Origin of the sequence: Bradyrhizobium sp. BLXBL-03, assembly GCF_051853015.1 — a bacterium.
In the GTDB taxonomy this organism is placed as follows: domain Bacteria; phylum Pseudomonadota; class Alphaproteobacteria; order Rhizobiales; family Xanthobacteraceae; genus Bradyrhizobium; species Bradyrhizobium manausense.
The window spans coordinates 5,630,583-5,861,268 of record NZ_CP182470.1 but is presented as its reverse complement, the minus strand read 5'-3'; the positions used below and the strand labels follow the sequence as shown (position 1 = coordinate 5,861,268).

The window sequence follows — 230,686 nt, the reverse complement described above, 5'->3', positions numbered from 1 at the left end:
CAGCCTCGCCCCAGTAGCTGCGCTGGAGCTGTGCTGATTTGTCGACAGCAAAGAACTTCGGCGGCTTGACGAAGGCGTTGACGTCAACGCCCTTGGCCTGCCACGGCTGGCCGTCTCTGTAGAAAGTATGCCCCTTGATGACGATATCCAGGCCGAATGCCGCCTCGTGTGGCAGCAGGCTGACCAGCACGGCGAAAACAAAGAACGGATATCTGAGCATGTCGAGACCGAAGTTCGCGTGAATGTTCCGCTGAGGCAGCGGCTCCCCCGCCGCCACACGAAGGCGCGGGCGTTGCGAACAGAGTGCACGGCCTGCGTGTACGCACGATGAATGATCGCGCCGTCGGGCAACATCAACCCCGAAGGCAACTTCCCCTCGGTGTTCGAGCCGGTGCACGGCTCCGCGCCCGACATCGCGGGGCAGGGCATCGCCAACCCGATCGGCATGATCTGGTCGGGCGCGATGATGTTCGAGCATCTCGGCGAGAAGGAAGCCGGCCAATCGATCGTCGAGGCGATCGAGCGCACGCTGGCCGAACGCACGCTGCGCACCAAGGATCTCGGCGGCAATGCCGATACCACGGCTTGCGGCAAGGCGGTTGCGGATATGGTGGACTGAGGCGGGGGGACCCTGCGTAGGGTGGGTTAGCCGAAGGCGTAACCCACCTCTTCTGTTTCTGCGGATACGAACAATGGTGGGTTACGCCGAGCGGTTTGCGCTTCGCGCAATCCGCGCGGCTAACCCACCCTTCTGTAACGGGCTTTCAAAGGTCAATCCCTTTTTTGCGTCGTACCGTTCGCCGGGGTCTTGCTTCTGTACGGGGTCGGCGCAAGGCCGCCACCTGATGGGGTTTGAAGAGGATAGGCCGACCAATCTACGTTCGCGTGGTCGCAAGGGCCACTGGATGGGTTGCGGTCTGACCTGATCCATCGTCCCGGCGAGGGGACTTCGCTTCGAGAGGGAGGTGTCGTGACCCGCTCGAAAACCTTTTGCCTCCTTGTTTAAGCTGCAGCAGCGATTTTCTTGTGGGCTGGATTGAACGGCGTCCCATCGACCAGCATCCGATGCATGATCACAGCTAATCTGCGCGCCAGCGCGACCTTCGCCTTGCTCATGCCGGCTCGCTTGGCGATCCGCATCGCCCAGCTCTTCAGCTCGGTGCAGCCTTTGAGCGGCTTGGTCAGCATGATGTGTGCGGCCTCGTAGAGCGCGGTGCGCACCGAAGCGTCACCGATCTTGCTGATCCGACCGGTATAGTCGGTCTCGCCGGACTGATACTTCTTCGGGGTTATCCCGAAATGCGCCCCCACTTGCTTGGACGATTTGAATCGGGCTGGATCGTCAATTGCCGAAGCATAGGTGAGCGACACAACCGGTCCGACGCTCGGGGTCGACATCAGCAGCTTGGCTTTGGCATCGGAACGCGCCATCCGACGAACCTGCTTCTCAAAACCGTTGAACTCGCGCAGCAGCACAGCGTGTACCGCCAGCAAGGCCTCTGCGACGGTCTCCAGGTTCGGGTGACCTGCCACCAGCTCACGGATCCGTCCGCAAAAACTTCGTTCTGTCGTCGGTCCGACCTTGAGCCCAAACCCGCGCAAGATCCCGCGCAGGCTGTTCTCGACATCGCGCAACTTCGACTGCACCAGCTTGCGGGCGGTCAACACCGTGCGCGTCTCCTGCGCGTCCATCGACTTGCAATGCACCGGGCGGAACCAGCCGAGCCGCATCAACTGGGCGATGCCGCGCGCATCGTTGCGGTCAGACTTCACCGGCATCGCCTCAAAGGCTTTGCGGACGTGCCGCGTCTCCAGTAGCTCCACTGCAAGACCGGCAGCCTTCATCGCCGCAAACAGCCATTGTGACAGCGGTCCGGCTTCCAGCCCGATCCGCTCGAGGCCCAAACCCAAACCGTGGAACCAGGCGATCAGTGCCTCCGGCTCGCTCGTCACCTTGGCCTCCCGCAAAATCTTGCCGCTGGCGTCAACAACACACACGCTTGAGCATTCCAATGATACGTCGATTCCGGCATAGTGGTGCATGGTCGTTCCTCAATGATGCTTGGAGCGGGCTTGCCCGACTCCGTTTGATACCATCAGTCTGAGGGACGACCGCCTCCCAAGCCAGCCGCGCGACGCGCGCCTTCAAATAGCGCCGTAGCTAGCGCGGCTGGCTTGGGAGGCCTCCGTGCCCGTTACCCCATCTACGATTAAACATAGGCTTCGGTCGCAACTAGCCGGCGATCTTCTCGATCGCCGCCTGGTCCAGCCCGAACTTCTTTCCGGCCTCGATGATCTCCTGCCAGGTGGTCGGATCGACCGGAATGCCTTCCGCGAGCCGCTTTGTCTTGGTCTCGCGTTCGGGTTCGCCGGCGATCTTCACCTTGTCGACGCCGGGGGCGGGAGGCGAGCCGGTGTGCCAGGCGACGAAGCTTTCGACCTCGCGTGCAAGATTCTCCGCGGTGCCGAGCTTGGCCGGATCGATCACGATCGAGAGCATGCCGTTGATGACGTTGTACTTGCCGTCGGACGGGCCCTTGACCACTTGGCCGCCTGACAGCGCGCCGCCAAGGATTTCGCACACCAGCGCGAGCCCCGAGCCCTTGTGCTCGCCGAATGGCAGGATGGCGCCGTAGGGCGGGATCACGGTGTAGCGCGGATTGACGGTCGGCTTGCCCTCATGATCGATGATGGTGCCGGGCTCGAGCTCGGCGCCCTTGTTGTGGGCGACCCGGGTCTTGCCCTGTGCGATCCGGCTGGTGGCGAAGTCGAGCACGACCGGCTCCTTACCCCTGCGGGGAATGCCGACGCAGAACGGGTTGGTGCCGTGGCGCGCATCGCTGCCGCCCCAGGGCGCCACGATCGGGCGCGAGATCACGTTGACGAAGTGGATCGAGACCAGCCCGTGGTCGATGCACTGCTCGGCCCAGTGGCCGATGCGGCCGATATGGTGCGCGTTGGAGAGGCCGACGAGACACACACCGTTCTGCTTGGCGCGCGCGGCCGCGAGCTCCATCGCTTCATGGCCGATCACCTGGCCGTAGCCGGTGAGGCCGTCGAGGGTGAGGAGCGGTCCGGTGTCGAGCACGATCTTGACGTGCGCGTTCACGGCGAGGCCGCCATTGACGACGCTCTGGACATAGCGCGGGATCATGCCGACGCCGTGCGAATCGTGCCCTTTGAGATTGGCTTCGACCAAGTTGGTCGACACGAGCTCGGCTTCGCGGTCCGAGGAGCCGCCGGCCTTGACGATGGCGCGGATGGCATTGGTGAGCGGCTCTGCTTTGATCGTGCGATAGTCGGCCATTGTTGTTGCTCTTGTCCCTTCACGATTTGATGGGGGCGTAGGGTGGGTTAACCGAAAGCGTAACCCACCACTTCCGTCTCCGAGGAAACCAAGGAGGTGGGTTAGGCCTAGCAGATGCGCCCTGCGCATCTGCAGGCTAACCCACCCTACGAATTCACGATCCGGCGGCAATGGACCCACGCCGCCTCGATCAGGTTCTCGCTCGCTTCCGGTGTGCGAAAGGCCGAATGCGCCGACAGCGTCACGTTCGGAATCTTCGTCAGCGGATGATTCGCTGGCAGCGGCTCGATGTTGAAGACATCTAAGCCGGCATGCCGGATATGGCCCGAGTTCAAAGCATCGATCATGGCCTGCTCGTCGACGATGGCGGCGCGCGCGGTGTTGATGAAGACCACGCCCGGCTTCATCTTGGCGATCTTCTCGCGGGTGATCATGCCGCGCGTCTCGTCGTTGAGCAGCAGATGCAGCGACACGACGTCGCTCCGCGCCAGCAGCGTGTCGAGATCGGTGAACTCGACGCCCGGATGGCTCTTCGGCGAGCGGTTCCAGGCGATCACCTTCATGCCGCTGCCGGACGCGATCCGTGCGACCTCCGCCGCGATGCCGCCGAACCCGATCAGGCCGAGCGTCTTGCCGGTGAGCTGCATGCCGTCCTCGCGCAGCCAGTTTCCGGCCCGCATCTCGCGGTCCATCATCGCGATGACACGGGCCGAGGCCCACATCAGTGCGATCGCGGATTCGGCAACCGCCGTGTCGCCATAACCCTTGATCAGATGCACGGAGATGCCGAGCTCGGCGAGCTCCTCCGGGTTCATGTAGCTGCGTGCGCCGGTGCCAAGGAATACGACGTGCTTCAGCCCCGTGCACTTCTTCGCAACCTCGGTCGGAAGCGCCGTGTGGTCGACAATCGCGATCTCGGCGCCGTCGAGGATCTCAGGATATTGCCCGGGCTTGATGTCGGGATCCCTGTGGATGCGAACCTTGGGATCACCGGGCTTCTCCAGCCGCTCCATGATGACGGCGAGCGCCTCATTGGCGTCGACGAAAACTCCGCGCATGTCTATCTCCGATCAGGATGCGACGCCGGCAACCGCCAGCACGGTGTGCATCAGCACGTTGGCGCCCGCGGCGCAGTCGGGCTGCGTGGCGTCTTCCAGCTCGTTGTGGCTGACGCCGTCCTTGCAGGGGACGAATACCATCGCGGCCGGCATGATGGTGTTGAGGTTGCAGGCGTCGTGGCCGGCACCGGAGGTAATGCGGCGGGAGGAGTAGCCGAGCGTCTTGGCGGCATTCTCGACCGCCGCTATCAGCTTCGGATCGAAATGCGTCGGTGCCTTGCGCCAGACCAGATCGATCGTCACCTCGACCTTGCGGCGTGCAGCGATCTCGGCGATGGCGGCGCGCAAGTCGCGATCGAGCGCATCCATGATCGCGCCATCGGCGCTGCGGCAATCCATGGTGAAGGCGATCTCGCCGGGAATGACGTTGCGCGAGGGCTTTGCGATCACGGCTTCGCCGATGGTGCCGACGGCGTTTGGTCCGTGCTTCTTCGCGATGGCCTCCATTGCCAGCACGATCTCCGACAGTGTCGCCAGCGCATCGCGCCGCAGCGGCATCGGGGTCGATCCCGCATGGCTCTCGAAGCCGGAAATCTTGCCGTCGTACCACAGCACGCCCTGGCCGGAATCGACCACGCCGATGGTCTTGCCCTCGGCTTCGAGGATTGGTCCCTGCTCGATGTGCAGTTCGACAAAGCAGCCGAGTTTCAGGAAGCCGACCGGCTCGTCGCCGCGGTAGCCGATGCTGTCGAGCGCCTGGCCGACGGTGGTGCCGTCGATGTCCTTGCGCGACAGAATATCGTCGGTGGTGAAATCGCCGACGTAAGCGGCGGACGCCATCATTGCCGGCGCGAAGCGCGAGCCTTCTTCATTGGTCCAGTTGACGATGCAGATCGGCGCTTCGGTCTCGATACCGGCGTCGTTCAGCGTGCGGATCACCTCGAGCGCGCCGAGCGTTCCCAGAATGCCGTCATACTTGCCGCCGGTCGGCTGGGTGTCGAGATGCGAGCCGATGCCGACGGGCAGCTTCGACATGTCGCGGCCCTTGCGCAGGCCGAATTGCGAGCCGAGCGCATCGGTGTGAACCTCAAGCCCGGCGTCTTCGCAAGCCTTTCGGAACCAGTCACGAACCTGCTTGTCTTCGCTGCTGAGCGTCAGCCGCCGCACACCGCCTTTGGCCGTCGCGCCGAATTGCGCGGTCTCGTGGATGGAGCCCCAAAGGCGGGCGGAATCGATTTGAAGGTTGGTCGCGGCTCGGCTCATGCGTCTCTTCCATTATTCGCTGTCATTCCGGGGCGATGCGAAGCATCGAACCCGGAATCTCGAGATTCCGGGTCTGGTGCTTGCGCACCATCCCGGAATGACGGGAAAGGTTGTCCGGCGCCTTTTTCAATGACGCGCCAGCGCGGGCGCGTCAACCGCGAGGCTGCTCTGCGCAATCTGACATGCAAGCTCGGCGACGCGCTGCACTGCGACGACGTCGGGGGAGGCGAGCCAGCTCGCCGTGAATGTCAGCGGTGCGATCTGAAGGTCGGTGTCGAGCAATTGCAGCCGGCCGTCGGCGAGCTCGTTCTCGACGATGGCGTCGGGGATCACGGCGATGCCGAGGCCTTCCACCGCCATGTGGATCACGGTGGCGAGCGAGGCGGAGGCGTGAAGACGGATCGGGGGCAAGTCGGGCCGGTCGAACACCTCGCGTACCACCTCGTAGGGCCTGGTCTTGCGCGGGAAGGTGATGATCGGAAACCGCGCGAGATCGGCGAGCGTGACAGGCCCGTGGCCAAGCCCGAGTGACGGGCTGGCGAGAAAGCCGATCGGATAGTCGGCGAGCATGCGGTTGTGCACGCCCGAGGCCGACAGCGGTCCGACCACGAAAGCCAGCTCGATCTCTTGCGCGAGCAATCGCGCGGTGAGGTTCGGCGTGATGTCGACCTCGATCTCCAGCGACAGGTTCGGATAGATCTCGTTGACGCTCTTTACCAGCCGCGGCAGCCAGGTGTGCACGATGGTCTCGGCGACACCGAGCCGCATCACGCCGCGCATGGCAGAGCGATCGCCGATCTCGGCCATCATCGCGGCGCGCAAGCCGATCAGCTTCTCGGCGTAGACCATCATCTGCCGGCCGCTCGGGGTCGGCGAGGCCACGCGATGATCGCGGTTCAGGAGCTTGACGCCCATCTCGCGTTCGAGCTGGGCGATGCGTTGGGAGATCGCCGGCTGGGTGGTATTGAGCCGCGCCGCGGCGCCTCGGAAGCTGCCGAGCTTCACAACCCAGAGGAAGGTTTCGATCGACCTGAAGTCCAGCATTGGAAGGATTTTCCCGATCGATAAATTTACTTTATCGATATCGATTAAAAAGGACGATTAGACTTTATAGTATGCTTGATGTTGGCTAGGCTTGTCGAGTTCATAGGCAGGTCGATGAAATGACTGTTTTGGTGGCAGCGCAGCAAACTGAAACGCCCGACACGCTCCCGAGCCGCCAGGCGCGGCTGGCCTATCGCGGCGGCCAGGTCGGATCCACCGCGGGGGTCGCCCCTGGCTTCGTCCAGGGCAATCTGGCGATCCTTCCCGCCGAATACGCCAGCGCCTTCCACCGCTTCTGCCAGCTCAATCCGAAACCGTGCCCGATCATCGGCATGTCGGATGTCGGCAGCCCCTACATCCCCGCGCTTGGCGCCGACCTCGACATCCGCACCGACGTGCCGCGCTACCGAGTCTGGCGTGACGGCGAGGTCGTGGACGAGCCTACCGATGTCACCAGCTATTGGCGCGACGATCTCGTGACCTTCGTACTCGGCTGCTCGTTCTCGTTCGAAGAGGCGTTGCTCGACGAGGGCATGCCGATCCGTCATATCGAAGAGAACGTGCGCGTTCCGATGTACCGCACCAACATCGCCTGTGGCGAAGCAGGGCCGTTCGCCGGCCCGATGGTGGTCTCGATGCGTCCGTTCAAGCCGGCCGATGCGATCCGCGCGGTGCAGATCACCTCGCGCTATCCGGCCGTGCACGGCGCGCCCGTGCATCTCGGCCATCCGCATTTGATCGGCATCAAGGATATCGCCAAGCCTGACTATGGTGATCCCGTACCTGTTGCCGATGACGAGATTCCGGTGTTCTGGGCCTGCGGCGTGACGCCGCAATCGGTGATCAACGCCGCCAAGCTACCTTTCGCAATCACCCATTCGCCCGGCTTGATGCTGGTGACGGATCTGAAGAACAGGAACATGGCCGTGATTTAGTAGGCAGCGTTTGCTGCTTCTTCGGGCTTTACGCAGTTTGCCAATCGTTTCATTCGATACGCGCGAATAACAGGGGACTTAGCCAATGACGATCACTCGCCGCGACGTTCTGCTCGGAGCCACCGCCGCTGCCGCACTGCTGCCGCTAGCCGCACGCGCGCAAACGTCCGAGGTGGTGATCGGCGCGACCTATCCCCTGTCGGGCGCCGGCGCCCAGGTCGGTGTCGATGCGCAGCGCGCGTTCGAGACCGCAATCGACATCATCAACAACGATCAGGATTTCGTCCTTCCGCTGGCAAAGGGCGTCGGCTTGCCGGGTCTCGGTGGTGCCAAGATCCGCATGGTGTACGCCGACCACCAGGGCGACCCGCAAAAGGGACGCGCCGAAGCCGAGCGACTGATCACCCAGGAGAAGGTCTGCGCGGTGCTCGGCTCCTATCAGAGCGCGGTCGCGGTCACGGTCAGCCAGATCTGCGAGCGCTACCAGGTCCCGTTCCTGTCGGCGGACAATTCCTCGCCCAGCCTGCATCGCCGCGGGCTGAAGTACTATTTCCGCGCTTCGCCGCATGACGAGATGTTCTCGGCGGCGATGTTCGACTTCCTCGACTCGATGAAAAAGAAGGGCGTCAAGGCCGATACGCTGGCACTGTTCCACGAGGACACGATCTTCGGCACCGACTCCGCCAACGCCCAGACCAAGCTCGCAACCGAGCGTGGCTACAAGATCGTCGCCGACATCAAGTACCGCGCCAACTCGCCGTCGCTGTCGGCTGAAGTCCAGCAGCTCAAGGCCGCCAATGCCGACGTGTTGCTGCCCTCGAGCTACACCACGGACGGCATCCTGCTGGTCAAGACCATGGCCGAGCTCGGCTACAAGCCGAACGCGATCCTGGCCCAGGCGGCCGGCTTCTCCGAAAAGGCGCTTTACGATGCCGTCGGCGACAAGCTCGAGGGCGCCATCACCCGCGGCAGCTTCTCGCTCGATCTCGCCGCCAAGCGGCCGATGGTCGGCAAGATCAACGATCTGTTCAAGGCGAAGTCGGGCAAGGATCTCAACGACAACACCTCGCGGCAATTCATGGCGATGATCGTGATTGCGGACGCCATCAACCGCGCCAAGTCGACTGACGGCGAGAAGATCCGCGACGCGATGGCCGCAACCGACATTCCGGGCGAGCAGACCATCATGCCCTGGAAGCGGGTCAAGTTCGACGACATGGGCCAGAACAACGACGCCGATCCGGTGCTGCTGCAATATATCGGCGGCAAGTTCGTTACCATCTTCCCGGCGCAGGCGGCGGTAGCCGAAGCTGTCTGGCCGATGAAGTGAGGATGGAATCGGAAGCTCGCACGATAGCTTCCGATCCTGGTCATGCGGAGCAAGGCGGAGGGCTGCGTCGGCTAAGACGAGGGCACGCCTGTCCTTTGCAATGCGCGTTCGATGTCGCCCCTCGGGGTGAGGGCTTTTTCTGGGGGACAAGTTGCTGACAGTCGAAACCATTGTCCAAAGTCTCGCGAGCGGCCTGTTGATGGGCCTGCTCTACGGACTGATCGCCGTCGGCCTCGCGCTGATCTTCGGCCTGATGGACGTTACGAACTTCGCCCATGGCGAGTTCCTGATGATCGCGATGTACGCGTCCTTCTTCCTGTTCGCGTTTTTCGCCATCGATCCCTTGCTCTCGGCACCGCTGGTCGCGGCTGCGATGTTCGTGTTCGGCGCGGTGATCTACCTGCTGATCGTACGGTTCGCGATGCGCGCCAAGACCAATGCCGGCATGGTGCAGATCTTCACCACCTTCGGTCTCGCCATCGTCATGCGCGGACTGGCCCAGCTGTTCTTCACGCCGGATTATCGCAGCATTCCGCAATCCTGGCTCGGCGGCAAAACCGTCTCGGTTGCGGGCATCTTCCTGCCGGAGCCGCAGCTGGTCGGTGCGCTGGTCTCGATCGCCGCCTTTGCCGGCCTTTACTTCTTCATCCATCGCACCGATTTCGGCCGCGCGCTGGAGGCTACGCGTGAAGATCCCGGTGCGGTCGCACTGGTCGGCATCGACAAGAACCGCGTATTCGCGTTCGGCTGGGGCCTTGGCGCTGCGCTGGTCGGTCTCGCCGGCGCGATCATGGCGGTGTTCTTCTATATCTACCCCGACGTGGGCGCGTCCTTTGCGCTGATCGCCTATGTCACGGTGGCGCTCGGTGGCTTCGGCAGTGTGTTCGGCGCCTTTGCCGGCGGCATCATTGTCGGCCTGGTTGAAGCGGTCACTGCCCTGATGCTGCCGCCGTCGCTGAAGTCGGTCGGCATCTACGCCGTATACCTGCTCGTCGTCTTCATTCGGCCGCGTGGCCTGTTCGGGTCGATGTGATGGACAAGAATTTTTCCGCGCGGCGCCGCCGCGATCTCATCATTGCCGCGGTGCTGGCCGCGCTTGCCGCGCTCGCGCCGCTGTTCGTCAAGAACGTCTATGTCCAGAACATCCTGGTCCTGACCTTGATGTATGCGGCGCTGTCGCAGAGCTGGAACATCCTCTCCGGCTATTGCGGACAGATCTCGTTGGGCCACGCGCTCTATTTCGGCATCGGCGCCTACACCACCGAACTGCTGTTCACCAAGTTCGGCGTGTTGCCCTGGTTCGGCATGCTGGCGGGCGGCGGGATCGCGGCTGTTATCGCGATGGGGCTCGGCTATCCCTTCTTTCGCCTCCGCGGCCATTACTTCGTGATCGCGACCATCGTCATCGCCGAGATCGGGCTCCTGCTGTTCCAGAACTGGGAATGGGCGGGCGCTGCGATGGGGATCACCATTCCGGTACGTGGCGACAGCTGGCTGAAATTCCAGTTCATGCGCAGCAAGCTGCCGTATTTCTATTTCGCGCTGGCGCTGTGCTGCATCGCCTGGTTCGTCACCTGGTGGCTGGAGGACTCCAAATGGGGCTTCTGGTGGCGCGCGGTAAAGGACAATCCGGAAGCCGCCGAGAGCCTGGGCGTCGTCGTGTTCAATTCAAAGATGGGTGCGGCCGCGGTCTCCGCGTTCCTCGTCGCCATCGGCGGCGCCTTCTATGCGCAGTTCCTCGCCTATATCGATCCCGAAAGCGTGATGGGCTTCCAGTTCTCGCTGCTGATGGCGCTGCCGGCTGTGCTCGGCGGCATTGGCACCCTCTGGGGGCCCGTGCTTGGCGCGGCCATCCTGATCCCGATGACGGAGCTGACGCGCTCCTATATCGGCGGCTCCGGCCGCGGCGTGGATCTCATCGTCTACGGCACGCTGATCGTCTTGATATCGCTGGCGCTGCCGCAGGGACTTGTGAGCCTGCTCTCTCGTTCGAAAACGAAAGGAGCCACGCGATGACCGCCCTCCTTGAAACCCGCGGCGTCTGGCAGCGGTTCGGCGGCCTCGTCGCCAACAGCGATGTCTCGATCTCGGTCGGTCGCGGCGAGATCGTCGGCCTGATCGGTCCCAACGGCGCCGGCAAGTCGACGTTGTTCAATCTCATCGCCGGCGTTCTGCCGCCGACGCAGGGCTCGATCTGGTTCGATGGCGAGGACGTCACCAATCTGCCGGCGGCCGAGCGCTGCCAGCGCGGGGTGGGGCGCACCTTCCAGGTGGTCAAGAGTTTTGAGACCATGACCGTGATCGACAACGTCATTGTCGGCGCGCTCGTCCGCAACACGGTGATGCGCGAGGCGCGCCGCAAGGCGCACCAGGTGCTGGAGTTCACCGGCCTTGCCGCGCGCGCCGACGTGCTCGCGAGCGACCTCGTGCCGGCCGAGAAGCGCCGTCTCGAAGTCGCCCGCGCGCTCGCGACCGAGCCAAAGCTGCTGCTGCTCGACGAAGTGCTCACCGGCCTGACGCCGACCGAGGCGCAAACCGGCGTGGCACTGGTGCGCAAGGTGCGCGATGCCGGCATCACGGTGTTGATGGTCGAGCATGTCATGGAGATCGTGATGCCGCTGGTCGATCGCGCTATCGTGCTCGACCTCGGCAAGGTCCTGGTCGAAGGCAAGCCCTCTGAGGTCGTGCGCGATCCCAAGGTGATCAAGGCATATCTGGGAGATCGTCATGCTGTCGGTGCATGAAATCACGACCGCCTATCAGGGCCTGGTCGCGATCTCCTCGGTCAGTATCGAGGTCAGCAAGGGCGAGATCGTCTGTGTCGCCGGGGCCAACGGTGCCGGCAAGTCGACGCTGCTCAAATCGATCGCCGGTGCCGAGCGTCCGCGCTCGGGCACCGTGACCTTCGACGGCAAGCTGCTCAACGGCATGGCGCAGCATCACATCACGGCCGCTGGCATCGCCTATGTGCCGGAGAACCGCCGCCTGTTCCCGCGTCTGTCCGTGCGCGACAATCTGCGCCTCGGCAGCTATCTCTATCGCGGCGAGGCCAACCGCGAAGAACCGCTCGATCTCGTGTTCAAGTTGTTTCCGCGTCTGTCCGAGCGGCTCGAGCAGCGCGCCGAAACGCTCTCCGGCGGCGAACAGCAGATGCTCGCCATTGGCCGCGCCTTGATGACACGGCCGCGGCTGTTGATGCTGGACGAACCCTCGCAGGGCATCATGCCCAAACTGGTCGACGAGATTTTTCAGGCGGTGAAGCTGATCCGGGATTCCGGCATGACCGTCCTGATCGTCGAGCAGCGCATGGCCGAATGCCTGGAGATCGCCGACCGCGCCTACATCCTGCAGACCGGCCGCGTGCTGATGCAGGGCCCGTCGGCCGAGATCAAGGGCAATCCGGACGTGCGCAAGGCGTATCTGGGGCTGTAGCTCCACCGGTCACTGCGAGCGCAGCGAGGCAATCCAGAATCCCTCCGCGGAAAGACTCTGGATTGCTTCGCTGCGCTCGCAATGACGAGGAGAGAGCTGGGCTCTAATGCCCGTGCTCCGGCAAAGTCACCCCGAACACCTGCACCAGATCCTTCACCTGCTCCGGCGATAAATACCGCGGGTTCAACCCGCGCAGCAGCAGATACAGCTTCGCCGTTTCCTCCATTTCCTCCGTCGCGAACACGGCCGCTTCCAGCGTGTCGCCGGCGACGACAGGGCCGTGATTGGCGAGCAATACGGATGAATATTTCCCGGCCAGCCCCTTGATCGCATCGGCCACCGCAGGATCGCCGGGGCGGTAGTAGGGCACGAGCGCGGTGGCGCCGCATTTCATGAGGTAATAGGCCGTCATCGGCGGCAGCGCGGCGCGTGGATCGATCTCCGGCAGCATCGAGAGCGCGACCGAATGCGTGGAGTGCAGATGCACGATCGCCCGCGCGCTTCCGCGCGTGTCATAGAGCGCGGTGTGCAGCGAAACTTCCTTGGTCGGCGCGTCGCCCGAAACCAGCCGGCCCTGCTCGTCCAGCCGCGACAGCTTTGCCGGATCGAGGAAGCCGAGCGAGGCATTGGTCGGCGTCACCAGCCAGCCGCCGCCATCCAGTCGGACACTGATATTGCCTGATGAGCCCGGCGTCAGCCCGCGCTCGAACAGGGACCGTCCGAACCGGCAGATATCCTCGCGCAGCCTTGTTTCAATGCTCATTTCGGTATTCATGGCCGTCATGCCTGCTTGTCTCACGCTTTGGCAGCGCGGCCAAGCCGTGTTATTCGAGATCACGAGCCGCCGCAAAGGCGGCCCACCGGGAAACGTTCGCAAGGGTTAGTTGCATGTCCGCCTCCACGACACAAAACCAGCGCATCGCCGTCATCGGGCTCGGCTCGATGGGATATGGCATGGCGACCTCGCTGAAGCGGGCCGGCCACACGGTGACCGGCTGCGACGTTTCTGCTGATGCGGTTGCGCGTTTCGTCAAGGATGGCGGGGCCGGAGCCGCGACGCCGGCCGAGGCGGCCAAGGGCGCCGACATCGTTGTCAGCGTCGTCGTCAATGCGGCGCAGACCGAGACGATCCTGTTCGGCAAGGACGGCGTCGCCGAAACCCTGCCAAAGGACAGCGTCTTCATTTCCTCCGCCACCATGGATCCTGACGTCGCGCGGCGTCTGGCCAAGCAATTGGAAGCGACCGGCCGGCACTATCTGGATGCGCCGATCTCCGGCGGCGCGCAGCGTGCGGCGCAAGGTGAGCTGACGATCCTCGCCTCCGGCAGTGCGGCCGCCTTCGCCAAGGCGCGCTCCGCGCTCGACGCCATGGCGGCCAAGCTCTACGAGCTCGGCGATGCCGCAGGGCAGGGCGCTGCGTTCAAGATGATCAACCAGCTGCTTGCCGGCGTCCACATCGCGGCTGCCTCGGAGGCGATGGCGTTTGCGGCCAAGCAAGGCCTCGACATCCGCAAGGTCTATGAGGTGATCACCGCATCCGCGGGCAATTCCTGGATGTTCGAGAACCGCATGCCGCACGTGCTCGATGGCGATTACACGCCGCGCAGTGCCGTCGAGATTTTCGTCAAGGATCTCGGCATCATCCAGGATATGGCGCGCAGCGCCAGATTCCCGGTGCCGGTCTCGGCCGCCGCGCTGCAGATGTTCCTGATGACCTCAGCCGCAGGCATGGGCCGGGACGACGACGCTTCGGTGGCGCGCATGTATGCGCAGGTCACCGGCGTCAAGCTTCCCGGCGACAAGTAAAAGAGGATTTCCAATGCCCCGTTTCGCCGCCAACCTCTCGATGATGTTCACCGAGGTGCCGTTCCTCGATCGGTTCGATGCGGCCGCGCAGGCCGGATTCACCGCCGTTGAATTTCTCTTTCCCTATGAGCATCCGGTGGAAGCGGTGAGCGAGCGGCTGAAGCGCAACGGCCTGACGCAGGCGCTGTTCAATTTGCCGCCGGGCGACTGGAACGCGGGTGAGAAAGGCTTTGCGGCGCTTCCCTCACGCTTCAATGATCTCAAGGCGAGCCTGGAGACGGCGCTGCCCTACGCCAGGGCCACCGGCGTGAAGCGGCTGCATTTGATGGCGGGCATCGCAAACCGCGGCGAACGCCTCGCGATCGAGGCCTTCTACAAATCGGTGGCATGGGCCGCGGAGTTCTTCGCAGCCCACGGCATCGACATCGTGCTCGAGCCGATCAATCCGCGCAACGTGCCCGGCTACTTCCTCAACGATTTCGGCTTCGCGCGCGATTTGATCCAGGAGCTGCGATTGCCCAACTTGAAGCTCCAGTTCGACATCTATCACTGCCAGATCATCCATGGCGACGTGACCATGCGCCTGCGCGAGATGATGCCGATCATCGGCCATATCCAGGTCGCCAGCATTCCCTCGCGCAACGAGCCTGACGGCGAGGAGCTGAACTATCCATTCCTGTTCGAAGAGCTCGACCGGCTCGGCTATGCCGGCTTCGTCGGCTGCGAATACAATCCGCGCGGCAAGACCACCGACGGTCTCGCCTGGTTCAAGCCCTATGCGGGAGTGAAATCGTGACACTTGCGTTGGGTTGCATCGCCGACGACTACACCGGCGCCTCCGATCTCGCCAACACGCTGACGCGCGCGGGCCTGCGCACCGTGCAGACCATCGGCGTGCCCGCCGATGATCTTGATCTGCCCGAGGTCGACGCCGTCGTGGTGTCGCTGAAGAGCCGCTCGATCGAGGCGGGGCTCGCGGTGTCGCGCTCGCGGGCGGCCGAGACATGGCTGCGCAGCCGCGGCGCGAGCCATGTGCTGTTCAAGATCTGCTCGACCTTCGACTCCACGGATGCCGGAAATATCGGCCCGGTCATGGATGCGCTGCGTGCCGATTGCGGCGAGGCCGTCGTGCTGGTGACGCCGGCCTTTCCCGAGACCGGCCGCACCGTCTATCAGGGCAATCTGTTCGTCGGCGCCGTGCCGCTGAACGAGAGCCCGCTGAAGGACCACCCGCTCAACCCGATGCGCGATTCCAACCTGGTGCGCGTGCTGGCTCGCCAGAGCAAGACGCAGGTCGGGCTCGTCGATCTCGCGACCCTCTCGCGCGGGGCGGAGGCTGTGCGCGGCCGGCTTGCCGAATTCTGGGACAAGGGCATTGGAGCCGCGATCATCGACGCCGTGTTCGACCGCGACCTCGAGACCATCGGCCTTGTCGCCGCAGAGCATCGGCTCTCGGTCGGCGCCTCCGGCATCGGCCTCGGGCTCGCCCGTGCGCTGGTGTCGACCGGCAAGGTCAAATCGGCCGCGGCCAGCAGCGAGCAGGGGGCCGCCGTCGGCGGCCAGGTGGCGTGCCTCGCCGGAAGCTGCTCGCAAGCCACCCTGCAGCAGATCGCCAATGCCGAACGGGTCATGCCGGTACTGCATCTCGACACCGACCGTATTCTTACGGGGGCAAATGAAGCGCAGCGCGCGCTGGACTGGGCGAGGGAACGACTGGCCCAGGGGCCGGTGCTGATTGCATCGAGCGCGACGCCGGCCGACGTCGCTGCCCTTCAGGCGCGCCACGGCCGCGACGCCGCCGGACACGCGATCGAGCAGACGATGGCCGACATTGCGGAAAATCTCGTGAAATCAGGCGTGCGGCGACTGATCATCGCAGGCGGTGAGACGTCCGGGGCTGTCGTCGACCGATTAAAGATTCCCGGGTTTCTCGTCGGAGTGGAGATCGCCGCGGGCGTCCCGGTGCTGCGCGCTGTTGGCGCTGCCGCAGGTGAGATGCTGCTTGCACTGAAATCAGGCAATTTCGGCGGGCCGGAGTTTTTCTCGGATGCGATGAGGCTCATGCGCTGAGCGCAGGGCATTCTTAGCGCGCTGTTCATCTCTTTTGGGTTCCTTATCGGCGCGGAGTCGTCGCATTTGGTCTTCGGCCAGATGTCGGCGCAGCTCCCTTTGGTTGATCCTTAAGACACCCGGACGCGCCCGCGCCAGCACAAGAGACCTGATTATGCTCGCCACTATCTCCATCCGCGCCAAGATCATCAGTGTCGTGGCGTTCCTGCTGGCCGCGATGGCCGGCATGGGCCTGCTCGCCGTCATGAACATGCGGTCGATGAATGCCAATACCGTCGACATCACCACGAGTTGGATGCCGAGCGTGCGGGTGCTGGGCGAGATGCGGGCCGCGGTCATCACCTATCGCAACGTTGTTCGCGAGCACATGCTGTCCGAGACGCTGGACGATAAGCTGGCGCAGGAAAAGACTGCGGCGGTCGTGACCGAGGCGCTGGGTAAGGCCCGAAAGGCCTACGAGGCGATGATCACCTCGCCGGAAGAGCGGGCGCTCTATACCGAGTGGTCGAAGCTGTGGGCCGAATACCAGAAGGGCGCCGAAGACGTCATGGAATTGTCGCGCAACGAGTTTGGCAAGGTCCCGCACGCCGCGCATGAGTTGAATACCAAGACCGTCAACAAGATCGGTCTGAAGTCTGACGAAGTCCTGGCGAAGGATATCGAGCTCAACACCAAGGGCGGTGATCAGGCGGCAAAGGATGCCGCCGACAGCTACTCCTTCGCGTTCATGCTGCTCGCGGTCATCCTCGGCGCTGCCTTGATCGCCGGCATCGGCGTCGGCTTCTACCTCGTCCAGGACGTCTCCAGCGGCATCGACTCGATCACACGGCCGATGCAGGCGCTCGGCCGCGGCGATCTCTCCGCCGAAGTCCCGCACCAGGGCGAGAAGACCGAGATCGGCGCCATGGCCGACGTGCTTCAGGTCTTCAAGGAGGCGCTGATCGCCAAGAAGGCGGCCGACGAGGCAGCCGCCGCCGATGCCGAAGCCAAGATCGAGCGCGGCCGCCGTGTCGACAACATCACCCGCGAGTTCGAGACCATGATCGGCGAGATCGTCCAGACCGTGTCGTCGGCCTCGAGCCAGCTGGAGGCCTCCGCCTCGACGCTGACCTCGACCGCCGACCGCTCGCAGCGGATGGCGACCACGGTTGCCGCTGCGTCGGAAGAAGCCTCCACCAACGTGCAGTCGGTGGCTTCCGCGACCGAAGAGATGGCCTCCTCCGTCGGCGAGATCAGCCGGCAGGTGCAGGAATCGGCGCGGATGGCGGTCGACGCCGTCGGCCAGGCCCGCGCCACCACCGAGCGGGTCAGCGAGCTCTCCAAGGCCGCCTCGCGTATCGGCGATGTCGTCGAGCTGATCAACACCATTGCCGGCCAGACCAACCTGTTGGCGCTGAACGCCACGATCGAGGCCGCGCGCGCCGGTGAAGCCGGCCGCGGCTTCGCGGTGGTTGCCTCCGAGGTGAAGGCGCTCGCCGAGCAGACCGCGAAGGCGACCGGCGAGATCGGCCAGCAGATCTCGGGCATCCAGGCGGCGACCAGCGACTCGGTCGGCGCCATCAAGGAGATCTCCTCGACCATCGAGCGACTCTCGGAAATCTCCTCGGCCATTGCGGCCGCGGTGGAAGAGCAGGGCGCCGCGACCCAGGAAATCGCCCGCAACGTGCAGCAGGCGGCACAGGGCACCCAGCAAGTCTCCTCCAACATCACCGACGTGCAGCGCGGTGCGACCGAGACCGGCACGGCCTCTTCGCAGGTGCTCTCGGCGGCGCAGATGCTGTCCAACGATTCGAGCCGGCTGAAGAACGAGGTCAGCAAATTCCTGACCAACGTTCGCGCGGCGTGAGCGGTCCTGCGCGTTCTACGCCACCCGCCACTCCGGCACGCCGTCCGCGGCCATCGTGATGTCGCCGAGCGAGCCGACCGGCGTGCGGTCCATGTTCAGCAGATGCCCTAGCGTGCCCTCGTCGCTCGCCGGAATCCGCGCCAGCGTGCGCCGGTCATCTTCCGTCCGCAGCATCACCACGCCGTGCTCGACATCTCCGCCGCGGCCATAGAGCACGGTAAAGCTCTCGACCTTGCCCTTGCCTGAGGCCTCCGTGATGAACTGCGGCACCGCGCCCTTGTTGCGATCGGCCTCGGCTTGCACGCTCGTCTCTTGCGCCAGCGCGTCGCGCGGCGCAATCTTCGACACGACCAGCGCGTGATGCTTGGTAACAAAACCGCCCTGGCCGTAGAGCAGGCCGAGCTTGTCGCCACCGCGTATCCGACGCACCATGGCGCAGGCCGCATGCGTCATGTAGGTGTTGAGCGGCGCACCGAAGAAGGTGAGGCCGCCGGTCACGGTCGGCGGTACGTCGGCGGAAAGGCCGAGCGTTCGCCGCGCCATCTTCGGCACGCACGGAAAGCAGCTATAGAGCTCGATCGCGTCGAACTTCTTGCCGTCGCCGCCCGCGAGATCCATCGCGGCCTTCAGCACGGCGTTCTGCGGATGGCTCTCATGAAACTGGTCGCGCAGCAGATAGTCGCGCGGCTCCTCGGCCGAAGCGCCGCCAAGCGGATAGACCAGCTTGTCTTCGGCGATCCCGGCCGCGCGCGCCTTGGCAAGGCTGGTGAGTAACAGCGCACCGCCCATGTTGACGCTGGGGTTGGCGACCATGAGCTTGTTGTAAGGCCAGGCGATCAGCCGGTTGTCAGCCGTCGGCGTCGTGATCTCGTCAGGCGTATAGCGCCGCTTCAGCCAGGCATTTGGATTCTGCGCGGCGGCTTCCGAATAGCGCGACCACAGCGTGCCGGATTCCGCCATCGCCTGGTGCGGGGTCTGGCCCCAATGCGCGGAGGAGGCGGCCTCGTAGAACGGATAGACCGTGACGGGGCGGAATACACCGAGCTTCACCGCCAAGGGCTTCTGGAACGCTGCGCCGCGCTTGGGCTCTTCGACGTCATGGGCGAACGGTGTCCATGGCAGCTTGACACCGGCGCGATCGGCTTTCGTCGCGGTCGATTGCGCCTCGGCGCCGCAGACGGCAGCTACCGTGCACTCACCGCGCGCGATGCGCTTTGCCGCCTCGTGGATGTAGCGGATCGGGCTCTCGCCGCCGACCGGGCCGTAATAGCAATGCGCCGGTGTGATGCCGAGCCGTTGCGCCAGCAGCCTCTCCGGATCGCGATAGCGCCAGCTCAGGAAGTTGACGACGTCGAGCGACTGCACCTCACTGATCAGCCTTGCGCCGGCGTCGGCTTCTGCGCGCTGCAAGGCCCGTTCGAGCAGGTCGAGCGGTTCGAGGCCGTCGGTGATCTCCTTGGGGCGGTCGACGATCTCGCCGATGCCGACGATGACGGGGATGTGGTGATCGGGGATGGGGGGCTTGTCGGTCATAATCCAGATTCACGATCTCAGTTGTTTCGTCATTGCGAGCGCAGCGAAGCAATCCAGAAATTCATTCGCGGAGGCAGTCTGGATTGCTTCGCTGCGCTCGCAATGACGAGGTGGATGCTACTCCGCCACCAGCGCATTCATGTGCTCGATGGCTTCGGCAAACTCTTCCTTGAACTCCTGCACCACGGCGCCGGCCGATTTCACGCTGTCGATCAATCCGACGCCCTGGCCGACGAAATAGCTGACGAGATCGCGGGCCTTGGCGTTGCCGGCGGCAGCTGCCCGGTCGATCGAATCGAAGGCGTCGCGGCTGACGATGCTTTGCAGCGGCATCGGCAGCGCGCCCGGGCTTTCGGGGGCGCGGTCCCAGGCATCGGTCCAGACCGAGCGAAGCTGCCGCGCCGGCTTGCCGGTGCGGCCCTTGGAGCGGACCGCATCGCGTGATGATGCCGCGATCATCTTCTTGCGAAAGATCTCGCTGGTCTCGGATTCAACTGTCGCCAGCCACACCGAGCCGGTCCAGGCGCCGGCTGCGCCCATCGCCATGCAGGCCGCCATCTGCCGTCCCGTCATGATGCCGCCGGCGGCCAGCACCGGCACATCACGAACCTTTTTGATCGCCTTGATCACTTCAGGCACCAGAACCATGGTTGAGACCTCGCCGCAATGGCCGCCGGCCTCGGTGCCCTGCACCACGAGAATGTCGACGCCGGCCGCGACCTGGCGCAGCGCGTGCTCCTTGGCGCCGACCAGGGCCGCAACCGGCACGTTGTGCTTCCTGCCCATCTCGATCATGGCCTTGGGCGGCACGCCGAGCGCGTTGGCGATCAGCCGGATCGGATGATTGAACGAGACTTTCAGCAGCTCCAGCGCGGTCTCGGCATCGAAGGGTTGCGGCTGGTCGTCGTCCACCTCTGTCGTCGTCAGCTCGATGTCGTACTTCTTCAGGAGGTCGCGCGTGTAGGCGCGGTGCTCCTGCGGCACGCGCGCTTCCAGGCTCTTCCAGGTGACGTGCTTCTCGCCTGATGTAGAGATGTTCTCCGGGATCAGCACGTCGATGCCATAGGGCTTGCCGTCGACGTGATCGTCGATCCATTTCAGCTCGCGTTCGAGCGTATCGGGCGTGTGAACGGTGGCGCCCAGCACGCCGAAACCGCCGGCGCGGCTGACGGCGGCAACGACGTCGCGGCAATGGCTGAAGGCGAGCAGCGGGAACTCGACGCCCAGCATGTCGCAGATCGGCGATTTCATGGTCCTCTCCCGGCGGCCTTGGTGGTGCTCTTCTTGTTTGGCTTGGCGGGCCGTTCGACGCCTGGCCTTCCTTGCCAATGATGCCACGCCGGATTCGGGCGAGCATCTTGCGCGCAGGCGTTGCGTCGTGGACCAACCATCCGGCTCCGGAAGATGTCGTCGAGTGGGCCAGATCAGCAGCGGCGCAGGCTGGGCCGGCCGGACTGCATGACGATGGCCCGAGGCCCGCGCCGGACGCAGAGCCGGCGGGGCTTGCCATCGGCTATTCGCGGGCTAATTAATGCAGGCGCATCTTTCCGCCGGAGCATTCGCATGACCGATACCCCTTACGTGCCGCCCAAGGTCTGGACCTGGAACAAGGAGAATGGCGGTCAGTTCGCCAGCATCAACCGGCCGATTGCCGGCCCCACCCACGACAAGGAACTGCCGGTCGGCAAGCATCCGCTCCAGCTCTATTCGCTAGCGACGCCGAACGGGGTGAAGGTCACGGTGATGCTGGAGGAGCTTCTGGCGCTCGGCCACAAGGGGGCTGAATACGATGCGTGGCTGATCAGAATAGGCAATGGCGAGCAGTTCGGCAGCGGCTTCGTCGACATCAACCCGAACTCCAAAATCCCGGCGCTGATGGACCGCTCCGGCCCCGAGCCGATCCGCGTGTTCGAATCCGGCTCCATCCTGTTCTACCTCGCCGAGAAGTTCGGCGCCTTCCTGCCCAAGGACACCAAGACCCGCACCGAAGCGATGTCGTGGCTGTTCTGGCAGATGGGCAGCGCGCCGTATCTCGGCGGCGGCTTTGGCCATTTCTACGCCTACGCGCCGTCCAAGATCGAATACGCCATCGATCGCTTTGCGATGGAGGTCAAGCGCCAGCTCGACGTGCTCGACCGGCGTCTGGCCGACAACGAATATCTCGCAGGCAAGGAGTATACGATTGCCGACATAGCGGTGTGGCCGTGGTACGGCGCGCTCGCCAAGGGGCTGGTCTACGGCGCCGGCGAGTTCCTGTCCGTGCAGGACTACAAGAACGTGCAGCGCTGGACCGATGAGATCGCGAAGCGCCCCGCGGTGAAGCGCGGCCGCATGGTCAACCGTGTCTCCGGCGATCCCGCCAGCCAGCTCCACGAGCGCCACGACGCATCCGATTTCGAGACCAAGACACAGGACAAGCTCGCGCCGGCGACGTAGCTCGAACCGCGGTAGGGTGGGCAAAGCGAAAGCGTGCCCACCGCTCTTTGTGACGCCCGAGATGGTGGGCACGGCGCGCGCAGAGCGCGCCTTTGCCCACCCCACGGCTCTTCCCGAGCGGGAAGAGGAGAGACCTCTACGCCATGCTCAGCTCGTGGCGGCCGACCACCATCCAGTGCACCTCGTCTGGACCGTCCGCAAAGCGCAGGTGACGGACGTCCTGGTACATCTCGGCCAGCGGGGTCCAGTGCGAGATGCCGGTGGCGCCGTGCATCTGGATCGCCTGGTCGATGATCTTGCAGGCGCGCTCGGGCACCATGGCCTTGACCATGGAGACCCAGACGCGGGCCTCCTTGTTGCCGAGCACGTCCATCGCCTTGGCGGCCTTCAGCACCATCAGCCGCATCGCCTCGATCTCGCAGCGCGCCTGCGCGATGATCTGCATGTTGCCGCCGAGATGGGCGATCTTCTTGCCGAAGGCTTCGCGGGTGAGGCCACGCTGCACCATCAGGTCCAGCGCCTTCTCGGCCTTGCCGATGGTTCGCATGCAGTGATGGATGCGGCCCGGCCCGAGGCGCAGCTGCGAGATCTCGAAGCCGCGCCCCTCGCCGAGCAGCATGTTCTCCTTCGGCACGCGCACATTGTTGAAGCGCATATGCATGTGGCCGCGCGGCGCGTGGTCCTGGCCGAACACGTACATGGGCCCGAGCACTTCGACGCCGGGCGTATCGCGCGGCACCAGGATCTGCGACTGCTGCTTGCTCGGCGCCGCGTCCGGATTGGACTTCACCATGACGATGAGGATCTTGCAGCGGGGATCGCCTAAGCCGGAGATGTAATACTTCTCGCCGTTGATGACCCATTCGTCGCCGACGAGTTTGGCCGTGGTCGAGATGTTCTTGGCGTCGGAGGAGGCAACGTTCGGCTCGGTCATGACATAGGCTGAACGGATCTCGCCGTTGAGCAGCGGCTTCAGCCACTTCTCCTTCTGCTCCTTGGTGCCGACGCGCTCCAGCACCTCCATGTTGCCGGTGTCGGGCGCCGAGCAGTTCATGGTCTCGGATGCAAGCGGGCTCTTGCCGAGCTCGGCGGCGATATAGGCGTAATCGAGATTCTTCAGGCCCTGGCCGGTCTCGTCATCAGGCAGGAAGAAATTCCAGAGGCCTTCCTTCTTGGCCTTGTTCTTGGCGACCTCGAGCACCTCGAGCTGCTTCGGCGTAAAGCTCCAGCGGTCTTCCTTGCCTTCGCCTGCCTTGGCGAACTCGATCGACATCGGCTCGACCGTCTCGCGGATGAACTTCTTGACGTGATCGTAGAGCGGCCGGACCTGGTCCGACATGCGCAGGTCATTGAGCTCATCGCCCGGATTGAGCGTGTAGTTGGTGGTGCGGGGAATATAGGCGTGTTTTGTCATTGTTCCTCCCGGGGCGCTGATCGTGTTGGCCGGGAGAATAGTCGCAGCGCCCCGAAAGTGCGAGCGCGTATTTTTTCGCGCGAGCCATGCCATGCGATGGAATTTTCGCGAGACGTTTGAAATGTTGTTTGAATGGGGGTGAGTAGCCCGGATGGAGCGAAGCGCAATCCGGGACAGAGCCAGTTTTGCGCAACCCCGGATTACGCTTCGCTCCATCCGGGCTACGACAGCGCGCCGATCTAGCTCGGCATCCGGTGCATCGCGCAGATCTTGTTGCCGTCCAGATCGCGCAAGTAAGCGAGATAGAGCTTGTTTCCTCCGCCCTCGCGGATGCCGGGCGGGTTTTCGATCGGTGTTCCGCCGGCCGCAACGCCGGCGGCGTGCCACTTATCGACCTGCTCGGGCGAGTTGGCGGCAAAGCCGATGGTGCCGCCATTGGCGCAGGTCGCCGGCTCGCCGTTGATCGGCTTTGTCACCGAGAACACGCCGGTCCTGGTGAAGTAGAAGATGCGGTGACCATCGACCTTGGCCGGACGCACGTCGAGCGTGCCGAGCAGCGCGTCGTAGAACGCCTTGGCCTTGTCGAGATCGTTGGTGCCGATCATGACGTGTGAGAACATGGTCTTTCTTCCTCCCCCGCTTTGAACTGTAGGGTGGGCAAAGCGAAGCGTGCCCACCACGTCTAGACGGCGTGGGCACGGCGCAAGGGCGCCTCTGCCCACCCTACGAAATCTCAATACGCTGTATGGCCGGCGCGTCCCGTGAGGTCGAAAAGGTCCATGGCGCGTTTCCTGTTTTTGGCAACACGTCTTGGTATGTCGCGCATCAGCCCCTGCGCGCAAGATTGCTTGCCATGCCATGATCACCATGGACAAGACCGCGCCAAAAATCAAATATGCGCCCCGGCAAACCAAATTCCGGCCTGCGAAACATCGCGCCGCAACTGACGAGGAAACCATGCAGTTCAAACATGTCACGCTCGAATTCGATGGTGCGGTCGCGATCCTCAAGCTCGACCATCAGGAGGTGATGAACGCGGTCTCCGTGGACATGCTGGGCGGCCTCTCCGATGCGCTCGACGCGATCGAGGAGAAAAAGGACGAGGTGCGCTGCGTCGTTCTGACCGGCGCGGGCCGCGCGTTCTGTACGGGAGCAAATCTGCAGGGGCGCAACAACCAGTCGAAGAAGACCAAGGCCGGCTTGACACTGGAGACCGGCTTCCATCCGTTCCTGCGCCGCATCCGCAACCTGCATTGCCCGATCGTGACCGCGGTCAACGGCCCCGCCGCCGGCGCCGGCATGAGCTTCGCGCTGCTCGGCGACATGATCTTGTGCGCACGTTCCTCCTACTTCCTGCAAGCGTTCCGCCGCATCGGCCTCGTGCCGGATTGCGGCTCGACCTGGCTGTTGCCGCGGCTGATCGGCAAGGCGCGTTCGGTCGAACTGTCGTTGATGGGCGAGCGGCTGCCGGCCGAGAAGGCGCTGGAATGGGGCCTCGTCAACCGCGTCTATGACGACGGCGTGCTGATGGAGGAGGCGATGAAGCTCGCGCGCGACCTCGCCAGTGGCCCGACGGTCGCGCTGTCGCTGATCCGCAAGCTCTATTGGGATAGCCCGGAAAATTCCTTCGAAGAGCAGCTCAATCTCGAATTCCAGTGTCAGCTCCGTGCCGGCGATACCCAGGATTTCCGCGAGGGTGTCGGCGCCTTCCTCGAGAAGCGGCCGGCCAAATTCAACGGCAAATGATCAAAGGCAAATGATCGAGGCGGAGCTTTCCCGGAGCGTCCAGCGCTGGTGTCCGGGCGCAACCGGCGCTACCTCCGCGGCAAAGCTGTCGGGCGGCGCCAGCCAGGAGACCTGGCGCTTCGACATCAGCCATCCCGACGGCCCGATCGGCGCGATCCTGCGCCGTTCGCCGAAGGGCTATGGTGCCGCGCCAACGCGCGCGGCGGGGCTTGCGGCGGAAGCGCAGCTGATGCAGCTGGCCTTCGAGGCCGGCGTGCCGTCGCCGCGCGTGATGCATGTGCTGACGCCGGACGACGATCTCGGCACCGGCTTCATCATGCAGCGGGTCGAGGGCGAGACCATCGCCCGCAAGATTCTCCGCGATGATGAATTCGCGGCGGCGCGGCCAATGCTTGCGCGGCAGATCGGCGGCGTGCTCGCGGGCTTGCATCGGCTTCCGCTGGACAAATTGCCCGGGTTGCGGAGCCGCAGCGCGACGCAGGAAATCTCCGAATTCGATCGCGACTATCGCAGCCTGAACTGGCCAAAGCCGGTGTTCGAGCTTGCGCTGCGCTGGCTGCGCGACCACGATCCGGGCCCGTCGGCTGAAGTGACGCTGGTCCATGGCGATTTCCGCAACGGCAATCTCATTATCGGGGCCGACGGTGTCCGGGCGGTGCTGGACTGGGAGCTCGCCCATCTCGGCGATCCCATGGAAGATCTTGGCTGGGTCTGCGTGAACTCATGGCGCTTTGGCGAGATCGACAAGCCTGTCGGCGGCTTTGGCTCCCGCGAGGAGCTGTTCGCCGGTTATGAGGCTGCCGGCCGCAAGGTCGATGCAGCGCGCGTCAGGTTTTGGGAAGTGATGGGGACGCTGCGCTGGGGCATCATGTGCGGCGGCATGATGCAGCGGTTCCGCGAGGGGCCGGATCATTCCATGGAGCGCGCCATGATCGGCCGCCGCGCCTCGGAGACCGAGATCGATCTGTTGCGGCTGCTCGCGCCGCGGGGAGATTAGTCATGCAGGACGAGCCGACACCGATCGAGCTGACCAAGGCGGTCGCCGATTTCCTCCGCAACGACATCACGCCGCTGATATCGGGCCATCAGGCTTTCAAGCTGCGCGTTGCGATCAACATCCTCGATCTCGTTACGCGACAGCTGACGCGGGAGGCGGGGAGTGACGCCAAGGAGGTCGAGCGGCTGCGCGCGCTGCTCGGTGTTGACGGCTCGGTCACCGAGCTGAACCGCGTGCTCGCCGGGCGCATCGCCAAGGGCGAGATGGATCTCGCAACGCCGGGCCTCGCCGAGCATCTGTGGGCGACTACGATGGACAAGCTTGCCGTCGATCAGCCGAACTATGCGTCCTACAAGCGCGAGCTGGGGCGAGGTGGATAGCTCTCTCCCCGTCATTGCGAGGAGCCCTTGCGACGAAGCAATCCGGACTGTTTCCGCGGATGCATTTCTGGATTGCTTCGCTGCGCTCGCAATGACCTTGTTGAGGCAGGCGCCTCTCTCCGCCGTCATTCCGGGGCGTCGCGCAGCGACGAGCCCGGAATCTATTCATCCAAGCGTTCTGCCGCCTGATGGATTCCGGGCTCGCGCCTCTCGGCGCGGCGGGAATGACCGCGCAAAGCGCGGTCACTTCCCCACCCATTTCGGTGGCCGCTTCTCGGAAAACGCCTTCGGCCCCTCGATGTAATCCTGCGAGGCCACCATCGCCTTCACGGCCGGATATTCGCGCTGCTCCTCGATCGCCTGCTCGAGCGACACGGCGAGGCCCTTCCGGATGGTCTGCTTCGAGGCGCGGATCGACATCGGCGAGTTCTTCGTGATCATTTCCGCCCAGCGCAGCGCGCCGGCGAGCGCCTCGCCCTGCGGCACCACCTCGTTGACGAAGCCGAGCTCAAATCCTTCCCTGGCGCTGACATGACGCGCGGTGAGGATCATGCCCATGGCGCGCTTCAGGCCGATCTGGCGCGGCAGACGATGCAGGCCGCCGGCGAGTGCGGCAAGGCCCACGCGCGGCTCGGGCAGGGCGAAGGTCGCATTCTCCGAGGCAATGATGAGATCGCAGGCCAGCGCGATCTCGAAACCGCCGCCCATGGCGACGCCGTTCACCGCGGCGATGATCGGCTTGTCGCAGTCGAAACGCGAGGTGAGGCCGGCAAAGCCGCCCTTGTCCCAGCCGCGCTTGCCGCCGGCCGCCTGCCATTTCAGATCGTTGCCGGCGCAGAATGCCTTGTCGCCGGCGCCGGTGACGACGGCCACCCATTGCGCGGGGTCCGCGGCGAAATCGTCGAACACCTTGTTGAGCTCGAAATGCGCGTCGATGTGCAGCGCGTTGTAGACCTCGGGCCGCGACAGCGTGACGATCGTGATCGGCCCCTTGCGTTCCACCCTTGAAAATTTCAGCTCCATCGCGCGCTCCCGCATTTCCTCGTGAAGGAATATTGGAATCATACTATCGCGCCACAGCGCGAGAGCGCCATCGAATTGCGCGGGTGCGCCCTGCGCGCCTCACACGCGTCGGCTTGCTTGACTTGCGCGCGCTCTTCTCACCTTAATCGTGCGAAGCAAAAGCGCGCCTAGCGCCTTAACGCAAAACGATAAAATCGATCCGGGAGAGAACCTGTGGATTTCTCACTGCCTGCCGATCTCGTCGCCTATCTCGGAGAGCTCGATCGCTTCATCGAGCGCGAAATCAAGCCGTTGGAACAGGTCGACGACAACATCCGCTTTTTCGATCATCGCCGCGAATGGGCGCGCACCGATTTCGAGAATGGCGGCCTGCCACGGCATGAATGGGAAGCGTTGCTGCGCAAGGCGAAAGACCTTGCCGATGCGGCTGGCCATCTGCGCTTTCCGGTGCCCAAGCAATATGGCGGCAAGGACGGCTCCAACCTCTGGATGGCGGTGATCCGCGAGCATTTTGCCGCGAAGGGCCTTGGCCTCCACAATGACCTCCAGAACGAGCACTCCATCGTCGGCAACTTCCCCGTCGTCACCATGCTCGACCGCTACGGCCGCGACGACCAGAAGGCGATGATCGACGGCTCGATCAAGGGCAAGTACCGCATCACCTTTGGCCTGACCGAGCCGCATCACGGCTCGGACGCCACGCATATGGAGACGCGTGCGGTGCCTGCGGTCAGAGACAACGTCAAGGGCTGGATCATCAACGGCGAGAAGATGTGGACGACGGGCATGCATGTCGCCACGCATTGCGCGCTGTTCGCGCGGACGTCAGGCAATGACGGCGACGCGCGCGGCATCACCTGCTTCCTGGTGCCGGCCAAGAGCCACGGCGTCAGGATCGAGGAATACATGTGGACCTTCAACATGCCGACCGACCATCCCCGTGTCAGCTTTACGGACGTGTTCGTGCCTGAAGATGCACTGTTCGGCGAGGTCGGCCGCGGCCTGTCGCTGGCGCAATGCTTTGTCCATCAAAACCGCATCCGCCAGGCCGCGAGCTCGCTGGGCGCTGCCGTCTACTGCATTAACGAGAGCGTCAGATACGCCCGTGGGCGAAAGCCGTTCGGCAAGGCGCTTGCCGAGAACCAGGCGATCCAATTTCCGCTGGTTGAGCTTGCGACCCAAGCCGAGATGCTGCGCCTGTTGATCCGCAAGACCGCCTGGGAGATGGACCAGCTCACCGAGGAGCAGATCGAGCGCACGCTCTCCGACCGTGTCTCGATGTGCAACTATATTGCAAACCGTCTTTGTTGTGAGTCGGCCGACCGCGCCATGCAGGTCCACGGCGGCATGGGCTATTCACGCCACAAGCCGTTCGAGCACATTTATCGGCATCACCGGCGTTACCGCATCACCGAGGGCAGTGAGGAGATCCAGATGCGGAAGGTCGCGGGGTTCTTGTTCGGCTATATGGGGCCGGGGAAGCATTGAGGCTTGCACCGGTGCCGTAGGACCTCCTACCCTTCGTCAAGGGTGGAAGTCCCTGACAGATAACCATAGCACCGTGCTCGACGCTATCCAGGACGCTTCGCGCCGGCTTTGCCGGTGCCTATGGCATCCTGGACAGCGTCTGCGCGCGGCGCTCTTGCGTTCGGCAGGTCGGGACGAAGGAACGGTCGCATGCGGCCGAACAAAGGAACGGCTCAGCCTGCTGCCGAGATCTTCGCGCTGTTGTGGTCTGCGTCGTAGGGCGTCTGGTGCTTGAGCGTCGCGCACAAGGCAAAGAGCAGGCGATCTCCCACACCACGCAGCGCACGCGCATGGCCGTGTCCGCGCTGCCGCAAAGCATCATAGCGTCGCCGGGCTGCGGCGTCGTATTGAAGCGCGCCGCGCGACCAGTGATGAACGGCGCTTTGCAGCCGCCTGTTGCAGGCCAGGCGGCGGATCACGAAGCGTTGCTTGCCGCTTTGCCGCGTCACCGGTGCGACCCCTGCCAAGGCGCGCAAGGCGTGGTAGTCTCGTCTGCGCAGAGGCTCGGTGGCCTCGACGAGCAGTGTGGCGAGAACGATCCTGCCGATTCCCGGCCAGGAGCGAAGGATCGCCACGTCACACTGCTCGGGATTCTGCCCCGCGGGGCTCTCCTGTTCTTCGAGCTTGGCGCACAGGCGGTCCAGGCTGTGCTGCGCTTCCTTGATTTGCTGATTGACCAGGCGCAGACGGGCCGCGAGGCTGCGGATATGCACGCACGCAGCCTCCGTCGTGCCCGGTGCCACGAGCAGGGGTGTCTCGCGCAAAGTCTTGAGCACCGTCGCCGCATCGAGGCGGCGGATACGATAGGCGCTGAGGATGCGCGCGATCGCCTTGTCGCTGGCCTTGGCCGCGCTGTCCGGCGTCGGCACCTTTTGCCAAAGTGCCAGGAACCAGTCGTCGGCGACATCGTCGGTCAGCTTGGCCGCTTGGGGATAGTACCGCCACAACTGCTGACGCAGGCGATTGGCAAGCCGCGTGCGCTCCTGCTGCAGTTCCTCCGCCATGCGCGACCACTCGCGCAGCTCGATCACCAGCGGATTGTCGGCCGCAAGCTGGCGGAAGGCCGCACAGTCCGTACGCAATGAGCTTCCGAGCACATGAGCGTCGCGGCGATCATCCTTGGCACCGGCCACCGTGAAGCGATCCCGGAAGCGGTCGAGTTGCTTGGGATTGATGGCAAAGACCATAAAACCATGCTCGAGCAGCATCTCCACCACTGGGCCATGCGGCGTCTCGATTGCCACCGCGATCTGTCCCGGTGCGGCCTTGGTCTTTTCGACCAGCCAATCACACAGCTCCGTCAGTCCGGCTCCGCCATGCGCAAAGTCGCGCTGGCCGGCCGGCCGTCCTTCCGCATCCAGCAGGCAAACGCAATGACTCCGCGTTGCCCAATCGATCCCGACGAACCATTGCACGTCCTTGACCATCGTTGGATCTCCTCGCTCTCAAAGCGGGCCAACCGCGATCCTGATCGATCCCTGTACTGGCGCTCTCGGCGCAATGACCTCCTACTGGATCTCGATCGCGGACGTTCCGCTGGGGCGCGGTTCCTACGTGGGTGCTCAAGGCACGGGTGGACAAGGCTGCTCCCGACGGATCGGCCCGAATGGCCAGTCTACACCTCTAGGCCGGCCATGAACGTCAGAAGGGTACAGGGTGGGCAAAGCGGAGCGTGCCCACCACCTGTTACAAGCTTGGAAGAACGGTGGGCACGGCGCTTTGCGCTTTTGCCCACCCTACGGCACCGCTTGTTGTGGAGGCAGTCTGGATTGCTTCGTCGCAAGGGCTCCTCGCAATAACGGAGGAGAGAGGTGCACCTCTGTCTCCACACCGTCATCGCGAGCGAAGCGAAGCAATCCAGAAATGTCACCGTTGAGGGACCGTGGATCGTTTCGTCGTCCTGTGGATCAATTCACCCGTCGATCCTTCCCCGCCCAATACGGCTCCCTCAACTGCCGCCGCAGGATCTTGCCGCTCGGATTGCGCGGCAGCGCCGGCAAGAACTCCACGCTCTTCGGCGTCTTGTAGCCGGCGATGCGCGTCCGGGTGAAATTGATGATGTCGGTGGCGGTTGCCTGCTTGCCCGGCTTCATCACCACGACGGCCTTGACCGCCTCGCCCCAGGTGTCGTCGGGCACCCCGATCACCGCGGCTTCGGCGACGTCGGGATGATCGCACAGGGCGCTCTCGACTTCGGCGGGGTAGATGTTCTCGCCGCCGGAGATGATCATGTCCTTGATGCGATCGTGGATGTAGAGGTAGCCGTCCTCGTCCATGTAGCCGGCATCACCCGTGCGCAGCCAGCCGTCACTGCGCAGTGTTGCGGCGGTCGCCTCCGGCAAGTTCCAATAGCCGGCCATGTTGGAGCCGGAGCGCGTCGCGATCTCGCCGACCTGACGCGGCGGCAGCGGCTTGCCGTCGGCATCGAGGATTGCGATCTCGACGCCCGTCAGCGCCTTGCCGGCCGAGCGCATCCGCTCGAGGCCCTCGATATGGTCCTCCGGCGGCAGTGCGACGATAGTACCTGTCGTCTCGGTCATGCCGTACATCTGCACGAAGCCGCATTTGAAGACCTCGATGCATTCCTTCAGCAGCGCCGCCGGAATGGGGGAGGCGCCGTACAGCATGTATTTCAGCCTGGAGAAATCCACCGTCTTGGCGCGCGGCTGCCGCACCACGAACTGCATCGCTGCCGGCACCATGAAGAGTTTGGTGATGCCCGACTGCTCGAAGAAATCCAGCACCTTGGTCGGATCGAACTCGCGCGCGATCACGCCGCGGGCGCCGTGATAGAGCCCCATCACGCCCCAGCCCGAGCCGCCGATGTGGAAGATCGGCATCGCGACCAGCGATACGTCGTCGGTCGACCACCGGTTCCATTCCGGCTTGTCCTCGGCATTGCCTGTCTGCACGAGGTTGAGGAAGTTCGCATGGCTCAGCATCGCGCCCTTCGGCTTGCCCGTGGTGCCTGACGTGTAGAGCTGGATCGCGATGTCGCGGGTAGCGATCGCAACCTTCGGGTCGTCGCCGCTCTGCGCGTCCCGCCAGGCCGTGAAATCCTGCCACTCCGGCGCGCCGCCCTCGGTGGTGATGATCGTGCGCACGCCCGGGATTTGGTCCCTGATCTGACGGATTTGCGTGATGAATTCCGGTCCCACGAACAGCACGGGCGCTTTGCAGTCGGAAACGATGAAGGCGACCTCGGGTCCTGCGAGCCGCCAGTTCACCGGCGCCATCACCACGCCGGCTTTCATCGCGCCCATCAGCAGCTCGAAATAGACATCGCTGTTCTTGCCGAGATAGGCGATGCGGTCGCCCTTCTTCACGCCCATCGCGAGAAGCGCGTTGGCGACCTTGTTGGTGTTGACGTCGAACTCGGCAAAGCTGGTCACGCGGCCTTCAAACTCGAAGGCGATCGCGTTGCCGCGGCTCCTGGCGCGCTCGCGCACCATGTCGGCGAGGTCAGCCAATGGCTGTGTAGACATGTTTCTCCCGTGGGTGTTTTGTCTTTTATGCCGGGGAGTGTGGCGTCATCCGCGGGTGAAGACAAGGTGGTGCCCCACCATCGTCCTGGCTTTCGCCAGGACGACGAGAGAGAGGATTACCCCCGCTTCGCCCGGTCCTTCTCGTTCTGCGCCATGATGCTTTCGCGCGCGGTCTTCCAGTCGTCGTCGCTCCAGTCGCGGAGCTGGTAGAAATTGCCGCCCATCGCAAGCGCCTGGGCGCCGTCCATGGCGATGGTCTCGCCATTGATCCAGTCGCAGCCGCCGGAGATCAGGAACACCGCGAGGTTCTGCAGCTCCTCCATGGTCCCGACCCGGCCCATCGGATTCATCGCCTTGGTGCGCGCGCCGGCCTCGTCACCGGGCTTGATGCGCTTGCTCATGCCTTCGGTCGGAATTTCCCCGGGTGCGATGGTGTTGAGGCGGATGCCGTGGCGGCCCCATTCGGTCGCCAGCGACATCGTCATGGCATGGATCGCCGACTTGCTCATGGCCGACGGCACCACATAGGGCGAGCCGTTGCGCACCCAGGTCGTGGTGATCGAGACGACGTTGCCGGGCTGCTTCAGCGCGATCCAGCGCTTGCCAACCGCATGGGTGACGTAGAACGTGCCGTGCATGACGATGTTGGCGACTGCATCGAAGCCGCGCGGCGACAGCTCTTCCGTGCGCGAGATGAAATTGCCGGCGGCGTTGTTGATGAGATCGGTCAGAGGCGCCTCGCGAAAGATGTTGTCGATCATCTCCTCGACCGCAAGGGCGTTGCGGATATCGACACCGTGGCTGGTGACGCGGCCGCCATACTCACCCATCAGCTCGATCGCGGTCTCGTCGCAGACGATCTTGCGCCGGCCGCAGATGTGCACCTCGGCGCCGAGTTCGAGGAAGCGCGCCGTCATCGACTTGCCGAGCCCGGTGCCGCCGCCGGTCACGAGAATGCGCCGACCAGCCAGAAGATTTTCCTTGAACATGGCTGTTTCTCCCGTACGTATCGTCAGTTAATTGGTCGATTGACTAAATCCGGCCGTCAGCTTTCTGTAAAGCGGCACCGAACAAGAACAAGGGAGAATTCATCCATGGAAGAGCGCGTCTCGATCTCGATCTCGGAAGGCGTTGCCGACGTGCGCCTGGTGCGCGCCGACAAGATGAATGCGCTGGATCAAGCTATGTTCGAGGCGCTTGTCGGGGCAACCGAGCGTCTTTCGAGGGAAAAAGGCGTACGCGCTGTCGTGCTGTCAGGCGAGGGCCGCGCCTTCTGCGCTGGTCTCGACACGGGACGTTTTGCCGCCATGAAGGAGAAGGGCGGCAACGGAATTCCGGGTGGCGAAAATCGCGATCTCACCAAGCGCACGCATGGCCAGGCCAACTTTCCGCAGCAAGCGGTGTGGGGCTGGCGCCAGCTTCCGGTTCCGGTGATTGCGGCCGTGCACGGCGTTGCCTTCGGTGGCGGCTTCCAGCTCTCGCTCGGCGCCGACATGCGCTTCCTGAGCGCCGATGCGCGGATGTCGATCATGGAAATCAAATGGGGCCTCGTGCCTGACATGTCAGGCACGCCGATCCTGGCGAGCCTCGTGCGCGACGACATCCTGCGCGACCTCACCTACACGGGCCGCATCTTCTCCGCGCAGGAAGCGATGAGTTACGGTCTCGCCACTCGCATCTGCGACGATCCGCGCGCTGCGGCGCTCGAAGTCGCGCGTGAGATCGCCGGCAAGAGCCCCGATGCGATCCGCGCCGCCAAGCGACTGCTGAACAATCTCTCGGTCGATCCAGGACCTGCGCTGCTTGCGGAGTCGGTCGAGCAGCAGAAGCTGATCGGCAGCCCGAACCAGACCGAAGCGGTGCGGTCGAACCTGGAGAAGCGCGCCGCGAAGTATGCGGATTGAGTTCGTCATTCCGGGATGCGCCGCAGGCGCAGGCCCGGAATCCATCCCGCCGCATTCTCTGCCGTGACATGGATTCCGGGTTCGATGCTTTCGCATCGCCCCGGAATGACGCCCATGATTGTGCCTCTGTCGGAACCCGACGAAAGATCGGAAAACAAGAATGAACGAAACGTCCAAGTTCCTCGGCATCGTCTCCGGCGACCGCCGCCGTGCCCACACCGAGGTCGCCGATCGCGCCGACCGCATCGCCTCCGGGCTCGCCATGTCGGGCGTCAAGCAAGGTGATTGCGTCTGCATGCTGATGCGCAACGACATCGCCTTCCTCGAGGCCGCCTACGCCGCGATGCGGCTTGGGGCCTACGGCGTGCCGATCAACTGGCACTTCAAGCCGGAGGAGATCAACTACATCCTCGGTGACACCGGCACCTCCGTGCTGATCGGACATGCTGACATGCTGCATGCCTTGCGCGATGCGATTCCTGATGGCGTCACCGTGCTCAGCGTGCCGACGCCACCGGAAATCCTGAAGACCTACAAGATCGATCCCGATCACCTCGAGACGCCGGACTTCGCAATCGATTTCGAGTCCTGGCTCGCGCAGTATCAGCCCTATGACGGCCCGGTCGTGCCGCAGCCGATGAACATGATCTACACGTCAGGCACGACAGGTCATCCCAAGGGCGTACGTCGCAACGCCCCGACGCCGGAGCAGCAGGCGGCCGGCGAGCGTATGCGTGCGACGATCTACGGGTTGAAACCCGGCGCCCGCGCGATCCTGCCAGGTCCGCTCTATCACTCCGCGCCGAACTCGTTCGGTATCCGCGCAGGCAAGCTCGGCGGCGCGCTGGTCTTGATGCCGCGCTTCGAGGCGGAAGAGTTTCTCGAACTGATCGAGCGATACAAGATCGACACCATCTTCATGGTGCCGACCATGTTTATCCGCCTGATGAAACTGCCGGAGGAGGTCCGCAAGAAGTACGACGTCTCCTCGCTCCGTCACGTCATTCACGCGGCCGCGCCCTGTCCGGCGGACGTCAAGCGCGCCATGATCGAGTGGTGGGGCCCGGTGATCTATGAATTCTACGGCTCGACCGAATCCAGCGCCGTCACCTTCGCGACCTCCGAGGACGCGCTCAGGAAGCCGGGTACGGTCGGCAAGATCTCACCCGGCGCCGAGCTGCGCTTCATCGGCGACGACGGCCGCCTGCTCGGCGTCGGCGAGATCGGCGAGATCTATTCCCGCATGGCGGGGCTTGCCGACTTCACCTACCACAACAAGCCGGAGAAGCGCGCCGAAATCGACCGCGACGGTTTCATCACCTCGGGCGACGTCGGCTATATCGACGAAGATGGTTACGTCTTCATCTGCGACCGCAAGCGCGACATGGTGATATCAGGCGGCGTCAACATCTATCCGGCCGAGATCGAGTCGGTGCTGCATGCCATCCCGGGCGTGCATGATTGCGCCGTGTTCGGTATCCCCGATGCCGAGTTCGGCGAGGCGCTGATGGCGGTGGTCGAGCCGCAACCGGGCGTCACGCTCGGTGTCGCCGACATCCGTGCGCGATTGAAGAGCTCACTCGCCGACTACAAGGTCCCGAAGCATATCGAGATCCGCACGGGCCTGCCGCGCGAGGACTCCGGAAAAATCTTCAAACGCCGCCTGCGCGATCCCTATTGGGAGCAGGCGGGGCGGAAGATTTAAACGCCCTGTGGCCCGGATGGAGCGAAGCGCAATCCGGGACTTAACTCTCCGGATGCAAAGGCCCGGATTTCGCTGCGCTCCATCCGGGCTACAGGCTGACCTCTAAACCAGCTCTCCGCCGACGAACAGCAGGAACGACCGGCCCGGCACCTTGTAGACGCTGTCGAAGTCGAACCGGACGCCGGATGCGCCGTCGGCGGCATTGGTGTCGAGCAGCAGCGACCAGCACGGTCCGGCCGTGGTGTGCGGCAGCTTGAAGTCGACCTCGCCCTCATAGCTGTTGAGGATGATCAGCACGCTGTCGTCCTCGCCGTGGCGCGGGATGGCGGTCTTGCGTGCACGGCCGTCAAGCACGGCCCCGAAGCATTTCAGCCAGCCGCTTTCCCACTCGGCGCTCGACATCTCATTGCCATTGGGATTGATCCAGACGACATCGCGGATGTCGAGCTGCGCATCATGCACGCCGGTAAGGAAGCGGCTGCGGCGCAGGATCGGATAGTCGCGCCTGAGCTGGATCACCCGCTTGGTGAAGGCGAGCAGCTTCTGCGCATGCTCGCCCATGGTCCAGTCGAACCAGGAGATATCGCTGTCCTGGCAATAGGCGTTGTTGTTGCCCTGCTGGGTGCGGCCGAACTCGTCGCCGCCGAGCAGCATCGGCGTTCCCTGCGAGAGCAAAAGGGTCGCCAGCATGTTTCGCTTCTGCCGCTCGCGCAGGGCGACGATCTCCTGGTTGTCCGTCGGGCCTTCGACGCCGCAATTCCAGGAGCGGTTGCTGGAATTACCGTCGCGGTTGCCCTCGCCATTGGCTTCGTTGTGCTTGTCGTTGTAGCTCGCCCAATCGTTCAGCGTAAAACCGTCATGAGCCGTGATGAAGTTGACGCTGGCCCATGAGCGACGGCCGCCCCAGCGGCCGAAGATGTCGCCGGAGCCGAGCAGCCGCGAGGCGAGGGCGGAGGGCGGCGCCTCGCCGCGCCAATAATCGCGCACCGTGTCGCGATATTTGTCGTTCCACTCCGCCCAGCCGGGCGGGAAGCCGCCGACCTGGTAGCCGCCGGGTCCGCAGTCCCAGGGCTCGGCGATCAGCTTGACGGTCGACAGCAGCGGATCCTGATCCATTGCCTTGAGAAATCCGCTCTGCTCGTCGAAGCCGTAGACCTCGCGTGCGAGAATGGTGCCGAGGTCGAAGCGGAAGCCGTCGATATGCATATGGCCGGCCCAGTAGCGCAAGCTGTCCATCACCATCTGGATCACGCGCGGATGCGACAGGTTGACGGTGTTTCCGGTGCCGGTGTCGTTGATGTAATAGCGCTTCCGGTCGGGCAGCAGGCGATAATAGCTCGCATTGTCGATGCCCTTGAAGGATAGGGTCGGCCCAAGCTCGTTGCCTTCGGCGGTGTGGTTGTAGACGACGTCGAGGATCACCTCGAGGCCTGCGCCGTGCAGCTTCGAGACCATCTCCTTGAACTCGCGCAAGGAATTCGGCACGTCGGAGGCGTAGCGCGGGTCGGGTGCGAAGAAGCCGATGGTGTTGTAGCCCCAGTAATTGACCAGGTTCCTCTTCAGAAGATTGTCGTCGTTGATGAAGGAATGGACCGGCAGCAGCTCGATCGAGGTCACGCCGAGCGATGTCAGATGCGCGATCATCTCGGGCGCCGCGAAGCCGGCATAGGTGCCGCGCAGGTTGTCGGGCACCGCAGGATGCTTCTTCGTAAAACCCTTGACGTGGGTCTCGTAGACGATGGTCTCGTCCCAATGGACGTTCTGGCGCGCCGCCTCGGCTGCCAGTCGAAATCAGGATCGACCACGACGGATTTCGGCATGAAGGGCGCGCTGTCGCGTTCGTCGAAGGTCGTGTCGTCGCCCGTCTCCATGATGTAGCCGAACACGGCCGGATTCCAGGTCAGGCTCCCGGCATGGGCGCGGGCATAGGGATCGAGCAGCAGCTTGTTGGGATTGAAGCGATGACCGGCGTCGGGCTGATAGGGCCCGTGGACGCGGTAGCCATAAAAGGTGCCGGGGCCGACGCCGCTGATGTACCCATGGAAGACTTGATCGGTATATTCCGGCAGCTCGAAGCGATGCGTCTCGCGATCGCCATCGTACAGGCAGACTTCCACCTTGGTGGCATTGGCTGAAAATACCGCGAAGTTGGTGCCGTTGCCGCTCCAATGGGCACCCAGTGGATAGGGCAGGCCTTCCTCGATGACGAAATCGGACATGCGCCCCCCCTAGGCCCCGATGGCCGCGACAGCAATGCCATTGCGCCCCGAATGTTTCAAACGCCGTGCCATTCTGGGCAATGCGTGCGTCAATTCGATGAAGTGGGTGCCGCCTTCGCAGCGACGATTTTCCCACTTATATAAGTGGGGTCATTGGCCTCCGGATCATCCCAGGGTTCTTAAACTCATGTCCCCAGTTTCCATCCTGCTCAACCTGATCTGGATTCTCATCGGCGGGGCCTGGATGGCCTTCGGCTGGCTGGTGGCTTCAGTGATCATGGCCATCACCATCATCGGGCTGCCCTGGGCGCGGGCGGCGTTCAACATCGCCATCTACACGCTGCTGCCGTTCGGCTCGCGCGCGGTCAGCCGTGACGAGGTCACCGGCATGAGCGACATCGGCACCGGTGCCCTCGGCGTGATCGGCAACATCATCTGGCTCGTTCTGGCCGGCTGGTGGCTGGCGCTCGGCCACCTCCTGACCGCCGTGCTCTTCGCCATCACCATCATCGGCCTTCCCTTTGCTTGGGCCCATCTGAAGCTCGCCGGCATCGCGCTGTGGCCGATCGGCAAGGTGATCGTGCCGGCCTGACTCTGCCGGGCCGCCGGCCCCAGCGGCGGTGTGTGTGCACCGCCCCCAACTTCGTCTTGCACTGCGGCAGAAAAATATCGCACACTCGGTCCGCCGGGGAGCCATTGGGAGCTCTAGAAAAAGGAGCGAGCCATGTCCCTCCAGACTGTACCATCCGATGCTGGCGATCTTCGCCCCAACCGGCCTGAGGACGTCCAGGCCCTGGAGGCCGATGCCCGGCTGCGTGACGATATCCGCCTGCTCGGGCGCATCCTGGGCGACACGGTGCGCGACCAGGAAGGTGCCGACGTGTTCGACCTGGTCGAGCGCATCAGGCAGACCTCGATTCGGTTCCACCGCGACGAGGACCGGATTGCCCGCCGTGAGCTCGAGCAGATCCTCGACAGCATGTCGACCTCGGAGACGGTTCGGATCGTCCGCGCCTTCAGCTATTTCTCCCACCTCGCCAACATCGCCGAGGACCAGAACAACATCCGCCAGATGCGCAGCCGCAGCGCGGCCAACGGCTCCGGCGTGCTGGCGCAAACATTGGCCAAGGCCAAGGCCGCCGGCATCGGCGCCGACGCGCTGCGCGGCTTCTTCAAGACCGCGCTGGTCAGCCCGGTGCTGACCGCGCATCCGACCGAAGTCCGTCGCAAGAGCACCATGGACCGCGAGATGGAGATCGCCGCGCTGCTCGACCGCCGCGAGCGGGTCGCGCTGACCGCGGACGAGGCCGCCGCCAGCGACGAGCAGCTTCGCCGCGAGGTGCTGACGCTGTGGCAGACCAATCTGCTCCGCCGCACCAAGCTCACCGTGCTCGACGAGGTCGCCAACGGCCTGTCGTTCTACGACTACACCTTCCTGCGCGAGGTGCCGCGGCTGGTGAACGCGCTGGAAGACCGGCTGGAGGAGGGCGGCGAGCAGGCCGCCAGCGAGCTCGCTTCGTTCTTGCGCATGGGCAGCTGGATCGGCGGCGACCGCGACGGCAATCCCTTCGTCACCGCCGACGTGATGCGCGGCACGCTGCGGCTGCAGTCGAGCCGTGTGATGCAATTCTATCTGAACGAGCTCCACGTGCTCGGCTCGGAATTGTCGATCGCCGCCCATCTCGCCGACGTCTCCGAGGAGCTGCGTAACCTCGCGGAGCGCTCGCCCGACACCTCGCCGCACCGGAGCGGCGAGCCCTATCGCCTTGCGGTCTCAGGCATCTATGCGCGCCTGACCGCCACGGCCGAGAAGCTCGAGGTCGAGATCACCCGCCGGCCGGTCGGCAAGGGCGCGCCCTATCAGAGCGTCAAGGAGCTGCAAGCCGATCTCGACGTGCTGCATCGCTCGCTGATCTCCAACAACGCCCGCGTCATCGCGCGCGGCCGGCTGCGGCTGCTGCGGCGCGCGGTGGATTGCTTCGGCTTCCATTTGGCGCGGCTCGACATCCGCCAGAACTCGGCGGTGCATGAACGCACCATTGCCGAGCTGATCGACGCCGCCAACCCCGGAATGTCCTATCTCGCGCTCGGCGAGGAGGCGCGCATCTCGCTCCTCACCAACGAATTGCGCTCGACGCGCGCGCTGGTCTCGCCCTTCGTCAAGTACAGCGATGAGACCATGGGCGAGCTCAACGTCTTCCATGCCGCTGCGGAGGCGCATGCGAAGTTCGGCTCGGACGCGATTCCCCAATGCATCATCTCGATGTGCAAGGGCATGTCCGACATGCTCGAGGTCGCGGTGTTGCTCAAGGAGGTCGGCCTCGTCCATCCCTCCGGGCGCAGCGCCATCAACATCGTGCCGCTGTTCGAGACCATCGAGGATCTGCAGGCCTCTTCAGGCATCATGGACCGCATGCTGTCGCTGCACGATTATCGCCGCCTCGTCGACAGCCGTGGCAGCGTGCAGGAAGTCATGCTCGGCTATTCCGACAGCAACAAGGATGGCGGCTTCGTCACCTCGGGCTGGGAACTCTACAAGGCCGAGATCGGGCTCGTCGAGGTATTCGAGCGTCATCATGTGCGGCTGCGCCTTTTCCACGGCCGCGGCGGCTCGGTCGGCCGCGGCGGCGGGCCGAGCTACGACGCCATCGTCGCCCAGCCGGGCGGCGCCGTGAACGGCCAGATCCGCATCACCGAGCAGGGCGAGATCATCTCGTCGAAATATTCCAACGCCGAAGTCGGACGCAACAATCTGGAGATCCTGGCTGCGGCGACGTTGGATGCGAGCCTGTTGCGGCCGCGCGAGAGCGCGCCGCGCCGCGAATATCTGATCGCGATGGACGAGCTTTCAAATCTCGCCTTCAAGGCATACCGCGGGCTTGTCTACGAGACCGAGGGCTTCGTCGATTATTTCTGGTCCTCGACCGTGATCAACGAGATCGCGACGCTGAACATCGGCAGCCGTCCGGCCTCGCGCAAGAAGACCCGCGCGATCGAGGATTTGCGCGCGATCCCCTGGGTGTTCTCCTGGGCGCAATGCCGGCTGATGCTGCCGGGCTGGTACGGCTTCGGCAGCGCGGTCGAGCAGTGGATCACTGAACATCCGGACAAGGGCATGCCGTTCCTGAAAGAGCTCTACGGGGAATGGCCGTTCTTCCGCATGCTGCTGTCGAACATGGACATGGTGCTGGCGAAAAGCTCGATCGCGATCGCCTCGCGCTATGCCGAGCTGGTGCCCGATGAGGCGCTGCGCGAAAAAATCTTCGGCCGCATCCGCCGCGAATGGCATTCCTGCATCGAGACGCTGCTCGACATCATGGGGCAGGACCGTCTGCTGCAGGGCAACCCGCTGCTGGAGCGCTCGGTGCGTCACCGCTTCCCCTATCTCGATCCGCTCAACCACGTGCAGGTCGAGCTGCTCAGGAAGCATCGCGCGCAGAACCCGGACGAGCAGGTGCTGCGCGGAATTCAGCTGACGATCAACGGGATCTCGGCGGGGCTGAGGAATACGGGGTAGCCGTCATTCCGGGGCGCCCGAAGGGCGAACCCGGAATCTCGAGATTCCCCGGTGCGCAATTGCGCACCTGTGGTCTGGTCCTTCGGACTATCCCGGAATGACGGTGGCGCAGCGTTACACCGGATCCCAGGGGAAAATATCCGCGGAGCGATCCAGCTTGTAGAACGAGCCCTTCAGCGCCGGCATGCCGTGTTCGGCGATCGACTGCGGCGTCCAGCCTTCGCTGCGATGGACCGAGCGCAACGGGCGGTTCTGGCTGAACAGGAACAACTCGTTCATGCGTGCGCCAAAGATCTGTCCGGTGACGTCCTTGGCGGCATCCGAGAGCAGATAGGCGCAGATCGGCGCGATCTTCTCCGGGCCCATCTGCTTGATCTTCTCGACCCGCGCCTTCTCGGCCTCGGTCTCGGTCGGGATGGTGCCGATCATGCGGGTCCAGGCGAACGGCGACACGCAGTTGGAGCGCACGTTGAAGCGGCCCATGTCGAGCGCGATGGATTTCGACAGCCCGATGATGCCGAGTTTGGCGGCGGCGTAATTGGCTTGGCCGAAATTGCCGATCAGGCCCGAGGTCGAGGTGAAGTGCACGAAGGAACCGCTTTCCTGCTCGCGGAAGATGCGTGCCGCGGCGTGGCTGACATAGAACGAGCCCATCAGATGCACCTTGATGACGGCCTCGAACGCTTCAACGCTCATCTTGTGGAAGATCATGTCGCGCAGGATGCCGGCATTGTTGACGACACCGTCGAGCCTGCCGAAGGCATCGGTCGCGGTCTTCACGATTTTGCTGGCGGGGATCGCTTCGGCGACCGACTCGAAATTGGCGACCGCCGTGCCGCCGCGCTTCTTGATCTCCTCGACGACCTCCTCAGCAGGCGTCGCGCTCGACCCGGCGCCGTCGGCGGCGGCGCCTGGATCATTGACGACGACCTTGGCGCCCTCAGCCGCACAGAGCAGCGCGATCTCGCGCCCGATGCCGCGGCCTGCGCCGGTGACGATGATGACCTTGTCCTGCAGTGATTTGCTCATGTGGTGCCTCCTGTTTTGTCCGTCATTCCGGGATGGTGCGAAGCACAGGACCCCGGAATCTCGAGATTCTCAGGTGCGCAACTGCGCACCATAGTTCGCGCTAATCGCGCCCCGGAATGACGGGCTGTTACCTCTCATTCGTAAACACGATCGTGCCTGACGCCGCGAACATGCCGCCGACGCCATGGCACACGGAAATCTTCGCATTCGCTACCTGCGCCGGTGCGATGCCGCGCATCTGGCGCACGCTCTCCTGCAGCGCGTACATGCCGTACATGCCCGAATGCATGTAGGAGAGGCCGCCGCCATTGGTGTTGAGCGGAAGCTTGCCCCCGGGCCGCGTGTTGCCATCAGCGATGAATTTGCCAGTCTCCTCATACGGCATGAAGCCGAGATCGCCGAGCCCGAACAGCGGCAAATGCGCAAAGGCGTCGTAGATCATGAGGTGATCGACGTCCTTGTGCGCGATGCCGGCCTCCCTGAACGCGAGCGGTCCCGCGGTCTTGAACGCGCGCGAGGAGTTGAACGTCTCCATCTGGCTCACCATCGGCGTTTCCACGCTCTCGCCGGTGCCCATGATATAAACGGGCTTGCGCGGAAAATCCCTGGCGCGGTCGGCCGAGGTCAGGATCAGCGCGCCGCCGCCGTCGGTGACGAGGCAACACTGCAGCAGCCGGAACGGATAGGCGATCATGCGCGAGTTCAGCACGTCGGCGACCGTGATCGGATCCTTCATCATCGCCCGCGGATTCCTGGCTGCCCATTCGCGCTGCACGACGGCGACCGACGCGAGCTGTTCATGGGTGATGCCGTAGGTCTTCATGAAGCGCAGCACGGGGATCGGGAACATGCTGGGCGGGCCGTAGACGCCATAGGGCGCCTCGAACTGGCCCTGCAGACTGTCGGCTGGGATCGAGCGCGGCGCCTTGCCGATCATCGACTTTCCGCTCTCGGCATGGGTGATCAGCACGGTCTTGCAAAGACCAGCCTCGATCGCGGCGGCCGCATGGCGGACGTGCAGCATGAACGAGCAGCCGCCGACGGACGTGCCGTCCACCCAGGTCGGCTTGATGCCGAGATAGTGGCAGACCTGCTGTGGCGTTTCGACCGCGGTGGCAAAGCCGTCGATGTCGGAGAGCTTCAGTCCGGCATCGGCGATCGCATTGAGTGCTGCATCCGCGTGGAGCTGGAGCTGCGAAGCGTTGGGGATGATTCCGAGTTCGGTGGTCTCGGCCGCGCCGACGACGGCAACCTGGTTCTTGCGCATGGCTTACCCCTTCGCCGGACGGAACACGGGAAGGGTGATCTTGTCGTCCAGCTGCTGGAACGCGACCTCAAGCTTCATGTCGAGCGCGAGCGCCTCCGGCGTCTGCGGGCAGTCGATGATGTTGCTCATCATCCGCGGTCCCTCGTCGAGCTCAACGACGGCGATCACGTAAGGCGGCGTGAAGCCCGGCGCGGCAGGGCGGTGGTTGATGACGTAGCTGTAGAGGAAACCCTTGCCGCTCGCCTTGAAGATGGAGACCTTGCGCGAGGCGCAGGACGGGCAGAACGGGCGCGGCGGAAAGTAGACATGCGCACAGGCATCGCAGCGTTGCAGGCGCAGCTCGCCCGCTTTGGTGCCGTCCCAGAAATGCTGGGTCTCCGGCGTTGGTTTCGGTCGTGCGCGCTGCGGTTCGGCCATGTCGGCAGCTCCTCCCAAAGGCGAGAACTCGATGCTCGTCTGTTTCAATCTTGATGCGCCAATTGACTATCGCGCGTCAACGGTCCAGCACTGAGCTCTGCACGCCCCGTATTCCACCATGCGCACAATTGCTGACGGCGTGCTTGTGTGCCAGTAAGTTCGCACGGTACATAAGTGCCGAGACAAGAAGAGATCGGGAGGATTCCATGTTAAGATCAGTAGGCGTTGCGCTGGTTGCAGGTCTGACCTTCGCTGCGCCGTCCCTTGCTGCGGATGCGCCGGCCGAGATCAAGATCGGAACGCTCTACGCCTCGAGCGGGCGCTATGCCTCGATCTCGATGCCGGTTCACTATGGGCTGAAGCTGTGGGTCGAACAGAAGAACGCCGAAGGCGGCGTCTATGTGAAGGCGTTCGACAAGAAGATCCCGATCAGGCTCGTTGCCTATGACGACCAGAGCAACACGGCGACCGCGGCGACATTGTACAATCAGCTCATCACCCAGGATAAGGTCGATCTTCTGGTTGCCGATTCCGGCTCGGTGCTGACCGCGCCTGCGGTTGCGATTGCTCGCGACCACAAGATGTTCCTGTTCGACCAGACCGGCACGGGCGCCAGCTTCTTCTCCAAGGACAATCCCTACATCGCCCTGATGGCGGACCCGGTGTCGACCGTCTGGCCGAAACCGGTCGCCGATTTCGTCTCGCATGATGGACCTGGCCTCGGCATCAAGAAGGTCGCGATCCTCTATGCGACCAACGAGTTCACGGGCACGCAGGCCAATGCCTTCCGGAAGTTCGTCAAGGAATCGGGCGCGCCGATCGAGATCGTCTACGATCAGGGCGTTCCCACCGAGACGACCAACTACACCGTCATCATCAACAACATCGCCAACACCAACCCGGACGCGGTGATTCACTTCGGCTATGCGCCGAACGACATCGCCTTCCTTCGCAACGTTCAGGACGTCGGGGTCAATTTCAAGATGCTGTTCTCGATCTATGCCGGTCTGGAGACCGAGCTGCTCGAGAAGAACGTCGGCGAGAAGGGACTGGAGCACGTCTTCACCTACGTGCCGCCGCAAGAGCTGAAATATCCGGTGAACTTCGGCATGAACATCGACGAGTACAAAGCGGCCTGGAACAAGAAATATCCTGACGGCAAGGTCGAGTTCGGCTTCAACTCGGTTGCCGGCTACACCACGGCTCTGGTGATCGAAAAGACCCTGTCGGTCGCGACCAGCCTCGATCAGCTCGAGCTGCGCAAGGCAACCTTCAGCCTGTCCAACCAGCTGCAAACGCTGGACGGCACGTTCGCGCTCGACGAGATGGGCGGTCAGATCGGTGAGCTCACGCCGCTCGGCCAGCTCGAGCTTGGCGATCACGGGCATCTCAAGTTCATCTCGATCTATCCCCATGAGACGGCGACCGGAAAGCCGGTCTATCCGCGTCCATGACGGGAAACCCCGCTGAGCAAGTGCTGGGAGTCGGCTGCTGATGTTGACCTACGCGTTGGTCGCCGGCGTCCTGTTCGGGCTGTATTTCAGCCTGGTCGGTATGGGGCTCAATCTCGTCTTCGGCGTCATGCGCATCGTCAACCTTGCGCATGGCGACGTCTTGATGCTCGGCGCCTTCGTGGCGCTGGGCGTCGTCACCCTGGCCGGAATCGACCCGCTGTTTGCGGTGCCGCTGGCATTCGTGCTGTTTCTGCTGGTCGGCACGCTGCTTTATTGGGTGCTGGTGCCGCGGCTGCAGGGATCGGCAAATCCCGAGATGCTGTCGATCATCCTGTTCTTCGGCCTGTCGCAGGTGGTCGAAGCCATCACCACGATCTTCGCCGGCACCAGCGAGCGCTCGATCCAGAGCCGGCTGCTCGGCACGGTGTTCTCGACCATCAAGGTCCAGCTGTTCGGCGGCAAGCCGCAGAACGGTCCGATCCGCATCCTCGGCCAGGGATTTCCCGCGCCGTGGGTGATTGCTGCCGGGATCAGCCTGGTCGCGATCGGTCTCGTTTACGTCTATCTCTACCGCACGCGGCTCGGCACATTGACGCGCGCCGTGATGTCGCGACGCGACGAGGCGCTGGCCTCGGGCATCGATGTCGATCGTGTCTCGGCCGCGGCGTTCGGAATCGGACTCGGGCTTGCTGCGGTTGCGGGCGTGTTTGCGCCGTTCATGTTCGGCTCGATCACGCCGGCCTTCGGCGCGGACGCTACGGTGACGTCATTTGCGATCGTCGTGCTGGGTTCGCTCGGCAATCCGCTCGGCACGGCCCTCGGCGGTGTCGTCTATGGTGTCTGCTACATGCTGGTGCAGACCTATCTCAGCTCATGGGCGGACCTTCTGCCCTATGTGCTGCTGATCCTGATCCTCTTGCTACGTCCGAGCGGCCTGCTCGGAAGGCGGGTGCGTGTTGCCTAATGCCATCAAGCATGTGCTGTTCATTCTGGTGCCGTTGATCGCCGTGTTTGCGGTGTTGCCGGGCCTCTACCAGAACCATCTGCTGTTGTTCAATTTCGTCACGTTCCTGATCCTCGCGCAGGGCGTCAACATCATCTACGGCTTCACCGGCTATCTGCCGTTCGGCTATGTCGGCTTCTTCGGGGCCGGCGCCTACGGATTTGCGGTGCTGGTGATGCATTATCAGTCGCCGGCGCTGGTGGCCGTGCTGGCGGCGGGGCTGGTCGGCGTGCTGCTCGGCCTGCTGCTGACACCGCTGTTGCGGCTCTCCGGCGCCTATTTTGCCATTGCCAATCTCGCCGCGTCGCTGGCTGTGCTGCACCTGGTCGCCAATCCCGCATTGGAGGGCATCACCAAGGGGCCGTATGGCGTGTCGCTGACGGGCACGTTCAACCCCTCGCACGCCTATGATGCGGCGCTGGTGGTGCTGACATTGACGGTGGGCGGTGTCGTCTTCCTGAAGAATTCGAGCTTCGGACTTGCACTGCAGGCCGTTCGCGAGGATTCGGTGAGCGCGTCGATGGCGGGGGTCAACGTCGTCAAGATGCGCATCGCGGCCTGGCTGGCCTCGGCGTTGGTGGCGGGGCTCGCCGGCGGCATCTATGCCTGGTACGTGTCCGTGTTCTATCCCGACAATGTCTTCAGCGGCGAGTTCAGCATCTTCGCGATCGTCTTCGCGCTGTTCGGAGGTGTCGCGACGATCTCCGGTCCGATCATCGGCGTCCTGATCCTGTACGGCGTCTACAATCTGATCGGGTTCACGACCCCGCAATATTTCCAGCTCATCTACGGCCTTCTCATCATGGGATTGGTGTTGTTCCTGCCGGCAGGGCTGGTCTCGCTGGCGACGCGGAGGGGCTGGCATGTCCCCTGACACAAAACCCATTCTCAGCGTCGATAAGCTGGTGAAGCGCTTCGGCGGTTTCGTCGCGCTCGACGGCCTCAGCTTTCATGCCGCGCCCGGCGAGGTGCTGGGGCTGGTCGGTCCGAATGGTTCGGGCAAGACCACGGCGATCAACGTGATTTCGGGTCTCTACGCCCCCGATGGCGGCGAGGTCGCTTTCGATGGCGAGCCCATCGGCGGCATTGCGTCCCACAAATTGGTCCATCGCGGCATCAACAGGACTTTCCAGGTGCCGAAGCCGTTCATGTCGCTGACCGTGCGGGAGAACGTCAGGGTCGCCCTGGCCTACGGCCACATTGGCGGAACGCCGCCGGCGCTCGATGCGCTGCTCGACGAATATCGTTTGGACGCGGTCGCCGATCGGCCGGCAGCCGATCTCAACAGTGCGCAGCAGAAGATGCTGGATCTGGTCCGCGCCCTGGCGACGCGACCGCGCCTGCTGCTGCTCGACGAGCTCGCTGCCGGGCTCAATCCCGCCGAGCTCGACTGGATTGCCGAGCGGATCAAGCAGCTCGCGGCAGGCGGCATGTCGATCATCGTCGTCGAGCACCTGATGGGCTTCATCGAGCACATCACCGACCGCGTCATCGTTCTCAATGCGGGACGGGAAATCTTCGAGGGTAAGCTCGCTGCGGCCGTGAAGGAACCGCAGGTGATCGAGGTGTTTTTGGGAGGCGAGCATGCCGCCTGAAGCAACGCCTCTTCTCCAGGCGCAAGGCGTCGATGCGGGCTACGGCACCATGCAGGTGCTGTGGGGCGTCGATCTCGACGTCAAGTCCGGCGAGACGGTCCTGCTGCTCGGCGCCAACGGTGCAGGCAAGACCACGTTCCTGAAATCGCTGGTCGGCCTGGTCGAGGCCCGTCACGGCAGCATCGCGCTCGGCGGCCAGGATATCGCGCATATGCGCTCCAGCGACCGCATGAAGCTCGGCATGACCTACATGTCGGAGCTCGCGGTGTTTCCTGACCTGTCGATCGAGGAGAACATCCTGGTGGGGGCCCAGGCGCTGGGACATGCCAACCCGCGCCGGCGCCTCGACGAGCTCTATGGCCTCTTTCCCGTGCTGCGCGACAAGCGCCGCGACGCTGCCTCCAGCCTGTCAGGCGGGCAGCGCAAGATGCTCGGGATCGCCAAGGCGCTCGCGGCCGAGCCGAAGCTTCTCGTCATGGACGAGCCTTCGGCCGGGCTGTCGCCGCTGTTCGTCAAGGAGGTTATCCGTATCCTGAACGGCCTGCAGGGGCGCGGGATCGCGCTTTTGATCGCCGAGCAGAATATCGGTTTCCTTGAAGTGGCAACCCGCGTATTTGTTCTGGAAGGCGGGCGCATTCGCTTTTCCGGCACGGTTGCCGAGATGACCGACAACGAGGCGCTGCGGCGCGCCTATTTTGGATTGAAATAGCGCGGCAGCGTTTTGGCCGCGCCCGACGCAGGCGAACCAGACATGCCGAACGCCCCGACCCTCGCCACACTGGCCGACGATCTCGAAAGCGGCCGTACCACCTCCCGAAAACTGGTCGAGGCGTGCATCGCCAGGATCGCCGATCCCGCCGGCGAGGGGCAGCGCACCTTCATCCATGTCGACAAGGACGCCGCGCTGACCACCGCAGATGCCATGGATGCCCTGCGCAAGGTCAAGGCGGCGCCCTCGCGCTATGCCGGTATCCCGGTCTCGATCAAGGATCTGTTCGACATCAAGGGACAGACCACGCGCGCCGGCTCCCGTGCGCTCGACGATTCCGATCCGGCCGAGCACGATGCGGCGGCGGTCGCGCGGCTGCGCAAGGCCGGCTTTGTCGTGATCGGACGCACCAACATGACCGAGTTCGCCTATTCCGGCATCGGTATCAATCCGCATTATGGGACACCCAAAGGCGCCTGGAACCGCGCCGAGGGGCACGTGCCGGGCGGCTCGTCCTCGGGCGCGGCGGTCTCCGTGCTCGACGGCATGGCCCATGGCGCGCTCGGCACCGACACCGGCGGCTCCTGCCGCATTCCCGCGGCCTATAACGGCATCGTCGGCTACAAGCCGACGCAGCGCCGCGTGCCGCTGGATGGCTCCGTGCCGCTGTCGTTCTCGCTCGACAGCATCGGCCCCTTGGCGCGCTCGGTCAGCTGCTGCGCCATTCTCGATGCGGTGCTGGCGAACGAGCCGGTCACGGCGCTCACGCCGCGTCCCGTGAAGGGCATGCGGCTGGCCGTGCCGACCACGGTTGCGCTTGACGATCTCGACGCTCCGGTCGCGGAAACCTTCGAACGCGCGTTGAAATCGCTCGCCGATCACGGCGCCATCATCGAGCGCATCGAGATGGCCGAATTCCACGACATCGGCCCGATGAACGCCAAGGGTGGCTTTGCGGCGTCCGAGAGCTATGCCTGGCATCGCTATCTCATCACCTCCAAGGGCGATGTTTACGATCCCCGCGTCTTCGTCCGCATCATGCGCGGCGAGGCGCAGAGCGCGGCCGACTACATCGATCTGCTCAACGAGCGCCGCTCGCTGATCGCCCGCGTCAATGCCCGCATTGCACCCTATGACGCGCTGGTTCTCCCGACCACCGCCAACACGCCGCCGAAGATCGCAGATCTCGCCGACGACAAGGCGTTCACGACGCAAAACCTGCGCGCGCTGCGCAATTGCACGCTGATCAACGTGATCGACGGCTGTGCCATCTCGCTGCCGGCGCATCGCGAGGGCGAGGTTCCCGTCGGCCTGATGCTTGCCGGAGCGGGCGGCTCGGACCGCCGTATTTTTGAACTTGCTGCCGGCATGGAGGCCGTCATTCGTGTTTGACCTGACTTTCACCATCGACGCCCAGGACACCACCACGCCGCTGACCTTGGCGATCGACCAGATGGTCATCGCCGGATGGACCGGCCGCGATCCTGTCGCGCGCGACAAGCACATTGCCGAGCTGCAGGAGATGGGTATCGCCCCGCCGGCCTCGACGCCGATCTACTACCGCGCCTCGGCGCGCCGGCTGACCCAGGAAGACAGCATCGAATGCACCGGCGGCGATTCCTCAGGCGAGGTCGAGTTCGTGCTGGTCGGCTGGCAGGGCCGTATCTTCGTCGGCTGCGGCTCGGATCACACCGACCGCAAGGTCGAGGCCTACAGCGTCACGGTGTCCAAGCAGATGTGCGACAAGCCGATCGCCTCCACGCTGTGGGAGCTCGAGGATGTCATCGGCCACTGGGACAAGATGATCCTGCGCTCCTACGCCACCATCAACGGCCAGCGAGTGCTCTACCAGGAGGGCACGCTGGACGCGATGCTGCCGGTGGCCGAGCTCATCGCGCGCGGCTTCGCGGGCGGCAAGTTCCCCGACGGCTGCGCCATGTTCGGTGGCACCTTTGCGGCCAAGGGCGGCATCCGCCCTGCGGAGCGCTTCGACTTCGAGCTGGAGGATCCCGTGCTGAAGCGGACCATCAGGCACGGCTACGAGGTGGTGACGCTGCCGGTGCGGGGCTGAACTCTCTCCGCGTCATTGCGAGGAGCCCTTGCCGACGAAGCAATCCAGACTGGTTCCACGGAGGGATTCTGGATTGCTTCGCTGCGCTCGCAATGACGAGGAGACGGGTCATCGGAAATCGGGTGGTCGGATGAACGTGGGCGTGCGAAGTTGGTTGTTATGGCAATGACCGCTCGCAAATCACACCAGAAGCCATCCACCGACCTCGCCACCCACGTCGACACCCTCGACTGGCCCCAGATCACCGCCGAACTCGACTCCCACGGCTGCGCCGTCCTGAAGAACGTGCTGACGCCCGTTCAATGCCGCGCCATCGCCGCGCTCTATTCCGACGACGCGCACTTCCGCAGCCGTATCGTCATGGGCCGCCACGGCTTTGGCCGCGGCGAGTACAAATATTTCTCCTATCCGCTGCCCGATCCGATCGCGGAGCTGCGCCCGGCGCTCTATAGGCATCTGCAAGGCGTCGCCAACCGCTGGAACGAGGCGATGGGGATCGACATCCGCTATCCGACCTCGCACGCCGCGTTCCTGAAGCGCTGCCATGAGGCGGGGCAGGCCCGGCCGACGCCGCTGCTGCTGCAGTACGAGGCCGGCGATTACAACTGCCTGCATCAGGACCTCTACGGCGAGCATGTGTTCCCGCTCCAGGTCGCGATCCTGCTGTCCGAGCCGGGAGACGATTTCACCGGCGGCGAGTTCGTGCTGACCGAGCAGCGGCCACGCATGCAGTCCCGCGCCGAGGTGGTTCCACTGACGCAGGGCGACGCCGTCGCCTTTGCTGTGCACCATCGCCCGGTGCAGGGGACACGCGGCACCTACCGCGTTAATCTGCGCCACGGTGTCAGCCGGATCAGGTCCGGCCAGCGCCACACGCTGGGTGTGATCTTCCATGATGCCAAATGAGCGGAGCCATTGACGGCTGATTTGTTCGACAGCGTTGCCGAAGCCCAACCGTCGCGCGAGCAGATCGCGGACGGCGCCGTGCTGCTGCGCGGCTTCGTCAGGCCGATCGAGGGCGAGCTGGTCGAAGCGGTGCGCGCCATCGTGTTGCAGTCGCCGTTCCGGCGAATGACCACGCCCGGAGGCTACCAGATGTCGGTGGCCATGACCAATTGCGGCGAGCGCGGCTGGATCACCGATCACACCGGCTACCGCTATGATCCCATTGATCCCAAGACCGGCGCGCCATGGCCGGTGATGCCGCCGGTGTTTCGCGATCTCGCCCGCCGCGCGGCGGAGCAGGGCGGCTTCAAGCACTTCGCGCCGGATGCGTGCCTGATCAACCGCTACGAGCCCGGCACGCGGCTCTCACTGCATCAGGACAAGGACGAGCTGGACTATTCGGCGCCGATCGTCTCGGTCTCGCTCGGCCTGCCCGCGACCTTCCTGTTCGGCGGCCTGGCGCGCGCCGACAAGCCGCGCCGCTTTCGGCTTGTGCATGGCGACGTCGTGGTGTGGGGCGGGCCGAGCCGGCTCGCCTATCACGGCGTCGCGCCGCTCGCCGAGGGCGAGCACGCGCTGCTGGGACGTATCAGGATCAATTTGACGTTCCGCCGGACGCGGTGAAAGAGCGGTCGTTCCGGAGCGATGCGAAGCATCGAATCCGGAACCTCGAGATTCCGGGTTCGCGCTTTCGCGCGCCCCGGAATGACAGAGCTACGGCTTCGGCGGGTGAATGAACGCCCACGGGCTGACTTCCGAATCCCTGGTCACCTCGATCGAGATCAGATACGGCCCGCGATGGGCGAGCGCCTTCTCCATCGCGGACTTGAACTGGTCCGGCGCCGTGACGCGCGCGGATGCGACGCCAAAGGACTCCGCGAGCTTGACGAAGTCAGGATTGACCAGATCGGATGCCACCACGCGGCCGTCAAAGCGTTCGCGCTGGTCGCGGCGGACATTGCCATAGGCGTTGTTGTTGAACACCAGCGTCACCACGCCGATGTTGAACTGCACGGCGGTGGCCAGCTCCTGCACGCCGAACATGAAGCCGCCGTCGCCGGTAATCGCAACCACCGGCTTGTCGGGACTGGCGACTTTGGCCCCTAACGCCGTCGGGAAGCCCGAACCGAGCGTGCCCTGATAGCCGGAGGTGATGAAGGTCCGCGGCTGGTAGATCGGAAAGCCGTACCAGGAGGCGAATCCGAACTGCGACAGCTCGTCGGTGACGATCGCGTTCGCCGGCAGCACCTCGCGCAAAATGTTGAGATACGCCATCTGCGGCTGGACGCGCTGGATCTCTGCCAGCGCCGTCGCGGTCGCCTCGCGGATCGCCCCGCGGCGGCCGGCGATCCTGCTGTGGCCGACCTTGCTGACGGCGGCGACGAGGTCGGCGGTCGCGGCCTTGGCATCGGCAACGATGGCAGCGTCCGAAATGAAGCGCCGCATCTCGACCGGATCGATATCGATCCGGATGCTCTTCAATCCGTCCGGCCGATAAGGCCAGCGCGACATCGTCGGCAATTCCAGCCGCGTGCCGATGCCGATCATCAGGTCCGTCTTGGCCCATAGCTTGTAGGCGGCGGCCATGGTCAGGCCAAGCTCGTGCGCATTGGAGACAATGCCGCGGCCGCTGCGGAAGGCGACCACGGGCGCATCGATCATCTCGGCGAGCTCGAGGATTTCCTCGCCTGCCTCGATCGCGCCGCTGCCGACGAAGATCATCGGTGCTTTGCTGGCCTTGATCAGCGCTGCGGCCTGCTTGATCGCATCGGGGTCTGGGAGCGGCGCAGGCAGGGGCTCCAGCACTTGCGCAGCGGCGGTGTCCGCGCGCTGCGTAAAGATATCCCAGGGCATCTCCACCGAGGCGGGGCCGCGTCGGCCGGACATCATTTCCTGGAAGGCGCGCGCCACCGTCGTCGGTGCATTGGCAGGAGCTTCGATTCTATCGGCCCATTTCACATAGCTGCGCAAGGTCGCGAGCTGGTCCGGCATCTCGTGCAGATGGCCGCGCCCCTTGCCCAGAAACTGCGTCGGCACTTGTCCGGTGACGCACAGCACCGGCTCGTTGCAGCCGTAAGCGGTGAGCAGCGCCGCGCTGGCATTGAGCACGCCGGGGCCGGGCACGACGCTGAACACGCCGGGTCGGCCGCTCGCGCGCGCATAGCCAAACGCCATGTAGCCGCAGGCCTGTTCGTGCCGCGCGCCGATCACCTTGAGCTGAGCCTGGTGGAAGGCGTCGAACAGGCCGTAGACCTGCGCGCCCGGCAGGCCGAACACGGTGTCGACGCCATGGGCGACGAGCCCGCTTACGATCGCTTCGCCGCCGGTCAGGGTGGTCATTGCATCATTCCATTCGTGTTGTTGTCTCAGGCTTCGTCGACGACGCCGTTGCGTAAAACTCCGATACCCTCGGCCGCGACCTCGATGACGTCGCCGGGCTTCAGGTAGCGCGGCGGATCGAACCGCGCACCCGCGCCGGTCGGCGTGCCCGTGACGATGATATCGCCGGGGACCAGCGTCGCGAAGGTCGAGATATAGCTGATGAGATAGCGGAACGGAAACATCAGCCGGCTGGTACGGTCGTCTTGACGCAGCTCGCCATTGACATGCGTGGTCAGCCTGATGTCGGCGATCTGCGCTTCCCTGATGTAGGGCACCAGCCACGGCCCGAGGCTGCCGCTGGAATCAAAGTTCTTGCCTTGCGTGACGTTGAACTTGGCGTGGCGCAGCCAGTCGCGCACCGAGCCTTCGTTGCAGAGCGTCAGCGCGGCGACGTGATCGAGCGCAGCGCTCTGCTTGATGTGCCGGCCGGCCTTGCCGATCACCAGCACGATCTCGCCTTCATAGTCGAGCTGCGCGGACGCGCGCGGGCGCACCAGCGGCGTGTCGTGGCCGACGAAGGAGCGGGGCGAGCGCATGAACATGCTCGGATATTTCGGCGCCTCCTGGCCATCCTTGTACTCGGCGTTGCGGTCGGGATAGTTGACCCCGATGCAGATGATCTTTTCCGGCGCGGGCACCGGCGGCAGCCATGTGATCTCGCCGAGCGCGTGAACCGGCGTACGGCTGGCGGCCTCTTCGGCGAGGGGCACGTGCTTGCCGGCGGCGATCACCTCGCGCAGCGTCGGATAATCCTTGGCGTAGCGCGCCGAGAGATCGACGATGCCGCCCTCCAGGACGGCGCCGTAGCGGGTTTCACCCTTGACGGAATAGGTAGCGAGGCGAGGGAGTTTCATCGCTTAATCCGCCACCAGCACGTCGGCCACGAATTTCGGCTCGCGCACGGCCTGGCCCGTGAACGGCGAGCCCTGTTCGAACCAGGAGCGGGGGGCAGGTGCGCCCCACAGCGTCTGGCGGCGCGGGTCGCGCAGCGACCAGCGCAGCGGCTCGTGGTCGTGATCCCCGGTAAAATAATCGCTGGTGTAGAGCTCGAGGCGGTGGCCATCGGGATCGCGGACGTAGAGGAAGAACGCGTTCGAGATGCCGTGGCGGCCGGGGCCGCGCTCGATGTTCTTCACAAAGCCCTGTGAAGCCATCACGTCGCAGAGGTGGATGATGTTCATCGCCGTCGGCGTCCAGTACGCAAAATGGTGCAGGCGGGGGCCCTTGCCATTCGTGATCGCAAAGTCATGGACGTTGCCCTTGCGATGCATCCAGGCGGCGGCGATGCGGCCGTTCGGTCCATCTTCCTCGGCGTATTCAGTGAGGCGGAAGCCGAGCCGCGCATAGAAGTCGACTGTGTCCTGCACTTCGGCGGCGAAGACGTTGAAATGATCGAGCCGCTGCGGGTGGCAGCCCCGGTAGAGGTCGTAGCGGCGCAAGAGATGCGGCCGCCGCTCCATCGAGGCATAGAGCTCGATCTGGAAGCCGAAGGGATCGGTGAATTGCAGCGTGCGGCCCTGGAACGGCTGATCGACGAAGGCATGGGCGAGGCCGTTTTCGGACAGAAACTTCGCGGCCTTGTCGAGATCGCCGTCATTGCCGACCTTGAAGCCGAGCCGGGCGCAGGCCGGCGCCGCAGCTTTCCGCAGCACCAGCGAGTGGTGCTGATGCTCCTCGGCGGCGCGCATGTATACGACGTTGTCGTCGGCATCCTCGACATGCAGGCCGACGGTGATCTCGTAGAACTCGCGGCTCAGCTTCAGATCGGTGACGTCGAGCACGACGTGGCTCGAGCGGATGATGTTGAACGGTGGCTCGAAGATATGTTGCGGTACCGGCATTTTCGTTTCCCCTCGTTAGGCCCCGTCATTCCGGGGCGGTCCGCAGGACCGAACCCGGAATCTCGAGGTTCCGGGTCCTCCGGGCCGCGCTCGCGCGGTCCCGTAGTCCCGGAACGACGGCGGTTCTAAATTCCCAGTTTCTGGATCCTGTGCGTACCCCGCGCCAGCGAGACATGCTTGGTTTCCATGTAGAAATCGAACGAGTAATCGCCGCCGTCGCGGCCGATGCCTGAGGCCTTCATGCCGCCGAACGGCGTCGGCAGATGGCGGACGTTCTCCGAGTTCAGCCAGATCATGCCGGCTTCCAGCGCGTCGGCGACGCGCAAGGCGCGGCCGACATTGTTGGTCCAGACATAGCCGGTGAGGCCATAGCGGATGTCGTTGGCGATCGCGATGGCGTCGGCTTCGTCCTTGAACGGCAACACGGTGAGGAAGGGGCCGAACACCTCCTCCTGCGCCACGCGCATCCTGCCGTGCGCGCCTGTCACCAAGGTCGGCTCGACATAATGTCCGCCGCCCGGACCGTCATAAGCCTTGCCGCCGACGGCGATGGTCGCGCCGTCCTGGCGCGCGACGTCGAAATAGGAGCAGACCTTTGCGAGGTGCCGCTCGTGGATCAGCGGCCCGATCTCGGTGGCGGGATCGAGGGGATGGCCGACCTTCAGCGCCTTCACGCGCGCAGTCAGCTCCTCAATGAATTTCTCGGCAATGTTCTGCTGGATCAGCAGGCGGCTCGACGAGGTGCAGCGCTCGCCATTGAGGGAGTAGATCATGAACACGACGGCATCGAGCGCGCGGTCGAGATCGGCGTCGTCGAACACGATGACGGGGTTCTTGCCGCCGAGCTCGAAATGCACGCGCTTCAGCGTCGGCGCGCCCTGCACCATGATCGCCGAGCCCGTCGCGCTCTCACCGACGAAGCCGATCGCCTTGATGGCGGGGTGCTCGGTCAACGCCTTGCCGGCTTCTTCGCCAAAACCGTGCACGGTATTGAGCACCCCGTCGGGCACGCCGGCTTCCTTGACCAGCCGCGCCAGAATGGCCGCCGTCACCGGCGACCACTCGGCCGGCTTGTGCACGACGGTGCAGCCGGCGGCGAGCGCGGGGGCGATCTTCCAGGTCGAGAGCATGAACGGCGTATTCCACGGCGTGATCACGCCAACCGGGCCGATCGGCACGCGGGTCGAGATGTTCCAGTGCTCGTCGCTCGGCGTGTTGAGGCCGTCGCGCGCTTCGGCGCATTTGTCGGCGAAGAAGCGGAAGTTCTCGGCGGCACGGATCGCGGCTTTCGCCATGAAGCGATAGGCTTGTCCCGTGTCGATGCATTCGAGCACCGCGATGTCCTCGGCATTGTCCTCGATCGCATCGGCAACGCGATGCAGCAGCTTGCGCCGCATCGCCGGTCCCATGTCGCGCCAGGACTTGAAGGCAAGCGCCGCGGCTGTAGCCGCGGCATCGATGTCCTCGGCATTGCCGCGCGCGACGCTGGCGAGCACGGCGCCATCAACCGGGGACTTGGTCTCAAAAGTCTCGCCTGATATCGACGGCACGATCTTGCCGTCGATCATGTGACCGATGCCGTCCGCCCTGAGTTTCTTCAGCAGCGGCGCGACGCGGTCGCGATTGGCCTGGAATACGTCGGCTTTTGGAGCGGGCTTATCCATGGGCGGCTTCCACTTTCAGTGCGTCGTGGATGTTGTTGCGCTTCCAGCTGGTGTCCTTGTCGTTGATCTGCACGTCGAACGACAGAGCGAACTTGCCGGCGGCGAAGACCGGATCGAGATGCTTTGCGAGCGCCTGGAAGACGTGCTCGCCGGCTTTCTGGCGGGTCGGCAGATCGCGGCCCTCGCCGATGCGCAGCACCATGTCGAGGAAGCCGTAATCGTGGCTGCCATCTGCGATCGCGTAATGCTCGCATTTGATGGCGCGAACACGGATGCCGCCGAGCGGGAAGATACCGGTTTCGACCGCCGCTTTGCGCACGACCTCGCACACCGCGCCGATGTCGAGGCGGCCATCGAGATTGGCCGAATATTCGATCGTGAAATGCGGCATGGCGGTTTCACTCCTTAGGTCGTCTTAAGCGAAGTAGCAGCTGACCGAGCCGTAGGCACCGTAATCAGCTTGAATTGTGTCGCCCTTGCGGGTCTCGATGGGGCGGATGAAGGAGCCGGCGAGCACGACCTGGCCGGGCTCGAGCGCAAGGCCGAGCGGCGCGATCTTGTTGGCAAGCCAGGCAACCGCGGTTGCGGGATGATTGAGCACGCCGGCGGCAAGGCCGGTCTCTTCCAGCTGGCCGTTCCTGAAGCAGAGCGCACCGATCCAGCGCAGGTCAGCCTCGAGCGGACGGATTGGCCGTCCGCCGAGTACGATGCCGGCATTGGCCGCATTGTCGGCGATGGTGTCGTAGATCTTGCGCGTCGCCTTGGTCTTGGCATCGACGCGCTCGATCCGCGTGTCCAGGATCTCCAGCGCCGGCACCACGAAGTCGGTGGCGTTGAGCACGTCGAACATCGTGCACTCCGGCCCCGCCAAGCGTTGGCTCATGACGAAGGCGAGCTCGGCTTCGATCCGCGTCGCGATGAAGCGGTCGGTCGGAACGATCCCGCCATCTGTGAAGAACATGTCGTCGAGCAGCACGCCGGAATCGGGCTCGTTGATGTCAAGCGCGCTTTGCATCGCCTTCGAGGTCAGGCCGATCTTGTGGCCTTTGACGATCCGCCCCTCGGCGATCTTGATGTCGACCCATGCCTTCTGAATCGCGTAGGCATCGGCGATGGTGATCTCCGGGAAATCCTGCGACAGCTGCCGGATCTGCACGCGGGTCTTCTCCGCCTGGTGCAGACGGCCCGCGCAAGCTTGGATATCGTCGTTGGAAAGCGCCATCCGTGATCTTACAAAACGTGGTGCCCGGAGATGCTTAACATGTTAAGTGAATGCGTCAAACACAAATCGGGCTTGCTGCACTGCAAACGTTTGGTGGTCTGAAAGGGTATCATGGCGAAGAGACCGGCTGATCCGATCAGCGCAAGCGCGCCCGCCGCCCGGCAAGTGCCGATGCGCGACTTCTCGCGTTCTCTGCCGATGTCGCTGCTGCGAGCGCGCGAGGCGGTGATGCGGCAGTTCCGTCCCTCGCTGCGCGAGCATGGCCTGACCGAGCAGCAATGGCGTATCCTGCGCGCGCTGGCCGCCATCGAGGCCGCCGAGGTCACGGAACTCGCGCGCACCGCTTTTCTCCTGGGGCCAAGCCTCTCGCGCATCCTGCGCGATCTCGAGGCGCGCAATTTGATCGAGCGCAGGACGGCGAAGGCCGACCAGCGCCGCAGCATGGTCTCGATCTCGAAAGAGGGCGTGAAGCTGATGGCCTCCGTTGCGCCATCCTCGGAAGCGATCTATGCCGAGATCACGCGGCGCTTCGGCGCACGCAAGCTCGCTGAATTGCAGGAGATGCTTGCAGAGCTCGAGCGGAGCCTTGCGGAGCTTGGCGCGAGCGATGAGGCAAGTGCCGAGGAGTGAAACCAGATATGCGTGCCAGCGCGGCAACAGCCATGGACATTGCCGCCGTTTTTCGCTCAAAGTGCCGCCCAAGCTGATCCGTCCAAAATCGGCACCGGAAGGCAGGATCGCGCTGTCGCGGCGCTCGTCATGGTGACGAAGATCGAAACAGCGGTCGAAGCAACAAGAAGGAAGGCAACGTGGCGAACAAGGTCAAGGAAATCTGGAAGTCGGGCAAGGCCGTGGTCAACGCGTGGCTCGCCATTCCCTCCGGCTTCTCGGCTGAGATGATCGCGCAATGCGGCTTCGACAGCGTCACCGTCGACATGCAGCACGGCGTGCAGGACTATCTGTCGATGGTGCAGTGCTTCCAGGCCATGGACAAGCACCCGGTCACCCCGATGGTCCGCGTGCCCTGGAACGAGCCGGGCATCATCGGCAAGGTGCTCGATGGCGGCGCCTATGGCGTGATCTGCCCGATGGTCAACACGCCGGAGGAAGCCAGGAACCTGGTTTCCTATTCGAAATATCCGCCGCAGGGCGTCCGTTCCAACGGCCCGATCGCGCCGGCATGTACGGCACCGCGGGCTCGTACCAGAAGACCGCCAATGCCGACACCATCCTGCTGCCGATGATGGAGACCAGGACCGCGGTCGAGAACATGGAAGCGATCCTCGACGTCGAGGGCATCGACGGCGTCTATGTCGGCCCGTCCGACCTCGGCTTCTCCTACGGCCTGGAGCCGAAGCTCGACCGCACCGAGCCTGAGATCCTGGCGATCTACGACAAGATCATCAAGGAATGCGGCAAGCGCGGCCTCAACCCCGGGATCCATTGCAGCGGCGCCGAAGGCGCAGCACGCGCCATCAACATGGGCTTCAAGCTCGTGACGCTGTCGAACGAGGTCGGCATGATGACCACCTATGCAAGGATGCAGGTCAACGCCACCCGCAAGGATTCCGGCGGCAAGGCCTGACAAGTCTCGCGAATGGCGAATGGGGAGTAGCGAACGGCTGCTCCCTTTTCCATTCGCCACTCAACATTCGCTACTCGCCTCCGAAGGAGACTCCCATGACCATCAGCCCCGTCATCCGCCTGCATCCCGATGATGGCGTGCTGATCGCGCGCGCCAGCCTGCCGCCGGGAACATTGGTGGCCGACGGCGTCACCACGGTCGAGCGCATTCCCTCCGGCCACAAGGTCGCGATCAAGCCGTTCGCGGTGGGCGAGCCCGTGATCCGCTATGGCCAGATCATCGGCTTTGCGACGAAGGCGATCGCGCCGGGCCAGCACGTGCACGTGCAGAACATCGGCATGGGGGATTTCGCCAAGGACTACGCCTATTGCGCCGACGTCAAGCCGACGCCCAATTTCGACCTGCCCGCGACCTTCGAAGGCATCCGCCGTCCGGACGGCCGCGTCGCCACGCGCAATTATATCGGCATCCTCACCTCGGTGAATTGCAGCGCACATGTCGCTGGCCTCGTCGCCGACGTCTTCAAGAAGAATCCCTTCACGGGCGACAATCCGCTGGCGGAGTTTCCGAACGTCGACGGCGTCGTCGCCCTGACGCACAAGACCGGCTGCGGCATGACGCAGAACGAGCCGCTCGCGCTGCTCCGCCGCACGCTCGGCGGCTATGCGCGGCACGTCAATTTCTCCCACGTCATCGTGCTCGGCCTCGGCTGCGAGGTGAACCAGATCGGCGGCCTGATGGAAGAGCAGAAGCTCGCCGGCCGCCTGCGCGCGATGGACATCCAGGAGGTCGGCGGCACCCGCAAGACCGTTGAAGCCGGCATTGCCTTCGTGCGCGAGGCGCTGACCGACGCCAACAAGGTCAGGCGCGAGAGCGTGCCCGCGAGCGAGCTCACCGTGGCGCTGCAATGCGGCGGCTCGGACGGCTATTCCGGTGTCTCGGCCAACCCGGCGCTGGGTGCGGCCAGCGACCTCATCGTGCGCCACGGCGGCACCGTGATCCTGTCGGAGACGCCCGAGACCTATGGCGCCGAGCATCTCTTGACGCGCCGCGCCGTCAGCCGCGAGGTTGGCGAGAAGCTGGTCGATCTCATGCGCTGGTGGGACGAATACACCGCGCGGGAAGGCGCCGAGATGAACGCCAACCCGAGCCCCGGCAACAAGGCCGGCGGCCTCACCACGATTCTGGAAAAGTCGCTCGGCGCGATGGCCAAGGCCGGCACCACCAACCTCGTCGAGGTGCTGCGCTACGCCGAGCCCGTCACAAAGAAGGGCTTTGTCTTCATGGACACGCCCGGCTACGACCCTGTCGCAGCAACGGGGCAGGTCGCCGGCGGCGCCAACCTCGTCTGCTTCACCACCGGGCGCGGCAGCGTGTTCGGCTGCAAGCCGGCGCCCTCGATCAAGCTCGCCACCAACACGCCGATGTACAAGCGCATGGAAGAGGACATGGACGTCAATTGTGGCACCATCCTCGAAGGCGAGGAGAGCGTCCAGCAATGCGGCGAGCGCATCTTCGATCTCATCCTGAAGACCGCCTCCGGCCAGCCGACCAAGAGCGAAAGCTTCGATTTCGGCGGCGCCGAGTTCGCGCCCTGGGTGCTTGGCGCAACGATGTGATCGCGCGCGGCGGTAGCTGGACACAGCAGGCCGCCGGCTACGTAATCATACGTAGGCGTCATTTGATCGCACGGGTTCCCGTGCTCACCGCTGATTAATATTTGCTGCCGTAATCCTGAATCGAAGCGGGCTCGACTCCTCAAGGCGCTGCCCCTTCGCGAGGGATTGGGCGAGATGACGCGTGCGATACGACCGACCGGCGTGGAGAGTTTCCTCGGCGAGGAAGAGCTGATCGTGTCGAAGACCGATCTGAAGGGCCGCATCACTTACGCCAACGACGTCTTCGTCCGCATGGCGAAGTACAGCTACGCGGAGCTGATGGGCGCGCCCCACAGCCTGATCCGCCATCCCGAGATGCCGCGCGCCGTCTTCAAGCTGCTGTGGGACACGCTGCAATCCAGGCAGGAGATCTTCGCCTATGTCGTCAATCTGGCGAAGGACGGCAGCCATTACTGGGTATTCGCGCACGTCACGCCGACCTTCGACGAGCGCGGCAATATTGTCGGCTATCACTCCAACCGTCGCAAGCCCGATCCCGTCCAGATCGAGCGGATCAAGCCGATCTACAAGACGCTGTGCACTGAGGAGGCGCGGCACGCCAATGCCAGGGACGGCATGCATGCGAGCTTCGATGCGATGGTCGGACTCCTAAAGCAACAGGGTGTCGGTTACGATGAATTTGTGCTCTCTCTCTAAGGCGCAGGGAGCGGCCGCGCTCGCGTGGGTTTTTGCCGTGGTCGCGCTCGTCCTCTCGCTTCTTGGCGTGACCGGACTTTTCGCTGCGGCATTGCTCGGCGCAACCGTCGCGCTGCTCGGCTACGCCGTCTGGTGCCAGCATCGCACGGCGGTGGCCGTCGCCGAGGTGGCCGATGTCTGCCGCAAGGCCTCGCACGGCGATCTCGAAGCGCGTATCCTGAGCGATCGTCAGGCCGGCCGGATCGGATCGATCCAGAAATCGGTCAACGACATGCTCGACATCACCGACGCCTTCGTCCGAGAAGCTTCGGCGTCGATGGACTATGCCAGCCGAGGCAAGTATTTCCGCAAGATCCTCGCGCGCGGTCTGCCCGGCTCGTTCCGCCGTTCGGCCGCCGTCATCAATTCCGGCACCGACAGCCTCGGCCGCCGCGTGGTCGAGATCGGCGATCTCGCACGACAGTTCGGTACTCATCTCGACGCCGTCGCCGGCACGCTGATGGGCGCGGCAACGGATCTCGAATCCGACGCCGGCCAGATGGCGACCGCAGCCGAGAAGACCAGCCGTCAGACCTCCGGCGTGCTCAGCGCCTCCGACCAGGCCTCGCGCAACGTCGCGACCGTCGCCAGTGCCGCCGAGCAGCTCGCATCCTCGATCGCCGAGATCGGCCGCCAGGTCACCGGCTCGACCGCGAGCACGGGCCGCGCCGTGACTGAAGCGAACCGCGCCGGCAGCGAGATCCGAAACCTGGCGGATGCCGCGCTGCGGATCGGCGACGTCGTCAAGCTGATCAGCGAGATTGCTTCGCAGACCAATCTGCTCGCGCTCAATGCCACCATCGAGGCGGCGCGTGCCGGTGAGGCCGGCCGCGGCTTTGCGGTCGTGGCTTCCGAGGTCAAGAGCCTCGCCAACCAGACCGCCAGGGCGACCGAGGAGATCAGCGCCAAGGTCGGCGAGATGCAGCAATCGACCACCAACTCGGTCGCGGCCGTCGAGGCGATCGCGCAGACCATCGCCGAGATCAACGGCATCACCGCCTCGATCGCGACCTCGATCGAGCAGCAGGGTCTCGCCACCCGGGAGATCGCCCGCAACGTTCAGGAAGCCTCGGCCGGCACCGCGCAGATGTCCTCCAATGTGACGGGCATCAGCGAGGCCGCCGCCGACACCGGCCGCGTCGCAGCCCGCGTCAACAGCGCCTCCGAGCGCGTCCACGGCGAGGTCGAGACTCTCCGGCGCGAGGTGACGCAGTTTTTGCAAAGGCTGACCTCGGCGGCGTAGCGCGGCCGCAGAGGTCACCGGGCTCCCGTAGCCCGGATGGAGCGAAGCGCAATCCGGGGCGGTCCATCCGCGGATGAAGAACCCCGGATTACGCTTCGCTCCATCCGGGCTACAGGGACATGAGGGATACTTCATAGGCACCCTCTGCCCGTTGTTAGTGCTTGATCGCATTGACGTCAGGTGTTCTGCTCAAAAAAGCTGCTGGAGCACCGTACCCCGTGTCGATCTACGTCGCATTACACCACGTCACGCACTACAAATACGACCGCCCGATCGATCTGGGACCGCAGACCATCCGCCTGCGGCCGGCGCCGCACACGCGGACGCCGATCCTGAGCTATTCGCTCAAGGTCACGCCATCCAATCATTTCGTGAACTGGCAGCAGGACCCGCAGGGCAACTGGCTGGCACGCTACGTCTTTCCGGAGAAGACCACCGAGCTGAAATTCGAGGTCGACTTCACCGCGCAGATGACGACGGTCAACCCGTTCGACTTCTTCGTCGAGCCCTATGCCGACAGCTTCCCCTTCGAGTATCCCAGGGATCTCAAGACCGAACTGGCGCCGTATCTCGAGACCATCAAGCCTGATCCGGCCTTTGCAAAATATCTGGCCTCGATCCCGCGCGAAGCGCCGAACACGGTCAACTTCCTGGTCGAGCTCAATCGCGAGCTGCAGAAGAAGATCAGCTACATCATCCGCATGGAGCCCGGCGTGCAGACGCCGGAGGAGACGCTCACCTCCTGCGCCGGCTCATGCCGCGACTCCGCCTGGCTGCTGATCCAGACCTTTCGCCATCTCGGCCTCGCCGCCCGCTTCGTCTCCGGCTATCTGATCCAGATCCGCCCCGACATCGATCCGATCGAGGGGCCGCCCGAGGTCGAGAACGATTTCACCGATCTCCACGCCTGGGCCGAGGTCTATCTGCCGGGCGCGGGCTGGATCGGGTTTGACGCGACCTCGGGCATGCTGGCCGGAGAGGGGCACATCCCCGTTGCCGCCACGCCGCATTACCGCTCGGCCGCGCCGATCTCGGGCGGCGCCGGCTTTGCCGAGGTCGAGTTCTCCTTCGACATGAGCGTGAAGCGCATCCGCGAAGCGCCGCGCATCACAAAGCCATTCTCGGACGAGTCCTGGGCGCGCCTCAATGATCTCGGCGAGCAGGTCGACGGCGATCTCGCCGCGCAGGACGTGCGGCTCACCATGGGCGGCGAGCCGACCTTCGTGTCCGTCGACGATCTCGAAGCGGCGGAATGGAATACGGAAGCCGTCGGTCCGACCAAGCGCACGCTCGGCGACGAACTGATCCGCCGTCTGCGCCATCGCTTCGCACCGGGCGGCCTGCTGCATTACGGCCAGGGCAAATGGTATCCGGGCGAGAGCCTGCCGCGCTGGGCCTTTGGTCTCTACTGGCGCAAGGACGGCGTGCCGATCTGGAAGAACGCCGACCTCATCGCGAAAATCGAGAATCCCAGGCGGGCCCAGACCGAGGATGCCGAGGATTTCATCGAGGGCACGGCGGCACGGCTCGGGCTCGATCCCGGCTACATCATTCCGGCCTATGAGGACACGGTCTACTGGCTCCAGAAGGAAGCCGAGCTTCCGATCAACGTTGACCCGTCCGACTCGAAATTGTCCGATCCCGAAGCGCGCGCCCGCATGGCGCGGGTGTTCAACCAGGGCCTCCGCGCGCCGCGCGGCTTCGTGCTGCCGGTGCAGCGCTGGAACGCGCCGCCGCGCTGGCGCAGCGAGCGCTGGCAACTCCGGCGCGGCCACCTGTTTCTCTCGCCGGGCGATTCACCGCTCGGCCTGCGGTTGCCGCTCGGCTCGCTCGGCTATGTCCCGCCCAATCAATATCCCTACATCGTCGAGCAGGACCCGATGGAGGCGCGCGGCAAGCTGCCGGTGTTCACGCTCCCGGAGCGTCCGAAAGCGCCGCCGCGCGCCGCGCCCGAGCATCTCAACACATCCATTCCCGTCCGCACCGCGCTGTCGATCGAAGTCCGCGACGGCGTGATCTGCGCCTTCATGCCGCCGGTCGAGCGCATCGAGGATTATCTCGAACTGATCGCGGCGATCGAGGCCACCGCCGAGGAGATGCAGCTCCAGGTCCATGTCGAGGGCTATGCACCGCCGTTCGATCCGCGCATCGAGGTCATCAAGGTGACGCCCGACCCCGGCGTGATCGAGGTCAACATCCAGCCGGCACAGAGCTGGCGCGATGCGGTCGAGATCACCTCGGGCCTCTATGAGGACGCCGGCAAGGTCCGTCTCGGCGCCAATCGTTTTCTGCTCGACGGCCGCCACACCGGCACCGGCGGCGGCAACCACGTCGTGATCGGCGGCTCGAGTCCGCAGGATTCGCCCTTCCTGCGCCGGCCCGATCTCTTGAAGAGCCTCGTTTTGTACTGGCAGCGGCATCCGTCGCTGTCGTACTTCTTCTCGGGTCTCTTCATCGGCCCGACCAGCCAGGCGCCGCGCATCGATGAAGCCCGCCACGACAGCATCTACGAGCTCGAGATCGCGCTCTCGCACGTGCCGCCGCCGGGCTATCAGGTGCCGCTGTGGCTGGTGGACCGGCTGTTCCGGCATCTCCTCGTCGACATCACCGGTAACACCCACCGCTCCGAGATCTGCATCGACAAGCTCTATTCGCCCGATGGCCCGACCGGACGTCTCGGCCTCGTCGAATTCCGCGCGCTCGAAATGCCGCCCGATCCGCGCATGTCGCTGGCGCAGCAGCTGCTGATCCGCGCGCTGATCGCAAAGTTCTGGCGCGAGCCGCAACAAGGCAAGTTCGTGCGCTGGGGCACCGCACTGCATGATCGCTTCATGCTGCCGCATTTCATCTGGGAAGATTTCCAGGACGTTCTCTCCGAGCTGAAAAGCTCCGGCTATGCGTTCGAGCCGGAATGGTATCTGGCCCAGCTCGAATTCCGCTTCCCCGGCTTCGGCCGCGTCCATCACGGCGGCGTGACGTTGGAGCTGCGGCAGGCGCTGGAGCCCTGGCACGTCCTGGGTGAGGAAGGCTCGGCCGGCGGCACGGTGCGCTATGTCGATTCGTCGGTCGAGCGGCTCCAGGTCAAGGCCGAGGGCTTCGTCGAAGGCCGCCACATCATCACCTGCAACGGCCGCCGCCTGCCGATGACCTCGACCGGCCGCTCGGCCGAGGCCGTGGCCGGCGTTCGCTTCAAGGCCTGGCAGCCGGCCTCCGGCCTGCACCCGACCATCCCGGTCCATGCGCCGCTGACTTTTGACCTGATCGACAGCTGGAACGGCCGCTCGCTTGGTGGCTGCGTCTATCACGTCGCCCATCCCGGCGGGCGCAACTACGAGACCAAGCCCGTCAACACCTACGAGGCCGAGGCGCGGCGGCTGGCGCGCTTCCAGGACCACGGCCATACGCCGGGGCCGATCCAGCCGCCGCCCGAGGAACGCACAAGTGAATTTCCCCTGACCCTCGACTTGCGAACCACGCTCCTGCAATGAGTATGATGGTGGGGCAGGGAGAGGCGCATGGGCGAGGGCGCAGCCGAAGAGGACAGGGGGACAGGTAAGGGGCAAGGCCAGCGTGACGGCCAGCGCCGCCTCGCGCAATGGGTCCGCGATTACAGCCGCCTGCCTGGCATCCCCGACGAGTTCCTGGGCCCCGATGGGGCCCCGCGCGCGGTCTGGAGCCGGTTCTTCGAGGCTTTTGGTGCGCTGGCGCCTGACGAGGTCGAGCGGCGCTTCGGCATGGCCGACCGTCACCTGCGCGAGGCCGGCGTCACCTATCGCGCGCCAGGCGACAGCGCCGATCGACCCTGGATGCTCAGCCATCTGCCGCTGCTGATCGATGAAGCCGACTGGCAGCAGCTCTGCGCCGGCATCACCCAGCGCGCCGAGCTCTTGGAGCTCGTGCTGCGCGACATCTATGGCGAGGGCCGGCTGATCGCGGAGGGCGCCCTGCCTGCCGGCGCGATCGCCGGCAGCCCCGAATATCTGCGTCCGGTCTGCGGCGTGCCGCCGCCGGGCGGCCGCTATCTCTCGCTCTATGCCGCCGATGTCGGCCGCGGGCCCGACGGCCGCTGGTGGGTGCTCGGCGACCGCACGCAGGCGCCGTCGGGCGCCGGCTATGCGCTCGAGAATCGCCTCGTGCTGTCGCGCGCCTTCTCCGATCTTTACAAGTCGATGAACGTGCCGCGCGTCGCGCCGTTCTTCGAGGCATTTCGCGAATCTCTGCGCGCGCGTGCAGACCGCGACGAGCCGCGCATCGGGGTGCTCACGCCCGGCAGTTTCAGCGAGACCTATTTCGAGCACGCGACGCTGGCGCGTTATCTCGGCTTCCTCTTGGTCGAGGGCGACGATCTCGCCGTCAGCGACAACCGCGTCCACATCCGCACTGTTGCGGGGCTGAAGCGGCTCGACGTGCTCCTGCGCCGCGTCGATTCCAACTCGCTCGATCCGCTCGAGCTCGATGCCTCCTCGCATCTCGGCGTACCCGGCCTGATCGACGTGCTGCGCAAGGACGGCGTCGTCGTCGCCAACATGCCGGGCTCTGGCGTGTTGGAGGCAAGGGCGCTGCTCGGCTTCCTGCCGGCCTTGAGCCGTCGCCTGCTCGGCGAAGAGCTGAAGATGCCGCATATCGCGACCTGGTGGTGCGGCCAGAAATTGGCGCGCGACGAGGTGTTGTCGCGGCTCGACGAGGTCGCGATCGAAGGCGCCTATCAGCGCGGCGTGCCGGGCTTCGATAGCAACGGTCCGGTGCTCGCGAGCGAGCTCGATGTCAAAGGACGTCAGCGCCTGATCGATTCCATAGCTGCGCGCGGCATGGATTATGTCGGCCAGGAGGTGGTGCGCCTGTCCACCATGCCGGTGTGGGAACACGGCCAGCTGACGCCGCGGCCTTTCGTGCTGCGGGTCTTTGCAGCCGCAACGCCCGAGGGCTGGGCCATCATGCCCGGCGGCTTCTGCCGCATCGCCGAGCAGGCGGACGCGCGTGCGGTGTCGATGGGCGACGGTGCGCGCGCCGCCGACGTCTGGGTTGTCTCCGAGAAGAAAGTCTCGACCGCATCCCTGCTGCCGGCCACCGACAAGGTGCGCATCCGCCGCATCGCCGGTGTGCTGCCGAGCCGCGCCGCGGACAATCTGTTCTGGCTCGGCCGCTATCTCGAACGTGCCGAAGCAACGCTGCGGCTGGTGCGCGCGCTGGGCTCGCCGAGCGGGCCAAACAAGGGCACCGCGGCTTCGCTGCAATCGGCCGAACGGATCCAGCGTCTGCTGGTGACCTGGGGGGCGATCTCGCAGACCTCGCGCGCGGCACCGGGGCGCATCGTCGCAGAAGCCTTGCAGAGCGAGGCGCGTTTCGGCTCGGCGCTGTCGCTGGTGCGCTCGGCGCTGCGCACGGCCACCTCCCTGCGCGAGCGGCTGTCGCCCGATGCCTGGCAGGTCATCACCGAGATGGCCGAGCGTCTCTCCTACGAGGTCGAGGACGACGACAGCGTGCTGAGCGCGGCCGAGCTGACCCTGCAGGAACTTGCCAGCTTCGCCGGCCTTGCGCAGGAGAACATGAACCGCGCCGCCGGCTGGCGCTTCCTCGATATCGGCCGCCGCACCGAGCGCGCCATCAACACCGCGCGCTTCGCGCGGCAGTTCGCCTATGACGAGGCCGGCGATGAGGATCTCGACATCCTGCTGACGCTTGTCGATTCCCAGATCACCTATCGCTCGCGCTATCTGCTGGCGCCGATCCTGGCGCCGGTGCGCGATCTCGCGGTGCTCGACAGCTACAATCCGCGCTCGGTCGCGTTCCAGGTCGCGACCTTGAACGAGCATATCGCGGCGCTGCCGAGCCTGAAGGAGCACGGCCTGATCGAACAGCCGCAGCGGCTTGCGGTGGCGGTGCAGGCGATGCTGGCGACTGCGGAGGCCGAGAAGCTTGAGGTCAAGGCGCTGTTCGCGCTGGAGCAGGACCTGCTCAGCCTCGCCGAGGCGATCGGGCTGCATTACTTCCCGCATGGTCCGAATGCGAGCCGGCCGGAAAAGCTGACGGGGCTGGCGTGATCTACGACATCCAGCACGTCACCACCTACGAATATGAGAACCCGGTCAGCTTCGCACGCTGCACCCTGCGGCTTGAGCCGAACAGCGCTCACGGTCAGGAGCTGATCTCGCACAAGGTCGAGATCCGCCCGCGTCCGTCCGAGCGCAACGTCCGCCGCGACTTCTTCGGCACGCTGACCGAGAGCATCGTCATCGACGCCGCGCATCGCAATTTGCGCATCGACTCGCGCTCGCGCGTTTCCGTCGATCGCAAGCCGCCGGCGCGCGATGCCGCGAGCCCGAGCTGGGAGAGTATCCGCGACATTGCCTTCGAGGCCACGAGCCTCGGGCCATCCTCGCCGGTCGGCTATGTCTTTGCCAGTCCGCTGGTGCCGGTTCTGCGCCCCGTCAGCGCCTACGCTGCGGAGAGCTTCAGGCCCGACACCGGCATCCTCGCCGGCGCGGTTGATCTGATGCACCGCATCCGCGCCGAGTTTCGCTACGACCCCAAGGCCACTGCGATCTCGACGCCGCTCAACGAGGTCTTCGATAAGCGCCACGGCGTCTGCCAGGATTTCGCTCATGTCATGATCGCGGGACTGCGCGGGCTCGGCCTGCCTGCGGCTTATGTCAGCGGATACCTGCGCACCATTCCACCGCCGGGCCAGGCGCGCTTGCAGGGCGCGGACGCAACGCATGCCTGGGTGTCGCTGTGGTGCGGGGCCGAGCTCGGCTGGATCGATTTCGATCCGACCAACGATCTTCTGGTCGCCAACGACCACATCGTGCTGGCGGTCGGCCGCGATTTCTCCGATGTGTCCCCGGTCGACGGCATCATCGTCGGCTCGCCGAAGCAGAAGCTCGGCGTCGCCGTGGACGTGCTGCTGGTGGAATGATCCGTCCGCAATGCGGTGCAGGCGCCCTGGCCGCGCCGCAGCGGTGCCGCCGGTACCTATACGTCATTCCGCATAAGATGAACGGTCGGCCATTGCACATGCCGGCACAGCGGCCGCACGGCCTTGCTGCGGCGTGCATCGCAGTGTGACCGTATCCGTGATGTTGCGCGGCGGGAGAGTAACACATTTACGTATTTTTGTTCCGGGATTTGGTCAGTCGCCCCAGATTGGGCTATGCTGGCGGCTGCGTCGAGGACCAGAATGAGGCTCGGGAGTTGCCGTGGGACACCACCGACAGACGGGACTGCATCCATGATGACGTTACCGCGACTGGCGGCTGAATCCCTGGAGAAGTTGCTGGGCTCGTTCATGCGTCGCAGGTACGACGAGACCTATGCCAGGGTCGTGGAGGCCTCGACGCGCACCGCGATGGAATGCATCGGCAACAGCGATGCGCTCTATCACAACATCGAGCATACGATGCTGGTGACGCTGGCGGCCCAGGCGATCATGCTGGGCCGCAATCTCCATGCCCATATCGATGCCGACGATTACATTCACGTCCTGATCGCCTGCCTTGCGCACGATATCGGCTATGTCCGCGGGCTGTTTCCGGAAGACGACGAAGACGGTTTCATCATCGACGAGGCCGGCACCAAAGTGTCATTGCCGCGCGGTGCGTCCGATGCCAGTCTGATGATGTATCACGTCGACCGCTCGAAACTTTTCGTGCGGCGGCGGTTACCGCCGATCCGTGGCGTTGACTCTGAGCGGGTTGCCCGCGCCATCGAGGGGACGCGCTTTCCGGCCCGCCAGGGCCAGGAATACGACCACGAGGCCTCGATCCTGCGCGCCGCCGATTTCATCGGACAGCTCGGCGATCCCAACTATCTGCGCAAGGCCAACGCGCTCTATTACGAGTTCGAGGAAGTCGGCATGAACCGCCAGCTCGGCTACGACTCGCCCGCCGACATCGTGAACCGCTATCCGCAATTCTACTGGAACAGCGTCGCACCGCACATCCAGACCGAGATCGGCTATCTCAACAAGACCGAGATCGGCCGGCAGTGGATCGCCAATCTCTACAGCAATGTGTTCCGCGCCGAACGCGAGATCTCGCTGTCCGGACCGCAGAAATAGAATTGCTCAACCGGTCTGCGCGACGGCACCACTGCTGGCGCCTTCGATGCAATCGCGCCGAACGGAATCCAACGTCCGCCGCAGCCAGGTCTTGATCGTCCCGACCGGCACCCCGAAGCGCTCTGCCAGCATCCTCCGGCTTTCGCCATCGAGATAAGCCCGCGACAGCAGTTGACGGCGTTGATCGGGAAGCCGCTGAATGGCGCGAGCCGCGATCGGTTGAACGAGGTCGTAGTCGAACGCACTTTCGTGCTCGGAGATTTCGGGCACCGACAGCGCTTCGTCGAAATCGGCCATCGGCACCTGCTTGAGCCTGACAGCGTCGATCGCGGTGTGGCGCATGATCGCACACATCCAGGTGATCGGTGAGGAACGGGCGGGATCGAAGCGGGCCGCATGTTTCCAGATCTTCAAATAGGCGTCCTGGAGCAGGTCATCGAGATCGGCGTTCACAGGTGCAATCGGACGTGCAGTCATGCGCAGCTTGTTGCGCGTCGCGGCGAAAAGCTCGGCGAAGGCGCGCTGGTCGCCGCGCCCGACGCGGGCGAGAAGATCGCTCAGGCGCTCGATCGTCGGGTCCCGTGCCGTCCGTCTGCCGCAGCTCATTCCCTCATCCTCCAGCATTGCTTGCCAGGAGAACGGCGGCGCGATGCGACTGGATCACATGGGGATGCTCAAAGCCGCACGAAGGGCGAGATCAACCGGCCAAGCCAGCCGTGCATCTGCAAGTCGCCGCGCATGGCCACAAGGCAAAGGCACGGCATGTCGCTGCCGACGATCGGCTGGTGATCGACCTCGCCGTCGCCGAAGTCGAAATCGCCTGGCCTGAAATCGCCGCCCTGATGGCTGAAGCTGCCTTTGAGCACCAGGGTCAGCTCCGTCCCCGTATGCGAATGCTCCAGCATGCGCGTGCCGGGTGCGGACCACAGCAGGAACGCGCGCGAGGTGTCCGCGCCAGGCAGAACGATCGGCTGCATCTTGACGCCCGGTGCCACGCGCCGGCTCTTGGCGAACCGGCATTTGCGCAGCATCTCGGGCAGGTCATCGTCAAGCAGCGGCACCGGCCGCGAAGAGGCCGGCGCATGCGTTGATGTCGTCTCCGGCTCGTCGATCGCAGCCATGATCGTCGCGAACGCATCGTCCGCCATGGCGACCGGAGCGGCCTGTTCAAGCGCGGCACCCGCAAGCTGCTCGATCGCGGCGATGAAACGCTGGCAGCGTGGGCATTGCGCGGCATGGACGCCGATGACGAGGCGATCGGCTTCGTCGAGCCGGCCGGCGGCGAAATCGCCCAGCAGATCTTCGGGTGGATGATGGTTGATGGTCATGTCAATCGTCCAAGAGATCTCTGAGCCGCGCCATGGCGAGCCTGATGCGAGACTTCACCGTTCCGAGCGGGATACCGAGCCTTTCCGCGATCTCGCTATGCGGCTGCTCCTCGATAAACGACATTCGGATCACGGTGGATTGCTCGTCTGACAATTGCTGAAGCGCCGCCGATACGCGCAATATGTCGTCGCGCCGGGTCATCAGGGTTTCCGGCGAGTCAGCGACCTCGGGCGTCTCATCTTGCTGCGCGCTCACGGCAGCCTTGGCCAGCCGCGTCGCAGCCCTGGCGGAATCGATCCGCAGATTGCGCGCGATCGTGAAAATCCACGCAGCCGCGCCCGCGGACGTCGGGTCGAACCGGGCCGCCTTCCGCCAAACCGTCAGGAGCGTCATTTGCGCGATCTCCTCCGCGGCGTCGGCATTCATCCCGGTCTTGACCAGGAATCCCTTCACGCGCGGAGCAAAATGCTCGAACAAAAGCTTGAACGCGTCCCGATCGCCATGGGCCGCGACACGTCCGATCAATTCAGCCCATTCCACTGTCGCCTTGGGCCTTTCTTTGGGCCTTTCGCCTGAAACTCGTCGAGGCCAATCCCGCCGGGGAACTGCTGCAGGCTTGCTGCGCCACAGGGGCCTGCTCGCAGCGCTAAGACCGGTCGTCATGGAGCCTCTGATAACATGTCCCAACCATAACGCCGGGCATGGCCATCCGGATCAGTCCATGAACCGGCTTGTTTTAGGGGCCGGGCCCGGGCGCGACAAGCCTCGGCGTTCTGAACCGCATGAGGCTGTGCGCCGAAACGGATGGATTGCCGGAGGTGTTCGATTTACGCTGCGGGAGGTAGCGAGGTGCGCAGCATGCAATACAAATCCGTCACGACTGAGGTTCTGGAGATTGCCTATCTCGACTACGGCGCGCGCGATGGCTGGCCCTGCATCATGGGCCACGGCTTTCCCTATGACGTAAACGCCTATGCCGAGGCCGCGCCGATCCTGGCCCAAGCGGGCGCACGGGTGCTGGTGCCGTGGCTGCGCGGCTATGGGCCGACGCGGTTCCGCTTCCCGCAGACGTTGCGTTCCGGCGAGCAGGCGGCGCTGGGCGCCGATCTCTTGGCCTTCATGGATGCGCTCAAAATCGAACGCGCCGTCGTCGGCGGCTATGATTGGGGCGGCCGTGCGGCCTGCATCGTCTCGGTGCTCCACCCCGAGCGCGTCGTCGGGCTCGTCTCCGGCAATTCCTACAACATCCAGAACATCGCGCGCGCGATGGAGCCGGCTTCGCCGCCGCATGAGGCCGCGCTGTGGTACCAATATTTCTTCCACAACGAGCGCGGCCGCCGCGCACTGGAGCGTAACCGGCGCGGCTTTGCCCGGCAGCTCTGGACGATGTGGTCGCCGAAATGGCAATTCGATGACGCGACCTTCGACAGAAGTGCGGTGTCGTTCGACAATCCTGATTTCGTCGACGTCGTGATCCATTCCTATCGCCACCGCTTCGCGCTGGTCGAAGGTGATCCCGCCTACGCCGCGATCGAGGCGAAGCTCGCCGCGCAGCCACAGGTCCGCGTCCCCACGATCGCGATCGACGGCGACAGCGACGGCGTCATCCCGGGTACCGCTCATCATGCGGAGAAATTCGAGGGTTTCTACCAGCGGCGCGTCTTCGCCGGCGCCGGTCACAATCTGCCGCAGGAGCGGCCCGCCGAATGGGCGCAGGCCGTGCTGGACGTGCGGAAAGCGGCGTCCTGATTTTCGCGACCGCGGGAACTTTTCGCGGTCGCCGTCGTCCAATCCTGAGACTGCCAGGGAGATGACACATGGCCGAGGACAAGAAGCCGAGCGGACCTGATCTGACCAAGGGCGTGGCGATTGGTGATTTCAAGGACGGCAAGCTGCTCGGCCATGTCGGCGAGGAGGACGTCCTGCTGGTGCAGGCCGGCAGCGAGATCTTTGCGATCGAGCCGCTTTGCAGCCACTATCATGGTCCGCTCGCCGAGGGGCTGGTGGTCGGCGACACCATCCGCTGCCCCTGGCATCACGCCTGCTTCGCCTTGCGGTCAGGCGAAGCCACGCGGCCGCCGGCGCTGAATGCGCTGGCAGTATGGGACGTCACGCGCGATCGGGACAGGATCACCGTTGCGCGCAAGCGCGAGGCGCCGAAGCCCTCGATCGCTCATCGCAGCGCGCCGACGTCAGAAAAATTCGTCATCGTCGGCGGCGGTGCGGCCGGCTTCGTGGCGGCCGAGACGCTTCGCCGCGAGGGCTTTGCCGGCGCCATCACCATGCTCAGCAATGACGGCGCGATGCCGGTCGACCGGCCCAACCTCTCCAAGGACTATCTCGCCGGCAACGCGCCGGAGGACTGGCTGCCGCTGCGCGGCGAGAACTATTATCAAGACGCCGGCATCGATCTCAGGCTCAATACCAGCGTCTCGGGGATCGACCCGAAGACGCGCAGCGTCACGCTCGGCAATGGCGACAAGCTGCCATTCGATCGTCTGCTGCTCGCAACCGGTGCCGAGCCGGTCAGGCTGCAGATACCAGGCGCCGACCAGCCGCATGTCCACATCTTGCGCTCCGTCGCCGACAGCCGCGCCATCATCAAGGCATCAGGCAGTGCCAAGCGCGCGCTGGTGATCGGCGCCAGTTTCATCGGGCTCGAGGTCGCGGCCTCCTTGCGCGCGCGCAAGATCGAGGTTCACGTGGTCGCGCCCGAGGAGCGGCCGATGCAGAAGGTGCTCGGCCCCGAGATGGGTGACTTCGTCCGGTCACTGCACGAAGACAATGGCGTGATCTTCCATCTCAACGACACCGTCGAGAAGCTCGATGGCACCCGTGCCGCGCTGAAGAGTGGCGGCATGATCGAGGCCGACCTCGTCGTAGCAGGCATCGGGGTCAGGCCCCGCCTCGCGCTGGCGGAGCATGCGGGGCTTGCCGTCGATCGCGGCGTCAGCGTGAGCGAATATCTCGAGACCAGCGTCGCTGGAATCTTCGCGGCCGGCGATATCGCGCGGTGGCCGGATCCGCATTCGCGGCAGACCATCCGCGTCGAGCACTGGGTGGTGGCGGAGCGGCAGGGCCGGACCGCGGCGCGCAACATGCTCGGCAGACGCGAGCGTTTCGACGCCGTGCCGTTCTTCTGGAGCCAGCACTACGATGTGCCCATCAACTATGTCGGCCACGCCGAGAGCTATGACGACATCGCGATCGAGGGCAGCATCAAGGACCGGGATTGCCTGTTGCGGTACCGCAAGGATGGCCGGGTGCTCGCCGTCGCCTCGATTTATCGCGATCTCGATAATCTCAAGGCCGAGCTGGAGATGGAGCGGTCGCGCGCTTGATCTGCGTCAACGTCGGTGGCCGCCTGGCTGATTTGCTGGCTGCGGTCCCGGTGCCGTGCTATCCTGAGATGTGCTCTGGGGCATCACATGCAGGAGGTGCGTCATGACGTCCACTTCGGATACCTCTTCCCATCTCGGCCTCGGTTCCGGCGTTGCGGCGCTGCATGGCAAATGGGGCTGGATCGTCGCCATGGGTGCGGTCTATCTCATCGCCGGCTTCGTCGCGCTCGGCAGCGTCGTGATGGCGACGGTGGCGAGCGTGCTCGTGGTCGGTGCGATGATGATCGTCGCCGGTGCAGTCGAGATCATCGGCGCCTTCCAGATGAAGAGCTGGGGCAAGTTCCTGATCTGGGTGCTGCTCGGCGTGCTCTACGTCATCGCCGGCATCCTCACCTTCGACAACCCGCTGTTCGCGGCAGTCTTGCTGACGCTGTTTCTGGGCATATCGCTGATCGCCTCCGGTGCCGTCAGGCTGTTTCTCGCCTTCAGCATGAAGCGCGAGAGTCCGTGGGTGTGGGTCGCGTTATCAGGCGCCATCACGCTGCTGCTCGGCCTGTTGATCGTGGCGCGCTGGCCGGTCAACAGCGTCTACATCCTCGGCCTGTTCCTCGGCATCGATTTGATCATGGCGGGCGCAGGCTGGATCAGCCTCGGCCTCGCGCTGAAGCGGCGCGGATAGCAATCGGCAACTCGACGCCGGGCCGCCGACGAATCGCGGCGGCAACAAGGCCGTGCGCGACCTCGTCGCCGCGGCCACATCGTGGTGTTCAGGAGTTCCCGGCCACTGCGGGTTTCATGGGGGCCTCGCCGCTGAGCGCGTAAGACTCCGGGGTATGTGAGCGATCACTACCGAGGTCATGTTGCTGACTCATTCCCTGTTTTAGACAGCGACAACGAAAACACGCGGGGCCGCTTAGGTTCTCGCAACGGTTCCGCGGCCAGGGGTTGGCGCGAATTCGCAAGAGACTGGCGCAAGTTCAAGAACGCTGACGCGTTCGCTTGGCCATGTCCTGCGACATCGGGAACCGCACGAAAATCAAAGGAGATGTAATGGTGTTCCGCTCGAGCGCCGCAACTTGCGGCGCCCTGGTTGCGCTTGTCGTTTCAGTAACCGTTGCTCGCGGTGAAACAAGTGGGGTTCAATCAAGTGCCGTCGTCGAGGCAGCCTGCGAGGGAGCGATCGTTGGCGCTGCATCGACCTATAATCCATTCAAGCCCGGCAAGGAGGAGGGTGGACCGAAAACGGCCTCCGGCGAGCGTTACGATCCCGAGGTGTGGACCGCTGCGATCAAGACGAGCTTGCGTCGGAAGTTCGGCGGGGTCCAATTCGGCGCGAGACCGAAATTTGCGCTGGTCGAAGCTGTCGGCAAGAAGGTCATCGTCAAGATCAACGACGTGGGGCCGCTCAGGCCCGGCCGCATCATCGACCTCAACGAGCGGACGATGCGCCATTTCGATCCGCGCATGAAGCTTGGCGTCATTCCCGACGTCACGGTCAGGCCGCTGTCCGGCGATGGTTGGACCCCGGGGCCGGTGGGCTGAAGCTTCGTTGATCTGGACCAACGAGGAAATGCCGCGGGATGGCACGATGTGATCGCGCCTTCCCGCTCGCATCGTGCGGAGCCTCGTCATGTGGGTCCTGACGTATGTGTTCTCCTATTCGATCAGTCCCGCGAGAGCACCGTCCCAGTCGCTTCAGCTGCGGTTTTGGCACAAACTGCACAGACGCGCTGCGCTATCATAGGTTAACTTTGGCCATGGCCAGCGAGCTGATCATACGTGTCGTCCTCGTTGCGGCCGCTGCTTTCACCGTGGCTGCCGCCTCCGTGCTCATTTTCGGCTATTGATCTATCTCAATCGACGCACCGCGCCTCGGCGTTTCCTGCGTTCGGCAGGACGGGCGGACGAGGTGCGATGATGCAGCCTTGGGCTTTGCATTCGCTGGTGTGGGGGCTGACGGCGATCGGCTTGATAGCCATCGTCTCCATGCTGCTTTGAGGCCGCCGGTGCCTGAGCGTCGCAGATCCAGGCGCGCCGGCGGATGATGAGGCATCACAGGCGAGCCCATCCTCATCGTGTTCGGCCGTCTTCCCGCCACCATGACGGCATCATGCCGATGGCGGTCATCCCGCCTTGGCGATGCGGTTGTCCGCACGCAGGTTCTGGAAGAATTTTTCCACCTCCCGCGACAGCGTGTCCGCGGTCGTGGTCAGGCTGCTCGCCGCTGACAGCACCGAGGATGCCGCCGCATCCGTCTCGCCGATGGCGTCACGCAGCGAGGTGATGTTGGCGACCAGCGTCTCGTTGCCCTGGGCTGCGCTCTGCGCATTGGACGAGATCTCGCGCGTGGCCTGGTCCTGCTGGCCGACGGCACCTGCTATCGCCGAGGTGACCTCGTTGATCTCGCGCACCGCGCCACCGATCTCGCGCACCGCTTCCACCGCGTTGCGGGTGGAGGCCTGGATCATCGCGACGTTCTCGCTGATGTCGGCGGTCGCCTTCGCCGTCTGTCCCGCCAGCGCCTTCACTTCGTGCGCGACGACGGCAAAGCCGCGGCCGGCATCGCCGGCACGGGCGGCCTCGATGGTGGCGTTGAGCGCAAGCAGGTTGGTCTGCTCGGCGATGGTCTGAATGAGGGTCAGCACGCCGTCAATGCGCTGCGTGGCGGCGGCAAGGCTCTCGATCTCGGCGATCGATTTCTCTGTGCGCTGGCCGGTCTGCTCGACCGCGCTTGCGCTCTGACGCACCTGGCGGCCGATCTCCTCGACAGAGGCCGACAGCTCCTCGGCCGCACCTGCGACCGCGGTGACGTTGTGCGAGGCCTGCTCGCTGGCGTTCGCTGCCGTTCCGGCGCGGTTGCTCGCATCCGCGGTGACGCGTGTGATGGTCTGCGCGGTCTCGCGCATGACACTGGCGTTGTCGCTGAGCCCGCGCATGATCGCGCCGATCGCCTCGCGGAACGCCTCGACCGATTGCTCGATATGGCGCGCGCGCTCTTCGCGCGCGGCGGAGTCCTGCGAGACCTGCGAGGCGAGGTTGCGGTTGCGGCCCATCGCGTCCTGGAACACCTCGATGGCGCGGGCCAGCGCACCGATCTCGTCGGCACGCCCCGAATGCGGCACCACGACATTCTCGGCGCCGTCGGCGACCTGCTTGATGGTCGCGGTGATCGCGGCGAGCGGCCGGGCGATCGAGCGGGCGATGATGATGATGCCGATCACGACCAGCGCCAGCGCCAGGCCGGCGAGGCAGGTCAGCACCAAGGACAGCGTGCGGTTGGTCTCGGTCTGAAGCGCGATCTGCCTGGCGCGCTCGGCATAGACCTTGGAGAGCGCCTCGAGGTCCTTGTTCAGCGCCGAGCGCACCGCGCGGTTGGCGTCGTTGTCGCCCCATTCGCGTCCCGCGGCTGCATTGATCTCGATGCCGCGGCGGACCAGCTCCTTGCGGAACTCGACGAACTGCTCGATGCGCTTCTTGAAGGTCGCGAACTGCTCGGCGTCATCGGCCTTGACGATGCTCTCCCAGCCCTTCACGACGCCGCGAATCTGCTCGTTGAACTTGAGCAGGCCCTCGCCGTATTTCTTCACCACCGCCGGCTCGGTCGACATGTAGACGCCGCGCGATTCCATCACGACCGCATAGACCAGCGAGTTGACGCGCTCGACATTCAACGCAGCCGCATTCGCCGTCTCGATCGCGCTGGTCAGCTCGGCACTGCGGCGGCTGTTGTAGTCGGACAGCATCGCGATCGCCGCGGTGAGCAGGGCGAACAGCGCGAAGATCGCATAGAGCTTGGTGGCAAGCGAGAAACGGCCTGCGAGGCCGGCGGCATTCCCAGATCGGTCGATTTGCATGCTGTTCGGGCCCAGATGGCCAGGAGCGGCCGGTGTGCGCGGTCGTATAAATTGACGCAAAACTATGCAGAATGAAGATGGACGCAGTGTTAACGCGCAAGTCCGGCGCGTGCGCCGAAGCTCGAGGGAAATGCGAGCTATCTCAGTGGTTTGGTGCCGCGCGATCGGTTCCAGGCAGATTGATCCGGGCATCGCCCGGAATGCCCCAAACATCGGCGTGCATACTGACCGTCAAGCGCGTATTCCCTGACACCAGCGCCGCCTTTCGCGCCGACCGGAGTCGGTCACTGGCCGACGATTTCAGGAGGGGCCTTTGGTCTATCGCCACACCATCGACGCCACGACCTATCGCTTCGCCGACCTGCGAGACCTCCTGGCCAAAGCGACGCCGCCGCGCTCCGGGGACCGGCTGGCCGGCATTGCTGCCGAGAGCGCCGAGCAGATGATCGCGGCGCGAATGGCGCTGGCCGACGTCCCCCTCGGGCGGTTCTTGCAGGAGGCCGTCATTCCCTATGAGGCCGACGAGGTCACCCGCCTGATCATCGACAGCCATGACGCCAGGGCCTTCGCGCAGGTCTCTGCGCTGACGGTCGGAGGATTCCGCGACTGGCTGCTATCGGACGCCGCCACTCCCGAGACCTTGCGCAAGCTCGCGCCGGGCATCACGCCGGAAATGGCCGCCGCGGTGTCGAAGCTGATGCGCAACCAGGACCTGATCCTGGCAGCGCGGAAATGCGAGGTCACGACCGCCTTCCGCAACACCATCGGCCTGAAGGGGCGAATGAGCACGCGGCTGCAGCCCAACCATCCTTTCGACGACGCCAGGGGCATTACTGCCTCGATCCTCGACGGGCTGCTGCTCGGAGCCGGTGATGCCTGCATCGGCATCAATCCGGCGAGCGACGATCCGGCCGTGATCGGGCAATTGCTGCGATTGCTGGACGAGATCATCGCGCGACTGAAAATCCCGACGCAAGGCTGCGTGCTGACCCATGTCACCACGACGCTGTCGCTGATCGGGCAGGGCGTGCCCGTCGACCTCGTCTTCCAGTCGGTCGCCGGCACCGAGGCTGCCAACCGCAGCTTTGGCATCGACCTTTCGCTGCTGAAGGAGGCGCACGCAGCCGGACTGTCGCAGAAGCGCGGTACGGTCGGCGGCAACGTGATGTATTTCGAGACCGGCCAGGGCTCCGCGTTGTCGGCGGGCGCCCATCACGGCGTCGACCAGCAGACCTGCGAGTCGCGGGCCCATGCGGTGGCACGCGCTTTTGCCCCGCTGCTGGTCAACAGCGTGGTCGGCTTCATCGGCCCTGAATATCTTTACGACGGCAAGGAGATCATCCGGGCGGGGCTGGAGGATCATTTCTGCGGCAAGCTGCTCGGCCTGCCGCTTGGCATCGACATCTGCTACACCAACCATGCCGAGGCGGACCAGGACGACATGGATAATCTCCTGACGCTGCTCGCCGCGGCCGGCGTCACCTTCATCATGGCGGTGCCCGGCGCTGACGACGTCATGCTGAACTACCAGTCCACGTCCTTCCACGACGCGCTCTATGTGCGCGACGTCTTCGCTGTGGCCCGCGCGCCGGAGTTCGACGAGTGGCTGGTGCGATCAGGCATTGCCGGCGTCGACTTCCGGCTTGCGGGCGATGCGGGCCTCTTGCCCGATTTTGCCTCGCGGCTGATCGCGTGATGCGAAAACATCCGGCAAAACCCTGTCCGCCGCCGTGAACCGGGGAAACCACTGGCGCGTCTCACGAATTAGTTCGCTGCCACAATATTGAGGAATTCCGGTCGCAGCGTTACGCTATGTTTCTGGAGACCTCGTCAGTACCGTCAGCAGAACGTGGTTGGGGGAAGTTCGATGCGCGCTGAAAGCAACGGAACGAGCCGAAAGATTCTCTGCGTCTTTCCGCGTTACACCTCATCCTTCGGCACCTTCGAGCACGCTTATCCGCTGACCGATGGCGTCCGCGCCTTCATGCCGCCGCAGGGCCTGTTGCTGCTCGCGGCCTACCTGCCCAGGGAATGGCAGGTCAAATTCGTCGACGAGAACCTCCGCCGCACGAGCAAGGAGGAGTTCGAATGGGCAGAGGCCGTCTTCGTCAGCGGCATGCACATCCAGCGCCAGCAGATGAACGACATCTGCCGCCGTGCCCATGAATTCGACCTGCCGGTGGCGCTCGGCGGTCCCTCGGTCAGCGCCTGCCCGGATTATTATCCCTCGTTCGACTATCTGCATGTCGGCGAGCTCGGCGATGCCACCAATCAGCTGATCGAGATTCTTTCGCGCGATACGTCGCGCCCCGAACAGCAGGTCGTGCTCACGACCAAGGACCGCGTGCCGATGACGGAATTTCCGATCCCGGCCTATGAGCTCGCCGACGTGAAGCGCTATTTCCTCGGCAGCATCCAATATTCCAGCGGCTGTCCGTATGAGTGCGAGTTCTGCGACATTCCCGGCCTCTACGGCCGCAACCCGCGGATCAAGACGCCGCAGCAGATCATCGCCGAGCTCGACCGCCTGCGCGAATGCGGCATGACCGACACGGTCTACTTCGTCGATGACAATTTCATCGGCAACCGCAAGGCCGCGATGGACCTGTTGCCGCACCTGATCGAATGGCAAAAGAAGACCGGCTATGTGATGCGGCTCGCCTGCGAGGCGACGCTCAACATCGCCAAGCGTCCCGAGATCCTCAAGAAGATGCGCGAGGCCTATTTCATCACCATCTTCTGCGGCATCGAAACGCCGGACCCGGACGCACTGAAGGCCATGCACAAGGACCACAACATGATGGTCCCGATCCTCGAGGGCGTGCGCACCATCAATTCCTACGGGATGGAGGTGGTCTCGGGCATCATCATGGGGCTCGACACCGACAAGCCCAACACCTCCGACGCGCTGCTCTCCTTCGTCGAGGAATCACGCATTCCGCTGCTCACCATCAACCTGCTTCAGGCCCTGCCGAAGACGCCGTTGTGGGACCGCCTGGAGAGGGAAGGGCGCCTGGTCGACGATGAGGGGCGCGATTCCAACGTCGACTTCCTGCTGCCTTATGACGAGGTTGTCGCGTCCTGGAAGCACGCCATGAGCGTCGCCTACGAGCCCGAGAAGGTCTACGAGCGCTTCCAGTATCAATGCGACCACGTCTACGTGCACCGCCTCAAGATGCCGGTGCCGGACGAGATGAAGACCTGGGCCAACATCCGGCGCGGCCTCGTCATGCTGCGCAACATCTTCTGGAAGGTCGGCGTGCTCGGCGATTACAGGCGCGTGTTCTGGAAATTCGCGCTGGGGCGGATCCGCCGCGGTGACATGGAGGGCCTGATCGGCTGCACCATGATCGCGCATCATCTCATCACCTTTGCGCGGGCGGCCACCAGCGGCAAGCAGAACGCCTCGAACTATTCGATCCGCTTGCGCGAAGCTTCCGTTCCCGCCGAATGAGCGACGAGCCCGTTCCGGCACGCCCAATCATCGACCTCAAATCGTTCACGCCTGCGCGCGTTGCGCTCGGGCGCAGTGGCGCGAGCCTGCCGACCAGGCCGCTGCTCGATTTCACGCTGGCGCATGCCCGCGCCCGCGATGCCGTGCATGCCGCCTTCGACGCGCCGCGTCTGGTTGCCGAAGTGAGGCCGCTCGGCCTTGCCGCCACCGAGGTCCGGAGCCGGGCCGCCGATCGCGGCGACTATCTGCGCCGGCCGGATCTTGGACGGCGGCTCGATGCCGGCTCCGCCGCGACGCTGGAGGGGATTGCCGCCGCGCCGTGCCAGCTTGCGGTCGTCATCGGTGACGGCTTGTCGGCTGCTGCGGTCCATGCCCATGCGGCCAGGCTGCTGCAAAGCCTGCTGCCACGCCTCGCCGAAGAGGAGGCGGTCGCGATCGGCCATGTCGTCGTCGCCTCAGGCGCGCGCGTCGCCCTTGGTGACGAGATCGGCGCTATCATCGGCGCCCGCATGATCGTGATGCTGATCGGCGAGCGGCCGGGGCTATCAGCGCCCGATAGCCTCGGGGCCTATCTGACCTTCGCGCCGAAGCCCGGCCTGACCGATGCCCAGCGCAATTGCGTGTCGAACATCCACAAGGCCGGCTTGAGCTATGACGAGGCGGCCCTCAAGATCGCCTGGCTGGTCCGCGAGGGGCTGGCGCGCCAGGCCACGGGCGTGGCGCTCAAGGACGAGAGCGCCGACCGCGCCCCGCGTCGAATCGGCACGGCTGTGCCAGAATGACGGGCATTCCGGCAAAATCGCCGCATCTTGATCGATTCGGAGACCCCCGGCGTGCTTGCGAGAAGGGCGCATGACCTGCTAAACCGCTGCCGGCGATTTTCCGCGCGTTTTCAACGGGCAAGCCTCCCATTGGTATGGCGTTTTCAAGCCGTTCGCGGAGCGCAATAAGCTCTCAAGACCGAGTCGATTGAGGAACTGGACAAAGGCATGCTCGAAAAGCACCGCGAGAATGAGGTTCATGTCGACAAGGTCGAGCAGGGGCCTGCGTCCTCCATCGCCTTCGGGCTGGAGCGTCTCGGGCTGATCGCGGTCCGGGCGCCGATCGTCTCCTGCGTCATCCTGCTCGCGCTGATCGTCGCCGCCGTGTTCGGCATCGAGCGGATCAAGATCGACGATTCGCTGTCGCAGCTGTTCCGCTCCAACACCCGCGAATTCCGCCAGTACGAAGAGGTGACCAAGAAGTTCCCGGCCGAGGAGTTCGACGTCCTCGTCGTGGTCGAGGGCAAGACCCTGCTGGCGCGGAATAACCTCGAGAAGCTCCGTGACTTCGTCACCGACATGCAGCTGGTCGAGGGCACGCGCGGCCTCGTCTCGCTATTCTCGGCGCGTCAGGCGCCGGCGCCGGGCAAGCTGCCGGCGGCGCTATTCCCGGCCGAGCTGCCCGAGGGCGCGGCCTATGACCAGTTCATCGAGACCGTCAAGAACAACGAGATCATCCGCGGCAAGCTGTTGTCCGAGGACGGCACGCTCGCGCTGATCGTGCTCTCGCTCGATCCGCAGGTGGTCGCCTCCAGCAAGCTCGGCAAGGTCGTCGGCGACATCCGCGCGCTGATGAAGGAGGATCTCGGCGACACCGGGCTCAGTGTGCAGCTCTCCGGCGTTCCGGTGATGCAGCTCGAGATCCGCAACGCGGTCGAGCGCGACGGCCTCACCTATAACATCCTCGGCATTCTCGCCGGCTGCATCATCGCCATCATCTTCTTCCGCAAGATCTCGTTCATGGTAGTGGCGGCATTCCCGCCGATGATCGCGATCCTGATCGCACTTGGCGCGCTCGGTTGGGCCAATTTCAATCTGAACATGTTCCTGAACGTGATGACGCCGCTCATCATGGTGATCTCGTTCTCGGACTCGATGCAGCTCACCTTTGCCGCGCGCGACCGGCTGATCGCAGGCCAGGACAAGTTCACCGCGTTCAGGAACGCGGTGCTGGTGGTGGGCCCGGCGTGCGTGCTGACGCATGGCACCGCCGGCATTTCCTTCATCGCGCTGCAGTTCTCGGACTCCGACCTGATCCGCAAGTTCGGCGAAGCGGGCTTGGCTGCCACCATCATCGCGCTCATCACGGTGCTGTCGCTGGTGCCGGTGTTCGGCGTGCTGTTCGTGCGCAACGAGAAGATTTTTGCGGTCAAGTTCCAGAGCGCGGACGCCGGCGTGCAGGCGCTGCGCAATTTCTGCTACTGGATCGCGGTGCGCATGGTCGGCCGGCCCGGTCTGTTCAGCCTGATCGCGCTGCTGTTCGTCGGCAGCCTCGGCGTCATCTACGCCAATCTTCAGCCGCGCTACCGGCTCGCCGACCAGGTGCCGGACAAGCGCCAGGCGGTGGCCGCCAGCAACCGGTTAGATGCCAAGCTGACCGGCGCCAATCCGGTCAACGTGTTGATCACGTTCCCCAAGGGTGAATCGCTGTACTCGCCGGAGACGCTGCAAACCATCGCAGACGTGCATGCGACCGTCGAGAAGGCGGCCGGCGTCGGCAACGTCTGGTCGCTGGAGACGCTGCGCCGCTGGCTGGCGGAAAAGGCCGGCAGCAGCGACGTTGCGACGCTGAAGGAATACGTGGGCGTCATCCCCGAGCATCTGGTGCGGCGCTTCATCGATGCCGAGCAGGACGCGGTGGTCGTGGCCGGCCGCGTGCCGGACAAGGATTCCAGCCAGCTTCTGCCGATCGTCGACAAGCTCGATTCCGAGCTCGACGTCGTCCGCAAGAAGCATCCCGGCTACGAGGTTGCCGTCACCGGTCTTGCCGCCATCGCCGCGCGCAACTCGGCCGGCATGATCGAGAAGCTGAACCGCGGACTCACCGTCGAATTCGCGCTGGTCGCGATCTTCATCGGCCTTGCCTTCCGCTCCTGGGTCGTGATGTTGGCCTGCATCCTGCCGGGCATCTTCCCGGTGGTGATGTCGGGAACGGTGCTGTGGGCGATGGGCGAGGGGCTGCAATTCGCCAGCGTCGTCGCGCTCACCGTCTCGTTCGGCCTCGGCTTGTCCGCGACAATCCACTTCCTCAATCGTCTGCGATTGGAGAGCAAGCCCGGCGTCGGCTCGGCGCTCGCAGTGGAGCGCGCGACCGTGCTGGTTGGACCTGCGCTGATCCTGACCACGGTGGTGCTGGCCTGCGGCCTCGTCGTCACGGTCTTCTCGGACCTGCCGTCGCTGCGGCTGTTCGGCTGGCTCAGCGCCTTCTCGATGGTGGCGGCACTGGTCGCCGACCTCTTCATCCTGCGGCCGACGGCGATGTGGCTGATCAACCTGCACGCCAGGCTGCACGGCGCCGACAAGCCGGCGATCTGAGCGGGACGACTAATTCCCGTCAGCAAAAAGCCCCGGCTCGAGAAGAGCCGGGGCTTTGTTGCTTTCGAGGTAGAGTGGGCAATCAGCCCTTCGTCATCGTGATGTTCACGCCGCGGATCTCGCCCTTGGACGAGATCTGCACCGTCTGCTTGGAGCCGTTGGTGCGCAGCGACAAATTGGCGGCAAAGCCGTTGGCCTCGACGAACACTTCAATCTGGCCGCCGCCGGCGGTGCCCTGCAAATTGCCGAAGATGTTGCGGTTGGACTCGCTCCAATTGCCGGAGATCCGCTCGCCCTGGCTGGTCACGTCGCTGGTGAGGTCGAATTTGTAGCTGTCGGAGGCGCAGTGCAGCGCCTGCTTGAGATTGAGGCCGGTGCCGGCGACCTTGTAGTCCGCCTTGCAGCGGATGCGCTCGGTCGAGCCGTCGGACAGCGACACCGTGCCGGTGCCGGTCCAGGCGCCGTCGAAGCCGGCGAACGGCCCGGACGACTGAGCGTGGCTTGTCGCAACAGAGAAGAGCAGCGCTGCAGCAATGCCGGCTGCCTTGATTGCCAGTTCAGATCGCCCAATGAATTTCATCATCAATATCCCGTTTTGGAACCACGGCTGCTTCATCGCAAGCCGTCTCGCCACATCGAAGGTTTAGTGTTGCCAGCCTGTGTCTGGTTCAAGTTCTGTGCCGCATAAGCCTGGTTGCCCGCGATGTCAGGCTCGCGAAGCGGTCTTGCTGCGGTCCGGCCCGAATTCCCTCCATTTCCCTATGTTCCCGGGCCAATTGGCCGGCTGGACAGATGCAGCTCTGCAACAGGTATGCAGTAAAACACCGCGTGCCGGAATTATAACGTAGTATCAAGCTCTTACATCTGCCAATGAAGGCCGAGGGAAGACCTGATTTGGTGGGCGCGGCGCCAATTTGGCCGCATTTACCAGCGCTTGTGCCTCCTCCGGTGCCGCACGCTTCCAGCGGCAACTTGCCATCAGAACAATCGGTTCCGGCTCTTCGCCCTGTGCTGTCCGGGATTGGTGCGATTCTGCCGTCAGAATGAAGGAATACAATGCGTAAGCTTCTCGTCGCTCTCACCGTGCTGTCGGCCACCCTGTCCACGGCTGCATTCGCCCAGCAGGGCGGCCGCGGTACCGAAGCCGAGCAGAAGGCCTGCACGCGCGACGTGCAGAAGTTCTGCCGTCCGGTTATCGATCAGGGCGATTTCACCATCCTGGCCTGCCTCAAGGAGAACCGGGCCAAGATCTCGCAGGCCTGCGACCAGGTCCTGAAGGATCATAACCAGTAAGATCGGCCACTGGCCCACAAGGGCGGCCGTGGGGCCGCCTTTTTTCGGGCCGGATCCGCAAAGGGCTGCCATCGCGCGACAGGATTGGTTTTGCGGCCGTATTCCCCTATATGGGGGCCGCGGCGGCGTCGCCGGCATGAGCCCGCGCGAACGCAAAAGCCCTTTCTGTCCAAACGATTGTTGATCAGCCCTCGATGACCTCTGCGAGCGAATTGCGATCCGGCAAGGGTGACCGCGACGAGAATTTTCCCGTCGCGTCCTGGATCATTCATCCCAGTCATCGCGCCCTGATCCTGGCCTATTACAATTTCGTCCGGACCGCCGACGACATCGCCGACCACGGAAGCTTGCCGGCGGACGAGAAGCTTCGCTATCTCGACCTGCTCGAGGCGGAACTGCTCGGCAAGGGCGAGTCCCAGGCCGAGGCCGTCACCTTGCGGCGCGCGCTCGCCGAGCGCGGCATGGCGCCGCGCCACGCGCTCGACGTGCTGATCGCGTTCCGCATGGACGTGACCAAGCTGCGCTACGAGACCTGGGACGAGGTCATCCACTATTGCCGTTATTCGGCGATGCCGGTCGGCCGCTTCATGCTCGACGTCCATGGCGAGAGCACCTCGACCTGGGCGGCGTCGGATGCGCTGTGTGCGGGCCTGCAGATCAACAACCATCTGCAGGATTGCGGCAAGGATTATCGCGAGCTCAATCGCGTCTACCTGCCGCGCGACGCGCTGGCAGCACACGGTGCCTCGGTCGAGCAGCTCGGCCTCGCGCAGTCGCCGCCGGCGATGTTGGCCTGCCTGCAGTCGCTTGCCGTGCGCAACGAAGCGCTGCTGGGCGAGGGCAGGCCGCTGGCTGCCGAGATCCGGGATCTCCGCCTCGGCGTCGACGTCGCCGTGATCCAGGCCTATGCCGACCGCATCGTGCGTCTGTTGAAGGTGCGCGATCCCCTGCGCGAGCGCGTGCATCTGAACAAGTTCGAACTGCTCACCTTCAGCCTTGCCGGCATCGCCGGTGAGCTCGGCCGCCGTGCGATCGGCCGCAAGACCATCACCAATCCGGGGACTGCCCATGACGCTTGAGGCGACCGCGCCCGGCGCCAATTATGGCTCGTCCGCATCGAACAGCTCCTTCTACGCTGCGATGCGCATCCTGCCCCGCGACCAGCGCGAGGCGATGTTCCAGATCTACAGCTTCTGCCGCCAGGTCGACGACATCGCCGATTCCGACGGCCCGCGCGATCAGCGGCTCGCCGCGCTGCAGGAATGGCGCAACGACATCGACGCGCTCTACCAGGGCAATCCGCCGCCGCGGCTGAAGGACTACGTCGCCTCGGTGAAAACCTTCGGCCTGAAGCGCGAGGATTTCCTTGCCATCGTCGACGGCATGGAGATGGACGTGCCGCAGGACATCCGCGCGCCCGACATGGCGACGCTGGATCTGTACTGCGACCGGGTTGCCAGCGCCGTAGGGCGGCTGTCGGTACGCGTGTTCGGCCTGCCGGAAGAGGACGGCATCCTGCTCGCCCATCATCTCGGCCGCGCGCTCCAGCTCACCAACATCCTGCGCGACATCGACGAGGACGCGGGCCTCGGCCGGCTCTATCTGCCGCGCGAGGCGCTGCTGCATGCCGGCATCACCTCCGACGATCCGAACCGCGTCATCGCCGAGCGCGCGCTGCCGAAGGTCTGCATGCCGCTGACGCAGCGCGCGAAGGCGCATTTCGAGAAGTCGGACGAGATCATGAACCGCAACAAGCGTCGCGCGGTGCGCGCGCCGCGGATCATGTCGAAATACTACCATTCCATCCTGGACCTCCTGATCGCGCGCGGCTTCAACGCGCCGCGCGAACCGGTGCGTGTGTCGAAGGTCACACGCATTTTGATCCTGCTCCGCTACGCTTTCATCTGATGCAAAACACAGCTCACATCATCGGCGCTGGAATTTCCGGCCTCTCCGCCGCTGTGCGGCTCGCCAATGCCGGCTACAAGGTCGCCGTGCACGAGGCGACGCACCAGGCCGGCGGCCGCTGCCGCTCCTATTTCGACGGTGCCACCAATCTCACCATCGACAACGGCAATCATCTGCTGCTGTCCGGCAACAGCCACGCCCGCGCCTATGCGCGCGCGATCGGTACCGAGGCGGGCCTGGTCGGGCCTGAGACCGCGCAGTTTCCCTTCGTCGACATCAAGACGGGCCAGCGCTGGCAAATCGATCTCGGCAACAGCCGGCTGCCGACCTGGGTGTTCGACGAGGGCCGCCGTGTGCCCGATACGGGTCTCACCGATTATCTCAAGCTGGCGCCGCTGATCTGGGCGTCGGAGCAGACGTTGGTCGGCAAGTCGATTCCGTGCGAAGGCACGCTCTACCATCGCCTGGTGCAGCCGCTGCTGCTCGCGGCCCTCAATGTCGATCCGCCCGAAGGCTCGGCCGGGCTTGCCGGCGCGATCGTGCGCGAGACGCTGCTGGCGGGCGGGCAGGCCTGCCGTCCGCTGATCGCCCGCGACGGCCTCAGCGCGGTGCTGATCGAGCCCGCCGTGAAATTCCTCACAGAGCGGGGCCACACCGTTCAGCTCGGCCATGAGCTGCGCGGCTTCGTCACCACCGATGGCAAGGTCAGCGCGCTGAATTTCGGCGGCGAGGATGTGGTCCGGCTGGCTGCGGGCGACGTGGTCGTGATGGCGGTGCCGCCGCGCGCCGCGACGAGCCTGCTGCCGGGCCTGACCGCGCCGACCGAATTCCGCGCCATCGTCAATGCGCATTTCCGCTTTGAGCCGCCGCCGGGATCAGCGCCGATCCTGGGCGTGATCGGCGGCGTCGTGGAATGGCTGTTCGCGTTCCCGAACCGGCTCTCCGTCACCATCAGCAATGGCGACCGTCTCGTCGACATGCCGCGCGAGGAGCTCGCACAGACGATCTGGAACGACGTCTGCGCGGCCGGCGGGGTCTCCGGCGAGCTGCCCCCTTGGCAGATCGTGCGCGAGCGGCGTGCCACATTTGCGGCAACGCCGGCCCAGAATGCCCTGCGTCCGGGGCCGGTCACGTCGTTGAAAAACCTGTTTCTCGCTGGTGACTGGACTGCTACGGGATTGCCTGCAACGATCGAGGGATCGGTCCGGTCGGGTGATCGCGCCGCCGATCTGGTGCTGGCCGCCAAAAAATCTTGAAAAGCGGGCCTGATGCAATGTCCAGCTCACTTTCAAATCGACGCCAGGAGCAATCGAGCGACATGGATTCCGTGAACGCGACCAGCCGCGAAGCTTTGGAATCGAGCATTGCGTCAGCGACGCAAGGCGTGCTCGGCTTCCAGCAAGCCGACGGCCATTGGGTGTTCGAGCTCGAGGCCGACTGCACCATTCCGGCCGAATACATCCTGCTGCGCCATTATCTCGCCGAGCCGGTCGACGTAGCGCTCGAGGCCAAGATCGGCAACTATCTGCGCCGGGTCCAGGGCGCCCATGGCGGCTGGCCGCTGGTGCATGACGGCGAGTTCGACATGAGCGCCAGCGTGAAGGCCTATTTCGCGCTGAAGATGATCGGCGATTCCGTGGACGCGCCGCACATGGTGCGCGCGCGCGAGGCGATCCACGCCCGCGGCGGCGCGATTCACAGCAACGTCTTCACCCGCTTCCTGCTCGCGACATTCGGCGTCGTGACCTGGCGCGCGGTGCCGGTGTTGCCGATCGAGATCATGCTGCTGCCGTTCTGGTCGCCGTTCCATCTCAACAAGATCTCCTATTGGGCGCGCACCACCATGGTGCCGCTGATGGTGATCGCGGCGCTGAAGCCGCGGGCGAGGAATCCCAAAGGCGTCGGCATCGACGAACTGTTCCTGCAGGATCCGCGCTCGATCGGCATGACCGCGAAGGCGCCGCATCAGAGCATGGCCTGGTTCCTGCTGTTCCGTTCGCTGGATGCGATTCTGCGTGTCCTCGAGCCGATGTTTCCGAAGAGCTTGCGCAAGCGTGCGATCGATGCCGCGCTCGCCTTCACCGAGGAGCGGCTCAATGGCGAGGACGGCATGGGCGCGATCTATCCGCCGATGGCCAACATCGTCATGATGTACGACGCGCTCGGCAAGGACGAGAATTTCCCGCCGCGTGCGATCACGCGCCGCGGCATCGACAAGCTGCTGGTGATCAAGGGCGAGGAGGCCTATTGCCAGCCTTGCGTCTCGCCGGTGTGGGACACGACGCTGACGGCGCATGCGCTGCTGGAAGCGGGCGGCGACAAGGCGGTGCCTGCGGCCAAGCAGGGCCTCGACTGGCTGATCCCGAGGCAAGAGCTTCAGGTGAAGGGCGATTGGGCCGTGAAGCGCCCCGACGCGCGTCCGGGCGGCTGGGCGTTCCAGTACAACAATGCGCATTATCCCGATCTCGACGACACCGCCGTGGTGGTGATGTCGATGGACCGCATGCGCAGGGAGCACGGTACCACCGGCTACGATGCCGCGATCGACCGCGGCCGGGAGTGGATCGAGGGCATGCAGAGCGACGACGGCGGCTGGGCCGCCTTCGACGTCAACAACCTCGAATATTACCTGAACAACATCCCGTTCTCGGATCATGGCGCGCTGCTCGATCCGCCGACCGAGGACGTCACGGCGCGCTGCATCTCGATGCTCGGCCAGCTCGGCGAGACCGAGAGGACCAGCAAGCACGTCGCCGCCGGCGTCGCCTATTTGCGCAAGACCCAGCACCCCGAGGGGTCCTGGTATGGCCGCTGGGGCATGAACTTCATCTATGGAACCTGGTCGGTTCTGTGTGCTCTCAACATGGCCGGTGTCCGTCACGACGACCCTATGATGCGAAAGGCCGCCGCCTGGCTGGCCTCGATCCAGAACAAGGACGGCGGCTGGGGCGAGGACGCCGTCAGCTACCGGCTGGACTACCGGGGATGGGAACCTGCCCCCTCCACCGCCTCGCAAACGGCATGGGCCTTGCTTGCCTTGATGGCTGCTGGCGAGGTTGATCACCCGGCCGTCGCCCGCGGGGTGGAGTACCTGATTGCAACACAAAACGAAAAAGGACTGTGGGACGAGCAGCGCTACACCGCCACAGGCTTCCCCCGCGTGTTCTATCTACGGTATCATGGTTACCCGAAGTTCTTTCCGCTGTGGGCGCTGGCGCGATATCGGAACTTGCGGAACACCAACAGCAGGGTGGTAGGGGTCGGAATGTGACTTTGGGGACGGGGGACTATGTTACCGCGGGCAATGCCATTGATCCGCGGCCGATCTTGATCGTGACTGGACTTGTTCAGGAGGCCCGCATTGCCGCCGGCCCCGGGATGGCGGTCATTTGCTCGTCCAGCAGCCCGACGCAGTTGCGCGCGCTGCTGACGGTGGTTGATCCCCAGACGATTCGCGGCGTGATCTCGTTCGGCGTGGCCGGCGGGCTCGACCCGAGCTTGCGCTCCGGCGACGTCGTGGTGGCTTCCGAGGTGCTCTCGGGCGATGCCCGCTGGGCCGCCGGCCTGTCGCTCAGCGAGGACCTCATCGACAAGCTGACCTCCGGCCGCCGCCGGGTGGTGCGTGGCAGCCTCGCCGGTGCCGAGGAAGTGGTCACCGGCTCATCCTGCAAGGCGGCGCTGCATTCCGAGACCGGCGCCTTCGCCGTCGACATGGAGAGCCACATCGCCGCCGCCTATGCCGCCGAGGCCGGCCTGCCCTTCGCCGCGGTCCGCGTCATCAGCGACCCCGCCCACCGCGCGCTGCCGGCGCTCGCCCGCGCCGCCATCAAGCCCAATGGCCAGATCGACCTTGCTGCGGTCTTCCGCGGCATCGTCCGCAATCCGGCAACGCTCCATGCCCTGGTCTCCACAGGCCTCGACTTCAACCGCGCGCTGCGCTCGCTTCGCGGCTGCCGCGATTTCCTGATCGGCACGGAGCTGGTCGACAGCGAGGCGCTGGTGGCGGAGACGATCTGAGCGGTTTGTTCGAACCGAGAACACAGAAAAGGCCCGGTCGAGCGACCGGGCCTATTTGTTGGTGCCGTGGGCCGGGTGGAGCGCGCGTCGCGAAGTGTGCGCGTCGCGATCGGCTCACAAGGCCGACATCGCTGCTTCGAGAATATCGAGCGCGCGTAGCCCGGATGAAGCGAAAGCGAAATCCGGGATTGTGCCATAGGCGACGTCGGCCCCGGATTACGCTGCGCTCCATCCGGGCTACGGAAGAAGGAAGGGGCCTACAACCCCGACATCGCTGCTTCGAGAATATCGAGAGCCTGGTCGAGCTCGTCCCGCGAGATCGTCAGCGGCGGGCATAGCGTGACCACGTTGCCGCCGCCGAGCTTGAAACTGAGACCTGCTTCCAGGCAGCGATACAACAGGCGCTCCGCGCGCGCGTTGGCATGAAGCTCGTCGCGGCGGCCGATCTCGACGCCGAGATAGAGGCCTGCGCCGCGCACCTCTGATATCAGGTTGTACCGCTCTGCCATCGATCGCAGCCGTTCGAGCGCGTGTGCGCCGAGCACGCGCGCCGTGGTGAGCAGCTGCTCGTCCTCGATCACATCGAGCGTGGCGAGCGCCGCAGCGCAGCCGACCGGGCTCTTCTCGTGGGTGTAGTGGCCGAGCGCGCCGTCGGGCACCACGTCGAGATCGGCCCGCGCCACGATCGCCGCCATCGGCATGATGCCGCCGCCGAGACCCTTGCCGAGCACCAGAATGTCGGGTGTGGTATCAGTCTGCTCGCAGACGAACATGGTCCCGGTGCGGCCGAGGCAGCTCGGCACCTCGTCGAAGATCAGGAGCGCCCCGTGCCGGTCGCAGCTCGCGCGCACGCGTGGCCAGAAGCCTGATGGGGGCAGCTCGACCGTGGTCCAGCGCATCGGCTCGGCGATCACGGCCGCGACGTCGCCCTGCACCTCGAGGATATAATCGATGTAGTCGGCGAGGCGCTCATGCGCGCGGCCGTCCTGTCCGAAGAAGCGCGCGGCGAGGCCCGGCGGCGGCACATGCTCCGTGCCCGGCAGCAGCGGGCCGGCGCCGCGCCGGAACAGCGCTTCGCCGCCGATCGAGACCGCGTCGAGATTGGCGCCGTGGAATGCATCCCACATCGACAGGGTCTTGTGTCGCCCCGTCGCATAGCGGGCAAGCTTCAGGGCGATGCCGATGGCGGCTGAGCCGCTGGGAGCCAGCAGCACTTTCTCGAGTGAACCGGGCGCCAGCTCGGCGAGGCGCCGGGCGAGGTCGATGGCGGATCTGTTGGTATAGCGGCGCGGGCAGAAGGGCAGGGTATCGAGTTGCGACTTGATGGCCGCCACGACGCGAGGATGACCGTAGCCGACCTGATGCACGCTGTTGCCGTGGAAATCGAGGATGCGCCGGCCCTGGAGATCGACGATGTGGCTGCCTTCGGCGCCAGTCGCCACGTTCAGGCACGGCGTCGACAGCGACTGTCGCAGGAACCAGCGCTCATCCTCGTCGAGCCATTGCTTTGTCTGCGCGTCGAGATGGCGCTGCTGGAATGCAAGTCGCTCCGCCGATAGATTGACGTCGCCCTCGGCGGCGCTCATGTCGGACGTGCTCATGTCGGGCAAGCTCATGGCCGCTCTCCGCGGGCCAGCCGGCCCTCGATCGCTGCGATGACAGGGATGATGTCGGCGACGCCGTCGATCACGTAATGGGCGCCGGCGTCCGTCAGCCGCTCGATTGCGGCCGCGCGCCGCGCGGCGAAGGCTTGCGGCGGCAACGCCGCCGTGTCGGCCAGCGACAAGCCGAACTCGTTGCCGGTGACGGCAACGCCGACGGTCCAGCAGCCGCCGTTGAGGCCTTCCTTGATCCCGACCCCGGTGTCGTCGACCTTGACGCAGCTCCAGGCCGGCCAGACCGCGAGCTCCAGGAAGGCCTTGTAGAGCATGAACGGCGCCGGCCGGCCATCGGGCGTGTCGCCGGTGCAAACGATGCTGTCGGGCGCATAGCCTTGCGCGGCCGCGACCGGAATGACCTCGGCCATGATCTCGCGCGTGTAGCCGGTACTGGAGCCGATCTTCAGGCCGCGGCGCCGCAGGTGAGCGACAGCCTCAGCCACGCCCGGGATCGGGTCGGCGTAGCGGGCGGCGACCTCGACATTCATCGGCACGAACACCTGATAGAGCGCATCGATGTCCGCTTCGGTCGGCTCGTGTCCATGCTTGTCGCGCCAGGCGGCGGTGATCCTCGGCAGGCGCATGAGGGCGGCGATGTGCGGGCGCTTGGCCATGCCCATAGGCCCGCGTGCCTCGTCGACGGTGATGGTCACGCCGAAGCGCGCGAATGCCTCGACGAACACGCCCATCGGGGCCAGCGAGCCGTGGTCCACCGTCGTGCCGGCCCAGTCGAACACCACGGCCCTGACGTGCTCGAACGTATCGCTCATGCCGCTCGGCTCCCGGATGTCAGTTCGTCAATGACTTCCTCGGCGATCGCAAACGAGGTGCTGGCGCCGGTGCCGCTGGTGATCATGACGAGGCGCACGGTTTGAGATGGGCGATCGATCAGCATCAGCCGGTCGGACGCCGAAGCGTAAGTGCCGATCCAGCGCTCGCGGATGACGGCTGTTGGCCAGGCCAGGACCTGGCGGAATTCGTCCATGATCAACTCGTCCACCGCTTCAGGACCGAACGGGTCCGGCGTCGCGTCATAGTGATGGGAATCCCCGACGACGAGCGAGCCATCCTCGCTCTGCACGGCGATCAGATGCACACCGTTGGCCAGATGCTCGCCCTGCTCGGATTCAAGTCGCTGCTTCAGCGCGGCCGCCTCCGGCAGTTCGGCGTAGCCGAGATAGCGCACGAGGCCGAGGTCCGACATCACGGCCGCGTTGAAGCGCGGCGTCGTGCTCACTGAAGCGACCCGCAACATGTGCAGCTTGCAGCGGACGAGGCCGTACGCGCCGATGCGTTCCGGATAGAGGCTCAGGAAATCGTCGCCGGGGCAGACCACACAGAGCCGGGCCCGGACCGGCCCGCGCGTGGTGTCGATGTCAGGCGGGGCGACCTCCCTGGCCAGCGTCTGATACAGGAAGGTGACGCCGTGCACCTCGGCGAGCCACTTCGCCAGCGCCGGCACGGCAATGCGCGACTCCACCCGCAAATCGTGCGGGCTCGCCAGCACGGCTTGCAGATCGTCGGTGCGCAGCATCGGGAAGCGGCGGCCCGCCTCAAGCGGGCTCAGAAGCTCGCAACCTTCGCCCATCTCGGTGGCGCGGAACGCCTCGAGCACCGCCGCGGCTTCCGGCCGTCGCACCGCGACCGCAAGCCCGGCATGCTCGATCCTGATGCCCGCGGCCGCGGCCACTTCGGCCCAGACCTGCCGCGACCGCATCGCCCGCTGCCAGCACTGGCCGCGTTGCTGCCCGGTGACGGTGACGAAGCCGAAATTGCGGATCGAGGCACCGTTCGCCCTAGCGTCGCGCTCGATGACCACGACCCGCAGGCCCCGGCGCACGCCCGCAAGCGCGTGGGCCAGACCACAGATGCCGCCGCCGATCACGGCCAGATCGAATTCGTCCCCGGACACGCTCACCGTTTTCTCCACATCTGCGCGCGCGCAAGATAGCCCTGCGTGAGTAACATATAGATGGCGCGTGTGACGGCCGCTGTGGCGAACACCACCATGGCCATGGCTGCCGCCGGGGCCACGTCGCCCGCGTCATCCATGTTGAGCACGGCGATGGCCGCAAGCGTCGTGTGCGGCGCGTAGATGAAGACCACCGCTGATACGGTCGTCATCGCGTTCACGAACAGGTACATGGCGATATCAAGCACGGCCGGCAGGCAGACCGGCAAGGTCACGCGCATGAAGGTACGCCAGAACGGCACCTTGAGCGATGCCGAAACGGTCTCGAACTCCTGGTCGATCTGCTTGAGCGCCGTCACCGCGGTCAGGTGCGAGACCGAGTAGAAATGCGAGATGGTGCAGATGACGAGGATGGCCATCGTGCCGTAGATGAAGTTCAGCGGATTGGCCGGGTTGTTGAAGAAGAAGATGTAGCCGAGGCCAAGCACCAGCCCGGGAACGGCCAAGGGAAGCAGCGCGAGAAACTGCACGAAGCCTCTGATAGCGCGAAAGCGCGGGGTCTTCTCGACCAGATAGGCGCCGGTAAAGATCACCGCGGTCCCGAACAGCGCGGTGAGGCCGGCCATGACTAGCGAGTTGAAATAGCTGCGCCAGCCGCCGCCATCCATCATGTCGAAGTCGAAGTTCTTCAAGCTGGGCGTCAGATTGTAGGGCCAGAGCGTCGCGATCGAGGCGAAGAAGGACACGCCGAGAATGACCAGGATCGCGAACGCGATCAGCGAGCAGATCGCCAGCATGGCGCGATCGATCGTGGTGTCGGGCTTGGGCGCGTAAGGCACGGCGCGCGCGGAGAGCAGCGCCAATTGGCGCCGCTGCATCAGCTGGTCGACGACGAAGGCCAGCGCCGCCGGCAACAGCAGGATCAGGCCGACCACCGCGCCCATCTGGAAATTCTGCTGCCCGACCACCTGCTTGTAGATGTCGGTCGCGAGCACGTTGAACTTGCCGCCGATGACCTTGGGCACGCCGAAATCGGTGATGACAAGAGTAAAGACGACGAAGACCGCGCTGATCAGTCCGTAGCGTGCGCCAGGAATGGTCACCGTCCAGAAGGTGCGGTGCGAACTTGCCCGCAACGCTTCCGCGGCCTCGTACAGACGCGCGTCCGAAATCGCCAGCGCCGTGGTGATGATGATGAGCGCGTGCGGGAAGGTCCAGAACACCTCGCCCATGACGATGCCGATCGGGCCGTAGATCGATGCGCCGAACAGCATCCATTTGACGAGGCCCTGGTTGCCGAACAGGTAGACGAGGCTGATCGCGGGCAGCAGCGAGGGCGCGAGTATCGGGATTTGCGCGATGATGCGGAACAGTCCGCGCCCTGGCATGCAGGTGCGGGTCAGCCCATAGGCGTAGACGAAGGCGAGCAGAACGCAGATGAACGTGCTCAGCAGCGAGACCCAGATCGAGTGCCAGATCGAATTGGCCAGCGCTGGACTGGCGAAATAGGCCTGGAAATTGGCGAGGCCGACGAAGCTGCCATCAGCCGCCTGGAAGCTCTTGGACAGCAGCGCCCAGAGCGGCAATAGCACGGTGACGATCAACCAGAGACCGAGCGCGACCACTGCGCCGCGCATGATCCAGTCGTCGCGCCCGAGCTTCTGCCGCAGCGGTGCGATCGCAGCGGCACGGTCCGGCAGACTCAGCGTCTCGGTCGTCATCGCTGCTGTCCCGTGTCTAGGCCGGCGCGGAGCGCGGTTGGGCAAATACGCGCAACCGCTGCGGCGGCAGTGCGACCTCGATGGTCGCGCCCGAGGAAATGCCGAGGTCGCGCACGGCGTTGATGGAAAAGTCCGCCGAGAAATTCAGGTTGGTGCCGCTCGCATGCAGGGTCGTCGCGAAATGATTGCCGATGAATTCCATCACGCCGACCTGGACCGAGAGGCGATTGTCCGCATGCTCGCCGATGTCGCGCACCACCACGTCCTCCGGCCGAAGGCAGACCGTGACGGCCGCGCCCTCGGCGAGCGGCACTTCCTCGCCGAAATCGAGCACGGCCCCGCTGACATCAGCGCGCTTGCTGGTGACGAGGCGTCCTTCCAGAAAGTTCATCTTGCCGACGAAGTCGGCGACGAAAGCCGTCGCGGGGCGGCCGTAGATCTCGTCGGGCGTGCCGACCTGCTCGATCCTGCCATGGCTCATCACCACGATCCGGTCGGACATGGTGAGCGCCTCCTCCTGATCGTGGGTCACCATGATCGTCGTCAGCTTGAGGCGTTGCTGCAGGTCGCGGATCTCGCCGCGCAGGCGCGCCCGGACGCGGGCATCGAGGGCGGACAGCGGTTCGTCCAGCAGCAGCAGGCCGGGCGATAGCGCCAGCGCGCGGGCGAGCGCGACGCGCTGCTGCTGTCCGCCCGAGAGCTGCGCCGGATATTTGCCGGCCTGCTCGGGCAGGCCGACGAGTTCGAGCAGCTCCTTGACCCGTTTGTCGATCGCGATGCGCGGCGTGCCTGCGGAGACAAGGCCGTAGGCGACGTTGTCCTTGATCGTCAGGTTCGGGAACAGCGCGTAGGACTGAAACACGATGCCGAAATCGCGCTTGGCCACCGGCAATGTCGAGATATCTAGTCCGCCTTGATGGATCGACCCCGTGGTCTGCACGTCGAGGCCGGAGATGGCGCGGAGCAGCGTTGTCTTGCCGCAGCCGGACGGCCCGAGGAATGAGACGAACTCGCCCGGCATGATGTCGAGATCGACGGCGTCGAGTGCGGTGAACGCGCCGAACTTTTTCGAGAGGTTGCGGATGCGGAGATAGGGCACCGTCGCTGGCGTGCTGTCCATTGGTCTGTCCCGCAATGACCGGCGGTGCCCATGCACCGCCGGGTTCGTCGCCCCGGAAATCCTCGGCTCAGATCCCTCAGTTCGGACTCTTCAATTCAGGTGCTTCAATTCTTGGGCTCTGACTTGCCGTCGTAGCGCTTGCTCCACTCCGCCAGGATCTTGTCGCGGTTCTCCGCGGCCCAGGCGAAGTCGTTCTTGATCAGCATCTTGTCGACATCACCCTGGACGAACTCCAGGGAGCTTGCGATGCCCGGCAACGCGACGATGGCGAAGTTCTCGGCGTAGAGCTTGTTGGCCTCCGGCGTCACCGCCCAGTCGGCCAGCTTCTTCGCCGCATCCACCTCCTTGGTCGTCTTCATGATGCCGATCGCCTCCATGTCCCAGCCGAGGCCTTCCTTGGGCAGGACGATGCTGATCGGCGCGCCGCCCTTCTTGGTCTTGTTGGCGCGATATTCGAACGAGAGGCCGATCGCGTACTCGCCGGCGGCGGCCTGCCGGCACGGCTTGGAGCCGGAATGGGTGTAGGCCGCGATGTTCTTGTGCAGCTCGTCCATGTACTTCCAGCCGCCGTCCCAGCCGAACATCTGAAGCCAGGCGGAGACCATCAGAAACCCGGTCCCCGACGAGGCCGGGTTCGGCATGGCGATCTGTCCCTGGTAGACCGGCTTGGTCAGATCGGCCCAGGACGCAGGCTCGGGCAGGTTCTTCTTGCCTGCTTCCACGGTGTTGACGCAGAAGGCGGATGCCCAGACGTCCATGCCCACCCATTCCGGCGTAGCGTCTGGATCACGCATCTTGGCGTCGACCTTGTCGAGACCGACAGGCGCGTAAGGCATCAGCATGCCTTCCTTCTGCAGCAGCATCAGCGAGGTTGCGGCAAGACCCATGACCACATCGGCCTTGGGGTTTGCCTTCTCCGCAAGGAGTTTCGCGGTGATGATGCCGGTGGAGTCGCGAACCCAGAGGATGTTGATGCCGGGATTGGCCTTCTCGAAGGCGGCCTTGTAGGGCTTGATCTGGTCGGCCTCCAAGGCCGTGTAAACGGTGAGGTCTGCCGCGCGAGCTGTCGTGGCGAGGCAGAACATGGCGGCGATCGACGCAACAGCGCATCGCAGACCGGTTGTCGTGCACAGGTTCATGTCGGGCTCCATCGATGTTGGCCAGGGGCCGGCGCCGTCAGGGCAGGGAACCCGGTATTGTTAGATGACATTCCCGTGACGTGCATGTCGGATTTTGTGCACGGCGCGCCTCGATTGCTGTGTCTCTGCACATCTTGAGTGCAGTATCGCTCAAGTGCACTGCAACTTCGGCACCGGGGAAGCGGTCACGTGGCACCGCCGGGGCCGGGCCCTGGTCGAGGGATAGGCCATCTCATCGCAACTCGGTTCGCTCGCGCGAGGCCTCCAGCCGCAACCATTTGCTCACGCGTGTCACGCTGCGGCGAACCTTATGGGCAGACGGGAATACGATGTAATATCCGAGGGCGTCGGAAAAATCGGCGTCGAGCAGCTTGACGAGCTGGCCGCGCGCAAGAGCCGCGGAAGCGAGGGATGCGCGCGCCATCGCGATGCCTTGCGCGTCGATGGCGGCTTCGACGATGACGCCACTATCGTCGTACTGAATGGCGTCGGTCAGGTCGAGTTGGTGGCCGGTCTGGCGGGCGTAGCGGGCCCAGTACCGGTAGACCGGGTCCTCGATGATGGGATAGCTCGCGATCTCCGGCAGACTCTTCGGCATTGCCCGCGCTTGAAAGAGCCGTGGACTACAGACCGCAATCATATGGTCCTTCATCAGCAGATCGGCATGAAGGCCGGGCCATTCGCCGTCGCCGTGGCGGATCGCCATGTCGACGTTCTCGACTTCGAAATCCACATAGTGCCGGGTGACATTCAGCGCCAACTGGATGTCCTTGACCTCCTGGTGAAACTTGGGGAGGCGTTTGACGAGCCATAGATGCGTGAATGACGGCGACACGCTGAGACAGATCTGCTCGATCCTCTTGCTCCGCTGCGTCGTCCTGGCTTTGGACGTTGCCGTATCGATGCGCTCGAGCGCCTTGCTGATGGCTTCGAAATATGTCTTGCCGATGTCGGTCAACACGACCGTCGCGGTGCCGCGCTTGAACAGGGCGGTGCCGATGAAGCTTTCCAGGTTTCGTATCTGCTGGCTGACTGCACTCTGGGTGATGTGGAGTTCGTCGGCCGCCAGGGTGAAGCTTCTCCTGCGTGCTGCGGCTTCGAAATAGCGCAATGCATTGAGGGGAGGCAGGTCCGCGAAGGTCATGCCTTGGTTTTTCTAATGCGTATTAGAAATTGTCAATTGCCACGACGCAACTAATTCACCAAAGGTGTCACGCAGGATCGATGCGGACCCGTCAGTGGCGTCCGGGACGATTTGAAGACCAGCGTGATGGGGCATCGCCGCTCGATGAGGATACAGCCGTTCGGGTTAGCCTTCATCGCCTTCCGGTTCTCGCGCAACAGCTACTTTCACGTGGCGTTCAGCGTCTTGTATTTCCAGAGCCTGGGCTTCTCACTCGCAACGGCTCTCTCGTTGGAAAGCTTCTACTACATCGCCAAGGCGGGTTGCGAAGTCCCGTGCGGCGTGTTTGCGGATAGCGTCGGCCGGAAGCTCACGCTCGTTCTCGGCTCGCTGGTGGCTGGGTCCTGCTATCTCGGTCTCGGGCGGTGCGACCAATATTGGCAGATGATGCTGTTCGAGGCCGGACTCGGCCTGTCGATGTCGATGGCATCAGGCACGGACTCCGCTCTGGTGTATGACGAGTACAAGGCGCTCGCGAAGACGGGAGAATATGAGTGCGTCGAATCGATCGGATGGGGCATGCGCAACATCGCGCGGGGCGTTGCCTCGGCCTTCGGATCGGTCTTTGCGACCTGGTACACGATGGGCAGCACCTTCATTCTCACATCCATCGCGATCTTCATGTCCGCGCCGGTTGCGGCCATCTTCCTGAAAGAGGGAGGCCGTCGAAAGACGGCGCTCGGAGCCGTCGTCGCATCGGCAGCTTCGCTGGTCCGGCGCAACGCCGGGTATCGCCGCGTCCTTCTCCAATTTGCGATCATCACGATCGGGGTCAAGGCCGGCTTCTGGGCCTTTCAGCCCTTCTCGGATCTGCATCATCTGCCGCTGGAATGGATCGGCACGTGCTTCACCGCGCTGCTGTTCATATCGCTGGTCGCCTCGTTTTTCGTCGAGCGGATCTGCCGCGTCTTTGGCTTGCTGCACACGCAGACGGCGCTGATCGTGGCAGCCTTCGCCATCATGAGCCTGTCCTTTGCCTCCGAAGGCAAGGTCGGCATCGTCATCGTTTCCATAGGGCTTGCGCTTCACGCGATCGCGCAGGGTATCTCCGATCCGATCATGCGTATCCTGATCAATCGGTATGCCGACTCGGATAGCCGCGCGACGGCCATGTCGGTTGCGTCCATGGCGGGAGACGGATCGTTCTCGCTGGTCGCCCCTCTGTTCGGATATCTGATCGACAAGCAGGGCGGCGCGGCCGCCAGCCTTGCGATTGTGGCCGTGACGTTGTGTTCGCTCTATCCCGACCTGATCAAACTGCATCAAGCCGGCATGAAAAAGCAAACAGTCCATAAGCGGGGGTAGGGTGCTGCGACGAGCTGCTGCTCTGATAGGGACAGGGCAGCATGCCATCATGCCGGTGTTTTGCCCGACGGGTCAAGTTAATTTCGCCAAATACGAAATTGATGGCCTCGGATCACCCTCCTCTACTGTGCATGGGGTTGTTTTCCATTTTTCTGGAAGAGTGAGCAAAACAAAAGGCCCGATCGCGATGGCGACCGGGCCTTTTTCGTTCGTATCGGCTGTTGCGCTTACGCCGCCGTCGAAGCCTTCCGCGCCGCCTTCGCGGCTGCGGCTTCAGCCTCGTCCTTGCGGATCTCGGACAACTTCTTCTGGACCTGCTCGGAGAAGATGTACTGCGCCGGGCGCTGCTTCGACAGGTCGATCTCCGGCGCCATCGGGCCGGTGGTCTTGATGCCGCGCAGCGACACCCACATCGCCTTCAGCGGGTTGTTGAGGGCTGCGGTTGCCGCCGTCGGCTCGTAGCCGCAATGGGCCATACAGTCGGCGCACTTCTCGTAACGACCGGTGCCGTAGCTGTCCCAGTCGGTGGTCTCCATCAGCTCCTTGAAGGTCTTGGCGTAGCCTTCACCGAGCAAATAGCAGGGCTTCTGCCAGCCGAAGATGTTGCGCGCGGGCATGCCCCACGGCGTGCACTCATATTCCTGGTTGCCGGCGAGGAAGTCGAGGAACAGGCCGGAATGCATGAAGTTCCACTTCTTGCCCTTGCCCATCGCGAAGACGTCGCGGAACAGCTTCTTGGTCTTGGTGCGGTTGAGGAAGTGCTCCTGGTCCGGCGCGCGCTCATAGGCGTAGCCGGGCGACATCGAGACGCCGACGCCGAGCTCGACGGTGAGGTCGAGGAATTTTGCGATCTCCTCGGCCGGATGGCCGTCGAAGATGGTGGCGTTGACGTTGACGGTGAAGCCGCGCGCCTTGGCCGCCTTGATCGCGGAGACGGCGCGGTCGAACACGCCAACTTGCGATACTGCCTTGTCATGGTGCTCACGCAGGCCGTCGAGATGCACCGAGAAGAACAGGTAGGGCGAGGGCTCGAACAGGTCGAGCTTCTTCTCCAGCAGCAGCGCGTTGGTGCAGAGCGAGACAAACTTCTTGCGCGCGACGAGGCCGCGCACGATCTCGCCGATCTCCTTGTGGATCAGCGGCTCGCCGCCGGGAATGGCGACCATCGGCGCGCCGCACTCGTCGGCAGCGTCCCAGCACTCCTGGGCGGTCATGCGGCGGTTCAGGATCGCATCCGGATAGTCGATCTTGCCACAGCCGACGCAGGCGAGGTTGCAGCGGAACAGCGGCTCGAGCATCAGCACGAGCGGATAGCGTTTGCGGCCAAGCAGTTTCTGCTTGAGCAAATAGCCGCCGATACGCATTTCCTTGAAGAAGGGGATTGCCATTACACGTTTCTTTCTGGGCTTGAAATTCGGGTAGGTCAGCTTGCAGCCAGCTCGGCCGGAAGCCTGAATTCGATGTTTTCCTCGCGGCCGGGAAGTACCGAGACCGTCACCGGTCCGATCCGCCGCAGCGCTTCGATCACGTCATCCACCAGCACCTCGGGCGCCGAGGCGCCGGCCGTGAGGCCGACGGACCTCGCACCTTTCAACCACTCCGGGTTGAGCTCGCTTCCATCGGCGATCAGATAACTCGCGACGCCGGCCTCCGTGCCGATCTCGCGAAGCCGGTTCGAATTCGAGCTATTGGCAGCGCCCACCACCAAGATCACGTCGACCAGCTTGCTCAAGTCCCTTACCGCAGATTGGCGGTTCTGTGTCGCATAGCAGATATCCCGGATGTCAGGGCCTTGAATATCTGTAAATTTGGCCTGAAGGGCCTCGATGATGCCCTTGGTGTCGTCGACCGACAGGGTGGTCTGGGTGATGTAGGCCACTGGCGTATCGGCAGGCAGAGCGAGGGCCTTGGCTTCCTCGACGCTCTGGACCAGCAGAACCGGGCCGGGGACCTGGCCCATCGTGCCCTCGACCTCGGGATGGCCGGCATGGCCGATCAGGATCAGGGTACGGCCCTTGGTGATGTAGCGCTTCCCCTGATTGTGAACTTTCGTGACCAGGGGGCAGGTGGCATTCAGCACCGGCAGGTCGCGGGCGGCAGCCTCCTCCTCGACGCTGCGGGCGACGCCATGGGCACTGAAAACGGTCACGGCCTTCGGCGGAACTTCAGACAGCTCCTCGACGAAGATGGCGCCCTTGGCCTTCAGGCTCTCGACCACGTATTTGTTATGCACGATCTCGTGGCGCACGTAAACCGGCGGGCCGTATTTCTCCAGCGCCCGCTCTACGATCTCGATCGCGCGCACCACACCGGCGCAAAAGCCGCGCGGCTGCGCTAGATAAACTTCCATTGGACGCCCATCACGCAAGTTGCACCAATCCGCTTCATTGTACCTGGCGGCACCCCGATATGGACCCATGCTGCAATATCCGCACCATCGGTTTCACAACCGCGGTAACTGCCCACCCCCATCGGGGGCCTGGTCGCATGCAGGCACAGCACTTTGTGTCAAAAAATCGGCAATAAGGAAAGGTGGGAATGAGCTGCTGGTTCCCGGCAGAGCCGGTCAAGGTATCATAGTAGTCGACTTACAAGAGCCGGACGGCGACGTTTGTGCCCACCCCTCCGTCACTTTGCCGCCTCAAGTGTCCGGCTATACCGACCCGTCCTCATGATTTTGCCACGGTCTCCCGGCGTTCACATCGAACCTTGTTCCGCTGAGAACCACTCAAAACAGCAATAGGTTTCGCTCCGGAACTCCGATAAACAGCGGGCGTTTCCGGCAAGCTGTTAACACCAGAAAGAAAATACGTGCTGCAAAGCGTAGTCGTTGCCATCGTCAGGGCCTGCACCCGGTTTGCCTCCCTCGTCGTCGTTCTCGGGCTCCTGCTTGCGGTGGGGGCGGGCTATTACACGTCCAAGCACTTTGCCATCAACACCGACATCAACTCGCTGATTGCCCAGAATCTGGACTGGCGCCAGCGCGATCAGCAGTTTGACCGAGCCTTCGATCGCGACGCCACGATCCTCGCGGTTGTTGAGGCCAGGACGCCGGAGATGGTAACCGCGGCGGCTAAGGCGCTGTTTGCCAAGCTCAAGGACGACAAGACCCACTTCCAGTCGATGCAGCAGCTTGGCACCGGCGAGTTCTTCGAGAAGAACGGCCTGTTGTTCCTGCCGACCGAGGAGGTCGCCAAGATCACCAGCCAGTTCGAATCCGCAGCGCCCCTGATCGAGATCATGGCCGGCGATCCCTCGATCCGGGGCCTGACCGGCGCGCTGGAGACCGGGCTTGCCGGCGTCAAGCGCGGCGAGGTCAAGCTCGACAGCACCGAGCGGCCGTTCAACCAGATCGCACAGACGGTCGAGACCGTGCTCAACAAAGGCAATGCGGTCTTCTCCTGGCGCGAGCTCGTCAGCGACGAGCCGCTTAAGGATTCCGACAAGCGGGCCTTCATCGAGTTCAAGCCGATCCTCGACTACAACGCGCTGGAGCCCGGCAAGGATGCCACCGATGCGATCCGCGAGGCGGCGGCGAACCTCAATTTCCCAACCAAATACCAAGCGCGCGTGCGGCTGACGGGTCCAGTGCCGATCGCCAACGAGGAATACGCCACCGTCCAGGAGGGTGCTGTCGTCAACGGCGTTGGCACGGTGCTCGTCGTGCTGTTCATCCTGTGGCTGGCGCTGCATTCGGCCAAGATCATTTTCGCCGTGTTCGTCAATCTCTTCGTCGGCCTCGCGATCACCACCGCCGCCGGCCTGATGATGGTCGGCTCGCTCAATCTGCTGTCGATCGCGTTTGCCGTGCTGTTCGTCGGCCTCGGCGTCGATTTCGGCATCCAGTACAGCGTCCGCTACCGCTCGGAGCGTTACAAGGTCGATGATCTCCGCAAGGCGCTGGTGCTTGCCGCCAGACGCTCCGCGATCCCTTTGTCGCTCGCTGCGATGGCGACCGCAGCCGGCTTCCTCTGCTTCATCCCGACCGATTACAAGGGCATCGCCGAGCTCGGCCAGATCGCCGGCGTCGGCATGCTGGTGGCGTTCATCTCCTCGATCACCGTCCTGCCGGCGCTGCTCAAACTGCTCAACCCGCCCGGCGAGAAGGAGCCGGTGGGCTACGCCTTCCTGGCGCCGCTCGATCATTTCCTGGAGAAGCACCGCGTGTTGGTCGTCGGTGGCACGCTGCTGCTCGCGGTCGCCGGCCTGCCGCTGCTCTATTTCATGAAGTTCGACTTCAACCCGATGAACCTGCGCAATCCGCACGCGGAATCGATCGCGACATTCCTCGACCTGCGCAAGGATCCAAACACCGGCGCCAACGCCATCAACGTGATGGTCACGTCGGAAGAGCAGGCCCAGCAAGTCGAGGCGAGGCTCGAAAAGGTCCCTGAAGTGTTGCGGGTGATGTCGCTCAACAGTTTCGTGCCTGAGGACCAGGAGCCCAAGCTGAAGCTGATCGCGCAAGGCGCCAAGGTGCTGAATCCCGCGCTCAATCCGGACCAGGTCGACGCAGCGCCGTCGGACCAGGAGAACGTCGAGTCGCTGAAATCCTCGGTCGAGAATCTCCGCCGGACCGCGGGCGACGCCAAGGGGCCCGGTGCAGTTGCCTCGCGTAGGCTCGCAGACGCCCTGGAGAAGCTCGCCAACTCGGATGAAGCGACCCGCAACAAGGCACAGGATGTGTTCGTTACGCCGATGAAGATTGTGTTCGACCAGCTCAGAAACGCGATGCAGGCCGGGCCGGTGACCCTGAACTCATTGCCACCGGATCTCGTCAGCGCCTGGAAGAGCAAGGACGGCATCATTCGCGTCGAGGCCCAGCCCAAGGGCGATCCGAACGACAACGATACGCTGCGCAAGTTTGCGGCAGCTGTGCTCGCTGCCGAGCCGACCGCCATTGGTGGACCCGTCTCGATCCTGAAATCCGGCGACACCGTGGTGAATGCGTTCATCCATGCCGGCATCTATGCGCTGCTGGTGATCGGCCTGTTGCTGTGGATCACGCTCCGTCGCATTGTGGATGTGCTGATGACGCTGGTGCCGCTGTTGGTTGCAGGTGCAGTGACGCTCGAGATCTGCGTGTTGATCGGCCTGCCGCTGAACTTTGCCAATATCGTCGCGTTTCCGCTGCTGCTCGGCGTCGGTGTCGCGTTCAAGATCTACTATGTCGTCGCGTGGCGGTCCGGCAGGACAAACCTGCTTCAGACCAGCCTGACGCGCGCGATCTTTTTCAGCGCGCTGACGACGGCGACGGCGTTCGGCAGTCTGTGGCTGTCGAGCCATCCCGGCACGTCCAGCATGGGCAAGCTGCTCGCACTTTCTCTGGTGACGACGCTTGCCGCAGTGCTGCTGTTCCAGCCGGCCCTAATGGGCAAACCCCGCAATCTCAGGGAGTAGGCAGATGTCGCCGACCGGGTCCGTGGCGCCTTTCTGACCCGGCTTCGCTGCGGCCGCACTCTTCGGAGCGGCCGCCGTCGGCGCAGGTGCCGCGGCAGCCGGCGCTGGCGCAGACTTGGGCGCCGCACCGGTGGTTTTTGGCGGGCCCTTGGCCATGGCGTTTGCGGTGCTCGGGGGGATCGGCGGACCAACGCGGGTCCAGGTCTCGCCGCCGCACAGGAAGCCCAGCACGCAACCCTTGATCTCGAGCTGGTCGGTGCCATTTGGCGTGATGGTCGCACTATACATCTGACTATCCTTGGCGTTGTAGACCTGACCTTCCCATTGCTCGGCGCCGGGCGTCTTCTTCATGTTGATCAGGGTCGCCATGCCCAGTGTCGGCCTGTTCTTTTTTGAGACATCCGGGTTGTTCTCGTCGCGGCCGCCAGGCTGTTTTTCCCAGGAAACCGCGCCCCACATGCTGTCATTGCATTGCGCGACACGAATATTGGCGACGCCGTCGGCGACCCGCCAGTCGCCGGTCGGATCGGCGGCAAGCGCAGGTGTCAGGCCGGCGTAACCACCTGCCAGTATAATTCCGGTGTAAATGGCCAAACGCATATGTGTTCCTCGGCAGTGCAACATGGTCTAAAGCTGTGCTTGCGAAGATGGTCCGAAAAAGGGCAAAAGGCCGCACAGACCCTTTTCCGTTTGCTGACCGTTTTCAGTTGACGAAGCGGCCCTCAACCGAAGTATGTAGCGGATGAACAGTCCAAATCCAGACATGTCCCAGTTGTTCGCGGACCGTCAGGCCCAGCGCAGCACCCTGCATAATCGGTACCTGAACGAGCAGTTCGTCCGGGTTCTCAAGACCATCGGCTACGACGTCGGCTTCCAGAAGGGGCAGGGGCAGTACCTCTACGATCGCGAGGGGGCACGCTATCTCGACCTCTTGTCCGGCTTTGGCGTGTTTGCGATCGGGCGCAATCATCCTGTCATGCGCGAGGCGCTCAAGAGCGTGCTTGACGCCGATCTGCCCAATCTCGTTCAATTCGACGTCTCGACCCTGGCCGGCGTGCTCGCCGAGCGGCTCCTCAAATACGTTCCCTATCTCGACAAGGCCTTCTTCGCCAATTCCGGCGCAGAATGCGTCGAGGCCGCGATCAAGTTCGCGCGCGGTGCGACCGGGCGCCCCGGCATCGTCTATTGCGCCCACGGCTATCACGGCCTGACCTATGGCGCGCTGTCGCTGACCGGCGATTCGAACTTCCGCACCGGCTTCGAGCCGCTACTGCCGGGTTGCACCTCGGTTCCGTTCAACGATCTCGCCGCGCTCGAGAAGGCCCTGGCCTCGCGCGAGGTCGCTGCCTTCGTCGTCGAGCCGATCCAGGGCAAGGGCGTCAACATGCCCTCCGACGAGTTCCTGCCGGGCGCGGCCGCACTCTGCAAGAAGTACGGCACGCTGTTCGTCGCCGACGAGATCCAGACCGGCATGGGCCGCACCGGCCGCTTCCTCGCGGTCGAGCACTGGAATGTCGAGCCCGACATGGTGCTGTTGTCGAAGTCACTGTCGGGCGGCCACGTTCCCGTCGGCGCCGTGCTGACGCGCAAGAGCATCTTCGACAAGATTTTTAATCAGATGGACCGTGCCGTGGTGCACGGTTCCACGTTCTCCAAGAACGACCTGGCGATGGCCGCAGGTATTGCCACTCTCGATGTGATGGAATCCGAGAAGCTGATCGAGGCTGCTGCCAAGCGCGGCGCGGAGCTTCGTCTCGCGCTTACCCGCATGGTGCCCGGCTACGAGCTGATGAAGGAAGTGCGCGGCAAGGGCCTGATGATCGGCATCGAGTTCGGTCCGCCGAAATCGCTGCGCCTGCGCGCCTCCTGGAACGTGCTGGAGGCCGCCAACAAGGGCCTGTTCTGTCAGCTGATCACGGTGCCGCTGTTCAAGGACCACAAGATCCTGACCCAGGTCGCCGGTCACGGCAGCCACACCATCAAGCTCTTGCCGCCGCTCACCATCACCGAAGAAGACTGCAACTGGATCGAGCGCGCCTTCGACGACGTCATCGCCGGCAGCCACAAGGTCCCCGGGGCGATCTGGTCGCTCGGCAAGACGCTCGTTGACAACGCGGTGCGGCGGTCGGCGTAGATGATGCCGTAGCCCGGATGGAGCGTAGCGAAATCCGGGATTCCAAAAACAGGCAAGATCCCGGATTGCGCTGCGCTCCATCCGGGCTACGAGCCCGGCTCACCCCTCCACGTTCGCCTTCATCGCCGCCTCGAACTTGTCGACGAACTCGCTGAGTTCGTCGCCGCCGATGTCGCTGACGGCCCAGAAGTTCAGGCCGCGCTCGCCCCAGCGGCGGCAGTTGAAGCCCTGCATGGTCTGCGTCTTCGGTGGCCGATGCTCGGTGCTCGCGGTCTGCGATACGAACAGGTTGATGATGTGCTGCCGGCGCTTGTAGACGACCGCGCCGATGGCGCGCGCATCGATATAATCGAGCCGGCCGCCGACCAGCGTAAAGCCTTGCGCGGTGAGGTCGATCACCGGCGGGGCGACGTCGAGCTTGCCGTTGAACCACGGCTTGACGGTGTGCTGGTCGGTCGAGACCACGTCGATGAGATGGCCCGCCTGGAGCGAACGCAGATGCGCGGAGACGACCTCCGAGAGGACGCGCTGCTGGTCGTCCTGGCGCAGCACGACAGCGACCACGCCTGAGGCGGCGAGTGCGGAGACCGCCGAACCCATCGCGAAGCCGCGCAGCACCGAGCGTCGGCTGGGCTGCGGCCGCGCCTGCGGCAGCGAGGCCTCGATACGGGCGCGCAGGCCCGCCGGTGCGGTGTAGCGCAGCTTCGCACCGGCAAGCGCGCGCTGCATGTCGCGTTGCACGGCAAGCTCGGCCGCGCAGGCCGGGCAGGCGGCCATATGAGCTTCGACCTGGCGCGCGTGGCCGGCATCAAGCTCGTTGTCGAGCAGCGCGTGAAGCAGGATTTTTGCTTCGTCGCAGGTCATCTCAAATGCTCCTCTTCCGCCGTCCAGGCTGCGCGCAGCATGGCGCGGGCGCGGGCGAGACGGGACATCACGGTGCCGACGGGGGCGCCGACTGCTTCGGCAATTTCACGATAGGACAGGTTGTTGATCTCCCGCAGCACAAAGGTTTCCTTGAACGGCTCGGCGAGCGCATCGATCATCTTGCGGATGGCGCCGGCGTCGCGAGTGCGTAGCACCTCCGTCTCCGGGCTCGCCTCGCTCTCCTGCCACATCGGCGTTTGGTCGGCGGCGCCGGGCGTATCCTCGATCGCGGCGTGCGAATGCGCCCGCCTTGCATATTCGGCATTGCAGACATTGCGCAGGATCGCGAACAGCCACGGCTTCATCGCCGGGCCGCGATAGCTGTCAAAGTGCTTCAGCGCGCGCAGATAGCATTCCTGCACCGCGTCCTCCGCGTCGGAGGCGTCGCGCAGGAGGTAGCGTGCGAGCGTGTAGACGTCGTCGAGATAGGGCAGTGCCGCCTCGCGGAAGCGCTGCGCCTTCTGGAAATCGTCGCTGACGGGCATCGCCTCTCGCTTTGCCTCTTGCTGCGTTTGGTACGTCGTTTCGTGTTTCGCGTCGTTTTGGGTCCTGACCGAAGGCGCGCGAGCCCGGCCGGTGTGCGACCACCGGCCGGGCAAGACAGAGATGCCTTGGTTGGAGACGTTACTCAACCTTGATCATCCCGGTCATGTGCGGGTGCAACGAACAAAAATACTTGTAGTCGCCCGCATCGGTGAAGGTGAACGTGAACTTGTCGTCGGTATCCAGGGTTTTCGACCGGAACTTGCCGGCCGACACCACTGTGTGCGGGATGTCGTCCCGGTTGGTCCAGGTCACGGTCGTGCCGAGCTTGATCTTGAGCTCTGCCGGCTGGAAGACGAAATTGTCGATATGCACCTCCATGGCGTTCTCGTCGGCACGGGCTGTCGCGACGGGGAGCAGGATGGCCGCGGCCACAGCGACGGAAAAGTCGCGGCGATTGAGTGTCTTCATGGTCAGCTTCTCTTCAACCTTGGATCAACCTTGGAGCGGCGTGTCGATGATGGCGAGCCGCTGCTCGTTCTGCTTGAAGTTGACGCTGGCGACCCCGAGCATCGATCGGAGCTTGGCGTCCTCGACCTTCATCGGTCCGGGCGAGGGGGCGGTGCCGGGCGCCGGCTGCGGGAAGGCGGTGGAGCGCGCGGTGTGGAAGGTGACGTTACCCTCGACCTTCTGCATCACCTGATGGATATGGCCGTTGAGCACGGTGACCGAGCCAAAACCCTTGACGTATTCAAGCGCGCGGCCGCCGTCCTCGGTGCCCCAGCCCCATTCCGGGTAGACGGTCCAGAGCGGGATATGGGCGAACAGCACGATCGGCGTCGACTTCGACTTGCCGCGGAGATCGTCCTCGAGCCAGGCGAGCTGCTCGGTGCCGAGATTGCCGAGACCGCCGGCCTTGAGATCGACGACGTTGACGAGGCCGATGAAGTGCACGCCGCCGGCGTCGAAGGAGTACCATCCCTGTCCTTGGTGCCGCGGCCGTAACGATCGCGATAGAACTTCACCTCCTCGTCGAGGAAGTCATGCTCGCCGGGCACGTAGTGCACATCAAGCTTGGACTGCGAGATGATGCGGTCGGCGTTGTCGAACTCGGAGGCCTTGGACAGATGGGTGATGTCGCCGGTGTGGATCATGAACGAGGGCTTGGCCGGCATCGCATTGATCTTGCCCACGGCTTCCTCAAGCGTGCCCAGCGCATTGGGATTCGCCGGCTTGTCGAAGCCGACATGGCTGTCGCTGATCTGGAGGAAGGTCATGCCGGGCGCGGCGGCAGTTGCGGCCTCAGCGGAATCGATGATGCCAAGCGAGCGCGGCACGCCGCCGGTGATGGTCCAGAGCACCCCGGTGCCGGCCCATGTCATGCATTCGAGCACCTTGCGCCGGCTGACGCCGTCGTCCCCGTGATCGTGTCCGCTCATCGCAACGTCTCCTTTGGCCCGGGATTGGGCTTCGGGGAGGTGATCGGGGGAGGGGGAGATTTATTCCAGGAAGCGATGACGTTTTCGTGATGTGCCGGCAATGTAGCCCGGATGGAGCGAAGCGTAATCCGGGACCATCCGGGCTACGTTGACTTCGCATCCTCCAAAATCATCGCAGCTCCCTTCTCGGCGATCATCGCCGTCGGCGTGTTGGTGTTGCCCGAGGTGATCGTCGGCATGATCGAGGCATCGACGACGCGTAGGCCGCCGAGGCCATAGAAGCGCAGGCGTTCGTCGACCACGGCCATGGGATCGTTCGCCGATCCCATCTTGGCCGTGCCAACGGGATGGAAGATGGTGGTGCCGATGTCGCCGGCGGCTTTTGCCAGCGAGGCGTCGTCATCGCCGACCGTCGGTCCGGGCAAATATTCAGTGGGGCGATACTTCGCGAGCGCCTTTTGCTGCATCAAGCGGCGCGTGGTGCGGATCGCGTCGGCGGCGACCTGGCGGTCGTCGTCGGTCGACAGATAGTTCGGCGCGATGATCGGCTTGTCGTCCGGGCTCGCCGAGCGCAGCCGCACGGTGCCGCGCGAGGTCGGCTGGAGATTGCAGGCGCTGACCGTTATCGCCGGGAAGCGGTGCAAGGGATCGCCGAACTTGTCGAGTGACAGCGGTTGCACGTGGAACTGGATGTTGGCGCGCGCGCGCGTTGCGTCAGACCGCGTGAAGATGCCGAGCTGCGACGGCGCCATGGTCAGCGGACCACGGCGGCGGAAGGCATAGTCGAGACCCATCAGGCCGCGGCGGAACAGGTTGTAGTAGGTCTCGTTCAGGGTTCGCACGCCCTCGACCTTGTAGATCGCGCGCTGCTGGAGGTGGTCCTGCAGATTGCGCCCCACGCCGGGCTTGTCCATCACGATGTCGATGCCGAGCGGAGACAGCCAGTCGGCCGGCCCGATGCCGGAGCGATGCAGCACCTGCACCGAGCCGATCGAGCCCGCGGAGAGGATCACCTCGCGTTTTGCACGTGCCTCGACGATCTCGCCGTTCTGGAAGAAGCGCACGCCGACGGCGCGGCCCTGTTCGATGATCAGGCGGTCGACCAGCACATGCTTTTCGAGCCGAAGATTGCGACGCCTCAAGGCCGGCTTGAGGAAGCCGCGCGCCGACGACCAACGTCGGCCGCGCTTCTGGTTGACGTGGAAATAGCTGGTGCCCTCGTTGTCACCGGTGTTGAAGTCAGGAATGCGCTTGATGCCCATCTCCTCGGCTGCATCGCCGACGGCGTCGAGAACATCCCAGGACAGCCGCGGCGCCTCGATGCGCCAGCCGCCGCCGGCGCCGTGATGCTCGCTGGCGCCGAGGAAGTGGTCTTCCAGCCGCTTGAACAGCGGCAGCACGTCATCGTAGCCCCAGCCGGTCAAGCCGAGCTGGCGCCAGTGATCGTAATCGGCAGCCTGGCCGCGCATCGAGATCATGGCGTTGATCGCCGAGCAGCCGCCGATCACCTTGCCGCGGGGATAGGCGAGCGAGCGGCCATTCAGGCCGGGCTCGGCCTCGGTCTTGAACATCCAGTCCGAGCGCGGATTGCCGATGGCAAAGAGATAGCCGACCGGAATGTGGAACCAGATCCAGTTGTCGTCACCCCCGGCCTCGAGAATGAGGACTCGGTTTGCTGATACGGCCGACAGCCGGTTGGCAAGGATGCAGCCGGCCGTGCCGGCGCCGACGACAATGTAGTCAAACTCACCTTCGAGCTGCCTTGGCATTCCGCTTCCCACCCGAACGGCGTCATGCCCGGGCTTGTCCGGGGCATCCACGCGCTTTCAGTCCTAATAGGCAGACGTGGGTGGCCGGGACAAGCCCGGCCATGACGAGAGGACAGGGCTACCCTCAATCTGCGGCAGTTAGGTGGACTGGCGCTTGCATGGTAGACGGGCTTGTATTTTCAACAGAGCCCGAGACCCTTCATGCCCATCGTGAACCGCGTCGCCGACCTTCAACCCGATATCCAGGCCTGGCGGCGGGACATCCACCAGCACCCCGAGCTGCTCTACGATGTCCACCGCACCGCAGCATTCGTGGCGGATCGCCTGCGCGAGTTCGGCTGCGACGAGGTTGTGACCGGCATTGGCCAGACCGGCGTGGTCGGCGTGATCAAGGGCAAAAGGCCCGCGGGCAAGGGGCTCAAGGCGATCGGCATGCGCGCCGACATGGACGCGTTGCCCGTCGACGAGCAGACCAACCTGCCTTACGCCTCGAAGGCTCCGGGCAAGATGCACGCCTGCGGCCACGACGGCCACACCGCAATGCTGCTAGGGGCCGCACGCTATCTCGCCGAGACCCGCAATTTCGCCGGCAACGCCGTCGTGATCTTCCAGCCGGCCGAGGAGGGCGGCGCCGGCGGAGCGGCGATGGTCAAGGACGGCATGATGGAGCGCTTCGGCATCGAGCAGGTCTACGGCATGCACAACGGCCCCGGCATTCCGATCGGCTCCTTCGCGATCCGGCCCGGCCCGATCATGGCGTCGACCGACGAGGTCGATTTCATGATCGAGGGCCTCGGAGGCCATGCCGCGCGTCCGCACAAATGCGTCGATTCCGTTCTCGTGGGTGCGCAGCTGATCACCGCCTTGCAGTCGATCGTCTCGCGCAGCGTCGATCCCCTGGAATCGGCCGTGATCTCGATCTGCGAATTCCACGCCGGCAATGCCCGCAACGTCATTCCGCAAACGGCGACGTTGCGGGGCACGATCCGCACGCTGACGCCTGATGTGCGCAAGCTGGTCGAGAAGCGGGTGCGCGAAGTCGTGGCTGGCGTCGCCCAGATCACCGGCGCAAAGATCGACCTGCACTACAAGCGCGGTTATCCCGTCGTGAACAATCACGCCGCGCAGACCGAGGTAGCGATGCGTATCGCGAGGCAAGTCGCGGGCGATACCAATGTGGTGGAGATGTCGCCGATGATGGGCGGCGAGGATTTTGCCTACATGCTGGAAGCGCGCCCCGGTGCCTTCATCTTCTGCGGCAACGGCGACAGCGCCGGCCTGCATCACCCCGCCTACAATTTCAACGACGAGGCGATCGTGTTCGGCACGTCCTACTGGGTCAAGCTGGTCGAGGAGCAGCTCGCAGCGTCATGACGCGCTGAGCTGATGCACAACCGGAAAGGGCCCATGCATGGCACGGGCCCTTTTTGTTGGCATGTGTCTCGCGGCTCAGAACACGTGCGAGAACAGGTAGTACAGCACGCCCGAGATGATCATCGCGGCCGGCAGGGTCAGCACCCAGGCCATGGCGATGTTGCGGATCGTCGCCCATTGCAGGCCCGAGCCGTTGGCGGCCATGGTGCCGGCGATGCCTGATGACAGCACGTGGGTGGTCGAGACCGGCAGGCCGTAGACGTCGGCGGCGGCGATGGTGGCGGCCGCGGTGATCTCGGCGCAGGCGCCTTGCGCATAGGTCAGGTGCGTTTTGCCGATCTTCTCGCCGACGGTGACGACGATGCGCTTCCAGCCGACCATGGTGCCGAGACCAAGCGCGATGGCGACCACGATCTTCACCCAGCCGGGGATGAACTTCGTCGCGCTGTCGAGCGAGCCCTTGTAGGCGTTGAGCACGGCGACGTCCGCGGCGCTGAGCTCGGCTTCCTTGTCCTTCATCAGGAAGCGCAACGCTTCCGATGCGAGGTACATGTCGTTGCGGGTATTGCCGACGAGGTCGGCGGGCACCTTGGCGAGCGAACCATAGGTGCTCACCTGCCTCGCGATGTCGCGCACCAGCACGGCGAGCGACGGGAACGTACCGCCAGTGACCTCGCGCTGCGCCACATAGTTGGTCACGGCCGGTCGCGGATTGCCGATCACGCTGTAGCCGGCGGCCTTGCCCTCGATGATCCTGCTGGCGGCTTCCGAGTTCTGGATGAACGCGGCGATCTGGCTTTCCGGCAGCGCGCGGTTGAGCGCATAGGCGGTCGGCACCGTGCCGATCAGGATCAGCATGATCAGGCCCATGCCCTTCTGACCGTCATTGGAGCCGTGGAAGAAGCTCACCAGCGTGCAGGTGAGGATGAGGATGCCGCGGATCCACCACGGCGGCGGCTGGTCGCCCTTCGGCTCGCCGAACAGAGCGGGCGTGGCGCGCAGCAACACGGTGCGCAGGATCAGCAGCAGGCCGGCGGCGAGCGCGAAGCCGAACAGCGGGGACAGCAGCAGCGCCTTGCCGATATTGGTGGCCTGGGTCCAGTCGACGCCGGAGGTGCCGCTGCGGCCATGCAGGACCGCGTTCATGATGCCGACGCCCATGATCGAGCCGATCAGGGTGTGCGAGCTCGAGGCCGGCAGGCCGAAATACCAGGTGCCGACGTTCCAGATGATGGCGGCGATCAGCAGCGCGAACACCATCGCGAAGCCCGCGCTGGAGCCGACCTGGAGGATCAGTTCGACCGGCAGCAGCGAGACGATGCCGAACGCGACCGCGCCCGAGGACAGCAGCACGCCGAACAGGTTGAACATGCCGGACCACACCACGGCGACATGGGCGGGCAGCGAGCGGGTGTAGATCACGGTCGCCACGGCGTTGGCCGTATCGTGGAAGCCGTTCACGAACTCGAAGCCGAGTGCGATCAGGAGCGCGACGAAGAGCAGGAGGAACGGAGCGAAGGTCTTGACCTGGGCGCCGGAGGCATCGACGTCGACCCAGATGCTGTAGGCGACGAAGAGCAACGCGGCAGCGATCACGCCCATATAGATCACGCCGGTGAGCGGATGAAATCCACGATTGAGGTCTGGCCCCTTACTCAAGGCAGGCTCGATCGAGCCCGGCAAAGCAACGTCACTCATTGGAAATTCTCCTGTCCCATGGCCCCGATTTTGCGCGCGGCATGTGACAGGCGGTTGAAATGGCGGGAGTTCTCTACGGCCTGTTGCTGTGCATCGGCGCCGCCTCAGGCGGCGCGCGGGGCTTTCTTCTGCAACGCGGCGGCGATCTTCAGGTCTTCGACAAAGCGCTGATATTCCATCACCTTCGCCTCGGGATCAGGCAGCCGCAGCAAATAGGACGGATGCACCGTCACCAGAGCCTTGCGTCCGTCGGTGAGGTCTATGAGCCGGCCGCGGGTCTTGCCGATGGGCGTGATCTTGCCGAACACGCTTTGCGCGGCGGTCGCGCCCATCGCCACGATGAGATTCGGCTGGATTGCCGAAACTTCCCGCTCGTACCATTGCCTGCAGGCTTTGATCTCTGGTGTTGCCGGCTTCTGGTGCAGGCGGATCTTTCCGCGCGGCACGAATTTGAAGTGCTTCACGGCGTTGGTGACATAGACCTTCTTGCGGTCGACGCCGGCCTCCGCAAGCGCACGGTCGAGCATCTGGCCGGCCGGGCCGACGAAGGGATGGCCGGCGAGGTCCTCCTTGTCGCCGGGCTGCTCGCCGACCAGCATGATGGTGGCGTTCTCAGGACCTTCGCCGAACACTGTCTGCGTCGCATTCTTGTAGAGCGGGCAGGCGCGACAATGCGCAGCCTCTTCGCGAAGCGTTTCGAGATCGTCGGCGGCAGGTTTACGTTTCATCGGAGCCTCCGGCCGTTTCTGAGGCTTGTGCGGATCGGTTGCGGCGTTGGCGATCATGGCGCCGGTCATGCGCTCGGCGTCCTCGATCAAGGGCTTAATGATCGAGGCCTCGGGCAGGTTCCTCCAGTATTTCTTCGGCATCTCCGTCTGCATCGCTTTCACCTTCAGGCGTGCCGGATTGAAGATGCTGGCGTAATAGCGCCGCCAGGTTTCCTCCAGCCGGTCTTCGCCCGGCGCGTCGCTCCTGCTCGCGCCCGGCGTGAACGAGAGCGCATGGCCGTCCCAATGTGCGCAGAGATCGGGCGTCAGGATCGACCAGGGCATGTCGGCAAAGCGTCTTGCGAAGAACGGCGCCGCGAGTTCGACGATGTGATGTTCCGGCTCGAACCAGGCGACGTAATGGGCGTCGCGCTCGCGGCCGATCTCGCGAAAGCGCACGAAGGCGTGCATTTTGTGCTCGTCGCGATGGACCGCGCGTGCCATCGCCGTGACCAGCGCAACATCAGGATCGGTCGCGACCTCGATCAGATCGTGATGGTCCTTCAGCCGCCAGAGCAGCCGATAGAGGATCGCAAAGCGCTTGCGATCGCGATGCAGGATTGCTGATTTTGCGAGATCGACGAATTTGCCTGATACATTGAATGTGCCGTCATTTACTTCGAGGATCGGCGACGGTGCGGGCGGCGCGAACAACTCCGCTTCGCCGCCTTGCACGGCCCAGGTGACGTCGGCGGGCTGCACATGATGAAGCACGAGGCTGCGGGCGGCTTTGCGCCAGCCGTCGAAATCGGTTTCGCTGTCGAGGGTCATGTACTGCATCAGAATCCAAACCCCAATTGCGTTGCTTTCGGCTTGAATCGTTCGATCAGTCCGGCAGCATCGAGACGATGCGGCGAAGGGCGGTGATCGCTGAGAACGATGAACGGCAGCGCCTTGTGCTTGGGCACGTGCAGCCGCGCCAGGTCGGAGAGGCGGATCGTGGTGGTGCGCCGCGTCGCGATGATGCGCTCGACCGCCTTGGTGCCGAATCCCGGCACCCGCAGCAGCTCCTCGCGGCTGGCGCGGTTGACGTCGAGCGGGAAGCGGTCGCGATGGCGCAGCGCCCAGGCAAGTTTCGGATCGATATCGAGCGGCAGCATGGCGCTGTCGTCAACGATCTCCGCAACGTCGAAACCGTAGAACCGCATCAGCCAGTCGGCCTGGTAGAGCCGATGCTCGCGCAGCAAGGGCGGCTGCACCAGCGGCAAGGCGCGGCTGGCATCGGGGATCGGGCTGAAGGCGGAATAGTAGACGCGCCGCAGCCGGTAGGAGCCGTAGAGATTGGCGCTGGTGTGGAGGATGGTGTGATCGTTGGCGCTGTCGGCGCCGACGATCATCTGCGTGCTTTGGCCGGCCGGCGCGAAACGCTGCGGTCTTGCCTTTGTTTTTGCGTTACGGCCTTCCTCGGCCTCGTCGAGCTTCAGCCGCAGCCGGCCCATGGTGCGGCGGATCGCGCGCACGTCTTTCTCGGGCGCGAATTGCTGCAGGCTCGCGGCTTCAGGCATCTCGATGTTGATGGAGAGACGGTCGGCATATTTGCCGGCCTCCGCGATCAGCGCATCGTCAGCTTCTGGAATTGTCTTGAGATGGATGTAGCCGCGGAAGTGATGCTCCTCGCGCAGCTTTCGCGCGACGCTCACCACTTGCTCCATCGTGTAGTCGGGGCTGCGGATGATGCCGGAGGAGAGAAACAGTCCCTCGATGTAATTGCGCCGGTAGAAGTCCAGCGTCAGCTTGACCAATTCGTCGATGGTGAAGCGGGCGCGCGGCACGTTGGAGGAGGCGCGGTTGACGCAATAGAGGCAATCGTAATTGCAGGCGTTGGTGAGCAGCACCTTGAGCAGCGAGATGCAGCGTCCGTCCGGCGCGTAGGAATGGCAGATGCCCATGCCCGGCGCAGTCGAGCCCATGCCCTTGCCGTCGCTGGAATCCCGCTTCTCGGTGCCGCTGGAGGCGCAGGAGGCATCGTACTTGGCGGCATCCGCGAGAATTTCCAGCTTGCGTTGTATGTCCATGTTTGAATCTCTTTGATTCCGCTCATGAATCTTTGGCGCGCCAATTCGATTGACTCTTCGGCTGCCGTTAGCTTTATATTAGAACATATCATGAACAAATGAGCCAGCCGTTGGTTCTTCTTTTGAAAGCCACGGCATCAATCTTTGAGGAGCGGCGAGCATGAGCGGCGCACGCACGAGCGCGCTTGCGACCTTGCGCAGCCAGATCGAACGGATCGAGACAGCGGAGGTCGTGCATCATCAGGACCGCGTCGCGCTTGGTCACAGTGAGGTCGATCGCGCCTTGAAGGGCGGGCTCGCGCGCGCGGCGATCCACGAGGTGTTTTGCGAAGGGCGCCAGGGCGCGGCCGCGACCGGCTTTGTCACCGGGCTTGGGGGCCGCGTCACGACGCAGCGGCCGCTATTGTGGGTGCGGCAGGATTTCTCGGAAATCGAGACCGGCGCGCTGTCGATGAGCGGGCTCGCCGAGCTCGGCCTCGATCCGCGCCGCGTGGTGATGGTGCGTGCGGCTGACGTGGAGAGCGCGCTGCGCACCTCGGCCGATGCGCTCGCCTGCGATGCGCTCGGCGCCGTCGTGCTCGAGCTCTGGGGCGAGATCAGACAGTTCGACCTGGTGGCGAGCCGCAAGCTGACGCTGGCTGCGCAAGGCTCAGGCGTCACTGGCCTGTTGCTGCGGATGGCGGCGCAGCCGCTGCCGTCGACCGCGGAGACGCGCTGGATGCTGCGCGCGGCGCATTCACCGCCAGGATCGGTTTGGGATGTCTGGGGCGCGCCGCGCTTCGATGTCGAGCTGTTGCGCAATCGTCATGGCCCGTGTGGCCGGTGGATCATGGAATGGAAATGTGATGAGTGCCAGTTCAGTGAACCGTCGACGTATCCTCAGCCTGTGGCTGCCGCGCCTGCCCATCGACCGGATCCAGCGGTTCTTCAGCAGCGCCGGGCTGGGTAAGAATAACAATGAGCCGAACATTGTCGTCATCAAGGACGTCAATGCATTGGTAATCCATGCGCTGGACGAGGCCGCAGAGCGCCTCGGCCTGTATATCGGCCAACCGCTGGCCAATGCGAGGGCGATGTGCCCAGATTTGAAAGTGTTCGACGCCGATGTCGTGGCTGATGCGAAGACGCTCAGCGACATCGCCGATTGGTGCGACCGCTTCACGCCGCTGGTGGCGCTCGATCCGCCGCATGGGCTGTTCCTTGATATCACCGGCTGCGCGCATCTGTTCGGCGGCGAGGCTGCCTTGTTGCAGACGCTGGTCCGGGCCCTCGGTCGACAAGGCTTTGCCGTCAGTGCGGCCATCGCCGGCACCTCGGTCTGCGCGCGCACGCTGACGCGGCAGGCCACGGGCAGCATCGTTGCCGATGGCGAAGAGGCGGCGGCGATCGAGCGGTTTCCGGTGTCCGCGCTCGGTGCGGACGAAGCGATCACCACCGGCCTGCGCCGCGCCGGCCTGAAAACCATCGGCGATGTCGCATCGCGCAACGCCTCCGAAATCACCGCACGCTTCGGCGCGCGGTTTTCCACGCTGCTCGCGCATGCGCTGGGGCAGGGCGATGCGCCGATCAGCCCGCGCAAGCCGCTGCCCGATTACATCGTGGAAAAACGCTTTGCCGAGCCGATCGCGACCGACACCATGATCGCGATGACGCTGTCGCGGCTCGCTGACACGTTGATCGCGTCCATGGAGAAGCAGGGCAAGGGCGCGCGGCGGCTGGAAGCTGCGTTCTTCCGCACCGACGGCGTGGTGCGCGCGATCATGGTCGAGACCGGGCGTCCGGTGACGCGAAGCGCCGTCATTGACCGGCTGTTCCGCGAACGGCTCGAGGCGCTCGCCGATCCGCTCGATCCCGGCTTCGGCTTCGACATGGTGCGGCTGTCGGCGAGCCGCACCGAGATCGTGGTGCAGGAGCAGCGCGATCTCGATGCCCATGTCCATGACAATGACGAGCTCGCCGCTTTGATCGACCGCATTGCCGCGCGGATCGGCGGAAAGCGCGTCGTCGTGCATCTGCCGCAGGATACCCATATCCCCGAGCAGGCGGTGCTGGCCGCGCCAGCCCAGCATCATCTCGCTGCCGCCATGCAGGCCGAATGGCCAGATCGTGCCGAGGGCGAGCCGCCGCTGCGACCCCTCAGGCTGTTCGACAAGCCCGAGCCTGTCACCGTGCCGTTCGCGACCGTGCCCGATGGCCCGCCGCATCAATTCACCTGGCGGCGCGCGAAACATGCGGTGGTGCGGGTGGAAGGACCCGAACGCATCGCGATGGAATGGTGGCGGCAGGACGGCAAGCAGCTGACCCGGGACTATTTCCGCATCGAGGATGCCGAAGGCCTGCGCTTCTGGATTTTTCGCGACGGTCTTTATGAAGGGGAGGTGTTCGACGCCGACGGCGAGCCCGCTCCGCCTCGCTGGTATGTGCACGGTCTCTTCGCATGAACATTCCTGCCTATGCCGAGATCGGCATCACCACCAATTTCTCCTTCCTGCGCGGCGGATCGGATCCGCGCGCCTATGTGCATCAGGCCAGCAAGCTCGGCATTCCCGCGATCGGCATTGCCGACCACAACACGCTCGCCGGCGTGGTGCGGGCCTGGAACGAGCTCGGCAATGACAAGGTGCTGCACAAGCCAAAGCTGCTGATCGGTGCGCGTATCGTCTTCATCGACGGCACACCCGACATTTTCGTCTATCCGCGCGATCGCGCCGCCTATGGCCGGCTCTGCCAGCTCCTGACCCGTGGCAAGCGCGGCGACGACATCACCCGGATCGAGAAGGGCGAGTGCCATCTCGGCTTCGCTGATCTCTTGGAGTTTGCGGAAGGCCAGCTCCTGATCCTGACGTTGTCGCACCGGTTCGATGATGAGCAAGCGCTGGATGTGCTTGCAAAGCTGAAAGCAAGCCGCGCCGAGGGCGTGTGGCTGGCGGCGAGCCTGATCTATCGCGGCGACGATCGCCGCCGCCTGGCGCGGCTCGACGATCTCGCCGCCAAAGCAAAAGTGCCGCTGCTCGCGACCAACGAGGTGCTTTATCACGATCCCGGCCGCCGTCCGCTCCAGGACGTGCTCACCTGTATCCGGGAAAAGACCACGATCGAGGCGGTCGGACGCAAGCTGGAAGCCAATGCCGAGCGCTTTCTGAAGACGCCCCGCGAAATGGCGCGGCTGTTCCGTGATGTCCCAGAGGCGATCTCGGAGACCATGCGTTTTGCGGACAGGATCGAGTTCTCGCTCGACCAGCTCAGATACCAATACCCTGATGAGCCGGTGCCGCCGGGCAAGACCGCGCAGGGACATCTGGAGGATCTGACCTGGGCAGGCGTCGACAAATATTTTGGCGGCAAGATCGACGACAAGCTGCGTGCAACGCTCAAGAAAGAGCTCGCGCTGATATCAGAGCTGAAATACGCGCATTACTTCCTCACCGTGCACGACATCGTCCATTACGCGCGCAGCCAGAACATTCTGTGCCAGGGGCGGGGATCGGCGGCGAATTCGGCCGTCTGCTACGTGCTCGGCATTACCTCGGTCGATCCGACCAAGGTCGATCTGTTGTTCGAGCGTTTCATCTCCAAGGAGCGGCTGGAGCCGCCCGATATCGACGTCGATTTCGAGCATTCGCGGCGTGAGGAGGTGATGCAATATGTCTATCGCCGCTATGGCCGCCACCGCGCCGCGATCATCGCCACCGTCATCCACTACCGCCCGCGCAGCGCCATCCGCGACGTCGGCAAGGCGCTCGGCCTGACCGAGGACGTTACCGCTGCGCTCGCCGACACCGTCTGGGGCAGCTGGGGCAAGGGCCTCAACGACATGCAGGTCCGGCAGGCCGGGCTCGATCCGCAAAATCCCATGATCAACCTTGCGGTCGAGCTTGCGACCGAGCTGATCGAATTCCCGCGCCATCTGTCCCAGCATGTCGGCGGCTATGTGCTGACCCAGGACCGGCTCGACACCTATGTGCCGATCGGCAATGCGGCGATGGACGATCGCACCTTCATCGAATGGGACAAGGACGACGTCGATGCACTCAATATGATGAAGGTCGACGTGCTGGCGCTGGGCATGCTGACCTGCATCCGGAAATGTTTCGATCTGATCGACCAGCACAAGGGCAAGCGTTGGGTTCTTGCGACCGTTCCGCAGGATGACCCCAAGGTTTACGACATGCTGTGTGCCGGCGAGTCGCTCGGCGTGTTCCAGGTCGAGAGCCGCGCCCAGATGAACATGCTGCCGCGCCTGAAGCCGCGGACCTTCTACGATCTCGTCATCGAAGTCGCGATCGTGCGCCCGGGGCCGATCCAGGGCGACATGGTGCATCCCTATTTGCGGCGTCGGAACAATCTGGAGAAGGTGACTTATCCCTCGCCATCACCCGAGCATGGTCCCGCGGACGAGCTCTACAAGGTGCTGCACAAGACCAAGGGCGTGCCCCTGTTCCAGGAACAGGCGATGCGCATCGCGATCGAGGCGGCGAAATTCACCCCCGAAGAAGCCAATGGCCTGCGCCGCTCGATGGCGACTTTCCGCAATGTCGGCACCATCGGCCAGTACGAGGAGAAGCTAATCGGCAACATGGTCGCGCGCGGCTATGATGTCAACTTCGCCAGAAGCTGCTTTGACCAGATCAAGGGTTTTGGCTCCTACGGTTTTCCGGAGAGCCATGCCGCGAGCTTTGCGCAGCTCGTCTACATCTCCTCGTGGCTGAAATATCATCATCCCGACGCATTCTGCTGCGGCCTGTTGAACTCGCAGCCGATGGGCTTTTACGCGCCTGCGCAGATCGTCGGCGATGCCCGCAAGAACGGCGTCGAGGTCCGTGAGATCGATGTGTCCTACAGCTTTGCGCAGAACACGCTGGAGAATACTGACGGCAGATATTGCGCGGTGCGTCTCGGCTTTCGCCAGATCGACGGCTTTCATTGGCTGGATGAGGATGAAGAGAGGCTGAAACGCTTGCAGCTGTCATTCCGGGGCACGCGAAGCGTGAACCCGGAATCTCGAGATTCCCAGGTGCGAAAGTGCGCACCAGAGTTCGACGCTGGCGCGTCGCCCCGGAATGACAAAAAAGAAGACTGGGCCGACCGCATCATCAAGGCGCGCAACCGCCGTCCCTTCACCTCGCTCGAAGACTTTGCCCGCGACACGGGTCTGCCCAAGCGCGCACTGATCCTGCTCGCCGATGCCGACGCGTTCCGCTCGCTCGGGCTCGACCGCCGCGAGGCGCTGTGGCAGGTGCGACGCCTGCCTGACGACGTGGCGCTGCCGCTGTTCGAAGCAGCCACCGCGCGCGAGCAGCCGGACGAGCACGCAAAACCGCTCCCCGTGATGCCGCGTCCCGAACAGGTCGTTGCCGACTATCAGACCATCCGGCTGTCACTCAAAGGCCACCCGATGGAATTCCTGCGCGAGATGTTTTCGCGCGAGCGCATTGTCGCCTGCAAGGAGATCAGCCACGAGAACGAACGGCGGCGCGTTCGCTGTGCCGGTGTGGTGCTGGTGCGGCAGCGGCCGGGCAGCGCCAGCGGCGTCGTGTTCATGACGCTGGAGGACGAAACCGGCATCGCCAATGTCGTGGTCTGGCCCAAGGTCATGGAGCAGTATCGCAAGGAGGTGATGGGCGCGCGCCTCATCGAGGTTCAGGGCTACATCCAGAGCAGCCCCGAAAAGGTGACGCATCTGATCGCGCAGCGCATGATCGACCGCTCGCACGATCTGGTCGGCCTCGCCAACGATGCGCTGAGCCGCAAGCATCCGGTGCCATCAGGCGTGACTGTGGTCGAGCCGCTCAACGACGACCGGCGCGACCACGCCGATATGCCGGCGCAAAAAATCCGCCACCCCCGTAACGTCCGCATCCTGCCGCCGTCGCGGGATTTCCATTGAGGTGGGGCACGGTGCTGCCTCACGCTCAGCTGCCGTAGGGTGGGCAAAGGCGCGTAAGCGCCGTGCCCACCATTCTTCGTTTTTGCGGGAAGTGGTGGGCACGCTTCGCTTTGCCCACCCTACAAGTTGTTTGATGCCGCGCTTCCCTAAAAATTCACCCGGTTCGAGATCGCGCCATCCACGACGAGGTTCGACCCCGTCGTGAATCCCGATACCGGGCTTGCCAGAAACACCGCTGCGTTCGCGATCTCCTGCGGCGTCGCCATGCGCCCGGTCGGATTGCGCTTCATCGCGTCGTTGTAACGCTCGGGCATGTTCTTCTCGATCATCTCCCAGACGCCGCCCTTGAAATAGACTGTGCCGGGCGAGACGACATTCACGCGGATCTTCTTCTTGGCGTATTGCCGCGCCAGACCTTTCGCCATGTGGATCAGCGCCGCCTTGATCGGGCCGTAGGAGCTGGCGAGATCGGCCTGCGCCGCCGAGATCGAGGAGATGATGACGAAGGCGGCATCACCGCTCTTCTCGCCGCTGGCCTCGAGGAACGGCCGTGCCGCGTCGAATGCATGCACGGCGCCGAGCACGTCGAGCCGGAAATTCTGCTCCCATGATGCGGGATCATGGCCTTGCGCCATCGCACCCGCATTGGCGAACAGCAGGTCGATGCCGCCAAGCTCTTTTGCCGCGCCCTCGATCCACGCCTTCAGCGCGGCGCCATCGCTGACGTCGACCGTGCCGCCGATGGCGGTGATGCCGCTCGCCTTCAATTCAGTAACGGTGGCCGCAACCTGCTCAGCATTTCGCGCGCACACCGCGACATTGCTGCCTTCACCGGCCAGCGTTGCCGCAATCGCCCGCCCGATGCCACGCGTGCCGCCGAGCACGATGGCTTTTTTTCCCTTGAGACCGAGATCCATTGGTTGGTTTCCTTTTTGGGTAGGTCGCAGAGAGTGTAACCGTTTCGAGAGACGCCCAGAAGCCTCCACATCGTCATTGCGAGCGCAGCGAAGCAATCCAGAAATGCATCCGCGGAAACACCCTGGATTGCTTCGCAATTTGTCGCGAGCTCCTCGCAATGACGCCGTGGAGAGAGACGGGCCCCCTCACTCCGGCGCGGCCCCCACCGGTGGGCCGCCGGGCGGACGGTGCAGGAAAGTCAGCGACGCAAAGGCGCCGACCCAGGAACCGATCGCAGCGAAGGCCACATAGACGGCGTTTTCGGTGTAGCTGATCACGGCATAGGAGGAGAGCAGGTACCAGATCGCGCTCCAACTCGCGGCCGGCACGCGCTTGCGGGCGACGACGGCTGAGGTAAACATCACATAGACCGCGTCGGTGGCCGCCGTTGCGACGAACACGGCGCCCGCGGTGAGGGGATCGATGGCGGCCATTGCATTCCCTTTGTGCTAATGGGTGGTGATAAAAATTACGGGAGAGAAGCGGCCATGCAAAGCCCCGCCGACATTCTCAAAGACATCTGGACTTCCGCCGGCGGAGATGCTGCCGCGCTCGAACACGTGCATCTGACCGGCGAGGAGCCGCAGATTCCGTCCTCGTTCCGTGTCGCTGTCGCCGGCCAAACGACAATCGCGGCCGCCGGTCTTGCCGCCGCCGAGATCTGGCGGCTGCGCAGCGGCGAGGTGCAGGAGGTCGGCGTCGACATGCGCCATGCCGTCGTCGAATGCCGCTCCGAGCGTTATCTGCGGCTCGACGACAAACCGCCTCCGCCGGCCTGGGACGCCATTGCCGGCGTCTACAGGACCGGCGACAACAGCTTCGTCCGCTGCCACACCAATTTTCCGCATCACCGCGACGCCGTTTGCAAGGTGCTTGGCTGTACCCCCGAGCGTGACAAGGTGCAGGCCGCGCTGCTGCAATGGAAAGGCGAGGACTTTGAGACCGCAGTCTATGCCGCTGGCGGCGTCGTCGCGCTGATGCGCTCTTACGACGAATGGTCGGCGCTGCCGCAGGCGCGCGCACTTGCGCAATTGCCGCTGATCTCGATCGAGAAGATCGGCGATGCCCGGCCGAAGCAATGGCCGAAAGGTGATCGCCCGCTCGCGGGTCTGCGCGTGCTCGATCTCTCCCGCGTCATCGCAGGTCCCGTCGCCGGCCGCACGCTCGCGGCACACGGAGCGGATGTGCTCTTGGTGTCGGGGCCGGAGCTGCCGGCGATTCCCTGGCTCACCATCGACACCGGCCGCGGCAAGCTCACCACCTTCATCGAGCTGAAGAGCGAGGCGGGCCGGGCGCAGCTGCGCCAATTGCTCAAAGACGCCGACATCTTCTCGCAAGGCTATCGCCCGCGCGCGCTCGCCAGCCTCGGCTTCTCGCCGGAAGCGGCCGCGGAGATCAACCCTGGTATCGTCTACGTCACGCTATCGGCTTACGGCCATGCCGGCCCTTGGGACGGACGACGCGGCTTCGATTCGCTGGTGCAGACCACGACCGGCTTCAACCATGCGGAAGGCAAGGCCGCGGGCGTCGACGGTCCGAAGGAATTGCCGGCCCAGATGCTCGATCACGCCACCGGCTATCTGATGGCGTTCGGCGCAATGATGGCGAAGGCGCGCCAGGCCCGTGAGGGCGGCAGCTGGCATGTGCGCGTGTCGCTGGCACAGACCGGTCGCTGGCTCTGGAATCTCGGCCGGCTCGAAAGCGGTCTCAATACCCCGGATCTTACGGGCGAGGCCGTACATGCAGCGTTCATGGAAAAGGTGTCATCTGGCTTCGGCACATTGCAGGCGGTGCGCCACTCGGCCGTGCTGTCGCGGACGCCGGCGCATTGGAGCCGTGCGGCGATGCCGCTCGGCAGCCATTCGCAGCAATGGCCGTGCTGAAGCTGACGTGAAGCTGACGTGTTGCAATTTTTTAACGCAAACCGAAGGACGGCCAGCGTTTTTTAGGTTGTTTGAAATCCCATATCGGCACTATTAGCGCGACCGATGAGGCAGTCGTCTGCCGAGATCGTCGCAGACATGACCGGGCTCCATGGTAGCTGAAAAGACCAAGCGATTGCAGGTGCTTACAAAACCACGGGTGATCACATCCGTAGTTTTACTGGCGCTTGCCGGGGCTGGCGCCTACGGCTTCCTGTTTGCCGGCGCCAAGGACAAGAAGCACTCTGAAGTCTCCAGCCAGTCGCGCAAGAACGCGCAGAATTTCACGCCGACACCGTCCGAATGGGCGACGCTGACGATCGAGCCGGTCAACGCCAAAACCTTCCGTGCCGAGTACGTCACCGAGGGCAAGGTCGCAGTCGACGAAGACCGCTCGACGCCGGTGTTCTCGCCCTATGCAGGCCGGGTGACCAAGCTGCTTGCCAAGCCGGGCGAGAGCGTGACCCAGGGGCAACCGCTGTTCACGATCGAGGCCGCCGATACCGTGCAGGCCCAGAACGATTTCATCGCGGCGATGACGTCGCAGAACAAGGCAAGGTCTGCGCTGGAGCTTGCCGACATCCAGTACAAGCGCGCCAAGGATCTCTACGAGGGCCGCGCCATTCCGCTCAAGGATTATCAGCAGGCGGAAGCGACCCAGGTCCAGGCGCAGAACGACATGCGCTCCGCAGTGACGGCGCTGGAAGCTGCGACCAACAAGCTGCGCATCCTCGGCTTCACCGACGAGACGATCAAGACGTTCCAGAACAAGGGCACCATCAACCCTGAGATCACGATCTATGCGCCGCTCTCGGGCACGGTCGTGCAGCGCAAGATCGGCCCCGGGCAATATGTCAGCGCCGGCGCCAGCGATCCGGTCTTCGTGATCGGCGATCTCTCCACGGTCTGGCTCACCGCCTTCGTGCGCGAGAGCGATGCAGCTCAAGTCAGCGTCGGACAGGACATCTCCGTCAACGTGATGGCGCTGCCGGGCCGCGCCTTGACCGCCAAGATCAACTATGTCGCCGCCGCGATCGACCCCAACACGCGCCGTCTGCTGGTGCGCGCCACCATCGACAACAAGGACGGCCTGCTCAAGCCCGAAATGTTCGCCAATGTCACGATCTATTCGGCCGGCGACCGCGCGGCGCCGGCGGTGCCGAAGCAGGCGCTGATCTACGAAGGCGACCAGGTCCGCATCTGGGTCGCGCGTGAAGACAAGTCGGTCGAGCTCCGCCAGATCAAGGTCGGCCTCATCAATGGCAACCTCGTCGAGGTCACCAGCAACCTGAAGCCCGGCGAACAGATCGTCGTCAAAGGCAGCCTGTTCATCGACCGCGCGGCGTCCGGTAGCTGATCGGCGAGCCCCACGAAACTGCGAAAAACCTGAATGGACCGTCTCGTCGCCCTTGCCGTCAACCGGCGCTTCCTGATGGTCGGCATGTTCGTCGCCGTGCTCATCGGCGGCCTGATTGCGTTCAACCAGCTCAACATCGAGGCTTATCCCGATCCGACCCCGCCGATGGTCGACATCGTCACCCAGAGCCCCGGCCTGTCGGCGGAAGAGATCGAGCGCTATATCACGATCCCGATCGAGACCCAGGTCGCGGGCCTGAAGAACCTGACGACGATCCGCACCATCTCGCTGTACGGCCTCTCCGACATCAAACTGCAGTTCTCCTTCGCGTACACTTATGAAGAGGCGCTGCAACAGGTCTTGAATCGCCTGGCGCAGCTGGCGCCGCTGCCGGGCAACGTGCAGCCGCAGATCTCGCCGCTGAGTCCGATCGGCGAAATCTTCCGCTATCGGCTGGTCGGCCCGCCGAACTACAGCGTGCTCGACCTCAAGACCATCCAGGACTGGATCCTGCAGCGCCGCTTCCGCGCCGTGCCCGGCGTGATCGACGTCACCGGCTGGGGCGGCAAGAGCAAGACCTATGAGCTCGAGGTCGACAACAACAAGCTGGTCGCCAATGGCCTGACGCTGCCGCAGCTGCTCCAGGCGGTCAGCAACTCCAACGTCAATGTCGGCGGCAACACCGTCAATATCGGCCAGCAATCGGCCGTGGTGCGCGGTGTCGGCCTGATCAAGTCGATCGACGATCTCGCCAACACCATGGTGGCCCAGACCAACGGCAATCCGGTGCTGGTGAAGGACGTCGCCACCGTCACCGTCGGCCAGAAGCCGCGGCTCGGCATCGCCGGCCTCGACGATTCCGACGACATCGTGCAGGGCATCGTGCTGATGCGGCGCGGCGAGCAGAGCACGCCGACCATCAACCGCGTCGAGCAGCTCGTCAATCAGATCAACGGTTCGACCATCCTGCCGCCGGGCGTGCGCATCGAGCGCATCTACGACCGCAAGGACCTGATCGACCTCACCACGCACACCGTGCTGCACAACATGGTGGTGGGCATCCTGCTGATCGTGCTGCTGCAGTGGATCTTCCTCGGCGACCTCAGAAGCGCGCTGATCGTCGGCGCCACGATACCGTTCGCGCTGTTCTTCGCCGTGATCATCCTGGTGCTGCGCGGAGAATCGGCCAACCTGCTCTCGGTCGGCGCCATCGATTTCGGCCTGATCGTGGATGCCACCGTCATCATGGTGGAGGCGATCTTCCGCCGCCTGACACAGACCACGCCACCGTCGGAATCCGAGCAGATGTCGCCAGAGACGCTGTTCGGCATGAAGAGCCATGCCATCCTCAGCGCCGCCGCCGACGTCTCGCGATCGATCTTCTTTGCCGCCGCCATCATCATCGCGGCCTTCCTGCCGCTGTTCACGCTGTCGGGCGTCGAGGGCAACATCTTCGGACCCATGGCGCGCACCTATGCCTACGCGCTCGCCGGCGGCCTGCTGGCGACCTTCACCGTCACGCCCGCGCTGTCCGCGATCATTCTGCCCGCCCATGTCGAGGAGACCGAGACGCGTGTGATGCAGGTCCTGCACCGGCTCTACATGCCGGTGCTGAACTGGGCCGTCGCCAACCGCGCCATCGTGCTCGGCGGCGCGGTCGGCCTCGTCGTGATGACGGTCATCTTCGGCCGGTTGCTCGGCCTCGAATTCCTGCCCAAGCTCGAAGAGGGCAATCTCTGGATCCGCGCCACGCTGCCTCCGACCATCTCGCTGCAGGAAGGCAACACCTACGTCAACGAGATGCGCAAGCTGATCCGCGCCCGGCCCGAGGTCGAATCCGTGGTGTCGCAGCACGGCCGTCCCGACGACGGTACCGACGCCGCCGGTTTCTTCAACGCCGAGTTCTTCGCGCCGCTGAAGCCCGCGAGCCAATGGCCCGGCACGCATGACAAGGAGGAGCTGACCGCGGAGCTGCTCAAGCAGCTCGACGATCGCTTCCCCGGCGTCGAGTTCAACTTCTCGCAATATCTCCAGGACAACGTCTCGGAAGCCGTCTCCGGCGTGAAGGGCGAGAACTCGATCAAGCTCTTCGGCAACGATCTCCAGGCGCTGACCGATACCGCCAACAAGATCAAACAGGTGCTGTCGACGGTGCAAGGTGTCACCGACCTCGCCGTCTTCACCTCGCTGGGGCAGCCGACCGTGCAGATCGACATCGACCGCGCCAAGGCCGCGCGCTATGGCCTGGCGCCCGGCGACATCAATGCCACCATCAAGGTCGCGATCGGCGGCGACACCGCGGGCGATCTCTACGAGCCGGGCAGCGATCGCCACTTCCCGATCATCGTTCGCCTTGCGCCGGAGTACCGCCGCAGCGCCGAGGCGATCCAGAATATCAGGATCGGCGCGCCCGGACCGAACGGCTCCATCACCCAGATTCCACTGAGCGAGGTCGCCAATATCAGCCTCGTCTCGGGCGCAGCCTACATCTATCGCGAGCAGCAGGAGCGCTATCTGCCGATCAAGTTCTCGGTGCGTGAGCGCGACCTCGGCAGCGCCATCCGCGAAGCGCAGCAGAAGATCGCCGACCAAGTGCAATTGCCGCCCGGTTCGCACATGGAATGGGTTGGCGAGTTCGGCAATCTCCAGGACGCGATCCGGCGCCTGTCGGTCGTGGTGCCGATCTCGCTGGCGCTGATCGGCATCCTGCTCTGGTTCAATTTCGGCTCGATGACCGACACCTTGCTCGCCATGAGCGTGATCCCGATGGCGATCTTCGGTGGCGTGCTGGGGCTGTTCATCTCCGGCACCGCCTTCAGCGTCTCGGCGGCGATCGGCTTCATCGCGCTGTTCGGCATCGCCGTGATGGACGGCATCATCATCCTCTCGCAGTTCAACCAGCTGATCGAAGAGGGCATGGACCGCATGAGCGCGGTGGTCCGCACCGGCGAATTGCAGCTTCGGCCGGTGCTGATGACATGCGTCGTTGCCGGCGTCGGCCTGCTCCCGGCCGCGTTGTCCGAAGGCATCGGCTCGCAGGTGCAGAAGCCGCTCGCGGTCGTGGTCGTCACCGGCATGATGCTGGCGCCCGTCGTGATCCTGGTGACGCTGCCGGTGCTGATCTCGTTCTTCTCGCGCCGGTCGCGCTGATGTCAAAAGCCGTAAAGCCGCGCGGGATTGTCGACCAGGATCTTCCTGCGAACCTCCGCATCCGGTGCCCACACTGGAAGCTGGTTGAGTAGCCGGCCGTCGTCGATCTGGTGGAACGGTGCGATGTCGGTGGCCTTGCGCCCCGCCAGTTGCGCCGAATCCGGGTGCGGCCAGTCGGTGCCCCAGACGATGCGATCCGGGTTCGCAGCGATCAGCGCGCGCGCATACGGCGCGATGTCCTGATAATCGGGCGCCAGGTTCGACGAGCGATAGGCGCCCGAGATTTTCACGTAGGCTTTGCCTGACTTGACCAGTGCCACGAGGTCGGCAAAGCCGGGCTGTTCCAGCCCGAGCGAGGCCTCGAGCCCACCGAAATGGTCGAAAACCGCAGGGACCGGCGAGGCCAGCACGAGATCCCTGATGGCGGAGATCATCGCCAGCGTGGTGTAGAGCTGCACATGCCAGCCGCGTGCCGTCATGCGCTCGGCGGCAGCCGTGAAGCGAGCACGGCCGATATCGGGATTGTTGACGCCATCGGTTGCGAGGTTGATGCGGATGCCGCGAAAACCGTCCGCATGCATCGCGTCCAGTTGAGCTTCAGTGGTGTTGTCGTCGATCACGGCCACGCCGCGCGCGGTGGCGCCGCGCGCCTTCATCCCGAACAGGCTGGAGGAATTGTCGGGGCCGTAGACGCTCGGCGTGACGATCACCACGCGCTCGATGCGCAGCGCCTGGTGCAGCGCCGCCATCTCTTCCGGGCTCGCAGGTCCCGGCGTATAGACGCGCCCGGCGAAGAACGGAAACTTTTCGACGTCGCCATGGATGTGGGTGTGGCAATCGCAGGCATGTGCCGGCACGTCGAAATTGATCGGCGTCGCAGGTTGCGCGGCTCGCGCGTAGATCTTGTCGGTCATGGCTGCTCCGGCGTCGCGATAGAAGCGCCGGACGATATCACATCACCCGGGCAGTTCCGCCACGTGGCTGCATAGCTGCTCGACCAGCTCCGCAACGGGCCGCGAACCGTCGACGCGGAGGATCGGGCAGGGCAGGCGCGCGAGCCAGGCCTCATGTTTTGCGAGACTGCGGCCCTCGCGATCACCGGCTTCGTAATGCGAGGCCCATTCGACGAACGACTCTGTCTCCTCATGACGCCAGCCGCCCTGCGCGACGGCTTCAGTGCCGAAATGCGCAGCTTCCCGGGCACGCAGGCGCTGCAAGCGAAGCTCGCGCGGTGTGGTCACATAGACCACGAGATCGAACAACGGCACGAGCCCGTCGCCCCATCCGGTGACGGATCCGCTCAGCACCCAATCGAGACGCGGCACGAACATCTCGCGCATCAGGCGCAGCCGGTCTGCGGCAGGGCGAGTCGTCCGGTAGGGCGGCACCGTCGGCAGCCAGAAATAATCGTCGCTGTCGTGATGCGGCAGCGCCAGCCGGCCCGCCAGCGCGCGGCCAAGCGTCGTCACGCCGGAGCCCGAAGCTCCCATCAGATGGATGCGGCGGCTCTGCATGGGTGTCGACCCGAAGGATTGAGATTACTGCCCCGACGGCGTGCGCAGTCCGTGCCAGGCGTCGCGGACCTGGTGGTAGTGCACCTCGGGCAGATAGTCCGGCGTGTTCAGGCTCAGCGTCTTGACGTCGAGATGGCCGACGGCGCTGAGCAGGGTGTAGGAGGCGATGACGCGGTCGCGCAACGCGCCGATCAGGCGCGCTCTCGCCTGGATCAGATCGGCCTGCGAGTTCAGCACATCGACCGTCGTGCGCTGTCCGCCGGCGGCCTCGCGCTGCACGCCCTGGAGCGCGACGGTCGCTGCCTTCACTTCGGACTCCGACGCCGAAACCGCGATCTTGGCGCCCTCATTGGCGACCCAGGCGCTGACCGCCGCGGTGCGCGCCTGATTGCGGACCTGGTCGAGCACCAGCCGGCTTTGCGCCGTCACTTCCTTGGCCTGCCTTGTCTGCGACGCTGCCTGGCCGCCGTCATAGATCGGCGCAGTGACGTTGGCGACGATCGAGGCCTGATCCGTGCCGAAGGTGCCGAGCGTCTGGTCACTGTCGCGGCTGCGGCTGACGCTGCCCTGGAGGGTGGCGCTGGGCAGCAGCGCGCCTTCGGCGAGGCGGATATTGGTCGAGGCGACGTCGACGTCGAAGCTTGCGGCCATGACGGCCGGGTGCTCGTGGATCGCCATCGCGATCGAATCCTCGCGGGTTTTCGGCAGATAGCGATCGACCACCTCGGCGGGACGAAGCGCTGAGGGCGCATTGCCGATCACCTGCGCATAAGTCGCCTGGCTCACCGCGAGCGCAACCTCGGCGGCATTGAGATCGGCAAGGCCGCGATTGAGACGCGCCTCGGCCTGGGCGGTGTCGGTCGGCGTGACGTCGCCGGCGTTGAGGCGGCGCTGGGTGATGGAGAGCGTCTCGCGCAGGAAGGCGACGTTCGAGCGCTGCGCCTCCACCAGCGACTGGTTCGCCAGGACGTTGGTATAGGCGGTGACCGCGTCAAGCAGCACGCCCTGGCCGACATTGCGTAGCGCCTCGCGGCCCGATTGCACCTGGAGTTCCGCCACCCGCACGCTGTTGGCGGTGCGGAAGCCGTTGAACAGGGTCTGCGACACCGTGACCCCGATGGTCCAGGGTTTCAGCGTCGCGGTCTGGATGGTGTTGTCAGGAAGCAGGTTGCGCACCGCTTGCAGGCCCGCGCTGAGGCTGGCCACGATCTGCGGTCGATAGCCGGCCAGTGCCTGCGGCACGTTCTCGTCGGTGGCGCGTTGCCTTGCGCGCTCGGCATTGAGCTGTGGATTGGTCTGGTAGGCCTTGACCAGCGCCTCCGGCAGCGCCTCCGCAGAGGCCGCGGCCGGCAGGGCATAACACAGCCCGAGCGTGGCCCACGCCGCCAGGACAGGACCCACGCCCGATCGTTGCCGCGTCATCACGCGGCCAGCTCTGGCGGCACGCCCAATCATGTAATCCCGCAAAACCCCGGCTGTCCGCCCCCGCCGACGGCGGCTCTCTTAACTGTTTACCCAGCGCGGGTGTCGCAGGCAAACTGCCGCGGGGGAAACCCCCACGAAATCCGTGCTTGTTGCAGGTGCGTCACAGGGATTGCCGAAAAGGGGATGTAATCTTACACCAGCCTTACCGTCGGCCAGGTTCACCGGTTCTTGTTCACCGGCTTGCGCTTCTCGATGAACGCCGCCATGCCTTCGGAGCGGTCTTCGAGCGCGAAGGTCGAGTGGAACAGATTGCGCTCGACGCTCATGCCTTCGGCGAGCGTGGTCTCGAAGGCGCGGTTGACCGCTTCCTTGGCCATCGCAACGGCAGGGCGCGACATCGACGCGATCTTCTCCGCCGCCGCAATCGCCTCGTCCATCAGCTTGTCGGCGGGCACAATGCGGCTGACGAGGCCGCTGCGTTCGGCCTCAGCCGCATCCATCATGCGGCCGGTGAGGCAGAGATCCATGGCCTTGGACTTGCCGATCGCACGGGTGAGGCGCTGCGTGCCGCCGATGCCGGGGATCGTGCCGAGCGTGATCTCGGGCTGGCCGAACCTGGCGGTGTCGGCGGCGATAATGAAATCGCACATCATCGCAAGCTCGCAGCCGCCGCCCAGCGCATAACCTGCGACAGCGGCAATGGTCGGCTTGCGGCAGCGCGCGATGCGATCGCCGCCGATCGCGGCGAAGTCCTCGGAGAACATGTCGATGAAGCCCTTCGGCTGCATCTCCTTGATGTCGGCGCCGGCGGCAAAGGCCTTCTCGCTGCCGGTCACGACGATGCAGCCGATGGCGTCATCGGCTTCGAGATCGTCGACGGCTGCGGCGATCTCGCGGAAGACGCCGAAGGAGAGCGCGTTGAGCATCTTCGGCCGGTTCAGCTTGATGATGCCGACTGCGCCTTTGCTTTCGACGATGATGTGTTCGAACGTGCTCATGCTCCACCCACGCTTTTGCTGGAGCGGGCAATGTGCCCGCTGGCGCGGATGCCTTCAAGGGGCCGGAACGCGCGCCAATCAGGCCATGAACATGCGCGCGGCCGAGGCCAATGTCAGCAGCGTGCCGACACCAATGAATATTTTGCCGATCAGGGAGCTCTGGTCCCAGGCCGAGCTCGGCTGGCTGCTCGCCATGACCGGTGCTGGGCGCGGCTGCGCGTCGGTCGCGGCGATCACCGCTTTCTGCGCAGACGGGTTGTCCTGTTGCAGGGCGCGGTCGAGGTCGTTGGGCTGGTCGGGCGGCACGACCTGGTTTTCGGCGGCGGGCGCTGCGTTGTTATCGGCTGCGGCCTGAACATTGTCGTTGGCGCGGCCGGTCATCGCCGAGGCTGCAGCCGCAGGCGGCGTGTCGCCGGAAGCGAGCTGCGCGTTGGCGTTGGCGACTTCCGGCGGCATCTGGCTCAAGGCCGGCACGTTATTGTCGGCCTTGACCTCGCCAGCCTGCGGCGTTGCGTCCGCGTTGTTGGTCTTGTCAGTCTTCTCGCCGTATTTCTGCGCTGTCTTGCTATCGGTATGGCGGCGAGAGGCGTGGTGCCGCTGCTTGTCCGCATCGGCCTGTTTGCTCGCGCTGTCCGGCTTGGCGCTCGCGGCAGAGCTCGGCGCGGCCTGTGCCGCGCCTGCGGACAGCAAAAATAGCCCGGCCAGAACAATCCATGCCGCGCGCCCGCTGGCTTTCATCATGTTGACGATCTCCCCAATTCGCCCGTCCCGGGTGCGAACAGAGACCCCGGGGCATGACGACAGCGGGGCAAAAAATGGGAATCTTCGGGCCACGGCGGGCAAAAAGGCGGCAAACTGGCGGCCGCCGCCGCGCTCCCGGATGCGAGACGGACCGATCGGTGTTATGAGCCTCCGGTCTTTTCCGGGTGGGGACCGGATTCCCTGGCCGCGCTCTGATCACGACTTCGTGATTTCAGGGTTGGCGATGTAACAAATTGAAAGAGCGGCCGAATTGCCGTGTAGGAGCGCGCGTGCGCGGACGTGAGGACGAATGGACCGACCTGATGCGGTCGGCCATGGCGGGGGATGATGCGGCGTATCATCGCCTGTTGAGAGCGGTCACGCCGGTGCTGCGCGCTGCGGCGAGGCGTGGACTGGCGCGTGCCGGGCAGCCTCCTGACCAGGCCGAGGATATCGTGCAGGAGATTTTGTTGGCGGTGCATCTGAAGCGGCACACCTGGGACAGCGAAGCCCCCTTCGCCCCCTGGCTGTTCGCGATCGGGCGCAACAAGCTGATCGATGCGCTCAGGCGCCGCGGCCGGCGCGTCTTCGTCAATATCGACGATTTTGCCGAGACGCTGCCCGGCGAGGCGCCGCAGGAGACGGCCTCGGCCGGCGAGGTGACGGCGCAGCTCAACACGCTGCCGCAGCGCCAGCGCGACGTATTGCAGTCGATTGCGGTCGACAGTGCCTCGATCAAGGATACCGCGGCGAAATACGCCATGAGCGAAGGTGCGGTGCGGGTCGCGCTGCATCGGGGGCTTGCGGCCCTGACCGCCAAACTACGGGACCATTAGTCATGGATACCGATCAACTCATTCGCACCCTCGCGGCCGACAACGCCCACCGCGTCCCGCGCGTCGGCGCGCTGCTGACCACGGGACTGCTGGTCGCGGCGCCGTTCTCGATCCTGATCTTCGCGACCTTCCTGGGCGTGCGGCCGGACGTGATGACGGCGATGCACAACCCGTTCTTCGATGCGAAGTTCGCGGTTACTTTGTCGCTCGCGATTCCCGCCATCATCATCAGCCTGCATTTGTCGCGGCCCGAAGCCCTGATGCGGGGCTGGGGCTGGCTCCTGCTGCTGCCCGTCGGACTGCTTGCGGTAGCGATCGGCAGCGAGGCGATGATGGCGCCGGCGATGCCGATGACGATGCGGCTGGTCGGCAAGAATTCGCGCTGGTGCATGCTCGCGATCCCCGCGATGTCGCTGCCGCTTCTCGCGGGTGCATTGTTCGGCCTGCGCCATGGCGCGCCGTCGCGACCGGCGCAGGCCGGCGCGCTCGCCGGTCTGTTGTCGGCCGGGCTCGCCGCCACGCTCTACGCCTCGCATTGCACCGACGACTCGCCGCTGTTCGTCGCGACCTGGTACACGATCGCGACCGCGGTCGTGACAGCGATTGGCGCGGCTGTCGGATCGCGAGTCCTGAGATATTAAGGCGCGGGCGTCACGTTCTGCATGCGGTGGAAGCGCAGCACCTGCTGCGCGGTGGAAGAGCGCAGGGCCTCGTAGGTATCGCGCAGCGCCAGCATGTCGGTCTGCGAGCCGCCCGAGAGCTTCTCGCGCATGGCGATGATGGCGCGCACGCTCGACCATTGCATGCCGGCGACCTTGGCGAGGATCATCAGGCCTTCGGTGCGGCTTTCGATCATCATGTTCTCGGCGGTCTCGACCGAAACGCCGGCGAGTGCCGCGAGCCCGGCATTGGCCTCGTCGAACTTGCCCTGCTCGGCGAAGGTCGCGACCTGGAACTCGGTGAGGCGGCCGTCCTCGTGCAGCGATTTCACCAGCGCCCGGGCCATTTCGGTCTGTCTCGTCATGGCCGCGGCGCGGACGCGCTGCGCCGCCTCCTGGACCGCGCTCGGCACTTCGCCGGCGAGTTCGGGATGGGCTGCTTCCAGCTTCCTGCGAACGCTCAGGGAGGCCTTGGCGACCAGCTTTAGGTAATGATGCCGCGGCAAATCGGGCCGCCGGCCGATGCAGGTGGCGAGGTCGTCGTCGCGCTCGGCGCGCGTGACGAGATCGGTGAGGCTGCCCTCGGAGAGCTGCGCTCCCGGATTGCTGACGGTCGATTGCACCACGTCTTCGTTGCCGCGGCTCACCAGCACGTCGGTCAGCGCCTCCGACAGCACTCGCCGCAGCGAGATCGCCTTGAGATGGGCCTGGCTCTTGCTGCGCGCGATCTCGATCAGGGTGGTCTCGTCCAGCCGTTCCGACTTCGTCAGGACGGGGCCTGCGACTTCCATGACGTCGTCGAGCGCCAGCGTGCGGATGATCTGCGGCGGTGCGGCTGCGATCGGTGCGAGGCGGTCGGCGAGCAAGGTTTTGGCCGAGGTCTCGATCTGCTCGATCAGGCACTGGAAGACGTCATCGAACACGCGGATATGGTCGTCCGAATAGTCCACCGCGTTGCCCACGAACAGGTCAGTGACGCGCCGCAGCGTCTCGACCCGGCGCGCGACGGTGCCGTGCGCGAGCACCGACTGCAATTCCTCGAGCAAATTGGCGGATGATATGACGGTTTTGGATCTCATAGCCCTGTCCTGGAGCGTTCGGTCCGGCGGCGTGTTCTCACGTGCCGGCGACAAATCGATTGGTCAGTCCGTAGCAATGCGGTTGCGCCCTTGCGCCTTGGCGGAATAGAGCGCGCTGTCGGCGCGCGCGAGAAACGTGTCGGCAGTATCATTGGCGCGCAGCGTCACGACGCCGGCGGAAATCGTCACGCGCATGCCGGGCGAAAATGCGCTCCAGTCGAGCTCGGCGACGATGCTGCGCAGCCGATCGAGCATGCGCGTCGCAGCCTCGCTTGCGGTGCCGGGCAGCAGCAGCAGGAATTCCTCGCCACCATAGCGGCCAAAACGGTCGTCGGGCCGGATGTTGGCGAAGATGGTGATGGCAAAGGTCCGCAGCACCTCGTCGCCGATGGGATGGCCGTGGGCGTCGTTGATGCGCTTGAACCAGTCGAGGTCGATCAGCGCAATGGCGCAGGGAGCGCCCGCCTGCCGCGACTTTTCGATCTCGGCGTCGAGCAGTCCCATGATGCAGCGGCGGTTGTAGGAGCCGGTCAGCTCGTCGAGCTCGGCGAGCTCCTCGATGCGCTGATAGGCGGCCTTCAGCTCGATGCTGCGCCGGTACAGGATCTTGCGCAGCGTGGCGCCGAACAGGCCGAGAAACGCGCACTGGCCGATCACCAGCACGAAGCACAACATCGAGGCAGTCCGCTGCAGTCGCGTCGTGACCGGCATGCCGATCGGCAGGTCGGAGGCGAGGAAGACGGCCGCGAGCGCGCAGGTCGCGATGGCCGAGGTCAGCATCGCCTGGACCGAGGTCATGCGCAGCGTGCCGAAGGCGAAGATCAGGAACAGCACGCTGATGAAGGCAATCCCGATCGTCGGCACCGACACCAGGAAGACGAATTGCAGCGCCATATGCGCCGAGATCTGGAAGACCGTGAGATAGTGGTCGTGGTGCCTGTCGCCGACGCCGGCCTCCGACATCACGACGAAGATGCCGATGATCGTGACGCCGCCGATCCAGAACAGCGATGGTACGTTGCTACGGATGGCGCCGTCATAGGCATAGAGCAGCAGCACCAAGGCGCCGAGCGAATAACTCGCGACCTGGCCGACATACATCTGCCGGCGCTGACGGATCCGGCGCGCCAGCACTCCGGGCGCGGCCTCCTCACGCGTGAGGACGAGATCGGCGGCCTCTGCGGCACTCCTCTCAGGAATGGACGTCGCAGCCGTGTTCATGGTCCCGCCAATGGTGGATGTCAGCCGAAAAAATCTACGTGGCAAGCCTTTAGGTTTGGTATCCTTTTGAGCCGAATCCCAACGCGACGCCGCGTGCGTGAGGGCCTCGAGCGGCATGGAATTTGGCGGTCAGTTAGCCATTGCGGCCGATATCGCGGACTAAATCCTGCGCCGTGCGACATAATGTGCACGGGGCCGTGATAGAGACGCTCGACCGAGCCAACCGCGCCGGCCCACGGCAAGTCCGCGAGAGAGTGTTTCTGTATTATGTTACCGTCTTGGAGCCAAACGGCCGACCGCCACGGGTGGGACAAGGAAATTGCGCGTATGTGTGGTAGATCACACAAGTCCCCGTATGACTGCGGTAGGTTGAAGAATTTCACCTCTCCCGTCGAACCGTCCTCCGCATCGACCCGACCAATCTTGCGAGACGTGCCTTGAGCGTGACACAGGCGGCTACGGACGAGGTCCTGATCGCCCGGATCGCCCAAGGCGACCGGCTCGCCATGCAGGTGCTGTACGGGCGGCACCATGTCAGGGTGTACAGGTTCGGGCTCAGGCTCGTGCGGGACGAGCAGACGGCGGAAGACCTCATCAGCGAGGTGTTTCTCGACGTCTGGCGTCAGGCCGGCAAGTTCGAGGGCCGGTCCGCCGTTTCCACCTGGCTCTTGGCAATCACCCGATTCAAGGCCCTGTCTGCGCTTCGGCGCAGGAAGGATTTTGAGTTGGACGACGAAGCCGCCAACGCGATCGAGGATTCGTCCGACGATCCGGAAACGGTGGTGCAGAAGAAGGATACCAGTGAAGCGTTGCGGGAGTGTCTGACGGGCCTCTCGCCGGACCATCGGGAAATCGTCGACCTCGTCTACTACCACGAGAAGTCCGTGGAGGAAGTGGCCGAAATCGTCGGGATTCCGGAGAACACGGTAAAGACGCGCTTGTTCTATGCGCGCAAGAAATTGGCCGAACTGCTGAAGGCAGCCGGCGTTGAGCGAGGCTGGCCATGATGGCTTTGAGCAAGAAGATGCTGGAGCAAGAGCCCAGTGAGATCGAGTTGCTGTTGCCGTGGCATGCCGCCGGCACGCTGAACGCGCGCGATGCGCGCCGCGTCGAGGAAGCGCTCGCCAGCGATCCGGAGCTCGCAAAGCAATATGGGGTGATCCGCGGTGAATACGAAGAGACCATCCACCTGAACGAAAGCCTGGGTGCACCGTCGGCCCGCGCGATGCAGACGCTGTTCACCGCGATCGACGCCGAGCCGGCGCGCGCGACCAGTTCGCTGCCGCTGTCGGCGCGCATCGCCACGTTCTTTGCGAGCCTGTCGCCGCGCACGCTGGCCTGGTCGGCGAGCCTGGGCGCCATCGCATTGCTGCTGCAGGCCGGCATCATCGGGGCTGTCTTGATGAAGACGCAGACCGCGACTTTCCAGACCGCATCGCTCTCGACCGGCGCGCCGATTACGCGCGAGCTCGGGGCGGCTGCGCCTTCGCGGGCGCTGGTGCGCTTCACGCCGGAGGCGCGTGTCGCCGACATCACCGCGTTGCTCGACAGCTATCAGGCCTCGATCATCGGCGATGCCAAAGGCGGCATGTTCCGCCTGCAGTTCGACAAGGCGATGAGCCAGGACGAGCTCGCAGCGCTGCTCGCCAGAATGCAGCGCGAAAAGTTCGTCAACCTCGCCGTGGCGGCGCCTTAAGCGCCTGCACCAATGATGCGCAAGTCCGAGAGTAAGTTGCGAGCCGGTGCCTATGCCTCCTCGGCCGGAGCCGTGCTCCTGCTCGCCGCCTGTCTTGGCATCGGAGTGGCCCACGCCCAGGCGATCATGCGCACCCCGACGATCAGCGTTCCCACGCGCACGCCGACGCTCTCTGTCAATGGCGCGGTCTCCGTAAATGGCGCGGCGAGAGCCGTGGGCGGCGGTGATCACGGTCCCCACATAACGCCGACGGTTCATACCATCGCGCGGATCGCGCCAAGTTCCGTCAACCCCGTGCTGCCCTACGCGCGCTACTCGCCAAATCTCTATCCGGCCTGTTCTAACGCCTATCGCGATGCCGATGGCGAATGCCTCGGCCAGCCGAAGGGGGGCGGCGACGGCGCCGGCAAGACGGCCAGGAAGAACGCCGGCAAGGGACGTGGCAACGCTACGCCAGTCGCCATCATCTCGCGCAGTTTCACCAATGAATTCGTGGCCGAGATCGACAGCGCGCTGTCGCCGACCGAGGCCGACGAACTCGCCCGGCGCCACGGCCTGACCCGCCTGTCATCTGAGAACTTCCCGCTGATCGGGGCCACGGTCGGCCTGTTCCGCATCACCGACGGCCGCCCTTACGAGACGGCGCGGCGCGAGTTCGCGGCCGACGCGAGCGTGCGCTCGCTTCAGCCGAACTTCCGCTACGTGTTGCAGGACCAGCGGCCTGCGGTCCCGACCGAAGGCGATCCGGCGCAATATGCGCTGTCCAAGCTGCGCCTGCCGCAGGCGCACACCCTGGTGCACGGCGCCAATGTCACGATTGCGGTGATCGATTCGGGCATCGATGCAAAGCATCCCGAACTCGCCAATTCCATCGCCGATGTCTTTGACGCACTCGGCAGCAACGAGGGCGCTCACGTCCATGGCACCGGCATTGCGGGCGCCATCGTGGCCCATGCGAAGCTGATGGGTAGCGCGCCGGAAGCGCGCATCATCGCCATCAGGGCCTTCGGCGGCACCACCGGCGGTGCGGAGAGCTCGTCCTACATCATCCTGCGCTCGCTCAACTACGCCGCCGAGCACGGCGCCCAGATCGTGAATATGAGCTTTGCCGGTCCCAAGGACGCCGTGATCGAGCGTGCGATCGCGGCAACCGCCGCGCGCGGCCTGGTGCTGATCGCGGCCGCCGGAAATGCCGGCGCCAAATCGCCGCCGCTCTATCCCGCCGCCAATCCCAACGTGATCGCCGTCAGCGCGACCGACCAGCAGGACAAGCTGTTCACCGCATCCAACCGCGGCAATTACATCGCGCTGGCCGCGCCCGGCGTCGACATCTTCCTGCCGGCGCCTGATGGCAAATATCAGATCACGTCGGGCACCTCGTTCTCGGCGGCCTATGTCTCCGGCGTCGCGGCCTTGCTGCTCGAGCGCAATTACACCCTGAAGCCGGAAGCACTGCGCATGACGCTGGCGAAGACGGCACGCGACCTCGGTTCACCCGGGCGTGATGATCTGTTCGGCGACGGCGAGCCCGATGCGTTCGCCGCGGTCATGGCCGTTCCGGCCGACAGCACGACGCCGGTGGCGGCTGCGTCGGGTACAACTAAACGTGAAGATGCCGAGAAGCGGCGCGATGACCCCAACATCCGCGCGATAGAGCAGCCTTCGCTGTCGAGCGCCGACGATAAATCCACGGTTTCTCAGGCGGATAGGCCGGCGGCGCGCTAGCCCCTGCGACATCCTTGCGCGTGGGCCAAAGGGTTAAAAAATCGAACACCCGGGTTGAACGTTCAGCCTGCTGCCACGACCAAATAATGTGGGAGCGGTCATCCCTCCCCATCAGTCATATCAGGCGCGAGCGCCCATCCACCCCAAGCGCCCATATGGCTCGACCCGTCCGGTTGTCCCCCCGGACGGGTCTTTTCTTTTGGGGCGCGTCCGGCTTCTTGAGGCGAGATGATCAGCTTGCGGTTGAGGCCGCCGGCGCGTCGCTGTGATCACTCAGCGACGCTGCACGACAAGTCCGCCATGCTTGTGCGAAGCTTGACTCCCTAATCGCTGAAAACTCCGCGCGACTACGGTGTCGTGTGACCGGAGCCGTGTCGTTGCTGGACAAGTCAAAACTTTTCCACAAGATATTCACGTCGCTTCTAGATTGATTCGTGTGCGTTGCGTCGCGTCCGCAATTTTCTCCTGACGGGCTGATTAATGACTCATCGCCATGACGCCGGCCGAGGCGCGGCCGGCCGTGAAATTGCGGCACGCTGGTGCGCTCTCGCAGAGCAGCGGCTGGAGCATCTCTCTGAAATGTTCGAGACCGGGCGGTGGCGCCGCTACCATTCCGAGCTCGCCTTTCTCGAAAACATCCAGGAAGCCAAGCGCGCGGTCCAGACCTGGCGCGCGCTTGCGAATGGCGAGGACGTCGCCGCAGCCGCCGCGAGCGTGACCTCTGCATTCGGTTGGTCGCCGGCGACCATGCCGCGGGTGTTTCCGCGCGAACAGGCCGAGACGGTGCAACCCAAGACCTTGCAGCCCAAGACCTTGCAACCCAAGGCCTTGCAACCCAAGGCCATACACATCGCGCCAGAGACCTCCATTCCGGTCAGGCTCGAGCCCGAGCCGGCTATCCTCGCTGACATCCTCGAGGCCCCGATTGTACCGCTTGCCCCAGTAGCACCTGTCGCTCGCATGGCGCCCGCAGCTCCGCCTGCGCCAGTCGCCCGGGAGGCTACGCTGGTGGATCCGATCGCACCTGCCGCTCCGTCGATCGCATCGTTCCTGCAGACCTTCACGCCGCCTGCCGACGAGATCGTCGCGGCCCCCGAGCGCGTCGTCGAGTTCACCTTCAGCCTCGACGGCATCGAAGCCAAGTACCCGCTGCTGCGGAATACGTTCTGAGATCCGCGTTCCCGAGACGCGTAAAGGTCTCGATCCGTCATCCCGAGGTGCGAGACATGGGACGCAGCGCGTCCCATGGAGGGCCTCGAAGGATGCACGGCCCGGCTGCCACTCGCGCACACCTATTGCCGCACGGCATTGCCGCCCACCACCACCTGCGCAAAGCGCTGCGCGCCGTCCGCGGACAGATCCGCCGTCACGGCGCGGGCGTGGTCCAGCCCGACCACCGCGCCGCGCGGGGTTTCCGAGATCATGTTGTTGTTGACGAGCGCCGTGCCGGCGCCTGATACGACGGAGACGCCGATGCCGGCCAGCGCTTTGCGGATCACATTGCCCGTGATCGCGACATCGCGCAGATATTTCCCCCAGCCGGCAACGATGCCGTAGGACGGTGCGTTCTCGATCACGTTGCCTGATACCGACGTGTCGGCCTCGATATAGATGCCGACGCCGGCATCATCGTCAGGCGCGGTGCCGATGGGGCGCTTCGGGATCAAATTGCGGATGATATTGCCTTGAACGACCGCAATACGCCCGCCCTCGTTGAAATTGCAGACGGAGACGCCGACGGCGGCACCGTCGACCGTGTTGTTGGCAATCACGGCGGCCTCGAACGAAAACTCGGAATAGAGCGCGACCTCGCGCACGTCGCTGACGCTGTTGCCGGATATATGGATATTCGAGGCCGAGTTGCCGCGCACGGCGGAGTAGTCGCAATTCTTGATGCGATTGCCGCGCACGATTACGTTGGCGGCGCGGAAGGCGTTGATGGCATTGCCGTACTGCCCCGAGCCGCCCGGGCCGGCCTTGATGTTCTCGATGCGGTTGTCGGCGACAAGAGTGCCGTCATCGCCGATGGCGGTGCGCAGGATCTCGATGCCGTTGTCGCTGGTGCCGACAATGGTGTTGCGGGACACGCTGAGGCCCCTGGCGTCGAACGAGACCACCGCCGTCACGGCGATGTCAGTCAAGATGTTGCCGGAGATATCGCCCGACACCTGCTCCAGCCAGATGCCACTGCCGCCGGATGCCGTGATCTCGCAATCGGTGATGCGCACGTCGCGGCCGCCGAGCACATGGATCAGCCCGCGCCGCGCCGGCAGCGGAATGCTCCGGCCGTCGAAGGTGATACCGGTGAGGCCGATTGAATCAGAGCCGTCGCTCTGGATCACCGAGGCCCCGCCGGTGAAGACCAGTTTCGTCGCGCCGCGCACGCCGATGAGCTGCGCCCCACTCGGCAGCCGTAGAAGGCCCGTGCGGTAGATTCCGGGCGGCAGCGCGAGCGGCAGCTGCGCCCGCGAAGCTTCGTCGATGGCGCGTTGGAGAACGCGCGTCTGGTCCTCGCTGCTGCCGGGTCGCACGCCATATTGGGTCGCGTCACGGCCGAGCAGCGACGTCAGCGGCGCCGCGCGCGCGGCGTCTGAGGGCATGGCAAGCGCACCGGCAATGCCGGCAGTCGAAGCTCCGATGAGATGACGGCGATTGAGGTCCATGACGCGTCCTTCGGCGGACGCGGGGTGTCCGCGACAGTTAGGTAGCGCAGGGCGGGTGGGGCGGTGAGGATTGTTCGCGGTAGGGTTAAATGTTTACCCCAGCGCAGGTGCCGGAGGGTGGGTTAGTCTGGCGGCTGCGCGAAGCGCAGTCCGTCAGGCGTAACCCACCACGGTCTCTATCCGCGGGGGACAGAAGAGGGTGGATTACGCTTTGCTAATTTACCCTTGACGAAGGGTAGGAGGTCCTACGAAGCGAGCGTGTTCCGTGCCTTCCTTGCCAACGCTACCATCTCCATCAGCATCGCTTCTCCCGCATCTACCAGCTCCTCCAGCGTGATCCGCGGAGCGCCCTTGCGCCGCACGGCGCCGCTGCGGGCAAGCAGCGGAATGTGGATGAACGCGGCAAGCTTTGGTCCACCGCCGCGCACGTTCTCGATCGCGCGCCAGCTCAGATAGTTGCAGAGATAGGCGCCGGCATCGCGCGAGGGCCGCGCATCGATGCCGGTGAGGCGCGCGGCACGCAGCAGTCTTGCCGTATGCGGGCCGAAATTCATCGCATCGGCATGGCCGGCAATGCCGCGCTTGCTGGAGCGGGTGTTGGCAGCATCGGGCCACAGCAGGGTGGCGGCGTTGCGCGCGCGGCTCTCGATGCGCAGGTAAGGCGTACGCGCCGCCAGCCCGAACATCAGCATCGCATCCGGCTTCACCTTGGCCAGCACGTCGGGCAATTGCCGGTCGACCGCGGCATAGGTCACCGGAAAGATGTGGCGCGACAGCTCGACATCATCGAGCGCGGGACGCCGCAGCTGCGCCAGCCGCGCCACCAGCGGCTGGGTCGGATTATGCGGCGCGCCGGGAAACGGGCCGAAGCCCGTGAGGAGAATGCGGAGCTTTTGGCTCATTGCAGCAGCTCCAATATCTGTTCGGCGGCGAGTGCCGGCGTGAGGTGGCCGTCGGCGACCTCGGTTTCGATCTTCTTCACCCTGGCGCGCACCGACGCCTCGCTGCGCAGTCGCGACAGCATGCGCTGCTCCAGCATCGACCACATCCATTTCACCTGCTGATCGCGCCGCCGCGCCGCGAATTCACCTGACGCATTCATCGCCTTGCGGTGATCCAGAACCTTCTGCCAGAGCTCGGCGATGCCGGTGCCGGCCAGCGCCGAATAGGTGATGACAGGCGGATGCCAATGCTCGGACCGCGGGCTGAGGATATGCAGCGCGCCACGATAGTCGGCGGCGGTGACGTTGGCGCGCTTGAGATTGTCGCCGTCGGCCTTGTTGATCGCGATCATGTCGGCGAGCTCGACCAGGCCCTTCTTGATGCCTTGCAGTTCGTCGCCGCCGCCCGGCAGCATCAGCGCGAGGAAGAAATCGGTCATGTCGCAGACCGCGGTCTCGGACTGGCCAATGCCGACGGTCTCGACCAGCACGACGTCGAAACCGGCGGCCTCGCACAGCAGCATGGCCTCGCGTGTCTTTGCGGCGACGCCGCCGAGCGTGCCCGAGGACGGCGAGGGGCGGATGAAGGCATCGCTGGACGCCGACAGCCGCGCCATCCGCGTCTTGTCGCCGAGGATCGAGCCGCCGCTGCGAGCCGAGGACGGGTCGACCGCGAGCACGGCGACCTTGTTGCCCTGCTCGATCAGATAGGTCCCGAGCGCATCGATGGTGGTGGATTTGCCGACGCCGGGCGAGCCGGTGATGCCGACGCGAACCGCCTTGCCGGTGTCGGGCAGCAGCATCTGCACCAGTTCGCGCGCCTGCGCCTGATGGTCGCTGCGCCGGCTCTCCACCAGGGTAATGGCGCGCGCGAGCGCTGCGCGATGACCGGCGCGGAGGTCGCGGGCGAGGGCGGTGATATCGAGCGAAGACTTCTTCTCAACCATGCCTTGCTTTACAACGGCGGAAGCAGGCAGGCGAGAGCCCCCTCAGGCCTTGGCAAAGCCGGCGGCCCTCATGGCCTGGCCCATCTGGCTGTCAGCCTCTTCCATGAAGGTTTTGAAATCGCTTGCATCCCGCCACCCGCTCCCCAGGGCACGATCACGGTGACCGGCCGCGCGGGATAGGCTTGCGCGCGCGCGGGCGAGAGGAGGGCGGATGTGGCTGCGGCTACTGAAGAGGCCGCGAAAACGCGGCGCGTAATTCCTGGCATTGACGTTCGCGGCATCGCCCTCGGGAATCGGGCTCGCGTCATCGCAACATGCTACGCAGCTTTGCGCGGATGTCGCAAGCGGCAGCCCCGTGCCGCCGTGTGCAACGGGTTCCGTTGCTATTGTTGTTCGTCAGCATCGGCCTTTGGCCGTGCGCCGCCGAAGATGCGTACGCCTTCCGCCGTGAGATAGGGCTTCAACGTCACCCACGGAACGAAGGCGACATATTGGCCCTCGGCGTAGGGGCCGACGGCATAGGGCGGGTAGTGGAAGGTCAGGCCGGAACTCTTGCCTGTCTCCGTCGATCGCGCCAGCGTCACGGCGCCGATCTTGAGCAGGCTCGGCTCAAGGCCCTTGAACCATTCCTCGGTCGCGGTCTCGCCGCTGTCGCGCTTCTTCTTCTCGATCTTCAGCGAGGCGATCACGGCTTGCACCATCGCCTTCATGGTCGCGCCATTGTCGGCGGTTTCGGTGAAGAACGGGCGGATCGAGATGCGCTTGTTCTCGGATTTGTCCCACAGGATCGTATTCACGTCCGAATTGGGATGGGCGCCATGGGTGTCCATGTAGTCGTCGCGCAGGATGCTGACATAGCGATCGGCAACCACAGAGCGGATCGAATATTTGCGCTCGAAATCCCAGCCGCCGTCCTTGAAGAATTGCGGCTCCTGCTTGCGTGAGGCCGCAGCGTCGCCTGCGTTCTTGTCGAGCCACTTCTTGCCTTCGGCCAGGCAATCGGCTGCGAGCGGCGCGTCGGCCTTGATCCTGTCGTCGAGGAAGACGCGTGCGTCGATGCTCTTGTTCTTGACCGCGGCGTCGGGCTTGGGATCGGCGGCGAGGGCGGAAAACGCACATGTTGCGCTCAGCGCCAGGGCGACGCTCAAACCGGTCATGAACTTCAAGGATGCGCTCCTACGCCGCCGCCTCGCTATGCCCGAGCCGGGCGTTGAGCTTGCGGATCAGCTCCTCGGCCGCCTCTGCGATCACGGTGCCCGGCGGGAAGATGGCCTCGGCGCCGGCCGCATAGAGCGCCTCGTAGTCCTGCGGCGGCACCACGCCGCCGACGATGATCATGATGTCCTCTCGACCCTGCTTCTTCAGCGCGGCCTTGAGTTCAGGCACGGCAGTGAGGTGAGCGGCTGCGAGCGAGGAGACGCCAAGGATGTGGACGTCATTCTCGACCGCCTGCCGTGCGGCCTCGTCGGCGGTGGCAAACAGCGGTCCGATGTCGACGTCGAATCCGATATCGGCAAAGGCAGACGCTATCACCTTCTGGCCGCGGTCGTGCCCGTCCTGGCCGATCTTGGCGACGAGGATGCGCGGGCGGCGGCCTTCCGCCTCCTCGAAAGCGTCGATAAGCGCCTGAACCTTCTCGACCTGATTGCCCATGCTGGACGCCTCCCGCTTGTAGACGCCGGTGATCGATTTGATCTCGGCGCGGTGCCGGCCGAACACCTTTTCCATCGCGTCCGAAATTTCGCCGACGGTCGCCTTGGCCCGCGCAGCATCAATGGCGAGCGCGAGCAGGTTGCCGTTGCCTTCGCCGGCCGAGCGCGTGATCGCGGCAAGCGCGGCGTCGACGTCCTTCTGGTTGCGCTCGGATTTCAGCCGCGTCAGCTTGTCGATCTGGAGCCGGCGCACGTTGGTGTTGTCGACCTTCAAAATCTCGATCGGCGCCTCGTCGGTCGGCTTGTACTTGTTGACGCCGATCACCGCCTGCTTGCCGGCATCGATGCGGGCTTGCGTCTTGGCGGAGGCTTCCTCGATGCGCAGCTTGGGCACGCCGGCCTCGATCGCCTTGGCCATGCCGCCGAGCTCCTCGACCTCCTGGATGTGGCCCCACGCTTTCGCCGCGAGGTCACGGGTCAGGCGCTCGACATAATGGGAGCCGCCCCAGGGATCGATGATGCGGGTGGTGCCGCTCTCCTGCTGCAGGAAGAGCTGGGTGTTGCGGGCGATCCGCGCCGAGAAATCGGTCGGCAGCGCCAAAGCCTCATCGAGCGCATTGGTGTGCAGCGACTGGGTGTGGCCCTGGGTCGCCGCCATCGCCTCCACCGTTGTGCGCATCACGTTGTTGAAGACATCCTGCGCGGTCAGCGACCAGCCGGATGTTTGCGAATGCGTGCGCAGCGACAGCGAGCGCGGGTCCTTCGGATTGAAGGGCTTCAAGAGCTTCGCCCAGAGCAGGCGCGCGGCGCGCAGCTTGGCCACCTCCATGAAGAAGTTCATGCCGATCGCCCAGAAGAACGACAGCCGCGGCGCGAAGCGGTCGACGTCGAGACCGGCGGCAAGCCCGGCGCGTAGATATTCGACGCCGTCGGCGAGCGTATAGGCAAGCTCGAGATCCTGCGTCGCGCCGGCCTCCTGCATGTGATAGCCGGAGATGGAAATAGAGTTGTACTTCGGCATTTTCTGCGAGGTGTACGCAAAAATGTCCGAGATGATCCGCATCGAGGGCGCGGGCGGATAGATGTAGGTGTTGCGCACCATGAACTCTTTCAGAATGTCGTTCTGAATGGTGCCTGAGAGTTTTTCCGGCGTAACGCCCTGTTCCTCGGCGGCCGCCACATAGAGCGCGAGGATCGGCAGCACCGCGCCGTTCATGGTCATCGACACGCTCATCTGATCGAGCGGAATCCCTGCGAACAGCGTGCGCATATCGTAGATGGAATCGATCGCAACGCCGGCCATGCCGACGTCGCCGCCGACGCGCGGATGATCTGAGTCATAGCCGCGATGGGTGGCGAGATCGAAGGCCACCGAGAGGCCCTTCTGCCCGGCTGCGAGATTACGGCGGTAGAACGCGTTGGAATCCTCCGCCGTGGAGAAGCCGGCATATTGCCTGATCGTCCAGGGCTGGTTGACATACATGGTCGGGTAGGGGCCGCGCAGGAACGGCGCGATGCCCGGATAGGTCTCGAGGAAGTCGAGCCCGGCGAGATCGGCCTCGCCATAAACAGGCTTTACCAGGAGGCCCTCGGGCGTCAGCCACGGCTCGGCGCTGCCTGATGGCGCGGCGGCAGCGGTTCGCTCGAACGCGATATCGGCGAAATTGGGAATGCGGCTCATGGCTTCAACCATATGATCGGCGTTCAATCATGATCCGGATGCTGATGGCTGACGATGGTCGCCATCTTCTCCGGCCCGTAATTCTGCTGCGTGGTCTGGCTCGGCAGGTTCGAGATTCCGACGACCCAGCCGAGGCGGGACTCGGTTCCGTACTGTCGGGTCGGCACCAGTCGGTCAGGCCGGTCGAACGCGCCGGTCATGATCTCGATGCGCGGACCATCGATGCGACGGAAGCTCAGCGGCGTGCCGCAGGCCGCACAAAAGTCGCGCATCGCGATCGTGGAGGATTGGAACGCGGCCGGCGTGCCCTTGGTCCAGGCGAAGTCCGTGCGGTTGATGTCGGCAAAGGAAGCAAACGGCGCGCCGCTCGCCTTCTGGCACATCCGGCAGTGACAGATCGACACCTTGTTGGGTGTTGCCGAAATCGCAAAGCGCACCGCGCCGCATTGGCAGCCGCCGGTGAGAACGGGTTTGCTCGCGTCGGTCATGCCAGCTCCATCAGAACATAAGCCTCTTGCAGCGTCGCCAGCGCATCGCCTCCGGCAAAGACGAACCCGGTGACACCGGCCGCGCGTAAGGTCGCCTCCGCCTCGGCCGGACGGCCTGCCAGATAGATATGTCGCGCGCCCGCCGATTGCAGGCCCTTTGCCGCGGCTTCGGCGCGTTCCGCATAGACCTTGTCGCTGGAACAAAGGCAGGCGAGCGCCGCGCCCGAAGCCCTGAAGGCCGCAGCGAGCTTGGCCGGATCGGCAAAACCTTCGCTGTCGATGGCCTCGATACCGCCTGCCTCGAAGAAGCTTTTTGCGAATGTCGCACGTGCCGTAAAATCCGCGGGGGTGCCGAGATTGGCCAGGAATACGCTGGGCCGCGATCCGCGCGCCTTCAACGCCGCGTCGGATTTGTCGCGCAGCGCCTCGAACGGCTGCGCCAGGCGAATCGGCGCAAGCGCATCGAACTTGTATTTGGCCTCGCCATAGGGCGCGAGCACGATGGGCGCCGCCTTCAGCACGGCCGTCTCGGTTTCATGCAGGTTCGGAAACTCGCTGGCGCCGGTCAGCACGTCGCGGCGCCTGGCGATGTTGGCCTCGCGCGCCTTGCGCGTTGCCGCGACCTTGCCCTGGAACAGGCCATGCTGAAGTGCGGCAAAGGCGCCGCCGGCCGTTTCGCTCTCCTGAAACAGTGCCCAGGCGGCCTTGCAGAGCTGCGCCGTGAGCGTCTCGATGCCGCCGGATCCGGCCGCGGGATCGCTGACCTTGGCGAGGTTGCTTTCTTCGAGCAGCAGAAGCTGGGTATTGCGTGCGACGCGCCGCGCGAACGGATCGGGCAGCCCGAGCGCCAGCGTATGCGGCAGCACCGTGATCGCATTGGCGCCTGCAAGCCCCGCTCCGAATGTCGCGATGGTCGCGCGCAGCATGTTCACATAGGGGTCGCGCTGCGTCAGCATGCGCCAGGCCGTATCGGCGGCAATGAACAGCGGCTTCGGCGTCAGGCCGCAGGCGGCCTCGACGCGCGCCCAGAGCAGTCGCAGCGCGCGGAACTTCGCCATGGTCAGGAACTGGTCGGCATCCGCGGTGAGCCGCGCGTAGACCATGCCCTGCGCCTGCTCCAGCGGAACGCCGGCCTCTTCAATCGCGCGCAGATAGGCTAATCCGCAGGCGAGCACGAAGGCCAGCTCCTGGACCTCGGAGCCGCCGGCATCATGGATCACACGGCCATCAGCGGATGCAAATGGTCCCTTGAAGCCGAGCGCTGCGAGGCCCTTGATGCCGCCGGTGACGGCAGGAGTAATCTGTTCCCATGTGTAAGGGCTGTGACCCCACACTGCGCAGGCAGCAAGCGGATCGAGCCCGAAGCGGATGTCGCAGGCGGCGGGATCGATGCCATTGCTCTTCACATATTCCGCGACATGGATCGCAGCCATCCGCGATTCCGGGCCGACCTGAAGCTCGAGGCCGATGCCGGCGTCGAGGTGAACGTCTTTCAGCACCTTTGCCACCGCATCGGCCGAAGGTTCCAGGCCGAAGCCGTGACTGCCATTGCCGCTGGCGAACACCAGAGAGAGGCCCGTGGCGCCGTTCTCCAGATCGGTCAGTGCCTGCGCGTTTGCTGCAAGCGCATCGGGATGATCGATCCGCTGCATGATCTGCCAGGGCGCGGCCGCCGGCCGCCCCGCCACCGGCGCTGCCCCCGTCGCGCGCGGATAAAGCGGCTCGATCTTGAGGCCGTCATAGGTCTTGCCGACCAGCTTCTCGAACGGCGCGCCCTTCAGCACGCCGTCGACCAGCTTGCGCCAGTCCGCGTCCGTCGCCTTGGGAAAATCGGCGGCCAGCGGCAGATCGTCCGTCTCGGAGGTCATAAGGACAAGGGCTCCCGAACATCTCGACATGCGCAGGCGAATTTGCCACGGCGGCCCGCTCCTGCAAACGGTCGATTTTGGTTAACCGGTATCCGGAAGCTGCTCAATGCCTTGCGTCGAGACGCTGGCGAGGGCATCACGCACGCGAATGCCCGAGATCACGCGCTCCGGTGCGATCTCGGCCAGCGGCACCAGCACGAAGGCGCGCTCGAACAGGCGCGGATGCGGCAGGGTCAGGTCGGGCTTGTTCATCGACACATCGTCATAGGCGATCATGTCGAGATCGAGCGTGCGCGGGCCCCAGCGCCGATCCTGGTCGCGCGTACGGCCGAATTTCTGCTCGACTTTCTGCATCACGAACAGCAGCGCGTGCGGATCGAGGCCGGTCTCGATCTCGACGCAGGCATTGACGAAGGGATCCTGGTTCTCGTCGCCCCAGGGCGGCGTCGCATAGTCCGAAGAGCGGGCGACCACCGTGGCCTGCGCCATGCCGCAGATATGGGCGATCGCCTTTTTGAATGTCGTGCGGACATCGCCGACATTGCCGCCGAGCGCGATCAGCACGCTCGCCATATCAGTGATGCCGCGAGCGCGTCAGCATGACGCCGACATCGTCGAAGATCGCCGCGATCGGCGCATGTGGCTTGTGCACGGTGATCTTCACCGCGCGGATGCGCGGAAAGTGCGAAAGGATGGCATCGGCCACCGCACCGGCCGCGCGTTCCAGCAACTTGTAATTGGTGTTCTTGAACGCCGCCGTCGTCGTCGCCACCACGTCGGCATAGGAGACGGTATCGACCAGGCGGTCGCTGCGCGAAGGCTCCGACAAATCGGTGTAGAGCTCGAGGTCGATGACAAAGCGCTGGCCGACTTCGGTTTCGTGATCCAGCACGCCGTGGCGCGCATGGATCGACAGGCCGGTGACGAAGATCGTATCGGTCATAGCTTGCTCTCGATTGCGTTGGCGACCCGCAGGGCCTGCAAGGTCTCGGCGACGTCATGGGTCCGGATGATCTTCGCCCCCTTCTGCGCGGCAATCAGATGCGCGGCGATCGAGCCGGCCAGCCGCTCTTTCGGCTCCGACGGCGACACCGAGGCGATGAAACGCTTGCGCGAGGCGCCGACCAGGATCGGCAGACCGAACATCTCGAGCTCGCGCAAGCGCGCCAACGCGATCATGCTTTGCTCGGCGGTCTTGCCGAAGCCGATGCCGGGATCGAGCACGATCTTGTCCCGCGCGATGCCGGCCTTCGCGGCAATGTCCAGCGAGCGCATGAAGAACGCCTTCATATCAGCGACGATGTCGATGGCGGAATCGACGCTCTCGCGGTTGTGCATGACGATGACGGGGACGCCTCTTGCGGCCAGCAGCGGCGCCATGCCGGCGTCGCGCTGCAGGCCCCAGACATCGTTGGCGATGGCGACACCCTGGTCGAGCGCAAAGGCGACAACCTCCGCCTTCATGCTGTCGATCGAAACGGGCACGCCGAGTGCAACGATGTCTGCCAGCACCGGCTTCAGCCGGGCCAGCTCGTCCGCGGCCGTCACCGGCTGCGCACCCTTGTAGGGCCGGGTGGATTCGGCGCCGATATCGATGATGTCGACGCCATCGGCTATCATTGCCCGCGCCCGCGCCCGCGCCTGATCCGGTGCGATGAAATCGCCGCCATCGGAGAAGGAGTCGGGCGTCACGTTGAGCACGCCCATCACCGCCGGCAGCGGCCGGCCCACGAGCGTCCGCAGCACATCTGGCCCGGCCGAGCCGGCCGGCGGGACGGATGGGGAGGGCGAGGCATTCATGCGCGTGGCTTTGCGCGGTCGGGCAGGGGGAGTCAAGATGGGATTGGTGGCAGCGCCCTGCCCAAGCGCCCGTCATTGCGAGCGCAGCGAAGCAATCCAGGGTGTCACCGCGGAAGGATTCTGGATTGCTTCGCTGCGCTCGCAATGACGATGTTGAGGCAGCCTTGCTCGCCACCCCAGCCGCCTTCCAGCGACCCCCTAATACGTGATCTTCGGCGGCAGCTTCCTGGCCTTGGCAATGATGTCGCCGACCGATTTCTCGGAAGGCAGGATGCGGACAAGCTTCTTGCGGTCGTTGGCTTCGCGCATGCTTTGCGCCAATCTTGCCGGATTCCGATAGGCGAGCTCGCGCACCGTGGTGACGCCGGCGGCGCGGACCAGGCCCACCTTGGCCCGGCCCATGCCGGGAATACGCATGTAGTCGGAGACGTTGGCCCACTCCAGCAGCTGCTGCTCGCTGATGCCGGTCTTGGCCGAGAGCGCCTTGCGGCCCTTGGCGGTGCTCGCGGCTTCCAGCAGTGCGTCGGTGGTGCGGATACCCTGCGCCTTCAACTTGTTGGCGGCAAAGGCCGGCAGGCTCTCAATCTCGGAGATCGGATATGTCATGATGCTCGGTATGAAAAGCGTCGCTCAGGCGAACTGGCTGAGGCCCGGCGTCCCCGCGATGATCTTGCCCATCTGATCCGCTCCGATTTTGTCCCGGCCGAAGCGGAAAAGTTCACGGGCAATGGTCTGGATGTCGGACATGCCAAGCCCGAGGCCCATCAGGCGCGTGCCGACCGCCATCAGGCCGCCGCCCATCAGTCGCGACAGCCCGCCGCCGCTCCTGGACGCCTCGATCGCTCCTTCCGCACCAGGGATCTGGTCGATCAGGGCCTGCACGCTGTCGGAAGGACCTTCACTGCGGAGGAATCCCAGAATAATGCCGACGGTCTTTTCAGCGACAGCACTATCTATGCTGGCGTTTGTCGCCAGCCGTCCGATCAGCTCGTCCATTGACCCGCCCCTCAGCCGGTTCACATGCCGGAGATTATTTTCGAAAAGTGATCTTGAGCCCGTGCGATGTGAAATACAAGCAATGAACGCATGCAACGTCCCGATTCACTCTCGAAGACAGGAGAAGTGTTGCAGCAATGCAAGAGCGGAGACGAAATTCACGAAAAATCGCCGCGGATCGATGCGCGCGCCCGACTTTTGGCGCCCGCCGCGCGCGGAGTCTCCGACGATGTCGCATGTCGACGGCGCCCTGAAAGGTTTCAATCGACGTGCGACATGCGTTAAACTGCGGAACTGCGGGTTCGAGTTTTCGATACGCGAAACCAACGATAAACCGACAATAGAGAGTGTGATGACGGCGCAGGACAACAAGCTCGGCGATACCGACGACAAGATTTTCGTCGGCAAGGGAGACGAGCTGGCCTGGCTGACACTGGCGCTCGCCAATCGCCACGGCCTCGTCACAGGAGCCACCGGAACCGGCAAGACGGTGACGCTGCAAGTGATGGCGGAAGGATTTGCGCGGGCCGGTGTTCCGGTGTTCGCAGCCGACATCAAGGGCGACCTCTCCGGCATCTCCGAGGTCGGGGAGGCAAAAGACTTCATCGTCAAGCGCGCCAGCGAGATGGGACTGAATTTCCAGCCTGACCAGTTCTCGACGGTGTTCTGGGACGTGTTCGGCGAGCAGGGCCATCCGGTGCGGGCCACCATTACCGAGATGGGGCCGCTGCTGCTCGCGCGCATGCTCGATCTCAACGACGTTCAGGAGGGCGTGCTCAACGTGGCCTTCCGCGTCGCCGACGACAATGGCCTTGCCCTGATCGACCTGAAGGATCTGCGGGCGTTGCTCGATGCCATCCTGCCCGACAGCGGCAAGAAGGGGCCGGACGCGGAAGAGGATCCGCTCGCGCCGATCCGGAAAGCGGCGCAAGGGTTCGGCAACGTCACCAAGGCCACCGTCGGCACCATCCAGCGCCAGCTCCTGGTGCTGGAGAACCAGGGCGGCACCAGGTTCTTCGGCGAGCCGGCGCTGACCTTGAAGGACTTCATGAAGACCGACCGCGACGGCCGCGGTATGGTCAACATCCTCGTCGCCGACAAGCTGATGCAGAGCCCACGGCTTTACGCGACATTCCTGCTGTGGATGCTGTCAGAGCTGTTCGAGGAACTGCCCGAGGCCGGCGATCTGCCCAAGCCCAAGCTGGTGTTCTTCTTCGACGAGGCGCATCTGTTGTTCAACGATGCGCCGAAGGCGCTGATGGACAAGATCGAGCAGGTGGTCCGCCTGATCCGCTCCAAAGGCGTCGGCGTCTATTTCGTCACACAGAATCCGATCGACGTGCCCGACCGTGTGCTCGGGCAGATGGGCAATCGGGTGCAGCACGCCTTGCGCGCCTTCACACCGCGCGACCAGAAGGCGGTCGCCGCTGCCGCCCAGACCTTCCGGCCCAATCCGAAGCTCGACACCGCCAAGGTCATCATGGAGCTCGGCAAGGGTGAGGCGCTGGCGTCATTCCTCGAAGGCAATGGCACGCCGGCGATGGTGGAGCGGGTCATGATCCGGCCGCCATCGGCGCGCATCGGGCCGATAACCCCGGAAGAGCGCAAGGCGATCATGGATGCAAGCCCGCTCAAGGGCAAATACGACACCGCCGTTGATGCCGAGTCGGCCTATGAGATCATCCAGAAGCGGATCGCGGGCACCGCGGCCCCGGCCGATGGTCAGGCGGGTAGCGGTGGCGGTCTCCTCGGCCAGATCGGCTCGATCGTCGGCACCGTCTTCGGCACCAATACCGGGCGTAACCGGCTGACGACCGGCCAGCGCATCGCGCGCGACGTCACGCGCACCGTCACCGACAAGGTTGTCGGCGGCGTCGTGGCCGATCTCGGCAAATCGGTCGGCGGCCAACTCGGCGGTTCGGTCGGCCGCGCGCTGGTCCGCGGCGCGCTCGGCGGACTGCTCCGACGCTAGGCAGGCAAGGACATAGTTGAAGCGGATTTCCGGGCCGCTGCAGCTCCCCTCGCCTGTGAGGAGAGGGGCAGACTTGCGGCCTGTGTGTGGGTAGACATATATCGACACTCTCCCGGCCGCAGATTGAAGGCATTGTGACCACAGCCCGTTCGCCCAACAAACCCGGCGCACTCCGAGCTCTTTCGCTACGTGCGCCGCTCGACCTGCTCTTCCTGTTCTGCTGCCTGATCCTGACCGCCGATGTCCTCGGGCCGGAGATCTTCGGTCACGGCAAGACCAAGGACTATGCGCTGTGGTACTGGGCCGGGCAGCAGGTGCTGCATGGCCGCGCGCTCTATCCCAGCGACATCCGCAACCAGTTCGAGTTCATCTATCCGCCATTGCCTGCGATCCTGCTGGCGATCCCAAGCTGGTTCGGCAAGATCCCGCTCTACGTCGTACTGTCGATCCTGAACGCCGTGGCGTGGTGGTACACGGGGATGCTCTCCAATGCGATGACCGGGGAGGACCGCAAGCCGGGCCCGTGGCTCGAAGCGCTGCCGGCACTGGTCACCGTGACCTTCGTGTTCGACATGTTCGATCTCGGTCAGCCGAACCTCGTTCTGCTGGCGATGATGCTGTGGGGCTTCCGGTTGTTACAGCATCGGCGGTCCTGGTCTGCGGGCTTCATGTTCGCGCTCGCCACCGCCATCAAGGTGTTTCCGGTCGCGGTGCTGCCTTATCTGGTCTGGCGCCGGCAATGGGCGGCGGTCGTCAGCATGCTCGCCTTCATCGGCATCCTGCTCTACATCGTGCCCGCACCGATCCGCGGCTTCGAGCGCAATGCCGCCGAGCTCAACACCTGGTACCAGGGCATGGTCGGCTCGAGCTCGGAAAAGGGCTTCGGCCAGCGCGACGAGCAGAACTGGTCGTGGGTCAACCAGTCCATCATCGCCGTGACGCACCGCCTGGTCCGCCCGATCAACTTCAATCTGGAGGATCCCGGCAAGCCGGTGCGCACGATGAATATCATCGACGTCGACTACAAGACGGCGAACTGGATCGTGCTCGCGGTATCGGTGTTGCTTGGGCTCGGCTTCATCGCAGTGATGCCGTCACAGCGGCAACGAACGGCGCGATCGGATGCCGAGGAGCTCGGCATTCTGTTCTGCCTGATGACGGTGGCCTCGCCGCTGGCACGACAATATTACTTCATGTGGCTGTTCTTCCCGCTGACGGTGCTGATGCATCGGGCCGCCTTCGACGCCAGGCCGAAGGTGCAGCTGGGAAGCTGGCTTGCGCTTGGCGCGGCCGGCATCCTCATGCTGCTGTCGCTGCCGCCATTTCCCAATGCCATTCAGGCCTGGGGCAACAACCTTGCTGCCACGGCAATTCTCGCCGTTACGCTCGCCTGGCACATCCGGCATCCGCCTGATGCGGCTAGCTCCGACGCTGCGGCGGAGCTAAAATCGCAGCCATCTTGAGACTCCAACAAGCGGAACATCCGACCATGGCCAATGCGCAGCTTCAATCCGTGCTCGACCACATCGACAAGGACTTCGACAACAGCCTCGAGCGCCTGTTCTCGCTGCTGCGGATCAAGTCGATTTCCGCCGATCCGGCCTTTTCAGGGGATTGCAAGGCGGCAGCCGAGCATCTGGCCAAGGACATTGCGAGCCTCGGCGTCGCGACCGAGGTGAGGCCGACCGCCGGCCATCCCGCTGTCGTCGGCAAGGTCAAGGCGGGCGGACGGCCGCATGTGATCTTCTACGGCCATTACGACGTGCAGCCGGTCGATCCGCTCGAGCTCTGGCACCGTCCGCCGTTCGAGCCCGCGGTCACGGATCACGCAGACGGCCGCAAGATCATCGTCGCGCGCGGCGCCGAGGACGACAAGGGCCAGGTGATGACCTTCGTCGAAGCCTGCCGCGCCTGGAAGAGAGTGACGGGCTCGCTGCCGATCGACGTCACATTCCTGATCGAAGGCGAGGAAGAGGTCGGCTCCAAGAACTTCGTGCCGTTCGTCGAGGCCCACAAGGACGAGTTCAAGGCCGATTACGTTCTGGTCTGCGACACCGGCATGTGGGACCCCAGCACGCCGGCGATCACCACGGCGCTGCGCGGCCTGCTCTATGAAGAGGTGAAGATCACCGCGGCCAGTCGCGATCTGCATTCCGGCGTATTCGGCGGCACCGCGATGAACCCGATCCGCGTGCTCACCAAGATCTTGGGCGGGCTGTTCGACGACGACAATCGGATCACGATCCCCGGCTTTTATGACGGCGTGAAGGATACGCCGCCGGAGATCCTGGAGCAGTGGAAGAAGCTCAACTTCACGCCCGAGACCTTTCTCAAGCCGGTCGGCCTGTCGATTCCCGCGGGCGAGAAGGGGCGCTTGATGGTCGAGCAGGCGTCCACGCGTCCGACCTGTGACGTCAACGGCATTTGGGGCGGCTATATCGGCGAGGGCTCCAAGACGGTGATTCCGTCGCATGCCTCGGCCAAGGTCTCGTTCCGACTCGTCCAGGGACAGGACCCGCAAAAGATCCGCAAGGCCTTCCGCGATTACGTCACCGCCCGGATTCCCGGCGACTGCAAGGTCGAGTTCGGCGATCATTCCGCCGCGCCCGCCGTGGCGCTCGACTGGAACATGAAGCCGCTGGCTGCGGCCAAACAAGCGCTGACCGAAGAATGGGGCAAGGAGACCGTGCTGATGGGCTCCGGCGCCTCGATCCCGATCGTCGCCGATTTCAAGCGCGCTCTTGGGCTCGACTCGCTGCTGGTCGGCTTCGGCCTCGACGATGACAACATCCACTCGCCGAACGAGAAGTACGATCTGCGCAGCTTCCAGAAGGGCATCCGCTCCTGGGCGCGGATCATCGCGGCGCTGGCGGAAGTGAAGTAGGCCCAGTTGCCGTAGGACCTCCTACCCTTCGTCAAGGGTGGAAGTCCCTGACAGATAACCATAGCACCGTGCTCGACGCTATCCAGGACGCTTCGCGCCGGCTTTGCCGGTGCCTATGGCATCCTGGACAGCGTCTGCGCGCGGCGCTCTTGCGTTCGGCAGGTCGGGACGAAGGAACGGTCGCATGCGGCCGAACAAAGGAACGGCTCAGCCTGCTGCCGAGATCTTCGCGCTGTTGTGGTCTGCGTCGTAGGGCGTCTGGTGCTTGAGCGTCGCGCACAAGGCAAAGAGCAGGCGATCTCCCACACCACGCAGCGCACGCGCATGGCCGTGTCCGCGCTGCCGCAAAGCATCATAGCGTCGCCGGGCTGCGGCGTCGTATTGAAGCGCGCCGCGCGACCAGTGATGAACGGCGCTTTGCAGCCGCCTGTTGCAGGCCAGGCGGCGGATCACGAAGCGTTGCTTGCCGCTTTGCCGCGTCACCGGTGCGACCCCTGCCAAGGCGCGCAAGGCGTGGTAGTCTCGTCTGCGCAGAGGCTCGGTGGCCTCGACGAGCAGTGTGGCGAGAACGATCCTGCCGATTCCCGGCCAGGAGCGAAGGATCGCCACGTCACACTGCTCGGGATTCTGCCCCGCGGGGCTCTCCTGTTCTTCGAGCTTGGCGCACAGGCGGTCCAGGCTGTGCTGCGCTTCCTTGATTTGCTGATTGACCAGGCGCAGACGGGCCGCGAGGCTGCGGATATGCACGCACGCAGCCTCCGTCGTGCCCGGTGCCACGAGCAGGGGTGTCTCGCGCAAAGTCTTGAGCACCGTCGCCGCATCGAGGCGGCGGATACGATAGGCGCTGAGGATGCGCGCGATCGCCTTGTCGCTGGCCTTGGCCGCGCTGTCCGGCGTCGGCACCTTTTGCCAAAGTGCCAGGAACCAGTCGTCGGCGACATCGTCGGTCAGCTTGGCCGCTTGGGGATAGTACCGCCACAACTGCTGACGCAGGCGATTGGCAAGCCGCGTGCGCTCCTGCTGCAGTTCCTCCGCCATGCGCGACCACTCGCGCAGCTCGATCACCAGCGGATTGTCGGCCGCAAGCTGGCGGAAGGCCGCACAGTCCGTACGCAATGAGCTTCCGAGCACATGAGCGTCGCGGCGATCATCCTTGGCACCGGCCACCGTGAAGCGATCCCGGAAGCGGTCGAGTTGCTTGGGATTGATGGCAAAGACCATAAAACCATGCTCGAGCAGCATCTCCACCACTGGGCCATGCGGCGTCTCGATTGCCACCGCGATCTGTCCCGGTGCGGCCTTGGTCTTTTCGACCAGCCAATCACACAGCTCCGTCAGTCCGGCTCCGCCATGCGCAAAGTCGCGCTGGCCGGCCGGCCGTCCTTCCGCATCCAGCAGGCAAACGCAATGACTCCGCGTTGCCCAATCGATCCCGACGAACCATTGCACGTCCTTGACCATCGTTGGATCTCCTCGCTCTCAAAGCGGGCCAACCGCGATCCTGATCGATCCCTGTACTGGCGCTCTCGGCGCAATGACCTCCTACTGGATCTCGATCGCGGACGTTCCGCTGGGGCGCGGTTCCTACGTGGGTGCTCAAGGCACGGGTGGACAAGGCTGCTCCCGACGGATCGGCCCGAATGGCCAGTCTACACCTCTAGGCCGGCCATGAACGTCAGAAGGGTACAGGGTGGGTTAGCTCTGCGACTGCGCGAAGCGCAGTTGCTGGGCGTAACCCACCACTTCTGCATCCGCGGCGGCAGCCCTGGTGGGTTACGCCTAGCGGTTTGCGCTTCGCGCAATTCGCGAGGCTAACCCACCCTACGAAACACCGCAAAAATAAAAACGCCGCCCGGGATTGGACGGCGTTTCATTCCAGAACGTGCAGAGGTAGTTCGACAAAGACACTACCTCACATTCATGAAAATCTCAAGACCGGTAGCCCGGACTCTCGCGGTCGAGCTTGCGCAGCAGCGGCGGCCAGACGAGGTTGTTCGCGCGCAGTTCGGCGCGGTCGCGGTTGGCGAGCAGTTCGGTGTTCTTCTCGATCGCGATCTGCTCGACCGGATAGACTGGCGTGCCCAGCGCACGCGTGCGCACCTGCATCGAGCAGGCGCGCTCGAGATGGTACATGCGCTCGAATGCGGAGGCGACCGAGCGGCCGACGGTCAGCGTGCCGTGATTGCGCAGCAGCATATGATTGTGATCGCCGAGATCCTTCTGCAGCCGCGGCCGTTCGTCGTGATCGAGCGCGATGCCTTCATAGTCGTGATAGGCGAGGTCGTGGGTGACGAGCTGCGCGGTCTGGTTGAGCGGCAGCAGCCCTTCGGCGCTGCTCGACACCGCGGTGCCGTCGAGGGTGTGGAGATGCAGCACGCAGATGGCGTCCTCGCGCACCTCGTGGATCGCCGAATGGATGGTGAAGCCGGCCGGGTTGATGCTGTACTCGCTCTCCGAGAGCTGGTTGCCGTGCAAATCGACCTTGACCAGGCTCGAGGCCGTGATCTCGTCGAACATCAGCCCATAGGGGTTGATCAGAAAGTGATGATCGGGGCCGGGCACGCGCGCGGAGATGTGGGTGTCGACCAGATCGTCCCAGCCATACAGCGCGACGAGGCGATAGCAGGCGGCGAGATTGATCCGTTGCTGCCACTCGGCCTCCGTCATATGAGACGGCACTTCCTTCAGGCGGGCTTCCGCTGGCGACATGGCAAATCTCTCCGAACTTCGTTGTTGTGGAGAGGGAGCGTAGTCTCGGGTGAAGCCGGCAGCAAGCCGACGAAATCGCGGCAGCCAAGCGTAGCCCGCATGCATGTCCGCCGTAGCTCGAAGAGCGAAGGCGGAGAGCGAGACGGCCCAGGAGACGAATTTTACGGCGCCGGGATCGACAGCAGGCTGGAAATGCTGCGGCCGCGGATGTCGTAGACGCGGGCGAACACCACGTCGTCGCGCTTGATCTCGACCATCACGGGGGCGGTGAGTCCCTTGCAATAGAACTCGCCGAGCGTCATTGCGAAATCCGCCGCGTGGGAATCCCACCCGATGGTGAAATCAGGACCGAGCGCGACCTGCGCCGGGCGCTGCGGACCGCACACCGCGACCTTCCATTTGCGATTGCGCGGCGGAACTTCCTGACGCTCGACCAGCTGCTCGCGCAGTTCGTCGGAGGCCTGCTTCAAGGCGAGGCCCCAATAGTCCAGCATGAAGCGGTCGTCGGCGGCGCGCACGGTACCGGCGATGTGGTTGAAGTGGGTGTATTGATAAGGATGCAGCCGGATCATCTCGGCCAGCGGCAGCGCGAGACCGAAACAGAACAGTGCAAGCATGGCCGGTTGCCAGGCGCGATGGCTGACGCGCAGGCGCTCCATGGTCCAGGCGAAGGCGACGCCGCCAAGCACCGCCATCGGCGGGATCACGAACACGAAATGGCGGATGCCATTGTAGAGCGCCGGCCGCTTCACCATCGCGATCGCGAGCGGCAGGGTCGCTGCCAGCGTCAGCATCAAAAGGATGGTCTTGCGGCGCGCTGGAACCTCGCGGCGCGGCAGCATGGCGAAGGTGCTGAACATGGCGCCGGCCATCAACACCAGCATCACTTCGGGAAGTTGCAGGGCAAACAGCGTCGGCAGATACGACCATGGCATGTCGGGCACGGACACGATCGCGCCGTCGAACATTTCCTTCCAGGGCTTCTCGAAGAAGTGCGAGAAATAGGTCAAGGCCTCGAAGGGATTGCCGGGCTCCATGATCGACCACGGCCAGATCAGGCCCATCACGAGATAGCCCAGCACAAGGCCGGGCAGCAGCACGTAGACGACATGGGCGAAACGCCTGACACCCTCGCGGACGCCCTCGCTGCGCAGCTCCTCCAGGAACAGGGGCACGAAGCCGATCATGGCATAGACCAGCGCGAGCCCACCGAGGATGCGCGAGCCGATCGAGAGGCCGGCTCCCAGGCCGACGATCAGGATCGTGCGCGGCGAGGGCTTTGGATATTCCTCGGCGAGCCTGACGAGGCCGAGCATCAGGATGATCATCGCCACCGCGAAGGGCGCATCCTTCGGGTTCATGAACATGTGGCCGTAGAAGATCGGGCAGAGCGCCAGCAGCAGCAGCGCGGCGAGGCCGGCAAGAGGTCCGCCGATGCGACGGCCCAGCCGCCACGTCACCGCAAGCCCGATCACGCCGACAACGGCGCCGACCAGGCGTCGCGTCTCGAACAGCTCGAGCGGAATGATCTTGTGCAGCAGCGCCGCGGCCATGTCGAAGCCGCCGCCATACATATAGAGGTTGGCGAAGGAGAGGGCGGAGGTGTCGCTGAAGCCGGAGCCATACATGCGCAGCAGCAGGTCGGCATATTCTGCGTGGGTGTAGTCGTCCCAACCGAGCCCGTAGTCGCGGAAGGTCAAGCCTGCGATGACGGCGACGGCAGCCAGCACCAGCATGGCAAGGTCGTCGCAAGTCCGTTCAACCGAGCGCCGCTGAGGCGTGTCGATCGCCGAAGTCGTAATGGATGTCATGGCAATTGGTGACCCGGAATCCCCTCGTGGCCCAGCTGGTGCGCGCGGGCCTCAACCCCGGACTCCCTATAGCGCAGTTCCATGACCAAGTAATTGGGCATTATGGCTAAATTCCTGATGCGACGCAGCAATTTCCAACTTTGGCAGCCCTTCAGAGCTAGCGGAGCGTTGCTGAAGGGAATGTGAATAAGTCCCTGATATCCTTCCCTTTAGGAACAGTGGCGGCAATTTGGTCGTTGGCGTGGAACGCAGTAAGACGGTATCGTGGCGTAGCGGGTATCGCGCATGGTTGCGCGCCGGGGGTGTGTTCGATGAGTGTGGCTCTGTTGATCGCTGGGATTTTCGCCGTTCTGGCGGGCCTCCTTGCGATTGCGTTTGGCTATTCCATCAGGGATTTCAGCCTCGGCAGCACGCTCATAACGAGCGGAACGATCGGCGTCTGCTCCGGTATGCTACTGATAGGCCTCTACGTCGTGCTGCTCGAGCTACGGGCCATCGCTCGCAGGCTGGCCGGCGCAGCCGCGGCCTCGGAGGTTCGCGTCAGGCCGGTGCTGCCGCCGGGCCTGGCATCGCCCAACGGGCTCGGTGCGTCTGCGCCGGAACCCGCTCCGGCAATGCGGGCTGAGCCGCCGCCATCGCCGGCCGCGCCGCCAACTCTGGCTGCGGCGCCAACTCTGGCTGCGCCGCCCTGGCAGGCCGAAGCGGCCGCGCGCCCCCGTGTCGAGCCGCCGGCCGAGCCGGAAGCACCTCCGCTACCCTCAGCAGCGCCGGAAACACCGCGCAAGCGGAACCTGCTGTTCGCCTCGAGCTCGCGCAAGGAGCGCGAGCGTGCCGAGGCGAAAGCCGCCGAGAGCGCACCGCCGCAGGCATCTCCTGCCCCGGCAGAGCCCGCCGCGCCGGATGCGCCGCATGCGAGCTTCGACGATGCCTGGCCGAAGCCGGACCGTGCGCGGCCTCCGGAGCCACCGGTGGCGCGTCGTCCACCGCCGCCGCCCCCGCCGCCCCGCCCGTCACCGACCTTCGAGCCGGCTGCGCCTCAACCCACCGCAGCTTCGCCTGCGTCCGAGCCGCCAGCCGAACAGCCGCAGGTGACGGTGCTGAAATCCGGCATCGTCGACGGCATGGCCTATTCGCTCTATTCCGACGGCTCGATCGAGGCGCAGATGCCCGAGGGCATGATGCGCTTTGCCTCGATCGACGAGCTGCGCGCCCATCTCGACCAGCGCGGTGGCTGAAAGTATCTCCCATTCAAGTAAAGCCTCGCCGCTATTGTCGCCAGATCAGTAATCGGCTCATATTCGCCAGTCGTCGTATTTCGGCCAAACGTATTGTTGACAGAGAATACTTCATCGCCGCCAATGCAGCGCGACGGAGCCGGATTGGAGAGAGGTCGCGCCATGTCGGATGCCGCGGGCAAGAATTTCATCGAGCTGACGGCGAACATCGTCTCGGCCTATCTCAGCAACAACCCGACGCCGGCCGGCGAGATTCCGAACCTGATCAGCCAGGTGCACGGTGCGTTGACGCGGGTGTCGTCAGGCCGTGTCGAGGCGCCGCTCGAACCGGCAAAGCCCGCGGTGTCGCTGAAAAAGTCGATCGCGCCGGACTATCTGGTGTGTCTGGAAGACGGCAAGCGCTTCAAGTCGCTGAAGCGCCATCTGCGCACCCAGTACAGCATGACGCCGGAGCAATATCGCGAGAAATGGGGCCTGCCGGCCGACTATCCCATGGTCGCGCCGAACTACGCGGTGGCCCGTTCGCAACTGGCAAAGAAGATGGGCCTGGGACAGCAGCAGCGGAAGAAGGGGAAGTAGGGCAGCGCCCAAGATCTCGCAGGGTGGGCAAAGGCGCACTTGCGCCGTGCCCACGAATTCTCTCCGTCACACGCAAATGGTGGGCACGCTCCGCTTTGCCCACCCTATACGGCAGCTCACAATGAGGCGCTAAGACGCCTCCGCCAACGCCTCTCTCGCATCGGTCTTGATCCGCTCCACCATCGAGCGCAGGCCGTTGGAGCGCTGCGGCGTCAGATGATCGCGGAAGCCGAACTCATTGAACACGGAAATCGCATCGGTCTCGAGAATCTGCTGCGGCGTGCGGCCGGAATAAAGCGCGAGCACGATCGCGACCAGCCCGCGCACGATATGCGCGTCGCTGTCGCCGCGATACCGCAGGATCGGTGCACCACCGTCGCGTTCGACCAGCTTCTGGAGCCAGACCTGGCTGACGCAGCCTTGCACCTTGTTCTCGGCCGAATGTTCCGCCTCGGGCATCGGTTCCAGGGTGCGGCCGAGCTCGATCACGTACCGGTAACGGTCGTCCCAATCGTCCAGAAGCTCGAAATTCTCGCGGATATCGTCGATCGAAGTCATTGATGGCCTGTGGTTCCCGTTCAGGCCAATATAGGCACGCGAAGCGTCGAAATCGATAGGATTCGGAGCCTAATTCGCCGTCGCCTCGGGGCCGCGCCATTCCAACGCAAGATCGTCCTGGGTCAGCGTGTCGCGAGGCGCCTCGCTCGCCATGGCATCGCCTTCGCCGGCCACCGCAATGGAGCCGGTATGGTCGGGCGCCTTCTTGTCGGTCTTCTCATTCTTGTCGTTGGTGATCTGCTCCTTCTTGTCGTTGATGATCTGGTAGATCTTCTTCGCGCCGTCCTGCGCCCGCTGGCCGATGATGGTTGCGGCCTGTCCGCCGACCTCGCAGGCCGCCGGCTGGCGCTTGCAGAACTGGCTCATGTCGGAGACGGCCGCGGTCGCAGCCTGCACCGCGTCGGCAGCGCCGATATTCGGCCGCTTGTCCGATTCGGGCGTCTTGTCCCGCGGCAGGAGCACCAGCACCAGCCCGAGCCAGAATGTGATGCGAAGCAGAAAGCGCATCTTATCGACCTGTAGTTAGATCTGGCACGCGGCGATCTCCGCGCGGCGCCAGTGACCTAGCAACTCTCGATAAATCGCAAGTGATTGCCTTGAGCTTAATTCGCAGAAAATTTACGCAAAAAACTTCGCAGGGCGAGGTCGCGTCAATTTTCGATTGATCGGCCCGTCCGTGGTGTCCCGGACCTGCACGTCCACCAATTCGAAACCATGAAGGGCAAGGCGAAACCCTGTGTTCACCATCACCGATGATGACATCGCCAAATCGCCTAAAAATCTCAACGAAGATACGGCGTCCGGCCGCGCGCCGATCCGCCTTAGCACTCGTTTAAGGTCGCTCTGACACGGTGGCTCAACGACAAGGAGGCGTTCCGGCGCGTCTTTTGACGAGTGAGCCGAAGCGCGAGACCCGTGACAGTTTTGAGTATCATCCGCGATTGTCTCGATGCACTGCTGCATCCCTCCGCGCGCTACGATGCGCTGACGCGTGCGCGGCATCGGGCCTTCATGGCGCCGCGGCTTCTCGGAAGCCTGGCCGCTTTTGCCGCATTTCCCGTTTATCTTGTCCTGCGCGGCGCGCCGAGCGCGATCGAGGTCGCGGCTCTCGCCTGGCTGATCGCGCCGATTCTGCTGTCCTGGTTCCTGTCGCGCACCGGGCGCTATGAGGGCGCCCATGTGCTGTCGTCGCTGGCGCTTGCCGGACTGATCATGGCAATCGCGGCCACGACCGGCGGTATCGAATCCTTCGCGGCGATCTGGCTGGTCGTGGTTCCCCTGGAGGCCGCCCTGTCGGCCTCGCGCCGTGTCGCGGCCTTCGCCTCGCTGCTCGCATTGTCCTGCGCGGCCGTCCTGATCCTGCTCAGCTTGCTCGGCTGGCTGCCTTCTGGCGAGCTCGGCGGAACCCAGCGCGGCGTGATGATGGCGCTCGGCGTTGCCTCGGCGACGCTTTATGCCGCGGGCCTTGCTTTCGGCGCCGAGTTGCTTGCGCGCACCAGCGTCACGCTGCTCTCGCGCGAGGAGGAGCGCTATCGCCTGCTCGCGCGCAACATGAGCGATGTGATCTCGCGGCATCAGCGCAACGGCGCGGTGCAGTTCATCTCGCCGGCCGCGGAAGCCATGCTCGGCATGCCGGTCGCGCAACTGCTCGGCCACGGCCTGTTCGATCGCGTCCATGTCGCCGATCGTCCGGCCTATCTCACCGCGCTGTCGGACGCCGCGCGTGGCGAGGTCCGCAGCGTCGAATTCCGGCTGCGTCGCGATCCCACCGGTTCCGAGCGCGGCCAGATCGACTTCATCTGGGTCGAGATGCGCTGCCGTCCGCTCGACCAGGATCAGCGCCAGAATTCTTACAGCGACGTCACCGCCGAGCTCGAAGTCGTCGCGGTGATGCGCGACGTCACCGACCGCAAGCTGTCGGAGCAGGCGCTCGATCAGGCTCGCAACGCGGCGGAAGCCGCCGACGCCGCCAAGACGCGCTTCCTCGCCACCATGAGCCATGAGCTGCGCACGCCGCTCAACGCCATCATCGGCTTCTCCGAGATGATCGCGCAGGAGCAGATCCTGATGCTGGCCGCCAGCCAGCGCAAGGAATATGCCGAACTGATCAACGCTTCCGGCCAGCATCTGCTGTCGGTGGTGAACGGCATCCTCGACATGTCGAAGATGGAATCGGGCAATTTCGAGATCGCCTCCGAGCCGTTCGCGCCGCGCGCCGCGCTGATGCATTGCTGCAATCTGCTCGCGCTCAAGGCGCGCGAGAGCGGCATCGACCTCATCACCGACGCGCCGCAGGATCTGCCCGTGATGACCGGCGATCCCCGCGCTTTCAAGCAGATCGTGCTCAATCTCGTCGCCAACGCCGTCAAGTTCACCGAGCGCGGCGGCCAGGTCACGGTATCAGCATCGGCATCGGCTTCGCAGCTGACCCTGCGCGTCAGCGACACCGGCGTCGGCATCGCGCCCGACGATCTCAAGCGCATCGGCGCGCCGTTCTTCCAGTGCGGCAAGACCTATGAGCGCCGCCATGAAGGCACTGGCCTTGGGCTTTCGATCGTGAAGAGCCTGGTGGCGTTGCATCTCGGCGAATTGACGGTACAAAGCAAGCTCGGCGAGGGCACCGCCGTCACGGTCAAGCTGCCGCTCGTCTATACGCCGCCGCAAGCCAAGCCGGTGGCGAGCAAGATCGCGACGTTCACGCCGGTGCTGTGTCATGACGTTCAGGACCAACCTGCTCTGGTGAAGAAAAGTGCCTAAAAAGTCTGCCAACGACGAAGCCGCTCCGCGCCGCCGTGGCGCCAAGGCCAAGGCTGCGGTCATCGATGTCGAGACCGAGCGCAACCTCGTCTTGCGCGTGCTCTTGCATAGTCCCAAGGACACGCTGGCCGGCCTCGTCGCCGCCGCCGCCATCAGCGCTATCGTTGCCAACGCGCTGTTCCTGCAGACCGGCCGGCATCCGGCGCCGATGTTCGGCACCGTGATCAATCTTCCTGCGCCGTCGCCGGCGTCGCTCGCAAGCCCCATGCCGCGGCCGCGCCCCGTCGGCGCCGATACCTCGCCGCTCGAGCCGAAGGCGACCGAGTTTCGAGTCGAGCCCAAGCCGGCCGAGAAGCCGCCGGAGAAACCCACTGAAACGACCGCCTCGACGCCGCGCTCCGGCGATCCCATGACCAATCTGGTGATCAAGGCCACGGCACCGACGCCGGCCCCGTCCTCGGTTGCCGTCGCGCGGCCGCCGGCGCCGATCCCGCAGCAGAGCCCGGCGGCGCGTCGCCTCGCCGGCGTGCAGCGCGCGCTGTCCGAATACGGCTATGGCAATTTGAAGATCACCGGCACGATGAGCGGCGAGACCCAGTCGGCGATCCAGACCTTCGAGCGCCAGCACAAATTGCCCGTCACCGGCCAGGTGTCGGACCGCCTGCTGCGCGAGCTCGCCGCCGCGATCGGCCATCCCGTCGAATAATCGTCATCGCTTCGCGAAGTTTGAAGGCTGGTGCCGCGCGCGGCACTCGCCTATCGTGCGTCCATGCGTTTGAAATCGAATATCTGGGTCTCAGCTTACTTGCGCCGGTGCCAGACCGAGGGCGTGTTCGGCGCCGTGCGCCATCGCGGCGCCGAGGAGGCGGGCGCGGTGTTCGTCAAGGTGTCGCTGCTGGACGGCAACGCGATGCTTTACGTGCCGGCGCCGCAGACCTCCTATGACGACGGCCGCCCGGTCGATCGCTTCTTCGTGCCGATTGCGCCACAGCCCGTGCCTGAGTCTGCCGTCGAAGAACGCCTGACCAAGGAGCTCCGCTTCGATCCGGATGCCTGGATCGTCGAGACCGAGGACCGCGCCGGGCGGCACTTTCTGGAATTGGCGAAGACCTGATCCATCCTCACCGTCATTGCGAGGCACCGGGGCCGCGCTTCGCGCGGACCCGGTGGCTCGCTATGACGACGTGGAAAGTTTAGCGCTCTGATCCGCTAGAGCCCGTGCGCACCGCCGGGCTCGATCCCGGCTGCACGCTCGGCCGCGACGGGCTGGACGCTCCGCGTGCGCGCTGCCGGTCGCTGTCATGCAGCGACGGCTGATATTTCGTGCGCGTGACGGCGAGCGTCGAGCCGCGCCAGGCGGCGAGCATCACCAGCGCCGAGCGGTCGCTGATGCGGTCATAGAGCCGCGACAGCCGATAGACCTCGTTCACGGAGGTGCCGATCGCGGGCTTGAAGAACAGCAGGATGCGCTGGAAGTTCGGGCTCGGCATGTCGAGCGCGCGCGCGGCAACCGCGAGCGCCTCGCCGCCGGCGTCCTCGACGATCTCCGTTGCGACGCGCGAGGGCAGGATCAGCGTGTCGCCGAGCTCGTAGGTGAAGCTGTCGACATCGCCCGCGATCGCCGCCATCTCCAGGACCTGGATCGCGCGCTTGGCATGCACGGTCGGAATCCGCGGCGCGGCCTTCAGCGGCGTCTGCGCCAGGTTTTGCAGCATCAGCGCGCGCTGGCTCGCATCGGCGCTGAAGAACGTGTCGTGGATCTCGGCCGCTTCCTTCGGCTGCATCGCCATGTTGGCGGCCATGTGCGCTTCCGCGTCCGTCGGCGCGCGGGCGGGCGAGGGGATAAGCGTAGCTTCCGGGATTGTGCGCGCGAGCGGCACGCGGCGGCCTTCCTGCGCCGCGACCAGGCCGAGCTTTTGCAGCACGGGCACGGGCGTGTGCGGATAGATCGCAAGCTTCGCCTTGACGGCCGCGCGCGTCGCGTCGTCGACCTGATCGATCAGCCGCGTCGCAAGCTCGATGAATTGGCGCTGCTCGTCATCGGTGTGGGTGCTGGCCTGGACATAGAGATCGGTCAACACGCGCAGCAGGGTGGGGCGAACATCGACGCCCTCGCGGCGGGAGAGTGTCATCAGCCCGTCGAATCCGGGAAACAGCGACTTGGTCATGGAGGCGTACGCAACTTCGGAAGAACTGTCGTCTCAGCCTATCAAGGGTTCCTTTAAAGGTTGCTTAAGGAAAACGAAATGTGAAGCAAACCCGCTCAATTCGAGCGCTTTCGTCTCGCTGCGGGACGGCGAGCCAATGGTCCGTGCGGTTACGGTCCAACAGCCATGTTTACACCCCGTTAACCATAAACTGATCCTAATGACCCCCATGTGCTGGGGCGCGCGTTCGATCGCGCGGCAGTTGAGAGAGCTGACATGGGGACCATCATCGAATTTCCGGCCGGTCGCCGGGTGGGCTCGTCGGGGGACGTCACACCGCGCGCGGACATGGGAACGATTCTGATCCTTCCCGTCATCCGCATCGAGCGCGACAGCGACGAAACCAGCGGCGACCGTGGACCGGAGCAGGGCACCGCGCCGGGGCGCCGCCGTCGTCGCCGCTGAATTGCGGCTTTTGCAATGCCGCACTCCATCCATCAGCTCCGCACCATTCGATCGGCCATTCTGTTCGCAGCCCTGGGCACCACGCTCGCTGGCTGCAGCGGCGGTGATTTCGGCCGCACCCGCGCCGACATGCGCAGCGACGATATGCACGGCTGGCTTGGCCTTGAGGCCACCGGGAGCCTCGGACTGAAGTCCTCCCAATTCCAGTTGACCGACGAGGAGCGCCAGCTTCGCGACCTCGCCTATCCCATGATCGAGCCGCCGCTGTCCCGGCCGGCCTGGAAGAGCGTGTTCGGCGATTACAAGGCCCTGCCGGCACCGTGGCGCCAGAAGGTCGTGTTCGACCGCACCATGTACGGCCGTACGCTGATCGACGAGCCGCATCGCTCGCACGCCTCGCGCTATGCGCAGCTGATCGAGGACGTGCGCAACGACATCACCCGCTTCGAGCCGTTCTTTGCCTGCGCGATCCGCGTCATCGATCTCGACAGGAAGCGGGACGCCAGCATGGCGCGGGTCTCCGCGCTGTCGCCACAGGAAAAGGCGGACGCCGTCGCGCGCATGCAGGAGAACTCGCTGATCGTCCAGTGGGTGCAGCAAAGCCTCGAGCAGCGCGTCTCGTCCTATCGCTGGGCGCTGGAGCGGCTGGTGATCCAGGCGCCCGACGGCATGGCCGCCGACGCCGACCGCCTGATCGGCGAACTCGCCGCGCAAACCGCCAATCCGCCTGTTGTCTCGCAGCCGCCTTACGGCCGCGCGGTGGTCTCGAAGGGCTGATCGCGGACCGCTCCCGTCCGGGCACGAGCAGCCCGACAACCCGCGATCAACCTGCGCCGCCCCCTCCGGCACGTCCGCCCGGGGAACCGGTGCCCACGGCTGCCGCCACCCGTCTTGAGCCTCCGCCACCCTACCGATTGGTGATTGTCCTGCCGCGCAATAGGGGTAGGATCAGCTCGTTTCTTCAAGTGATTTCACTCAAAGGTCCTTCGCGATGAGCCTCCACGCCGCGAGTCCGGTCAAGAGCCGTCTGGAAGTTCCCCTGCCGCGAAAACTGCTAGTCCTCGCCGTTCTCCTGGGATCGACCGGGACGGCTGCCGCGCTGACCAAGGAGGCGGCACTCGAGAATTGCAGGATGACCGTCGGCAAGCCGATCGTGCAGGCCTGCATGCATGCGGGCGGCGGTGCCGATCGGGAATCATGCCGCGCCAAGGCCTCGCCGCAGGTCAAAGCCTGCGTGATGGCGGCGCTCAATGCCGCCAACGGCCGCGCCAATGTCGCCGTCGAGGTACCGAAGGAAGAGGCGCCCAAGCTGGCGCCGGGGACCGCACTGCCCAAGGATTTCATCGCGCCGCCGCGCACCATCTCCGACATCACCGCGATCCTCGACAGCGAAAAGCCGAACGAGAAGCTGATCGCGGAGCTGAAGGCGGACGCGGATTCGACGCCCACGGGCAAGGAATCCCGCGAGGATCTCGCCCAGTTCTATTTCGATCGCGCCAATGCGCGCGCCCAGCTCGGACGGCTTGCCGAATCTATCACCGACGCCAACAAGGCCATCGAGGTCGGACGCGGCGCCATCAGCGCAAACATGATGGGTCGGCTGACGCAGCTGGCCGCCCTGCAATATTCGAACGCCGGCGATCCGAAGCGCGCACTCGAGATCATGCAGAGGCAGTTGCGCGAGGTCGCCACCGCGCCGGGCGCAAAGGGGTATCTGTTCAACGCCAATCGCTCGATCGCAGGCATTCTCATTCAAATGGGCGACATCCCGCAGGCCGAAGCCTATCTGCGCCGCAGCCTCGCCGGGATCCAGGAGGCTCGCACCAGCGGCCTGCCCGGATGGCGCGCCTCCTATGCGAAGATGGGGCAGAATTGGGAGGCTGAAATCGATGGCACCCGCGCCATGATCTTCGAGGCGCGCGGGCAGTTCAAGGAAGCCGAAGCCTCCTATCGTCTGGCCGAGCAGCGCAAGCGCGCCGGCATGAAGGCCGTGATGGAGTCGGACAACCCTCCCGCTGAAACCGTCGTCCTGCAGACCATCGACTATCTGGTTCTGAGCCAGGCGCGCATGAAGGCGCGGCAGGGCAGGCTCGCCGAAGCCGAGGTCGACGCGCGCCGGGCGCTGTTGTCGCGCCTGAAGGACACCGGCAAGTACAATCCGGTGATGCCGCGTTATGTGATGGGATTGGCCGGCATCCTGGTCGATGAGGGCCGTTACGAGGAAGCGGAGCAGCTCGGCCGCGTCGCGCTGGAGATCAACAAGACGGTCGGCGTGCCGGAAGACTCGCAATCCACCGTGCAGCTGCTGTCGCAGCTCGCCGGCATTCTCAACCTGCGGCGCAACAATGCCGAAGCCAGCGACATGTTTGCGCGGATCGACAAGGCGGTCGCCAATTGGGATCCGCAGCGCCGCCAGGTCATCGAGCTCAATCCGGCGCGCATTCTCGCGCTCTACAATTCCGGCCAGCTCGACGCCGGCATCGCCGCCGCCGAGCAACTGGTCAAGAAGCAGGTCGGGCGGGTCGGTGAGAACCATTTCGATGCGGCGTCGGCGCGCGGCACCCTGGCGATCGGCCTGATGCGCGCACGGCGCGATGCCGACGCCATCAGGGAGTTCAAGGCCGCCATTCCGATCATGATGGCGAATGCGAACGAGAACGCCGACGACGAGAACACCACCGTGGTGGCCGCGCGCAGCCAGCGGCTGCAGGCCATCGTCGAGAGCTACCTGCTGCTGCTCGCGCGGGCCGAGGGCACCAGCGGCGCCGTGGGCGAGGAGACGTTCAGTCTTGCCGATGCCATCCGTGGCCGCTCGGTGCAGCAGGCGCTCGCGGCCTCAAGCGCGCGTGCCGCCGCCAAGGATCCCGCGCTGGCCGAGCTCGTGCGCAAGGAGCAGGATCTGACAAAGCAGGTCAACGCCCAGCTCGGCACGCTCAACAACGTCCTCGCCATTCCCTCGGCGGAGCGCGACGAGAAGGGGGCGCAGCAGATCCAGGCGTCGATCACGGCCTTGCGCGGTGAACGCGACAAGGCGCGCCAGGAGATCAAGCAGAAATTCCCTGTTTATGCCGATCTGGTTTCGCCGAAGCCGCCGAGCGTTGCCGAGATCCGCGCGATCTTGTCGGACAATGAAGCGATGTTGTCGTTCTATTTCGGCCAGAACGGCAGCTTCGTCTGGGCCGTGCCGAAATCGGGCCCGGTGGCCTTTGCCGCCGTCAATGCCAGGAGCGGCGACATCGAGACCAAGATCCGCAAGCTGCGCGAGGCGCTGGAGCCGCAGGCGGCGATGATCTCGGACATTCCGCCATTCGACCTGAAGCTCGGTTATGAGCTCTACGAGCTGTTGCTGAGGCCGGTCGAGAGCGGATGGAAGCCCGCCAAGAACCTGATTGTGGTGACCAACGGCGCGCTCGGCCTGTTGCCGCTGTCGCTACTCCCGACTGCACCCGCAGAGGTGGCTGTGGAGGAGGATCCGCTGTTCGTCGGCTATCGCAACGTGCCCTGGCTGGCGCGGACCCATGCCGTCTCGACGGTTCCGTCGGCCGCGGCGCTGCGCACGCTGCGGCAGCTGCCGCCCGGCAAGCCCGGCCGCAGCGATCTCGTGGCATTCGGCGATCCCTATTTCAACAAGGAGCAGCAGGCCGAGGCAGAAAGCGCCGACGGCAAGGTGCAGGTCGCCGATGTCGGCGGCAACCTCACCCGCGGCATGCCGCTGAAGCGTCGCAGCAGCCCGAAGCTCGAAGGCGTCGACAGCGCCGAGCTCGGGCTATTGCCTCGTCTCCCTGATACGGCCGACGAGCTCAAATCGATTGCGCTGGCCTTGCAGGCGGATCCCTCCAAAGTGCTGTTCCTCGGCAAGAATGCGACCGAGAGCGCCGTGAAGACGATGAATCTCTCCGGCTTCAGGATTCTGGCGTTCGCCACCCACGGTCTCGTGCCGGGCGAGCTCAACGGCCTGACGCAGCCCGCTCTTGCCTTGTCGTCGCCGGCGGTGACGGGCGAGGGCGGAGATGGCCTCCTCACCATGGAGGAGATCCTCGGCCTGAAGCTCGACGCCGACTGGGTCATCCTGTCCGCCTGCAACACCGGCGCCGGCGCAGGGGCCGGCGCCGAGGCCGCCTCCGGCCTTGGCCGCGCGTTCTTCTATGCGGGAACGCGCGCACTGCTGGTGACCAACTGGTCGGTGCATTCGCAATCGGCCCGCCAGCTCGTGACCGATCTGTTCAAGCGGCAGGCCGACGATGCAAAACTGTCGCGGAGCGAAGCGCTGCGGCAGGCGATGATGGCTCTGGTCGATGGTCCCGGTTACCTGAACGGCGAGGGCAAGACCGAGTTCGCCTACGCGCACCCGCTGTTCTGGGCGCCGTATACGATCATCGGTGATGGCGGGGTGCGATGATTGACACCGGAAGGTTGGGAAGAACAATGACGCGGAATTTCTTGCTGGGGCTGGTTGCGGCAGGTCTCTTGTTTTCGGGAGCCTCGCGGGCGACGCAGTTGATCACCGAAGAGGAGGCCAAGCTGCCGCCACCGAAGGCCGCGGTCGCGGCCGACCGGCGCGGCATCCTGCGCGGCCCCAAGGTGGAGTTCGTATCGCCCGGAGAGTCCGTCGCCTCTCCCTTGAAGCTGCACCTGAAATTCGAGTCGTTCGGCGGCGCCAAGATCGATCCGGAATCGGTCAAGGTGATCTTCCTCCGCACGCCGAACGTCGATCTGACGCCCCGCATCAAGCCGTTCGTCCAGGCCGACGGCATCAACATTCAGGACGCGGAATTGCCGCCCGGCGATTACACCATGCGGGTCGACATCAAGGACAGTGACGGGCGGCCCGGCACGGCCATCTTCACCCTCAAGGTCGCACCCAAGTGATGTGTCCCTACTGCCAGGCCGAGAATGCCGATCGCGCGCTGGTCTGTGCGTCCTGTTCGCGCGACATTGCCGTGCCCGCGACACTGATTGCCGAGCGCGACGATCTCCTGCGCAAGCGCGACCAGCTGCGCGATGAGCTGGCGCGCGCCAGAGACGAGATCGAGACCATCATGCGGCGCAGGACGTCGCGCTGACGATGGAGTGTCCATTCTGCGCCGAGACCATCAAGGACGAGGCCATCGCGTGCAAGCACTGCTCGCGCGATCTGCGCGTGGTGCGGCCGACGCTGCTCGAGATCGACGACATCGTTGCCGAGCTGGACAGGTTGAGGCGCGATCTCGATCGCGTCAATGTCCGCCTCGAGCGCTACAAGAATCCGTTGCGCTATTACGGGACGCATGCCGTTCTCTACGTCGTCATTCCGTCCGTCCTGCTCACGCTCGCGCATGTTCTAATCACCATCACCTTCAATCTGTCGCCAATTCCGCTCCGCATCGCCTCGATCGTCATCCCGCTGCTGTTCGGGTTCGCAGCCTATCCCCTGCATCGGGTCTCGACATGGGGGGCGTTCGTGCTGGCGCTGCTGCTCGCCAGCGTCAGCATCCAGGCGATGCTGACGGTGACCGGATTTCACGACGATGTTCCGATCCTGCCGACGGTGTGGGTCGAGTGGCGCGAAGTGTTCGAATACGGCGCGAGCATCCTGCTCGCCTTCGTGTCCGGAAACATATTGGGGGTCGTGATCTTTCAGGTCTTGCCGCGCGTCCTGGGCCAGGGCGGCAAGCCCAATGCGTTCGCCTTCAGGATGGCGCGCCTGCTCGGGCAGCATGTCGGCGAGGAACAGCTCCGCCGCCGCGCCCGCCTGATTCAGGACCTGATGCAGACCATCGGCCCGCTGGCCGGCGTCGCCGCGACCGCCGTGGGCTCGATCTATGCCGGCCTGAAGGGCTTGCTCGGATAGTTATTGCTGGTTGCTGCGCGCCCGCGCTGCAGCTTCGTCACCGAGGAGACAGGTCTCGGCGATGAGACCAGCTATAAGCACGGCAGTCCGGATTGATCATCGCTGTCCCAGAAATGCATTGAGCGGTATTTGCGCTTCGTACTGGCGCGCCTTTTCCAGGAGAACATCTCGCAATTGTCCATCCGGCAGAAGCTGCGCCTGCGCGCGGGCTTCGCGCGCAGCCTCGGCGAGCCTTTCGCTCAACGTCTTCTCCTGCCGTATTCTTCGTCGGACCTGGCTCATTTGTTCCGTAACGCAGGGCAGGCCCTTGCGTTCCCCTGTCAGGGGCGGTTTTGTATGAGCGCAAAGCAGCGCGCCGCGATCTCGCGGAGGGCACGGGATCGGTCCCGTCGCTGCTCTGACCGTCTCATCGTGACGTCGCGATAGAATCCAACCCGTCAGTTGTCCACAGCCACGATACGCAGTGGCGGTCTCTGGATCCGACCTACCAGCCATCGATAATTTGCCAACGCGCGGTCACGTTGCTTTGATCGCGGCATGAGCACCAAATCACGTGAGGTCATCTGGAGCGGCCGCATCATGGGGGCGGAGATTTCCGCCAAGCATGCGCGGGAGCAAGCGAAGAAGGCGGTACGCGAGGCCGATCGTGCCGAGGCCGAAGCCTGGTCGGTGCGCATGGAAGGTTACGGCGGTCCCGCGCAGCCCTCGCCGACCATCGGGCAGTGCCTCAACGGCGGCCTCTCCTGGCTCGAGGTTGAGTGCGTCAGGTGCAAGTCGCGCGCGAGCCTGCCGCTCGATGCGATCCGCCGTCCCCGCGATACGCCGATCTGGAAGCTGGAGGCCTCGCTGAAGTGCCGCTCATGTCGCAAGGGCCGGTCCGCGCCGCCCGTCCACATGATCAAGCTGACGGAAACGCGAAGCATCACGCCGTACAAATGGGTGCATCCGACCGAGGAGCGGTAGGATGACGCAGGACATCCATCCCCGAATGCGGGCCTTATCTGTATAGCAGGGATGCGAGGCACATGATGAGCATCGCAGTGCTGAGTGCAATCGTCACGAGGGCCCGCTCTGCCTTGCTGGATAAATCGTCTTCTGGCATTGCGCGCCCCACTGCGATGGCGCTGGGTCAACCTAACAAATATCAAGTTGTTCCTCCGCGGTCTCATTTAAATGATCGCCCGGCTCCAACGAAGCTCTGAACCCGGATGCCGCACCATGGCGGTGCGTGCAACGCTCATGCAGCCCCCGAGGAGACCTCAATCTGACCCGAGCGATTGGCTACGATCTACCGGTGATGCGATAGACTCGTGCGCTACCTTCCACGCCGCGCAGTGGCGCATCGAATTCCTCGACGTCGTGTCCCGTCAGCAGCTGGCGAACACCAGGCGCCGTGTAGAGCGCTTCGGTCAGACAGATTTCACCGGCATCCGCGAACGACTGCACCCGCGCCGCTATGTTCACCGTTTGGCCGAAATAGTCGAGATTTTCATTGAGGGTCACCGCGATGGAGGGCCCGCAATGTGCGCCCATTTTGAGGACAATGGCGGGCTGGTCTCGCTCGAAGTTGAACTGGCCGATTCCTTGCAACATTTGGAGCGCCGCTGCGACTGCGTCTGCCGGCCGGGAGAACGCAGCCATGACGGCATCTCCGATGGTCTTCACGATAGCACCAGCATGCCGTTGGGCGACGGCGTCGAGCAGAGCGAAATGTTCCCTGACCAGTGCATAGGCGTTGAGATCTCCGAGATGCTCGTAAAGAGCGGTCGAGCCCTTCAGGTCGGTGAACAGGAGGGTCACCTGCCGGACGCCGAGGCCTTCCTCCTCGTCCACCCGCTCGGAGCGGAAGAGCTTGCGGAAAGTCTGCCGCGTCAGCAGCATGCCGCCAGACACGTAGGGGTCAAACTCGAGTGTCGGCTTCTCTGGCATAGCTACGATCTCAGGTGGCCAGTTAATCAAGAGCACCGAGCCGCGCTTCGTGCCCGTATTGCTGATCTCGAAGACGGCACGTCCCGACGGCACAGCCGACACAGCGGATGTGAAGCGTTGCCCATCGTAGGTGATGCGAATGACTGTCGGATTGCTGGGCGGGGGTGCCGAGGAGTCCACGACTGAAAGTGCAAAGCCGGCCTGCGTCTGGACGTTAACGCCTGAGAGGGCGCCGGGGTTAATCTCGGTCTGCAGGGTCGTGGTCACGCCTGGTGGCAGATATGTCATGCCGCGCACGAGAGTGCGCAGAACATCAACAAATCGAGTTTGTCCGCCGGGCAGCCGCCCGCTGTCAGCAAATTTCAGCTTCCAATGCAGGTCTTCGATCGAGAGGTTGTCAACGTCGTGCAATGCGAGGCGCCGTACTTGCGGCGAGACGCAGAAAGAAGCTTGGATAAAGTCGTCGAGGTCCGTCTCACCGTCGATATCGCACAGCCCGCAGACGAAATGACTCCGGAGTGCTCGCAGCTTGCCGAAGCTTTCCAGTACCAGGCCGGAATGGGGGCACAGAATGTCCCAATGCAGGTCGACCAGTCCGGCGCGAGCGGCGTGGAGGAACAGGTCGATCGCTTCCGGCTCAGCCACACCGCGATCTCGAGCGAACGCCAAGGGGTTGGCGCGGAAGATGCTGACCTCGTCGCCGCTACGGATCAGGGTTTCAAACTTGGAAATGACCCGCGGGCTCCAGGCCCTGGCCTGCTCGATCTGGGTCATCTTGCTTTCGAGAAGCCGTTCGTCAATGGATGTCATCGACAGCTCCTGATGGTGCCGATCCAGCAAAAAATATCAATCTCGCAGCGCGGGCGATCCGGCTGGCGATCCAAGCATAACACAACGGCGATACGTTGCCGTGCACCAATCGGGTCGGACAGGGCCGTCTTCGTCGCTAGAGCATGATCCGGAAAAGTGCGAAGCGGTTTTCCCTCGCGACATCAGCGGAACGCGTTTGCGCGGAGATCATGCTCAAACAAAGAGCTAAAGCGCGATGACGAATTCAACCCAATCTCAGCGGGCTTTGGTCCGGCGCGAGCTTCGATCTTCCAAGCACATAGTCCGGATTGAACTCCGCAATGGATTCCAGCTCTGCACGCTCCAGCAATTCCAGCGTTTGGCTTTGCCAGTCGATCAAGCGCCGACGTCGCAGTTCCTGGATTGTGCGATTGACGTGCACGGTCGAAAGGCCGCAAGCATCGGCAAAGTCAGCTTGTGTGAATGGCAAGTTCATTCTGCCACCGGTTGCCAAGCCGACCTGCTGCAGTCGCGTCGCAAGTTCGCAGAGTAAATGGGCAACGCGCGGAAGGGCAGCGCGTGCTCCGAGGTTCTCAACCCAGTTTCGATAAATTGCCGCCTGGATAACGGTCTCTCCCCAGAGGGCGTAACCGAGCGCGGGGAAGTCCTCTAAGACCTGCCTCAGCACAACGTGGCTGACGGTGGCGATCGTCGACGGGCCCGTGCTGCACAGGTCGTGATCCATGGTCGGCACATGCAAACCGTGAAGATCCGGGATGTCGCCGGGCACGTAAAAGGCCGATATTTGATTTCGGTCTGAAATGACCCGTTGCCGCGACAGGAAGCCGGTCATCAATACGGTGCAGCAGGAGGCGCGATCACCCTGATGCACGACAATGTCTCCGTCGGCCAGATTGCGCACGGCGTACGGCAAACCGACCAGCGCTTTCTGCTCGCCATTCGACAGCCTGCTGACTGCAAGCAAACGTTCAATGAGCTTTTGGTGCGGCATTGGCAGCGCTCCCGCGTTGCGGATGCAGGCGGGAGCACGCTCGGTCTCTCAGCCACCGACGCCTACGGCAGAGCCTCGGCCGGTGATGCCGGTAAACTAGCACAAGGCGGATTGTTTCAAAGAGGACTTTCGACGGCTGCAAGGACAGCGGGGAAGCGCTCAGCTTACTCATTTGGGTAAGAATACGCCGGACGCTCAAGTCGCTCCTGGGTCAAAGGGCCAGAAGCAGGCCAGGCTAAAGCATGATGCGGAAAAGCGCGCAGCGGTTTTCCGGAAAGATCATGCTCAAACAATAACCTAAAGCGCGATGACGATTCATCCTGATCTCATCGCGCTTTAGACGGACCCAAAAGCTGGCATCAGCCTTCGGGACCGACAATTCCGAAAATCCCAAGGCGCGGTTCGAACCTATATTTCCAACATTCTAGAAATACCGTTGACGGCAGGTCCGGGCGGGAGCATGATGCGCGTCATGAAGATCGACGATGCAGCGGCGCGCTTGGAAGCTTTGGGTAACCGGACCCGGCTGCAGATTTATCGTGCCCTGGTTCGGGCCGGACACTCCGGCATGCCTGTCGGCCGCTTGCAGGACAGGCTGAAGATCCCGGCATCGACGCTGTCCCACCACATCAAGTCTCTGGTTGCGGTCGGGCTCGTCAGCCAGATCAGGGAATCCACGACCCTCGTTTGTCACGCGAACTTCGACGCGATGCGCGGGCTGGTGGACTTCCTGGCGGCGGAGTGCTGTGCGGACGAAATCGGATGCGGAGGCTCTCAATCGGCGGCCTGATTTTTTTGATCGGTTGTTCGATGATTCTAGAATGATGGGACTAACGAAATGAGCGAAGCGAAGACGATTGCGATCATCGGGGCCGGGCCAGTCGGCCTCGCGGCGGCCGCGCACGTGCTGGAGCGCGGCATGTCGCCGATCGTTTTGGAAGCCGGGCCGGAGGCGGGACATGCCATCCGCCAGTGGCAACACGTCCAGCTGTTTTCGCCATGGGAATACAATGTCGACAAGGCCGCGGCGCGTCTGCTCGCGCCGACGGGCTGGAATTCGCCTGACCCCCAGGCTTATCCGACCGGCGGCGAACTGCTTGAGGGATATCTCAAGCCGCTCGTCACGCGGACGCCATTGCGCGAGGTGATCCGCACCTCGAGCCAGGTCTCGGCCGTCAGCCGCGTCGGCTTCGACAAGGCGAAGACGAAGGGCAGGGAGCAGGCGCCTTTCGAAATCCGCTACCAGAACGGCAACGGGCCGGAGGTTCTGCGCGCTGATGCCGTGATCGATACCTCAGGCACATGGTTCTCTCCCAATCCGGCCGGCAGCAACGGCCTGCCGGCGATCGGCGAGGCGGAGTGCGCCAGCCGCGTTGCCTATGGCATGCCCGACGTGCGAGGTATCAATCGTTCCAGATATGCCGGCAAGAAAGTTGCAGTGCTCGGTGCCGGCCACTCCGCGGTCGGCACGCTGATCGATCTTGCTCGACTCGCCGAGGAGGTGCCGGAAACGCAGCCTGTCTGGCTGTTGCGCGGCGCTGACCCGGCAAAGGCCTTCGGCGGCGGTCGCAACGACAAGCTTGCCGCGCGCGGCGAGCTTGGCAGTGCCTTTGCCGCGCTCGTGACGTCAGGAAAGATCAGGGTCGAGACCGAGTTCGGCGTCACGCATCTCTCGGAGTCCGAGGGCCGCCTGAAGGTCTCGGCCGGCTCCGGCTCCGGCTCCGGCTGCGCTGCGCGAAGCGTGGTCGTGGACGAGCTGATCGTATCGACCGGCTTCCGTCCCGACTTTTCGTTTCTGTCCGAGCTGCGCCTGCGGCTCGATCCGGCCATCGAGGCGCCGGTCGCACTGGCGCCGCTCATCGATCCCAACGAGCACAGCTGCGGCACCGTGCGCCCGCATGGCGCGCGCGAGCTCTCCCATGATGAGCCGGGCTTCTACCTCGCCGGCATGAAGTCCTATGGCCGCGCGCCGACCTTCCTGATGATGACCGGCTATGAGCAGGTGCGCTCGATTGCGGCCGACATCGCCGGCGACAAGAAGGCCGCGGCGAGAGTCGAGCTTGTGCTGCCGGAAACCGGTGTCTGCACCCGCGGCGGCGTCGAGACGACGAGTGCCGCGGGATGCTGCGGCGGGCCGGCGAAGCAAGAGGCGTCGGCCTGCTGTGCCGCCGATGAAACGGCAAAGAAGGCCGGCGCATCCGGTTGTGGTTGCGCATGAGCCGTGCCGGTTGGGACGCCGTCGTCTTGGTCGTAAGAGGGGGAAGCTATTCATAGTCTGAGCGGTCGGTCTTTGATCGCGGTCATGTGCATCGGCCAGGTCGGCAATTTGCTGCCGCATGTCACGTTGTCCGCGAATCTGGCGCAGCATCTGATGCCGGCGTGGGGACTCTCCGCCGCCGAAGGTGGATTGATGGCGAGTGGTTATGCCTTCGGCTACATGCTCGCGGTGCCCTTGCTGACAACGTTGACCGACCGCATCGATGCGCGGCTCGTGCTGCTCTGGGGCTCGATCGCCAGCGGACTTGCGACCGTGGCCTTTGGCATCTTCGCACAAGGATTCTGGTCGGGCGCGGCGATCTGGTCCCTCGCAGGACTCGGATTTGCTGGCGCCTACATGCCCGGTTTGAAGGCGTTGACGGACCGGCTGCCAGCCGGCGACACCTCGCGGGCCGTCACGTTGTACACGTCGAGCTTTTCGGTCGGCGTCGGCCTGTCGTTCCTGGCGGCGCAGCTGATCGCGGATCGTTGGGGATGGCGGACCGCCTTTGTGGTGACCGGGCTCGGTCCCGTCGCGATGGTCGTGGCGTGCCTTTTTTTGCTGCGGGAGCAGCAACCCGCCCCGAAGGCAGGGCGATTGCTCAACTTCGTGCCCGTCTTCGCCAACCGCGAGGCGCTCGGTTACATCTTCGGCTACGGCGCGCATTGTTTCGAGCTCTACGTCATCCGCACCTGGCTGGTTGGCTTCTGGACCTTCGTCGTTGCGCGTCAAAGCGCGCCCTCGTGGTTGACGCCCGTGCTGCTGAGCTTTTGCTTTGCTGTGATCTCGATGCCGGCCAGCATCCTCGGCAACGAGGCCGCATTGAAATTCGGACGACATCGCGCCATCACGGTCGTGATGCTTGCGTCGGCCTGCGTCGCGATCATCATCGGTTTCAACGCGTCCGCGCCGGCGTGGGTGGTTGCGTTGTTGCTGATGATCTATGGCCTGACGGTCCCGGCGGATTCCGGCGCGTTGACGGCGGGCATGTCCGCTGCGGCCGTATCCGAGCATCGTGGCGCCACGCTGGCCCTGCATTCCACCGTCGGCTTCGGACTCTCTGCCCTCGGTGCCTGGGGGACAGGCGTCGCGCTCGACGCCGCAGGCGGCCCGCAGAGTGCGCGTGGCTGGCTGCTGGTTTTCATCGTTCTTGCGGCTGGAATTCTGCTCGGACCATTGGCGCTGCTGTGGGCGCGAATGGCTCGCTGGGAAAAGCAGCCATCGTGAGCGCGGGTGTTTCGTCGCCGTTTTTGGAATTGATCCCATTTCTTTGAGTCTGAGACACTAAAGCGTAATCCGGAAATGTGCGAAGCGGTTTTCCGAAAAGATCATGCTCAAAGAATAACCTAAGCGCGATGATGATTCATCCCGATCTCATCGCGCTTTAGATACCCAACCTCTCTTTGGCCAACTCGGCCTCTTTGCGGGCCGACGCGATAAGAGGCGCTCGGCGCTGGAGGATATCGCGCGTCAGCGCCGGGCCAGCGTCCTCCGGGCTACCAGCGGCGAAAGGTGGCTTAGGGTCGTATTCGATCAAGAGCTGTATCCGCCTGGCCGTGTCCTCGTCAGCGAGGCGGGCTGCAAGCGTCAGTCCAAAATCGATCCCGGAGGTCACGCCGCCGGCCGTGAGACGATTGCGGTCTTCGACCACGCGCTCTGCCTTGAGCGTGGCGCCCATCAAGGGCAGCAGGTCGCGAACGTACCAATGCGATGTGGCCTGATATCCTCTGAGCAAGCCGGCAGCGGCAAGAACCAACGACCCTGTGCAAACGCTTGTCACATACCGCGCGCGTGCCCCACGCGATTCGACAAAGCCAATGACGTCCGCGTCCTTCATGCAGGCGATGGATCCGCCGAGGCCGCCGGGGACGAACAGGACATCCAGCTCCGCGGGACAGGTGTCAAACGTATCGTTTGCGGACAGAGCGATGCCGACATCCGTTGCAACCGGGTTCTTGTCCTTCCAGACCAGCCTGGTGTCGGCCTGGAGGATCGAAAAGACGGTCTGCGGCCCGACCAGGTCCTGCAGGATCATGCCTGGATAGATCAGCATGCCGATTTTGGGCTTTGGCGGCTGTGATGGCTCCGTCGCGGACACTGCTTGAACAACGGACGACAGAAGAGGTAGCGCACCAAGAGCGACGCCAAACTCACGACGGTTCATGGTTTCCTCCGAGGATTTTCTTGCACGTGCTGGATCGCGTTGGTCATGCAACATGATAGCAACCCATCGATCGTTCCGACATGAAAAAACCCGCAGCGGATTTTTCCGCGCGGGTGTGACGATCTCTCGATCATGCCATTCTGCCAGTGTTTTGCCCGACGTGTCAAAGCGGAAAAATGCGGCGGGCAGGGCGATGCCTCGACCCTGCAAGCTCCTGTTTCGGCGTGACGCCGAAATTGCCGGTCACTTCAATGCCCCCGCTACTGTGCATGGGGTTGTTTTCGCGCGTTTGCCTTGAGGTCGTGGGAACGCCCGCGCCTCAGCGCCGGCCGCGCGGCGCCTCGGCCTTGGCGGGCGCTTCGGTCTGCGGTGCGCAGGTCGCTGCTTGCAACGTCGCTTGCGCCTGCGGCATCAGGCCGGGCTCGGCGGCCAGCGCCTTCATCAGGATCAGGCCTGTCGTGCTGGGAGAGTCGATGATCAGGCGGTCGGCCGCGGTGATCTCTTCGTCCTCGGGCAATGCATCGTGCTGCGCCTGCGTCATCAAATCGAGCTCGATCACCTTCTTGCCGGCCGAGCGGTCGTTGATGGCGTAATAGGCGATCTCGTTGCGGGTGTAGAACGACACCGACGTATAGGCCTGGCTCACCGGCACGGTGAGCTTGATCGGCCCGCCCGAAAGATCATAGCGGCAGATCGCGAGCGCGAAGGCCGGGTCCATGAACGGCATCGGCGAGGTGTTGGGATCGGCCAGCGGCAGCTGGGTCACGCCGTTGAGCTTGGTCATCGGCGTCAGGCGCGAATAGGCGTCCTGCGTTGCGATCCGCGGCAGCGCCAGCACGCTGACGAGATGGACCACGAGGCCCAGCACCACGCCGGCGACAACAGTGAACGCGAGGCGGATCATGAGCAGCCCACCGTGGAGATGCTGGGCATCGGCGCATCGCGCTGGGTGCGCGTCGCAACCCCGACCGGCGTGTCGTAGAGGCGGAACATCAGCGCGTAGCGCTCGATGCCGCCGGTCGGCAGCCAGTTGCCGGCGCGCGAGCGTGCGGCGATGTGGATCTCGAACGAGCCGTCGGAGGCGCGCACGATCTCCTGGCTGGTGAAGCCGTAGCGGGCAAGCGAGTTGGCGACGAGATGGCCCTTGCGATCGTACAGCGTCAGCGTCCAGAACCGCGCCGGCGGGGTCACGCCCGACACGACGACGTCGCAGCGGCCGTCGAGCGCCTTCTTCTTGTCGTCGGTCGTTGCGGTGAAGGCGACGCCGTCGCCGGTGCCGATCGGCAGCTCGCCGTTGCGCACGATGGTGGCGCGGGAATAGGGATCGACGTCGGCGGTGCCGGTGCGCGGACGCGCGGTCCAGGCGCCGATGGTCAGCGCGCCGATCTCGGTGCCGCGCGTCGTCGTCATCCAGGTCGCACCCAAGCCGACCACGGTCGCGAGCAGAAGGGCCGTCAATGTGATCAGGAGCAGCCGCACGGGATCAGATCAGTTCTTGCGCGGGGTGGATGCGCCCGCGTTCTCCTCCGCCGCATAATTCTGCGGGAAGGCAAGCGCGCTCGTCGACGATGTCGGCTTGGCCGGCTTCGTGCTGTCGTCGGCAGCCGATTTGTTCGCGGTCTTGGCCGCGTCGTCGAGCAGCTTCTCGACGCGCACCAGGATGTCGGCGCCGCGCTTGGTCAGCACCGGCGGCGGACCGGGCTTGGTCTCGAGCACCTTCGGTCCTGCATTGGCCTGCGCGTTCGCAATCTGCTGCGGCGGCAGCTTCTGGCCCATGCCGATGCCGGGGATCTCCCTGACCTCGACGCCCTGATGCGCGGCGACCATGATGTCGTGCCAGGTCTGCGCCGGCAGCGAGCCGCCGGTCATGCGGTTGGTCGGCGAGTAGTCGTCATTGCCGTACCAGACTGCGCAGGTGAAATTGCCGGTGTAGCCGACGAACCAGGCGTCGCGATACGCATTCGTCGTGCCGGTCTTGCCGGCGGTCGGAATGCCGTCGAGCGCGGCGCGGCGCGCGGTGCCTTCGCTGACGACATGGCTCATCATGCCGGCCATGTCGGCGGCGATATTGGCGGGAATTGCCTGCTTCGGCTTCGGACCGTCGCGGTCCCAGCGCCAGACCAGATCGCCCGCGCCGGTGCGCACCTCCAGCACCGAATGCGGCGTCACCGACTTGCCGCGGTTCGGGAAGGTCGCATAGGCCACCGCGTGCTCGACCACGGTGACTTCGTCCGAGCCGATCGGCAGCGACGGCGTGTCGGGCAGGGGCGCCTTGATGCCGAAGCGGCGCGCCACCTCGACGATCTTGGCGCGGCCGATCTTGGCCGGGTTCGGCGCCTTCGGCTGCTCCTTCTGGCCGATCGCGATCGACAGCTTCACCGGCACGACGTTGATCGAGCGGGTGATCGCCTGCGTCAGCGTCACCGCGCCGGAATAGGAATGACCATAGTTCTGCGGGCACCAATTGCCGATGCAGACAGGGCCGTCGACCACGACCGAGTTCGGCGTGAAGCCGTTCAGGAGCGCGGTGGTGTAGACGTAAGGCTTGAAGGACGAGCCCGGCTGGCGATAGGCGTCGGTGGCGCGGTTGAACTGGCTCGCGCCGTAATCGCGGCCGCCGACCATGGCGCGGATGCCGCCGTCGAGATCGGCGACCACGGTCGCGGCCTGCGTTGCGTGGTAGTCGCGGCCGAACTGGCGCAGCTGGTTCTCGATCGCGTCTTCCGCCGCCTTCTGCACGTTGGTGTCGATGGCGAGGCGCACGACGAAGACGCGCTCGGTGTAGGATTTCGGGAAGGTGTCGACCAGCTTGCGCATCTCGTCGAAGGCGTAGTCGAGATAATAGTTCGGCGAAGCCTCGTCGCGGCGGTCGACGGCGAAGGCGGGGTTGCGGCGGGCACCGAACACCTGGCCCTCGGTCATGAAGCCGGCATCGACGAGGTTGTCGAGCACGACGTTGGCACGGGCGCGCGCGGCGGGCAGGTTGATGTGGGGCGCGTATTTCGTCGGCGCCTTGAACAGGCCGGCGAGCATCGCCGCCTCGGCAAGCGTCACGTCGCGCGCCGACTTGTTGAAGTAGAAATGCGCAGCGCCGTCGACGCCGAACGTGCCGCCGCCCATATAGGCGCGGTCGAGATAGAGCTTGAGGATCTCGTTCTTGGTCAGGCGCCATTCGAGCCAGACCGCGAGGAAGGCCTCGTTGATCTTGCGCTCGATGGTGCGCTCGTTGCTCAGGAACAGGTTCTTGGCGAGCTGCTGGGTGATCGAGGAGCCGCCCTGGCGGACGCCGCCGGCTTGCGCGTTGGTGACGAGCGCGCGCGCGGTGCCGGCGATGTCGATGCCGAAATGCTCGTAGAAGCGGCGGTCTTCGGTCGCCAGCGTCGCCTTGATCAGGACGTCAGGAAAATCTTCCAGCGGGATCGAATCGTTGTGCTTGATGCCCCGGCTGCCGATCGGGTTGCCGTAGCGGTCGAGGAACGTCACGGCGAGGTCCGACTTCTTCAGCCAGTCCTCGTCCGAGGTCTCGCGGAAGGCAGGGATGGCGAGGATCAGCATCAGCACCATGCCGCCGAGGCCGATGGTTGCGGCTTCCGACAGCGGCTCGATGAACACCCAGCGCTTCCACCGCCCGACATAGAAGCGGTCCATGAAGGTCGAGTAGCGCTCGTAGAGCTCGCGGATGCCCTTCGCCGAGGAGAACAGCGAGGAGTCGATGCGTGCATCGAGGTCCAGGAAGAAGTTCCTGATACGACTCTTCCAGTTGGATGGTGTGTTCTGGACCACCTAGAACCCTTGAGGCTCGGTTCGAAAGCGTTCAAGCACCCGGCCGGGGCGGCATCGAGACGTCTTGCGGGATTGTTGCGGCAAACCCAAGGCGCCCGGTTTCGCGCACCAAAGGGGACTTGCTGTTCTTCTAGCCGAGCGGGGCCTATAAACCAATGGTCAGGCTCGCAATTTTGAACAACAGGCCTAATTGCACCCCGGTTCAATACGGGCCCCGCAAGGGTGTTCCTTGCAGTCTCACAGCCGCGCGCCCTAGATGGCGCTCGCCCTAGCTCTTTGGATCAGTATCAGGCGCATGACCGCAGCACGCAAACCACCTTCGGACCAGGATGGATTCTTCTGGAAAACCAAGAAGATGGAGGAGATGTCGACGGCCGAATGGGAGAGCCTGTGCGACGGCTGCGGCCGCTGCTGCCTGAACAAGCTCGAAGACGAGGATACCGGCGAGATCTATTTCACCGATGTCAGCTGCAAGATGCTCGATTCCTGCACGGCCGGCTGCAAGGACTACGCGAATCGCTTCGACTTCGTGCCGGACTGCGTTGTCATGACCCCAGAAAAGGTCCGCACTTTGTCCTGGCTGCCGCCGAGCTGCGGCTACAGGCTGGTCGCGCAAGGCCGCGATCTCTACTGGTGGCACCCGCTGATTTCAGGCGATCCCAATACGGTGCACGAGGCCGGCGTCTCCGTGCGCGGCCGCGTCGCGGGCACCGAGGACGAGATTCCGGACACCGAGCTCGAGCACTATTTGGTGCAATGGCCGGGGCAGGTGCCGAAGCGGGCACGCCTGAAGCGACGCCCCAAGGACTGATCGGCCGGCCCACTCTCATCACGTGTTCGGGATGGCCGCGACGCGGGATGCACCCATGCGCCGCGATGCCTGCCTGAGGAGAAGTTTGCTGTTTAGATTGTTCTGATAGAACGAATCCTTCGCGGCATTGCACCGCAACACGCCCGATCCGACAGTCCGAGATGAACCAGTTCACACGGCAGAGCAGCCAGGCTGCCGATATCCAGACGTTGCCCGACGATATCGCCGAGGAACTGACCCGTCTTCCGGGCGAGGTCATCAGCGTCAGCGACGCGCCCCCGATCTCGCCGCCGGTGCCGCTGACCTCAGATGAGGTTCGCACCATCGTCATCAGCCTGATGCTGACGATGTTCCTGGCCGCCCTCGACCAGACCATCGTCGCGACCGCGCTGCCGACCATCGGGCGCCAGTTCCAGGACGTCTCGAACCTGTCCTGGGTGATCACCGCCTATCTGCTCGCCTCGACCGCGGTTGCGCCGGTATTCGGCACGCTGAGCGACATCTACGGCCGCAAGGCCATGATCATCGTGTCGCTGAGCCTGTTCGTCGCCGGCTCGATCCTGTGCGCGATCGCGCCGAGCATGCCGATGCTGATTCTCGCGCGCGGTCTTCAGGGACTGGGCGGCGGTGGCATCATGCCTGTCGTGCAGACCGTGATCTCCGACGTCGTCTCCCCACGTGAGCGCGGCCAGTACCAGGCCTATTTCTCCAGCGTCTGGATGGTGGGCGGCATTTTGGGCCCCGTCATCGGCGGCGTGTTCGCCGAGCATCTGCACTGGTCGATGATCTTCTGGATCAATCTGCCGCTCGCAGCAGCAGCGCTCGCGCTGCTGCTGCCGAAGATGAAGAAGATCCCGGTGTTCCACCGCAAGCGCAAGGTCGATTGGCTCGGCGGCGTGCTGCTGATGGCCTCCGCTGTCGTCTTCATGCTGGTGCTGACCTGGGGCGGCACGCGCTATAAGTGGTTGTCGCCGACCGTGCTGTCGATGGTGGGCGGTGCAATCGCGCTCGCGTTCACCTTCGTCTGGCACGCGCGCCGCGCCGACGAGCCGTTCCTGCCGTTGCCGTTGCTGAGCGGATCGGTTGCGCCCTTTGCGCTGACCGCAGGCGGCTGCGGCCTCGGCGCCATCACCGGCCTCACCGTGCAGTTGCCGCTTTATTACGAGTCGGTCTATCACCTCAGCGCCAGCGAGGCCGGCCTTGCACTGATCCCGCTCGCTGCGGTCTCGACCGTCGGTGCGGCGGTCGCCGGTCGCACCATGGCGCGCGCCAAGCACTACAAGCGCGTCGCCATCATCGGCACGTCGTGGGCTGCGATCTGCGCACTCGGCCTCACGCTGACGACCTTGCCTTTGTGGGGCCTCTTGACGCTGATGGCTGCGTTCGCGCTCGGCCTCGGCACGACGTTTCCGGTCTGCGTGGTCTCGCTGCAAAACTCCGTCGCCCGTCCGCTGGTCGGCACCATCACCGGCGCGATGAATTTCTTCCGCTCGCTGATGTCGTCCTTCACGGTCGCAGCTTTCGCCGCCATCCTGCTGATCGCGCTCGGCGCCGACATTCCGCTGGCCGGCGAGCATCACGCCGCAGGCAGCATCCCGGCGATCCCGGCCGACGACATGCGGCATGCGTTCCGCTACGTCTTCGCCGCTGCGACCGCGCTGATGGCCACCGCCTCGCTCTGCCTGATCCTGATGGAGGAGCGGCCGCTGGCCGGTCCCTCCAAGGCGCAACCAGTGGAGATGGCGGAGTAGGCGCTTTATCCGCCGCGATCGGGATCGTCGCCAGGTGCCTGTCGTGCTCGGGCAGCAAGATGGCTCTTGAGCTTCGCCAGCGCCTCAGCCGACCAATCATTGACATCAGTGACCGCGACCCAGGCATCGACGTAATGCTCGGGCGCGTAGACATGGCCAAAGCCCATCGGCGTGTGAGTTGCGACCGCCATGTCGAGCGCGAGCTGCAGCATGGTGACGATGGGATACCATCGCAGCTCCGGTGCTACGTCGGGCCCGCGCGGCGCGTTCATCCAGGCAGGCGGCTGATAGGCGTCGCGGTAGGCGAAGAACGTGATCGCGTCGCTGGCATATTGCAGATAGACGACCCGCATCGCTCCCCAGGGCCTATCCGGCGGTACCGTCGGCCCGTTCTGGTTCATGAAGCGCACGAAGCGGCTGTCGCGGAATTCCGGCAGCCAGGCCGGTGTATCAGGATTGCGGTTGTCGGTGATCGAGCGCCAGATGCGGCTCTCGAATGGCGCGCCGCTCCACAGCGCGCCGGCAATGGGATCGCCGATCGTCTCGAACAGCTCTGCTGATTTCTCCGAGTTCATGGCGCCGAGGCTGAGCCCGTGCAGATACAACTTCGGCCGCTGGTCCCTCGGCAGCGTCGTCCAGTAGCCGTAGATTTCGGCGAACAGGGCACGCGCGGCTGCTGCGCCGTATTCGGGCTGAAACAGCAGCGACAGCGGACTGTTGAGATAGGAGTACTGCATGGCGACGCTGGCGACATCGCCATGATGGAGATACTCGACCGTATCCATCGCTGCCGGATCGATCCAGCCTGTGCCGGTCGGCGTGATGACGATCAGGATCTTGCGTTCAAAACCACGCTGGCGCTTGAGTTCGGCGAGCGCAAGCCGCGCGCGTGCCTGCGCCGTGTCGCGGGCCGCGAGGCCGACATAGACGCGCACCGGCTCCTGCGCGGGATGCTCCGTGACAGCGCTGATCTCGGCTGCGGTCGGACCCGAGGCAATGAACCGGCGCCCCATGCGCCCGAGCTCCGTCCACTTCACCAGGGATGCCGGGCTTCCTGTCTTGCCGGCCGAGGTCGGCTGCGCCCGCTCGGGCTCGAAGAGGACGTCGAGTTCGCGGAAGGAGGAATCGAGGGCGTTGAAGGCGGTGCGGATCAGGAGATTGTTCGCGATCGACCAGAACAGCAGGCCTGCGGCGATCACGCCGATGACAGTGGCGACCTTGCGCGGAATGATACGCCGCGCGCCGACAGCGAGAATGTAGGCCAAAAGTGCGAACAACCGCCCCAGCACCAGCAGCACGACGAACGTGATCAGCGCGATGAGGCACACTTTGAGCGGATGCGCGGTTTCGACCGGCGCCATCTTCATCACGCTACGGATCGCGTTCTGCCATGCGGTCGTGCGCCAGAGCGCGACGATGACGACGAGCAGGCAGCCGGCGGCGACAAGCGCGTTCGCGACGGACCTTGCGCGCGCCGAAGGCTCGGGCAGTTCGAGATAATGCCACAGCCGGCGCCACAGCACGCCGGTGAAATAGCCGATCGCAAAGCAGCCGCCGGCCAACGCTCCTTGCGTGAGATAGCTGCGCGGAATCAGCGTCGGCGTCAGCGCCGCTGCGAAGAACAGCGCGCCCAGCATGAGGCCGACGCCGGACAGTGAGAGCAGTTGTCGCCGAACCGTCAGCGCCAGATTCACCAGAGCCCTCCCGGGCGACGCTATCCCGCCTGCGCGAGCCGCGCGTCGATCTCCTCGCGCAGCAGAGCGAAGTCGATCGGCTTGGTCAACAGTCCGCTTGCGCCGCGGGCCAGCGCCCTGCCGCGCGTGTCGGCATCGCCATAGGCCGTAATCATGATGACGGGCACGTCAGGGCGCATCTCCTTCACCTTCGGCAGCATCTCGATCACGGTCACGGCTAGCCTCTGCTCTCGTGAAAATTGCTTTTGCGCGGCAATCGGATTGTGAACTCGGTAAATTCGCCCGGCAAGGTTTCGACGTCGATCGTGCCCCCATGCTGTTTCACGATGATGTCGTGGCTCATGGATAGGCCAAGCCCGGTTCCCTCGCCGGCAGGCTTGGTGGTGAAGAAGGGGGTGAACATCTTCTTGCGGACGTCCACCGGAATGCCGGTGCCGTTGTCGCGAATGCGGATTTCGACATGGCTGTCGTGCCCGCGCGTCTGCGCGATCAGGGCCGGCTCGTAGTCCCCCGTTCCGCTCTCGGCCTTGCGCGTGACGACCGCGTAAAACCCGTTGGAGATCAGGTTCAGCAGCACGCGGGTGATCTCCTGCGGGAACACTTCGATCGTGCCGGCCGAGGGATCGAGGTCGCGCTCGATCGTGACGTTGAACTGCGACTTCTCGGCGCGGGCGCCGTGATAGGCGAGGTTGAGGCTCTCCTCGACCAGCGTGTTGACGTCGGTCGGCCGGTGCTCGCCGCTGCCTTCGCGCGAATGCAGCAGCATGTTCTTGACGATGGAATCGGCACGCTTGCCGTGCTGGACGACCTTTTGGAGATTGTCCTTCAGCAAATGCGTCAGCTCGCCGACGTCCTCCCTGGTTTTGTCGTTGAGTGCGGTGGTCTGCAACAGCTCGTTCAGCTCGTCGATCAGCTCGCTCGACAGCGCCGCGAAATTGTTGACGAAGTTGAGCGGGTTCTTGATCTCGTGGGCGATGCCGGCCGTGAGCTGGCCGAGCGAGGCCAGCTTTTCGGTCTGGACCAGGCGGTCTTGCGTGGCGCGCAAATCTTCGAGCGATTTCGACAGCTCGGCCGTGCGCTGCTGGACCTCGTCGAACAGCCGCGCGTTCTCGATGGCGATCACCGCCTGGTCGGCAAATGTCGAGACGAGTTCGATCTGACTGTCGGAAAACGGCCGGATGACTGACCGGGTCAAGGTCAGGGCGCCGATCGGCGTCCCCTCGCGTAGCAACGGCACCCCGAGAAAGGTGCGGGGATTGCCACTGAGCTGCTGCCCTTCGAAATCATACTCGGGATCGGCGAGGACGTCATGCACGTGAACGATGCGTCCCTCCAGCAGCGTCCTCCCGGTGATGGTACGACGTTCGGGATTGACGGGCGTTGACCTGGCGTATTCGACGAATTCATGCGGGAAGCCGTATGAGCCGGCCCTGTAGAAGACCTCGCCACTTTTCCGGGTGATGGCGGCCATATCGGCTTCGCAGAGACGCGCCGCGGATTCGACAAGCGTATCCAGCACGGCCTGCAGGTCGAACGCCGATCGGCTGATCACCTTGAGCACATCGGCAGTGGCGGTCTGCTGTTGCAGGGATTCCTCCAGGTCGCGCGTCTTGGCTTGCACCTGTTCGAATAACCGGGCGTTCTCGACGGCGATGACCGCCTGGTCCGCAAAGGTTTGCACCAGATCGATCTGGCTTTTGGTAAACGGCCCCGGTTCGGGTCGCGTCAAGACCAGCACGCCTTCGACCTTGTTGTCCCTCAGCATCGGCACACCCAGTGCCGCCCGGATCTTGACCAGCGAGCCGGCCGGCATTTGCATTTCCGCATCATCGAGAACGTCCGGGATGATTTCGACCCTTCCCGAGGCGATGACGCGTGAGGTCGCCGAACCGCGGCCCGACCGCGGCGGATTTGCCGCCCAATATTGCAGGAATTCCGGAGTGGTGCTGGACGCCGCCTTGAGCGGAAACACGTCCCCTTCGCGAAGAAAAATCGAACCACGATTGGCGCCGCTCAATTCGACGGCGGATTTGATCAGCGTTTCGAGAACGGCTTGCAGGTCAAACGCCGATCGGCTGATCACCTTGAGCACGTCGGCGGTGGCGGTCTGCTGCTGGAGTGATTCCCGCAGATCGTCCGTGCTTGTGCGCAGTTCGCGAAGCAGTCGCGTGTTCTCGATGGCGATGACGGCTTGCGCAGCAAACTGCTTGAGCAGCGAAATCTGCTTGTCTGAAAAGCGTCGGTTCTCCTGCCGGAAGATCATGACGTTGCCGACCACGCGATCGTCCTTGACGAGCGGGACGGCCAGCACCGCCCGCGCGCCGCCGAGATCGACCAGAGCGCGACGGTTGGGTTCGCCCGTGCGATAGGCCTCCGAATCCATGAGGTCGACCAGTTCCACGTAGGGCTCGCCTTGCAGCAGGCGCACCGGCGCGGTACCCGGGCCATAATGGAGGGGGCGGCTCCCGCGGTATTCGTCGTAAGCGGGCGGGAGCCCACGGGTGGCGGCAGTTTCAAAGCGCTCACCATCATACGTGTTGAGGACGCCAAAGTCCGCACCGCACAGCTGCATGGCCTTGCCAAGCATGGTGTCGAACACCGGCGCGAGGTCGCCGCCGGAACTGCTGATGATGCGCAGGACTTCCGACGCGGCGGTCTGTTGCTCCAGCGCTTCCCGCGCTTCGTTGGAGAGCCGCGCATTGGCTGCCGTACTCGCCTGCAATTGCTGCTCGAGCTCGGCAATCCTGGCTTTGAGCTCGGCCACCACGTTCTGCACGAGGGCGGTCATCCGGAAATCCATAGGGCCGACTCCAGCGGGGCCCCATTCGCTGAAAGCCGGATTATTCCATTCCCGCACCGGCTCGACCAGCCCTGTCGCAGTGCATATCGAAAGCAGCCCCGTGGAACCCCTCACGTGCCCGGCCGCGACACCTCGGTCTCCTTGCTGGTGATGAACTCCAGCAGCACCGGCACGCCTTCCCTGGTCTTCTGGATACCGCGCTTGATCGCGGGGATGATGTCCTCGGGCCTCGTCACGCGCTCGCCATGGCCGCCGAAGGCGCGCGCCATCGCGGCGTAGTCGCCGGAGATGTCGGTCGAGCGATATTTCTCGGTCGAGATCGGCATCACCTTGAGCTCGATCGCCATCGAGAAATTGTTGAGCAGGATCGACATGATCGGGATGCGCTCGCGCACTGCGGTCTCGAAATCCATGCCCGTGAAACCAATGGCCGCATCGCCCCAGACGTTGATGCAGAGCTTGTCGGGCCTTGCCAGCTTTGCACCCATCGCAAGGCCAAGGCCGTAGCCGAGCTGCGTCGTCTTGCCCCAGCCAAGATAGGAGAGCGGCGTCACAGCCTTCCAGAACGGCGAGAGCTGGTCGCGCGGGCTGCCGGCATCATGGGTGATGATGGTGTTGTCGATGTCGACGGTATGTTGCAGATCCCACAGCACGCGATAGGGATTGAGCGGCGCGTCATTGCTGGTGAGCTTTGGCATCCATTTGGCCAGCCACTCCTTGTGCGAAGCCGCGATCTCGGCCGCGACCGCGGAGGCATCGCGGTCGGCAGCGACGGTCTTGCCGATCTCCTCCAGCAATGCATCGAGCACGAGGCCGGCATCGCCGACGAGGCCGATCCTGGCTTCGACATCCTTGTTGAGATGGTTCGGATCGAGCGTCGAATGGATGATGGTCTTGCCCTTCGGCATCGCGATGCCAAAGCTGGTCTCGGTAAAGGAGCAGCCGATGCCGAAGATGACGTCGGCTTCAGTGAGGAATTTGGGCACCGCGCGCGGCACGGCGAGACCGCCGGAGCCAAGCGAGAGCGGATGAGTCTCGGGGAATGACGATTTGCCCCCCAGGCTGGTGGTGACAGGAATGGCCAGCCGTTCCGCCAATCGCTTCAGTTGCGGCCACGCCTGCGCGTAGTGCACGCCCTGGCCGGCATAGATCACCGGACGCTTGGCATTGAGCAGCAGGCTTGCTGCTTCCTTCACATGCACGGGGTCGGCGCCGTAGCGGGTGCGCAGCACCGGCGTGTAGTTCAGCGGCTCGGGCACCTCCTCATTCCACATGTCGGAGGGGATTTCGACGATGACCGGCCCGCCGCGGCCGTTCTTCAATTTGGTGAAGGCGCGACGAAAGATGTTGGCGACCTCGGCGGCCAGGATGATCGGCTCGGAGGATTTCGCGAAGGGCTTCATCGCCTCGCTGGAATTGAAGTTCGGCTCGATATGCGCAAGCCGGCGCTGATAGCCCATCGGCAGCACCAGCACGGGAACGGATTCGCCGAAGCACTGCGCCACGCCGCCCATTGCATTCTCCGCGCCGGGGCCGTGCTGCATGCAGAATGCGCCGATCATACGCCCCGACGTCACGCGTGAGATGGCATCCGCCATGTGCACGCCGACGCGTTCCTGCCGCACCATCACGGGCCGGATCTCGGCGTTGGCCGCGTGCTCGATCAGATGATTGACGGGATACCCGCAGAGGATCTCGATCCCCTCGCGCCGCATGATTTCCGCAATGGCGGTGCCGAGCTTCATGGCGTCTCTCTCCTCAGGCTGGCCGGTTGCTCCGGCTGTTGGGGAGAGAGGATCAGGAATTTGGGGGAGGGTAAAGCGGAGGCGGGGGACGTTCGCGGTAGGTCAGCCATGCAGTGCGCTGCTGTAGCCCGGATGGAGCGAAAGCGTAATCCGGGACGGCTGCACCCGCCGGACCAGCTCCCCGGATTTCGCTTCGCTTCATCCGGGCTACAAGCTTGGCGATCGGTCCTATTTGCAGTTCTTGCAAATCGTCAGCTTGCGCTTCAACGCCTCGTCTTCCTGATCGACCAACGACTGCGCGTCGAGGCCGTTTGTCGCGCGCGACCTCGCAGGCGGCGTCACCTGGCTCGGTGCGTCGCTGTCGTCAGTACCGGCGCTGAAGCCGTCGTAGTCGGCGGCGGCTGCAGGGCTCGGCAATTGTGGAAGCCCGTTGGTCGGCGGCGTCGACGGCACGCCGGCGGACGTTCTCGGCGAATTCTTCGTCCCCGCATGCGGCACCGACGCATTGGGCGGAGCCAACGAAACCGGCGGCGTGGCCGAGTTCTGTCCTCTCGCGCGATCTTGTGACCAGGCGCCGATCAAGATCAGGCTGAGAGCCAGGAGCAAATTGCGTCTCGTATGCATCTTTCAAATAGCCTTTGTTCAGCGATTGAGGCGCTCATCGAGCCACGCCGGGAAGAATAACAGCCGTGACATGCGCGTCAAACTTGACGGAAATGGGAGCGCTCCGAACGGGATGTCGCTTGTCGCGCTGCAACGTTTGACCCACGTCAAGCCGATGGCTGGCTGTGGCATGGCAAGATGATGGTGGTGACGGGGATGACGCATCCTCATCGAGCAAGGACCCCTAGGAACTTCCATGAGATCGCCGGCGATGCAGGGGCTGACCGCGTCCGAAGCACAGGCCCGGCTGAAGGCCGACGGCTTCAACGAGCTGCCGCGCACGGGCCGGCGGACGATCCTGCGTCTCATCGTCGATGTGCTGCGCGAGCCGATGCTGCTGTTGCTGCTGGCCGGCGGCCTGATCTATTTCGTTCTGGGTGATCTTGCCGAGGCGTTGCTGCTTCTTGCCTTCGCATCGATCTCGATCGTCATCACCATCGTGCAGGAGGCCCGCACCGAGCGTGTGCTCGACTCGCTACGCGATCTGACCAGCCCGCGCGCACTGGTCATCCGGGGCGGCGAGCGCATCCGAATTCCCGGTCGTGAGGTCGTTCGCGGTGACCTGATCGTACTCTCCGAGGGGGATCGCGTGGCTGCCGACGCCACGGTCGTTCAAACCATCGATCTTCTGCTCGATGAATCGCTGCTGACGGGGGAATCGGTTCCAGTCAGAAAACAGGCCTTGCCGTCACCCGAAACATCGATAGCGCCCCACGCCGGCGGCGATGACCAGCCATTCGTGTTCTCCGGCACGCTTGTGGTTCGCGGCAGCGGGGTGGCCGAAGTGACCTCGACCGGCGTCCTGAGCGAGATCGGCAAGATCGGGCAATCGCTGCATTCGCTGGCGACAGAAGCGCCCCGCCTGCAACAACAGACGAGGCGGCTGGTGGCGACATTCGCCGTCGCCAGCGCCTTCGTGATCGGGTTGACCGTTCTCCTGTATGGGCTTTATCGCGGCGGCTGGCTGGAGGGCGTACTGGCCGGCATCGCGCTCGGCATGTCGATGCTCCCGGAGGAATTCCCTGTTGTCCTGACGGTGTTCCTCGCCATGGGCGCCTGGCGCATCTCCCAGGCGCGCGTGTTGACGCGGCGCGCCTCGGCCATTGAATCGCTGGGCGCCGCGACCGTGCTCTGCACCGACAAGACCGGCACGCTGACGGAAAACCGCATGACCGTTGCGCGCCTGGTGCTGCCTGACGGCACGCAACACACGCCTGATACCGCGGTCCGCGCGGCGCCCGCGTTCGATCGGTTGATCGAGACCGGCGTGCTGGCCTGTGTCCGGGAGCCGTTCGATCCGATGGAGAAGGCGTTGCATGCGCTGGCCTCTGACGCCGGCGCGGGCCGGCGGCTCGTGCAGAGCTATGGCTTGCGTCCCGATCTGCTCGCAATGTCGAACGTGTGGTGCGGCGATGACTGCATTGTCGCGGCGAAGGGCGCGCCCGAGACGATCGGCATGCTTTGCGGAATGAGTGCGGAAGAGTTGGCTGAATTGCGCGCGCGCATCGACGCGCTGGCGCGGGAAGGGCTCCGTGTGCTCGGCGTGGCGCGGGCGAGCTGGACGGAGACCGATCTTCCCGAGACGCAACACGGCTTCCCTTTTCGCTTTTGCGGCTTGATCGGCTTTGCCGATCCGTTGCGGTTGCAAGTCAAGGACGCCATCGCCGAATGCCGCTCCGCAGGCATCCACGTGGTCATGATCACAGGCGATTATCCCGCAACCGCGTCGGCAATCGCGATGCGGGCCGGCCTCGATCCCGAACGTGTCGTGACTGGAGCGGATGTCGAAGCCATGGGCGATGCCGAACTCGCCGGCGCGGCGCGGGGACGGGCCGTCTTCGCGCGAATAGCACCGGCCCAGAAGCTGCGCATCGTCAATGCGCTCAAGGACGCCGGCGAGATCGTCGCCATGACGGGCGACGGCGTCAATGATGCCCCCTCGCTGAAGGCTGCCCATATCGGCATCGCCATGGGCGGTCGTGGCACCGACGTGGCGCGCGAGGCGTCCTCGATCGTTCTGCTCGACGACGATTTCGGCTCGATCGTGAAGGCGATCCGGCTCGGCCGCCGGATCTACGACAATCTGCGCAAGGCGATGAGCTTCATTCTCGCGGTCCACGTTCCGATCGCAGGACTTGCGCTGTTGCCGCTGCTCACGGGGATGCCGCTGCTGTTCGGCCCCGTTCACATCGCGTTTCTCGAGATGATCATCGATCCCGTCTGCTCTTTGGTCTTCGAAGCCGAGACCGAGGAGAGCGACGTGATGCGGCGGCCGCCGCGTTCGCCTGACGAGCCGCTCTTGCCAAGGTCGCTGCTGATCTGGTCGGCATTGCAGGGCGGCTTGGCTCTGGCCCTCACCGGCGGCGTGATGGTGACGGCAAACCGCTACGGCATGCCGGCGAGCGAGGTCCGTGCGCTGACGTTCTTTTCGCTGGTGCTGGTAATCGTCAGCCTGATCTTCGTCAACCGCTCGTTCTCGACCTCGCTGGTCGAAGCGTTCACCCGGCCGAACCGCATGCTCGTCATCATCGTCATGTTCGTGACGTCGGTACTCGCCCTGAGCCTGCTGTGGCCGGCCGCGGCCGACCTGTTCCGCTTTGGTCCCCTGCATGCGGATGATCTCGCCGTCACGGCCGCGGTCGCGCTCGTCTGCCTCGTGTTGCTGGAATTATCGAAATATCCATTGCGTCGCCGCGTGCCGACTTCAGGGGCGGGCACGCTTATGCCTTCTCGTCCAGGGCGCGGCGGAGTCGCCGGATGATGACGCCGCGGGCGCGGTCGTCGGCGGCTGCTGCCAGCCTGTCGTTGATGTCGAGCGTGAGCTCCGACATCTCGTTGTGCCAGTCGAGGCGGGTCACGGCCTCGGGCGCGAGCCGCCGGCGGTGATCGACGTCGATCACGCGCGGTTCGGGGGCGGCGAGCTCGTAGATGTCGTCCAGCATCGGCTGGTAGACCTTCGCCGCCGGAATGATGCGTTCGGCGACGCGCTCGGCCAGGCCCGCGATGGCGCTTTCCTCGCCGTGGACCAGGAACAACCCGCGGGAAATGGGGCGGCGTGCCGCGATCCAGCCAGCCATGCCGGCGCCGTCGGCATGACCCGAATATTCATCGATCATGCGGATCCGTGCCGCGACCCGGATTTCCTCGCCCTGGATACGGACGGCCTTGGCACCGTTCTGCAGGAAGCGGCCGAGCGTGCCGCTGGCCTGGAAGCCGGCGAGCAGCACGGTCGCGCGTTCGTTCCAGAGCCACCGCTTCAGATGATGGCGGATACGTCCGGCATCGCACATGCCGCTTGCCGCGATGATGATGTGAAATCCGCTGAGCCGCATGATCGCCTTGCTCTCGTCGGCGGTCTCGGTGAATTTGAGATGCGGCGAGTTGAGCAGGCGGTCGGCGTCGACGCTCGGGTCGAGGCTCGCGGCGTGCCGGCGGAAGACTTCGGTGGCCCGGATCGCCAGCGGAGAATCGAGGAAGATCGGCGCGGTCGGAATCTCGCCGTGCTCCATCAGGTCGACGAGGTCGACGATCAGTTCCTGGGTGCGTTCGACCGCGAAGGCGGGGATCAGCAGTGCGCCTCCACCCGCCGCCGCCTCGCGCACCTCGGCGGCGAGATGCTGCCGGCGGAGCGCAGGTGTCGTGGCAGCTCGCACGCGGTCGCCATAGGTGGATTCCGAGATGACATAGTCGAGGTCAACAGGCGCTTCGGGATCGGGCTGCAGCAGCTTGGCCTCCGGCCCGACATCACCGGAGAGCAGCACGCGAAGCGGGCGTGGCGAGCCCTGCTCGGCGATTTCGAGCTCGATCGAGGCGGAGCCGAGCAAATGGCCGGCGTTCCAGTAGCGTGCGCGGACCCCCGGGATCACACTGGTCCAGTGTTCATAATCGACCGCGCGGAACGATTGCAGCGATGCGACCGCATCGGCCTGTGTGTAGATCGGCTCGACTTCCCTGCGGCCGCGAGCCTTGTTGCGCCGGTTCAGCTGCGCGACTTCGGACTCCTGGATGTTGCCGGCGTCCGGCAGCATATAGGAGCAGAGGTCGATCGTGCCGCGCGTCGCCAGGATCTGCCCCGCAAAGCCTTCGCGCACGAGCTTCGGCAGCAGGCCGCTGTGGTCGATATGGGCGTGCGTGAGCAGGACTGTCCGGATATCGGCGGGACGAAACGGGAAGACGCCGTAATTGAGCTCCTTGAGCGTCTTCTGTCCCTGGAACAGGCCGCAATCGACCAGAAAGCCGCCCGCGGCGGTCTGGAACAGATAGCTGGAGCCGGTGACGGTGCGGGCAGCCCCGCAGAAGCGAATAGTGATGCTCATCTCGTCGTCTCCCGCGAACGTGTCGTGCCGAGTTCGGGCCGCAGGGCGGCGGCGAGAACCTGGTCGAGCGCGATCGCATTGGTCGGATGCGGCACGCTGTCGGTCGAACGGATCGACCGGATCCCGGCGGCGGTGAATGCGGTGGCCATCGCGGCCGGAAACAGCGCGTGCGTCACGACCGCATCGACAGCCGTTGTGGCCATCGCGCGCAGCGCACGCGCTGCGACCATCAATGTCGTTCCCGAGGAAACGATGTCGTCGACCATCAGCGCCGGTCGTCCTGCGAGCAGCGTCGGATCGGCAAAATCGATCTCGACGGAGCGATCGCCATGCCGCCTCTTGCGGGCCACCGTGTGCTGCAGCCGCAGCCGGCTCGCCAGATCGCTCACCCAGGGCTCGGACTCGGCGTCGGGACCGATCACGACCGTCGCCGGATCGATGCCATCGGCGGCGAGGGCATCCGCGATCGCCGGCATCGCGGACAGGTTCTCCGCCTCGATGTCCGGAAATACGGACCGGATCTCGGACGTGCGATGCAAGTGAGCGTCCACGGTGACGACGCGGTCGACCAGCGTTGCGAGCAGGCGGCCCACGGCGCGCTGGCTGATGGCCTCGCCCGGATGAAACGCGATGTCCTGCCGCATGTAGCAGAGGTAGGGCGCGACCAGCACCAGCCGCCTGGCGCCATCGCGCCGCAGCGCCTCCGCGGCGAACAGCAGGGCGATGAGCTTGTCATTGGGCTGATCGAGCGGGGCAAAAAGGATGGTGGTGTCTGCTGCCGGCGCGACCGTGACGCGTAGCTCGCCGTCCGGAAAGCGGTGCAGGGCGATTTCGTCGCAGCCAAGCCCAGACCCGGAGTCAAGCCGCGCCGCAAGCCGTTTTGCCGCGCCGGTGCCGGAGGGCAGCGTTTGAAGCGCGATCGCGCTCACGACGGCGTCCTGCTCTGGAGAGCCTCATGACCGTTGAGGATGTAACCGGTCTCCTGCCGGGCGGCCGAGGCGGCCAGATCATGCTCGGGTCCGTCGAAGGTGTAGACGCGATAGAGCGGCTCGCCCTGTTCGACACGGTCGCCGATCTTCTTGAACAGGCGGATGCCGGCCCCCTTGTCGAGCGGCGCACCCGCGGTGCGGGCGAGACGGTTCAGGCGCAGGCAATCGATCGCGGACACCACGCCGTCATGTGCCGCCTTGACGTCGAAGCTGATGGGTCCAAGCTCGGCGCTGCATTTCGAGGGGCCCTGGGCGTCGATGATCTTCTGCATCTGCTTCAGCGCGGCGCCGCTCTCCAGCAGTTCGCGCGCACGTGCATAGCCGGCGCCGCCACGCAGCTTCGGATCGTATTCCAGCAGATGGGCGGCGAGACGCAGCGATTTCTCGCGCAGATCGTGCGGCGCATCCGCCTCGTTGCCGAGCACCGCCACCACGTCATTGGCTTCGAGCACCGGGCCGATGCCGTTGCCGATCGGCTGGTGGCCGTCGGTGGTGATCACCTCAACCGAGCGGCCGAACCGGTCGCCGACGAATTCGAACAGCTTTCGCAGCCGCATTGCATCGATGGCGCTGGTGACTTTCGCGGTTGGCCCGACCGGAATGTCGATCAGCAGATGCGTCGATCCCGCCGCGATCTTCTTGGACATGATGGAGGCGACCATCTGTTCGCGGGTGTCGAGGCTGAGCGGCCGCTCGACCGAGATCAGCACATCGTCGGCCGGCGACAGGTTCACGTGCCCGCCCCAGATCAGGCATCCGTTGCAGGAGGAGACGATCGACTTCATCTCCTCGACGCCGACATTCACCCGCGCCAGCACTTCCATGGTGTCGGCCGTTCCGGCCGGCGAGGTGATGGCGCGCGAGGAGGTCTTCGGAATCGGCAGGCCGTGGGCCGCGACGATCGGCACCACCACCATCGAGGTGCGGTTGCCGGGAATGCCGCCGATGCAATGCTTGTCGACCACGATCGGGTCGGGCCATACCAGCTGCGTGCCAACCTGGGCCATGGCGCCGGTGAGGGCCAGCAGTTCGTCACTCGTGATGAAGCTTGCCGAGCCGATCAGAAAGGCGGCGATCTCCATGTCCGAATAGCGGAAGTGGGCGAGGTCGTTGATGATCGCGCTGATCTCCGCCTGATCCAGCGTTCGACCGCGGATCTTGGCGCGCACCGCCTCGAGGCTCTCCGGCGGCGCGGCCGGCGCCACCGTGACCAAGGTGCCGACGGGCTTGCCGAAGCGGTGGAACGCAGGCTCGGAAAGGCCGATTTCGTCCTGGGCTGCCAACGCGTCATCATCGGTGATCAGCAGCGTCGCGAGCAGCGTCTTGTCGTCCAGCCGAAGCTCGACGCGGCTGAAGCCGCGAAAGATATCGGCACGCAGCGCCTTTGACCGCCTGGAAATGACGACGACGTTTTCGCGGCCCGTATCGAGATGGACACGGCGTATCTTGAGCGGGAAGGGTGACAGATCAGGATTCATGGACGGACCGCAAAGCTGGGTCCGTCATGCTTAGCTGCCGCTGTCTCGGCGGGCTTGACTCAGATCATGGTCCGCGAGATCGGCTGCCGATTGCGAGCCTACTTCGTGGCCGCGCTGATCGAGTTGAATTTGTTGCTCAGGAGGACGCTGCCGGTGTTGGTCACGATGGTGACGATGGCGAGCGCGATGCCGGCGGCGATCAGGCCATACTCGATCGCGGTGGCGGCACTTTCATCGGCAAGAAAAGACCTGAGCACAATCATCGCCAACTCCTGTTCATCGGGTCCAATGTAGCCGCGCGTCGTTATCAAACTGGTAAAGCGATCGAAGAGGCGCTGTTCGCGCGTCAAATTCGCAGGTCCGGCCGACCAGCCTGCCGTGTCTTAACGCGGCAGCCGTTAAACGAAGGTTTCATTATCCGCTGCAAATGAGCGGAAGCGGCCAGCCTCAATTGCTGGTGGTGTGTCCCGCCGCGCCCTTGCGCGGACGTCCCAGCGCTGCCGCGAGGCGTCCGAACAGATCGCGCATGACAAACGACCGCGCCCGCAGCACCGTGTCGGCGATGCGCTCTTCCTCGGCCTCACTCACGATGCCGATGTAGTTCTTCCTGGCGTCCTGTTGCGGCACGGATGTGCGAATCCTGGCTCAATCGATGGAACCATGGTGCGCGCAAAGGCAATCAGCGGTTAATTTTCCGTCCCGTAGGAATACCCGGTGCGGCAAGTTGGCATCGTCGTGCCAAAAAAGACCCGGCCGCTTAAGGGTTCGTTGAGGCTGTTCGTCAACCGGTCGGCAAGCATGGCGATCATGGCCTCAATCGCGCCGGCCGTTCCCATTCAACGCGCGCAACATGCCGATGCGGGCGAACAGCAGCCAGCCGCCGCCGCTCTCCGCCGCGTTGATCAGCATCTCGATTGCGGTCTGCCAGCGCGGCTCCTGCTGCTCCTCCTCAGGCAGCCGCATGATGAAGTCAGCGGCCTCCTGCAGCGTGCGCAGGCTGCGTCCGCCGCGCAAGCCGATCGGATCGGCGAACGGCGTCGACCAGGGCATGTCAGTCCGCTCGTTCGGAAAGGGAAGACGTCACGGCGCGGCCGGCGGTGTGATGCGGTCAGCCGGCCTTCTTGGTCCGTGTCGTCGTCGCGCGCACCGGCTTGTCGGCCTTCTTCGGCGCGGCTTCCTTGGCTGCGGCCTCCTTGCTGCCCTTGCCGGAGATCGGCAGCAGCATCTCGCGCTGACCCTCGACGCGCTTCTTCGGCTTCTTGGCCTTTGCGGTTTCCTTGGCAGTCTCCTTGGCGGCCTTCGCCGCGGGCGCCGCGTCCTTCTCGTTTGCGAGGCTCTTCTTCAGCGCGTCCATCAGATTGATGACGTTGCCGCCGCTCTTCGGCGTGGCCTTGGCCGCGATCGGCGTGCCGGCGCGCTTCTTGTTGATGAGATCGATCAGCGCGGTCTCATAGTGATCCTCGAACAGCTCGGGCTCGAACGCGCCGGACTTCTTCTCGACGATATGCTTGGCGAGGTCGAGCATATCCTTCGTCAGCTTCACGTCCTGGATGTCGTCGAAATATTCCTTTTCGCTGCGCACTTCGTAGGGGTAGCGCAGCAGCGTGCCCATTAGTCCGCTCTCAAGCGGCTCCAGCGCAATGATGTGCTCGCGGTTGGTCAGCACCACGCGGCCGATCGCCACCTTGTCCATGCTGCGGATGGTCTCGCGGATCACCGCATAGGCGTCGTGGCCGACCTTGCCGTCGGGCACGAGATAATAGGGGCGGATCAGGTAGCGGTTGTCGATGTCGGCCTTCGGCACGAACTCGTCAATCTCGATCGTATGGGTCGAATCCAGCGCGATGTCGTCGAGCTCGTCCTTGGTGACCTCGATATAGGTGTCGGTATCGACCTTGTAGCCCTTGACGATGTCCTCGGAGGTCACCTCGTCGCCCGTCTCTGCGTCGACCTTCAGATATTTGATCCGGTGGCCCGTCTTGCGATTTATCTGGTTGAACGAGACCTTCTCGGTATCCGACGTGGCCGGATACAGCGCAACCGGGCAGGTCACGAGCGAGAGACGCAGAAAACCCTTCCAATTGGCGCGGGGGGCCATGGGCTACTCCAAACGCAACAGGGACAGACCTATGAGGATACCATCGGGGAACACCGAATCATACAGAGGTTCGGTCGGAATCTTGCAACTGCGTTAACCAGTCGCTCACCCCGGCGGTTCGGACCGATCCAGTCCCAAATGCCGGAACATCAAATCGGATCGGGCGTTGGCTCGGGATAGAGGGCCGTAAGGAGGTCGCGGCCATCGCAGACGACATCCAGGATTGAGGTCACCATGGCAACCACGCGCGAGGACCGTCAGATCGTCGAAACAGCGACCGAGGCACGCCAGGGCGAACCTGGGCCGTCGGTGGCCGCGCTGCTCGCCATTTCGACCGGGCTTGCGGTCCTGATCCTCGCCGTCATCTGGTTCGTGTTCTTCCGGACCTGATGGCGAAGTCGATGGCAAATTGACAGGAAGGGCGGACCTTCCGAATAGCCGCAAGACGCGGCACATTGCGCCCGTCATGCCGCCGGCCTGACGGGCGCAGTCGCATTGACTGAGGCCCTCGGTATATGACCAAAAAGTAACGCGGCCGGTTCCCGGCGTTCATATTCAGTTCACGCCGGAATTGCTCATCTGGTGCGGTGTTGATGCGGCCTAATTCTGGAGAGAAGCGTGCGCCTGCTTGTTGTTGAGGACGACCCTGATCTCAATCGCCAGCTCACCAAGGCGCTGACGGACGCCGGCTACGTCGTCGATCGCGCCTTCGACGGAGAGGAGGGGCACTATCTCGGCGACAACGAACCGTACGACGCGGTGGTGCTCGATATCGGCCTGCCCAAGAAGGACGGCATCTCGGTGCTGGAGGCCTGGCGCCGCAACGGCCGCACCATGCCGGTTTTGATCCTCACCGCTCGCGATCGCTGGAGCGACAAGGTACAGGGCTTCGATGCCGGCGCCGATGATTACGTGCCAAAGCCGTTCCACCTCGAGGAGGTGCTGGCGCGCATCCGCGCGCTGCTGCGCCGCTCCACCGGCCATGCCCAGAGCGAGCTCTCTTGCGGACCCGTCACGCTCGACACCCGCACTGGCCGGGTCAGCGTGTCCGGCAATCCCGTGAAGATGACCTCGCACGAATATCGGCTTCTGGCCTACCTCATGCACCATTCGGGGCGCGTGGTGTCGCGCACGGAGCTGGTCGAGCACCTCTACGACCAGGATTTCGACCGCGACTCCAACACGATCGAGGTCTTTGTCGGCCGCATCCGCAAGAAGCTCGACGTCGACATCATCCAGACCGTCCGCGGCCTCGGCTATCTCCTGACCCCGCCGCCGGCCCCCGGCGCCTGAGCAGTGCAGGCTTGACGGGCGGCCCGAGGCGGGCCTTGGTCCTGATATGACCGCCGACGCCATGCCACCACCTCGCGCCACCGGGATCATCCCGATGCCCGCCAGCTCGCTTGCGAACCGCCTGTTCCTGTCGGCGACCGCCTGGCTCGTGGTGATCCTGGCCATCACGGGCGTGGTGCTGTCGTCGGTCTACAAGAACGCGACCGAGAGGGCCTTCGACCGCCGTCTCAACCTTTATCTGCGCACCCTCATCGCCGAGGTCGCCACCCCCGACGAGCCGCCGGACCGCCAGTTCCAGTCGCTCGGCGAGCCGCTGTTCGAGCTGCCGCTGTCCGGCTGGTACTGGCAGATCACGCGCACCGACACCGAGAAGCCGGAGCTGCGCTCCTCGCGCTCGCTGTGGGACAAGAAGCTGCCGAAGCTGGAAGATCTGGGCGTCGAGCTCACGGCCGCCGGCATTCGCCTGGCCTATGTCGACGGGCCGGAGGGCCAGAACCTGCGCATGGTCGAGCGTCCGGTCGATCTCGGCGCCGACGGCAAATACCTCGTCAGCGTCGCCGGCGATTCCACGGAGATCTTCGATGAGACCCGCAGCTTCGACTATTACCTCGGCGGCACTTTCACCGCGCTCGGCATCGTGCTGCTGCTGACCACCGTATTCCAGGTCCGCTTCGGTCTCGCACCGCTCAAGCGTATCTCGGAAGCCATCGCCGACATTCGTTCCGGCAGGGCCGAGCGGCTCGAGGGCGAATTTCCGGTCGAGATTGCGCCGCTGGCGCGCGAGACCAACGCGCTGATCGACGCCAACAGGGAGATCGTCGAGCGGGCGCGCACCCATGTCGGCAATCTCGCCCATGCGATCAAGACGCCGCTGTCCGTGATCGTCAACGAGGCCGGAACGCACGCGGCCGATCCGTTCGCGGCCAAGGTGATGGAGCAGGCGGACGTCATGCGTAGCCAGCTCGCGCATCATCTGGAGCGCGCCCGCATCGCGGCGAGGGTCTCGATCGTCGGCACCGTGACGGAGGTCGCCCCCGCCATCGAGGCGCTGCGGCGGACCATGGAGAAGATCTATCGCGGCCGCGGCGTCGCGGTCGAGGCCAAGGCCGAACCGTCGGCGAAATTCCGGGGCGAGCGCCAGGACCTGGAGGAGATGGTCGGAAATCTCGTCGACAACGCCTGCAAATGGGCGGCCTCGCGGGTCTTCATCGAGGTCTTGGCCGAGCCACCCGCTCAGGCGGGCGCCGGGCCCCGGCTACGGGTGATCGTCGATGATGACGGGCGCGGCCTCTCGGAGGCCGAGCGGGCCCAGGTCTCCCGGCGCGGCCAGCGGCTCGACGAATCGAAGCCGGGCTCAGGGCTCGGGCTCTCGATCGTGACCGACCTTGCCGCGCTCTACGGCGGCAGTCTCTCGCTCGGCAGCGCCCCGATCGGGGGCCTGCGGGCGGAGCTGGTGCTGCCGGGAATTTAATCCTCTGATCTGGCTCGATTATTTGGGCTTCCGGTGCAAACCGGATGGTTTCGGAACCACTTCCTCAACCGCTTCTTAAGGCGCGCCCACCTATGATCAGGGCGGACGCATCCCACGTCTGCCATTTTACCGTGCATACCCGGGCGCATGAGCCAGACATCGATCGAGCGGCTGAGGGAATATCTCGCACAGCTCCCGCCGCAGGCGCAGGCGCTGCTGATGCGGGAGTTCGAACGCGCACTCGAGCGCGGTCAGGACACGGCTGTCGCGACCCTCGTGCTCGAGCAGTTGCGCAAGATCGTGCGCAAGACCGAAGCCGACGAAGCTGCGCCGCCGCGTACCGATGATCTGTCACGGCTGCTGTTCCAGGTGCTGGAACCGTTCCTGGTGGAGGCCGGAGCCCAGATCCGGGTCGGCCAGATCCGCCGCTCCTCGCTGCATCCGATCTGGCAATGGCTTGGCCGCGACGGTGCCCCCGACAAGATCAGCGAATTCGAGGTGGCGCTGGCGCGCATGCCGGCGACAGACAATTCGGGGCAGGTCGAGGCGCTGGCGCTCAAGCTTCAGGCCGTAGCCGCGGACGCCATCTTCGAGCTGACGGGACCGGGCGGCGGCGACAAGTCGCGTGCGCTCGCCCGGGTCGGTCCGCCCAGCGTGATCGAGGACCTCTATTCGATCGGTGCAGTACTCGCCGTTCGCGAGGCCCTCGGCACGCTCAATGAAAAGCTGCCGCGCTTCCTGCGCCAGTTCGGCGATCCCCAGATCGCCTCGGTGACCGCGGCGCTCAACATTCCCGTGCTGCAGACGCCGCAAATGCTGCCCTTTGCGTTGTCCGTGGTGGTTCAGCGCATGACCGCGCCCTGGCAGATCATTCGTCTCGCCATCAAGATCGCCGCGTCCGACGACGAGATTCGCGTCGCGGCGACCCCGTATGGCGTCGCCGTCACGATGGCGCTGCACGATCTGTCTCGCGTTGCCGCCAATCTGCGCATGGACATCAAGCGCGGCCAATTCGAGACCGTCGCCGACAATCTGAAAGCGCTGCATGATGGCGTGCGCGGCCTGCGCACCGAACTCGACCTGCGCAACGATTCGGCCTGGGGCAAGCAACTGACCGCAATCCGGGCCGACATCTCCAATGCCCTGCAATCGGAAATCGACAGCGTTCCCGGCCGGGTTCGCCGTATCCTGCGCCAGCGCCCCGAAAAGGACATTCCGCCCGGGGCACGGATCGACACCACCGACGTCGAGGAAACCGTGGCGCTGATCGACTTCGTCGCGACCTGCCGCAACTATGCCAGCGAACTCGCCATCAACGAGGTGACGCTGCGCACCTATTCCGACCTCCAGCAATATGTCGAACGCTCGACCGAGCAGGCGGTGCAGTCGCTGCGGGGCGCAGATCACAAGGTCCGCGCCTACCGGCAGCAGCAGGTGCAGGCCGCAATCCGCTTCTGCCAGGTGCTGTTCGGCGACGATTACGCCTCCCTGATGAGCCGCGCCGCGGAGAATGCCGCGACCGGCGAGCGCAAATCGACGCGCGCAAGCTGATTCAAGCGCATCTCTTCGTCGTCACAATTTGCGGTTGACGGTGTGGCTTGCGAGCCCTACGCTCGCCGTGCAAGTTTTTGGAATTCTATTTGTCGGCGCATGAAACCCATTATCAGTTCGATCGAAATTGAGAACCGCGTCATTGTTGCCAAATACCGGAGGCTGATGGTCGGCGCGAAGATGGTGCTGGTCGAAAAGGCGAGCGGTCGGCAGCTGGCGGATACGGTCACCCGGGTTGCATCGCCTGTTCCGATCGGAGCCTTGCGGATCAGACTGCCTGAGGCCATCGAGCCGGGAACATACTTCCTGAGGGCCTTCAACGGGCATGGCGAGGACGCTGCTCGGAGCGCGGACTTCGAGATCGGCTAAGCCGTTGGATCTTCACTATTTCGGGACGGTGTGGGCTCGCGCTGAATTGACAATTGTCAATTGCCGCATCATCCGGCCGTGGTGTAAAGCCACGTACGGGCGCGGTTCGCGCGCTGCCGGAAGCTTGCCTGATGACGCTATGGTTCGTGTTCGCGCTGATGACGGTCGCGGCGATATTCGCCGTGCTCTGGCCGCTCGGCCGTGGCGGGCGTCCCGACAATCAAGGCAGCGAGGTCGCAGTCTACAAGGACCAGCTGGCCGAGATCGAGCGCGACCTTGCCGCCGGACTGATCGCCGCGCCGGAAGCCGAGGCGGCGCGAATCGAGATCAGCCGCAGGCTGCTCGCCGCTGCTGGCAGCGAGCCCATGCCCGCGCCGGATTCCAGCCTGAAATGGCGCCGGGCGGCATCCGTTCTCGCGCTCGTCGGCCTGCCCTTGGTGGCGGTCGCGATCTACGTCCCGCTCGGCTCGCCTGCGCTTCGTGATTTCCCGCTGGCGCAGCGACAGCGCGGCGCGGGGCCCGGCATGGCACAGTCGCTCGAGAACCTGGTCGCGCAGGTTCAGCAGCACCTGGAGAAGAATCCGACCGACGGCCGCGGCTGGAACGTGCTTGCGCCGGTGCTGGAGCGGCTCGGCCGTTTCGACGAGGCGGTGCGCGCCTATCGCAATTCGCTCACCTACAATGGGGAAAGCGCGGAGCGCCGCGCCGATCTCGGTGAGGCGATCACGGCCGCTGCAGGCGGCGTGGTGACGGCGGAGGCCAAGGCCGAGTTCGAGCGCGCACATGCGCTGAGCGCTGACGATCCCAAGGCGAACTATTTCCTGGGGCTCGCCGCCGAGCAGGACGGCCGCAAGGAGGACGCGGCCAATATCTGGCGCGCGCTGCTGGCGAAGGCGCCGGCGGATGCGCCGTGGCGGCCGCTGGTGCAGACCTCGCTGGCGCGGGTCGGCGGTGGCGGTGTGACGATGCCGGCGCTGTCCGACGAGACCATCGCGGCCTCCAAGGAGATGAACGACGGCGATCGCAACGCGATGATCCGCGGCATGGTCGAACGTCTTGCCACGCGTCTCAAGCAGAACGGCGACGACGTCGAGGGCTGGCTGCGCCTGGTTCGCGCCTATCTTGTGATGGGTGATCGCGACAAGGCGCTTGGTGCGACGACCGATGCCCGCCAGGCGGTCGCCGGGGATGCCGAGCGGCTGCGCCAGCTCAATGAAGGCCTCAAGAATCTCGGGCTCGACGGATGATCGTCGCCGCGAAAGACGAGCGGAGAACGGATACGCCATGACGCGCAAGCAGCGACGTATGACCATCATTGGCGGCTCGCTCGCCGTGCTCGCGCTCGCGGCCGCGCTGGTGCTCAACGCAGTTCGCGATTCCATCGTGTTCTTCTCGACCCCGACCATGGTGGCCGAGAAGCATGTCGCCCCCGGCAAGCGCTTTCGCCTCGGCGGACTGGTGCAGCCCGGTTCGCTCCAGCGCGGCGACAATCTCGCCGTGACGTTTGAGGTCGCGGACGGCGGCGCCAGACTGCCCGTCGCCTACAAGGGCATCCTGCCGGATCTGTTCCGCGAAGGGCAGGGCGTCGTCGCCGAGGGCGCGCTCGATGCCAGCGGCGTGTTCAAGGCCGACACCGTGCTCGCCAAGCACGACGAGACTTACATGCCCAAGGACGTCGCCGATGCCTTGAAGAAGCAGGGCCATTGGAAGGACGATTATGCCGGAAAGCCCGCGGCGGCGACGGCGCAGGGCAATTCGCAGGGAGCGGTGCGGTGATCGCGGAAGCCGGACATTACGCGCTGGTGCTGGCGCTCGCGCTGGCGCTGATCCAGTCCTTCGTGCCTGTGATGGGCGCGCGCCTGCGCGATCCCGCGCTGATGAACGTGGCGCGCTCCACCGCGCTGGCGCAGCTGCTGTTCGTCGGCGCCTCGTTCGTCGCGCTGGTGACGTTGCACGTGAACTCGGATTTCTCGGTCGCCAACGTCTACGAGAATTCCCACTCCATGAAGCCGCTGATCTACAAGATCACCGGCGTGTGGGGAAACCATGAAGGCTCGATGCTGCTGTGGGTGTCGATCCTCGCGCTGTTCGGCGGACTGGTCGCGGCCTTCGGCAACAATCTGCCGCTGTCGCTGCGTGCGCATGTGCTCGCCGTCCAGGCCTGGATCGCCAGCGCCTTCTATCTCTTCATCCTGATCACCTCGAACCCGTTCCTGCGCATCGCCAATCCGCCGATCGAGGGACGCGACCTCAATCCGGTGCTCCAGGATATCGGTCTCGCTGTGCATCCGCCGATGCTCTATCTCGGCTATGTCGGCTTCTCGATCTCGTTCTCCTTCGCCATCGCGGCGCTGCTGGAGGGGCGGATCGACGCGGCCTGGGCGCGCTGGGTGCGGCCGTGGACGCTGATGGCCTGGATCTTCCTGACGCTCGGCATCGCGATGGGCTCCTACTGGGCCTATTACGAGCTCGGCTGGGGCGGCTGGTGGTTCTGGGACCCGGTCGAGAACGCATCGCTGATGCCCTGGCTCGCCGGCACTGCGCTCTTGCATTCGGCGCTGGTGATGGAGAAGCGCAACGCGCTGAAGGTCTGGACCATCCTTCTGTCGATCCTGACCTTCTCGCTGTCGTTGCTCGGTACCTTCCTGGTGCGGTCGGGCGTCATCACCTCCGTGCATGCCTTCGCCAACGATCCGACCCGCGGGGTCTTCATTCTGCTGATCCTCTGCCTGTTCATCGGCGGCAGCCTGTCGCTGTTCGCGGGCCGCGCGACCTCGCTGAAGCAGGGCGGCCTGTTCGCACCGATCTCGCGTGAGGGCGCGCTGGTGCTGAACAATCTGCTGCTGACGGTGGCCTGCGCGGTCGTGCTGTTCGGAACGCTTTATCCATTGGCGATGGAAGTGCTCGCGGACTTCAAGATGTCGGTGGGCGCACCGTTCTACAATCTGACCTTCGTGCCGCTGTTCGCGCTGCTGCTGCTTGCGGTGCCGTTCGGACCGATGCTGGCCTGGAAGCGCGGCGACCTGCTCGGTGTCACCCAGCGGCTGCTGGCCGCCGGGGTCGCCGGTCTTGTCGTGGTCGCGATCGTCTGGGCCTGGACGCGCGGCGGCAGCGCGCTGGCGCCGCTCGCGATCGGACTTGGGGTCTTTGTCATCGCCGGCGCCGTGACCGATATGGCTGAGCGAACCGGCCTGTTTCGCCTGCCGTTTGCGACGACGCTACACCGTGCCCGCGGATTGCCGCGCTCGGCCTGGGGCACCGCGTTTGCGCATGCCGGTCTTGGCGTCGCGCTGATCGGGATCGTCTGCGAGACGACCTGGAACAGCGAATATATCGCGACGATGAAGCCGAACGACGTCGCAGAGGTCGCCGGTTATGAGTTGAAGCTCGACGGCCTGCTCGAGCGCCAGGGGCCGAACTATCGCGAGATGGTCGCCCAGTTCAACGTGAGCAGCGGCGGCGAAGCGCTCAGCCTCATGACGCCCTCGAAGCGCAGCTTCACGACGCGCGGCTCCTCGACCACCGAGGCCGCGCTTTTGACCCGCGGCGCGAGCCAGCTCTACATCTCGCTCGGTGACGTCACCACTGAGGGCGCCATCGCGGTCCGTATCTATCACAAGCCGTTCGTGCTGCTGATCTGGTGGGGCCCGGTGCTGATGGCGTTCGGCGGCATGCTGTCGCTGTCCGACCGGCGCTTGCGCGTCGGCGCGCCGAAGCCGGCGCGGGCCAAGCAGCGCCTGCAACCGGCGGAGTGATCGATGCGTCGGATGATGTCCGCGATCGTAGCGCTGATGCTGCTGGCCGCGCCTGCGGTGCATGCCGTGCAACCCGACGAGATCATGTCGGATCCCGTCAAGGAGGCGCGTGCGCGCGAATTGTCGCGCGAGCTGCGCTGCATGGTCTGCCAGAACCAGTCGATCGACGATTCCGATGCGCCGCTCGCGCGCGACTTGCGACTGCTGGTGCGGGAGCGGATCGCGGCCGGCGACAGCAATTCGCAGGTGCTCGATTTCCTGGTCGCGCGCTACGGCGAGTTCGTGCTGCTGAGGCCGCGCTTCGAACGGCAGACCATGCTGCTCTGGTTGCTCGCGCCGCTGCTGCTCGCCGGAGGCGGCTTTGCACTGTGGCGGCAGAACCGCCGTCGTGCGCGGGAAGGTGCAGATGTACCGACGCCGCCGCTGACACCGGACGAGGAGGCGAAGCTCGCCGCGTTGATGTCCGAGGACGCAAAGTCCTCTTGAGCCGACGCAGTGATCGCGGGCGGAGCGCGTTTCATGCTCTGTTGACCTTTGTCTGGAAGCTTGTCGTAAGATTCGATTCCAGATTTTGAGTGCTCAAGCGATGTTCATGAACAGCAATCTGACGATCCGCTTTCTGGTTGGCGCCGTCGTCGCTGCATTATTGTTCCTGCTGGGCATCGGCGGCGGCACCGGCTTCGTCGCGGTGCTCTATCTCAACAACGAGATCACCGGCCTGTCGTCTGACTTTGCCGCGCTGAGCGGCCCTGCGCGCGACCACGCGATGCAGATCTACCAGCAGGCCCAGACCGCGTTCTCCTGGTTCCTGGTCGCCTGTGCTGTGATCGCGGTCGTTGCGATCGCGATCTGCCTCGTCACCTGGTTCGCCGTGCGCAACGGCATCCTCAGTCCGTTGGCGGCGATCGTGCACGCCATGCGCCAGGTTGCCGACCAGAAATTCGAGACACCGGTTCCGGGCCTCGGCGGCACCAACGAGATCGGCCTGCTCGCCGGCGCGCTGGAGGTGTTCAAGACCAACGGGATCGAGCGGCGGCGCCTGACCGAGCAGCAGCTGCATGAAGCCCGGCACCAGGCCGAGCGGTCGAAATTCCTGGACGCACGGATCAAGCGCTTCAACGAACTCGTCGCCAGCGTCGTCGACAGCGTGGCATCGTCGGCAGTGCACCTGAAACGCAACGCAGCGGCACTGTCGCAGACCGCCAACGACACCAGCACTAAGGCCAACGCGGTCGCGAGCGCCGCGAGCCAGGCCAGCGCCAGCGTGCAGACGGTGGCGGGCTCGGCGGAGGAGATGACGAACTCGATCGGCACGATCAGCCGTCGCGTCACGGATGCGACCCAGCGCGCCGAAGGCGCCGCAACCCAGGCCGAGAAGAGCCGCGACACCATCCATACGCTGTCGGATGCCGCCGACAAGATCGGCGAGGTCGTCCAGCTGGTGCAGGCGATCGCATCGCAGACCAACCTGCTCGCGCTCAATGCGACGATCGAGGCGGCGCGGGCGGGCGAGGCCGGCAAGGGCTTTGCCGTGGTGGCCTCTGAAGTGAAGAGCCTTGCGCACCAAACCAGCAAGGCGACCGAGGAGATCACCTCGCACGTCGCCAGCATCCAGGGCATCACCGCGGAGACGCGCGAGGCGATCGACGCCATCTCGAAGACGCTGTCGGAGATCTCGTCGATCATGTCCGGGATCGAGGTGGATACAGCCCAGCAGCGCAATGCCACGCAGGACATCAGCCGCAGCGTCCAGGACGCCGCGCGCGGCACGCTCGACGTCTCCAACCACATTGTCCAGATCACCTCGACGTCGGCGGAGACCGGCCGAATGGCGGCTGAGGCCCGGGATTCCGCCGTCGACCTGTCGCAGCAGGCGGAAACCCTGAAGCGCGAAGTCGATGAATTCATCGCCAGCGTCCGGGCCAGCTGAAGCGCCTGGCGCCGGTTGCCGGAATCGCGTTAAGTTCCTGTAAGATCACGATTTTCCGGCTGCGCTAAACTGCCGCACCCCGGCACCGTCTTTATTACAAAAGTTTAACCTGCCAGCCAGCGCGCGGTAAGGCGCAAGTCCCCATGTTCAGGTCCGTAAAGGTGCCGCTATCAGGCACCGCATGGATTTCAAGGCGCTGGAGACCTCTGCATGACCGACCGTTCCGATCTCACCAACCTTCCGTCCTACCGGCAGCCCCGCCGCTCGGTGTTATCCGCCCGCAGGATCGCGCTGATGGCCTCGGTCGTCGCCGGTCTCGGCATCGCCGTCCACGGCTTCAGCCCGTCGACGTCGCCCGCGGACCTGTTCTCGAGCCCGGCCCACGCGCAGGTCAACAACGAGGTCAAGAAGGTCGAGCGTCCGATCGGTTTCGCCGACATCGTCGAACGCGTGAAGCCCTCGGTGATCTCGGTCAAGGTCAACATCAAGGAGAAAACTGCGAGCAACGACGACGGCGATGATTCCGCCTCGCCGTTCCAGCCGGGTTCGCCGATGGAGCGCTTCTTCCGCCGCTTCGGCGGTCCGGATGGCATCCCCGGTCTGAAGGGCGGTGGTCGTGGCCGCGTCGTGCAGGGCCAGGGCTCCGGCTTCTTCATTTCGGCTGACGGTTATGCCGTGACCAACAACCACGTGGTCGACGGCGCCGACAAGGTCGAGGTCACCACCGACGACGGCAAGACCTACAGCGCCAAGGTGATCGGCACCGACCAGCGTACTGATCTGGCTCTGATCAAGGTCGAGGGCGGCTCGAACTTCCCGTTCGCAAAGCTCGCGGACAGCAAGCCGCGGATCGGCGACTGGGTGCTCGCGGTCGGCAACCCCTTCGGCCTCGGCGGCACCGTCACCGCGGGCATCGTCTCGGCCAGCGGCCGCGACATCGGCAACGGCCCCTATGACGATTTCATTCAGATCGACGCGCCCGTGAACAAGGGCAATTCCGGCGGTCCGGCGTTCGACACCAACGGCGAGGTGATGGGTGTCAACACCGCGATCTACTCGCCCTCCGGCGGCAGCGTCGGCATCGCGTTCTCGATTCCTGCCGCGACGGTGAAGAGCGTCGTCGCCCAGCTGAAGGACAAGGGCTCGGTCAGCCGCGGCTGGATCGGCGTGCAGATCCAGCCCGTGACCTCTGATATCGCCGACAGCCTCGGCATGAAGAAGGCCGAAGGCGCGCTGGTGGCGGAGCCGCAGAAGGATGGTCCGGCCGCGAAGGCCGGCATCGAATCCGGTGACGTGATCACGTCGGTCAACGGCGAAGCCGTCAAGGATGCGCGCGAGCTCGCCCGCACCATCGGCGGCATGGCGCCCGGCGCGTCCGTGAAGCTCAACGTGCTGCACAAGGGCCAGGACAAGGTCGTGAACCTCACCCTCGGCCAGCTGCCGAACACGGTCGAGGCCAAGGCCGACATCGATAACGACAGCGGCAAGGGCGCCAGCAAGGGCACCGACGTGCCGAAGCTCGGCATGACCGTTGCGCCCGCCAACTCCGTAGCCGGCGCCGGCAAGGACGGCGTCGTGGTCACCGAAGTCGATCCGAAGAGCGCCGCGGCCGAACGCGGCTTCAAGGAAGGCGACGTGATCCTCGAAGTCGGCGGCAAGAGCGTGAGCACCGCCGGCGACGTCCGCGACGCCATCAACACGGCGCGGACCGACAACAAGAACAGCGTCCTGATGCGCGTGAAGAGCGGCGGCCAGTCGCGCTTCGTCGCGGTGCCCATCGCCAAGGGCTGACAAGGGCTGAGCCTCAGGAGGCTTACGACATGAAGGGTGTCGCCGGCATCAGTCGCCCCCGCCGCCGGCGCTCTTCGGGGAAGCAGCGTAATTTTCGCTTCCCAGCCTACCTTCCGGTGGAATACGCCCCCCTCCGTCGGAAGGCATAGGGCGGTGAGGTCCCCCCAGCTTCACCGCCCGCCCTTTTTGCCCACCCAAGTTCTCGACCAAGTCTCGCTCACTCGGCTTGCATGCGATTGCCGCTAGCGCCATGTTTAGAGAAGGTTGACCTCCTTGACTGCCGCCGAACGCACGATGCGCCTCCTCATCATCGAAGACGACCGCGAATCCGCCGACTATCTCGTGAAGGCGTTTCGCGAGGTCGGACACATTGCCGACCACGCCGGTGACGGCGAGGAAGGCCTCGCCATGGCCGAGAGTGGCGATTACGACGTGCTGGTGGTGGACCGCATGCTGCCCAAGCGCGACGGGCTGTCGCTGATCGGCGCGCTGCGCGACAAGGGCGACACGACACCGGTGCTGATCTTGTCCGCGCTCGGTCAGGTCGACGATCGCATCAAGGGTCTGCGCGCCGGCGGCGACGACTATCTGCCGAAGCCCTATTCCTTCGCCGAGCTGCTCGCCCGTGTCGAGGTGCTGTCGCGCCGACGCGGCGGGCCTGCAGAGGACACGCTCTACCGTGTCGGCGACCTCGAGCTCGACCGCCTCTCCCACCGCGTTGCCCGCGGCAAGGACGAGCTGACGCTGCAGCCGCGCGAATTCCGCCTGCTTGAATATCTGATGAAGCATGCCGGCCAGGTGGTGACGCGCACCATGCTGCTGGAGAACGTCTGGGACTATCATTTCGATCCGCAGACCAACGTGATCGACGTGCACATTTCGCGGCTGCGTTCCAAGATCGACAAGGGGTTCGAGCGGCCGCTGCTGCACACGATCCGCGGCGCGGGGTACATGATCCGTGACGGCATTCGGTAAACTCGTCCGCACCACGGCGTTCCGGCTGACGCTGGTCTACCTGTTTTTGTTTGCGATTTTCGCGGCTTCGCTGCTCGGCTATTTCGCCTGGAACACGCGGCGGCTGATCACCGAAGAGATCACGCAGACGGTGAATGCCGAGACCTCGGAGATCAACGAGATCTACGGCCGTCGCGGCCTGTACGGCCTCGCGCGCACGATCGAGTCCCGCGCGTTGCGGCCGGGCGCCAATCTCTACCTCATAACCTCGCCCACCGGCCAGGCGATCGCCGGCAATGTCGGCTCGCTGGCGCCGGGCGTGATGGCGACCATCGGCTGGTCGGAAACCGCCTATCGGCGGATCGAGGATACGGATGACCGCGACCATCGGGCGCTCGTTCGCGTCATCGAACTGGAAAATGGTTTCCGCCTCCTGATCGGCCGTGATCTCGCCGAGCGGCGGCGCCTGTTCGGCATCGTCGCCAAGGCCGCGCAATGGTCGATCCTGATCGTCGTCGTGCTCGGCCTCGGCGGCGGCGTCTTCGTCGCGCGCAGGGTGTTGACGCGGATCGACGCGATGAGCGGCACCGCGCATCGCATCATGACCGGCGATCTCAGCGAGCGCCTGCCGGTCGGGCGCAGCGGCGACGAACTCGATCGCCTCGCCGAAAACCTCAACGCCATGCTGGAGCGGATCGAGGCGCTGATGGCGGGGCTGAAAGAGGTCTCCGACAACATCGCCCACGATCTCAAGACGCCGCTGACGCGCCTGCGCAACCGCGCCGAGGAGGCGTTGGCGAAATCCGGTTGCGAGGCCGACTATCGCGCCGCGCTGGAGCGGACCATCGAGGAATCCGACGGGCTGATCCGCACCTTCAACGCGCTTCTGATGATCGCACGCGCGGAATCCGGTCAGGCGCGCGGCAACATGGATGATTTCGATGCCGCCGATGTCGCGGCCGGCATTCACGAGCTCTACGAGCCGCTCGCCGAAGACGACGGCATGACCTTAAAGGTCAAGACGGAAGCAGCGCCCATTCACGGCAATCGCGAATTGATCAGCCAGGCGCTCGCCAATCTGGTCGAGAATGCGATCAAATACGGCAAGCCGGCCGCGCAGTCGGCGGGGTCAGTGGTCAGCATGGACGCGCGTCAGATCACGATCGAGGCCAGGCGCGACGGTGATCAGGTGCTGCTCAGCGTCACCGATCGCGGCCCCGGAATTCCGGAAGGCGATCGCAAACACGCCATCGAGCGCTTCGTGCGGCTGGAAGCGAGCCGCACCATGCCGGGCTCCGGCCTCGGCCTCAGCCTCGCCGCGGCCGTTGCCACATTGCATGGCGGCGAATTGCGCCTGGGCGATGCCCATCCCGGCCTCGTCGCCACGCTGGTGCTGCCGGCGCGCGCCGGTGCCGGCGACAGGGTTGCCCCGCCAATGCCGGATGTGCCACAGAAGGTGGCATGAACCACTCCGCGCCGGGAAACGCGGACAAGACTGGCGAGAGCCTTGCCGCACGCTTCGCGGAGGCCCCCCATATTGCCGTTTCCACATCAGACGAACGACGTTTCGACAGCTGGCTGGCCGAGCTCGAGCCGGCCCAATTGGCTCGTCTGGAAGCGCTGCTGGCTCAACCCTTCGCGCGCGACATCCTGGCCGGCATCGCGCAATTCTCGCCTTATTTGTTCGATCTGGTGCGCGCCGATCCGCTGCGCCTGATTCGGTTGCTCGAATGCGAGCCGGATGCGCATCTCGCCGCGCTGATCGCGGAGGCGAGGGGCGCGGTACTTGCCGCGCCTGATGAAGCCGAGGTGATGCGGCTGCTTCGCCGTATGAAGGCTGAGGCGGCGCTGCTGATCGCGCTGTGCGACATCGGCGGGGTCTGGCCGGTGATGCGGGTGACGGCGGCGTTGACCGATCTCGCGGTCTCCTCGGTGCAGGCGGCGCTGCAGTACCTGCTGCGTCAGGAAGCCGCACGCGGCAAGATCCTGCCTGAAGATCCCGAGGCGCCCGAGGTCGGCTGCGGCCTGATCGTGCTCGCCATGGGCAAGATGGGGGCCGGCGAGCTCAACTACTCCAGCGACATCGATCTCATCGTGTTCTTCGACCCCGATGCCGCGACGCTTGTGCCCGATATCGAGCCGCAGCCGTTCTTCGTGCGGGTCACGCAAGGCCTGGCGCGCATTCTCCAGCAGCGCACCTATGACGGTTACGTGTTCCGCGTCGATCTGCGGCTGCGGCCCGATCCATCCTCGACGCAAGTCGCGATCTCGCGCGATGCAGCGCTGAACTATTACGAGCGGGAAGGGCGCACCTGGGAGCGCGCCGCCATGATCAAGGCGCGGGCGTGCGCCGGCGACGCCAGAGCGGGCGAGGCGCTGCTGGCCGAAATCGCGCCCTTCGTCTGGCGCAAGCATCTCGACTTCGCCGCACTTGCCGACGTGCACGACATGAAGCGGCAGATGCAGACCTATCGCGGCCAGAGCGAGATTGCGGTCGAGGGGCACAACGTCAAGGTCGGCCGCGGCGGCATCCGCGAGATCGAGTTCTTCGCCCAGACCCAGCAGCTGATCGCCGGCGGCCGCCATCCGGAATTGCGGGTGCGGCCGACGCTGGCCGCGCTCAATGTCCTCGCCGCGCGCAACTGGATCACCTCCGCCGCCCGCGACGAGCTGACCAAGGCCTATGAATTCCTGCGCCGGATCGAGCATCGTCTCCAGATGATGGCCGACGAGCAG

The 230,686-nt window shown here is 64.6% G+C and carries 193 protein-coding genes and 5 pseudogenes (2 of these 198 only partly in view); 103 read left to right on the top strand and 95 right to left on the bottom strand.

From position 1 onward, the window contains the following. A protein-coding gene (locus ACNJX9_RS28090; protein WP_439410142.1) for a cellulase family glycosylhydrolase crosses the window boundary here: on the bottom strand, positions 1-220 show its beginning. It extends 818 nt beyond the left edge of the window; 220 of the gene's 1,038 nt are visible here — the first part of the coding sequence; its start codon is at positions 218-220; its stop codon lies beyond the left edge, outside the window. A 114-nt stretch (positions 221-334) separates the two neighbouring features. Here ACNJX9_RS28090 and ACNJX9_RS28085 point away from each other — a divergent pair. Next, positions 335-619: pseudogene (locus tag ACNJX9_RS28085) on the top strand (isocitrate/isopropylmalate family dehydrogenase); the annotation flags it as partial. A 383-nt stretch (positions 620-1,002) separates the two neighbouring features. On the opposite strand, the gene ACNJX9_RS28080 reads toward ACNJX9_RS28085, so the two are convergent. The 5 genes from ACNJX9_RS28080 to ACNJX9_RS28060 form a co-directional block, all read right to left on the bottom strand. Continuing rightward, positions 1,003-2,043, bottom strand: coding sequence for an IS110 family transposase (locus tag ACNJX9_RS28080; RefSeq protein ID WP_439405246.1), 1,041 nt, complete (start codon positions 2,041-2,043; stop codon positions 1,003-1,005). Between the two features lie 190 nt (positions 2,044-2,233). Continuing rightward, positions 2,234-3,307, bottom strand: a complete 1,074-nt coding sequence (locus ACNJX9_RS28075; protein ID WP_439405245.1) for a malate/lactate/ureidoglycolate dehydrogenase — start codon at positions 3,305-3,307, stop codon at positions 2,234-2,236. Positions 3,308-3,453: 146 nt separating this feature from the next. Then, the gene (locus tag ACNJX9_RS28070) at positions 3,454-4,365 is read right to left on the bottom strand and encodes an NAD(P)-dependent oxidoreductase (protein WP_057753163.1); all 912 of its coding nucleotides are present in this window, start codon (positions 4,363-4,365) and stop codon (positions 3,454-3,456) included. Positions 4,366-4,377: 12 nt separating this feature from the next. After that, positions 4,378-5,628, bottom strand: a complete 1,251-nt coding sequence (locus ACNJX9_RS28065; protein WP_439405244.1) for a Zn-dependent hydrolase — start codon at positions 5,626-5,628, stop codon at positions 4,378-4,380. Between the two features lie 126 nt (positions 5,629-5,754). Further along, positions 5,755-6,672, bottom strand: a complete 918-nt coding sequence (locus tag ACNJX9_RS28060) for a LysR family transcriptional regulator (RefSeq protein ID WP_057753159.1) — start codon at positions 6,670-6,672, stop codon at positions 5,755-5,757. 119 nt (positions 6,673-6,791) lie between these two features. Here ACNJX9_RS28060 and ACNJX9_RS28055 point away from each other — a divergent pair, with 119 nt between their 5' ends. From ACNJX9_RS28055 to ACNJX9_RS28030, 6 genes are all read left to right on the top strand, one after another. After that, a complete protein-coding gene (locus tag ACNJX9_RS28055; protein ID WP_057753157.1) occupies positions 6,792-7,607 on the top strand; it encodes a putative hydro-lyase in 816 nt (271 codons plus the stop codon). Positions 7,608-7,692: 85 nt separating this feature from the next. Further along, positions 7,693-8,937, top strand: a complete 1,245-nt coding sequence (locus tag ACNJX9_RS28050) for an ABC transporter substrate-binding protein (RefSeq protein ID WP_057753155.1) — start codon at positions 7,693-7,695, stop codon at positions 8,935-8,937. Positions 8,938-9,091: 154 nt separating this feature from the next. Continuing rightward, positions 9,092-9,970: a branched-chain amino acid ABC transporter permease gene (locus ACNJX9_RS28045; protein WP_057753786.1), complete on the top strand. Its 879-nt coding sequence runs from the start codon at positions 9,092-9,094 to the stop codon at positions 9,968-9,970. Further along, positions 9,970-10,953: a branched-chain amino acid ABC transporter permease gene (locus tag ACNJX9_RS28040; protein WP_057753153.1), complete on the top strand. Its 984-nt coding sequence runs from the start codon at positions 9,970-9,972 to the stop codon at positions 10,951-10,953. The genes ACNJX9_RS28045 and ACNJX9_RS28040 overlap by 1 nt, the downstream gene beginning before the upstream one ends. Beyond that, positions 10,950-11,681 (top strand): ABC transporter ATP-binding protein, encoded by a 732-nt coding sequence (locus ACNJX9_RS28035; protein WP_057753151.1) that lies wholly within the window; start codon positions 10,950-10,952, stop codon positions 11,679-11,681. Before ACNJX9_RS28040 ends, ACNJX9_RS28035 begins: the two co-directional genes overlap by 4 nt. After that, on the top strand, positions 11,665-12,369 hold the full coding sequence (locus ACNJX9_RS28030; protein WP_439405242.1) for an ABC transporter ATP-binding protein: 705 nt from the start codon (positions 11,665-11,667) through the stop codon (positions 12,367-12,369). The genes ACNJX9_RS28035 and ACNJX9_RS28030 overlap by 17 nt, the downstream gene beginning before the upstream one ends. Positions 12,370-12,472: 103 nt before the next feature. On the opposite strand, the gene otnC is transcribed toward ACNJX9_RS28030, so the two are convergent. Continuing rightward, a complete protein-coding gene (gene otnC / locus ACNJX9_RS28025) occupies positions 12,473-13,132 on the bottom strand; it encodes a 3-oxo-tetronate 4-phosphate decarboxylase (RefSeq protein ID WP_439405241.1) in 660 nt (219 codons plus the stop codon). On the opposite strand from otnC, the gene ltnD reads away from it, so the two are divergent. The 4 genes from ltnD (at position 13,051) to ACNJX9_RS28005 (ending at position 18,091) form a co-directional block, all read left to right on the top strand. Next, positions 13,051-14,175: an L-threonate dehydrogenase gene (ltnD, locus tag ACNJX9_RS28020; protein ID WP_439405240.1), complete on the top strand. Its 1,125-nt coding sequence runs from the start codon at positions 13,051-13,053 to the stop codon at positions 14,173-14,175. The genes otnC and ltnD overlap by 82 nt on opposite strands. 13 nt (positions 14,176-14,188) lie before the next feature. Next, positions 14,189-14,971: a 2-oxo-tetronate isomerase gene (gene otnI / locus ACNJX9_RS28015; RefSeq protein WP_439405238.1), complete on the top strand. Its 783-nt coding sequence runs from the start codon at positions 14,189-14,191 to the stop codon at positions 14,969-14,971. After that, positions 14,968-16,245, top strand: a complete 1,278-nt coding sequence (gene otnK, locus ACNJX9_RS28010; RefSeq protein ID WP_439405237.1) for a 3-oxo-tetronate kinase — start codon at positions 14,968-14,970, stop codon at positions 16,243-16,245. The genes otnI and otnK overlap by 4 nt, the downstream gene beginning before the upstream one ends. Before the next feature lie 154 nt (positions 16,246-16,399). Then, complete coding sequence (locus tag ACNJX9_RS28005) at positions 16,400-18,091, top strand: methyl-accepting chemotaxis protein (RefSeq protein WP_439405236.1); 1,692 nt, start codon at positions 16,400-16,402, stop codon at positions 18,089-18,091. Positions 18,092-18,106: 15 nt separating this feature from the next. Here ACNJX9_RS28005 and ACNJX9_RS28000 read toward each other — a convergent pair whose 3' ends face one another. Together ACNJX9_RS28000 and ACNJX9_RS27995 are read right to left on the bottom strand one after the other, a co-directional pair. Further along, positions 18,107-19,624: an acetyl-CoA acetyltransferase gene (locus ACNJX9_RS28000; RefSeq protein WP_439405235.1), complete on the bottom strand. Its 1,518-nt coding sequence runs from the start codon at positions 19,622-19,624 to the stop codon at positions 18,107-18,109. Between the two features lie 117 nt (positions 19,625-19,741). Beyond that, a complete protein-coding gene (locus tag ACNJX9_RS27995) occupies positions 19,742-20,875 on the bottom strand; it encodes a nitronate monooxygenase (RefSeq protein ID WP_057753143.1) in 1,134 nt (377 codons plus the stop codon). Positions 20,876-21,187: 312 nt separating this feature from the next. Here ACNJX9_RS27995 and yghU point away from each other — a divergent pair, with 312 nt between their 5' ends. Continuing rightward, a complete protein-coding gene (gene yghU, locus ACNJX9_RS27990) occupies positions 21,188-22,060 on the top strand; it encodes a glutathione-dependent disulfide-bond oxidoreductase (RefSeq protein WP_439405234.1) in 873 nt (290 codons plus the stop codon). 136 nt (positions 22,061-22,196) lie between these two features. Here yghU and ACNJX9_RS27985 read toward each other — a convergent pair whose 3' ends face one another. The 3 genes from ACNJX9_RS27985 to ACNJX9_RS27975 all read right to left on the bottom strand — a co-directional run bounded on the left by ACNJX9_RS27985 (position 22,197) and on the right by ACNJX9_RS27975 (position 24,446). Next, on the bottom strand, positions 22,197-23,474 hold the full coding sequence (locus ACNJX9_RS27985) for an acyl-CoA dehydrogenase family protein (RefSeq protein WP_439405233.1): 1,278 nt from the start codon (positions 23,472-23,474) through the stop codon (positions 22,197-22,199). 239 nt (positions 23,475-23,713) lie between these two features. Further along, on the bottom strand, positions 23,714-24,094 hold the full coding sequence (locus ACNJX9_RS27980) for a VOC family protein (RefSeq protein WP_439405232.1): 381 nt from the start codon (positions 24,092-24,094) through the stop codon (positions 23,714-23,716). Between the two features lie 205 nt (positions 24,095-24,299). Continuing rightward, on the bottom strand, positions 24,300-24,446 hold the full coding sequence (locus tag ACNJX9_RS27975; RefSeq protein ID WP_157083660.1) for a hypothetical protein: 147 nt from the start codon (positions 24,444-24,446) through the stop codon (positions 24,300-24,302). Here ACNJX9_RS27975 and ACNJX9_RS27970 point away from each other — a divergent pair. Genes ACNJX9_RS27970 through ACNJX9_RS27960 form a run of 3 tightly spaced genes read left to right on the top strand, consistent with a single transcriptional unit; the run spans position 24,432 to position 26,597 of the window. Then, on the top strand, positions 24,432-25,220 hold the full coding sequence (locus ACNJX9_RS27970; RefSeq protein WP_057753783.1) for an enoyl-CoA hydratase/isomerase: 789 nt from the start codon (positions 24,432-24,434) through the stop codon (positions 25,218-25,220). The genes ACNJX9_RS27975 and ACNJX9_RS27970 overlap by 15 nt on opposite strands. A gap of 10 nt (positions 25,221-25,230) precedes the next feature. After that, the gene (locus tag ACNJX9_RS27965; RefSeq protein ID WP_439405231.1) at positions 25,231-26,217 is read left to right on the top strand and encodes a phosphotransferase family protein; all 987 of its coding nucleotides are present in this window, start codon (positions 25,231-25,233) and stop codon (positions 26,215-26,217) included. Positions 26,218-26,219: 2 nt separating this feature from the next. Further along, positions 26,220-26,597, top strand: a complete 378-nt coding sequence (locus ACNJX9_RS27960) for a DUF6285 domain-containing protein (RefSeq protein ID WP_057753138.1) — start codon at positions 26,220-26,222, stop codon at positions 26,595-26,597. A gap of 243 nt (positions 26,598-26,840) precedes the next feature. Here ACNJX9_RS27960 and ACNJX9_RS27955 read toward each other — a convergent pair whose 3' ends face one another. After that, positions 26,841-27,620, bottom strand: a complete 780-nt coding sequence (locus tag ACNJX9_RS27955) for an enoyl-CoA hydratase-related protein (RefSeq protein WP_439405230.1) — start codon at positions 27,618-27,620, stop codon at positions 26,841-26,843. 213 nt (positions 27,621-27,833) lie between these two features. Between ACNJX9_RS27955 and ACNJX9_RS27950 the strand changes: the two genes are divergently transcribed. Continuing rightward, positions 27,834-29,108 carry an acyl-CoA dehydrogenase family protein gene (locus ACNJX9_RS27950; protein ID WP_439405229.1) on the top strand — a complete coding sequence of 425 codons (1,275 nt, stop codon included), beginning with the start codon at positions 27,834-27,836 and terminating at the stop codon, positions 29,106-29,108. Between the two features lie 212 nt (positions 29,109-29,320). Here ACNJX9_RS27950 and ACNJX9_RS27945 read toward each other — a convergent pair whose 3' ends face one another. From ACNJX9_RS27945 to ACNJX9_RS27935, 3 genes are all read right to left on the bottom strand, one after another. Beyond that, positions 29,321-30,574: an IS110 family transposase gene (locus ACNJX9_RS27945; protein WP_439405121.1), complete on the bottom strand. Its 1,254-nt coding sequence runs from the start codon at positions 30,572-30,574 to the stop codon at positions 29,321-29,323. A gap of 480 nt (positions 30,575-31,054) precedes the next feature. Beyond that, positions 31,055-32,632 (bottom strand): fatty acid--CoA ligase, encoded by a 1,578-nt coding sequence (locus tag ACNJX9_RS27940; protein ID WP_439405228.1) that lies wholly within the window; start codon positions 32,630-32,632, stop codon positions 31,055-31,057. Positions 32,633-32,748: 116 nt separating this feature from the next. After that, complete coding sequence (locus ACNJX9_RS27935; protein ID WP_439405227.1) at positions 32,749-33,621, bottom strand: SDR family oxidoreductase; 873 nt, start codon at positions 33,619-33,621, stop codon at positions 32,749-32,751. 105 nt (positions 33,622-33,726) lie between these two features. Between ACNJX9_RS27935 and ACNJX9_RS27930 the strand changes: the two genes are divergently transcribed. Next, positions 33,727-34,536, top strand: a complete 810-nt coding sequence (locus tag ACNJX9_RS27930) for a crotonase/enoyl-CoA hydratase family protein (RefSeq protein WP_439405226.1) — start codon at positions 33,727-33,729, stop codon at positions 34,534-34,536. Between the two features lie 160 nt (positions 34,537-34,696). After that, positions 34,697-36,241, top strand: a complete 1,545-nt coding sequence (locus tag ACNJX9_RS27925) for an acyl-CoA synthetase (protein WP_057752945.1) — start codon at positions 34,697-34,699, stop codon at positions 36,239-36,241. 102 nt (positions 36,242-36,343) lie between these two features. Here the strand turns inward: ACNJX9_RS27925 and glgX are convergent. Further along, a pseudogene (gene glgX / locus ACNJX9_RS27920) lies at positions 36,344-38,460 on the bottom strand (glycogen debranching protein GlgX). A gap of 187 nt (positions 38,461-38,647) precedes the next feature. Between glgX and ACNJX9_RS27915 the strand changes: the two are divergent. Together ACNJX9_RS27915 and ppc are read left to right on the top strand one after the other, a co-directional pair. Next, entirely contained in the window at positions 38,648-39,052 is a 405-nt protein-coding gene (locus ACNJX9_RS27915; protein ID WP_057752947.1) for a YccF domain-containing protein, read from the top strand. 132 nt (positions 39,053-39,184) lie between these two features. Continuing rightward, positions 39,185-41,977, top strand: a complete 2,793-nt coding sequence (gene ppc / locus ACNJX9_RS27910) for a phosphoenolpyruvate carboxylase (protein WP_439405225.1) — start codon at positions 39,185-39,187, stop codon at positions 41,975-41,977. A 114-nt stretch (positions 41,978-42,091) separates the two neighbouring features. Here ppc and ACNJX9_RS27905 read toward each other — a convergent pair whose 3' ends face one another. From ACNJX9_RS27905 to ACNJX9_RS27895, 3 genes are all read right to left on the bottom strand, one after another. Next, positions 42,092-43,006, bottom strand: coding sequence for an SDR family oxidoreductase (locus ACNJX9_RS27905; RefSeq protein WP_057752949.1), 915 nt, complete (start codon positions 43,004-43,006; stop codon positions 42,092-42,094). 127 nt (positions 43,007-43,133) lie between these two features. Beyond that, entirely contained in the window at positions 43,134-44,273 is a 1,140-nt protein-coding gene (locus ACNJX9_RS27900) for a thiolase C-terminal domain-containing protein (protein ID WP_439405223.1), read from the bottom strand. A 3-nt stretch (positions 44,274-44,276) separates the two neighbouring features. Next, positions 44,277-44,690 (bottom strand): Zn-ribbon domain-containing OB-fold protein, encoded by a 414-nt coding sequence (locus ACNJX9_RS27895; protein ID WP_439405222.1) that lies wholly within the window; start codon positions 44,688-44,690, stop codon positions 44,277-44,279. A 206-nt stretch (positions 44,691-44,896) separates the two neighbouring features. Here ACNJX9_RS27895 and ACNJX9_RS27890 point away from each other — a divergent pair, with 206 nt between their 5' ends. The 9 genes from ACNJX9_RS27890 (at position 44,897) to alkB (ending at position 53,091) form a co-directional block, all read left to right on the top strand. Next, positions 44,897-46,144, top strand: coding sequence for an amino acid ABC transporter substrate-binding protein (locus tag ACNJX9_RS27890; RefSeq protein ID WP_057752952.1), 1,248 nt, complete (start codon positions 44,897-44,899; stop codon positions 46,142-46,144). Positions 46,145-46,184: 40 nt separating this feature from the next. Then, the gene (locus tag ACNJX9_RS27885) at positions 46,185-47,108 is read left to right on the top strand and encodes a branched-chain amino acid ABC transporter permease (protein WP_083514502.1); all 924 of its coding nucleotides are present in this window, start codon (positions 46,185-46,187) and stop codon (positions 47,106-47,108) included. Beyond that, on the top strand, positions 47,101-48,021 hold the full coding sequence (locus tag ACNJX9_RS27880; RefSeq protein WP_057752954.1) for a branched-chain amino acid ABC transporter permease: 921 nt from the start codon (positions 47,101-47,103) through the stop codon (positions 48,019-48,021). The genes ACNJX9_RS27885 and ACNJX9_RS27880 overlap by 8 nt, the downstream gene beginning before the upstream one ends. Beyond that, positions 48,011-48,742: an ABC transporter ATP-binding protein gene (locus ACNJX9_RS27875; RefSeq protein WP_439405221.1), complete on the top strand. Its 732-nt coding sequence runs from the start codon at positions 48,011-48,013 to the stop codon at positions 48,740-48,742. The genes ACNJX9_RS27880 and ACNJX9_RS27875 overlap by 11 nt, the downstream gene beginning before the upstream one ends. After that, complete coding sequence (locus tag ACNJX9_RS27870; RefSeq protein ID WP_271601922.1) at positions 48,732-49,451, top strand: ABC transporter ATP-binding protein; 720 nt, start codon at positions 48,732-48,734, stop codon at positions 49,449-49,451. The genes ACNJX9_RS27875 and ACNJX9_RS27870 overlap by 11 nt, the downstream gene beginning before the upstream one ends. 42 nt (positions 49,452-49,493) lie before the next feature. Next, positions 49,494-50,843 carry an amidase gene (locus ACNJX9_RS27865; RefSeq protein WP_439405220.1) on the top strand — a complete coding sequence of 450 codons (1,350 nt, stop codon included), beginning with the start codon at positions 49,494-49,496 and terminating at the stop codon, positions 50,841-50,843. After that, positions 50,836-51,522 carry a DUF2848 domain-containing protein gene (locus tag ACNJX9_RS27860; protein WP_439405219.1) on the top strand — a complete coding sequence of 229 codons (687 nt, stop codon included), beginning with the start codon at positions 50,836-50,838 and terminating at the stop codon, positions 51,520-51,522. The genes ACNJX9_RS27865 and ACNJX9_RS27860 overlap by 8 nt, the downstream gene beginning before the upstream one ends. Before the next feature lie 159 nt (positions 51,523-51,681). After that, positions 51,682-52,428 carry a 2OG-Fe(II) oxygenase gene (locus tag ACNJX9_RS27855; RefSeq protein WP_439405217.1) on the top strand — a complete coding sequence of 249 codons (747 nt, stop codon included), beginning with the start codon at positions 51,682-51,684 and terminating at the stop codon, positions 52,426-52,428. 9 nt (positions 52,429-52,437) lie between these two features. Continuing rightward, positions 52,438-53,091 carry a DNA oxidative demethylase AlkB gene (gene alkB, locus ACNJX9_RS27850; RefSeq protein WP_439405215.1) on the top strand — a complete coding sequence of 218 codons (654 nt, stop codon included), beginning with the start codon at positions 52,438-52,440 and terminating at the stop codon, positions 53,089-53,091. Between the two features lie 90 nt (positions 53,092-53,181). Here the strand turns inward: alkB and ACNJX9_RS27845 are convergent, their stop codons facing one another. The 6 genes from ACNJX9_RS27845 to hpaH all read right to left on the bottom strand — a co-directional run bounded on the left by ACNJX9_RS27845 (position 53,182) and on the right by hpaH (position 59,576). After that, positions 53,182-54,807: a thiamine pyrophosphate-dependent enzyme gene (locus tag ACNJX9_RS27845; protein ID WP_439405213.1), complete on the bottom strand. Its 1,626-nt coding sequence runs from the start codon at positions 54,805-54,807 to the stop codon at positions 53,182-53,184. A 26-nt stretch (positions 54,808-54,833) separates the two neighbouring features. Beyond that, positions 54,834-55,703 (bottom strand): fumarylacetoacetate hydrolase family protein, encoded by an 870-nt coding sequence (locus tag ACNJX9_RS27840; protein ID WP_057752961.1) that lies wholly within the window; start codon positions 55,701-55,703, stop codon positions 54,834-54,836. Between the two features lie 3 nt (positions 55,704-55,706). Continuing rightward, the gene (gene hpaD / locus ACNJX9_RS27835; RefSeq protein WP_439405211.1) at positions 55,707-56,690 is read right to left on the bottom strand and encodes a 3,4-dihydroxyphenylacetate 2,3-dioxygenase; all 984 of its coding nucleotides are present in this window, start codon (positions 56,688-56,690) and stop codon (positions 55,707-55,709) included. Between the two features lie 125 nt (positions 56,691-56,815). Beyond that, complete coding sequence (gene hpaE, locus ACNJX9_RS27830) at positions 56,816-58,354, bottom strand: 5-carboxymethyl-2-hydroxymuconate semialdehyde dehydrogenase (RefSeq protein ID WP_439405210.1); 1,539 nt, start codon at positions 58,352-58,354, stop codon at positions 56,816-56,818. Further along, complete coding sequence (locus tag ACNJX9_RS27825) at positions 58,347-58,745, bottom strand: 5-carboxymethyl-2-hydroxymuconate Delta-isomerase (protein WP_439405208.1); 399 nt, start codon at positions 58,743-58,745, stop codon at positions 58,347-58,349. The genes hpaE and ACNJX9_RS27825 overlap by 8 nt, the downstream gene beginning before the upstream one ends. Before the next feature lie 24 nt (positions 58,746-58,769). Beyond that, positions 58,770-59,576 carry a 2-oxo-hept-4-ene-1,7-dioate hydratase gene (gene hpaH / locus ACNJX9_RS27820; RefSeq protein ID WP_439405207.1) on the bottom strand — a complete coding sequence of 269 codons (807 nt, stop codon included), beginning with the start codon at positions 59,574-59,576 and terminating at the stop codon, positions 58,770-58,772. A gap of 111 nt (positions 59,577-59,687) precedes the next feature. Between hpaH and hpaR the strand changes: the two genes are divergently transcribed. The 9 genes and pseudogenes from hpaR to ACNJX9_RS27775 all read left to right on the top strand — a co-directional run bounded on the left by hpaR (position 59,688) and on the right by ACNJX9_RS27775 (position 72,814). Beyond that, positions 59,688-60,206, top strand: coding sequence for a homoprotocatechuate degradation operon regulator HpaR (hpaR, locus tag ACNJX9_RS27815; protein WP_057752966.1), 519 nt, complete (start codon positions 59,688-59,690; stop codon positions 60,204-60,206). Between the two features lie 179 nt (positions 60,207-60,385). Next, positions 60,386-61,161 (top strand): annotated as a pseudogene (locus ACNJX9_RS27810) (HpcH/HpaI aldolase family protein). A gap of 95 nt (positions 61,162-61,256) precedes the next feature. Beyond that, a complete protein-coding gene (locus tag ACNJX9_RS27805; protein WP_439405205.1) occupies positions 61,257-62,780 on the top strand; it encodes a UxaA family hydrolase in 1,524 nt (507 codons plus the stop codon). A gap of 174 nt (positions 62,781-62,954) precedes the next feature. After that, entirely contained in the window at positions 62,955-63,476 is a 522-nt protein-coding gene (locus tag ACNJX9_RS27800) for a PAS domain-containing protein (RefSeq protein ID WP_439405203.1), read from the top strand. Further along, on the top strand, positions 63,454-64,758 hold the full coding sequence (locus ACNJX9_RS27795; protein ID WP_057752970.1) for a methyl-accepting chemotaxis protein: 1,305 nt from the start codon (positions 63,454-63,456) through the stop codon (positions 64,756-64,758). The genes ACNJX9_RS27800 and ACNJX9_RS27795 overlap by 23 nt, the downstream gene beginning before the upstream one ends. Positions 64,759-64,976: 218 nt before the next feature. Beyond that, positions 64,977-68,246, top strand: coding sequence for a DUF2126 domain-containing protein (locus tag ACNJX9_RS27790; protein WP_439405201.1), 3,270 nt, complete (start codon positions 64,977-64,979; stop codon positions 68,244-68,246). 27 nt (positions 68,247-68,273) lie between these two features. Next, the gene (locus ACNJX9_RS27785) at positions 68,274-70,799 is read left to right on the top strand and encodes a circularly permuted type 2 ATP-grasp protein (RefSeq protein ID WP_439405199.1); all 2,526 of its coding nucleotides are present in this window, start codon (positions 68,274-68,276) and stop codon (positions 70,797-70,799) included. Continuing rightward, positions 70,796-71,674 (top strand): transglutaminase family protein, encoded by an 879-nt coding sequence (locus ACNJX9_RS27780; protein WP_439405198.1) that lies wholly within the window; start codon positions 70,796-70,798, stop codon positions 71,672-71,674. Before ACNJX9_RS27785 ends, ACNJX9_RS27780 begins: the two co-directional genes overlap by 4 nt. A gap of 312 nt (positions 71,675-71,986) precedes the next feature. Then, positions 71,987-72,814: an HD domain-containing protein gene (locus tag ACNJX9_RS27775; protein ID WP_439405196.1), complete on the top strand. Its 828-nt coding sequence runs from the start codon at positions 71,987-71,989 to the stop codon at positions 72,812-72,814. Between the two features lie 6 nt (positions 72,815-72,820). On the opposite strand, the gene ACNJX9_RS27770 is transcribed toward ACNJX9_RS27775, so the two are convergent. The 3 genes from ACNJX9_RS27770 to ACNJX9_RS27760 form a co-directional block, all read right to left on the bottom strand. After that, positions 72,821-73,420, bottom strand: coding sequence for a sigma-70 family RNA polymerase sigma factor (locus ACNJX9_RS27770; RefSeq protein WP_439405194.1), 600 nt, complete (start codon positions 73,418-73,420; stop codon positions 72,821-72,823). 68 nt (positions 73,421-73,488) lie between these two features. Further along, entirely contained in the window at positions 73,489-74,142 is a 654-nt protein-coding gene (locus ACNJX9_RS27765) for a ChrR family anti-sigma-E factor (protein ID WP_271601941.1), read from the bottom strand. A 1-nt stretch (position 74,143) separates the two neighbouring features. After that, positions 74,144-74,683, bottom strand: coding sequence for a sigma-70 family RNA polymerase sigma factor (locus ACNJX9_RS27760; RefSeq protein ID WP_439405192.1), 540 nt, complete (start codon positions 74,681-74,683; stop codon positions 74,144-74,146). A gap of 318 nt (positions 74,684-75,001) precedes the next feature. On the opposite strand from ACNJX9_RS27760, the gene ACNJX9_RS27755 reads away from it, so the two are divergent. The 4 genes from ACNJX9_RS27755 to ACNJX9_RS27740 all read left to right on the top strand — a co-directional run bounded on the left by ACNJX9_RS27755 (position 75,002) and on the right by ACNJX9_RS27740 (position 79,026). Next, entirely contained in the window at positions 75,002-75,892 is an 891-nt protein-coding gene (locus tag ACNJX9_RS27755) for an alpha/beta fold hydrolase (RefSeq protein WP_057752976.1), read from the top strand. A 68-nt stretch (positions 75,893-75,960) separates the two neighbouring features. Further along, positions 75,961-77,484 carry an FAD-dependent oxidoreductase gene (locus tag ACNJX9_RS27750; RefSeq protein WP_439405190.1) on the top strand — a complete coding sequence of 508 codons (1,524 nt, stop codon included), beginning with the start codon at positions 75,961-75,963 and terminating at the stop codon, positions 77,482-77,484. 103 nt (positions 77,485-77,587) lie between these two features. Beyond that, positions 77,588-78,163 (top strand): HdeD family acid-resistance protein, encoded by a 576-nt coding sequence (locus ACNJX9_RS27745; protein WP_057752978.1) that lies wholly within the window; start codon positions 77,588-77,590, stop codon positions 78,161-78,163. Between the two features lie 371 nt (positions 78,164-78,534). Then, a complete protein-coding gene (locus tag ACNJX9_RS27740) occupies positions 78,535-79,026 on the top strand; it encodes a septal ring lytic transglycosylase RlpA family protein (RefSeq protein WP_057752979.1) in 492 nt (163 codons plus the stop codon). A gap of 581 nt (positions 79,027-79,607) precedes the next feature. Here ACNJX9_RS27740 and ACNJX9_RS27735 read toward each other — a convergent pair. Then, positions 79,608-81,338 carry a methyl-accepting chemotaxis protein gene (locus ACNJX9_RS27735; RefSeq protein ID WP_439405188.1) on the bottom strand — a complete coding sequence of 577 codons (1,731 nt, stop codon included), beginning with the start codon at positions 81,336-81,338 and terminating at the stop codon, positions 79,608-79,610. Between the two features lie 313 nt (positions 81,339-81,651). Between ACNJX9_RS27735 and ACNJX9_RS27730 the strand changes: the two genes are divergently transcribed. The 4 genes from ACNJX9_RS27730 (at position 81,652) to ACNJX9_RS27715 (ending at position 88,148) form a co-directional block, all read left to right on the top strand. Then, positions 81,652-83,034 carry an ethanolamine ammonia-lyase subunit EutB gene (locus ACNJX9_RS27730; protein WP_439405187.1) on the top strand — a complete coding sequence of 461 codons (1,383 nt, stop codon included), beginning with the start codon at positions 81,652-81,654 and terminating at the stop codon, positions 83,032-83,034. A 171-nt stretch (positions 83,035-83,205) separates the two neighbouring features. Further along, complete coding sequence (locus ACNJX9_RS27725; protein WP_057752982.1) at positions 83,206-84,792, top strand: B12-binding domain-containing radical SAM protein; 1,587 nt, start codon at positions 83,206-83,208, stop codon at positions 84,790-84,792. After that, positions 84,789-85,574, top strand: a complete 786-nt coding sequence (eutC, locus tag ACNJX9_RS27720; protein ID WP_439405186.1) for an ethanolamine ammonia-lyase subunit EutC — start codon at positions 84,789-84,791, stop codon at positions 85,572-85,574. The genes ACNJX9_RS27725 and eutC overlap by 4 nt, the downstream gene beginning before the upstream one ends. 207 nt (positions 85,575-85,781) lie before the next feature. After that, positions 85,782-88,148: an efflux RND transporter permease subunit gene (locus ACNJX9_RS27715; protein WP_439405185.1), complete on the top strand. Its 2,367-nt coding sequence runs from the start codon at positions 85,782-85,784 to the stop codon at positions 88,146-88,148. Positions 88,149-88,230: 82 nt separating this feature from the next. Here ACNJX9_RS27715 and ACNJX9_RS27710 read toward each other — a convergent pair whose 3' ends face one another. Continuing rightward, entirely contained in the window at positions 88,231-88,728 is a 498-nt protein-coding gene (locus ACNJX9_RS27710; RefSeq protein WP_057753102.1) for a hypothetical protein, read from the bottom strand. A 476-nt stretch (positions 88,729-89,204) separates the two neighbouring features. On the opposite strand from ACNJX9_RS27710, the gene ACNJX9_RS27705 reads away from it, so the two are divergent. From ACNJX9_RS27705 to ACNJX9_RS27680, 6 genes are all read left to right on the top strand, one after another. Further along, positions 89,205-89,441, top strand: coding sequence for a hypothetical protein (locus tag ACNJX9_RS27705; protein WP_057752985.1), 237 nt, complete (start codon positions 89,205-89,207; stop codon positions 89,439-89,441). A gap of 194 nt (positions 89,442-89,635) precedes the next feature. After that, complete coding sequence (gene hpnC, locus ACNJX9_RS27700) at positions 89,636-90,520, top strand: squalene synthase HpnC (protein ID WP_057752986.1); 885 nt, start codon at positions 89,636-89,638, stop codon at positions 90,518-90,520. Beyond that, positions 90,510-91,349, top strand: coding sequence for a presqualene diphosphate synthase HpnD (gene hpnD / locus ACNJX9_RS27695; protein WP_439405183.1), 840 nt, complete (start codon positions 90,510-90,512; stop codon positions 91,347-91,349). Before hpnC ends, hpnD begins: the two co-directional genes overlap by 11 nt. Then, positions 91,349-92,605: a hydroxysqualene dehydroxylase HpnE gene (gene hpnE, locus ACNJX9_RS27690; RefSeq protein ID WP_439405182.1), complete on the top strand. Its 1,257-nt coding sequence runs from the start codon at positions 91,349-91,351 to the stop codon at positions 92,603-92,605. Before hpnD ends, hpnE begins: the two co-directional genes overlap by 1 nt. A 62-nt stretch (positions 92,606-92,667) precedes the next feature. Continuing rightward, complete coding sequence (shc, locus tag ACNJX9_RS27685; RefSeq protein ID WP_439405180.1) at positions 92,668-94,620, top strand: squalene--hopene cyclase; 1,953 nt, start codon at positions 92,668-92,670, stop codon at positions 94,618-94,620. Continuing rightward, positions 94,617-95,366: a phosphorylase gene (locus tag ACNJX9_RS27680; protein ID WP_057752990.1), complete on the top strand. Its 750-nt coding sequence runs from the start codon at positions 94,617-94,619 to the stop codon at positions 95,364-95,366. Before shc ends, ACNJX9_RS27680 begins: the two co-directional genes overlap by 4 nt. A gap of 257 nt (positions 95,367-95,623) precedes the next feature. Here the strand turns inward: ACNJX9_RS27680 and pbfA are convergent, their stop codons facing one another. The 7 genes from pbfA to ACNJX9_RS27645 all read right to left on the bottom strand — a co-directional run bounded on the left by pbfA (position 95,624) and on the right by ACNJX9_RS27645 (position 104,060). Then, a complete protein-coding gene (pbfA, locus tag ACNJX9_RS27675) occupies positions 95,624-96,982 on the bottom strand; it encodes a (R)-1-hydroxy-2-aminoethylphosphonate ammonia-lyase (protein WP_439405178.1) in 1,359 nt (452 codons plus the stop codon). Further along, the gene (phnX, locus tag ACNJX9_RS27670) at positions 96,979-97,794 is read right to left on the bottom strand and encodes a phosphonoacetaldehyde hydrolase (RefSeq protein WP_439405176.1); all 816 of its coding nucleotides are present in this window, start codon (positions 97,792-97,794) and stop codon (positions 96,979-96,981) included. The genes pbfA and phnX overlap by 4 nt, the downstream gene beginning before the upstream one ends. Beyond that, positions 97,791-98,942, bottom strand: a complete 1,152-nt coding sequence (locus ACNJX9_RS27665; RefSeq protein WP_439405174.1) for a TIGR03364 family FAD-dependent oxidoreductase — start codon at positions 98,940-98,942, stop codon at positions 97,791-97,793. The genes phnX and ACNJX9_RS27665 overlap by 4 nt, the downstream gene beginning before the upstream one ends. Next, positions 98,939-100,657 (bottom strand): putative 2-aminoethylphosphonate ABC transporter permease subunit, encoded by a 1,719-nt coding sequence (locus tag ACNJX9_RS27660; protein ID WP_439405173.1) that lies wholly within the window; start codon positions 100,655-100,657, stop codon positions 98,939-98,941. The genes ACNJX9_RS27665 and ACNJX9_RS27660 overlap by 4 nt, the downstream gene beginning before the upstream one ends. A 16-nt stretch (positions 100,658-100,673) precedes the next feature. Beyond that, positions 100,674-101,777 carry a putative 2-aminoethylphosphonate ABC transporter ATP-binding protein gene (locus ACNJX9_RS27655; protein WP_439405172.1) on the bottom strand — a complete coding sequence of 368 codons (1,104 nt, stop codon included), beginning with the start codon at positions 101,775-101,777 and terminating at the stop codon, positions 100,674-100,676. A gap of 104 nt (positions 101,778-101,881) precedes the next feature. Next, positions 101,882-102,862 carry a putative 2-aminoethylphosphonate ABC transporter substrate-binding protein gene (locus tag ACNJX9_RS27650; protein WP_439410141.1) on the bottom strand — a complete coding sequence of 327 codons (981 nt, stop codon included), beginning with the start codon at positions 102,860-102,862 and terminating at the stop codon, positions 101,882-101,884. A 286-nt stretch (positions 102,863-103,148) separates the two neighbouring features. Continuing rightward, complete coding sequence (locus ACNJX9_RS27645) at positions 103,149-104,060, bottom strand: LysR substrate-binding domain-containing protein (RefSeq protein ID WP_439405171.1); 912 nt, start codon at positions 104,058-104,060, stop codon at positions 103,149-103,151. Positions 104,061-104,186: 126 nt separating this feature from the next. Here ACNJX9_RS27645 and ACNJX9_RS27640 point away from each other — a divergent pair, with 126 nt between their 5' ends. Beyond that, a complete protein-coding gene (locus tag ACNJX9_RS27640; RefSeq protein ID WP_439410140.1) occupies positions 104,187-105,404 on the top strand; it encodes an MFS transporter in 1,218 nt (405 codons plus the stop codon). Positions 105,405-105,631: 227 nt separating this feature from the next. Here the strand turns inward: ACNJX9_RS27640 and hpnH are convergent, their stop codons facing one another. Then, positions 105,632-106,792, bottom strand: a complete 1,161-nt coding sequence (hpnH, locus tag ACNJX9_RS27635; RefSeq protein ID WP_439405170.1) for an adenosyl-hopene transferase HpnH — start codon at positions 106,790-106,792, stop codon at positions 105,632-105,634. 35 nt (positions 106,793-106,827) lie between these two features. Beyond that, positions 106,828-107,754 carry a 4-hydroxy-3-methylbut-2-enyl diphosphate reductase gene (gene ispH / locus ACNJX9_RS27630; protein WP_439405168.1) on the bottom strand — a complete coding sequence of 309 codons (927 nt, stop codon included), beginning with the start codon at positions 107,752-107,754 and terminating at the stop codon, positions 106,828-106,830. Positions 107,755-108,215: 461 nt separating this feature from the next. On the opposite strand from ispH, the gene ACNJX9_RS27625 reads away from it, so the two are divergent. Then, on the top strand, positions 108,216-110,804 hold the full coding sequence (locus tag ACNJX9_RS27625) for an MMPL family transporter (RefSeq protein ID WP_057752999.1): 2,589 nt from the start codon (positions 108,216-108,218) through the stop codon (positions 110,802-110,804). On the opposite strand, the gene ACNJX9_RS27620 is transcribed toward ACNJX9_RS27625, so the two are convergent. Continuing rightward, the gene (locus ACNJX9_RS27620; protein ID WP_439405166.1) at positions 110,772-111,404 is read right to left on the bottom strand and encodes a DUF2147 domain-containing protein; all 633 of its coding nucleotides are present in this window, start codon (positions 111,402-111,404) and stop codon (positions 110,772-110,774) included. The two genes, ACNJX9_RS27625 and ACNJX9_RS27620, sit on opposite strands and share 33 nt — an antisense overlap. 142 nt (positions 111,405-111,546) lie before the next feature. Between ACNJX9_RS27620 and hpnO the strand changes: the two genes are divergently transcribed. Next, positions 111,547-112,938, top strand: a complete 1,392-nt coding sequence (gene hpnO / locus ACNJX9_RS27615) for an aminobacteriohopanetriol synthase HpnO (RefSeq protein ID WP_057753001.1) — start codon at positions 111,547-111,549, stop codon at positions 112,936-112,938. A 99-nt stretch (positions 112,939-113,037) separates the two neighbouring features. Here hpnO and ACNJX9_RS27610 read toward each other — a convergent pair whose 3' ends face one another. From ACNJX9_RS27610 to ACNJX9_RS27590, 5 genes and pseudogenes are all read right to left on the bottom strand, one after another. Continuing rightward, on the bottom strand, positions 113,038-113,802 hold the full coding sequence (locus tag ACNJX9_RS27610) for an anti-sigma factor family protein (protein WP_439405165.1): 765 nt from the start codon (positions 113,800-113,802) through the stop codon (positions 113,038-113,040). Further along, positions 113,799-114,347 (bottom strand): sigma-70 family RNA polymerase sigma factor, encoded by a 549-nt coding sequence (locus tag ACNJX9_RS27605; RefSeq protein ID WP_439405164.1) that lies wholly within the window; start codon positions 114,345-114,347, stop codon positions 113,799-113,801. The genes ACNJX9_RS27610 and ACNJX9_RS27605 overlap by 4 nt, the downstream gene beginning before the upstream one ends. Before the next feature lie 139 nt (positions 114,348-114,486). Continuing rightward, entirely contained in the window at positions 114,487-114,816 is a 330-nt protein-coding gene (locus tag ACNJX9_RS27600; protein WP_057753004.1) for a cupredoxin domain-containing protein, read from the bottom strand. Positions 114,817-114,840: 24 nt separating this feature from the next. Further along, positions 114,841-115,784 (bottom strand): annotated as a pseudogene (locus ACNJX9_RS27595) (metallophosphoesterase family protein). Positions 115,785-115,927: 143 nt separating this feature from the next. Beyond that, positions 115,928-117,553 carry a GMC family oxidoreductase gene (locus tag ACNJX9_RS27590; protein ID WP_057753006.1) on the bottom strand — a complete coding sequence of 542 codons (1,626 nt, stop codon included), beginning with the start codon at positions 117,551-117,553 and terminating at the stop codon, positions 115,928-115,930. A gap of 201 nt (positions 117,554-117,754) precedes the next feature. On the opposite strand from ACNJX9_RS27590, the gene ACNJX9_RS27585 reads away from it, so the two are divergent. Further along, positions 117,755-118,927: a M20 aminoacylase family protein gene (locus ACNJX9_RS27585; protein ID WP_439405162.1), complete on the top strand. Its 1,173-nt coding sequence runs from the start codon at positions 117,755-117,757 to the stop codon at positions 118,925-118,927. A 75-nt stretch (positions 118,928-119,002) separates the two neighbouring features. On the opposite strand, the gene ACNJX9_RS27580 is transcribed toward ACNJX9_RS27585, so the two are convergent. From ACNJX9_RS27580 to ACNJX9_RS27570, 3 genes are all read right to left on the bottom strand, one after another. Next, positions 119,003-120,625, bottom strand: a complete 1,623-nt coding sequence (locus ACNJX9_RS27580; protein ID WP_439405161.1) for an inorganic phosphate transporter — start codon at positions 120,623-120,625, stop codon at positions 119,003-119,005. Between the two features lie 104 nt (positions 120,626-120,729). Next, positions 120,730-122,172 (bottom strand): UdgX family uracil-DNA binding protein, encoded by a 1,443-nt coding sequence (locus tag ACNJX9_RS27575; protein ID WP_439405160.1) that lies wholly within the window; start codon positions 122,170-122,172, stop codon positions 120,730-120,732. Next, positions 122,172-123,407, bottom strand: a complete 1,236-nt coding sequence (locus ACNJX9_RS27570; protein ID WP_057753010.1) for a putative DNA modification/repair radical SAM protein — start codon at positions 123,405-123,407, stop codon at positions 122,172-122,174. Before ACNJX9_RS27570 ends, ACNJX9_RS27575 begins: the two co-directional genes overlap by 1 nt. Positions 123,408-123,567: 160 nt before the next feature. Between ACNJX9_RS27570 and ACNJX9_RS27565 the strand changes: the two genes are divergently transcribed. Genes ACNJX9_RS27565 through ACNJX9_RS27555 form a run of 3 tightly spaced genes read left to right on the top strand, consistent with a single transcriptional unit; the run spans position 123,568 to position 129,294 of the window. Beyond that, entirely contained in the window at positions 123,568-124,356 is a 789-nt protein-coding gene (locus tag ACNJX9_RS27565; protein WP_439405158.1) for an ImuA family protein, read from the top strand. After that, positions 124,253-125,848 (top strand): Y-family DNA polymerase, encoded by a 1,596-nt coding sequence (locus tag ACNJX9_RS27560; protein WP_439405157.1) that lies wholly within the window; start codon positions 124,253-124,255, stop codon positions 125,846-125,848. The genes ACNJX9_RS27565 and ACNJX9_RS27560 overlap by 104 nt, the downstream gene beginning before the upstream one ends. Further along, entirely contained in the window at positions 125,845-129,294 is a 3,450-nt protein-coding gene (locus ACNJX9_RS27555) for an error-prone DNA polymerase (protein WP_439405155.1), read from the top strand. Before ACNJX9_RS27560 ends, ACNJX9_RS27555 begins: the two co-directional genes overlap by 4 nt. A gap of 146 nt (positions 129,295-129,440) precedes the next feature. On the opposite strand, the gene ACNJX9_RS27550 is transcribed toward ACNJX9_RS27555, so the two are convergent. Next, complete coding sequence (locus tag ACNJX9_RS27550; protein WP_439405153.1) at positions 129,441-130,211, bottom strand: SDR family NAD(P)-dependent oxidoreductase; 771 nt, start codon at positions 130,209-130,211, stop codon at positions 129,441-129,443. 186 nt (positions 130,212-130,397) lie between these two features. Then, complete coding sequence (locus ACNJX9_RS27545; protein WP_057753013.1) at positions 130,398-130,685, bottom strand: hypothetical protein; 288 nt, start codon at positions 130,683-130,685, stop codon at positions 130,398-130,400. A gap of 54 nt (positions 130,686-130,739) precedes the next feature. Between ACNJX9_RS27545 and ACNJX9_RS27540 the strand changes: the two genes are divergently transcribed. The 3 genes from ACNJX9_RS27540 (at position 130,740) to ACNJX9_RS27530 (ending at position 136,680) form a co-directional block, all read left to right on the top strand. Continuing rightward, positions 130,740-132,134: a CoA transferase gene (locus ACNJX9_RS27540; RefSeq protein WP_439405151.1), complete on the top strand. Its 1,395-nt coding sequence runs from the start codon at positions 130,740-130,742 to the stop codon at positions 132,132-132,134. Between the two features lie 151 nt (positions 132,135-132,285). Then, positions 132,286-133,530, top strand: coding sequence for an efflux RND transporter periplasmic adaptor subunit (locus ACNJX9_RS27535; RefSeq protein ID WP_439405149.1), 1,245 nt, complete (start codon positions 132,286-132,288; stop codon positions 133,528-133,530). Positions 133,531-133,563: 33 nt separating this feature from the next. Then, positions 133,564-136,680 carry an efflux RND transporter permease subunit gene (locus tag ACNJX9_RS27530; protein ID WP_439405147.1) on the top strand — a complete coding sequence of 1,039 codons (3,117 nt, stop codon included), beginning with the start codon at positions 133,564-133,566 and terminating at the stop codon, positions 136,678-136,680. A gap of 2 nt (positions 136,681-136,682) precedes the next feature. Here the strand turns inward: ACNJX9_RS27530 and ACNJX9_RS27525 are convergent, their stop codons facing one another. The 5 genes from ACNJX9_RS27525 to ACNJX9_RS27505 all read right to left on the bottom strand — a co-directional run bounded on the left by ACNJX9_RS27525 (position 136,683) and on the right by ACNJX9_RS27505 (position 141,358). Beyond that, positions 136,683-137,594, bottom strand: coding sequence for an amidohydrolase family protein (locus ACNJX9_RS27525; RefSeq protein ID WP_439405146.1), 912 nt, complete (start codon positions 137,592-137,594; stop codon positions 136,683-136,685). Positions 137,595-137,636: 42 nt separating this feature from the next. After that, positions 137,637-138,194, bottom strand: a complete 558-nt coding sequence (locus ACNJX9_RS27520) for a hypothetical protein (RefSeq protein ID WP_439405144.1) — start codon at positions 138,192-138,194, stop codon at positions 137,637-137,639. 24 nt (positions 138,195-138,218) lie between these two features. After that, positions 138,219-139,649, bottom strand: a complete 1,431-nt coding sequence (locus ACNJX9_RS27515; protein WP_439405142.1) for a TolC family outer membrane protein — start codon at positions 139,647-139,649, stop codon at positions 138,219-138,221. A 188-nt stretch (positions 139,650-139,837) separates the two neighbouring features. After that, the gene (locus tag ACNJX9_RS27510) at positions 139,838-140,617 is read right to left on the bottom strand and encodes an enoyl-CoA hydratase (RefSeq protein WP_057753019.1); all 780 of its coding nucleotides are present in this window, start codon (positions 140,615-140,617) and stop codon (positions 139,838-139,840) included. Positions 140,618-140,695: 78 nt separating this feature from the next. Then, positions 140,696-141,358: a hypothetical protein gene (locus tag ACNJX9_RS27505; RefSeq protein WP_439405141.1), complete on the bottom strand. Its 663-nt coding sequence runs from the start codon at positions 141,356-141,358 to the stop codon at positions 140,696-140,698. Positions 141,359-141,648: 290 nt separating this feature from the next. On the opposite strand from ACNJX9_RS27505, the gene ACNJX9_RS27500 reads away from it, so the two are divergent. Both ACNJX9_RS27500 and ACNJX9_RS27495 read left to right on the top strand, forming a co-directional pair. Beyond that, the gene (locus ACNJX9_RS27500) at positions 141,649-142,194 is read left to right on the top strand and encodes a sigma-70 family RNA polymerase sigma factor (protein ID WP_057753021.1); all 546 of its coding nucleotides are present in this window, start codon (positions 141,649-141,651) and stop codon (positions 142,192-142,194) included. Between the two features lie 2 nt (positions 142,195-142,196). Beyond that, complete coding sequence (locus ACNJX9_RS27495) at positions 142,197-142,835, top strand: NrsF family protein (protein WP_057753022.1); 639 nt, start codon at positions 142,197-142,199, stop codon at positions 142,833-142,835. Here ACNJX9_RS27495 and ACNJX9_RS27490 read toward each other — a convergent pair. Further along, complete coding sequence (locus ACNJX9_RS27490; RefSeq protein WP_439405139.1) at positions 142,832-143,932, bottom strand: DUF2336 domain-containing protein; 1,101 nt, start codon at positions 143,930-143,932, stop codon at positions 142,832-142,834. The genes ACNJX9_RS27495 and ACNJX9_RS27490 overlap by 4 nt on opposite strands. A gap of 63 nt (positions 143,933-143,995) precedes the next feature. Continuing rightward, entirely contained in the window at positions 143,996-145,153 is a 1,158-nt protein-coding gene (locus tag ACNJX9_RS27485; protein WP_057753024.1) for a GGDEF domain-containing protein, read from the bottom strand. 437 nt (positions 145,154-145,590) lie between these two features. Here ACNJX9_RS27485 and ACNJX9_RS27480 point away from each other — a divergent pair, with 437 nt between their 5' ends. The 4 genes from ACNJX9_RS27480 to ACNJX9_RS27465 all read left to right on the top strand — a co-directional run bounded on the left by ACNJX9_RS27480 (position 145,591) and on the right by ACNJX9_RS27465 (position 149,744). Further along, positions 145,591-146,160 carry a sigma-70 family RNA polymerase sigma factor gene (locus tag ACNJX9_RS27480; RefSeq protein ID WP_057753025.1) on the top strand — a complete coding sequence of 190 codons (570 nt, stop codon included), beginning with the start codon at positions 145,591-145,593 and terminating at the stop codon, positions 146,158-146,160. Further along, entirely contained in the window at positions 146,157-146,849 is a 693-nt protein-coding gene (locus tag ACNJX9_RS27475; RefSeq protein ID WP_439405138.1) for a hypothetical protein, read from the top strand. The genes ACNJX9_RS27480 and ACNJX9_RS27475 overlap by 4 nt, the downstream gene beginning before the upstream one ends. Before the next feature lie 12 nt (positions 146,850-146,861). After that, positions 146,862-148,574 (top strand): S8 family serine peptidase, encoded by a 1,713-nt coding sequence (locus tag ACNJX9_RS27470; protein ID WP_439405137.1) that lies wholly within the window; start codon positions 146,862-146,864, stop codon positions 148,572-148,574. A 480-nt stretch (positions 148,575-149,054) separates the two neighbouring features. After that, entirely contained in the window at positions 149,055-149,744 is a 690-nt protein-coding gene (locus ACNJX9_RS27465) for a TIGR03809 family protein (protein ID WP_439405135.1), read from the top strand. Between the two features lie 122 nt (positions 149,745-149,866). Here ACNJX9_RS27465 and ACNJX9_RS27460 read toward each other — a convergent pair whose 3' ends face one another. The 12 genes from ACNJX9_RS27460 to ACNJX9_RS27405 all read right to left on the bottom strand — a co-directional run bounded on the left by ACNJX9_RS27460 (position 149,867) and on the right by ACNJX9_RS27405 (position 161,610). Beyond that, positions 149,867-151,237, bottom strand: coding sequence for a TIGR03808 family TAT-translocated repetitive protein (locus ACNJX9_RS27460; protein WP_439405134.1), 1,371 nt, complete (start codon positions 151,235-151,237; stop codon positions 149,867-149,869). Between the two features lie 245 nt (positions 151,238-151,482). Continuing rightward, positions 151,483-152,139 carry a pyroglutamyl-peptidase I family protein gene (locus ACNJX9_RS27455; RefSeq protein WP_439405132.1) on the bottom strand — a complete coding sequence of 219 codons (657 nt, stop codon included), beginning with the start codon at positions 152,137-152,139 and terminating at the stop codon, positions 151,483-151,485. Beyond that, positions 152,136-153,125 (bottom strand): methylmalonyl Co-A mutase-associated GTPase MeaB, encoded by a 990-nt coding sequence (gene meaB / locus ACNJX9_RS27450; RefSeq protein WP_439405130.1) that lies wholly within the window; start codon positions 153,123-153,125, stop codon positions 152,136-152,138. Before meaB ends, ACNJX9_RS27455 begins: the two co-directional genes overlap by 4 nt. A gap of 383 nt (positions 153,126-153,508) precedes the next feature. Then, the gene (locus tag ACNJX9_RS27445; RefSeq protein ID WP_057753105.1) at positions 153,509-154,282 is read right to left on the bottom strand and encodes an RsiV family protein; all 774 of its coding nucleotides are present in this window, start codon (positions 154,280-154,282) and stop codon (positions 153,509-153,511) included. A gap of 19 nt (positions 154,283-154,301) precedes the next feature. Continuing rightward, positions 154,302-156,458, bottom strand: a complete 2,157-nt coding sequence (scpA, locus tag ACNJX9_RS27440) for a methylmalonyl-CoA mutase (RefSeq protein WP_439405128.1) — start codon at positions 156,456-156,458, stop codon at positions 154,302-154,304. A gap of 23 nt (positions 156,459-156,481) precedes the next feature. Next, positions 156,482-156,946: a GFA family protein gene (locus tag ACNJX9_RS27435; protein WP_220003799.1), complete on the bottom strand. Its 465-nt coding sequence runs from the start codon at positions 156,944-156,946 to the stop codon at positions 156,482-156,484. Next, a complete protein-coding gene (locus tag ACNJX9_RS27430; protein WP_439405127.1) occupies positions 156,943-158,814 on the bottom strand; it encodes a methylmalonyl-CoA mutase family protein in 1,872 nt (623 codons plus the stop codon). The genes ACNJX9_RS27435 and ACNJX9_RS27430 overlap by 4 nt, the downstream gene beginning before the upstream one ends. Before the next feature lie 81 nt (positions 158,815-158,895). Then, the gene (gene folK, locus ACNJX9_RS27425; RefSeq protein ID WP_057753032.1) at positions 158,896-159,387 is read right to left on the bottom strand and encodes a 2-amino-4-hydroxy-6-hydroxymethyldihydropteridine diphosphokinase; all 492 of its coding nucleotides are present in this window, start codon (positions 159,385-159,387) and stop codon (positions 158,896-158,898) included. Between the two features lies 1 nt (position 159,388). Beyond that, positions 159,389-159,757 (bottom strand): dihydroneopterin aldolase, encoded by a 369-nt coding sequence (folB, locus tag ACNJX9_RS27420; protein ID WP_057753033.1) that lies wholly within the window; start codon positions 159,755-159,757, stop codon positions 159,389-159,391. Further along, the gene (gene folP / locus ACNJX9_RS27415) at positions 159,754-160,614 is read right to left on the bottom strand and encodes a dihydropteroate synthase (RefSeq protein WP_271602352.1); all 861 of its coding nucleotides are present in this window, start codon (positions 160,612-160,614) and stop codon (positions 159,754-159,756) included. Before folP ends, folB begins: the two co-directional genes overlap by 4 nt. A 198-nt stretch (positions 160,615-160,812) precedes the next feature. Next, entirely contained in the window at positions 160,813-161,220 is a 408-nt protein-coding gene (locus ACNJX9_RS27410; protein ID WP_057753035.1) for a DUF4332 domain-containing protein, read from the bottom strand. A gap of 24 nt (positions 161,221-161,244) precedes the next feature. Next, positions 161,245-161,610 (bottom strand): hypothetical protein, encoded by a 366-nt coding sequence (locus tag ACNJX9_RS27405; protein WP_057753036.1) that lies wholly within the window; start codon positions 161,608-161,610, stop codon positions 161,245-161,247. 352 nt (positions 161,611-161,962) lie between these two features. Between ACNJX9_RS27405 and ACNJX9_RS27400 the strand changes: the two genes are divergently transcribed. The 3 genes from ACNJX9_RS27400 to ACNJX9_RS27390 all read left to right on the top strand — a co-directional run bounded on the left by ACNJX9_RS27400 (position 161,963) and on the right by ACNJX9_RS27390 (position 166,466). Beyond that, positions 161,963-163,582, top strand: coding sequence for a helicase HerA-like domain-containing protein (locus ACNJX9_RS27400; protein ID WP_439405125.1), 1,620 nt, complete (start codon positions 161,963-161,965; stop codon positions 163,580-163,582). Positions 163,583-163,716: 134 nt separating this feature from the next. Beyond that, positions 163,717-165,045, top strand: a complete 1,329-nt coding sequence (locus ACNJX9_RS27395; RefSeq protein ID WP_439405124.1) for a glycosyltransferase family 87 protein — start codon at positions 163,717-163,719, stop codon at positions 165,043-165,045. A gap of 26 nt (positions 165,046-165,071) precedes the next feature. Then, positions 165,072-166,466 carry a M20/M25/M40 family metallo-hydrolase gene (locus ACNJX9_RS27390; RefSeq protein WP_439405122.1) on the top strand — a complete coding sequence of 465 codons (1,395 nt, stop codon included), beginning with the start codon at positions 165,072-165,074 and terminating at the stop codon, positions 166,464-166,466. A gap of 207 nt (positions 166,467-166,673) precedes the next feature. Here ACNJX9_RS27390 and ACNJX9_RS27385 read toward each other — a convergent pair whose 3' ends face one another. The 3 genes from ACNJX9_RS27385 to ACNJX9_RS27375 form a co-directional block, all read right to left on the bottom strand. Continuing rightward, positions 166,674-167,927: an IS110 family transposase gene (locus ACNJX9_RS27385; protein WP_439405121.1), complete on the bottom strand. Its 1,254-nt coding sequence runs from the start codon at positions 167,925-167,927 to the stop codon at positions 166,674-166,676. A gap of 468 nt (positions 167,928-168,395) precedes the next feature. Next, positions 168,396-169,175 (bottom strand): class II aldolase/adducin family protein, encoded by a 780-nt coding sequence (locus ACNJX9_RS27380; RefSeq protein ID WP_057753040.1) that lies wholly within the window; start codon positions 169,173-169,175, stop codon positions 168,396-168,398. Between the two features lie 161 nt (positions 169,176-169,336). Then, complete coding sequence (locus ACNJX9_RS27375; RefSeq protein ID WP_439405120.1) at positions 169,337-170,986, bottom strand: glycosyltransferase family 39 protein; 1,650 nt, start codon at positions 170,984-170,986, stop codon at positions 169,337-169,339. 311 nt (positions 170,987-171,297) lie between these two features. On the opposite strand from ACNJX9_RS27375, the gene ACNJX9_RS27370 reads away from it, so the two are divergent. Together ACNJX9_RS27370 and ACNJX9_RS27365 are read left to right on the top strand one after the other, a co-directional pair. After that, on the top strand, positions 171,298-172,221 hold the full coding sequence (locus tag ACNJX9_RS27370) for a DUF308 domain-containing protein (RefSeq protein WP_439405118.1): 924 nt from the start codon (positions 171,298-171,300) through the stop codon (positions 172,219-172,221). Between the two features lie 162 nt (positions 172,222-172,383). Further along, positions 172,384-172,800 carry a MucR family transcriptional regulator gene (locus ACNJX9_RS27365; RefSeq protein WP_057753042.1) on the top strand — a complete coding sequence of 139 codons (417 nt, stop codon included), beginning with the start codon at positions 172,384-172,386 and terminating at the stop codon, positions 172,798-172,800. A 129-nt stretch (positions 172,801-172,929) separates the two neighbouring features. Here ACNJX9_RS27365 and ACNJX9_RS27360 read toward each other — a convergent pair whose 3' ends face one another. Further along, positions 172,930-173,358 (bottom strand): SufE family protein, encoded by a 429-nt coding sequence (locus ACNJX9_RS27360; RefSeq protein ID WP_057753043.1) that lies wholly within the window; start codon positions 173,356-173,358, stop codon positions 172,930-172,932. Between the two features lie 69 nt (positions 173,359-173,427). Next, positions 173,428-173,865: a DUF5330 domain-containing protein gene (locus tag ACNJX9_RS27355; protein ID WP_057753044.1), complete on the bottom strand. Its 438-nt coding sequence runs from the start codon at positions 173,863-173,865 to the stop codon at positions 173,428-173,430. Positions 173,866-174,273: 408 nt separating this feature from the next. On the opposite strand from ACNJX9_RS27355, the gene ACNJX9_RS27350 reads away from it, so the two are divergent. The 3 genes from ACNJX9_RS27350 to ACNJX9_RS27340 all read left to right on the top strand — a co-directional run bounded on the left by ACNJX9_RS27350 (position 174,274) and on the right by ACNJX9_RS27340 (position 177,229). Continuing rightward, positions 174,274-176,115 (top strand): ATP-binding protein, encoded by a 1,842-nt coding sequence (locus tag ACNJX9_RS27350; protein ID WP_439405116.1) that lies wholly within the window; start codon positions 174,274-174,276, stop codon positions 176,113-176,115. After that, entirely contained in the window at positions 176,108-176,821 is a 714-nt protein-coding gene (locus ACNJX9_RS27345) for a peptidoglycan-binding protein (RefSeq protein ID WP_439405115.1), read from the top strand. Before ACNJX9_RS27350 ends, ACNJX9_RS27345 begins: the two co-directional genes overlap by 8 nt. Before the next feature lie 63 nt (positions 176,822-176,884). Then, positions 176,885-177,229 carry a DUF1491 family protein gene (locus ACNJX9_RS27340; protein ID WP_057753107.1) on the top strand — a complete coding sequence of 115 codons (345 nt, stop codon included), beginning with the start codon at positions 176,885-176,887 and terminating at the stop codon, positions 177,227-177,229. Between the two features lie 79 nt (positions 177,230-177,308). On the opposite strand, the gene ACNJX9_RS27335 is transcribed toward ACNJX9_RS27340, so the two are convergent. Then, entirely contained in the window at positions 177,309-178,283 is a 975-nt protein-coding gene (locus ACNJX9_RS27335; RefSeq protein WP_439405114.1) for a DUF2336 domain-containing protein, read from the bottom strand. A gap of 255 nt (positions 178,284-178,538) precedes the next feature. Here ACNJX9_RS27335 and ACNJX9_RS27330 point away from each other — a divergent pair, with 255 nt between their 5' ends. The 6 genes from ACNJX9_RS27330 (at position 178,539) to ACNJX9_RS27305 (ending at position 184,557) form a co-directional block, all read left to right on the top strand. Next, the gene (locus tag ACNJX9_RS27330) at positions 178,539-178,727 is read left to right on the top strand and encodes a hypothetical protein (RefSeq protein WP_057753048.1); all 189 of its coding nucleotides are present in this window, start codon (positions 178,539-178,541) and stop codon (positions 178,725-178,727) included. Positions 178,728-178,742: 15 nt separating this feature from the next. Further along, positions 178,743-179,504 (top strand): hypothetical protein, encoded by a 762-nt coding sequence (locus ACNJX9_RS27325; protein WP_439405112.1) that lies wholly within the window; start codon positions 178,743-178,745, stop codon positions 179,502-179,504. A gap of 214 nt (positions 179,505-179,718) precedes the next feature. Then, complete coding sequence (locus ACNJX9_RS27320; protein WP_439405110.1) at positions 179,719-183,126, top strand: CHAT domain-containing tetratricopeptide repeat protein; 3,408 nt, start codon at positions 179,719-179,721, stop codon at positions 183,124-183,126. A gap of 26 nt (positions 183,127-183,152) precedes the next feature. Then, positions 183,153-183,596 carry a hypothetical protein gene (locus ACNJX9_RS27315; protein WP_439405108.1) on the top strand — a complete coding sequence of 148 codons (444 nt, stop codon included), beginning with the start codon at positions 183,153-183,155 and terminating at the stop codon, positions 183,594-183,596. Further along, positions 183,596-183,790 carry a hypothetical protein gene (locus ACNJX9_RS27310; protein ID WP_057753052.1) on the top strand — a complete coding sequence of 65 codons (195 nt, stop codon included), beginning with the start codon at positions 183,596-183,598 and terminating at the stop codon, positions 183,788-183,790. Before ACNJX9_RS27315 ends, ACNJX9_RS27310 begins: the two co-directional genes overlap by 1 nt. Before the next feature lie 2 nt (positions 183,791-183,792). Then, a complete protein-coding gene (locus tag ACNJX9_RS27305) occupies positions 183,793-184,557 on the top strand; it encodes a hypothetical protein (RefSeq protein WP_057753053.1) in 765 nt (254 codons plus the stop codon). Positions 184,558-184,653: 96 nt separating this feature from the next. Here the strand turns inward: ACNJX9_RS27305 and ACNJX9_RS27300 are convergent, their stop codons facing one another. After that, on the bottom strand, positions 184,654-184,800 hold the full coding sequence (locus ACNJX9_RS27300) for a hypothetical protein (protein ID WP_245317157.1): 147 nt from the start codon (positions 184,798-184,800) through the stop codon (positions 184,654-184,656). Between the two features lie 294 nt (positions 184,801-185,094). Between ACNJX9_RS27300 and ACNJX9_RS27295 the strand changes: the two genes are divergently transcribed. Then, positions 185,095-185,520, top strand: coding sequence for a hypothetical protein (locus ACNJX9_RS27295; RefSeq protein ID WP_083514509.1), 426 nt, complete (start codon positions 185,095-185,097; stop codon positions 185,518-185,520). A 318-nt stretch (positions 185,521-185,838) separates the two neighbouring features. Here the strand turns inward: ACNJX9_RS27295 and ACNJX9_RS27290 are convergent, their stop codons facing one another. After that, positions 185,839-187,296, bottom strand: coding sequence for an adenylate/guanylate cyclase domain-containing protein (locus ACNJX9_RS27290; protein WP_057753109.1), 1,458 nt, complete (start codon positions 187,294-187,296; stop codon positions 185,839-185,841). 244 nt (positions 187,297-187,540) lie between these two features. Continuing rightward, positions 187,541-188,287 carry a Crp/Fnr family transcriptional regulator gene (locus tag ACNJX9_RS27285; protein ID WP_057753055.1) on the bottom strand — a complete coding sequence of 249 codons (747 nt, stop codon included), beginning with the start codon at positions 188,285-188,287 and terminating at the stop codon, positions 187,541-187,543. 472 nt (positions 188,288-188,759) lie between these two features. Between ACNJX9_RS27285 and ACNJX9_RS27280 the strand changes: the two genes are divergently transcribed. From ACNJX9_RS27280 to ACNJX9_RS27270, 3 genes are all read left to right on the top strand, one after another. After that, positions 188,760-189,077 (top strand): ArsR/SmtB family transcription factor, encoded by a 318-nt coding sequence (locus ACNJX9_RS27280; protein WP_057753110.1) that lies wholly within the window; start codon positions 188,760-188,762, stop codon positions 189,075-189,077. A 48-nt stretch (positions 189,078-189,125) separates the two neighbouring features. Beyond that, positions 189,126-190,505, top strand: a complete 1,380-nt coding sequence (locus ACNJX9_RS27275) for an NAD(P)-binding domain-containing protein (protein ID WP_439405104.1) — start codon at positions 189,126-189,128, stop codon at positions 190,503-190,505. Between the two features lie 84 nt (positions 190,506-190,589). After that, positions 190,590-191,771 (top strand): MFS transporter, encoded by a 1,182-nt coding sequence (locus tag ACNJX9_RS27270; protein WP_439405103.1) that lies wholly within the window; start codon positions 190,590-190,592, stop codon positions 191,769-191,771. Between the two features lie 157 nt (positions 191,772-191,928). Here ACNJX9_RS27270 and ACNJX9_RS27265 read toward each other — a convergent pair whose 3' ends face one another. The 4 genes from ACNJX9_RS27265 to ACNJX9_RS27250 form a co-directional block, all read right to left on the bottom strand. Next, positions 191,929-192,708 (bottom strand): DJ-1/PfpI family protein, encoded by a 780-nt coding sequence (locus ACNJX9_RS27265; protein ID WP_439405101.1) that lies wholly within the window; start codon positions 192,706-192,708, stop codon positions 191,929-191,931. Positions 192,709-193,027: 319 nt separating this feature from the next. Then, the gene (locus ACNJX9_RS27260; protein ID WP_439405100.1) at positions 193,028-193,612 is read right to left on the bottom strand and encodes a DUF1254 domain-containing protein; all 585 of its coding nucleotides are present in this window, start codon (positions 193,610-193,612) and stop codon (positions 193,028-193,030) included. Further along, positions 193,609-194,187, bottom strand: coding sequence for a DUF1214 domain-containing protein (locus ACNJX9_RS27255; RefSeq protein WP_057753060.1), 579 nt, complete (start codon positions 194,185-194,187; stop codon positions 193,609-193,611). The genes ACNJX9_RS27260 and ACNJX9_RS27255 overlap by 4 nt, the downstream gene beginning before the upstream one ends. 9 nt (positions 194,188-194,196) lie before the next feature. Then, the gene (locus tag ACNJX9_RS27250; protein WP_439405098.1) at positions 194,197-196,491 is read right to left on the bottom strand and encodes a transglycosylase domain-containing protein; all 2,295 of its coding nucleotides are present in this window, start codon (positions 196,489-196,491) and stop codon (positions 194,197-194,199) included. A gap of 295 nt (positions 196,492-196,786) precedes the next feature. On the opposite strand from ACNJX9_RS27250, the gene ACNJX9_RS27245 reads away from it, so the two are divergent. Then, complete coding sequence (locus tag ACNJX9_RS27245; protein WP_271602249.1) at positions 196,787-197,302, top strand: YcgN family cysteine cluster protein; 516 nt, start codon at positions 196,787-196,789, stop codon at positions 197,300-197,302. A 161-nt stretch (positions 197,303-197,463) separates the two neighbouring features. Then, the gene (locus tag ACNJX9_RS27240) at positions 197,464-199,053 is read left to right on the top strand and encodes an MDR family MFS transporter (RefSeq protein ID WP_439405097.1); all 1,590 of its coding nucleotides are present in this window, start codon (positions 197,464-197,466) and stop codon (positions 199,051-199,053) included. A gap of 5 nt (positions 199,054-199,058) precedes the next feature. On the opposite strand, the gene ACNJX9_RS27235 is transcribed toward ACNJX9_RS27240, so the two are convergent. The 5 genes and pseudogenes from ACNJX9_RS27235 to ACNJX9_RS27215 form a co-directional block, all read right to left on the bottom strand. Next, the gene (locus ACNJX9_RS27235; RefSeq protein WP_439410139.1) at positions 199,059-200,690 is read right to left on the bottom strand and encodes an alpha/beta hydrolase; all 1,632 of its coding nucleotides are present in this window, start codon (positions 200,688-200,690) and stop codon (positions 199,059-199,061) included. Positions 200,691-200,767: 77 nt separating this feature from the next. Beyond that, a pseudogene (locus tag ACNJX9_RS27230) lies at positions 200,768-200,953 on the bottom strand (response regulator); the annotation flags it as partial. A gap of 11 nt (positions 200,954-200,964) precedes the next feature. Beyond that, the gene (locus ACNJX9_RS27225) at positions 200,965-203,535 is read right to left on the bottom strand and encodes a GAF domain-containing sensor histidine kinase (protein ID WP_439405095.1); all 2,571 of its coding nucleotides are present in this window, start codon (positions 203,533-203,535) and stop codon (positions 200,965-200,967) included. A 122-nt stretch (positions 203,536-203,657) separates the two neighbouring features. Continuing rightward, positions 203,658-205,352 carry a thiamine pyrophosphate-requiring protein gene (locus ACNJX9_RS27220; RefSeq protein ID WP_439410138.1) on the bottom strand — a complete coding sequence of 565 codons (1,695 nt, stop codon included), beginning with the start codon at positions 205,350-205,352 and terminating at the stop codon, positions 203,658-203,660. Between the two features lie 168 nt (positions 205,353-205,520). Next, the gene (locus ACNJX9_RS27215) at positions 205,521-205,898 is read right to left on the bottom strand and encodes a hypothetical protein (RefSeq protein WP_439405093.1); all 378 of its coding nucleotides are present in this window, start codon (positions 205,896-205,898) and stop codon (positions 205,521-205,523) included. A 253-nt stretch (positions 205,899-206,151) separates the two neighbouring features. On the opposite strand from ACNJX9_RS27215, the gene ACNJX9_RS27210 reads away from it, so the two are divergent. Further along, a complete protein-coding gene (locus ACNJX9_RS27210; protein WP_439405091.1) occupies positions 206,152-208,716 on the top strand; it encodes a cation-translocating P-type ATPase in 2,565 nt (854 codons plus the stop codon). Here the strand turns inward: ACNJX9_RS27210 and ACNJX9_RS27205 are convergent. The 7 genes from ACNJX9_RS27205 to ACNJX9_RS27175 form a co-directional block, all read right to left on the bottom strand. Next, positions 208,676-210,271, bottom strand: coding sequence for an MBL fold metallo-hydrolase RNA specificity domain-containing protein (locus tag ACNJX9_RS27205; RefSeq protein WP_439405090.1), 1,596 nt, complete (start codon positions 210,269-210,271; stop codon positions 208,676-208,678). The genes ACNJX9_RS27210 and ACNJX9_RS27205 overlap by 41 nt on opposite strands. Then, a complete protein-coding gene (locus ACNJX9_RS27200) occupies positions 210,268-211,200 on the bottom strand; it encodes a ribose-phosphate diphosphokinase (protein ID WP_439405089.1) in 933 nt (310 codons plus the stop codon). Before ACNJX9_RS27200 ends, ACNJX9_RS27205 begins: the two co-directional genes overlap by 4 nt. Beyond that, entirely contained in the window at positions 211,197-212,738 is a 1,542-nt protein-coding gene (locus ACNJX9_RS27195) for a thymidine phosphorylase family protein (RefSeq protein ID WP_439405087.1), read from the bottom strand. The genes ACNJX9_RS27200 and ACNJX9_RS27195 overlap by 4 nt, the downstream gene beginning before the upstream one ends. A gap of 98 nt (positions 212,739-212,836) precedes the next feature. Further along, positions 212,837-213,001, bottom strand: a complete 165-nt coding sequence (locus tag ACNJX9_RS27190) for a Flp family type IVb pilin (RefSeq protein WP_057753070.1) — start codon at positions 212,999-213,001, stop codon at positions 212,837-212,839. Positions 213,002-213,185: 184 nt separating this feature from the next. Then, entirely contained in the window at positions 213,186-213,365 is a 180-nt protein-coding gene (locus ACNJX9_RS27185; RefSeq protein WP_439405085.1) for a hypothetical protein, read from the bottom strand. Positions 213,366-213,551: 186 nt separating this feature from the next. Then, on the bottom strand, positions 213,552-213,788 hold the full coding sequence (locus ACNJX9_RS27180; protein ID WP_220003847.1) for a hypothetical protein: 237 nt from the start codon (positions 213,786-213,788) through the stop codon (positions 213,552-213,554). 58 nt (positions 213,789-213,846) lie between these two features. Continuing rightward, positions 213,847-214,836: a non-homologous end joining protein Ku gene (locus tag ACNJX9_RS27175; protein ID WP_057753073.1), complete on the bottom strand. Its 990-nt coding sequence runs from the start codon at positions 214,834-214,836 to the stop codon at positions 213,847-213,849. Between the two features lie 234 nt (positions 214,837-215,070). On the opposite strand from ACNJX9_RS27175, the gene ACNJX9_RS27170 reads away from it, so the two are divergent. The 14 genes from ACNJX9_RS27170 to ACNJX9_RS27105 all read left to right on the top strand — a co-directional run. Beyond that, a complete protein-coding gene (locus tag ACNJX9_RS27170; RefSeq protein ID WP_167353998.1) occupies positions 215,071-215,226 on the top strand; it encodes a hypothetical protein in 156 nt (51 codons plus the stop codon). A 228-nt stretch (positions 215,227-215,454) separates the two neighbouring features. Beyond that, entirely contained in the window at positions 215,455-216,129 is a 675-nt protein-coding gene (locus tag ACNJX9_RS27165; RefSeq protein ID WP_014496705.1) for a response regulator transcription factor, read from the top strand. A 94-nt stretch (positions 216,130-216,223) separates the two neighbouring features. Continuing rightward, the gene (locus ACNJX9_RS27160; RefSeq protein ID WP_439405083.1) at positions 216,224-217,600 is read left to right on the top strand and encodes an ATP-binding protein; all 1,377 of its coding nucleotides are present in this window, start codon (positions 216,224-216,226) and stop codon (positions 217,598-217,600) included. A 147-nt stretch (positions 217,601-217,747) separates the two neighbouring features. Next, positions 217,748-219,151 carry a hypothetical protein gene (locus ACNJX9_RS27155; protein WP_439405081.1) on the top strand — a complete coding sequence of 468 codons (1,404 nt, stop codon included), beginning with the start codon at positions 217,748-217,750 and terminating at the stop codon, positions 219,149-219,151. Positions 219,152-219,250: 99 nt separating this feature from the next. Next, complete coding sequence (locus tag ACNJX9_RS27150; protein ID WP_439405079.1) at positions 219,251-219,520, top strand: hypothetical protein; 270 nt, start codon at positions 219,251-219,253, stop codon at positions 219,518-219,520. 131 nt (positions 219,521-219,651) lie between these two features. Then, a complete protein-coding gene (gene ccmI / locus ACNJX9_RS27145; protein ID WP_439405078.1) occupies positions 219,652-220,767 on the top strand; it encodes a c-type cytochrome biogenesis protein CcmI in 1,116 nt (371 codons plus the stop codon). Between the two features lie 37 nt (positions 220,768-220,804). After that, a complete protein-coding gene (gene ccmE / locus ACNJX9_RS27140) occupies positions 220,805-221,296 on the top strand; it encodes a cytochrome c maturation protein CcmE (protein ID WP_439405077.1) in 492 nt (163 codons plus the stop codon). Next, complete coding sequence (locus ACNJX9_RS27135; RefSeq protein ID WP_439405075.1) at positions 221,293-223,275, top strand: heme lyase CcmF/NrfE family subunit; 1,983 nt, start codon at positions 221,293-221,295, stop codon at positions 223,273-223,275. Before ccmE ends, ACNJX9_RS27135 begins: the two co-directional genes overlap by 4 nt. A gap of 3 nt (positions 223,276-223,278) precedes the next feature. After that, the gene (locus ACNJX9_RS27130; RefSeq protein ID WP_271602232.1) at positions 223,279-223,761 is read left to right on the top strand and encodes a cytochrome c-type biogenesis protein; all 483 of its coding nucleotides are present in this window, start codon (positions 223,279-223,281) and stop codon (positions 223,759-223,761) included. Positions 223,762-223,861: 100 nt separating this feature from the next. Further along, the gene (locus ACNJX9_RS27125) at positions 223,862-225,205 is read left to right on the top strand and encodes a methyl-accepting chemotaxis protein (RefSeq protein ID WP_439405073.1); all 1,344 of its coding nucleotides are present in this window, start codon (positions 223,862-223,864) and stop codon (positions 225,203-225,205) included. A gap of 210 nt (positions 225,206-225,415) precedes the next feature. Then, complete coding sequence (locus tag ACNJX9_RS27120; RefSeq protein WP_439405071.1) at positions 225,416-226,996, top strand: Do family serine endopeptidase; 1,581 nt, start codon at positions 225,416-225,418, stop codon at positions 226,994-226,996. 294 nt (positions 226,997-227,290) lie between these two features. Continuing rightward, on the top strand, positions 227,291-227,971 hold the full coding sequence (locus tag ACNJX9_RS27115) for a response regulator transcription factor (RefSeq protein ID WP_057753113.1): 681 nt from the start codon (positions 227,291-227,293) through the stop codon (positions 227,969-227,971). Further along, on the top strand, positions 227,955-229,415 hold the full coding sequence (locus tag ACNJX9_RS27110; protein ID WP_439405069.1) for an ATP-binding protein: 1,461 nt from the start codon (positions 227,955-227,957) through the stop codon (positions 229,413-229,415). The genes ACNJX9_RS27115 and ACNJX9_RS27110 overlap by 17 nt, the downstream gene beginning before the upstream one ends. Beyond that, positions 229,412-230,686, top strand: the 5' portion of a protein-coding gene (locus ACNJX9_RS27105; RefSeq protein ID WP_439405067.1) for a bifunctional [glutamine synthetase] adenylyltransferase/[glutamine synthetase]-adenylyl-L-tyrosine phosphorylase. 1,704 nt of this gene lie beyond the right edge of the window; only the first 1,275 of its 2,979 coding nucleotides appear in the window; its start codon is at positions 229,412-229,414; its stop codon lies beyond the right edge, outside the window. Before ACNJX9_RS27110 ends, ACNJX9_RS27105 begins: the two co-directional genes overlap by 4 nt.

Excerpts from the sequence above, each read along its gene's own strand:
- phnX (WP_439405176.1), bottom strand. The coding sequence starts at position 97,794 with ATGAGCGATACGTTCGAGCACGTCAGGGCCGTGGTGTTCGACTGGGCC.
- ACNJX9_RS27545 (WP_057753013.1), bottom strand. The coding sequence starts at position 130,685 with ATGGCCGCCATCGATCCCCTCACCGCGGGCGCCGTGTTCGTCGCAACG.
- ACNJX9_RS27930 (WP_439405226.1), top strand. The coding sequence starts at position 33,727 with ATGGAAGAGCGCGTCTCGATCTCGATCTCGGAAGGCGTTGCCGACGTG.
- ACNJX9_RS27490 (WP_439405139.1), bottom strand. The coding sequence starts at position 143,932 with ATGAGATCCAAAACCGTCATATCATCCGCCAATTTGCTCGAGGAATTG.
- hpnH (WP_439405170.1), bottom strand. The coding sequence starts at position 106,792 with ATGGCAATCCCCTTCTTCAAGGAAATGCGTATCGGCGGCTATTTGCTC.
- folB (WP_057753033.1), bottom strand. The coding sequence starts at position 159,757 with ATGACCGATACGATCTTCGTCACCGGCCTGTCGATCCATGCGCGCCAC.
- hpaD (WP_439405211.1), bottom strand. The coding sequence starts at position 56,690 with ATGCCGGTACCGCAACATATCTTCGAGCCACCGTTCAACATCATCCGC.
- hpaH (WP_439405207.1), bottom strand. The coding sequence starts at position 59,576 with ATGGCGCTTTCCAACGACGATATCCAAGCTTGCGCGGGCCGTCTGCAC.
- ACNJX9_RS27795 (WP_057752970.1), top strand. The coding sequence starts at position 63,454 with ATGAATTTGTGCTCTCTCTCTAAGGCGCAGGGAGCGGCCGCGCTCGCG.
- ACNJX9_RS27405 (WP_057753036.1), bottom strand. The coding sequence starts at position 161,610 with ATGGACGAGCTGATCGGACGGCTGGCGACAAACGCCAGCATAGATAGT.
- ACNJX9_RS28065 (WP_439405244.1), bottom strand. The coding sequence starts at position 5,628 with ATGAGCCGAGCCGCGACCAACCTTCAAATCGATTCCGCCCGCCTTTGG.
- ACNJX9_RS27330 (WP_057753048.1), top strand. The coding sequence starts at position 178,539 with ATGGGGACCATCATCGAATTTCCGGCCGGTCGCCGGGTGGGCTCGTCG.
- ACNJX9_RS27965 (WP_439405231.1), top strand. The coding sequence starts at position 25,231 with ATGATCGAGGCGGAGCTTTCCCGGAGCGTCCAGCGCTGGTGTCCGGGC.
- ACNJX9_RS27265 (WP_439405101.1), bottom strand. The coding sequence starts at position 192,708 with ATGAACCGTCGTGAGTTTGGCGTCGCTCTTGGTGCGCTACCTCTTCTG.
- ACNJX9_RS27770 (WP_439405194.1), bottom strand. The coding sequence starts at position 73,420 with ATGAGCTGCGGCAGACGGACGGCACGGGACCCGACGATCGAGCGCCTG.
- ACNJX9_RS27435 (WP_220003799.1), bottom strand. The coding sequence starts at position 156,946 with ATGACCGACGCGAGCAAACCCGTTCTCACCGGCGGCTGCCAATGCGGC.
- ACNJX9_RS27960 (WP_057753138.1), top strand. The coding sequence starts at position 26,220 with ATGCAGGACGAGCCGACACCGATCGAGCTGACCAAGGCGGTCGCCGAT.
- ACNJX9_RS27645 (WP_439405171.1), bottom strand. The coding sequence starts at position 104,060 with ATGACCTTCGCGGACCTGCCTCCCCTCAATGCATTGCGCTATTTCGAA.
- ACNJX9_RS27805 (WP_439405205.1), top strand. The coding sequence starts at position 61,257 with ATGACCATCAGCCCCGTCATCCGCCTGCATCCCGATGATGGCGTGCTG.
- ACNJX9_RS27290 (WP_057753109.1), bottom strand. The coding sequence starts at position 187,296 with ATGACATCCATTGACGAACGGCTTCTCGAAAGCAAGATGACCCAGATC.
- ACNJX9_RS27280 (WP_057753110.1), top strand. The coding sequence starts at position 188,760 with ATGAAGATCGACGATGCAGCGGCGCGCTTGGAAGCTTTGGGTAACCGG.
- ACNJX9_RS27510 (WP_057753019.1), bottom strand. The coding sequence starts at position 140,617 with ATGAGCACGTTCGAACACATCATCGTCGAAAGCAAAGGCGCAGTCGGC.
- ACNJX9_RS27365 (WP_057753042.1), top strand. The coding sequence starts at position 172,384 with ATGTCGGATGCCGCGGGCAAGAATTTCATCGAGCTGACGGCGAACATC.
- ACNJX9_RS27410 (WP_057753035.1), bottom strand. The coding sequence starts at position 161,220 with ATGACATATCCGATCTCCGAGATTGAGAGCCTGCCGGCCTTTGCCGCC.
- ACNJX9_RS27995 (WP_057753143.1), bottom strand. The coding sequence starts at position 20,875 with ATGAAATCGCCGATCTGCGACATGCTGGGCGTCGAGTTCCCGCTGCTC.
- ACNJX9_RS27235 (WP_439410139.1), bottom strand. The coding sequence starts at position 200,690 with ATGCTGGGCGCGCTGTTCTTCGCAGCGGCGCTGACGCCGACGCTGATT.
- ccmE (WP_439405077.1), top strand. The coding sequence starts at position 220,805 with ATGACGCGCAAGCAGCGACGTATGACCATCATTGGCGGCTCGCTCGCC.
- ACNJX9_RS27295 (WP_083514509.1), top strand. The coding sequence starts at position 185,095 with ATGAGCACCAAATCACGTGAGGTCATCTGGAGCGGCCGCATCATGGGG.
- ACNJX9_RS27515 (WP_439405142.1), bottom strand. The coding sequence starts at position 139,649 with ATGATTGGGCGTGCCGCCAGAGCTGGCCGCGTGATGACGCGGCAACGA.
- ACNJX9_RS27240 (WP_439405097.1), top strand. The coding sequence starts at position 197,464 with ATGAACCAGTTCACACGGCAGAGCAGCCAGGCTGCCGATATCCAGACG.
- ACNJX9_RS27855 (WP_439405217.1), top strand. The coding sequence starts at position 51,682 with ATGGCAATGACCGCTCGCAAATCACACCAGAAGCCATCCACCGACCTC.
- ACNJX9_RS27210 (WP_439405091.1), top strand. The coding sequence starts at position 206,152 with ATGAGATCGCCGGCGATGCAGGGGCTGACCGCGTCCGAAGCACAGGCC.
- ACNJX9_RS27980 (WP_439405232.1), bottom strand. The coding sequence starts at position 24,094 with ATGTTCTCACACGTCATGATCGGCACCAACGATCTCGACAAGGCCAAG.
- ACNJX9_RS28030 (WP_439405242.1), top strand. The coding sequence starts at position 11,665 with ATGCTGTCGGTGCATGAAATCACGACCGCCTATCAGGGCCTGGTCGCG.
- ACNJX9_RS28075 (WP_439405245.1), bottom strand. The coding sequence starts at position 3,307 with ATGGCCGACTATCGCACGATCAAAGCAGAGCCGCTCACCAATGCCATC.
- ACNJX9_RS28005 (WP_439405236.1), top strand. The coding sequence starts at position 16,400 with ATGCTCGCCACTATCTCCATCCGCGCCAAGATCATCAGTGTCGTGGCG.
- ACNJX9_RS27600 (WP_057753004.1), bottom strand. The coding sequence starts at position 114,816 with ATGAAGACACTCAATCGCCGCGACTTTTCCGTCGCTGTGGCCGCGGCC.
- ccmI (WP_439405078.1), top strand. The coding sequence starts at position 219,652 with ATGACGCTATGGTTCGTGTTCGCGCTGATGACGGTCGCGGCGATATTC.
- ACNJX9_RS27970 (WP_057753783.1), top strand. The coding sequence starts at position 24,432 with ATGCAGTTCAAACATGTCACGCTCGAATTCGATGGTGCGGTCGCGATC.
- ACNJX9_RS27875 (WP_439405221.1), top strand. The coding sequence starts at position 48,011 with ATGTCCCCTGACACAAAACCCATTCTCAGCGTCGATAAGCTGGTGAAG.
- ACNJX9_RS27535 (WP_439405149.1), top strand. The coding sequence starts at position 132,286 with ATGGTAGCTGAAAAGACCAAGCGATTGCAGGTGCTTACAAAACCACGG.
- ACNJX9_RS28080 (WP_439405246.1), bottom strand. The coding sequence starts at position 2,043 with ATGCACCACTATGCCGGAATCGACGTATCATTGGAATGCTCAAGCGTG.
- ACNJX9_RS28000 (WP_439405235.1), bottom strand. The coding sequence starts at position 19,624 with ATGACCGACAAGCCCCCCATCCCCGATCACCACATCCCCGTCATCGTC.
- ACNJX9_RS27400 (WP_439405125.1), top strand. The coding sequence starts at position 161,963 with ATGACGGCGCAGGACAACAAGCTCGGCGATACCGACGACAAGATTTTC.
- ACNJX9_RS27655 (WP_439405172.1), bottom strand. The coding sequence starts at position 101,777 with ATGGACAGCACGCCAGCGACGGTGCCCTATCTCCGCATCCGCAACCTC.
- ACNJX9_RS27455 (WP_439405132.1), bottom strand. The coding sequence starts at position 152,139 with ATGAGCCAAAAGCTCCGCATTCTCCTCACGGGCTTCGGCCCGTTTCCC.
- ACNJX9_RS27715 (WP_439405185.1), top strand. The coding sequence starts at position 85,782 with ATGCTCGAAAAGCACCGCGAGAATGAGGTTCATGTCGACAAGGTCGAG.
- otnC (WP_439405241.1), bottom strand. The coding sequence starts at position 13,132 with ATGAGCATTGAAACAAGGCTGCGCGAGGATATCTGCCGGTTCGGACGG.
- ACNJX9_RS27895 (WP_439405222.1), bottom strand. The coding sequence starts at position 44,690 with ATGGCCGAACCGCAGCGCGCACGACCGAAACCAACGCCGGAGACCCAG.
- ACNJX9_RS27505 (WP_439405141.1), bottom strand. The coding sequence starts at position 141,358 with ATGATGAAAGCCAGCGGGCGCGCGGCATGGATTGTTCTGGCCGGGCTA.
- ACNJX9_RS27325 (WP_439405112.1), top strand. The coding sequence starts at position 178,743 with ATGCCGCACTCCATCCATCAGCTCCGCACCATTCGATCGGCCATTCTG.
- ACNJX9_RS27800 (WP_439405203.1), top strand. The coding sequence starts at position 62,955 with ATGACGCGTGCGATACGACCGACCGGCGTGGAGAGTTTCCTCGGCGAG.
- ACNJX9_RS27620 (WP_439405166.1), bottom strand. The coding sequence starts at position 111,404 with ATGCGTTTGGCCATTTACACCGGAATTATACTGGCAGGTGGTTACGCC.
- ACNJX9_RS27260 (WP_439405100.1), bottom strand. The coding sequence starts at position 193,612 with ATGATCCGCCTCGCGTTCACTGTTGTCGCCGGCGTGGTGCTGGGCCTC.
- ACNJX9_RS27125 (WP_439405073.1), top strand. The coding sequence starts at position 223,862 with ATGTTCATGAACAGCAATCTGACGATCCGCTTTCTGGTTGGCGCCGTC.
- pbfA (WP_439405178.1), bottom strand. The coding sequence starts at position 96,982 with ATGAGCTTGCCCGACATGAGCACGTCCGACATGAGCGCCGCCGAGGGC.
- ACNJX9_RS27380 (WP_057753040.1), bottom strand. The coding sequence starts at position 169,175 with ATGTCGCCAGCGGAAGCCCGCCTGAAGGAAGTGCCGTCTCATATGACG.
- ACNJX9_RS27750 (WP_439405190.1), top strand. The coding sequence starts at position 75,961 with ATGGCCGAGGACAAGAAGCCGAGCGGACCTGATCTGACCAAGGGCGTG.
- ACNJX9_RS27975 (WP_157083660.1), bottom strand. The coding sequence starts at position 24,446 with ATGTTTGAACTGCATGGTTTCCTCGTCAGTTGCGGCGCGATGTTTCGC.
- hpnO (WP_057753001.1), top strand. The coding sequence starts at position 111,547 with ATGAACAGTCCAAATCCAGACATGTCCCAGTTGTTCGCGGACCGTCAG.
- ACNJX9_RS27565 (WP_439405158.1), top strand. The coding sequence starts at position 123,568 with ATGAGCGGCGCACGCACGAGCGCGCTTGCGACCTTGCGCAGCCAGATC.
- ACNJX9_RS27180 (WP_220003847.1), bottom strand. The coding sequence starts at position 213,788 with ATGCCCTGGTCGACGCCGTTCGCCGATCCGATCGGCTTGCGCGGCGGA.
- ACNJX9_RS27305 (WP_057753053.1), top strand. The coding sequence starts at position 183,793 with ATGGAGTGTCCATTCTGCGCCGAGACCATCAAGGACGAGGCCATCGCG.
- ACNJX9_RS27285 (WP_057753055.1), bottom strand. The coding sequence starts at position 188,287 with ATGCCGCACCAAAAGCTCATTGAACGTTTGCTTGCAGTCAGCAGGCTG.
- ACNJX9_RS27390 (WP_439405122.1), top strand. The coding sequence starts at position 165,072 with ATGGCCAATGCGCAGCTTCAATCCGTGCTCGACCACATCGACAAGGAC.
- hpaE (WP_439405210.1), bottom strand. The coding sequence starts at position 58,354 with ATGGATAAGCCCGCTCCAAAAGCCGACGTATTCCAGGCCAATCGCGAC.
- ACNJX9_RS27775 (WP_439405196.1), top strand. The coding sequence starts at position 71,987 with ATGATGACGTTACCGCGACTGGCGGCTGAATCCCTGGAGAAGTTGCTG.
- ACNJX9_RS27155 (WP_439405081.1), top strand. The coding sequence starts at position 217,748 with ATGAGCCAGACATCGATCGAGCGGCTGAGGGAATATCTCGCACAGCTC.
- ACNJX9_RS27925 (WP_057752945.1), top strand. The coding sequence starts at position 34,697 with ATGAACGAAACGTCCAAGTTCCTCGGCATCGTCTCCGGCGACCGCCGC.
- ACNJX9_RS27555 (WP_439405155.1), top strand. The coding sequence starts at position 125,845 with ATGAACATTCCTGCCTATGCCGAGATCGGCATCACCACCAATTTCTCC.
- ACNJX9_RS27640 (WP_439410140.1), top strand. The coding sequence starts at position 104,187 with ATGGGGCATCGCCGCTCGATGAGGATACAGCCGTTCGGGTTAGCCTTC.
- ACNJX9_RS27475 (WP_439405138.1), top strand. The coding sequence starts at position 146,157 with ATGATGGCTTTGAGCAAGAAGATGCTGGAGCAAGAGCCCAGTGAGATC.
- ACNJX9_RS27540 (WP_439405151.1), top strand. The coding sequence starts at position 130,740 with ATGCAAAGCCCCGCCGACATTCTCAAAGACATCTGGACTTCCGCCGGC.
- ACNJX9_RS27520 (WP_439405144.1), bottom strand. The coding sequence starts at position 138,194 with ATGCAGAGCCGCCGCATCCATCTGATGGGAGCTTCGGGCTCCGGCGTG.
- ACNJX9_RS27905 (WP_057752949.1), bottom strand. The coding sequence starts at position 43,006 with ATGAGCAAATCACTGCAGGACAAGGTCATCATCGTCACCGGCGCAGGC.
- ACNJX9_RS27170 (WP_167353998.1), top strand. The coding sequence starts at position 215,071 with ATGGCAACCACGCGCGAGGACCGTCAGATCGTCGAAACAGCGACCGAG.
- ACNJX9_RS27580 (WP_439405161.1), bottom strand. The coding sequence starts at position 120,625 with ATGAGTGACGTTGCTTTGCCGGGCTCGATCGAGCCTGCCTTGAGTAAG.
- ACNJX9_RS27150 (WP_439405079.1), top strand. The coding sequence starts at position 219,251 with ATGAAACCCATTATCAGTTCGATCGAAATTGAGAACCGCGTCATTGTT.
- ACNJX9_RS27465 (WP_439405135.1), top strand. The coding sequence starts at position 149,055 with ATGACTCATCGCCATGACGCCGGCCGAGGCGCGGCCGGCCGTGAAATT.
- ACNJX9_RS27445 (WP_057753105.1), bottom strand. The coding sequence starts at position 154,282 with ATGACCGGTTTGAGCGTCGCCCTGGCGCTGAGCGCAACATGTGCGTTT.
- ACNJX9_RS27205 (WP_439405090.1), bottom strand. The coding sequence starts at position 210,271 with ATGAGCATCACTATTCGCTTCTGCGGGGCTGCCCGCACCGTCACCGGC.
- ACNJX9_RS27120 (WP_439405071.1), top strand. The coding sequence starts at position 225,416 with ATGACCGACCGTTCCGATCTCACCAACCTTCCGTCCTACCGGCAGCCC.
- ACNJX9_RS27495 (WP_057753022.1), top strand. The coding sequence starts at position 142,197 with ATGGATACCGATCAACTCATTCGCACCCTCGCGGCCGACAACGCCCAC.
- ACNJX9_RS27755 (WP_057752976.1), top strand. The coding sequence starts at position 75,002 with ATGCAATACAAATCCGTCACGACTGAGGTTCTGGAGATTGCCTATCTC.
- ACNJX9_RS27605 (WP_439405164.1), bottom strand. The coding sequence starts at position 114,347 with ATGCCCGTCAGCGACGATTTCCAGAAGGCGCAGCGCTTCCGCGAGGCG.
- ACNJX9_RS27745 (WP_057752978.1), top strand. The coding sequence starts at position 77,588 with ATGACGTCCACTTCGGATACCTCTTCCCATCTCGGCCTCGGTTCCGGC.
- shc (WP_439405180.1), top strand. The coding sequence starts at position 92,668 with ATGGATTCCGTGAACGCGACCAGCCGCGAAGCTTTGGAATCGAGCATT.
- ACNJX9_RS27550 (WP_439405153.1), bottom strand. The coding sequence starts at position 130,211 with ATGGATCTCGGTCTCAAGGGAAAAAAAGCCATCGTGCTCGGCGGCACG.
- ACNJX9_RS27570 (WP_057753010.1), bottom strand. The coding sequence starts at position 123,407 with ATGGACATACAACGCAAGCTGGAAATTCTCGCGGATGCCGCCAAGTAC.
- ppc (WP_439405225.1), top strand. The coding sequence starts at position 39,185 with ATGTCCCTCCAGACTGTACCATCCGATGCTGGCGATCTTCGCCCCAAC.
- ACNJX9_RS27530 (WP_439405147.1), top strand. The coding sequence starts at position 133,564 with ATGGACCGTCTCGTCGCCCTTGCCGTCAACCGGCGCTTCCTGATGGTC.
- ACNJX9_RS27160 (WP_439405083.1), top strand. The coding sequence starts at position 216,224 with ATGCCCGCCAGCTCGCTTGCGAACCGCCTGTTCCTGTCGGCGACCGCC.
- ACNJX9_RS27660 (WP_439405173.1), bottom strand. The coding sequence starts at position 100,657 with ATGACGACCGAGACGCTGAGTCTGCCGGACCGTGCCGCTGCGATCGCA.
- ACNJX9_RS28040 (WP_057753153.1), top strand. The coding sequence starts at position 9,970 with ATGGACAAGAATTTTTCCGCGCGGCGCCGCCGCGATCTCATCATTGCC.
- ACNJX9_RS27915 (WP_057752947.1), top strand. The coding sequence starts at position 38,648 with ATGTCCCCAGTTTCCATCCTGCTCAACCTGATCTGGATTCTCATCGGC.
- ACNJX9_RS28035 (WP_057753151.1), top strand. The coding sequence starts at position 10,950 with ATGACCGCCCTCCTTGAAACCCGCGGCGTCTGGCAGCGGTTCGGCGGC.
- ACNJX9_RS27785 (WP_439405199.1), top strand. The coding sequence starts at position 68,274 with ATGGGCGAGGGCGCAGCCGAAGAGGACAGGGGGACAGGTAAGGGGCAA.
- ACNJX9_RS27355 (WP_057753044.1), bottom strand. The coding sequence starts at position 173,865 with ATGCGCTTTCTGCTTCGCATCACATTCTGGCTCGGGCTGGTGCTGGTG.
- ACNJX9_RS27585 (WP_439405162.1), top strand. The coding sequence starts at position 117,755 with ATGCCCATCGTGAACCGCGTCGCCGACCTTCAACCCGATATCCAGGCC.
- ACNJX9_RS27190 (WP_057753070.1), bottom strand. The coding sequence starts at position 213,001 with ATGATTGTGCTCAGGTCTTTTCTTGCCGATGAAAGTGCCGCCACCGCG.
- ACNJX9_RS27900 (WP_439405223.1), bottom strand. The coding sequence starts at position 44,273 with ATGCGCAAGAACCAGGTTGCCGTCGTCGGCGCGGCCGAGACCACCGAA.
- ACNJX9_RS27840 (WP_057752961.1), bottom strand. The coding sequence starts at position 55,703 with ATGAAACTCCCTCGCCTCGCTACCTATTCCGTCAAGGGTGAAACCCGC.
- hpnD (WP_439405183.1), top strand. The coding sequence starts at position 90,510 with ATGACGCTTGAGGCGACCGCGCCCGGCGCCAATTATGGCTCGTCCGCA.
- scpA (WP_439405128.1), bottom strand. The coding sequence starts at position 156,458 with ATGAGCCGCATTCCCAATTTCGCCGATATCGCGTTCGAGCGAACCGCT.
- ACNJX9_RS27825 (WP_439405208.1), bottom strand. The coding sequence starts at position 58,745 with ATGCCGCATTTCACGATCGAATATTCGGCCAATCTCGATGGCCGCCTC.
- ACNJX9_RS27885 (WP_083514502.1), top strand. The coding sequence starts at position 46,185 with ATGTTGACCTACGCGTTGGTCGCCGGCGTCCTGTTCGGGCTGTATTTC.
- ACNJX9_RS27890 (WP_057752952.1), top strand. The coding sequence starts at position 44,897 with ATGTTAAGATCAGTAGGCGTTGCGCTGGTTGCAGGTCTGACCTTCGCT.
- ACNJX9_RS27175 (WP_057753073.1), bottom strand. The coding sequence starts at position 214,836 with ATGGCCCCCCGCGCCAATTGGAAGGGTTTTCTGCGTCTCTCGCTCGTG.
- ACNJX9_RS27315 (WP_439405108.1), top strand. The coding sequence starts at position 183,153 with ATGACGCGGAATTTCTTGCTGGGGCTGGTTGCGGCAGGTCTCTTGTTT.
- ACNJX9_RS27725 (WP_057752982.1), top strand. The coding sequence starts at position 83,206 with ATGCGCGCTGAAAGCAACGGAACGAGCCGAAAGATTCTCTGCGTCTTT.
- ACNJX9_RS27370 (WP_439405118.1), top strand. The coding sequence starts at position 171,298 with ATGAGTGTGGCTCTGTTGATCGCTGGGATTTTCGCCGTTCTGGCGGGC.
- ACNJX9_RS27245 (WP_271602249.1), top strand. The coding sequence starts at position 196,787 with ATGACCGCAGCACGCAAACCACCTTCGGACCAGGATGGATTCTTCTGG.
- hpnE (WP_439405182.1), top strand. The coding sequence starts at position 91,349 with ATGCAAAACACAGCTCACATCATCGGCGCTGGAATTTCCGGCCTCTCC.
- ACNJX9_RS28060 (WP_057753159.1), bottom strand. The coding sequence starts at position 6,672 with ATGCTGGACTTCAGGTCGATCGAAACCTTCCTCTGGGTTGTGAAGCTC.
- ACNJX9_RS27560 (WP_439405157.1), top strand. The coding sequence starts at position 124,253 with ATGAGTGCCAGTTCAGTGAACCGTCGACGTATCCTCAGCCTGTGGCTG.
- yghU (WP_439405234.1), top strand. The coding sequence starts at position 21,188 with ATGACCGATACCCCTTACGTGCCGCCCAAGGTCTGGACCTGGAACAAG.
- eutC (WP_439405186.1), top strand. The coding sequence starts at position 84,789 with ATGAGCGACGAGCCCGTTCCGGCACGCCCAATCATCGACCTCAAATCG.
- ACNJX9_RS27740 (WP_057752979.1), top strand. The coding sequence starts at position 78,535 with ATGGTGTTCCGCTCGAGCGCCGCAACTTGCGGCGCCCTGGTTGCGCTT.
- ACNJX9_RS27705 (WP_057752985.1), top strand. The coding sequence starts at position 89,205 with ATGCGTAAGCTTCTCGTCGCTCTCACCGTGCTGTCGGCCACCCTGTCC.
- ACNJX9_RS27525 (WP_439405146.1), bottom strand. The coding sequence starts at position 137,594 with ATGACCGACAAGATCTACGCGCGAGCCGCGCAACCTGCGACGCCGATC.
- ACNJX9_RS27375 (WP_439405120.1), bottom strand. The coding sequence starts at position 170,986 with ATGACATCCATTACGACTTCGGCGATCGACACGCCTCAGCGGCGCTCG.
- hpnC (WP_057752986.1), top strand. The coding sequence starts at position 89,636 with ATGACCTCTGCGAGCGAATTGCGATCCGGCAAGGGTGACCGCGACGAG.
- ACNJX9_RS27650 (WP_439410141.1), bottom strand. The coding sequence starts at position 102,862 with ATGTTCTGCCTCGCCACGACAGCTCGCGCGGCAGACCTCACCGTTTAC.
- ACNJX9_RS27360 (WP_057753043.1), bottom strand. The coding sequence starts at position 173,358 with ATGACTTCGATCGACGATATCCGCGAGAATTTCGAGCTTCTGGACGAT.
- folP (WP_271602352.1), bottom strand. The coding sequence starts at position 160,614 with ATGAATGCCTCGCCCTCCCCATCCGTCCCGCCGGCCGGCTCGGCCGGG.
- ACNJX9_RS27320 (WP_439405110.1), top strand. The coding sequence starts at position 179,719 with ATGAGCCTCCACGCCGCGAGTCCGGTCAAGAGCCGTCTGGAAGTTCCC.
- ACNJX9_RS27765 (WP_271601941.1), bottom strand. The coding sequence starts at position 74,142 with ATGACCATCAACCATCATCCACCCGAAGATCTGCTGGGCGATTTCGCC.
- ACNJX9_RS27955 (WP_439405230.1), bottom strand. The coding sequence starts at position 27,620 with ATGGAGCTGAAATTTTCAAGGGTGGAACGCAAGGGGCCGATCACGATC.
- ACNJX9_RS27460 (WP_439405134.1), bottom strand. The coding sequence starts at position 151,237 with ATGGACCTCAATCGCCGTCATCTCATCGGAGCTTCGACTGCCGGCATT.
- ACNJX9_RS27710 (WP_057753102.1), bottom strand. The coding sequence starts at position 88,728 with ATGAAATTCATTGGGCGATCTGAACTGGCAATCAAGGCAGCCGGCATT.
- folK (WP_057753032.1), bottom strand. The coding sequence starts at position 159,387 with ATGGCGAGCGTGCTGATCGCGCTCGGCGGCAATGTCGGCGATGTCCGC.
- ACNJX9_RS28055 (WP_057753157.1), top strand. The coding sequence starts at position 6,792 with ATGACTGTTTTGGTGGCAGCGCAGCAAACTGAAACGCCCGACACGCTC.
- ACNJX9_RS27945 (WP_439405121.1), bottom strand. The coding sequence starts at position 30,574 with ATGGTCAAGGACGTGCAATGGTTCGTCGGGATCGATTGGGCAACGCGG.
- ACNJX9_RS27940 (WP_439405228.1), bottom strand. The coding sequence starts at position 32,632 with ATGTCTACACAGCCATTGGCTGACCTCGCCGACATGGTGCGCGAGCGC.
- ltnD (WP_439405240.1), top strand. The coding sequence starts at position 13,051 with ATGAGCCCGGCGTCAGCCCGCGCTCGAACAGGGACCGTCCGAACCGGC.
- ACNJX9_RS27575 (WP_439405160.1), bottom strand. The coding sequence starts at position 122,172 with ATGCAGTACATGACCCTCGACAGCGAAACCGATTTCGACGGCTGGCGC.
- ACNJX9_RS27485 (WP_057753024.1), bottom strand. The coding sequence starts at position 145,153 with ATGAACACGGCTGCGACGTCCATTCCTGAGAGGAGTGCCGCAGAGGCC.
- ACNJX9_RS27845 (WP_439405213.1), bottom strand. The coding sequence starts at position 54,807 with ATGACCACCCTGACCGGCGGCGAAGCGATCGTAAGCGGGCTCGTCGCC.
- otnI (WP_439405238.1), top strand. The coding sequence starts at position 14,189 with ATGCCCCGTTTCGCCGCCAACCTCTCGATGATGTTCACCGAGGTGCCG.
- meaB (WP_439405130.1), bottom strand. The coding sequence starts at position 153,125 with ATGGTTGAGAAGAAGTCTTCGCTCGATATCACCGCCCTCGCCCGCGAC.
- ACNJX9_RS27590 (WP_057753006.1), bottom strand. The coding sequence starts at position 117,553 with ATGCCAAGGCAGCTCGAAGGTGAGTTTGACTACATTGTCGTCGGCGCC.
- ACNJX9_RS27130 (WP_271602232.1), top strand. The coding sequence starts at position 223,279 with ATGCGTCGGATGATGTCCGCGATCGTAGCGCTGATGCTGCTGGCCGCG.
- ACNJX9_RS27430 (WP_439405127.1), bottom strand. The coding sequence starts at position 158,814 with ATGACCTCCGAGACGGACGATCTGCCGCTGGCCGCCGATTTTCCCAAG.
- ACNJX9_RS27340 (WP_057753107.1), top strand. The coding sequence starts at position 176,885 with ATGCGTTTGAAATCGAATATCTGGGTCTCAGCTTACTTGCGCCGGTGC.
- ACNJX9_RS27985 (WP_439405233.1), bottom strand. The coding sequence starts at position 23,474 with ATGACAAAACACGCCTATATTCCCCGCACCACCAACTACACGCTCAAT.
- ACNJX9_RS27270 (WP_439405103.1), top strand. The coding sequence starts at position 190,590 with ATGTGCATCGGCCAGGTCGGCAATTTGCTGCCGCATGTCACGTTGTCC.
- ACNJX9_RS28050 (WP_057753155.1), top strand. The coding sequence starts at position 7,693 with ATGACGATCACTCGCCGCGACGTTCTGCTCGGAGCCACCGCCGCTGCC.
- ACNJX9_RS27275 (WP_439405104.1), top strand. The coding sequence starts at position 189,126 with ATGAGCGAAGCGAAGACGATTGCGATCATCGGGGCCGGGCCAGTCGGC.
- ACNJX9_RS27870 (WP_271601922.1), top strand. The coding sequence starts at position 48,732 with ATGCCGCCTGAAGCAACGCCTCTTCTCCAGGCGCAAGGCGTCGATGCG.
- ACNJX9_RS27310 (WP_057753052.1), top strand. The coding sequence starts at position 183,596 with ATGTGTCCCTACTGCCAGGCCGAGAATGCCGATCGCGCGCTGGTCTGT.
- ACNJX9_RS27335 (WP_439405114.1), bottom strand. The coding sequence starts at position 178,283 with ATGACCAAGTCGCTGTTTCCCGGATTCGACGGGCTGATGACACTCTCC.
- ACNJX9_RS27385 (WP_439405121.1), bottom strand. The coding sequence starts at position 167,927 with ATGGTCAAGGACGTGCAATGGTTCGTCGGGATCGATTGGGCAACGCGG.
- ACNJX9_RS28070 (WP_057753163.1), bottom strand. The coding sequence starts at position 4,365 with ATGCGCGGAGTTTTCGTCGACGCCAATGAGGCGCTCGCCGTCATCATG.
- ACNJX9_RS27865 (WP_439405220.1), top strand. The coding sequence starts at position 49,494 with ATGCCGAACGCCCCGACCCTCGCCACACTGGCCGACGATCTCGAAAGC.
- ACNJX9_RS27735 (WP_439405188.1), bottom strand. The coding sequence starts at position 81,338 with ATGCAAATCGACCGATCTGGGAATGCCGCCGGCCTCGCAGGCCGTTTC.
- ACNJX9_RS27610 (WP_439405165.1), bottom strand. The coding sequence starts at position 113,802 with ATGACCTGCGACGAAGCAAAAATCCTGCTTCACGCGCTGCTCGACAAC.
- ispH (WP_439405168.1), bottom strand. The coding sequence starts at position 107,754 with ATGGAAGTTTATCTAGCGCAGCCGCGCGGCTTTTGCGCCGGTGTGGTG.
- ACNJX9_RS27470 (WP_439405137.1), top strand. The coding sequence starts at position 146,862 with ATGATGCGCAAGTCCGAGAGTAAGTTGCGAGCCGGTGCCTATGCCTCC.
- ACNJX9_RS27935 (WP_439405227.1), bottom strand. The coding sequence starts at position 33,621 with ATGTTCAAGGAAAATCTTCTGGCTGGTCGGCGCATTCTCGTGACCGGC.
- hpaR (WP_057752966.1), top strand. The coding sequence starts at position 59,688 with ATGGCGAAGAGACCGGCTGATCCGATCAGCGCAAGCGCGCCCGCCGCC.
- ACNJX9_RS27115 (WP_057753113.1), top strand. The coding sequence starts at position 227,291 with ATGCGCCTCCTCATCATCGAAGACGACCGCGAATCCGCCGACTATCTC.
- ACNJX9_RS27225 (WP_439405095.1), bottom strand. The coding sequence starts at position 203,535 with ATGACCGCCCTCGTGCAGAACGTGGTGGCCGAGCTCAAAGCCAGGATT.
- ACNJX9_RS27195 (WP_439405087.1), bottom strand. The coding sequence starts at position 212,738 with ATGAATCCTGATCTGTCACCCTTCCCGCTCAAGATACGCCGTGTCCAT.